This is a genomic window from Amycolatopsis coloradensis (assembly GCF_001953865.1).
Classification (GTDB): domain Bacteria; phylum Actinomycetota; class Actinomycetes; order Mycobacteriales; family Pseudonocardiaceae; genus Amycolatopsis; species Amycolatopsis coloradensis.
Genome location: NZ_MQUQ01000020.1, coordinates 199,797 through 430,482 on the forward strand (window position 1 = coordinate 199,797; position 230,686 = coordinate 430,482).

The 230,686-nt window shown below is 68.8% G+C and carries 182 protein-coding genes, 2 tRNA genes, 1 pseudogene and 1 riboswitch (2 of these 186 only partly in view); of the genes and pseudogenes, 111 read left to right on the forward strand and 74 right to left on the reverse strand.

The features are described from left to right. From argS to BS329_RS33495, 4 genes are all read right to left on the reverse strand, one after another. On the reverse strand, positions 1-1,330 hold the 5' portion of the coding sequence (gene argS / locus BS329_RS33480) for an arginine--tRNA ligase (RefSeq protein WP_076166201.1). It extends 395 nt beyond the left edge of the window; the window shows 1,330 of its 1,725 coding nt (coding positions 1-1,330); the start codon lies at positions 1,328-1,330; the stop codon falls past the left edge of the window. A gap of 72 nt (positions 1,331-1,402) precedes the next feature. Continuing rightward, entirely contained in the window at positions 1,403-2,689 is a 1,287-nt protein-coding gene (locus tag BS329_RS33485; RefSeq protein ID WP_076166203.1) for an MFS transporter, read from the reverse strand. Positions 2,690-2,988: 299 nt separating this feature from the next. Continuing rightward, positions 2,989-3,465, reverse strand: a complete 477-nt coding sequence (locus BS329_RS45585; RefSeq protein WP_084750507.1) for an alpha/beta fold hydrolase — start codon at positions 3,463-3,465, stop codon at positions 2,989-2,991. 260 nt (positions 3,466-3,725) lie between these two features. After that, a complete protein-coding gene (locus tag BS329_RS33495; protein WP_076166206.1) occupies positions 3,726-5,831 on the reverse strand; it encodes a RecQ family ATP-dependent DNA helicase in 2,106 nt (701 codons plus the stop codon). 161 nt (positions 5,832-5,992) lie between these two features. Between BS329_RS33495 and nadD the strand changes: the two genes are divergently transcribed. The 7 genes from nadD to BS329_RS33530 all read left to right on the forward strand — a co-directional run bounded on the left by nadD (position 5,993) and on the right by BS329_RS33530 (position 12,519). After that, positions 5,993-6,592, forward strand: a complete 600-nt coding sequence (gene nadD / locus BS329_RS33500; RefSeq protein ID WP_076166208.1) for a nicotinate-nucleotide adenylyltransferase — start codon at positions 5,993-5,995, stop codon at positions 6,590-6,592. A gap of 54 nt (positions 6,593-6,646) precedes the next feature. Further along, a complete protein-coding gene (gene rsfS, locus BS329_RS33505; RefSeq protein WP_016332398.1) occupies positions 6,647-7,051 on the forward strand; it encodes a ribosome silencing factor in 405 nt (134 codons plus the stop codon). Next, entirely contained in the window at positions 7,048-7,662 is a 615-nt protein-coding gene (locus BS329_RS33510) for a histidine phosphatase family protein (protein ID WP_076166211.1), read from the forward strand. Before rsfS ends, BS329_RS33510 begins: the two co-directional genes overlap by 4 nt. A gap of 3 nt (positions 7,663-7,665) precedes the next feature. Continuing rightward, positions 7,666-8,391, forward strand: coding sequence for a diglucosylglycerate octanoyltransferase (gene octT / locus BS329_RS33515; RefSeq protein ID WP_076166214.1), 726 nt, complete (start codon positions 7,666-7,668; stop codon positions 8,389-8,391). A 10-nt stretch (positions 8,392-8,401) separates the two neighbouring features. Continuing rightward, positions 8,402-9,247, forward strand: a complete 846-nt coding sequence (locus BS329_RS33520; RefSeq protein ID WP_076166217.1) for a DegV family protein — start codon at positions 8,402-8,404, stop codon at positions 9,245-9,247. Positions 9,248-9,394: 147 nt separating this feature from the next. Then, on the forward strand, positions 9,395-10,117 hold the full coding sequence (locus BS329_RS33525) for a ComEA family DNA-binding protein (protein ID WP_076166219.1): 723 nt from the start codon (positions 9,395-9,397) through the stop codon (positions 10,115-10,117). Continuing rightward, entirely contained in the window at positions 10,114-12,519 is a 2,406-nt protein-coding gene (locus BS329_RS33530; RefSeq protein ID WP_076166221.1) for a ComEC/Rec2 family competence protein, read from the forward strand. The genes BS329_RS33525 and BS329_RS33530 overlap by 4 nt, the downstream gene beginning before the upstream one ends. Positions 12,520-12,536: 17 nt before the next feature. Here the strand turns inward: BS329_RS33530 and thrC are convergent, their stop codons facing one another. After that, positions 12,537-13,802, reverse strand: a complete 1,266-nt coding sequence (thrC, locus tag BS329_RS33535) for a threonine synthase (protein ID WP_076166223.1) — start codon at positions 13,800-13,802, stop codon at positions 12,537-12,539. Positions 13,803-13,814: 12 nt separating this feature from the next. After that, positions 13,815-13,947, reverse strand: a riboswitch (SAM riboswitch). A gap of 135 nt (positions 13,948-14,082) precedes the next feature. Here thrC and holA point away from each other — a divergent pair. Beyond that, positions 14,083-15,066 carry a DNA polymerase III subunit delta gene (gene holA, locus BS329_RS33540; protein ID WP_076166226.1) on the forward strand — a complete coding sequence of 328 codons (984 nt, stop codon included), beginning with the start codon at positions 14,083-14,085 and terminating at the stop codon, positions 15,064-15,066. A gap of 52 nt (positions 15,067-15,118) precedes the next feature. Here holA and rpsT read toward each other — a convergent pair whose 3' ends face one another. Further along, a complete protein-coding gene (rpsT, locus tag BS329_RS33545) occupies positions 15,119-15,379 on the reverse strand; it encodes a 30S ribosomal protein S20 (protein WP_076166631.1) in 261 nt (86 codons plus the stop codon). Between the two features lie 360 nt (positions 15,380-15,739). Between rpsT and BS329_RS33550 the strand changes: the two genes are divergently transcribed. Next, the gene (locus tag BS329_RS33550; protein WP_076166229.1) at positions 15,740-16,618 is read left to right on the forward strand and encodes a DMT family transporter; all 879 of its coding nucleotides are present in this window, start codon (positions 15,740-15,742) and stop codon (positions 16,616-16,618) included. 22 nt (positions 16,619-16,640) lie between these two features. Further along, complete coding sequence (locus BS329_RS33555; protein ID WP_076166232.1) at positions 16,641-17,015, forward strand: VOC family protein; 375 nt, start codon at positions 16,641-16,643, stop codon at positions 17,013-17,015. Here the strand turns inward: BS329_RS33555 and BS329_RS33560 are convergent. Next, positions 17,012-17,599 carry a class I SAM-dependent methyltransferase gene (locus BS329_RS33560; RefSeq protein WP_076166235.1) on the reverse strand — a complete coding sequence of 196 codons (588 nt, stop codon included), beginning with the start codon at positions 17,597-17,599 and terminating at the stop codon, positions 17,012-17,014. The two genes, BS329_RS33555 and BS329_RS33560, sit on opposite strands and share 4 nt — an antisense overlap. 113 nt (positions 17,600-17,712) lie before the next feature. Between BS329_RS33560 and lepA the strand changes: the two genes are divergently transcribed. After that, positions 17,713-19,551: a translation elongation factor 4 gene (gene lepA / locus BS329_RS33565; RefSeq protein WP_076166237.1), complete on the forward strand. Its 1,839-nt coding sequence runs from the start codon at positions 17,713-17,715 to the stop codon at positions 19,549-19,551. A 52-nt stretch (positions 19,552-19,603) separates the two neighbouring features. On the opposite strand, the gene BS329_RS33570 is transcribed toward lepA, so the two are convergent. Together BS329_RS33570 and BS329_RS33575 are read right to left on the reverse strand one after the other, a co-directional pair. Next, complete coding sequence (locus BS329_RS33570; protein WP_076166240.1) at positions 19,604-20,050, reverse strand: pyridoxamine 5'-phosphate oxidase family protein; 447 nt, start codon at positions 20,048-20,050, stop codon at positions 19,604-19,606. Positions 20,051-20,107: 57 nt separating this feature from the next. Beyond that, positions 20,108-21,913 (reverse strand): family 20 glycosylhydrolase, encoded by a 1,806-nt coding sequence (locus BS329_RS33575; RefSeq protein WP_167480047.1) that lies wholly within the window; start codon positions 21,911-21,913, stop codon positions 20,108-20,110. 110 nt (positions 21,914-22,023) lie between these two features. On the opposite strand from BS329_RS33575, the gene BS329_RS33580 reads away from it, so the two are divergent. Then, positions 22,024-23,073 (forward strand): nitronate monooxygenase, encoded by a 1,050-nt coding sequence (locus tag BS329_RS33580; RefSeq protein ID WP_076166243.1) that lies wholly within the window; start codon positions 22,024-22,026, stop codon positions 23,071-23,073. On the opposite strand, the gene BS329_RS33585 is transcribed toward BS329_RS33580, so the two are convergent. The 6 genes and pseudogenes from BS329_RS33585 to BS329_RS44865 all read right to left on the reverse strand — a co-directional run bounded on the left by BS329_RS33585 (position 23,048) and on the right by BS329_RS44865 (position 26,588). Further along, positions 23,048-24,526, reverse strand: a complete 1,479-nt coding sequence (locus tag BS329_RS33585; RefSeq protein ID WP_076166247.1) for an amino acid permease — start codon at positions 24,524-24,526, stop codon at positions 23,048-23,050. The genes BS329_RS33580 and BS329_RS33585 overlap by 26 nt on opposite strands. A gap of 165 nt (positions 24,527-24,691) precedes the next feature. After that, positions 24,692-24,762: transfer RNA gene (locus BS329_RS33590), tRNA-OTHER, on the reverse strand. Further along, positions 24,753-25,670: a DMT family transporter gene (locus BS329_RS33595; RefSeq protein ID WP_076166249.1), complete on the reverse strand. Its 918-nt coding sequence runs from the start codon at positions 25,668-25,670 to the stop codon at positions 24,753-24,755. Before BS329_RS33595 ends, BS329_RS33590 begins: the two co-directional genes overlap by 10 nt. A gap of 72 nt (positions 25,671-25,742) precedes the next feature. Continuing rightward, positions 25,743-25,862: pseudogene (locus BS329_RS45260) on the reverse strand (aspartyl/asparaginyl beta-hydroxylase domain-containing protein); the annotation flags it as partial. Beyond that, positions 25,817-26,092 carry a hypothetical protein gene (locus BS329_RS44860; RefSeq protein ID WP_279628228.1) on the reverse strand — a complete coding sequence of 92 codons (276 nt, stop codon included), beginning with the start codon at positions 26,090-26,092 and terminating at the stop codon, positions 25,817-25,819. The pseudogene BS329_RS45260 and the gene BS329_RS44860, both read right to left, overlap by 46 nt. Further along, positions 26,016-26,588, reverse strand: coding sequence for an aspartyl/asparaginyl beta-hydroxylase domain-containing protein (locus tag BS329_RS44865; RefSeq protein ID WP_244197396.1), 573 nt, complete (start codon positions 26,586-26,588; stop codon positions 26,016-26,018). The genes BS329_RS44860 and BS329_RS44865 overlap by 77 nt, the downstream gene beginning before the upstream one ends. A gap of 175 nt (positions 26,589-26,763) precedes the next feature. On the opposite strand from BS329_RS44865, the gene BS329_RS33605 reads away from it, so the two are divergent. Next, on the forward strand, positions 26,764-27,615 hold the full coding sequence (locus BS329_RS33605; RefSeq protein WP_076166636.1) for a LysR family transcriptional regulator: 852 nt from the start codon (positions 26,764-26,766) through the stop codon (positions 27,613-27,615). Positions 27,616-27,629: 14 nt separating this feature from the next. On the opposite strand, the gene BS329_RS33610 is transcribed toward BS329_RS33605, so the two are convergent. Together BS329_RS33610 and BS329_RS33615 are read right to left on the reverse strand one after the other, a co-directional pair. Continuing rightward, positions 27,630-28,673 (reverse strand): alpha/beta hydrolase, encoded by a 1,044-nt coding sequence (locus tag BS329_RS33610; RefSeq protein ID WP_076166252.1) that lies wholly within the window; start codon positions 28,671-28,673, stop codon positions 27,630-27,632. A 184-nt stretch (positions 28,674-28,857) separates the two neighbouring features. Then, positions 28,858-29,823: a quinone oxidoreductase family protein gene (locus tag BS329_RS33615; RefSeq protein ID WP_076166255.1), complete on the reverse strand. Its 966-nt coding sequence runs from the start codon at positions 29,821-29,823 to the stop codon at positions 28,858-28,860. Between the two features lie 59 nt (positions 29,824-29,882). Here BS329_RS33615 and BS329_RS33620 point away from each other — a divergent pair, with 59 nt between their 5' ends. From BS329_RS33620 to BS329_RS33630, 3 genes are read left to right on the forward strand one after another with little or no spacing between them, the layout of a single operon-like run. Next, complete coding sequence (locus tag BS329_RS33620) at positions 29,883-30,086, forward strand: hypothetical protein (RefSeq protein WP_076166258.1); 204 nt, start codon at positions 29,883-29,885, stop codon at positions 30,084-30,086. Between the two features lie 11 nt (positions 30,087-30,097). Then, positions 30,098-30,583, forward strand: a complete 486-nt coding sequence (locus tag BS329_RS33625; RefSeq protein ID WP_076166260.1) for a guanyl-specific ribonuclease — start codon at positions 30,098-30,100, stop codon at positions 30,581-30,583. After that, positions 30,580-30,939 (forward strand): barstar family protein, encoded by a 360-nt coding sequence (locus BS329_RS33630; RefSeq protein WP_076166264.1) that lies wholly within the window; start codon positions 30,580-30,582, stop codon positions 30,937-30,939. The genes BS329_RS33625 and BS329_RS33630 overlap by 4 nt, the downstream gene beginning before the upstream one ends. Here the strand turns inward: BS329_RS33630 and BS329_RS33635 are convergent. The 9 genes from BS329_RS33635 to BS329_RS33670 all read right to left on the reverse strand — a co-directional run bounded on the left by BS329_RS33635 (position 30,936) and on the right by BS329_RS33670 (position 38,539). Continuing rightward, positions 30,936-31,709 (reverse strand): enoyl-CoA hydratase-related protein, encoded by a 774-nt coding sequence (locus tag BS329_RS33635; RefSeq protein ID WP_076166267.1) that lies wholly within the window; start codon positions 31,707-31,709, stop codon positions 30,936-30,938. The genes BS329_RS33630 and BS329_RS33635 overlap by 4 nt on opposite strands. A 517-nt stretch (positions 31,710-32,226) precedes the next feature. Then, positions 32,227-32,964, reverse strand: coding sequence for a sirohydrochlorin chelatase (locus tag BS329_RS33640; protein WP_076166270.1), 738 nt, complete (start codon positions 32,962-32,964; stop codon positions 32,227-32,229). Next, on the reverse strand, positions 32,961-34,223 hold the full coding sequence (locus BS329_RS33645) for a sulfate adenylyltransferase subunit 1 (protein WP_076166274.1): 1,263 nt from the start codon (positions 34,221-34,223) through the stop codon (positions 32,961-32,963). The genes BS329_RS33640 and BS329_RS33645 overlap by 4 nt, the downstream gene beginning before the upstream one ends. After that, positions 34,223-35,143, reverse strand: coding sequence for a sulfate adenylyltransferase subunit CysD (gene cysD, locus BS329_RS33650; protein WP_076166276.1), 921 nt, complete (start codon positions 35,141-35,143; stop codon positions 34,223-34,225). Before cysD ends, BS329_RS33645 begins: the two co-directional genes overlap by 1 nt. 11 nt (positions 35,144-35,154) lie before the next feature. Continuing rightward, entirely contained in the window at positions 35,155-35,850 is a 696-nt protein-coding gene (locus BS329_RS33655; RefSeq protein WP_076166278.1) for a phosphoadenylyl-sulfate reductase, read from the reverse strand. Next, positions 35,847-35,999 carry an eL43 family ribosomal protein gene (locus tag BS329_RS33660; RefSeq protein WP_005158649.1) on the reverse strand — a complete coding sequence of 51 codons (153 nt, stop codon included), beginning with the start codon at positions 35,997-35,999 and terminating at the stop codon, positions 35,847-35,849. The genes BS329_RS33655 and BS329_RS33660 overlap by 4 nt, the downstream gene beginning before the upstream one ends. Further along, positions 35,996-37,690 (reverse strand): nitrite/sulfite reductase, encoded by a 1,695-nt coding sequence (locus BS329_RS33665; RefSeq protein ID WP_076166281.1) that lies wholly within the window; start codon positions 37,688-37,690, stop codon positions 35,996-35,998. The genes BS329_RS33660 and BS329_RS33665 overlap by 4 nt, the downstream gene beginning before the upstream one ends. A gap of 36 nt (positions 37,691-37,726) precedes the next feature. Continuing rightward, positions 37,727-37,813, reverse strand: a complete 87-nt coding sequence (locus tag BS329_RS45590; RefSeq protein WP_360907593.1) for a putative leader peptide — start codon at positions 37,811-37,813, stop codon at positions 37,727-37,729. Positions 37,814-37,966: 153 nt separating this feature from the next. Further along, complete coding sequence (locus BS329_RS33670; protein ID WP_076166284.1) at positions 37,967-38,539, reverse strand: TetR/AcrR family transcriptional regulator; 573 nt, start codon at positions 38,537-38,539, stop codon at positions 37,967-37,969. 81 nt (positions 38,540-38,620) lie between these two features. On the opposite strand from BS329_RS33670, the gene BS329_RS33675 reads away from it, so the two are divergent. Next, positions 38,621-39,034, forward strand: coding sequence for a VOC family protein (locus tag BS329_RS33675; RefSeq protein ID WP_076166287.1), 414 nt, complete (start codon positions 38,621-38,623; stop codon positions 39,032-39,034). On the opposite strand, the gene BS329_RS43575 is transcribed toward BS329_RS33675, so the two are convergent. Beyond that, entirely contained in the window at positions 39,031-39,255 is a 225-nt protein-coding gene (locus BS329_RS43575) for a hypothetical protein (RefSeq protein ID WP_076166290.1), read from the reverse strand. The genes BS329_RS33675 and BS329_RS43575 overlap by 4 nt on opposite strands. Positions 39,256-39,395: 140 nt before the next feature. Between BS329_RS43575 and hemW the strand changes: the two genes are divergently transcribed. After that, positions 39,396-40,610 (forward strand): radical SAM family heme chaperone HemW, encoded by a 1,215-nt coding sequence (gene hemW / locus BS329_RS33685; RefSeq protein ID WP_076166293.1) that lies wholly within the window; start codon positions 39,396-39,398, stop codon positions 40,608-40,610. Positions 40,611-40,649: 39 nt separating this feature from the next. Here hemW and BS329_RS33690 read toward each other — a convergent pair whose 3' ends face one another. Then, on the reverse strand, positions 40,650-41,324 hold the full coding sequence (locus BS329_RS33690) for a TetR/AcrR family transcriptional regulator (RefSeq protein ID WP_143253299.1): 675 nt from the start codon (positions 41,322-41,324) through the stop codon (positions 40,650-40,652). A gap of 111 nt (positions 41,325-41,435) precedes the next feature. On the opposite strand from BS329_RS33690, the gene BS329_RS33695 reads away from it, so the two are divergent. From BS329_RS33695 to BS329_RS33715, 5 genes are all read left to right on the forward strand, one after another. Beyond that, a complete protein-coding gene (locus BS329_RS33695; RefSeq protein WP_076166296.1) occupies positions 41,436-41,849 on the forward strand; it encodes an SgcJ/EcaC family oxidoreductase in 414 nt (137 codons plus the stop codon). Further along, positions 41,846-42,202, forward strand: a complete 357-nt coding sequence (locus BS329_RS33700; RefSeq protein ID WP_143253300.1) for a hypothetical protein — start codon at positions 41,846-41,848, stop codon at positions 42,200-42,202. The genes BS329_RS33695 and BS329_RS33700 overlap by 4 nt, the downstream gene beginning before the upstream one ends. A gap of 29 nt (positions 42,203-42,231) precedes the next feature. Continuing rightward, positions 42,232-43,032 (forward strand): siderophore-interacting protein, encoded by an 801-nt coding sequence (locus BS329_RS33705; RefSeq protein WP_076166299.1) that lies wholly within the window; start codon positions 42,232-42,234, stop codon positions 43,030-43,032. A 10-nt stretch (positions 43,033-43,042) separates the two neighbouring features. Further along, on the forward strand, positions 43,043-44,278 hold the full coding sequence (locus BS329_RS33710; protein ID WP_076166302.1) for a serine hydrolase domain-containing protein: 1,236 nt from the start codon (positions 43,043-43,045) through the stop codon (positions 44,276-44,278). 306 nt (positions 44,279-44,584) lie between these two features. Beyond that, the gene (locus tag BS329_RS33715; RefSeq protein ID WP_076166305.1) at positions 44,585-45,814 is read left to right on the forward strand and encodes a styrene monooxygenase/indole monooxygenase family protein; all 1,230 of its coding nucleotides are present in this window, start codon (positions 44,585-44,587) and stop codon (positions 45,812-45,814) included. Here BS329_RS33715 and BS329_RS33720 read toward each other — a convergent pair. Then, positions 45,790-47,253: an alpha/beta hydrolase gene (locus BS329_RS33720; RefSeq protein WP_084750513.1), complete on the reverse strand. Its 1,464-nt coding sequence runs from the start codon at positions 47,251-47,253 to the stop codon at positions 45,790-45,792. The genes BS329_RS33715 and BS329_RS33720 overlap by 25 nt on opposite strands. A 174-nt stretch (positions 47,254-47,427) precedes the next feature. Here BS329_RS33720 and BS329_RS33725 point away from each other — a divergent pair, with 174 nt between their 5' ends. Continuing rightward, a complete protein-coding gene (locus BS329_RS33725) occupies positions 47,428-48,930 on the forward strand; it encodes an FAD-dependent monooxygenase (RefSeq protein ID WP_076166308.1) in 1,503 nt (500 codons plus the stop codon). A gap of 76 nt (positions 48,931-49,006) precedes the next feature. Here BS329_RS33725 and BS329_RS33730 read toward each other — a convergent pair whose 3' ends face one another. Genes BS329_RS33730 through BS329_RS33745 form a run of 4 tightly spaced genes read right to left on the reverse strand, consistent with a single transcriptional unit; the run spans position 49,007 to position 53,756 of the window. Further along, positions 49,007-49,996, reverse strand: coding sequence for a TIGR03842 family LLM class F420-dependent oxidoreductase (locus BS329_RS33730; RefSeq protein ID WP_076166647.1), 990 nt, complete (start codon positions 49,994-49,996; stop codon positions 49,007-49,009). 10 nt (positions 49,997-50,006) lie between these two features. Further along, positions 50,007-51,392 (reverse strand): dihydropyrimidinase, encoded by a 1,386-nt coding sequence (gene hydA, locus BS329_RS33735; protein ID WP_076166311.1) that lies wholly within the window; start codon positions 51,390-51,392, stop codon positions 50,007-50,009. After that, positions 51,392-52,234 carry a nitrilase-related carbon-nitrogen hydrolase gene (locus tag BS329_RS33740; protein WP_076166314.1) on the reverse strand — a complete coding sequence of 281 codons (843 nt, stop codon included), beginning with the start codon at positions 52,232-52,234 and terminating at the stop codon, positions 51,392-51,394. The genes hydA and BS329_RS33740 overlap by 1 nt, the downstream gene beginning before the upstream one ends. Further along, complete coding sequence (locus BS329_RS33745) at positions 52,185-53,756, reverse strand: NCS1 family nucleobase:cation symporter-1 (protein WP_076166316.1); 1,572 nt, start codon at positions 53,754-53,756, stop codon at positions 52,185-52,187. Before BS329_RS33745 ends, BS329_RS33740 begins: the two co-directional genes overlap by 50 nt. A gap of 240 nt (positions 53,757-53,996) precedes the next feature. Between BS329_RS33745 and BS329_RS33750 the strand changes: the two genes are divergently transcribed. The 3 genes from BS329_RS33750 to BS329_RS33760 all read left to right on the forward strand — a co-directional run bounded on the left by BS329_RS33750 (position 53,997) and on the right by BS329_RS33760 (position 57,347). Continuing rightward, positions 53,997-54,680: a response regulator transcription factor gene (locus BS329_RS33750; protein WP_076166650.1), complete on the forward strand. Its 684-nt coding sequence runs from the start codon at positions 53,997-53,999 to the stop codon at positions 54,678-54,680. Then, entirely contained in the window at positions 54,677-55,714 is a 1,038-nt protein-coding gene (locus BS329_RS33755) for a HAMP domain-containing sensor histidine kinase (protein ID WP_076166317.1), read from the forward strand. The genes BS329_RS33750 and BS329_RS33755 overlap by 4 nt, the downstream gene beginning before the upstream one ends. A 67-nt stretch (positions 55,715-55,781) precedes the next feature. Beyond that, positions 55,782-57,347 (forward strand): DUF4153 domain-containing protein, encoded by a 1,566-nt coding sequence (locus BS329_RS33760; RefSeq protein ID WP_076166653.1) that lies wholly within the window; start codon positions 55,782-55,784, stop codon positions 57,345-57,347. Positions 57,348-57,474: 127 nt separating this feature from the next. On the opposite strand, the gene BS329_RS33765 is transcribed toward BS329_RS33760, so the two are convergent. Both BS329_RS33765 and BS329_RS33770 read right to left on the reverse strand, forming a co-directional pair. Further along, positions 57,475-57,840 (reverse strand): SSI family serine proteinase inhibitor, encoded by a 366-nt coding sequence (locus BS329_RS33765; RefSeq protein WP_076166319.1) that lies wholly within the window; start codon positions 57,838-57,840, stop codon positions 57,475-57,477. Positions 57,841-57,899: 59 nt separating this feature from the next. Then, positions 57,900-59,522 (reverse strand): PucR family transcriptional regulator, encoded by a 1,623-nt coding sequence (locus BS329_RS33770; protein WP_076166321.1) that lies wholly within the window; start codon positions 59,520-59,522, stop codon positions 57,900-57,902. A gap of 142 nt (positions 59,523-59,664) precedes the next feature. Between BS329_RS33770 and BS329_RS33775 the strand changes: the two genes are divergently transcribed. The 21 genes from BS329_RS33775 (at position 59,665) to BS329_RS33875 (ending at position 77,286) form a co-directional block, all read left to right on the forward strand. Then, positions 59,665-61,173, forward strand: coding sequence for a CoA-acylating methylmalonate-semialdehyde dehydrogenase (locus BS329_RS33775; protein ID WP_076166322.1), 1,509 nt, complete (start codon positions 59,665-59,667; stop codon positions 61,171-61,173). A 278-nt stretch (positions 61,174-61,451) separates the two neighbouring features. After that, the gene (gene hrcA / locus BS329_RS33780; protein WP_076166656.1) at positions 61,452-62,477 is read left to right on the forward strand and encodes a heat-inducible transcriptional repressor HrcA; all 1,026 of its coding nucleotides are present in this window, start codon (positions 61,452-61,454) and stop codon (positions 62,475-62,477) included. A gap of 40 nt (positions 62,478-62,517) precedes the next feature. Next, positions 62,518-63,684, forward strand: coding sequence for a molecular chaperone DnaJ (dnaJ, locus tag BS329_RS33785; RefSeq protein ID WP_076166324.1), 1,167 nt, complete (start codon positions 62,518-62,520; stop codon positions 63,682-63,684). A 3-nt stretch (positions 63,685-63,687) separates the two neighbouring features. Next, complete coding sequence (locus BS329_RS33790; RefSeq protein WP_076166326.1) at positions 63,688-64,440, forward strand: 16S rRNA (uracil(1498)-N(3))-methyltransferase; 753 nt, start codon at positions 63,688-63,690, stop codon at positions 64,438-64,440. 632 nt (positions 64,441-65,072) lie between these two features. Continuing rightward, positions 65,073-65,423: a histidine triad nucleotide-binding protein gene (locus BS329_RS33795; protein ID WP_076166328.1), complete on the forward strand. Its 351-nt coding sequence runs from the start codon at positions 65,073-65,075 to the stop codon at positions 65,421-65,423. Positions 65,424-65,536: 113 nt separating this feature from the next. Next, complete coding sequence (locus BS329_RS33800) at positions 65,537-66,622, forward strand: PhoH family protein (protein WP_076166331.1); 1,086 nt, start codon at positions 65,537-65,539, stop codon at positions 66,620-66,622. Then, positions 66,619-67,173, forward strand: coding sequence for an rRNA maturation RNase YbeY (gene ybeY / locus BS329_RS33805; protein WP_076166333.1), 555 nt, complete (start codon positions 66,619-66,621; stop codon positions 67,171-67,173). The genes BS329_RS33800 and ybeY overlap by 4 nt, the downstream gene beginning before the upstream one ends. Before the next feature lie 2 nt (positions 67,174-67,175). Beyond that, entirely contained in the window at positions 67,176-68,528 is a 1,353-nt protein-coding gene (locus BS329_RS33810) for a hemolysin family protein (protein ID WP_076166336.1), read from the forward strand. Next, entirely contained in the window at positions 68,521-68,847 is a 327-nt protein-coding gene (locus BS329_RS33815; RefSeq protein WP_076166337.1) for a cytidine deaminase, read from the forward strand. Before BS329_RS33810 ends, BS329_RS33815 begins: the two co-directional genes overlap by 8 nt. Beyond that, positions 68,847-69,746 (forward strand): GTPase Era, encoded by a 900-nt coding sequence (gene era / locus BS329_RS33820; protein WP_076166340.1) that lies wholly within the window; start codon positions 68,847-68,849, stop codon positions 69,744-69,746. Before BS329_RS33815 ends, era begins: the two co-directional genes overlap by 1 nt. Before the next feature lie 166 nt (positions 69,747-69,912). Further along, positions 69,913-70,248: a CD225/dispanin family protein gene (locus BS329_RS33825; RefSeq protein WP_076166344.1), complete on the forward strand. Its 336-nt coding sequence runs from the start codon at positions 69,913-69,915 to the stop codon at positions 70,246-70,248. A gap of 25 nt (positions 70,249-70,273) precedes the next feature. Beyond that, a complete protein-coding gene (locus BS329_RS33830) occupies positions 70,274-70,624 on the forward strand; it encodes a CD225/dispanin family protein (protein ID WP_007034859.1) in 351 nt (116 codons plus the stop codon). Then, positions 70,621-71,073 carry a DUF2752 domain-containing protein gene (locus BS329_RS33835; RefSeq protein WP_076166347.1) on the forward strand — a complete coding sequence of 151 codons (453 nt, stop codon included), beginning with the start codon at positions 70,621-70,623 and terminating at the stop codon, positions 71,071-71,073. The genes BS329_RS33830 and BS329_RS33835 overlap by 4 nt, the downstream gene beginning before the upstream one ends. Positions 71,074-71,220: 147 nt before the next feature. After that, positions 71,221-72,357 (forward strand): RDD family protein, encoded by a 1,137-nt coding sequence (locus BS329_RS33840; protein WP_076166350.1) that lies wholly within the window; start codon positions 71,221-71,223, stop codon positions 72,355-72,357. Between the two features lie 54 nt (positions 72,358-72,411). Next, the gene (locus BS329_RS33845) at positions 72,412-72,915 is read left to right on the forward strand and encodes a CD225/dispanin family protein (RefSeq protein WP_143253302.1); all 504 of its coding nucleotides are present in this window, start codon (positions 72,412-72,414) and stop codon (positions 72,913-72,915) included. A gap of 28 nt (positions 72,916-72,943) precedes the next feature. Further along, positions 72,944-73,381, forward strand: coding sequence for a CD225/dispanin family protein (locus tag BS329_RS33850; protein WP_076166354.1), 438 nt, complete (start codon positions 72,944-72,946; stop codon positions 73,379-73,381). A gap of 49 nt (positions 73,382-73,430) precedes the next feature. Beyond that, on the forward strand, positions 73,431-74,192 hold the full coding sequence (recO, locus tag BS329_RS33855) for a DNA repair protein RecO (protein WP_076166357.1): 762 nt from the start codon (positions 73,431-73,433) through the stop codon (positions 74,190-74,192). Between the two features lie 39 nt (positions 74,193-74,231). Beyond that, positions 74,232-75,053: an isoprenyl transferase gene (locus BS329_RS33860; protein WP_076166360.1), complete on the forward strand. Its 822-nt coding sequence runs from the start codon at positions 74,232-74,234 to the stop codon at positions 75,051-75,053. 34 nt (positions 75,054-75,087) lie between these two features. Beyond that, a complete protein-coding gene (locus tag BS329_RS33865; RefSeq protein ID WP_076166363.1) occupies positions 75,088-75,510 on the forward strand; it encodes a hypothetical protein in 423 nt (140 codons plus the stop codon). A 37-nt stretch (positions 75,511-75,547) separates the two neighbouring features. Next, the gene (locus tag BS329_RS33870) at positions 75,548-76,564 is read left to right on the forward strand and encodes a permease (protein WP_076166365.1); all 1,017 of its coding nucleotides are present in this window, start codon (positions 75,548-75,550) and stop codon (positions 76,562-76,564) included. After that, positions 76,561-77,286, forward strand: a complete 726-nt coding sequence (locus BS329_RS33875; protein WP_076166368.1) for a TIGR03943 family putative permease subunit — start codon at positions 76,561-76,563, stop codon at positions 77,284-77,286. Before BS329_RS33870 ends, BS329_RS33875 begins: the two co-directional genes overlap by 4 nt. Before the next feature lie 67 nt (positions 77,287-77,353). Here BS329_RS33875 and BS329_RS33880 read toward each other — a convergent pair whose 3' ends face one another. Then, positions 77,354-77,767: a Fur family transcriptional regulator gene (locus BS329_RS33880; protein ID WP_076166371.1), complete on the reverse strand. Its 414-nt coding sequence runs from the start codon at positions 77,765-77,767 to the stop codon at positions 77,354-77,356. A gap of 2 nt (positions 77,768-77,769) precedes the next feature. After that, positions 77,770-78,153: an ArsR/SmtB family transcription factor gene (locus BS329_RS33885; RefSeq protein WP_076166659.1), complete on the reverse strand. Its 384-nt coding sequence runs from the start codon at positions 78,151-78,153 to the stop codon at positions 77,770-77,772. Between the two features lie 263 nt (positions 78,154-78,416). Between BS329_RS33885 and BS329_RS33890 the strand changes: the two genes are divergently transcribed. The 13 genes from BS329_RS33890 (at position 78,417) to BS329_RS33950 (ending at position 92,300) form a co-directional block, all read left to right on the forward strand. After that, positions 78,417-79,490, forward strand: a complete 1,074-nt coding sequence (locus tag BS329_RS33890; RefSeq protein WP_076166374.1) for a hypothetical protein — start codon at positions 78,417-78,419, stop codon at positions 79,488-79,490. Between the two features lie 7 nt (positions 79,491-79,497). Beyond that, the gene (locus BS329_RS33895) at positions 79,498-80,127 is read left to right on the forward strand and encodes a class F sortase (RefSeq protein ID WP_076166376.1); all 630 of its coding nucleotides are present in this window, start codon (positions 79,498-79,500) and stop codon (positions 80,125-80,127) included. A gap of 186 nt (positions 80,128-80,313) precedes the next feature. Beyond that, positions 80,314-80,976 carry a class F sortase gene (locus BS329_RS33900; RefSeq protein WP_076166377.1) on the forward strand — a complete coding sequence of 221 codons (663 nt, stop codon included), beginning with the start codon at positions 80,314-80,316 and terminating at the stop codon, positions 80,974-80,976. 93 nt (positions 80,977-81,069) lie between these two features. Continuing rightward, positions 81,070-82,458, forward strand: coding sequence for a glycine--tRNA ligase (locus BS329_RS33905; protein ID WP_076166379.1), 1,389 nt, complete (start codon positions 81,070-81,072; stop codon positions 82,456-82,458). 349 nt (positions 82,459-82,807) lie between these two features. Next, positions 82,808-83,740, forward strand: a complete 933-nt coding sequence (locus tag BS329_RS33910; protein WP_076166381.1) for an ABC transporter ATP-binding protein — start codon at positions 82,808-82,810, stop codon at positions 83,738-83,740. After that, the gene (locus tag BS329_RS33915; protein ID WP_076166383.1) at positions 83,737-84,465 is read left to right on the forward strand and encodes an ABC transporter permease; all 729 of its coding nucleotides are present in this window, start codon (positions 83,737-83,739) and stop codon (positions 84,463-84,465) included. Before BS329_RS33910 ends, BS329_RS33915 begins: the two co-directional genes overlap by 4 nt. Before the next feature lie 15 nt (positions 84,466-84,480). Beyond that, positions 84,481-85,677, forward strand: coding sequence for a sensor histidine kinase (locus tag BS329_RS33920; RefSeq protein ID WP_076166385.1), 1,197 nt, complete (start codon positions 84,481-84,483; stop codon positions 85,675-85,677). Beyond that, positions 85,674-86,279: a response regulator transcription factor gene (locus tag BS329_RS33925; RefSeq protein ID WP_076166387.1), complete on the forward strand. Its 606-nt coding sequence runs from the start codon at positions 85,674-85,676 to the stop codon at positions 86,277-86,279. Before BS329_RS33920 ends, BS329_RS33925 begins: the two co-directional genes overlap by 4 nt. A 32-nt stretch (positions 86,280-86,311) precedes the next feature. Next, entirely contained in the window at positions 86,312-86,947 is a 636-nt protein-coding gene (locus BS329_RS33930) for a YdcF family protein (protein ID WP_076166390.1), read from the forward strand. Positions 86,948-86,976: 29 nt separating this feature from the next. Then, the gene (locus tag BS329_RS33935) at positions 86,977-88,248 is read left to right on the forward strand and encodes a deoxyguanosinetriphosphate triphosphohydrolase (RefSeq protein WP_076166393.1); all 1,272 of its coding nucleotides are present in this window, start codon (positions 86,977-86,979) and stop codon (positions 88,246-88,248) included. Between the two features lie 151 nt (positions 88,249-88,399). Beyond that, positions 88,400-89,476, forward strand: coding sequence for a serpin family protein (locus BS329_RS33940; protein ID WP_076166396.1), 1,077 nt, complete (start codon positions 88,400-88,402; stop codon positions 89,474-89,476). A 9-nt stretch (positions 89,477-89,485) separates the two neighbouring features. After that, the gene (locus BS329_RS33945) at positions 89,486-91,288 is read left to right on the forward strand and encodes a glycosyl transferase (protein ID WP_076166399.1); all 1,803 of its coding nucleotides are present in this window, start codon (positions 89,486-89,488) and stop codon (positions 91,286-91,288) included. 445 nt (positions 91,289-91,733) lie between these two features. Then, complete coding sequence (locus tag BS329_RS33950) at positions 91,734-92,300, forward strand: carboxymuconolactone decarboxylase family protein (RefSeq protein WP_076166402.1); 567 nt, start codon at positions 91,734-91,736, stop codon at positions 92,298-92,300. 69 nt (positions 92,301-92,369) lie between these two features. Here the strand turns inward: BS329_RS33950 and BS329_RS33955 are convergent, their stop codons facing one another. Beyond that, positions 92,370-93,308: a sigma-70 family RNA polymerase sigma factor gene (locus BS329_RS33955; protein WP_076166405.1), complete on the reverse strand. Its 939-nt coding sequence runs from the start codon at positions 93,306-93,308 to the stop codon at positions 92,370-92,372. 50 nt (positions 93,309-93,358) lie between these two features. Between BS329_RS33955 and dnaG the strand changes: the two genes are divergently transcribed. From dnaG to BS329_RS33970, 3 genes are read left to right on the forward strand one after another with little or no spacing between them, the layout of a single operon-like run. Further along, positions 93,359-95,257 carry a DNA primase gene (gene dnaG / locus BS329_RS33960; protein ID WP_076166408.1) on the forward strand — a complete coding sequence of 633 codons (1,899 nt, stop codon included), beginning with the start codon at positions 93,359-93,361 and terminating at the stop codon, positions 95,255-95,257. Positions 95,258-95,259: 2 nt separating this feature from the next. Then, a complete protein-coding gene (locus tag BS329_RS33965) occupies positions 95,260-95,781 on the forward strand; it encodes a hypothetical protein (protein ID WP_076166410.1) in 522 nt (173 codons plus the stop codon). 33 nt (positions 95,782-95,814) lie between these two features. Continuing rightward, a complete protein-coding gene (locus BS329_RS33970; protein WP_076166413.1) occupies positions 95,815-96,579 on the forward strand; it encodes a trans-aconitate 2-methyltransferase in 765 nt (254 codons plus the stop codon). Between the two features lie 61 nt (positions 96,580-96,640). Here BS329_RS33970 and BS329_RS33975 read toward each other — a convergent pair whose 3' ends face one another. Further along, a complete protein-coding gene (locus BS329_RS33975; protein WP_244197397.1) occupies positions 96,641-96,871 on the reverse strand; it encodes a hypothetical protein in 231 nt (76 codons plus the stop codon). Between the two features lie 114 nt (positions 96,872-96,985). On the opposite strand from BS329_RS33975, the gene BS329_RS33980 reads away from it, so the two are divergent. After that, positions 96,986-97,058 (forward strand) — tRNA-Asn (locus tag BS329_RS33980). A 484-nt stretch (positions 97,059-97,542) separates the two neighbouring features. On the opposite strand, the gene BS329_RS33985 is transcribed toward BS329_RS33980, so the two are convergent. Together BS329_RS33985 and BS329_RS33990 are read right to left on the reverse strand one after the other, a co-directional pair. Beyond that, the gene (locus BS329_RS33985; protein WP_076166416.1) at positions 97,543-99,447 is read right to left on the reverse strand and encodes a hypothetical protein; all 1,905 of its coding nucleotides are present in this window, start codon (positions 99,445-99,447) and stop codon (positions 97,543-97,545) included. Beyond that, positions 99,432-100,202 (reverse strand): ABC transporter ATP-binding protein, encoded by a 771-nt coding sequence (locus tag BS329_RS33990; protein ID WP_076166419.1) that lies wholly within the window; start codon positions 100,200-100,202, stop codon positions 99,432-99,434. The genes BS329_RS33985 and BS329_RS33990 overlap by 16 nt, the downstream gene beginning before the upstream one ends. A 110-nt stretch (positions 100,203-100,312) precedes the next feature. On the opposite strand from BS329_RS33990, the gene BS329_RS33995 reads away from it, so the two are divergent. The 4 genes from BS329_RS33995 to BS329_RS34010 all read left to right on the forward strand — a co-directional run bounded on the left by BS329_RS33995 (position 100,313) and on the right by BS329_RS34010 (position 103,581). After that, a complete protein-coding gene (locus BS329_RS33995; RefSeq protein ID WP_076166421.1) occupies positions 100,313-100,912 on the forward strand; it encodes a TetR/AcrR family transcriptional regulator in 600 nt (199 codons plus the stop codon). A 271-nt stretch (positions 100,913-101,183) separates the two neighbouring features. Beyond that, a complete protein-coding gene (locus BS329_RS34000) occupies positions 101,184-101,954 on the forward strand; it encodes an alpha/beta fold hydrolase (RefSeq protein WP_279628232.1) in 771 nt (256 codons plus the stop codon). Further along, positions 101,954-103,216, forward strand: a complete 1,263-nt coding sequence (locus tag BS329_RS34005) for a PP2C family protein-serine/threonine phosphatase (RefSeq protein ID WP_143253303.1) — start codon at positions 101,954-101,956, stop codon at positions 103,214-103,216. Before BS329_RS34000 ends, BS329_RS34005 begins: the two co-directional genes overlap by 1 nt. After that, a complete protein-coding gene (locus BS329_RS34010) occupies positions 103,213-103,581 on the forward strand; it encodes an STAS domain-containing protein (protein ID WP_076166424.1) in 369 nt (122 codons plus the stop codon). The genes BS329_RS34005 and BS329_RS34010 overlap by 4 nt, the downstream gene beginning before the upstream one ends. Positions 103,582-103,685: 104 nt before the next feature. On the opposite strand, the gene BS329_RS34015 is transcribed toward BS329_RS34010, so the two are convergent. From BS329_RS34015 to BS329_RS34040, 6 genes are read right to left on the reverse strand one after another with little or no spacing between them, the layout of a single operon-like run. Beyond that, the gene (locus BS329_RS34015) at positions 103,686-105,083 is read right to left on the reverse strand and encodes a hemopexin repeat-containing protein (RefSeq protein ID WP_158075851.1); all 1,398 of its coding nucleotides are present in this window, start codon (positions 105,081-105,083) and stop codon (positions 103,686-103,688) included. A gap of 14 nt (positions 105,084-105,097) precedes the next feature. Then, on the reverse strand, positions 105,098-108,061 hold the full coding sequence (locus BS329_RS34020) for a hypothetical protein (protein ID WP_076166429.1): 2,964 nt from the start codon (positions 108,059-108,061) through the stop codon (positions 105,098-105,100). After that, entirely contained in the window at positions 108,058-111,522 is a 3,465-nt protein-coding gene (locus tag BS329_RS34025) for a hypothetical protein (RefSeq protein WP_143253304.1), read from the reverse strand. The genes BS329_RS34020 and BS329_RS34025 overlap by 4 nt, the downstream gene beginning before the upstream one ends. Beyond that, entirely contained in the window at positions 111,519-113,612 is a 2,094-nt protein-coding gene (locus BS329_RS34030) for a hypothetical protein (protein ID WP_076166435.1), read from the reverse strand. Before BS329_RS34030 ends, BS329_RS34025 begins: the two co-directional genes overlap by 4 nt. Positions 113,613-113,622: 10 nt before the next feature. Continuing rightward, a complete protein-coding gene (locus BS329_RS34035) occupies positions 113,623-117,846 on the reverse strand; it encodes a DUF6603 domain-containing protein (protein ID WP_076166439.1) in 4,224 nt (1,407 codons plus the stop codon). Between the two features lie 13 nt (positions 117,847-117,859). Beyond that, positions 117,860-119,179, reverse strand: coding sequence for a ComEC/Rec2 family competence protein (locus BS329_RS34040; RefSeq protein WP_076166441.1), 1,320 nt, complete (start codon positions 119,177-119,179; stop codon positions 117,860-117,862). Positions 119,180-120,476: 1,297 nt separating this feature from the next. Between BS329_RS34040 and BS329_RS34045 the strand changes: the two genes are divergently transcribed. Continuing rightward, positions 120,477-121,622: a hypothetical protein gene (locus BS329_RS34045; protein WP_076166444.1), complete on the forward strand. Its 1,146-nt coding sequence runs from the start codon at positions 120,477-120,479 to the stop codon at positions 121,620-121,622. Positions 121,623-121,651: 29 nt separating this feature from the next. On the opposite strand, the gene BS329_RS34050 is transcribed toward BS329_RS34045, so the two are convergent. Continuing rightward, a complete protein-coding gene (locus BS329_RS34050) occupies positions 121,652-122,521 on the reverse strand; it encodes a MerR family transcriptional regulator (RefSeq protein WP_076166447.1) in 870 nt (289 codons plus the stop codon). 1,571 nt (positions 122,522-124,092) lie between these two features. On the opposite strand from BS329_RS34050, the gene BS329_RS34055 reads away from it, so the two are divergent. After that, a complete protein-coding gene (locus tag BS329_RS34055) occupies positions 124,093-124,791 on the forward strand; it encodes a response regulator (protein ID WP_076166450.1) in 699 nt (232 codons plus the stop codon). Here the strand turns inward: BS329_RS34055 and BS329_RS34060 are convergent. Next, the gene (locus BS329_RS34060; RefSeq protein ID WP_076166452.1) at positions 124,778-125,401 is read right to left on the reverse strand and encodes a LysE family translocator; all 624 of its coding nucleotides are present in this window, start codon (positions 125,399-125,401) and stop codon (positions 124,778-124,780) included. The two genes, BS329_RS34055 and BS329_RS34060, sit on opposite strands and share 14 nt — an antisense overlap. Positions 125,402-125,626: 225 nt before the next feature. Here BS329_RS34060 and BS329_RS34065 point away from each other — a divergent pair, with 225 nt between their 5' ends. Genes BS329_RS34065 through BS329_RS34105 form a run of 8 tightly spaced genes read left to right on the forward strand, consistent with a single transcriptional unit; the run spans position 125,627 to position 133,076 of the window. Further along, positions 125,627-126,508 (forward strand): phenylalanine 4-monooxygenase, encoded by an 882-nt coding sequence (locus BS329_RS34065; RefSeq protein WP_076166455.1) that lies wholly within the window; start codon positions 125,627-125,629, stop codon positions 126,506-126,508. A gap of 27 nt (positions 126,509-126,535) precedes the next feature. Beyond that, positions 126,536-127,657, forward strand: coding sequence for a chorismate mutase (locus BS329_RS34075; protein WP_084750516.1), 1,122 nt, complete (start codon positions 126,536-126,538; stop codon positions 127,655-127,657). Further along, positions 127,654-128,007, forward strand: coding sequence for a Dabb family protein (locus BS329_RS34080; RefSeq protein WP_076166457.1), 354 nt, complete (start codon positions 127,654-127,656; stop codon positions 128,005-128,007). The genes BS329_RS34075 and BS329_RS34080 overlap by 4 nt, the downstream gene beginning before the upstream one ends. Positions 128,008-128,022: 15 nt before the next feature. Next, positions 128,023-129,441, forward strand: coding sequence for a phenylacetate--CoA ligase family protein (locus tag BS329_RS34085; RefSeq protein ID WP_076166460.1), 1,419 nt, complete (start codon positions 128,023-128,025; stop codon positions 129,439-129,441). Position 129,442: 1 nt separating this feature from the next. Further along, the gene (locus BS329_RS34090) at positions 129,443-130,417 is read left to right on the forward strand and encodes a branched-chain amino acid transaminase (RefSeq protein ID WP_076166462.1); all 975 of its coding nucleotides are present in this window, start codon (positions 129,443-129,445) and stop codon (positions 130,415-130,417) included. A 19-nt stretch (positions 130,418-130,436) separates the two neighbouring features. Then, positions 130,437-131,045: a prephenate dehydratase domain-containing protein gene (locus BS329_RS34095; RefSeq protein ID WP_208619318.1), complete on the forward strand. Its 609-nt coding sequence runs from the start codon at positions 130,437-130,439 to the stop codon at positions 131,043-131,045. A gap of 10 nt (positions 131,046-131,055) precedes the next feature. Continuing rightward, positions 131,056-132,018, forward strand: a complete 963-nt coding sequence (locus BS329_RS34100; protein WP_076166465.1) for an ornithine cyclodeaminase family protein — start codon at positions 131,056-131,058, stop codon at positions 132,016-132,018. Further along, positions 132,015-133,076 (forward strand): histidinol-phosphate transaminase, encoded by a 1,062-nt coding sequence (locus BS329_RS34105; RefSeq protein WP_076166466.1) that lies wholly within the window; start codon positions 132,015-132,017, stop codon positions 133,074-133,076. Before BS329_RS34100 ends, BS329_RS34105 begins: the two co-directional genes overlap by 4 nt. A gap of 109 nt (positions 133,077-133,185) precedes the next feature. Here BS329_RS34105 and BS329_RS34110 read toward each other — a convergent pair whose 3' ends face one another. Both BS329_RS34110 and BS329_RS43580 read right to left on the reverse strand, forming a co-directional pair. Beyond that, a complete protein-coding gene (locus BS329_RS34110; protein WP_076166469.1) occupies positions 133,186-133,605 on the reverse strand; it encodes a DUF2000 domain-containing protein in 420 nt (139 codons plus the stop codon). Further along, the gene (locus BS329_RS43580; RefSeq protein WP_158075852.1) at positions 133,575-134,045 is read right to left on the reverse strand and encodes a hypothetical protein; all 471 of its coding nucleotides are present in this window, start codon (positions 134,043-134,045) and stop codon (positions 133,575-133,577) included. The genes BS329_RS34110 and BS329_RS43580 overlap by 31 nt, the downstream gene beginning before the upstream one ends. Here BS329_RS43580 and BS329_RS34115 point away from each other — a divergent pair. Next, on the forward strand, positions 134,026-136,587 hold the full coding sequence (locus BS329_RS34115) for an ABC transporter substrate-binding protein (RefSeq protein ID WP_158075853.1): 2,562 nt from the start codon (positions 134,026-134,028) through the stop codon (positions 136,585-136,587). The genes BS329_RS43580 and BS329_RS34115 overlap by 20 nt on opposite strands. Before the next feature lie 151 nt (positions 136,588-136,738). Here BS329_RS34115 and BS329_RS34120 read toward each other — a convergent pair whose 3' ends face one another. After that, a complete protein-coding gene (locus BS329_RS34120; RefSeq protein WP_076166474.1) occupies positions 136,739-137,710 on the reverse strand; it encodes a helix-turn-helix transcriptional regulator in 972 nt (323 codons plus the stop codon). A gap of 75 nt (positions 137,711-137,785) precedes the next feature. Here BS329_RS34120 and BS329_RS34125 point away from each other — a divergent pair, with 75 nt between their 5' ends. Continuing rightward, positions 137,786-138,124, forward strand: coding sequence for a YybH family protein (locus BS329_RS34125; protein ID WP_076166672.1), 339 nt, complete (start codon positions 137,786-137,788; stop codon positions 138,122-138,124). Then, positions 138,124-138,612, forward strand: coding sequence for a DUF488 domain-containing protein (locus tag BS329_RS34130; RefSeq protein ID WP_084750522.1), 489 nt, complete (start codon positions 138,124-138,126; stop codon positions 138,610-138,612). The genes BS329_RS34125 and BS329_RS34130 overlap by 1 nt, the downstream gene beginning before the upstream one ends. A gap of 55 nt (positions 138,613-138,667) precedes the next feature. Here BS329_RS34130 and BS329_RS34135 read toward each other — a convergent pair whose 3' ends face one another. Next, the gene (locus BS329_RS34135) at positions 138,668-139,585 is read right to left on the reverse strand and encodes a hypothetical protein (RefSeq protein WP_244197399.1); all 918 of its coding nucleotides are present in this window, start codon (positions 139,583-139,585) and stop codon (positions 138,668-138,670) included. Positions 139,586-139,751: 166 nt separating this feature from the next. Continuing rightward, positions 139,752-141,149, reverse strand: a complete 1,398-nt coding sequence (locus BS329_RS34140; protein WP_076166681.1) for an amino acid permease — start codon at positions 141,147-141,149, stop codon at positions 139,752-139,754. Between the two features lie 165 nt (positions 141,150-141,314). Here BS329_RS34140 and BS329_RS34145 point away from each other — a divergent pair, with 165 nt between their 5' ends. Beyond that, entirely contained in the window at positions 141,315-141,890 is a 576-nt protein-coding gene (locus BS329_RS34145; protein WP_244197400.1) for a sigma-70 family RNA polymerase sigma factor, read from the forward strand. Between the two features lie 9 nt (positions 141,891-141,899). Here the strand turns inward: BS329_RS34145 and BS329_RS34150 are convergent, their stop codons facing one another. Both BS329_RS34150 and BS329_RS34155 read right to left on the reverse strand, forming a co-directional pair. After that, positions 141,900-144,314: an ATP-binding protein gene (locus BS329_RS34150; RefSeq protein ID WP_076166476.1), complete on the reverse strand. Its 2,415-nt coding sequence runs from the start codon at positions 144,312-144,314 to the stop codon at positions 141,900-141,902. Between the two features lie 55 nt (positions 144,315-144,369). Then, positions 144,370-147,669, reverse strand: coding sequence for a right-handed parallel beta-helix repeat-containing protein (locus tag BS329_RS34155; RefSeq protein WP_076166479.1), 3,300 nt, complete (start codon positions 147,667-147,669; stop codon positions 144,370-144,372). A 133-nt stretch (positions 147,670-147,802) separates the two neighbouring features. On the opposite strand from BS329_RS34155, the gene BS329_RS34160 reads away from it, so the two are divergent. Continuing rightward, positions 147,803-148,939, forward strand: coding sequence for a S8 family serine peptidase (locus tag BS329_RS34160; RefSeq protein ID WP_244197401.1), 1,137 nt, complete (start codon positions 147,803-147,805; stop codon positions 148,937-148,939). Between the two features lie 347 nt (positions 148,940-149,286). On the opposite strand, the gene BS329_RS34165 is transcribed toward BS329_RS34160, so the two are convergent. From BS329_RS34165 to eccCa, 3 genes are all read right to left on the reverse strand, one after another. Further along, positions 149,287-150,147, reverse strand: a complete 861-nt coding sequence (locus BS329_RS34165; RefSeq protein WP_076166481.1) for a phosphotransferase family protein — start codon at positions 150,145-150,147, stop codon at positions 149,287-149,289. An 18-nt stretch (positions 150,148-150,165) separates the two neighbouring features. Then, a complete protein-coding gene (locus BS329_RS34170; protein ID WP_076166484.1) occupies positions 150,166-150,642 on the reverse strand; it encodes a glycine-rich domain-containing protein in 477 nt (158 codons plus the stop codon). A gap of 936 nt (positions 150,643-151,578) precedes the next feature. Beyond that, entirely contained in the window at positions 151,579-155,553 is a 3,975-nt protein-coding gene (gene eccCa / locus BS329_RS34175) for a type VII secretion protein EccCa (RefSeq protein ID WP_244197402.1), read from the reverse strand. Positions 155,554-155,675: 122 nt separating this feature from the next. Between eccCa and eccD the strand changes: the two genes are divergently transcribed. The 13 genes from eccD (at position 155,676) to BS329_RS34240 (ending at position 193,822) form a co-directional block, all read left to right on the forward strand. Further along, positions 155,676-157,049, forward strand: coding sequence for a type VII secretion integral membrane protein EccD (gene eccD / locus BS329_RS34180; protein WP_076166489.1), 1,374 nt, complete (start codon positions 155,676-155,678; stop codon positions 157,047-157,049). Between the two features lie 3 nt (positions 157,050-157,052). Then, positions 157,053-158,459, forward strand: a complete 1,407-nt coding sequence (gene eccB / locus BS329_RS34185; protein WP_076166492.1) for a type VII secretion protein EccB — start codon at positions 157,053-157,055, stop codon at positions 158,457-158,459. Positions 158,460-158,563: 104 nt separating this feature from the next. Then, a complete protein-coding gene (locus BS329_RS34190; protein ID WP_076166691.1) occupies positions 158,564-158,905 on the forward strand; it encodes a WXG100 family type VII secretion target in 342 nt (113 codons plus the stop codon). Between the two features lie 34 nt (positions 158,906-158,939). Continuing rightward, positions 158,940-159,239, forward strand: a complete 300-nt coding sequence (locus BS329_RS34195; protein WP_076166495.1) for a WXG100 family type VII secretion target — start codon at positions 158,940-158,942, stop codon at positions 159,237-159,239. A gap of 33 nt (positions 159,240-159,272) precedes the next feature. After that, a complete protein-coding gene (locus BS329_RS34200; RefSeq protein ID WP_076166497.1) occupies positions 159,273-159,725 on the forward strand; it encodes a hypothetical protein in 453 nt (150 codons plus the stop codon). A gap of 93 nt (positions 159,726-159,818) precedes the next feature. Beyond that, positions 159,819-161,849 (forward strand): hypothetical protein, encoded by a 2,031-nt coding sequence (locus BS329_RS42935; protein ID WP_143253305.1) that lies wholly within the window; start codon positions 159,819-159,821, stop codon positions 161,847-161,849. After that, positions 161,824-162,198 (forward strand): YbaB/EbfC family nucleoid-associated protein, encoded by a 375-nt coding sequence (locus tag BS329_RS34210; RefSeq protein ID WP_076166503.1) that lies wholly within the window; start codon positions 161,824-161,826, stop codon positions 162,196-162,198. Before BS329_RS42935 ends, BS329_RS34210 begins: the two co-directional genes overlap by 26 nt. Further along, positions 162,191-164,197: a hypothetical protein gene (locus BS329_RS34215; protein WP_076166505.1), complete on the forward strand. Its 2,007-nt coding sequence runs from the start codon at positions 162,191-162,193 to the stop codon at positions 164,195-164,197. The genes BS329_RS34210 and BS329_RS34215 overlap by 8 nt, the downstream gene beginning before the upstream one ends. A gap of 12 nt (positions 164,198-164,209) precedes the next feature. Beyond that, positions 164,210-164,530 carry a hypothetical protein gene (locus BS329_RS34220; protein ID WP_076166508.1) on the forward strand — a complete coding sequence of 107 codons (321 nt, stop codon included), beginning with the start codon at positions 164,210-164,212 and terminating at the stop codon, positions 164,528-164,530. A 66-nt stretch (positions 164,531-164,596) separates the two neighbouring features. Beyond that, positions 164,597-165,697, forward strand: coding sequence for a hypothetical protein (locus tag BS329_RS34225; RefSeq protein WP_076166511.1), 1,101 nt, complete (start codon positions 164,597-164,599; stop codon positions 165,695-165,697). Between the two features lie 414 nt (positions 165,698-166,111). Further along, a complete protein-coding gene (locus BS329_RS34230; RefSeq protein WP_076166514.1) occupies positions 166,112-192,799 on the forward strand; it encodes a scabin-related ADP-ribosyltransferase in 26,688 nt (8,895 codons plus the stop codon). A gap of 210 nt (positions 192,800-193,009) precedes the next feature. Beyond that, positions 193,010-193,435, forward strand: coding sequence for a hypothetical protein (locus tag BS329_RS34235; RefSeq protein ID WP_076166517.1), 426 nt, complete (start codon positions 193,010-193,012; stop codon positions 193,433-193,435). A gap of 126 nt (positions 193,436-193,561) precedes the next feature. Continuing rightward, positions 193,562-193,822: a hypothetical protein gene (locus BS329_RS34240; protein WP_244197403.1), complete on the forward strand. Its 261-nt coding sequence runs from the start codon at positions 193,562-193,564 to the stop codon at positions 193,820-193,822. Positions 193,823-193,827: 5 nt separating this feature from the next. On the opposite strand, the gene BS329_RS34245 is transcribed toward BS329_RS34240, so the two are convergent. Both BS329_RS34245 and BS329_RS34250 read right to left on the reverse strand, forming a co-directional pair. Then, a complete protein-coding gene (locus BS329_RS34245; RefSeq protein ID WP_076166523.1) occupies positions 193,828-196,266 on the reverse strand; it encodes an ATP-binding protein in 2,439 nt (812 codons plus the stop codon). Positions 196,267-196,627: 361 nt separating this feature from the next. Beyond that, the gene (locus BS329_RS34250) at positions 196,628-197,746 is read right to left on the reverse strand and encodes an AfsR/SARP family transcriptional regulator (protein WP_076166525.1); all 1,119 of its coding nucleotides are present in this window, start codon (positions 197,744-197,746) and stop codon (positions 196,628-196,630) included. A gap of 58 nt (positions 197,747-197,804) precedes the next feature. Between BS329_RS34250 and BS329_RS34255 the strand changes: the two genes are divergently transcribed. Further along, positions 197,805-198,836 carry a hypothetical protein gene (locus tag BS329_RS34255; protein WP_076166528.1) on the forward strand — a complete coding sequence of 344 codons (1,032 nt, stop codon included), beginning with the start codon at positions 197,805-197,807 and terminating at the stop codon, positions 198,834-198,836. Further along, a complete protein-coding gene (locus BS329_RS34260) occupies positions 198,836-200,062 on the forward strand; it encodes a hypothetical protein (protein ID WP_076166530.1) in 1,227 nt (408 codons plus the stop codon). Before BS329_RS34255 ends, BS329_RS34260 begins: the two co-directional genes overlap by 1 nt. A gap of 14 nt (positions 200,063-200,076) precedes the next feature. Here BS329_RS34260 and BS329_RS34265 read toward each other — a convergent pair whose 3' ends face one another. Genes BS329_RS34265 through BS329_RS34275 form a run of 3 tightly spaced genes read right to left on the reverse strand, consistent with a single transcriptional unit; the run spans position 200,077 to position 202,405 of the window. After that, on the reverse strand, positions 200,077-201,468 hold the full coding sequence (locus tag BS329_RS34265; RefSeq protein ID WP_076166533.1) for a serine/threonine-protein kinase: 1,392 nt from the start codon (positions 201,466-201,468) through the stop codon (positions 200,077-200,079). Beyond that, on the reverse strand, positions 201,449-202,111 hold the full coding sequence (locus tag BS329_RS34270; RefSeq protein ID WP_076166537.1) for a DUF2238 domain-containing protein: 663 nt from the start codon (positions 202,109-202,111) through the stop codon (positions 201,449-201,451). Before BS329_RS34270 ends, BS329_RS34265 begins: the two co-directional genes overlap by 20 nt. A gap of 54 nt (positions 202,112-202,165) precedes the next feature. Next, positions 202,166-202,405 carry a hypothetical protein gene (locus BS329_RS34275; protein ID WP_076166538.1) on the reverse strand — a complete coding sequence of 80 codons (240 nt, stop codon included), beginning with the start codon at positions 202,403-202,405 and terminating at the stop codon, positions 202,166-202,168. A 260-nt stretch (positions 202,406-202,665) separates the two neighbouring features. Here BS329_RS34275 and BS329_RS34280 point away from each other — a divergent pair, with 260 nt between their 5' ends. The 3 genes from BS329_RS34280 to BS329_RS34290 are packed head-to-tail and all read left to right on the forward strand — an operon-like array spanning position 202,666 to position 205,810. Continuing rightward, positions 202,666-203,145: a MarR family winged helix-turn-helix transcriptional regulator gene (locus BS329_RS34280; protein ID WP_076166540.1), complete on the forward strand. Its 480-nt coding sequence runs from the start codon at positions 202,666-202,668 to the stop codon at positions 203,143-203,145. 35 nt (positions 203,146-203,180) lie between these two features. Further along, positions 203,181-204,629 (forward strand): MFS transporter, encoded by a 1,449-nt coding sequence (locus BS329_RS34285; RefSeq protein WP_076166541.1) that lies wholly within the window; start codon positions 203,181-203,183, stop codon positions 204,627-204,629. Then, on the forward strand, positions 204,626-205,810 hold the full coding sequence (locus BS329_RS34290; RefSeq protein WP_076166544.1) for an FAD-dependent monooxygenase: 1,185 nt from the start codon (positions 204,626-204,628) through the stop codon (positions 205,808-205,810). The genes BS329_RS34285 and BS329_RS34290 overlap by 4 nt, the downstream gene beginning before the upstream one ends. On the opposite strand, the gene BS329_RS34295 is transcribed toward BS329_RS34290, so the two are convergent. Together BS329_RS34295 and BS329_RS43585 are read right to left on the reverse strand one after the other, a co-directional pair. Continuing rightward, positions 205,803-206,582, reverse strand: coding sequence for an isocitrate lyase/PEP mutase family protein (locus BS329_RS34295; RefSeq protein ID WP_076166546.1), 780 nt, complete (start codon positions 206,580-206,582; stop codon positions 205,803-205,805). The two genes, BS329_RS34290 and BS329_RS34295, sit on opposite strands and share 8 nt — an antisense overlap. A 567-nt stretch (positions 206,583-207,149) precedes the next feature. Then, the gene (locus tag BS329_RS43585) at positions 207,150-207,317 is read right to left on the reverse strand and encodes a hypothetical protein (protein ID WP_158075854.1); all 168 of its coding nucleotides are present in this window, start codon (positions 207,315-207,317) and stop codon (positions 207,150-207,152) included. Positions 207,318-207,490: 173 nt separating this feature from the next. Here BS329_RS43585 and BS329_RS34300 point away from each other — a divergent pair, with 173 nt between their 5' ends. Further along, positions 207,491-207,823 (forward strand): effector-associated constant component EACC1, encoded by a 333-nt coding sequence (locus BS329_RS34300; protein WP_076166549.1) that lies wholly within the window; start codon positions 207,491-207,493, stop codon positions 207,821-207,823. A 243-nt stretch (positions 207,824-208,066) separates the two neighbouring features. Here the strand turns inward: BS329_RS34300 and BS329_RS34305 are convergent, their stop codons facing one another. Next, positions 208,067-209,311, reverse strand: a complete 1,245-nt coding sequence (locus tag BS329_RS34305) for a PucR family transcriptional regulator (protein WP_076166551.1) — start codon at positions 209,309-209,311, stop codon at positions 208,067-208,069. A gap of 89 nt (positions 209,312-209,400) precedes the next feature. On the opposite strand from BS329_RS34305, the gene BS329_RS34310 reads away from it, so the two are divergent. Genes BS329_RS34310 through BS329_RS34320 form a run of 3 tightly spaced genes read left to right on the forward strand, consistent with a single transcriptional unit; the run spans position 209,401 to position 212,635 of the window. Then, on the forward strand, positions 209,401-210,894 hold the full coding sequence (locus BS329_RS34310; protein WP_076166555.1) for a flavin-containing monooxygenase: 1,494 nt from the start codon (positions 209,401-209,403) through the stop codon (positions 210,892-210,894). Then, the gene (locus BS329_RS34315; protein WP_076166558.1) at positions 210,891-211,790 is read left to right on the forward strand and encodes an alpha/beta fold hydrolase; all 900 of its coding nucleotides are present in this window, start codon (positions 210,891-210,893) and stop codon (positions 211,788-211,790) included. Before BS329_RS34310 ends, BS329_RS34315 begins: the two co-directional genes overlap by 4 nt. Beyond that, entirely contained in the window at positions 211,787-212,635 is an 849-nt protein-coding gene (locus tag BS329_RS34320) for an SDR family NAD(P)-dependent oxidoreductase (RefSeq protein ID WP_076166560.1), read from the forward strand. Before BS329_RS34315 ends, BS329_RS34320 begins: the two co-directional genes overlap by 4 nt. Here the strand turns inward: BS329_RS34320 and BS329_RS34325 are convergent, their stop codons facing one another. The 3 genes from BS329_RS34325 to BS329_RS34335 all read right to left on the reverse strand — a co-directional run bounded on the left by BS329_RS34325 (position 212,636) and on the right by BS329_RS34335 (position 216,271). Further along, complete coding sequence (locus tag BS329_RS34325; protein ID WP_244197404.1) at positions 212,636-213,292, reverse strand: TetR/AcrR family transcriptional regulator; 657 nt, start codon at positions 213,290-213,292, stop codon at positions 212,636-212,638. A 237-nt stretch (positions 213,293-213,529) separates the two neighbouring features. Continuing rightward, entirely contained in the window at positions 213,530-214,840 is a 1,311-nt protein-coding gene (locus BS329_RS34330) for a lipase family protein (protein ID WP_076166565.1), read from the reverse strand. Positions 214,841-215,113: 273 nt separating this feature from the next. Beyond that, on the reverse strand, positions 215,114-216,271 hold the full coding sequence (locus tag BS329_RS34335; protein ID WP_076166567.1) for a thioester domain-containing protein: 1,158 nt from the start codon (positions 216,269-216,271) through the stop codon (positions 215,114-215,116). Between the two features lie 806 nt (positions 216,272-217,077). Here BS329_RS34335 and BS329_RS34340 point away from each other — a divergent pair. Continuing rightward, positions 217,078-219,156, forward strand: coding sequence for a tetratricopeptide repeat protein (locus BS329_RS34340; protein WP_158075855.1), 2,079 nt, complete (start codon positions 217,078-217,080; stop codon positions 219,154-219,156). Between the two features lie 320 nt (positions 219,157-219,476). Here the strand turns inward: BS329_RS34340 and BS329_RS34345 are convergent, their stop codons facing one another. After that, on the reverse strand, positions 219,477-220,685 hold the full coding sequence (locus BS329_RS34345; protein WP_076166570.1) for a hypothetical protein: 1,209 nt from the start codon (positions 220,683-220,685) through the stop codon (positions 219,477-219,479). Positions 220,686-220,909: 224 nt separating this feature from the next. Here BS329_RS34345 and BS329_RS34350 point away from each other — a divergent pair, with 224 nt between their 5' ends. Further along, positions 220,910-223,939 (forward strand): AfsR/SARP family transcriptional regulator, encoded by a 3,030-nt coding sequence (locus BS329_RS34350; protein WP_076166571.1) that lies wholly within the window; start codon positions 220,910-220,912, stop codon positions 223,937-223,939. Positions 223,940-224,553: 614 nt separating this feature from the next. Here the strand turns inward: BS329_RS34350 and BS329_RS34355 are convergent. Beyond that, positions 224,554-224,868, reverse strand: coding sequence for a helix-turn-helix domain-containing protein (locus BS329_RS34355; protein ID WP_076166573.1), 315 nt, complete (start codon positions 224,866-224,868; stop codon positions 224,554-224,556). Positions 224,869-225,129: 261 nt separating this feature from the next. Between BS329_RS34355 and BS329_RS34360 the strand changes: the two genes are divergently transcribed. Beyond that, positions 225,130-226,317: a PQQ-dependent sugar dehydrogenase gene (locus BS329_RS34360; protein WP_076166575.1), complete on the forward strand. Its 1,188-nt coding sequence runs from the start codon at positions 225,130-225,132 to the stop codon at positions 226,315-226,317. A gap of 63 nt (positions 226,318-226,380) precedes the next feature. On the opposite strand, the gene BS329_RS34365 is transcribed toward BS329_RS34360, so the two are convergent. Continuing rightward, on the reverse strand, positions 226,381-226,566 hold the full coding sequence (locus BS329_RS34365; protein ID WP_076166576.1) for a hypothetical protein: 186 nt from the start codon (positions 226,564-226,566) through the stop codon (positions 226,381-226,383). 101 nt (positions 226,567-226,667) lie between these two features. Here BS329_RS34365 and BS329_RS34370 point away from each other — a divergent pair, with 101 nt between their 5' ends. Continuing rightward, the gene (locus tag BS329_RS34370; RefSeq protein WP_244197405.1) at positions 226,668-227,960 is read left to right on the forward strand and encodes an SON protein; all 1,293 of its coding nucleotides are present in this window, start codon (positions 226,668-226,670) and stop codon (positions 227,958-227,960) included. 203 nt (positions 227,961-228,163) lie between these two features. Here the strand turns inward: BS329_RS34370 and argG are convergent, their stop codons facing one another. Beyond that, on the reverse strand, positions 228,164-229,612 hold the full coding sequence (gene argG / locus BS329_RS34375) for an argininosuccinate synthase (RefSeq protein ID WP_076166582.1): 1,449 nt from the start codon (positions 229,610-229,612) through the stop codon (positions 228,164-228,166). A 517-nt stretch (positions 229,613-230,129) separates the two neighbouring features. Between argG and BS329_RS34380 the strand changes: the two genes are divergently transcribed. Next, on the forward strand, positions 230,130-230,686 hold the start of the coding sequence (locus tag BS329_RS34380) for a molybdopterin-dependent oxidoreductase (protein WP_076166585.1). The gene runs 1,012 nt beyond the window's last position; the window shows 557 of its 1,569 coding nt (coding positions 1-557); it begins with the start codon at positions 230,130-230,132; its stop codon lies off the right edge, out of view.

The following is a 230,686-nucleotide window of genomic DNA, read 5'->3' on the forward strand; positions in this document are numbered from 1 at the left end:
AGACGTAATCACGCCCGCGATCGCCGGAAAGGTCGGCGTATTTGAGCGCGCCGATCCCGATCGCCTCGGCGACCTCTTCCCTGACCTCGGGGGAGAGGTCGTCCCGGCCGTCGATCACTTCGGCGGCTTGGGAAACCGCTTCGGCAAGCAGATCGGAAAGGCGGACCAATTCGCCCGCCCGGGTCTTCATGGCGTGACCGTCTTCGCCGAGCACCGAGCCGAACCCGATGTGCTCGGCCCGTTGCCCCTCCCGGAGCCAGCCTGCCGCCCGGCACACGGCGAACACCATCGCGAAATGCTGCGCTTGGGGCGCTCCGACGACGTAAAGCAGGTCGGTGACCTCGCGCTGTTCCGTCCAGTAGCGCAGGGTCGCGAGATCGGTGGCCGCGTAGCCGTAGCCGCCGTCCCGTTTGCGCACGATGAGCGGCAGCGGCTCGCCTTCCCGGTTGAGGAAGCCGTCAGGGAAGACACAGACGGCGCCGTCGCTGATCGCGGTCAGTCCGGCGTTGGTCAGATCGTCCACGACCGCGGCGAGAAACGGGTTGTAGAAACTCTCGCCGTAGACGTCCCCGCTCGACAGGCCGATCCCGAGGAGTTCGTAGACCTGGGTGAAGTGCCGTGTCGACTCGTCGACCAGCTGCCGCCACAACGACAAGGTCTCTTGGTCGCCACTTTGAAGGAGCACCACACGCGCGCGTGAGCGGGTCGCGAAGTCCTCGTCGTTCTCGAACCTCGACCGGGCGGCCTGATAGAAGCCGTTGAGATCCCTGATCGTGTGAGGAGCCGACGGGCGCTCGTCGAGCAGACGCTCGATCAGCATGCCGAACGGGGTACCCCAGTCGCCGAGATGGTTGTGCGGGATGACGTCGTGCCCGGCGAACCGCAGCAGCCGCGCGATCGCGTCACCGATGACTGTGGGCCGGAGATGCCCGACATGCATTTCCTTCGCCGCGTTCGGGCCGCTGTAGTCGATGGCGATCCGCCGCGGCCACGGCGTCACCGCGGCGCCGAGCCGCGGGTCACCGTCGAGCGCGGTCGCCCGGTCTTCCAGCCAGGACGAACGCAGCGTGAAGTTGAGGAAGCCCGGCCCCGCGACCTCCGGCGGCTCGGCGAGATCGGCGACGTCGAGCCGTGCCGCGATGCCGGCGGCGATCTCCCTCGGCGCCCTCCCGAGCTGCTTGCCCAGATTCATCGCGAGGTCGCACTGATAGTCAACACCGGCCCGCGACGAGACCCGCACCACGGCGGACGGCGGCTCGATGTCGATGACGTGGCGAAGGGCGGCCATCACGCGTCGCGCCAATTCCTCGCTTACATCGCCGAACAACACGGTGTCCCTCCTTCTCACTCGTCGTAGGAGCGCGAGGGTAGCCACCTCGGGACGTCGTCAGCGACGGAGTTTTCAGCGCAGGTCGCTGCCCTTGGTCTCCGGCAGGGTCCGGATGACGAAGAACGCGATCACCGCGCCGGCGGCCACGTACCAGAAGAACAACGTTGACAAGCCGGCGTCGGACAGCGCGGTGAGCACCAGGGGAGCGGTGCCGCCGAACAGCGCGACGGTCAGGTTGTACCAGGCGCCGATGCCCACGCCGCGCAGTTCCGTGGGGAACAGTTCGCTCATGATCGCGGGCGCGATCGACGTCAGCGCCGTGTACAGACAGAGTCCGACGCAGAACACGACGAGCAGCCCCGGCAGTCCCGGACGGACCAAAGTGGACAACGGGACGATGAGGATCGCGGTCGCCGCCGACCAGACGAGCAGCTGCGGTTTGCGGCCGAAGCGATCGGACAGCGCGCCCATCGGGTACTGCAGAGCGATGAACAACGCGGTCGCGATCGACAACGCCAGGAACACGTCAACGTCGTCGGCCTTGCGGGTTTTGACCGCGAAGGACGTCAGTGCGCTGAAGAACGTGTAGTAGCAAAGGGTCGACAGCATCGAGAAGCCCACGAGCTGCCCGACGGCGCGCGGGTGCTCGCGCAGAGTGGTGCGCAGCGGTCGCTCGACCCGGCGCGCGGTCGACTTCTTCTCCTCGAAGATTTCGGTTTCGGCGAGACTGCGCCGGAGCCACAGGCCGATGATGCCGAGGACACCGCCGAGCAGGAACGGAATCCGCCAGCCGTACGCGGTCAGATCCGCTTTGGACATCGTCCGCGCGAGCACGAATCCGAGAATCGAGGCGATCAAGACGGCGGAACCGGTCGAGATGTAGAAGAACGCGGAGTACCGGCCGCGGCGCGCGGGCGGCGCGATCTCACCCAAGTACGCCGAGGCGTTGGAGATCTCGCCGCCCAGCGACAGACCCTGTGCCACCCTTGCCAGCAGCAACAGGATCGGGGCCAGCCAGCCGACCTGATCGAACGTCGGCAGGAGACCGATGGCCACCGAACCACCTGCCATCAGCACGATGGTCAGGAGCATCGCCGGCTTCCGCCCCCTGACGTCGGCGAAACGGCCGAGCAACATCCCGCCGAGCGGCCGGAAGAAGAACGCCAGCGCGTACGTGGCGAAAGTGTTGATCAGCGCCAGGGCTTCGTTGCCCTTCGGGAAGAACTCACTGGCGAAGTAGATGCTGAAGGTCGCGTAGATGGTCCAGTCGAACCACTCCAGCGCGTTCCCCACACTGGCGGCGAACAGTTTCTTCACCGGGAGCCGATGCCCCAGCCGCTCCGTCGTTGAGTCCACCATCGGCAACCTCCGTACTCGCGCGTCGACGGAACCTTGCCAGAAAGTTCCCGTGCGGGAAAGAACCTGTCGAATGCCGGGATCGGTCCGAGGTGACCGGGATGTGGTCGACGGCCCATGCCAGCGCCTTGTCCGCGACCTCATCCCAGCCGTCCTGGCCGACGATGTAGTGCGTGCGGCCGGGGAACTCGAGGTACCCGGCGACCGACGGTGACTTGCGGTACCGCTCGACGTTCTCCTTGGTCATCGAAGGCGGGACGATGTGGTCCGCGGTGCCGGCGATCATCAGCAGTGGCGCCCGGTCAGGCTTCGCAAGGTCGACCTTCGTCACCGCTTTGGGGTTGAAGTTGGCGAAGGCGCCTTGGAACAGCACGCGTGCGGCGGCCGGGATGTGACACCGGTCGTAGACCTTCCGCGACTCTTCTTCCGTCAGGCTGTTGGTGAAGGCGCAGTGGAACTGCTTCGGCGTGAGCGGCGCGGGCCTTTCTGAGGTTGAACGGGTTTCCCAGTACCGGCCGCGCCGTGCGGAGCGAGGACAGCGGAAGCCGGAGCACGCCCTTCACCGGCCCCGAGTCGATCGCGACTCCGGCGGCGCCAACCCCTCGGTCGAGCAGTAACCGGACGAACACCCCGCCGAACGAGTGGCCTGTGATGATCGGTGGCTTGTCCAGCGCGCGGATGATCCGTTCGTAGTGGTCGACGATTTCCTCGATGCCAGGTTCTCGAGTGGCCGGGGGTCGCGCCGCAGCGCCTCCGCGCCGGCTTCGAGCCCGGGTCAGGCCGGGGTGAGCACCTTAAAGCCGAGGTTCTCGTAACGCTCCATCTAACATTTCCAGCTCAAGGTGCCATCCAGGGTCCGTAGGACGATCGTGTCGGCGGCCGCCGGGCGGATCTCGTGCTCATCTTTTACTCCAGCTTGCAGCGAAACAGAACGTTCTGTTTTGACGGGAGGCCAAACGCGAGCCAGGAAGGTTGGGGGGTCGGCAAACGAGACAGAGCCTTCTGTCGCGCTCGCCTAATTCGGCTTACGGCTCCTGAGTCATGAGGTACTGGCGAGTGCGAACGGCAGAACGGCGCGAGCCCCAGCCCGGCGGAGCAGACGCGCGGCCAGCGTGACCGTCCACCCGGTGTCGATCAGATCGTCGACCAGCAAGACCGGCCCCTCGGCCGCGGCGACCCTGGCGGCGAGGTCGTCGGGAAGACTGAGCCGCTTCCACAGATCGGCCAGCCGCTGGGCGCTGTTCGCCTGCCGCGGAGGCGGCCCCGCCGAGGCGATGGCGCCCAGGTATTCCAGCCGTCCGATCGAGGCCAGCTTCGTCGCCAGACCGTGGACCAGCTGAGGCCGAGTGGCGGACGGTACCTCCACCACCGCGACCGGACGCTCCGCCCACTGCCAGCCCTTGAGTACCTCGATACAGGCTTGGAAGACCGGATCGGGAAGCTCGGCGTCCGCCGTCGACGGCCCGACGAGTTCGCGCAGTCGCGTGCCCCAGCCGACGTCGGTCACCCGGCCGACGACCTGACCGGTTTCGGCCTGCTCGCCCGCCGGCAACCGCCCGGAGAGGGGGACGTCCAGCCCTGCCATCCCGGTCGGCCACATCTTCCGTGGCGCGACCTCGACTCCCGGCCGGCGCAGGCGTTGCCGGGTGGCGTCGACGACGTCATCGGAAATCGTGGTGTCCCAATACTTTCCGGTGCAGTTGTCGCATCGGCCGCACGGTGTCGCCTCGGGATCGTCCAGCTGCTTTCGCAGGTATTCCATCCGGCAGCCGGTGGTTTCGAGGTAGGCGAGCATGGCGTTCTGTTCGTTGGTCCGCGCCGCGCTCACGCGCGCGTAGCGTTCCTTGTCGTACTGCCACTCTTCGCCGGTGCCCTCCCAGCCGCCCTTCACCCGGCGGACGGCGCCGTCGACGTCCAGCACCTTGAGGACCATCTCCAGCCGTGACCGGGACAGCTCGACGAACGGTTCGAGCGCGGGAGTCGACAGTGGACGGTCCGCGTACGCCAGTGCCTTGAGCACCTGGGTCACCCGCAGTTCGTCCGGGAAGGCCAGTGAACCGAAGTATGCCCAGATGTCCTTGTCCTCGTGGCCCGGCAACAGGATCACTTCGGCACGATCGACACCACGTCCGGCACGGCCGACCTGCTGGTAGTACGCGATCGGCGAGGACGGGGCGCCGAGGTGGACGACGAATCCCAGGTCCGGCTTGTCGAATCCCATGCCCAGCGCCGAAGTGGCCACCAGCGCCTTGACGTTGTTGTTCAGCAGATCGTCTTCGGCCGCTTGCCGGTCCGCCGGATCCGTCTTCCCGGTGTACGCGGCGACCGGATAGCCGCGCTCGGTCAGCAGGCCTGCCACGTCGTGCGCGGCCGCGACGGTGAGCGTGTAGATGATCCCGGAGCCCGGCAGTTCCTCCAGGTGTTCGGCCAGCCAGGCGAGCCGGGCCTGCGACGTCGGCAGCTTGGCCACCGACAGATGGAGACTTTCGCGGTCCAAGGTCCCGCGCAGGACGAGGGTGCCGCCGCCGTTGCCGATGCCGAGTTGTTCGGCGACGTCGGTCGCCACCCGGTCGTTCGCGGTCGCGGTGGTGGCGAGGACCGGGACCCCCTCGGGCAAATCCTTCAGCAGTGTTCGCAGCCGCCGGTAGTCCGGCCGGAAGTCGTGGCCCCAGTCCGAGATGCAGTGCGCCTCGTCGACCACGAGCAGTCCGGCGCTCGCGGTCAGCTTCGGCAGGACGGTGTCGCGGAAGTCCGGGTTGTTCAGCCGCTCCGGGCTGACCAGCAGGACGTCGACCTCGCCCGCCGCGATCGCGGCCTGGACCTGATCCCATTCCTGCGGGTTCGCGGAGTTCATCGTCACCGCGTGGATCCCCGCCCTCGCGGCCGCGGAGATCTGGTTGCGCATCAGTGCCAGCAGCGGCGAGATGATCACGGTGGGGCCTTCACCGCGTTCTCGCAGCAGCGCGGTCGCCAGGAAGTACACCGCCGACTTCCCCCAGCCGGTGCGCTGGACGACGAGCGCGCGACGGCGGTGCGCGACCAGCGCCTCGATGGCCGTCCACTGGTCTTCGCGCAGCCGGGCGCCGTCGCCCGCCAGCGCCCGGAGGAGGGTCTCGGCGCGGTCCCGGAGAGTTGAGGTGTCCACGTCCCCACCTCTACCCCATGCCACCGACGAAGTCGCGAGCGGCATGTCGTGAACGGACCGTTCATCCATGGAACCGACGGTAATGTGACCCAGATCACTCACTGCTGGTGGGTCCGGCGACCCGAGCGGGACCGCTCCGCCGGTGTATAGGCTCACGACCCATGTCACCACGCAGGATCGGGGTCATGGGTGGCACCTTCGACCCCGTGCACCACGGACACCTCGTCGCGGCCAGTGAGGTCCAGTCCCGGTTCGCGCTCGACGAGGTCATCTTCGTGCCTACCGGGCAGCCGTGGCAGAAGTCAGACAGGGTGGTCACCCGGGCCGAGGACCGCTACCTGATGACGGTGATCGCGACCGCGTCCAACCCCGTCTTCTCGGTCAGCCGCGTCGACATCGACCGCGTCGGGCAGACCTACACCGTCGACACCCTGCGCGACCTGCGTGCGGAGTATCCGGACGACCAGCTGTTCTTCATCACCGGCGCCGACGCGCTCGAACAGATCCTCACCTGGCGCAACGCCGACGAGCTGTTCGACCTGGCGCATTTCATCGGGGTCACCAGGCCGGGTTATCGCCTCAATTCGCAGCATCTGCCGAGTGGGAAGGTGAGCCTGGTCGAGGTGACCGCGATGGCGATCTCGTCCACCGCCTGCCGCGAGCGGGTCGAAGGCGGGGAGCCCGTCTGGTACCTCGTCCCCGACGGTGTGGTGCGCTACATCGCCAAAAAGGACCTCTATCGCAAAGACCGCCGTGGCTGACCGGGTACTCTCGTCGGGCGCACCTGCGAGTTAAAGCCATCTTTGAGGAGAACTGTGACAGCCACGTCCGAGGCACGGGAGCTGGCCGTAGCGGCCGCGCATGCGGCGGCGGACAAGAAGGCGAGCGACGTGGTCGTGCTGGACGTGTCCGACCAGCTGGTGATCACCGACGCCTTCGTGATCGCGTCCGCGCCCAACGAGCGCCAGGTCGGCGCGATCGTCGACAACGTCGAAGAGCAGCTGCGGCTCGGCGGGCACAAGCCCGTTCGCCGTGAAGGCGCCCGCGAGGGCCGCTGGGTGCTGCTGGACTACGTCGACGTCGTGATCCACGTCCAGCACCAGGAGGAACGCTCGTTCTACGGTCTCGAGCGGCTCTGGAAGGACTGCCCGCGGATCGAGGTCGCCGGTTTGGAGACACCCGCCGAGGAGGACCCCGCCGACGCGCAAGGTGCTTCGTGAGTCCGCGGCGGCTGGTGCTCTGGCGTCACGGCGAGACCGACTACAACGCGGCGGGCCGGATGCAGGGGCATCTGGACTCCGCGCTGACACCGGTCGGCTGGAACCAGGCCCGGTTCGCCGTGCCCGCGCTCGCCAGGTTCTCACCGGATCTGGTGATCGCCTCGGATCTGCGCCGCGCGACCGACACGGCCACCGTGCTCACGGAGGCCATCGGCGTCCCGCTGCGGATCGACAAGCGCCTTCGGGAAACCCATCTGGGTGAATGGCAGGGCTTCACCGGCCAGCAGGTCGACGAGGCCTACCCGGGCGAGCGCGCCCGCTGGCGGGTCGACGCGACCTGGGCGCCGCCCGGTGGCGAGTCGCGGGTGGACGTCGCCGAACGCGCCCTGGAAGTCGTCGCCGACCTGGATCAGCCCAACGCCGACGCCGGCGACGCCGTGCTGTTGGCCACGCACGGCGGCCTGATCATCGCGCTGACCGCGAAGCTGCTCGGCCTGCCGGTCTCGTCCTGGCCGTCGCTGGGCGGGATCGCGAACTGCCACTGGGTCGAGCTGGCCCGGCGTGACGGCGCCTGGCGCCTGGCCGCCTACAACGCGGGAATCACCGGCTGATCCATGGCCCCGCGCCTGCTGGTGTTCGGCGATTCCCTCAGCTTCCACGGCCCGGACGGCCCGCTCGCCGCCGACGACGCGCGTCTGTGGCCCAACATCGCCGCCGAAGCGCTCGGTGGCGACGCGGACCTCGTCGCCGGGTTCGGCTGGACCGCCCGTGACGCCTGGTGGTCGCTGATCGGCGACCCGCGGGTCTGGGCCGATCTGCACCACGTCGACGCCGTCGTGCTGGCCGTCGGGAGCATGGACACCTTGCCCTCGCCGTTGCCCACCTATCTGCGCACAGGCCTGCGCTACCTGCGTCCCGACCCGCTGCGGAGGGTGGTCCGCAAGACCTACCTGGCCGCTCAACCGCGGCTCGCGATCGCCCTTCGGGGACGTCCGGTGGTCTTGCCGTCGAAGCTGACCGTCCACTACCTCGACACCGCTGTCGGCGCACTGCGGGTGCTGCGACCGGAACTGCCGATCTTCGGCATCCTGCCGTCCGTGCACCGGTCCGACGCCTACGGCCGGGTGCACACGGCCCGTGCCGGTGCCGCCGCCGCCATCGCCGGCTGGGGGCGTCGGGCGGACGTGCCACTGCTGGATCTGGGAGCCGTCGTCGGCGACCACGTGCTGAGCGGCCGGGGCAATCCGGACGGGATGCACTGGGGCTGGGAAGGACATGCCGCCGTCGGCGCGGAAATGGCCCGACTGATGGCTCCGGTGTTGCGCCCGGCGGCAACGTAGGCTGGCTGCCGTGTCGGTCGCCGTAGTCACGGATTCCACCGCCCACCTGCCGGAAGGCTTCGCCGAACGGAACGGGATCCGGGTGGTCCCGCTGCACGTCCTCGTGGACGGCGTCGTCTTCCTCGACGGCGTCGAAATGGGGCCCGCGGCCCTGGCCGAAGCGCTCGGCAGACGCAGCATGGTGACGACCTCCCGGCCGACACCCGCCGAATTCGTCAAGGAGTTCCGGGCGGCGCTGGCCGGCGGCGCGGACGCCGTCGTGTCGGTCCACCTGTCCCGGGAGCTGTCCGGGACCTGGGAGGCGGCGGTGCTCGCGGCCCAGGAGGTCGGGCCGGACAAGGTACGCGTGGTCGATTCGCGCAGCACCGCGATGGGACTCGGTTTCGCCGCCTTGCGTGCGGCGAGTGCCGCCGCGGACGGGGCAGGACCGGCCGAGGTGGAGGCGGCGGCGGTCGACGCGGTGAGCCGTTCGGAGACCTTGTTCGCCGTCGAGACCCTCGAATACCTGCGCCGGGGCGGTCGGATCGGCCCGGCGGCCGCCCTGCTCGGCACGGCGCTCGCGGTGAAACCGGTGCTCCACATGTCCGAAGGCAGGATCCAGCCGCTGGAGAAGGTGCGGACGATGAACCGCGCGGTGGCGCGGCTGGTCGAACTCGCCGTGAAGGCGGCCGACGGAGGACTCGCCGACATCGCCGTCCACCACCTGGCTTCACCGGAGCGTGCCGTCGAACTGGCCAACCGGCTGGAGGAGTCCATCAGTTGCCCGGACGGCTGTGTGGTGTCGGAGATCGGTGCCGTCATCGGGGCCCACACCGGTCCCGGTGTGCTCGGTGTCGTGATCCAGCGAATGGGCTGAGGGAAACCCGCGAGCGTCGCACACGGCACCGACAGAACCCGGTGACGCGGCTCCGGTCGGGGCCGAGTTGTCCACAACACCCCACTTGTCCACAGCCCCGGGATTCACCACTGCCGCCCGCCGCCCCGGCTCCGTAGCGTCGTTCACGTGTTCGACCAAACCGCCCGTTCACCGGGTTCCTCCGTCAACGCCAGGCTGGCGTGGCTGACCGCGCAGCTGTCGTCACCCACCCAGGGCCCGCCCGCGGGCAGGCTCGCACGCCGCTGGGTACCCGCCCGGTTCACAGCGGACGGGATACCGGTGAAGAGGCGGTGGTTCGCCGTGATGGCCGTGGTCATCGCGGTGGCCGTGATCGTGGCAGGCGCGATCACTTTGTTCGGACACCGGCCAGGGGCGGAGCCCCTTCCGCCCCTGCCGTCGGCCAAGGCCGCCGGAGACGTCCCCGCCGCGGCGGCCAAGGCGTCTTTGGTGGTCAGCGTCGTCGGCAGGGTGGTCAAACCCGGCCTGGTCACGATCCCTTCGGGCGCACGGGTCGCCGATGCCCTCACGGCGGCCGGTGGGGCACAGCCCGGAACGGATCTGACGGGGCTGAACCTGGCGAGGCGGCTCACCGACGGCGAGCAGGTGGCCGTCGGCGTTCCCGTTCCGGCCGCGGCCGGAACGGGAACGCCACCCGGGAAGCTCGACCTGAACACGGCCACGGCCGAACAACTAGACACCCTGCCCGGGGTCGGCGAAGTGATGGCCAAACGCATCGTCGACTGGCGGTCCGGGCACGGTGGGTTCACCTCGGTCGAGCAACTCCGTGACGTAGAAGGGATCGGCGAAAGTAAATTCAAGAAAGTCCGGGAATTGGTGTCCGTCGGATGAACCCGTCCGCCGATCCGTCCGAAGTGGACACCACGTCGTGGCGAGGTCAAGACCTGCGGTTGATACCGGCCGCGGCGACGGCCTGGCTCGGCACTCTTTCCGGGCTGCTCGGCGGCTGGTGGATCACGATGCTCTGCGGTGCGGCCGCCGTGGTGCTCGCGATCGCCGCCGGAGTCCGCGCCCACCGGAAGGCGTCCCGGTGGGTGGCGGGCCTGGGCGCGCTGGCGGTCCTCGGCGCGCTCACGGCGGGCCCGGTGGCGCTGCGGATCCGGGCCGCCGAACACGACGACCTCCGTGCCGCCGCCGCACGGGGGAGTGACGCCACCATGAGGGTGGTGGTCACCGAGCGGCCACGTCCGGTCCGCGGCGCCGGATACGCCGATCGCCAGGCAGGCACCCGCCTGGTGGTCATCGCCGCGACGGTGGACGCCGTGGTGGCCGATGAGCGGGCAGTGGATTCGACCGGCCGGATCCTCCTGCTCGCTCCTGCCGAGGGGTGGACGGGCCTGCTGCCCGGGCAGCAGGTCACCGCTTCCGGGCGGCTCGCGCCGGCCAAGGGGGCCGAATTGACGGTCGCGGTCCTCTCGGTGCGTGGCCCGCCGTCAGCCCTCGGACCGGCGCCCTGGTGGCAGCGAGCCGCGGAATCGCTGCGCACCGGGCTCCGGGAGCTGTGCGCCGTCCTCCCGGAGGAGCAGGCCGGTCTCGTGCCCGGACTGGTCGTGGGGGACACGAGCACGCTGTCCCCGAGGGTCGAACGCGAGTTCACGGACTCCGGCATGTCCCACCTGATGGCCGTGAGCGGTGGGAACGTGGCGATCGTCTGCGGCTCGATCCTTCTTCTGTTGAGGGTGCTCCGGGTCGGGCCGCGGACGTCCGCCGCCGCGGCCGCCGCGGGGCTCGCCGGGTTCGTGGTCCTCGCCGGGCCCGCGCCCAGCGTGCTCCGCGCCGGGGTGATGGGTGCGGTCGGGTTGCTGGCACTCGCCCTGGGGCGCCGGGGTTCGGCGCTGCCCGCGATGGCGTTCGCGGTGGCGGGGCTCGTCGTGGCTGATCCCGCGATGGCCGCCGACTTCGGCTTCGCCCTTTCGGTGCTGGCCACGGCAGGGCTGGTCCTGCTGGCTCCGAGGTGGGCCGAGTGGCTGGTCGGCCGCGGTGTGCCGTCCGGCTACGCCGAGGGACTGGCCGTCCCGCTGGCCGCGTTCGTGATGACGGCACCGGTCATCGCGGGCATGGCAGGATCGGTCAGTCTCGTCTCGGTGGCGACCAATGTGCTCGCCGCCCCGGTGGTCGCCCCGGCAACCGTGTTCGGCGTGCTCGCCACCGTCGTCGGACCGTGGTGGCCGTCGGCGGGCAGGTTGCTGGTCCGCCTGACCGAGCCCGAGGCGAGCTGGCTCATCACCGTGGCCCGTCACGGCGCCCGCGCGCCGGGAGCGGTCGTGGACTGGCCGGATGGCTGGTGGGGCGGGCTTTTGGCGGCCGGTCTGCTCGTCGTGCTGCTCGTCGCCATCCGGCTGCGCCACGCCAGGATCCTGCTGGCGGTCGCCTTGGCAGGCGGACTCCTCGTCTTCGTGCCGGTGCGGGTGCTGGCCCCGGCGTGGCCACCGGCTTCCTGGAGTGCCGTCGCCTGCGACGTCGGACAGGGTGACGCCGTCGCTCTCGCCACGACCGAGCCGGGGAGGGCGGTCCTGGTCGACACCGGCCCGGAACCGGGGCCGGTCGACGAATGCCTGAGCAGGCTCGGGGTGAACCGTGTTCCGCTGATCGTGCTGAGCCATCTGCACGCCGACCACATCGGCGGTCTCGAATCCGTCTTCGAGGGCCGGTCGGTCGGCGCGGTCGCCGTCGGCCCTGGCCGGGCACCCGCGTGGGCGTGGCAGCAGGTCGCCGACGAGACCGCGCGCCGCGGGATTCCCTTACTGGAGCTGGGGATCGGGCAACGGCTGGACTGGCCGGGACTGTCACTGGAGGTACTGGGGCCGCGTTATGTCACTCGGCGATCGGTCCTCGAACAGGACGGTACGGTGATCAACAACGGTTCCGTCGTCCTGCGGGCAGGGACGCCCGCGGGCCGGATGCTGCTGACCGGCGACGTCGAACTCGCCGCGCAGGCGGACCTGATGGCCGAGGGAGCCGACCTGCGTGCCGAGGTCCTGAAGGTTCCGCACCACGGAAGTCGTTACACGGCACCGGATTTCCTCAACACCGTCGCACCACGCGCCGCGTTGGTGAGTGTCGGTGCCGGAAACACCTATGGTCACCCGAACAAGTCCACTTTGGACAATCTGACGGCTGTCGGCGCTTCGATCGCCAGAACCGACACGGATGGCGACACCGCGGTCGTCACCGACGCACGAGGGCTCGCACTGGTGCGCCGGGGTGAGCCCCGCGGCCCGCCTCATTCCTGAGGCGGGCCGGCGGGAACTCAGATGCCGAGTGCCTCGCGGACCGCGTCGGCCGAGGCGCTGACGGTTGCCTTCGGGCCGACCCTGTCCTCGATGGCGTCGAGCGTTTTGAGGCCGTCACCGGTGATCAGCAGGACGATTTCCTCGTCCGGGTCGAGTTTGCCGGTCTCGATGAGCTTCTTGGCCGTCGCGACGGTGACCCCGCCGGCAGTCTCGGTGAAGATGCCCTCGGTGCGGGCGAGCAGCCGGATGCCTTCGACGACCTCTTCATCGGTGACGTCTTCGATCGCACCGCCGGTACGTTTGACCACGTCGAGGACGTAGGGGCCGTCGGCCGGGTTGCCGATCGCGAGCGATCGGGCGATCGTGTCCGGCTTGACCGGTTGCACCACGTCGTGACCCGCGCGGAAGGCCGCCGAGACGGGGGAGCAGCCGGTGGCCTGCGCGCCGAACACCTTGTACGGCGTCTCGTCGACGAGGCCGAGCTGCCCGAACTCACGGAAGCCCTTGTCCACCTTGGTGAGCTGGGAACCGGAGGCGATCGGCACCACGATCTGAGAGGGAAGCCGCCAGCCGAGCTGCTCGGCGACCTCGAAGGCCAGCGTCTTGGAGCCTTCGGAGTAGTAGGGCCGGACGTTCACGTTGACGAACGCCCAGCTCTCCTGCTCGGCGGCTAGCTGGGTGGCGAGCCGGTTCACGTCGTCGTAGTTGCCGTCGACCGCGATCAGGTCGCCGTCGTACACGGCGGTGGTGAGGATCTTCGCGCGCTCGAGGGTCTTCGGGATCAGCACGACCGACCGCCAGCCGGCGCGGGCCGCCGCGGCGGCGACGGCGTTGGCCAGGTTGCCGGTCGACGGACACGCGAGTACATCGAAGCCGAATTCGCGTGCTGCGGCCAGCGCGACGGCGACCACGCGGTCCTTGAACGAGTGCGTCGGGTTGCCGGTGTCGTCCTTGACCCAGACCTTCTTGACACCCAAGGCTTTCGCGAGCCTGTCGGCCCGGACGAGCCGGGTGGCGCCGGGTTCGGTGTTGGGGATTTCTTCCACGTTCGACGGAACGGGAAGGAGTTTCTTGTAGCGCCAGATGTTTTTCGGTCCGGCTTCGATGTCCTCGCGGCGCACGCGGCCGAAGTCGTAGGCGACCTCGAGCGGCGAGAAGTCCTCGGCGGAAACGAATTCGGGGGCGAGTGGCTGCCGGTGTCCCTCTTCCTTCGACACCAGTTCGACGGCCGGTCCGAGATCCGGGGTCTTGGTGGTGGAGGTCGTGCCGAGGGTTGCGGTCATCGCGAGGTCCTTTCCTCATCTGCCCCGCCGTGGCGGGCCGGAATTGGCACCGTGTTCGTCAGCTATCCCGCGATCGCGGGATGACAGGCTGACGCCGGTTGCCGGGGCTTCATCGGGCCGTTCCCTCTGCCCCTCTGGATGAGCGGTATTCGATTGTCGGCACGCGTGTCATCGCGTCGCCTCGCCAACACCGTACGACATAGGGCTGGCGTGGGGCCACCGTGCCCGCAACACATCACCGGACAAAGCACACGAGAGGAGGAGTGGCAGGATCGTCACCGTGACGACGCAAGCTTCCGCCCCATCGCCGCTGGTCCTGGTTCTCGGTGAGGAAGAGCTGCTGATCGAACGCGCCATCCGCGCCGCTTCGGACGCGGCCAAAGCGGCCGATCCGACGGCGGACCTCAGCCGGATCAGGGTGTCGGACCTCACAGTCCCCGCACTCGCGGAGATGGTCAGCCCCTCGCTGTTCGCCGAGGGCAGGGTGATCGTCCTCGAATCCGCGCACGACATCTCGCAGGAGCTCGCCGACGGGGTGATGGCCTACGTCAAGGCGCCCGCCGACGGCATCGTGCTCGTCGTCGTGCACAGCGGAGGCGGCCGGAGCAAGGCCGCGAAGGCGCTTCCCGCGGCCTTGAAGAAGGCCGGGGCGGAGGTCGTCGAGTGCCCGAAACTGACCAAGCCCGCCGAGCGGGAATCCTTTGTCCGCAACGAGGTCCGCCGGGTCGGCGGGAAGATCGACGGCGCCGCCGTGCTCGCCCTGATCGACGCCGTCGGCTCGGATCTGCGCGAGTTGTCGTCGGCCGCGACACAGCTTGTCGCGGACGCCGGTGGAACGGTCGATGAACAGGCGGTCCGCCGCTACCACCGGGGCCGCGCGGACGTGAACGGATTCGCCGTCGCCGAGAAGGCCGTCGCCGGGGACATGGCGGCGGCGCTGGAGTCGCTGCGCTGGGCGATGCAGCTGGGTGTTCCGTACGTGCTGGTCGCGGACGCTCTCGCCGACGCCGTCCGGACGATCGCGCGGGTGTCCGGCGCCGGCCGCGGCAATCCGAACCAGATGGCGGGCGAGCTGGGGATGCCGCCGTGGAAGGTGCGCAAGGCGCAGGGGCAGGCCCGCGGTTGGGGACAGGACGGCCTCGCCACCGCGATGCGGGTCGTCGCCCGGCTCAACGCCGAGGTCAAGGGTGCCGCGGCCGACCCGGAGTACGCGCTGGAACGCGCCGTCCTGGAAGTCGTCGTCGCCCACGGCACAAGCCGCTGAACATGGCGAAGGGCCCCGGCGACACGAGTCGCCGGGGCCCTTCGAAAGCCGATCAGAGAGAGTTCGCGCGCTTCGCGATCGCGGACTTCTTGTTGGCGGCCTGGTTGGCGTGGAGAACGCCCTTGGTCACGGCCTTGTCCAGCTTCTTGGCCGCGTCCTTCTGCAGCTCCAGCGCCTTGGCCTTGTCGCCGGAGTCGGCGGCCTCGCGGAACTTGCGGATCGCGGTCTTCACCGAGGACCGGATCGCCTGGTTGCGCTGACGCGCCTTCTCGTTGGTGGTGATGCGCTTGATCTGCGACTTGATGTTGGCCACGGGGGCGCTCCTCTTGAATCTCTCGGTGGTTTCACCGCCGCGCTGTGACCGGCCCTGCGTGCTCGTGAAAGCGGCGCGGGTTTCCTCCATGACGGAATGCCACACAGCGGTGAAGGGCAAGCTTAACAGTCGTCCTGGGGCCGATCGCGGCCACCTCCGGACGAGTACCTGCGGTACGGTGATGATCGTAGTGCCTAGGGTTCCGTCGCCTGCCCGTTCAGCGAAACACACAATCAGGGCGGGCGGGACAGGTCCGAGCGGCACCATCGGCGGGGCTGGAAGCGCCACCGTTCATCTGACGGGACAAAAGCCTGGAGGACCGGTGTTTTCCGTGTGCGCGGAAAACGTGGAAGGTCCGTAATGAACGCCACCGCCCTGTCCTTCGTCATCATCGCCGCCGTCATCCACACGGGCTGGAACCTGGCCGCCAAGCGGATCCGTCGCGGCGGAGCCCGGTTCGTCTGGGCCTATTACAGCCTGTCCGCTGTTCTGCTCGCTCCCGTCATGGCGATCTCACTGGCCGTGGAACCACAACGTCCACAATGGACGTGGCTGCTCGCCGCCGCGGTCACCGCTGTGTTCCACGTCACCTACGGGGTCGTCCTCCAGCGGGGTTACGCCGTCGGAGACCTGTCCGTCGTGTATCCCGTCGCTCGCGGTACCGGACCGTTGATCTCGGTGCTCGCGGCCGTCGTGCTGCTGGGTGAGCGGCCGGGGCCGATCGGACTGGTGGGCGCGTTCCTCGTGGTCGCCGGGGTGCTGGTCATCGGGACCGGGCGGGCACCTGTCCACGCCGGCGCGGCGGACCGCGCCGCTCGCCGCAAAGGGGTGGGATACGGGCTTCTGACCGGGCTCACGATCGCCGCCTACACGCTGTGGGACGCGCATTCGGTCACCGGCCTCGGTGTCCCGCCGATCATCTACTTCGGGACCGGCGCGATCGTGCAGAGCCTGTTCATGACGCCGTACGCGCTGAAGGACCGCGAAGAGGTCTCGTGGCTCTGGCGTGAGCACAAGCGCGAAGTCCTCATCGTCGGTTTGCTCTCGCCGGCCGCCTACCTGCTGGTCCTTTACGCTCTCCAGATCGCCCCAGTGAGCCTCGTCGCACCCGCGCGGGAGCTGAGCATCGTCTTGGGTGGCCTCGCCGCCTGGCTGGTCCTGGGGGAGTCCAACGCCTTCCGCAGGCTGGTCGGGTCGGCGGTGGTGCTGGCGGGTATCACCGCGATTGCGATGGCCTGAACCCATCCGGTAGGGATTGAGCATGGACGTGCTGAGCAGCAGGGTGCTGATCCACCCGAAGGACCTCGACGTGTCGACGGCGTTCTATCGGGACACCCTGGGCCTGGCGATCGACAAGGAGTTCCCCGGCGGGACGGTGTTCTTCGCCGGGAACGGGTCGATCGAGATCGTCGGTACCGGGGAGACCGGCCCGACCCCCGACGTCGCCTTGTGGCTCCAGGTCCGGGACCTGCCCGCGGCGCTCGGGGAACTCGCCGCGAAGGGGTTGGAACCGGTTCGCGGAGCGCGTCGTGAACCCTGGGGCTTGGACGAAGCGTGGATCGCGGATCCGGACGGCACCAGGATCGTGCTGGTCGAGGTGCCGCGTGAGCATCCGTTGCGCACCGACCCGCGCTAGGCGGCGGGTTTGACCGCGCGCAGTTGAGCGGCGAGGGAGGCGCCGAAGCCCGGCGGTTCCCAGGTCCAGGTCTGCAAGTCGGTGAAGCCGGCGGCGGCCGCTTCGTCGGCCAGCTCGTGCCGGGACACCGGCAGCCACTTCTCGTGCGCCGACAGCAGCAGCCTGCCGCCCGGCCGCAGTACGCGGAACAGTTCGGCGAACCCGGCCGCCCGGTCCTCCCACAACTGCACGTTGTTGACGGTCAGGACCACGTCGACGCCGTCGTCCGGCTCGCCCGTGGAGTCCGCGGTGCCGCGCCGTAGCTCGACTTTGTCGCCGCAGCGGCGGCGGGAGCGGGCGAGCATCTCGGGGGACGGGTCGACACCGATCACGCGGCCCGCGTGCCCGGCCGCGGCCTCCAGGCCGACACCCGGGCCGGGACCCACGACCAGTGCGGTTTCGGCGGACTCGATCGACGCCAGTTCGACGACGCGAAGTTCGGTGGCGGCGTTGCCGTACGCCATCGCCAGGCCACCGAACCGGCCGAGCAGTCCCCTGGGATGGCCGAACGTCTTCTCGAGCATTTGGGTCAGTGAATTACTCATACTTCGAGGGCACCACAGCGCGACAAAGGCCGCATCGGGGATGACCCCCACTCGCACCCGGAGCGGCATGGGACCATAGAGCTGGCACACCCCGACCTTCGCGAGGAAACCCGTTGACGACGTTCGCCGACACGACCTTCACGCCCCCGGAGCTCATCCGGAACTTCTGCATCATCGCGCACATCGACCACGGCAAGTCGACCCTGGCCGACCGCATGCTGCAGCTCACCGGCGTGGTCGAGGAACGGGCCATGCGGGCTCAGTACCTCGACCGGATGGACATCGAGCGGGAACGCGGGATCACCATCAAGGCGCAGAACGTGCGCCTGCCCTGGAAGGTCGGCGGTCAGGACCACGTCCTGCACATGATCGACACTCCCGGCCACGTCGACTTCACCTACGAGGTCTCCCGCGCGCTCGAAGCGTGTGAAGGGGCGGTCCTGCTGGTCGACGCCGCGCAGGGGATCGAGGCGCAGACGCTCGCGAACCTGTACCTCGCGCTGGAGAACAACCTCCAGATCATCCCGGTCCTCAACAAGATCGACCTGCCGTCCGCCGACCCGGACAAGTACGCCGCCGAGATCGCGCACATCATCGGCTGCGAGCCGTCGGACGTGCTGCGGGTGTCCGCGAAGACCGGCGTCGGCGTGGGGGAACTCCTCGACGCGGTCGTGAAGCAGGTGCCCGCCCCGCAGGGCGACGCGGACGCTCCGGCTCGGGCGATGATCTTCGACTCGGTGTACGACACCTACCGGGGCGTCGTGACCTACATCAGGGTCGTCGACGGCAAGATCACCCCTCGTGAGCGCATCAAGATGATGTCCACCGGCGCCACCCACGAACTCCTCGAGGTCGGGATCATCTCGCCCGAGCCCAAGGCCAGCAAGGGGCTCGGCGTCGGCGAGGTCGGCTACCTGATCACCGGCGTGAAGGACGTCCGCCAGTCCAAGGTCGGTGACACCGTGACTTCCGAGCGCAACGGTGCGAAGGAAGCCCTCGCGGGCTATCGCGAGCCGAAGCCGATGGTCTACTCCGGCCTGTACCCGGTGGACGGTTCGGACTACCCCGAACTGCGCGAGGCGCTGGACAAGCTCCAGCTCAACGACGCCGCGCTGGACTACGAGCCGGAGACGTCCGTCGCGCTCGGCTTCGGTTTCCGCTGCGGTTTCCTCGGCCTGCTGCACCTGGAGATCACGCGAGATCGGCTGGAGCGCGAGTTCGGCCTCGACCTGATCTCCACCGCCCCGAACGTGGTCTACGACGTCGTGCTCGACGACGGCAAGGAAATCCACGTGACCAACCCGTCGGACTGGCCGACCGGGAACAAGATCGACAAGGTGCTCGAGCCGGTCAGCAAGGTGAGCATCCTGGCGCCGTCCGAGTTCATCGGCACGATCATGGAACTGTGCCAGAACAAGCGCGGCTCCCTGCTCGGCATGGACTACCTGTCCGAGGACCGGGTCGAACTGCGGTACAACCTGCCGCTGGGTGAGATCATTTTCGACTTCTTCGACACGCTGAAGTCGCGTACGCGCGGCTACGCGTCGCTGGACTACGAAGAGGCGGGCTCGCAGGCGGCGGACCTGGTCAAGGTGGACATCCTGCTTCAGGGCGAGGGCGTCGACGCGTTCTCCGCGATCGTGCACAAGGACGACGCCTACAACTACGGCAACCGCATGGTGAACCGGCTTCGTGAGCTGATCCCGCGGCAGAACTTCGAGGTGCCGATCCAGGCCGCCATCGGGGCCCGCATCATCGCCCGCGAGACCATTCGCGCGATCCGCAAGGACGTGCTCGCGAAGTGCTACGGCGGTGACATCTCGCGTAAGCGCAAGCTGCTGGAAAAGCAGAAGGAAGGCAAGAAGCGGATGAAGACCGTCGGCCGGGTCGAGGTCCCGCAGGAGGCCTTCGTCGCCGCACTGTCCACTGAGGACAGCGGCAAGAAGAAGTAGACGATACTCGCGAAAAGGCCGCCCAAAGCGTTACCGGGCGGCCTTTTCCGTGTCAGCGATTCCCGCTGACACGGTTCGCGGTGATGAAGACGGCCACCCGGCGTTCGGCGGCCATCACGCGGTCGTACTCTTCCCAGTCGTCATGGGTCCCGGTCGCCGCGACGAAGACGTCGCGCAGCAGCTTGGGGAGTCCGGCGGGGTCGAAGTCCGGGTCCGGGTCGTCCGGGCCGACGAGGTGGACGCGACCCTGGACCGCCGCCCATTCCCAGCCTCGGCGGAAGGTGATCGTGGCGTGGCCCGCCTGGCGGAACAGGTCCAGCTTCTTCGCTCCGCCCACCGCGACGAAACCGATTCCCGGCGCCTTCGTGACCGGGTCTTCGATCACCCCGGCGTTGACCACCGACGAGTGCACGGTGCCGTCCGCGCGAACCGTGGCAACGGTCGCGAGTCCGTTTTCACGTGAGGAAAGAGTGCGGACGAGTTCGAGATCAGCGGCCATGGACCCACCGTAGCCCGCTCGGCCCGGGGAAGGGGCCGAACGAGCGTACGTGGGATCTCAGCAGGTGCCGTTGTCGCGCCAGACACCCCATTGACCGGTGGTTCCGGGTTCCTCGCCTTGCGTCCACCATTGGGCCGCCCACTTGTGCCCGTTGTGGGAGACGGTCGCACCGCCGGTATAGGTGGACGCCCGGTCCCAAACGGGAAGCGAACAGGTGCCGGGGTTGGTGGATCCGGTCTCCCAGGGGACCTGGCTCGACGCGTAGTAGCCGATGCCCTGCGCCTGCCAGCGCGGGGCCTGTGCGCCGAGGCGCACCCGGAAGACGTTCCAGTCGTGCGTCGACCACGGGGACCAGCCGAGTTCCGCGTGCGCCGGGAGCCTCGGGAAGGCCAGGTAGTCGATATTCGCCGGGGTCACCACGGTTTCGGTCCACAGTGGGGATTCGACGCCGCGGACGGCCGATTCCGGCACACCGGAGAGGTAGGCGCCCGGGTTCCAGTTGTAGGCGTCCTGCACCTCGATGTAGCCCGCCCACGAGAGCCCGATCGGCGTGCTGGAGTTGTACTTCATGTCCAGATACGCCTTGTTCGCCGGCGACAGGATCACCTTGCTGCCGCGGGCGACGGCGTTCGAGACCTCCGTGCTGGACGTCGTCGTACCCCAGAACTGCGGGGTCGCCGTGGCCGGCAGGGTGGCCTTGCCGATCTCGTGCCAGCCGACGACCTGCTTGCCGTTGGCGGCCACCAGCGGCAGCACGCGGTTCATGAAGGAGCGGTAGTCCGCGTCGGTGGTGGCCTGGGCCTCGTCACCACCGAGGTGGAAGTACGGCCCTGGCGTCAGCGCCGCGACCTCCCGGATGACGTCGGCGACGAAGGTGTACGTGATCTCCTTGGAGATGCACAGCGAGCTGTAGCCGACCGCGGTGTCGGTGCGCAGCGGGGGAGCGGTGTTGTTGCAGTTCAGCTCGGCGTACGACGCCTGAGCGGCGTTGGTGTGCCCGGGCATGTCGATCTCGGGGATGACCGTGATGAACCGCGAAGCCGCGTAGTTCACGATCTCGGTGTACTGCGCCTTGGTGTAGTAGCCGCCGGCGCCGCCGCCGACCTGGGTGCTGCCGCCGTAGGTGGTCAGGCGTGGCCAGCTGTCGATCTGGATCCGCCAGCCCTGGTCGTCGGCCAGGTGCAGGTGCAGATTGTTGATCTTGTACTGCGCCAGCTGGTCGATGTACCGCTTGACGCTCGCGACCGGGTGGAAGTGCCGCGCGACGTCGAGCATCGCGCCGCGGTAGCCGAACCGCGGGTAGTCCAGGATGTCCGCGCCAGGGATCGTCCAGGGACCCTGCTGCGCGGTGGAACTCTCGATCTTGCCGGGCAGCAGCTGTCGCAGCGTCTGGACGCCGCCGAAGAGGCCTTGTGCCGTCGTCGCGCGGAGGATGACCGAAGCGGACCTCGAGTTCAGCTGGTAACCCTGTTCGCCGACCCGGGCGTCGGCGCCGGACAGCAGGAGTGAGATGCCGTCAGCGGGTGTGCCCGACGGCGCGTCCGAAACAGGCAGGGCGAAGCCGGTGGACTTGCGCAAAACTTCGGCGAGGTAGTCGCCGACCGCCTTGGCGGGCGCCGAACCGGCCTGGGTGTAGATCTTGGTGTTCGCGGTCAGGGAGTGGTCCGAGCCGGTGACGGCTTGGGCCGAGACCGGCACGGGGACGACCGCCTGAAGTGGCGGGGTGGCCGCGTCGGCGACAGGGGCGGCTGCGGTGGTGACGCCGACGAGCAGCGCCACCCCGACGAAAGCGCGGCCCAGCCGCGTTCTCAAGGTCTTCACCGGGGCCTCCAGGGGACAGGAGACGTGACCCACGTCACGCATGGACCAATCGTCGCATTTTCGCCTTCAAAGGTCTAGACCACCGGAGTGAAACCTTGGAGTGACTTGAAGGTCACATTCCGTGCCGTCGGGAGGGGACTATCGTCGGAATCGTGTTCGACGACCTGCGTTTCCCGGTGATAGCGGCTCCGATGGCCGGCGGGCCGACCACTCCCGAGCTGGTGGCCGCGGTGAGCGCGGCGGGCGGCTTCGGCTTCCTGGCAGGCGGTTATCTGAGTGCCGATGCCCTCGCGGACCGGGTGGCGAAGACGGCCGAGCTGACCGGTGAACCTTTCGGGGTGAACCTGTTCGTCCCCGGTGGCGCCGCGTCGGCGGATCTCAGTGAGCACATCGAGCGCTGGCGCACGGAGGCCGCACACTACGGCGTCGAGCCCGGCGAGCCTCAGTGGGACGACGACGCCTACGCCGCGAAACTCGGGCTAGTTCTGGAACGGAAGGTGCCGGTGGTGTCTTTCACCTTCGGCACACCTTCACCCGAGGATGTCGAACGCCTGCACGCCAACGGGAGCAAGGTGGCCGTCACCGTCACCACGCCGACCGAGGCCGATCAGGCCGTCGCCGTCGGCGCGGACGCCCTCGTGGTCCAGGGATTCGAAGCCGGAGCACATCGAGGGCTCTTCGCTGACGAGGCCGGGGCCGAGGGCGGGGGAGCGCAGTACGGAGTGCTCAGCTTGCTTCGGCTGGTGTCGGCGCGGACGGACTTGCCGCTCGTCGCGACCGGCGGGCTCGTGCACGGCGCCGACATCGCCGCGGTGCTGGCGGCCGGCGCTGTCGCGGCCCAGCTGGGTACCGCGTTCCTGCGGGCGGACGAGGCCGGCACGCAGCCCGCGCACCGGAAGGCGCTGGCGGACGGCGGCAGGCCGACCGCGTTCACCAGGGCGTTCAGCGGACGACCCGCGCGCTCGCTGGTCAACCGTGCGGTCACGGACTTCTCGGCCACGGCACCGTCGGCGTATCCGGAGGTCAACAACCTGACCAAGCCGATCCGCGCGGCCGCGGGAAAGGCGGGAGACCCCGAAGTGATGTCTCTCTACGCGGGGCAGACCTACGAACTCGCGGGCTCCGGCCCGGCGGCGTCGATCGTCGAACGCCTCCAGACCGAAGCCCGCGAAGCCGCTACGCGTTTGAGTCGTCTCCGCTGACCTGCTTCGCGTCGCCGCTGTTCGCGTTCAACGCGGAATGACGGCGGCTGTAAACGAAGTAAATGAACAGGCCGAGGGCGAACCAGCCCGCGAACCGCAGCCAGGTGTGGTAGTTCAGGAACGTGATCAGCCAGATCGAGAAGACGATGCCGACGATCGGCACGACCGGCATGCCCGGGGTTTTGAACGACCGCGGCAGGTCCGGCTGCTTGTAGCGCAACACGATCACCGCGACGCAGACGACGACGAACGCGAGCAGGATGCCGATGTTCGTCAGTTCCGCGGCCTCACCGATGGGCAGCAGCCCGGCGATGATCGCCGACGCGATGCCGAGCACCCAGGTCATCCGGCTCGGCACCTTGCGCACCGGGTGGGTCTTGCCGAACCACTTGGGCAGCAGTCCGTCGCGGCTCATCGAGTAGCCGACCCGGCTCGCGCCCATGAGAAAGGTGAACAGCACCGTGGTGATACCGATGATCGCGCCGACCGCGATGATCAGGCCGAGCCACTTCATCCCGAGACCGGCGAAGGCACTGGAGAAGGCGGCTTCGCTGTCGATGTCCTTGTAGTTGACCATCCCGGTCAGGACCAGGCAAGCCAGCACGTAGAGCACCATCGAGATGGCAAGCGAGTAGATGATCGCCTTCGGCATGTGCTTCTGGGAGTCGGTCGACTCCTCGGCCGCGGTGGACATCGCGTCGTAGCCGAACACCGCGAAGAACACCGTCGCCGCACCGGTGAACGCACCACTGAGGCCGAACGGGAAGAAGTTCGAGTAGTTGTCGGTGTTGATGTGGAAGACGCCGACGACGACCACCAGCAGGACCAGGCCGACCTTCAAGTAGACCAGCAGCGTCTCGAACCGGGCCGCGTTCTTCATGCCCTGGTTGAGGATGAAGGCGATCAGCAGGCACAGCAGCACGGCGAACAGGTTGACCTTGTAGGACCCTGGCTCGACGCCGGCTTTCTCGGTGCCTGGAGCGCCGAGCATCCACGTCGGCAGGTCGATGTTGAGATATCCGAGTAGCTCGTTGAAGTAGCCGGAGATGCCGATCGCGACCACCGCCACGATCGCGGTGTACTCCAGCAGCAGGTCCCAGCCGATGAACCAGCCGACGATCTCGCCCAGCACGGTGTACCCGTAGGTGTAGGCGGATCCGGCGCGGGGGATCAGCCCGGCGAATTCGGCGTAGGAGAACGCGGCGGCCGCGCTGGCGATACCCGCGATGAGGAACGAGATGAGCACCGCTGGTCCGGCCGTCTTGTTCGCGACCGCGCCGGCCAGGGAGAAGATTCCCGCGCCGATGATGCCGCCGACCCCGATCGCGGTCAGCTGGCGCAGGCCGAGCGTGCGCTGGAGCCCACCACCACCGTCACTCAGTTCTTGGATCTGGTCGATCGGTTTGCGGCGGAATACCCCGGATCCCGAGCCCAGGCTGCGCGGTGCGGACATCGTCGTCTCCCAACAGAGTGTGCCTTCGGACTGGGTCACAGTCCGAAAGGGAGACTAAGCCGTGCCCAGCGAATGGGTGAGCTGAGTGTCCTGTGAGGTGAATTACTTGACCACACGGACCTGGGAAGACCGCGCCGTACGGTGGTCCGTCGGTTCGGATCGCGGTCGGGGCGAGGGGATTCGAACCCGACACCTCAGCGATTTGACGGCTGAGGAGCACCGACCGCTACGCCCCGGTGGGTTGCTTCGGCTTTTGAACGTGAGTTTCTTTCGCACGCTGGGTCAGGGCGACGGCCAGTGAGACGAGGACGACGCCCGCGATCTCCCAAGCGGTCAGGAACCGGCCGAAGAACGCCCAGTCCAGCAACGCGGTGACCGGTGGGACGCAGTAGAACAAGCTGGTCACCTTGGTGGCTTCACCTTTGCCGATCATCAAGTACAGCAGCGCGGTCGCTCCGACGGACACGACGAGGACCATCCACCCCACCGCGGCGACGAGCTCGGGATTCACCTGCGCGCGCAGGTGTCCCGTGGTGAGGGCGAGGAGGGCGTAAACGATGGCGCTGATGGTGCTCTGCAGAGCCAGTGAGGCCCACACCCCGACGCCGACCGTGCGTCCCTGCACCAGCGTTCCCGCGGTGATGCCGATCAGTGCCGCGAGGGAGAACACCATACCCAGCACGCTGCCGACATCGCTCAGGTCGATTCCCGACCCGGAGGTGACCACGACCCCGGCGAAACCCGATGCCAGACCCGCGTACAGGGTGGGGTTGCGGCCGGGGCGGGTCAGGATCGCGGTCAGGACCGGCTGGAACCCGACCAGCACCGCGACCACTCCCGCCGGCGCTCCTGTCCCCAACGCCAGGAAGAAGAACCCCTGGTAGAACACCTGCAGCAGGAGCGCGACAGTGATCAGGCGGGCCCACTGGCCCCGGCGGGCAGGCAGTGGATCACGAACGACCAGCCACACCAGCCACGAGACCGCGGCCGCGCCGGTGGCGCGTAACAGCAGGAACGTCACCACCGACGAATGTTCGAGGCCGTACAGCACGGCGATGGCGCCACTGGCCCACATGAGCACGAACGCGATCGGCGCGCCGACCTTGAGTGAGCTGTCACTCGAATGAGATGCGACTTCGGGCATCGGTGGCCGTGTTTCTTCCGGCTCGGGTGGGGGGATCCGAGCGGTCGGATTCCCCCACTGGTCGAGGGGGGGTCAGGCGGCGGCGAGCCGTTCACCGAGGGCGCGCTGACCGATCATGTAGTCGCGTACCCCCTCCGCCCTCGCTGTCAACGACGCGTCGTCAGCCAGACGACAGGCTTCGATGAACCACGTGTAGGTTTCGGCGGCGGCACGTCGTACCGGTAATGCACCCGGGACATCAGGAACAAGATGTCTTTGAAGTTGTCCTCGTCGATGACCTCACCGAGGCGGACAAGCTTGTCGCGATGCTCGTCGGTAAAGGCTTCCCCGCTACGATTTCCGGCTTCAGGGCAGGCCGGTAGAACGATTTGTCGGCGAAGATCCGATCTTCTGTGAAAGCACCTTCGAAGCGAAGTCGACACACAGTGATTGCCTGCTGTTCGAGGAGAAATTGACCGCCGAATGAGGGGCGGCGGCGTCGAGATACCAGATTTCGCCTGGGCGCATGTGGATAACGGTGTCATCATCGGAATGGAAGGCGGATTCGTTGTCTTCGAGGACCATGAACGTACGGAAGTACTGGTCGTTGTCCTTGTTCAGCTCGATGAAGTCCCGGTGCGGGATGACCATGGCGTCCACCAGGTTGCGGGCTCGGGCCATCTTGACGATCTTCGGGTCGAACACCGTCTGGATCAATTCGTGCAGGTAGGGGGCTTTTGCGGCATGTGCTGTCGGCTTCGCCGCTCCCTGGATGTCCCGATACATGGTGTCGTCCGCCTCGCCGCTGGAGTTCCAGAGGGAAAGGTTCTTCCAGTATCCGGAGCTGACTTCGTCGCACTCTTCCTCGACTCGTGGAATCGAGGCCAGCGCTTCGAGGTCATACTGGAGCCTGGCCCTGTCCAATTCGACTTTGCCCACGATGTGAGAGCGCACCGATTCCCCCCCCGTAAGTTCGTACTTTCCGGACTTGCGCCGACAGCTCCATGACGCGGCCGTCGGAACGCGATTCTCTCTTGGTGGGTGCAGTTCTTTATATCACCGTTCGAAACCCTCGCGACAATGCTCATTTCGAATGACGGTATGCTTGGAGGTTATGGGGGTTGAGTTCCGGCACCTGGAGGCGTTTCTCGCGGCAGCCGAGGAAGGCAGCATCAGTCGTGCGGCGCGACTGCTGAGAGTGACTCAGCCTGCCCTGTCCCGGACGTTGTCCCAGCTGGAACAACAGGTAGGGACCACGTTGCTGCGCCGGTCGGCGAAAGGCGTGGAACTCACCGTCGCGGGAATGGCGTTCCGGACAAAAGCGATACAGGCTGTCAAAGCGTTCACCGAAGCCCTGTCCAGTCCATTCGACGCGCCGAGGCCGTTACGTGTGGGACATGCCTGGGCCGCGCTGGGGCGATTCACCACGAATCTGATCCAGCGGTGGCGGAGCGAATACCGGGAATACCAACTGCACCTGCGGCAGGTCGATGACGTCTACGCCAAGCTGGACGAGGCCGCCATCGACATCGCCGTGGTGAGGGGCAGGCGCCCCGGGCCGGGATACCGGCACGAGTTGCTCTATCAGGAGGCCCGCTTGGTGGCCGTCCCCCTTCAGCACGAGCTGGCGAACCGCCGGTCGGTGACTCTCGGGGAAGTGGCTCGATACGACCTTGTCGTGAACACCGCTTCCGGAACAACCGAACCCGATCTGTGGAAAGAGAATCGGCGGCCCGCCGTCACGGTCGAAGTGGGCACTGTCGATGACTGGTTGAGCAACATCGCCGCGGGGGCGGGGCTCGGCATCACCCCGGATCCCAGTAGCCAGCTGTATCAGCGCCCCGAGATCGTCTACGTTCCCCTCAGCGACGCTCCCCCTGTCGCCGTGTACCTGGCGTGGCCGCCACACTCCCCGCATCCCGCGCTCCGCGACTTCCTCGCCGTCGCCAAAGCGCTGGTCGGGTAAGCGGGAGAGCGCACCTATCCGGCGACGGTGTCCTCGCTCACTTCAGCCGCCACGCGAGAGGCGATCTTCGACGGCCTTGACGCGCTGGCGGAGAAGTAGGTCAGCAGCTCCGAGATCTCGACGGGGTCGTCCAGCTGCGGGCAGTGGCCCCAGTCTTCGCGCACCATCAGCCTGCTGTGCGGGACCAGCGCGTGCAGCCGCCGTCCGGAGGCGGCGCTGACCAGCTTGTCCTTGCCGCAGACGACTACCACGAGCGGAACACGGACCTCTTCGAGCCGGTACGCGTTCGTCAGCTCTTCGACGAGTTGCCTTGCCTGCTCGAGCCGGGTGGTGGTGGAACGGTAGTCGGGGAACAGGGAGGTGAACCGGCGTACCTGGTCGGCGTCCGCGGCCGTGGCGTTGGCGTACAGCAGCCGGGGCACGACCTGCTCGGCCACGGCGCGGACGACGAAACCGGGGATCGGCAGCGGCAGCGCCGAGTACATCCGCAGCGGCAGTGGGTAGCGCGCCATGGTCCGGATCAGCCAGCTGTCCACGAAACCGGGAGCGGCGATCGACACCACGCCCGCGACCGGCAGCCGGTGGTTCTCCGCGGCGCGCAGGCTCATCGTGCCGCCGAGCGAGTTGCCCGCGAGCACCACCGTGCCGAGAACGGCCTGCTCCTTGATCACGGCGGCGGTGAACGCGTCCAGCTGCGGCAGCATCGGGCCCGGTCGCAGTGGCTGTGCGTCACCGAAACCCGGTAGATCGACCGCGACCGCCGGGATCCCGGCGGTCGCGAGCAGTTCCAGAACCGGGCGCCAGGTGTCGGCGCTGTCGCAGTAACCGTGGAGCAGCACCAGTCTCGGTGCGGTCGGCTTGGCGTGCCCGCGCGTGGCCGTCCGCCTGCCGAGTACCCGGCGAGGCGCGCGATCGGCGGATTCCACCGGCGGCGGCCCGACTTCGAGCACTCTGGTGCGGACACCGGCATAGCGCCGGAAAGAGACACGGATCGGGTCGGCTTCGGTGGTTGTCCGGCCCCCGGGGTCCGCCGGTTCGGGCCGCTGCGATGCGGTCATGATTCCAGGTTAACCGCGAGAGATCGGATTTTGGTCGAACTTTGGTCGTGAAAAGCTCGCTGAGTCATAACGTTCTTGACACTTGACAAGGCCAGGAAATGGCTGTTTGACCTGCGTGGACCGCGCGGACGTGCGCTCATGTGCGTGCTTGATCTTGAGCGAGGGGGAGAATCCACCCCTCCGATCAATGCGTGAAGACCACCTTGCCGGAGGTTTCCCCGTCAAGCATGTTTTCAAACCCGGTTTTCGCTTCCGAGAACGGCAATCGCGCGCCGATCTGCGGTCGAACCCCGGTGAGCTCCAGATAAGCGAGGAGATCGGTCAATTCGTCCCTGGTTCCCATCGTCGAACCCGCGATCCGCAGCTGCAGAAAGAACACGCGTTGCAACTCCGCGTGAGCGTCGGGTCCGCTGGTCGAGCCCGAAACGACGATGATCCCGCCCGGTTTGAGCGACTTCACCGAATGGGACCAGGTCGCCTTCCCGACGGTCTCGAAGACCGCGTCGACTCGTTCCGGCAGTCGCGCGCCGGACTCGAAGGTCTGATGTGCGCCCAGATTTTCGGCCAGCGCACGCTTTTCTTCGCTACGCCCTGTCACCCAAACCCGGAATCCGGCAGCTCGCCCGAGCTGCACGAGGGCGGTCGAGACGCCGCCGGAGGCGCCCTGGACGAGCATCGTCTGCCCTGGTCGCAGCCCGGACTTCACGAACAGCATCCGGTAGGCGGTCAACCAGGCCGTGCCCATGGTCGAGGCCTCCGCGAAGGTCAGGCCCGACGGCTTCGGCACGACGTTGCGCGCTGGGACGACGACCTGCTCGGCGAAGCTGCCCTGGTATTTCTCGGTCAGCAGGCTGCGCTTCGGGTCGAGGGTGTCGTCGCCCTGCCAGCCGGGGGCGTTGATCACGGAGTGGAGGACGACCTCGGTGCCATCGTCGAGCGTGCCCGCTCCGTCGCAGCCCAGGATCATCGGGAACTGCTCGGGTTTGATGCCGACACCGCGCAGCGTCCACAGATCGTGCATGTTGAGGCTGGCGGCCTTGACGTGGACCCGCACCCAGCCCTCGGGTACCTCGGGTTCGGGTCGCTCGCCGATCACGAGCGAGTCCAGCGGCTTTTCGGCGTTGGGTTCGGAAGCGTAAACGGCGAACATGTCAGCAACCTACCTGGCCTGAGCGGCGGTGGCAGCAGGCGCGCGCGTAGGCTCACACTGTGTTCAACGGGCTTGCTGACTGGTGGGACGGCGTCGAGCTGTGGCTCGCGCAGGCCTCGTTTCCCGTGCAGTTCGTGCTGGTCATGGCGGTCGTGGTGCCGCTGTGCCTGGTCGCGGCCTGGTTGCTCGACACGGTCTTCGGCAGGGTCGCCCGGATCTTCGGCGCGGCCCGCGATGCGAACGACTCCGACCGGCCCTCCTAAGCTGGCGAACCATGTTCAACCGTAGGCGGATCACCGCCGCCCTGATCGGACTGATCGTGCTGGTGCTCGCCGGCTGGTTCGTCAAGGACGGCATCAGCGGTGACGACACGAAGAGCACTTCGCCTCCGGCGAGCTCGTCCAGCGCGGCGGGGAAGCCGGGTGAGACCGGGGCGAGCCAGGCCAAGGGCAAGGTCGCGGGCGCGGAGTCCGGGCTTCCGGTCAAACCGCTCACAGGGCTTCCCCCGCAGGCCGCCGACACCTGGAAGCTCATCAAGGCGGGCGGGCCGTACCCGTATCCGCGCAACGACGACGTCACCTTTCAGAACCGGGAGAAGGTCCTCCCCGCCAAGGATTCCGGCTACTACCGGGAATACACGGTCAAGACGCCGGGCAGCCCGGATCGCGGGGCCAGGCGGCTGGTGACCGGCACCGGCAAGGAGCTGTACTACACCGAGGACCACTACAAGTCCTTCGTCGTAGTGGACGCCGGCCGATGAGCACGGCGGGGAAGGGCGAAGCGAAAAAGGCCTTCGCGCGGGGCGCGCATCCGCATCCGATCGATGGCGGCAAGGCGACCGACAAGGCTTCGGCGCTGGACGCGATCGCGGAAGCGCTGTCCTTCCCCGATTACTTCGGGAAGACCCTCGACGCGCTCTACGACTGCCTCACCGACCTGTCCTGGCTGCCGCCGGGTGAGCACGTGCTGATCTGGTCCGATTCCTCGGTGCTCAAGGCGCGTGATCCGAAGGCGTACCTGGCTGTCCGGAGCGTGCTTTCCGACGCGCAGCGGGCGCTGGGGCCGGCCGGTGACCGATCGGACTCCCGGCGCCTCACCGTCGTCCTGCCTGACTAAGCCTCCGGAACCCAATTCGGCTTGCGCTTCTGGGTGAAGGCCGTGATGCCTTCCTGTCCTTCTTCGCTCGCGAAGAACCCGGCGGACAGCTTGTTCATGGCCTCGAAGCCTTCGCCCGGCGTGACTGGGCGAGGCTTGCTGAGTAGTTCCTTCGTCGCCGCGAGCGCCTTCGGCCCGCCGAGGGCGAGCGCCTTGACGTAGCGGGCGACCTCGCCGTCGAGTTCGTCGGCGGTGACGGCCGAGTTCAGCAGGCCGATCTCGACGGCCCGTTTCGCGTCAAAGGTGTCGCCGGTCAGGAACAGTTCGTGCGCGGCACGGGCGTTGAGCCGCGGCAGCACGGTCAGCGAAATGACGGCGGGTACGACACCGATCCGCACCTCGGAAAAGGCGAAGGTCGCTTCGTGCACCGCGACGGCGATGTCGGTCGCGGCCACCATGCCGATGCCACCCGCCCGCGCGGGGCCTGCCAGCTTCGCCACCACCGGCTTGGGGCTGGTCCACAGCTGGTCGAGGATCTTCGGGAACTCGTTGACGCCCTGGTTGCCCGCCCCGGCGCCGCGGGCCTCTTTGAGATCCATCCCGGCGCAGAACACCGGGCCGGTGTGGGTGAGCACGATGACCCGTACCGCGTCGTCCGCCCGCGCCTTGTCCAGCGATTCGCTCAGTTCGCGCCGCAGCTGGGCGGAGAGCGCGTTGCGGTTGTGCGGGGAGTCCAAGGTGATCGTGGCGGTGCCGCCCACCACGTCGTAGTGCACCAGTTCGTCAGCCATGCCACACCTTCGCACAGCGCGGTCCGGTCGGGCAGTGGCCTGCGCCACCCCGCGGGAGGGTGGCGCAGGCGCGGTTCAGTCGATCGTCGTCGCGGTGAAGGTCAGGCCCGGGTTGCCGTAGCCACTGCCCGCCAGCTTCGTCTCGATGGTGCCGGACGAGCCCGCGGTGGTGTGCGCGGTCACGGTCGGCAGTTCGAACGTCGAGCCGATGCCGGAGCCGCCGGTGAGGTCGGCCGGGGCGGTGACGTCGGCGTCCTGGTTCAGCTTGAGGTACTGGTAACCGACGAGCGGCGGTTTCGCTTCGCAGTCGAAGACGACTGTGGTCGCGCCCGATGCCGGAGCGGCCAGACCGACGAGTGGGACGATCGCGGCCGAAGCGCAGACGAGGGCACGGATGGCAGCCTTCAGGTTCCACCTACCTGAGGGTTCGATGGGGAGCGAAAGCGAGCTGCGCAGCGCTTAGAGAGTTACCGGCAAGTTCGGTATCAAGCACCCGAACGGGACAAAGCCGGTCTACTCAGGCGGCTAGCCGGGCGGCGGCGAGGTCGTAGCGCTCCAGGACGAGTCCGGCGATGCGCGGATCCGGGCCCAGCGGTCCGGCGACGATGATCGACGGGTCGGCTTCGCGCGCCAGCCGGGCGATCCGGTCCGGCAGCAATCCCGGCGCGAGGAACCAGCCCGCGACCGCGAGCCGCCGTGCGCCGTTGAGCCGCAACCGCTCGATCGCGGCGGGCACGTCCGGCTGGGCCGCGGTGGCGAAGGCGGGGGTCGCGAGCAATCCGCGCCGCAGGTGCCAGTGGGTGGTGATCCCGGCGACCGCGTCGTTCGCGGCGACATTCGACGAGCCGACGCCGGCGAGGAGGACGCCCAGTGCCGGATCGCCGAGGTCGGCGCCCGCCTCGGTGAGCCGGTCCAGCGCGACCGTCTCGATGACCGGGTCGATGCCCAGCACCCCGGAAACGCGCACGTCGAGGCCAGGGCAGTCCGCGGTAACCTCGGCGACGAGCGCGGGCAGGTCGACCCGGGCGTGGTAGGCCACACCGAGCAGCAGTGGCACCACGACGACCTCGCGATGCCCTTCGGCGTACAACTCGCGCAGGACGTCGGTCAGCAGCGGCTCCGAGAGGTCCAAAAAGGACTCTCGGATGTCGAGGCCCGGCGCCAGGCCGCGGGCGACGTCGAGCAGGGCTCGGATGGTCGCGGCGGATCTCGGGTCACGGCTGCCGTGTGCGACGGCGACGAGCGCCCGCGTCATGCGAACCTTTCGCCGACGAGTCCGGCGGCGAGGGTGTCGCCGTCCTTCGGGTCGATGACCAGGAACGCGCCCGTCCGCGGGCTGACACCGTAGTCGTCCACGCCGATCGCCTCGGCCAGCCGCAGGGTGACCCGGCCGATGTCGTTGAGCTCCAGTGACTCCGGTCCGTCCACACTGGACAGCGTCTGCTCGTCGAAACGGGCGTGGAGTTCGCCGACGATGGCCTGCACCGTTCGTGTGCCGTGCTTCACCAGCACCCGGGCGCCCGGTTTGAGCGCCTTGGCCGAGAGCCAGCACAGGGTCGCGGTGATCTCGTCGGTCACCTCCGGCTGCCGGTCCGCGGCGGCGATCAGATCCCCGCGCGAGATGTCGAGGTCGTCCGCCAGCAACAGGGTCACCGAGGTGCCCGACCCGGCTTCGGCGAGCGGCCCGTCGGCGGTGTCGATGCCCTCCACCCGGCTGCGGAGGCCTTGGGGGAGTACGACGATCTCGTCACCCGGCCGGACGGTGCCCGCCGCGATCTGCCCGGCGTACCCGCGATAGTCGGGGTGCTCGGCCGTACGCGGCCGGATCACGTACTGCACCGGGAAGCGGAAGGCCGAATCGTGTGGATCCGGTGCCACCGGCACGGTTTCCAGGTGCTCCAGCAGGGTCGGCCCGGAGTACCACGGGGTCTTGTCCGACTTCTCCGCGACGTTGTCGCCCTCCAGCGCCGAAACCGGCACCGCGAGCACGGAACCGCGTTCGTAGCCCAAGGAAGCGGCGTGCTCGGCGAATTCCTCGGCGATCACGGTGAACGTCGCTTCGTCGTAGCCGACGAGATCGATCTTGTTCACCGCCAGCACCAGATGCGGCACACCCAGCAGCGCGAGCACCGCTGCGTGGCGGCGGGTCTGCTCGATGACGCCCTTGCGCGCGTCGACCAGCAGCACGGCCAGTTGCGCGGTGGACGCCCCGGTCACCGTGTTCCGCGTGTACTGCACGTGGCCCGGCGTGTCCGCGAGCACGAAGCTGCGCCTCGGTGTCGCGAAATACCGGTACGCCACATCGATCGTGATGCCCTGCTCGCGTTCCGAGCGCAGGCCGTCCACGAGCAGCGAGAGGTCCGGTGTGGACAGTCCTTTGTCGACACTGGCGCGGGTGACGGCGTCCAACTGGTCGGCGAGGACGGACTTGGTGTCGTAGAGGAGCCGCCCGACCAGGGTCGACTTCCCGTCGTCCACACTGCCCGCGGTCGCGAGCCTCAACAGACTGGACATCAGAAGTACCCCTCACGCTTGCGGTCTTCCATCGCCGCCTCCGACATCCGGTCGTCCGCGCGGGTGGCGCCGCGTTCGGTGAGCCGGGAGGCCGAGACCTCGGCGATGACCTCGTCCACCGTGGCGGCGGTCGATTCGATGGCGCCCGTGCACGAACCGTCGCCGACGGTCCGGTAGCGCACGGTCAGTTCCTTCACGTCCTCGCCCGGTCGTGGCCCACCCCAAGGGCCCTCGGTGAGCCACATCCCGTCGCGCTGGTAGACCTCGCGCCGGTGCGCGTAGTAGATCGACGGCAGTTCGACCTTCTCCCGCGCGATGTAGTTCCAGACGTCCGCCTCGGTCCAGTTGGACAGCGGGAAGACGCGGACCTGCTCGCCGGGGCGGTGCCGCCCGTTGTAGAGATTCCACAGTTCGGGGCGCTGCCGACGCGGCTCCCACTGGCCGAAAGCGTTGCGCAGGCTGAAGATCCGTTCCTTGGCGCGGGCGCGTTCCTCGTCGCGGCGCCCGCCGCCGAAGACGGCGTCGAACTTGTTCTCGGAGATCGTGTCGAGCAGCGGCGTGGTCTGCAACGGGTTGCGCATCCCGTCGGCGCGCTCTTCGAGCCTGCCGTCATCGATCCAGTCCTGCACCTTCGCCACGTGCAGCCGCAGCCCGTGCTGCTCGACCACGCGGTCGCGGAAGTCGATGACCTCCTCGAGGTTGTGCCCGGTGTCCACGTGCAGCAACGGGAACGGCACCGGCGCCGGCCAGAAGGCCTTGATCGCCAGGTGCAGCAGGAGCGTCGAGTCCTTGCCACCGGAGAACAGGATGACCGGCCGGTCGAATTCGCCAGCCACCTCGCGGAAGATGTGAATGGCCTCGGATTCCAGCGCCGCCAGGTTGTCCGTGGCGGCGTCAGCGGCCGGTTCGAGCGTGGTCATGTCGTCCCTTCTCACCCGTGCAGGCCGCACTCGGTCTTGCCCTGACCGGCCCACCGGCCGCTGCGCGGGTCCTGGCCCGGAGCGACCTTCGCGGTGCACGGCGCGCAGCCGATCGACAGATAACCGATGGACACCAGCGGGTTCTCGAGGATCCCGTGTTCGTCGATGTAGTCCCTGAACTCGTCGTCGGACCACGGCGCGATCGGGTTGATCTTCACCAGCCCGTTGCGGTCGTCCCAGGTGACGATGGGGGTGTTCGCGCGGGTCGGCGCGTCGACGCGGCGGACGCCGGTCACCCACGCCGAGTACTTCGCCAGCGTGTTCCGAAGCGGTACGACCTTGCGCAACTGGCAGCACAGGTTCGGGTCGCGCTCGTGCAGTTTCGGGCCGTACTCCGCGTCCTGCTCGGCGACGCTCTGCCCGGCCTCGGCGTTGACGATCCGCACGCCGGGGTAGACCGCCTGCACCGCGTCGCGGGTGCCGATGGTCTCCGGGAAGTGGTAGCCGGTCTGCAGGAACAGCACGTCGACTTCGGCTTTGACCTGGGTGGCCAGATCGATCAGGACGGCGTCCTGCATGTTCGACGCGACGATGAAGTCGTCACCGAAGGTCTCCGCCGTCCAGCGCAAGGCCTCGGTCGCGGTCGCCTCCGCGAGCTCTTTCGAGGCGCGTTCGGCGAGTGTCTTGTAGTCGGCAGTGGCGGTCATCCTGGTGACACCTCCGGAAAGGACAGTCCGAGGAACTTCACGGTGAAGACCCGGCGGCAGCCCGAGCACAGCCAGGAGCCGCCCTCTTCCGGCCGCAGGTCTTCATCGCCACAGAAAGGGCAGTAGTACGGGGTCGCTCGTTCGGTCACTGCAGGACGCCTTCTTCGGCCCGCGTGACCCATTGGGCGAATCGCTCGCCGGGATCGCGGCCGGCGAGGTACGCCCGCACGACCCGCTCGACGTACGCGGTCAGCTCCGAAGCGGTCACCTTGTGGCCACGCAGCTTCCGGCCGAACCCGGCGTCCAGGCCGAGCCCGCCGCCGAGGTGCACCTGGAAGCCTTCGACCTGCTTGCCGTCCTCGTCGGTGACGATCTGGCCCTTGAGCCCGATGTCGGCGGTCTGGATCCGCGCGCAGGAGTTGGGGCAGCCGTTGAGGTGCACGGTCACCGGGTTGTCGAACTCGGCCTGGATGTCGGCGAGGCGCTTCTCCAGTTCGTCGACCAGCTGGATGGCGCGGGCCTTGGTCTCGACGATGGCGAGCTTGCAGTATTCCAGCCCGGTGCAGGCCATGATCCCGCGCCGCCACGGCGAGGGCTCGACTTGCAGGCCCAGGTCGGCCAGTTCGGTCTTCAGTCCGCCGATTTCGGCCTCGGGGACGTCGAGGACCACGAGTTTCTGTTGCGGGGTCAGCCTGACGCGGTTCGAGCCGGCGCGTTCGGCGGCCTTCGCGACCGCCAGCAGGGTGGCGCCGGAGACGCGGCCCGCGATCGGTGCGGCGCCGACGTAGAACCTGCCGTCGGTCTGCGGGTGCACGCCGACGTGATCGATCTGCGTGGCGGGCACCTCGGGCGCCGGGCCGTCGGTCAGCTTGCGCTTGAGGTACTCGTCTTCCAGTACCTGACGGAACTTCGCGGCACCCCAGTCCTTCACCAGGAACTTGATCCTGGCGCGGGCACGCAGGCGCCGGTAGCCGTAGTCGCGGAAGACGCTGATCACGCCTTCCCAGACGTCGGGGACCTCGTCCAGGGGGACCCAGGCGCCCAGCCGCTGCCCGATCATCGGGTTGGTGGACAGGCCGCCGCCGACCCAGAGGTCGAAGCCGGGCCCGTGCTCGGGATGGTTCACCCCGACGAAGGCGATGTCGTGGATTTCGTGGGCGACGTCCTGCTGGCCCGAGATCGCGGTCTTGAACTTGCGTGGCAGGTTCGAGTAACGCGGGTCGCCGATGTAGCGGCGCTTGATCTCGTCGATCGCGGGCGTGCCGTCGATGATCTCGTCCGCGGCGATGCCGGCGACAGGGGAGCCGAGGATGACACGCGGGCTGTCGCCGCAGGCCTCCATCGTGGTCATCCCGGCGTTCTCCAGCTTGGCCCAGATCGTCGGGACGTCCTCGACCTGGATCCAGTGGTACTGGATGTTCTGCCGGTCGGTGATGTCGGCGGTGTCGCGCGCGTGGGTCTGCGAGATCTCGGCGAGTACGGCCAGCTGGCCGGTGGTCAGCGCGCCGCCGTCGAGCCGGACCCGCAGCATGAAGTAGCGGTCGTCGAGCTCCTCGGGCTCCAGCGTCGCGGTGCGGCCGCCGTCGATCCCCGGTTTGCGCTGGGTGTAGAGGCCGAACCAGCGGAACCGGCCGCGGAGGTCACCGGGGTCGATCGAGTCGAACCCGCGGTGGGCGTAGATGTTCTCGATCCGGGCCCGGACGTTGAGCGGGTTGTCGTCCTTCTTGGACCGCTCGTTGGGGTTCAGCGGTTCGCGATACCCCAACGCCCACTGTCCTTCGCCCCGTTTCTGTTTCACCCGGGGCGTGCGGGCAGGGGTCTCGCGCGTGGGCGACGACATGGGAGTCCTCCGGCAGATCGTGGTGGTGGCGGGGAGTCAGCGGTTCGTCGCACAGAGCGCGCTCGCCACGCGACGAAGATCCACGTGGCGGCGTGCCACGAGGGTGATTCCGGCGCGGGTCATTCGTTCAGCGTGCCACGCGCCCACTATGTGGTCTAGGCCGGTCCGAATGCTGGGAACAACGTCCGCATGTGGACGTTTCCGCTGGTCGGAGGCCTGCTTTGACGGTCAAGTCCGAGCTCGCGGACCGACACTGTGACGCAGAACGCGCACGGCTCAAGAAGGGAGGACGCGGTCCACGATGGTCCGGATGACGTCTTCGTCGGTGACGTCCGCCAGCACCTCCGGCAGGGTCAGTCGTTCGACGGTGAGCCCGGTCAGCGCGAGATACATCAGCAGCACTTCGGCCCGTCCGCCCGGCATCCCGGCCGCGACGTGCCAGTCGACGCTCAGGTCGATTCCTTCGCGGATCGTCTTGGTCAGCTCGGCCGCCAGATCCGGGCGGCGGGTGGCTTCGAGCCGGAGTTCGAGCAGGGCGAGATAGGGCTCGCGGTGGGCGGTCAGCCGCCCCATGAGCTCGCCGAGCAGCACGCCCACCCGGTCGTGGGACGGCGTCTCCGCCTGCGGGTTCGCCATCACGTCCGCCGGTGCCGACAGCCGTTCGTGCACGCGGACGCCGACCTCGCCGAGCAGCTGATCCCGGTTGCGGAAGTAGTTGGACGTCGTTCCCGGCGGGACGTCCGCTTCGACGTCCACGGCGCGATAGGTGAGCCCGCGCGCGCCCTCGCGGGCGAGGACGGTGATGGCGGCGTCGGTGAGGGCGGTCCGGCGCTCCGGATTCTGTCGCATCGGAACATTCTCCTTGCTTCGCTCAAACCACTATGTCTATAGTACTACGTATCAAGTGGTTCGACTGGGAGGAAACACCAGATGCAACTCAGCGGTTTCGGTGCCTGTGTGCTCGTCGACGACATCGCCGAGACCACCGCCTGGTGGAAGCGGCACCTGCGGTTGACGGTGACGATCGAGCTCGACTGGTTCTCCAGCCTCAACACCGGCGTCCCCGGCTATGAGATGAGCTTCGCGAAGCGCGGCCACAAGGCCACGCCGGAGCCTTGGCGGTCGCAGGAGGCCGCCGGCTCGATGGTCGGGTTCATGGTCGCCGACGCGGCGGCCGAATACGAGCGGCTGCGCGGGGAAGGGGTCAAGATCGTCACGGAACTCGTGGACGAGGAATTCGGCCAGCGGCACTTCTACATCGAGGACCTCAACGGCTTCCTGATCGACATCATCGAGGTGATTCCGCCGTCCCCGGAATGGTTGGCCGCGAACGGGCTGGCCTAGTACCGCTTCGGGTGAGTGAGGCCGCCGTCGCCGCCGGCTTCGGTCTCCGATCCACAGAGGACGGAGAAGTTGCGCATGCGCCGATGGGTGGTCGCCGCGGTTTCGCCCGATGAAGGGGCGGTGCCGCGCACGGGCGGCTCGTACCGCTTCGAGGCGGTCGGCTGCGCGCCGAACGCCAGAGGGCATCTCGCCAACGTGGTCGACGACTGCTCGATCTCCATGGAACCCTCGTCTGGGTGCGGTTCGAGGACGGCATCCGCTCGACGTCGGTCGAGGTGCGTATCGCCGACCGGTAGCGCGTTCTCGTGAAGGCCTCCTTCCCCGGGGAGGGAGGCCTTCAGGGAGTGGGGGACACTGGGGTGTGCCCGCGTTGCTGCCCGAAACCACCACGCCCGTCGAGTCCGCGCTCCCCGAGAGCGCGCTGGAAGGGCTCGGCACCCGGCCGTTCGGCGTCTACGTGCACGTCCCGTTCTGCGCGACCCGGTGCGGCTACTGCGACTTCAACACCTACACCGCCGGTGAGCTGGACAGCGATTCGTCGCCGCAGTCCTGGCTCGAAGGCCTCAAGCGCGAGTTCGACCTGGCCTCGCGCGTGCTCGGGAAGCCGCCCGCGGTCGACACCGTCTTCGTCGGCGGTGGCACTCCGTCCCTGCTCGGGGCGGATGGCCTGCGCGGCGTTCTCGACGCTGTCCGCGACACGTTCGGCCTCGCGCCGGACGCCGAGGTGACGACGGAGTCCAATCCGGAGTCCACCTCGCCGGAGTTCTTCGCGGGGATCCGTGACGCCGGGTACAACCGGATCTCACTCGGGATGCAGTCGGCCGCGAAGCACGTCCTGAAGATCCTCGACCGCGTGCACACCGCGGGCCGTCCGGTCGCGGCCGCCGAAGAAGCGCGGGCCGCCGGGTTCGAGCACGTCAACCTCGACGTCATCTACGGCACGCCGGGGGAGCGGGTCGAAGACCTCCAAGCCTCGCTGGACGCGGTGCTCGCCGCGGGCGTCGACCACGTCTCGGCGTACGCGCTGATCGTCGAGGAGGGCACCGCGCTCGCCCGCCGCATCCGCCGCGGCGAACTGCCCGCACCGGACGACGACGTACTCGCCGCCGACTACGAGATGATCGACCGCGTCCTCGCTTCGGCGGGTCTGCGCTGGTACGAGGTGTCCAACTGGGCGACGTCGGAGGAAGCCCGCTGCCGGCACAACGTCGGCTACTGGCGTGGCGGTGACTGGTGGGGCGCGGGGCCCGGCGCGCACAGCCACGTCGGTGGCGTCCGCTGGTGGAACGTCAAACACCCGGCCCGCTATGCCGCTTCCCTCGCCGCAGGGGAGTCGCCTGCCGCCGGTCGCGAACTGCTGACCGGCGAAGACCGGCATCTGGAACGCGTGATGCTGGAACTCCGGCTGTCGGAAGGACTTCCGCTCGACGCCCTCGACGACGACGGGCGGGCCGAAGCTCGCGTCGCCGCCGCCGAGGGTTTGCTCGATCAGTTCGCTTTGGATGGTCAGGGGCGGGCGGTGCTGACCGACCGGGGACGGTTGCTGGCGGACGGGTTGGTGCGGAGGCTCACCTGAGCAGGGCACCACACAGTGAGGACACGGTCCGGCATCGGGTCACGAGGCCCTGGACGCGAGGCCGGTGAGGAACAGATCGATGGCGAGCTCGAACCGTTCCCGCGCGGTCTCCGCGGTGAGGTATTCGCCCGACCCCAGCAGATTCGGGAACGTGCCGGGCGGGAACGACGTCATGTACTCGACCATCCGTTTGCCGCGTTCCTCCTGCTCGGCCAGGTTGATGTCGCCGTGCTGCCATCCAGCGCCTTCGTAGGCGAAAGCCTTGGCGTAGAGCCATAACGCGTCGGCGGCGAACAGCGCTCGCTTGAGGTCGAGGCCGCCCGCGCGCAGTACCGCGAGCATGGCTTCGGCCTGCTGCAAGGCGTTCGCGCCCACGGGTACGGTGATGGCCCACGCGATCTTGGCGATCCCGGGGAACGACGTCAGCGCGCGCACGTTCTCGCGCAGCAGATCCTTCGCCTGCTCGACCCATCGCCGCGGATCGGGCTCGGGGAACGGGCCGAAGTCGAGGACGTGGTCGACCATCAGCTCGTGGAGTTCGTCCTTGTTCGCGACGTGGGCGTAGAGCGAGGCAGGGCCGGTGTCCAGCGCCTGGGCCACGCGCCGCATGCTCACCGCCTCCAGCCCCTCGGCGGCGAGGAGGTCCAGTGCCGTCTTCACCACGAGCTCCTGGGACAGCACGGGTTTCTCGGCGCGACGCCGGGGCCTGCTCACTTCGTTCGCCTCCTGATCCGGGGTTCGCCGGGAACTCTACTTGACGCGAACGCCGTTCGTCTGTAGAACGGTGTTCGTAAAACGAACGCTGTTCGTCCCGTTGGAGGAGCCATGTCCGAACGAAAGACCGAAGTCCTGGCCGTGCTGAGCCGTCTCGCCGACGCGTGGAACGACGGTGACGCGGCCGCGTACGCGCGGTGGTTCACCGAAGACGCCGACTACGTGACGTTCTTCGGGATGAACATGCCGGGGCGCGCGCTCATCGAAAGCTCGCACCGGGCCCTGTTCGAGGGGCCGCTGAAGGGGTCGAAGCTGGTGGCCGGCAGCGGTGAGCCCAAGGCCCGGTTCGTCCGGCCGGACGTCGCGATCGTCGTGTCCGGCGGCGGGTCTTCACCGGCGGGCGGCAAACCCGAACCGGGCCGGGAATCGACGCTGACGTACGTGCTGGTGGAGGAGCCCGAAGGCTGGCGCGTCGCGTCGTTCCAGAACACCAGGGTGAGTGATCCGGCCGCGAGCGTGGCGTGAAGCCGCTGGCCGAGGTGGCGGGCGTGGTGCCCGCGCCCGCCGATGAGGTCTTCGCCCGGATCGCGGGGACTCTGCGAGAGCAGCCGTACAACCCGCGCTTCGAGGTCGACGCCGAACGGCGCTTCGTCGCCCAGCAGGGCGGTTGGTGGTACCGCGGCGAGTACACCGTCGAGGAGGATCCGGCCGGTGCGCGGGTGACTCATCGCGTGTACAACGTCGCTTCCCATGGCCGGTGGGCGGTTCCGCTGGCGAACCGGTTCTTCGTCGGGTTCGCCGAGCGAACCAGGGAGGACTTTGTCCGGATGATGGAAGACCTCGCCCTGGCGGTAGGGGAAGGGCGTACGCTCGGTTAGGTTCACCTAACCCAGGAAAGGAATCGTGGATGGCCGAGGCGCGTAAGCCGGCGTCGGCGACCCGGTTGCGGGTGCTGCGCACCGAGCGGATCACCCCGCATATGGTCCGGATCGTCGCTGGGGGAGAAGAAATCGCCTCCTTCCGCACCAACGAATTCACCGACGCCTACGTCAAGGTGCACTTCCGGGTGCCCGGCGTGACCTATCCAGAACCGTTCGACCTGGCGCGGGTCCGCGAAGAACTGCCGCGCGAGCAGTGGCCGCGGATGCGTTCCTACACCGTCCGGTCCTTCGACCGGGATCTCGGCGAACTGGTGCTCGACTTCGTCCACCACGGTGACGAGGGCGTCGCCGGACCGTGGGCCGCGGCCGCGAAACCCGGTGATGAGCTGCTGATCTCCGGTCCCGGCGGTGCGTACGCGCCGGGCGAGGAGGCCGACTGGCATCTGCTCGCCGGGGACGAGAGCGCCCTGCCGGCGATCGCCGCGTCCCTCGAGGCGATGCCGGTGGGCGTTCCCGTGCACGCGGTCATCCTCGTGGAGGACGCCGGCGAAGAGCAGTCGCTGGCCACCAAGGCCGAGGCGCGGATCACCTGGCTGCACCGGGGCAAGGGCGACGATCTCGCCGCCGCCGTCCGCGCGCTCGACTGGCACGACGGGGTCGTGCAGGCGTTCGTCCACGGCGAGGCGGGGTTCGTCCGGGACCTGCGGCGTCACCTGCTGGACGACCGCGGGATGCGGCGCGACCTGCTGTCGATCTCCGGATACTGGCGGATCGGGAAGACCGACGAGGCGTGGCGACTGGAGAAACAGGCCGAGCGGAACGCGTAGCCTCGGTCGCATGATCGAGCTGAAGGTAGACGTCGACCCGGCCGAGGTGGGTTTCGACGCGGAGCGGCTTCGACGGATCGACAGGCATTTCGACGGATACCTGGAGCGGAATCTGCTCCCCGGATATCTGGCCGTGGTGACCAGGAACGGGAAGGTCGCGCATCTCGCGTCGAACGGGCTGCGTGACATCGAGGCCGGGCTCCCGGTGGAGACCGACACGGTCTGGCGCGTCTTCTCGATGACGAAGCCGATCACCTCGGTCGCCGCGATGATGCTTGTCGAAGAGGGACTCATCGACCTTCGGGATCCGATTTCCCGTTGGCTGCCGGAATTCGCGCAACCGCGGGTCTTCACGACGGGCTCGTTCGTCCGGATGGCGACCGAGCCCGCGACGGAGCCGATCCGGCTCTGGCACCTGCTCACCCACACCGCGGGCCTGACCTACGGGTTCCACCGCACGCATCCGGTCGACGCGCTCTACCGCGAGGCCGGATTCGACTGGGGTGCCGCGCCGGGACTCGACCTCGCCGGGGTCTCCGAGGCGATCGCCCGGCAGCCGTTGCAGTTCCAGCCCGGTTCGGAATGGAACTACTCGGTCGCGACGGACGTCCTCGGCAGGCTCGTCGAGGTCGTCTCCGGTCAGTCTCTCGACACCTTCTTCACCGAGCGGATCTTCACCCCGCTCGGCATGCACGAGACGGCGTTCCAGACCGATCCCGGCGCTCTGGACCGGCTCGCCGCCCTCTACGTGCCCCACCCGAAGACCAAGGTGCCGTTGCGCCACGACGAGATGGGCACGGTCGGCCGGGTCACGCCCACGTGCCTCTCGGGCGGCGGGGGCCTGGTCTCGACGGCGGGTGACTACCACCGGTTCACCCAGATGCTGCTGCGTGGCGGCGAACTCGACGGCGTCCGGCTGCTCGGTTCGCGCACGGTGCGGGTCATGACGAGCAACCACCTGCCGGGAGGGGTGGATCTGGAGACCTACGGCCGCGCCGGGTTCTCCGAAGCGCCGTACCACGGTTTCGGCTTCGGACTGGGCTTTTCCGTGCTCGAAGACCCGGTGAAGGCCAAAACCCTCGCCAGCGCCGGGGAGTTCGCCTGGGGTGGGGCGGCGAGCACCGCCTTCTGGGTCGATCCCGACGAGGACGTCACGGTGCTGTTCTTCACCCAATTGTTGCCGTCGTCCTCCTATCCGATCCGCGCCGAATTGCGCAGTCTGGTGTATCAGGCCCTCGTCGGCTAGGGGCAACCGTGGTCGGACAGGCACGGAGGAGGACAGCGACAGAACCTGGACGGGCCACCCGCGGCCAGCGGGCGCCCGCTCGGTCGCCTGAAACCTTCACACGCTGGAGAACTCGGGCAAACAATGAAAAACCGGATAAATCTGCTCCCGAGGTGTACTTTGTGGACAGCTCGAGACCAAAGGCGCTGTCCCTTACGTTCCCGGCATCGGCCCTGAGCGTGGGCAGCGAGGCCCGGACATCCGGCCATCAACAGGATGATCTGAGCTTCACGTGATTTTCACGGAATCAACCGTCTAGGGGAATCCATGCGGCGGATCGCGGTGGTCGGGGCCGGGCAAGCCGGTCTGGTCCTGGCGTTGGGCCTGCGGAAGCACGGATACGCCGTCACCGTGGTCACCGACCGCGACGCCGAAACAATCCGCGCGGGCGGGCTCATCTCGAACCAGTGCGTGTTCCACCCCGCGCTGACGCGGGAACGCGCGCTGGGCATCAACTTCTGGGACGGCCGGGCCCCGGAGATCCTCGGCGCGTCGTTCGGGCTCGCCGGGGACGGCCCGGAGCCCGCGGTCTCGTGGCAGGCCCGGTTCGATCATCCCGCGCAGTCGGTCGACCAGCGGGTCAAGGTGTCCGCCTGGCTGACTGCCTTCGCCGAAGCAGGCGGCGAGGTGCGGCTCGCCAAGGTCACTCCCGACGGGCTGGACGAGTACGCGCGCGAGTTCGATCTCGTACTGGTCGCGGCCGGGCGGGGTCCGCGATTCGACAGTCTCTTCCCGCGCGACGACGCGCGTTGCCCGTATCGGGAGCCGCGGCGGACCATCGGGATCACGTATCTGGTCTCCGGGAGTGACGAACCGCTCCCGGTCTATCCGGGGCTGACCTTCGGCCTTTCCCCGGCAGGGGAACTGTTCGGGTTGCCGATCCTGTCCGTGCGCGGCCCTGTCTTCGGTCTCGGGTTCTTCGGTGTGCCCGGCGGGCCCTTGGACGTCTGGGACGACGTCACCGATCCCGACGAGCACTTCGACACCGCGATGACGGTGCTGCGCGAGCAGTTCCCGTGGGTGGCCGGGTCACTCGCCGGTGCCCGGCCGAGCGGACCGCTGGACGTCCTGCGCGGCCGGGTGCTGCCGATCGTGCGCCAACCGGTCGGGACGCTGCCCTCGGGGGCGAAAGTGCTCGCGATGGGCGACGCCGCGGTGACGAACGACCCGGTCGCCGGACAGGGCGCGAACATGGCGGCCCATGCCGCCGCCGTCTACGAACGGCGCATCCTCGACCACGGCGACCGGCCGTTCGACGAGGCTTTCCTGCACGGTACTTTCGCCGAATACTGGGAAAAGGCGCAGTACGCGACCCGGCTGAGCAACGATCTGCTCGCGCCACCGCCGGATCACGTGCTGGCCACCTTGACCGCCGCGCAAACGGTGCCCGAGGTGGCACACCGGTTCGCGCGGATCTTCGAGAACCCCGCCGACTACGCCGCCTGGCTCACCGACGAGCGGATCGCGAGGGACTACCTGGCGTCGAAAGGCGCGTGATCCGGGGCGCAGACAGTGCCGCGTGCCGGAAGGCGGCCGTGGGTCAGATAAGCGTCGAGGGCCGCGTCGACACAGGCACTGCGGTTGGCGGCGCCGTGCCCCCAGGCGTCCAGTGTCAGGAGCCGGGCATTGCCGAGGATGCGTTCGGTCCGCTTCGCCCCCGCGTACGGCGTTTCGGGGTCACCCTTTCCGTTGGCCAGCAACAGGATTGGCGCGGTCGGCCGGTTCCACGGCCCGGTGTAGCGGGCCGGGTCGGCGGCGGGCCAGAAGGCACACGGCAGCGAGAGATACGTGTCGTAGGAACCGAAACCACGGCTTTCGCGGTCGGCTTCGCGGGCCGCGCGAGGCCAGGCCGCCGGGTCACGAGGGTTCGTCGTGTCGGCACAGATCGTCCCGCCACCGCCCAGTGCGGAGTCGAACGGCGTCGCGATGGCCTTCGCCGACGCTGTTTTCGTCGCCGCCTGAAGGAATTCCGCCAACGCGGGCGAGTTCGCTTCGTCGGTCAGCGCGTTGTGGGTACGCCGGATGACGTCCTGGTAGGTGATCGCGCCCGGCGCGGCCTCGAGCCGGTCGAGGATGCCGTCGTACTTCGCCCGCAGGTCCGTTCCGGGTTCGCGGAACGCGCACCGGACATCGGCCGCGCACGCGTCGAGGAACGCCTGCAACGCGCGGTCCGCGTCCCGGAAGCTGCCGAGCCTGGTGCTGAACGGGATGTTCGCGTCCTCCGGCCGGTACCCGGTGGACCAGGCGATCGGATCGTCGACGGCGTCGAGCGCCAAGGCCCCGGCGCGGTGCGGGAACAGGTTGGCGTACACCTCGCCGAGGTAGGTGCCGTACGAGAGACCGTAGTAGCGCAGACGAGGCTCGCCTGCCGCTTGACGAAGCCTGTCGAGGTCCCGGGCGACGTTCGTGGTCGACAAATGACCCAGCAGCGGCCCGGCGTTGCGGCCGCAGGAGGCGGCGACCGCGCGGACGTCGGCGAAATGCCGCGTCTCCTGCTCGGAAGTGATCGGGAACTGCCCGAGAATGCGTTTCAACGGCTCGGTTTCGGCGTCGCTCGCGAAGCAGCGGACCGGGGTGCTGGCGCCGACGCCGCGCGGGTCGAAGCCGACGATGTCGAACTGCCGGTGCAGTGACGGGGTCTGGAACTTGGTGAAACGGCCGGGGTTCCCCGGACCGCCCGGGTTGGTGAAGATCGTGCCGCGTTTGTGCTTCTGGTCCGTGGCCGGGAGCCTGCCGAGCGCGATGGTGAGCTGCGGGCCGCCCGGGTCCTGGTAGGACAACGGGACTTCGACTTCGGCGCAGTCGTAACCGGACGGCGAGCCCGCGGGACAGGGACCCCAGTCGAAGCCCTTCGGCGCGGCCGAAGCCGCGGGCGCGATCGTGACGGCGGTGAGTGCGGTGAGGGTGATCAAAGCGGCGATGCGGAATCTGGTCACCCGGCCAGCGTCTCGTCTCGCGGACGCGCGGGCCCTGGTGCCTGTACCCGGAAAGAAGGTGGGGCTGCCCCCTCCATGGTCAACATATAGCGCACCGGGGGGCTTGCGGCAAGACCCCGGAGATACCGCAGAATCATCGGCCGTAGCCAGAACAGGCCGAACAGGAGTGAAGATTTGACGGACGTCGAAGTGATCATCGTGGGGGCCGGCCCGACCGGTCTGATGCTGGCCGCGGAACTGCGGCTGGCCGGGGCGTCCCCGCTGGTCCTGGAACGGCGGCCGGAACAGGGGAAGACACCGAAGGCCCATGGCCTCAGCGGGCAGATCCTGGACCTGCTGAAGTACCGCGGCCTGCTGGACCGCGTGCACGAAGCCCTGACCGAACACGTTCCCGCCCACCGGTTCCCGTTCGGCGGGGTGCACGTGGACCTCACCCGGTTCGAGGAGCCGCCGCTGAAGGCGGTGCCGCTGCGTCAGCAGACGCTGGAGCGGCTGCTGGAGGACCACGCCACCGGCCTCGGCGCGGAGGTGCGCCGCGGACACGAAGTCACTGGGGTGAGCCAGGACGGCGAGTCGGTGACCGCGGAGGTGCGCGGTCCGGACGGGCCGTACCAGGTCACCGCCCGGTACCTCGTGGGCTGCGACGGTGGGCGAAGCCCGATCCGCGCACTCGCCGGGATCCCGTTCCCCGGCACCACCTATCCCGAGGTCAACTGGATCGGCCAGGTCAGCATCCCCGAGGGACTGACCGTGCACGACGACGGCGACATCGAGACGCCGGAACTGGGCCGGATCAAGGCGGGGTTCACCCGCACCGACGCGGGGGTGTTCGCGCTCGGCTCGCTCACACCGGGGATCCTGTTCATCCAGACGACGGAGGACGACGCCGGCGAGGTCGACGACGACATGCCGATGACGCTGACCGAACTCGGGGACAGCATCCGCCGCGTGCTCGGCGCGGACGTCCCGCTGGGCGACCCGGTCCGGCTCTCGCGCTACCAGTTCTCGGCCCGCCAGGCCGAGCGCTACCGCGAGGGACGGATCCTGCTGGCGGGGGACGCGGCCCATCTGCTGCCGTCCACCGGTACGGCGATCAACGTCGGCATGTCCGACTCGGTCAACCTCGCCTGGAAATTGGCCGCCGAACTCCAGGGCCGAGCCCCGGAAGGGCTGCTGGACACCTATCACGCGGAACGGCACGCCGCCGGTGCGCGTGCGCTGGTGCAGTCCCAGGCGCAGGTCGCATTGCGGCGCGGGCACGACGAGGCCGCCGAAGCGCTCAGGACGGTCTTCCAGGAACTGCTGGACGACGAGCAGGCCGCACGACGGCTGTCCGCCCACGTCGCCGGGACCGACCTGCGTTATCCGGCGCCCGGGTCCGGGCACGCGCTCGCCGGCACCTTCGTCCCGGATTTCGCGCTGGAGACCGACGAGGGCACGACGAGCGTCGGCGAACTGCTGCGCTCGGCGCGTCCGGTCCTGCTCGACCTCGCCGGACGCCCGGAGCTGCGTGACCTCGCCGAAGGAGCGGGTGTCGACGTCCGCACCGCCAAGGCCGACGACCGGCCCGCCGACGTCCTCCTGATCCGTCCCGACGGCTACGTCGCCTGGGCCGGGGACACCGACGCCGACGCCGACGGCCTGCGCGAGGCCCTCTCCGCCTGGTTCGGCGGCTGACCTCACGCAATTAGTCCTCTACTTGCGGTAGTTGCACGCGCAAGGACCGCAAGTAGAGGACTAAACGCGGGGGGTGTCAGCGGCCGATGATCTCCGAGCCGTAGCGCTTCAGGGTTTCCTCGCGCTGATCGTGCATGAGGTAGAGCGCGAACTGGTCCACCCCGAGCGAAGCCAGTTCCTCCAACCGCTCCACATGCGCCGACGACGGGCCCATGAGACAGAACCGGTCCACGATCTCGTCCGGCACGAAGTCGGTCGACGGATTCCCGGCCCGCCCGTGGTGCGAGTAGTCGTACCCTTCCCGCTCACGGATGTAGTCGGTCAATTCCCGGGGCACCGGCCCGGAATCGCCGTACCGCGCCACGAGATCCGCGACGTGGTTGCCGACCATCCCGCCGAACCACCGCAGCTGTTCCCGCTGGTGTGCCAGGTCGTCGCCGACGTACGCCGGTGCCGCGAGGCAGATCGTGATCCCGCCGGGATCCCGCCCCGCCGCGCGGGCCGCCTCGCGGACCGAACCGATGGTCCACCGGGCGATCGCCGGATCCGCGCACTGGAGGATGAAACCGTCGGCGTGCTCGCCGACCGTCTTCAGTGCCTTCGGCCCGTACCCGGCCATCCACATTTCGAGCCTGCCGTTGCGGATCCAGGGGATCTGCACCGGCTTGTCCCGCAACAGGACCTCCCGTCCTTCGGCCAGTTCCTTGACCACGTGCATGCAGTCACGCACGGTGGCCAAAGTGGACGGTGCCATGCCGACCACCCGGTGCGCCGAGTCGCCGCGGCCGATCCCGCACACCGTCCGGTTTCCGTACATGTCGTTGAGCGTGGCGAACGTCGACGCCATCACCGACCAGTCCCGGGTGGCCGGGCTGGTCACCATCGGGCCCACGATCATCGAGGACGTCGCCGCGAGGATCTGCGAGTAGATGACGAACGGTTCCTGCCACAGCACGCACGAGTCGAACGTCCAGCCGTAGCGGAAACCCTGGTCCTCGGCCGCTTTCATCAGCCGCACCAGGTCGCGCGCGGGTGGATCGGTCTGGAGAACTATTCCGAAGTCCACAGCCACCACCTCAGTTCAGGTACTGGTTCAGGCCGCGCGAGAGGAATTTCCCGTGCGTCGTACTGCCCGTGAAGCCCGACGGGGACACCACCACGCGGCCACGCGAGAGCACGGTCTCGACCTTGCCGGTGATCTCCATGCCTTCGTAAGCCGAGTAGTCCACGTTCATGTGGTGCGTCTCGACCGACAGGGTCTGCTTCGCCGCGGGGTCGTAGACGACGATGTCCGCGTCCGAACCCGCCGCGATGACACCCTTGCGCGGATACAGCCCGAACATCCGCGCCGGGGTGGTCGAACAGGTCTCGACCCAGCGGCCGAGGGTGAGTTCGCCCGCCACGACACCCTGGTGCAGCAGGTCCATCCGGTGCTCGACGCCGGGGATCCCGTTCGGGATCGCGCGGAAGTCGCCGCGGCCGAGTTCCTTCTGGTCCTTGAAACAGAACGGACAGTGATCCGTCGACACCACCGAGAGGTCGTTGGTGCGCAGCCCCCGCCACAAGTCCGCTTGATGCGACTTCTCGCGCAGCGGGGGAGAGGCGACGTACTTCGAGCCTTCGAAATCGGGCTTCGCCAAGTCCTCAATGGACAGATAGAGATACTGCGGACACGTCTCCGCGAAGACGTTCTGCCCGTCGTCGCGCGCTTTTGCGACCGCCGCCAGCGCCTGCGACGCCGAGAGGTGCACGATGTACAGCGGCGCCCCGGTCACCTTGGCCAGCTGGATCGCGCGCGACGTCGCCTCGCCCTCCAGCTCCGGCGGCCGGGTGAGGCCGTGCTGCACCGGGTCGATCTTCCCGGCGGCGAACGCCTGCGCGGCCAGCTGGTCGATCGCGATGCCGTTCTCCGCGTGCATCATGATCGTGGCGCCGATCTCGCGCGCCTTCTGCATGGCCAGCAGGATCTCGCCGTCCGTGGAGTAGAACACCCCGGGATACGCCATGAACATCTTGAAACTGCCGACACCGCCGTCGACGCAGGCCTGCATCTCCTTCAGTGACGAATCGTCGACGTCGGAGACGATCATGTGGAAGCCATAGTCGATGGCGCAGTTGCCGTCGGCCTTCTCGTGCCACTTGTCCATGGTGGACAGCAGTGAGGTTCCCTTGGCCTGTACGGCGAAGTCGATGATCGTGGTCGTGCCGCCCCACGCCGCCGCAGTCGTCCCGGTGCCGAAGGAATCGACGGAACGCGTGCCGCCGAACGGCATCTCCATATGGGTGTGCGCGTCGATCCCGCCGGGCAGCACGTACTTCCCGGTGGCGTCGATGACCGAATCGGCGGGCCCCAAGGTGCCTGGCGCGCCGACGGCCACGATCGTCTCACCGTCGACGAGGACGTCCGCGGCCGACGCTCCCGCCGTCGACAGCACCTGCCCACCGCTGATGAGGGTGGTCATCACGCCTCCGCGAGGGATCCGTAGCTGTCGGGGCGGCGGTCTCGATAGAAGGCCCACAGGTCACGGACTTCGGCGAGCTGACCCATGTCGAGGTCGCGGATGACGATCTCCTCTTCGGTGTCGGAAGCAGCCTCGCCGATCAGCTGACCGCGTGGGTCCGCGAAGTAAGACTGGCCGTAGAAGTCGTTGTCGCCCAGCGGTTCCACGCCGACCCGGTTGATCGTGCCGACGAAGTACTCGTTCGCGACGGCGGCCGCGGGCTGCTCCAGCCGCCAGAGGTATTCCGACAGCCCCCGACTGGTCGCCGACGGGTTGAACACGATCTTCGCCCCGGCGAGGCCCAGCGCGCGCCAGCCCTCCGGAAAGTGCCGCTCGTAACAGATGTAGACGCCGATGCGGCCGACGGCGGTGTCGAACACCGGGTAGCCCAGGTTCCCGGGCCGGAAGTAGAACTTCTCCCAGAAGCCCTTGACCTGCGGGATGTGGTTCTTGCGGTGCTTGCCGAGGTAGGTCCCGTCGGCGTCGATCACCGCGGCGGTGTTGTAGTACACGCCGGGCTGCTCGACCTCGTACATCGGGACGACCAGCACGACGCCGTGGCGTTCGGCGACTTCCTGCATGAGCTTCGTCGTCGGCCCGTCGGGGATGCCCTCGGTGTAGGAGTAGTAGTCGGCGTCCTGCACCTGGCAGAAATAGGGGCCGTAGAACAACTCCTGCAGGCAGATCACCTGCGCGCCCTGCGAAGCGGCCTTGCCGATGGCTTCGACCGCGCCTCTGATCATCGACTCCTTGTCACCCGTCCACCGCTGCTGGATCAATCCGGCTCGGACCAGGTCGCTCACTTGCTTCCTCCTCTGGATAGGCGGTGCGGTTGCGCTCGGGCAGGGCCAGGAGCAGGTAGACGACGAAGGCGCCCGCCAGTCCGACGACCCAGTTGTAGTCGTAGAGCGGTTTCAGGACCGGGATCAGCCCGTCGGCGGGGAACGGCCCGCCGTACGCGCCGCCGACCGAAAGCACGGCGCCGACCAGTGTCGCAACGAGCGCGCGCCAGTTCCAGCCGCCCTTGAACCAGTAGGCGCCGCGTTCGGTGTAGAGGTCCCGCAGGTGCAGCTTGGTGCGGTTGACGACCCAGTAGCCGGCGACGAGCACCCCGGCGACCGCGCCGAGCAGGCCGCCGTAGAAGCCGAGCCACGCGAAGATGTAGATGTTCGGGTCGGAGTAGAGCCGCCACGGCTGGATGACGATGCCGATGATCCCGGTGATCAGCCCTCCGACAGCGAAGGTGATCTTCTTCGGGAAGGCGTTGGAGAAGTCGTAGGACGGGCTGACCACGTTGGCCGCGAGGTTCGCCGACACGGTCGCCAGCACCAGCGCGATCAGGGCGACCACGACCACCACGGGGGAGTCGAAGCGGTCGGCCAGTTTCGCCGGGTCCCAGATCTGCTCGCCGTAGAGGACACTGCCGCCCGACGTGGTCAGGATCGCTACGATCGCGATGAACGTCATCGTGGTCGGCAGGCCGAAGATCTGGCCGCGGACCTGCTTGCCCTGGCTGCCGCCGAAACGGGTGAAGTCCGGCATGTTGAGCGAAAGCGTCGACCAGAACGCGATCATCGCCATCAGCGACGGCGCGAACACCTTCCAGAAGTCGGGCCCCCAGCCGAGTCTTCCGGGTTCGGACAGGATCGGGCCGAGTCCGCCCGCCTTGACCAGCACGTAGCCGAGCAGGATCAGGAAGCCGACCGAGACCAGCGGCGCCGTCCAGTTCTCGAACTTCCGCACCGCCTCCATCCCGCGCCAGATGACGATCATCTGGAACAGCCAGAACAATCCGAACGACAGCCACAGCGTCCAGTGCTGGCCGAGGACGACGGTGGAGTCCTTCCAGCCGGAGCCCGCCAACCGCCCGACGATGATGTAGACGGCCTCGCCGCCGACCCAGGTCTGGATGCCGAACCAGCCGCACGCGATGAACGCCCGCAGCAAAGCGGCCAGATTCGCGCCGCGCATCCCGAAGAAGGCGCGGGCGAACACCGGGAACGGGATGCCGTACTTCGTCCCGGCGTGGCTGTTGAGCAGCATCGGGGCGAGCACGATCAGGTTGCCGATGGTGATCGTCATCAACGCCTGGACCCAGTCCATGCCGAGCGCGATCAAGGAGGCGGCGAGCGCGTACGAGGGGATGTTGTGCGCCATCCCCATCCACAACGCGAAGTAGTTGTAGGTCGTCCAGGTCCGTTTCCCGACCGGGACCGGGGCGAGTTCTTCGTTGTAGAAGCGGCTGTCCCGCAAGGACTCGACCTCGCCGAGTTCCACCCGGCCGTCAGGATGCACGAGCTGGGTTCCGCGTGCCGTCGGCTCCATTGCGGAATCGTGCTCGCCCGCCCCGCGCGGTGGGACTGGCAGACTGTTCACTGTTGATGGCGTCGGAACGCAGACTGTCGATTGCGTTCGAAGGCCCCTGGTGCATGACCTGCGTCACACACACGGACGTAGTAATCAGGCAAACGGGCTGAAACATCTCCACAGGATCTCCACAGCTCACCCGAACGGTCTCCACGGTCGCTGCTTACAGTCATCCCCATGGAACTGGGAGGGCGCCGGGTGCTGGTCGTCGAGGACGACGTGACCATCGCTGAAAGCATCGCCGCGCGCTTGCGGGCCGAGGGTTTCACCGTGGACCTGGCGCACGACGGCCCGTCCGGTGTCGAGGTGGACACGGCGCGGGAGCCGGATCTGGTGGTGCTGGACGTGATGCTGCCGGGGTTCGACGGGCTGGAAGTCTGCCGCCGGATCCAGGGCCGCCGTCCGGTCCCGGTGCTGATGCTGACCGCCCGTTCCGATGAGACCGACATGCTGATCGGCCTTGGCGTCGGCGCGGACGACTACCTCACCAAACCGTTCTCCATGCGGGTGCTCTCGGCCAGGGTGCACGCCTTGCTGCGCCGCGTCGACCGGTCCGCCCGCGCCGACGTGAGCGAAGCGGGCGCGACGATCGTGCTCGGCGACCTCGAAATCGACGTCGAACAGCGAAGGGTCACCCGGGCGGGCACACCGGCCCAGCTGACGCCGATCGAGTTCGACCTCCTCGTCCACTTCGCGAAACGGCCGAGGGCGGTGCAACCGAGGGAACGGCTGCTCAGCGAGGTCTGGGACTGGGACGTCGCGGGCACGGGGTCGGGCACCCGCGCGGTCGACAGTCACATCAAGGCGCTGCGCCGCAAACTGGGCGCGGACCTCATCCGCACCGTGCACGGTGTCGGGTACGCCCTGGAGGTGGGATCGTGAAGCTGCGCCCGCTGTTCGGCCGGATCGTCGACGCGCTTCCGAGGCCGCTCGACCCGGTCCGGTCCATCAAGCTCAAGCTCGCGATCCTGCTGGTGTCCTCGGGCGGGATCGCGTTCGCCTTCTTCAACTGGCAGATCGGCTGGCTGCCGCCGCGCACCACGATCGCCGCGATGGTGCTCGCCGTGGTCACCTCGCAGATCCTGGCGCACGGGATGACCAGGCCGCTGCGCGAGATGACCGCGGCCGCCAGGGCGATGGCCAAGGGCGACTACACCCGGCGTGTCCGGGCGACCGCCCGCGACGAGGTCGGCGAGCTGTCGCACGCCTTCAACCAGATGGCGGCCGATCTCGACGCCTCGGACCAGCGCCGCCGTGAACTGATCGCGAACGTCTCCCACGAACTCCGCACCCCGATCACCGCGCTGAACGGCGTACTGGAGAACCTGGTCGACGGGGTCGCCAAACCCGATCCGGCGACACTGAAGACCGCGTTGCAGCAGACCGAACGACTCGGCAGGCTCGTCTCGGAACTCCTCGATCTTTCCCGGATCGACGCGGGGGCGTTCCCGTTGCAACTCGAGGAGTTCGACCTCGAACTGCTCCTGGACGAGGTCGCCGCCGAAGCGGGGATCACCGCCGCCGCGACCGGCCGTGGCGTGCGGTTCGCCGTCGACGTCCAGCCACCCGGCGCGATGGCCGTCGCCGACCGCGGCAGGCTCTACCAGGTCGTGGTGAACCTGCTCGACAACGCCGTCCGGCACGGGCCGTCCGGGGGAGCGGTCCGGGTGCGGGCGGAGGCCCGCGAGGCCGACGTCGTCATCGAGGTCGAGGACGAAGGCCCCGGGATACCGCCAGGGGAGCGGGACAGCGTCTTCGAACGGTTCACCCGCGGCGAGCGCGCGGGCGGCGGGGGCACCGGACTCGGCCTCGCGATCGCGCGGTGGGTGGTCGATCTCCACGACGGCAGCATCGCCGTCGTCAGCCCCGAACAGCGGCCGGGCTGTGTCATCCGCGTCGTGATCCCGGTTCCCTGAAACCCTCTCCGAATTCTCGATGGTTTCTCATACGCAAGGGGATGTGCTTTCGCAAATGGAGGAGTCGATGAGCGAAGAACAAGAGGAGACGCAAGCGCACGCGTCGCCCCCTTGGGTGACGGACACCTTGCCGCCCGCGCCCCCGGTCCCGGTCCCGGTGCCGGTACTGATGCGGCCGCGGGTGCCGCCGAAGTCGGCGATCGTCCCGCTGCCCGGCTCGGTCGTGCCCGCCGCTGTCGCCACCGGGCTGGTCTCCGCCGTCGCCATGCCGGACGATCCCGGAGCCGGGTGGTTCCTGGCCGGTTTGGCGTTCGCGGTGGCCGTCTACTTCGCCGACAAGCGGGCCCGCGGCGACGCCGCACCGCGTTTCCGCCTGGCCGACGCGTGGTGGGCGGCGGCCGCGCTCGGCCTGCTCGCGGTCGGTATGTTCCGCGCGTCGGTGTGGCTGAACGTGCTGTGCGTGATGGCCGCCTGCGTCGCGGGATCCCTCGCGGTGGTGGGGAAACGCACGGTGAACACGATCATCTACGACGTCTTCGCGGTCCCGATCGAAGCGCTGCTTTCGGTCCCGTGGATCGGCCGAGGGCTCATGAAGTTCAGCAAGAAAACGGAAGGCCGCACGAGGCCGAAGCTCCTGGTGCCGGTGCTGGCGAGCGCCGGACTGCTGCTGGTGTTCGTCCCGCTGCTGCGCGGCGCGGACGCCGTGTTCGCGAGCGTCGTGGACGCGGTGATCCCCGAACTGAGCCCGGGCACCTTCGTACGCTGGGGTTTCCTGTTCGTCGTGGCCGCGTTCGCCGTCGCCGGGGCCTGCTACCTGCTGGCGGCGCCGCCGTTGCCCGCCGAGGACGACGCGCCACGCAAACGGCTGGCGCACCGGCTCGAATGGACCTTGCCGCTGAGCGTACTGGTGCTGCTGTTCGCGAGTTTCGTCGTGGTCCGCCTGGTCGTGCTGTTCGGCGGCACCGACTATGTCCTGGCCACGAGTGGCCTGACCGCGGCCGAATACGCCAGGAGCGGGTTCTGGCAGCTGTCCGCCATCACCGTGCTGACCCTCCTGCTGGTCGCCGCGGCGCTGCGATGGGCGCCGAAGTCCTCGGCGGCCGACCGGGGCTGGCAGCGTGGACTGCTCGGGGTGCTGAGTGTGCTCAGCCTGGTGCTGGTCGCGTCGGCGTTGAGTCGCATGTGGACATATCAGCAGGCCTACGGGTTCACCGTGTTGCGGCTGCTGGTCGAGGTCTGCGAACTCTGGATCGGCCTGATCTTCCTGCTGGTCCTTCTATCCCTGATCCCGTTGCGCTCGGCGTGGCTGCCCCGCGCGGCCATCGGTGCCGCCGTCGTGGCCCTGCTGGGACTGGCGGTGCTGGACCCGGAGCGTTTCATCGCCGATCGCAACATCGACCGGATCACGCACGGCAAGACGCTCGACACCCGCTACCTGTCAGGGTTTTCCACCGACGTCGTCCCCGCGGCGGAACGGCTCCCGGAGCCGCTGCGGTCCTGTGTGCTCGGACCGGTCATGACGGATTTTCCACAAGATGATTGGCGTGAATGGAACCTGAGCCGGTCCCTCGCGCGTCAGACCTCCGTTGCCGCGGTGGACGGGGCGAAATGCGCTTATCGGGCCCGTCCCTGAGCCGTGGCACCACGGCCTTGATCGCCCTCCTGGGGGTGAGGGCGATCAAGGCGGTGGTCGGGCGGCGACCGCCGGGCCGTCGAGGGGGAGGCCCGGCGGTCACCTGGTCAGTTCCGGTCAGAACCGGTCAGAAGGTGAAGACACCGTCGGAGTCGGCATCGGCGACGCAGGGGTTGGCGTACGAGGTGCGGAAGATGACCGGGTCGCCACGCCACTTGCCGACCGCGGAGACGTCGATCGGGGCGTATTCCAAGGTGCAGGAACGCGGTTCCCCGCGTAGCCTGCCGAACTTTCCGTCCACTTTGGACAGGCTGGCGCAGGCGTCACCGCGGTCGGGGTGTGAACCACCGGTGGGCTGGCAGGTGAGTGAAACGGTGCCGATCCGGCCATTCGAGTGGTGGCTGGTCAGCTGGAACGTGGATTCGGCCGGCTGCGCGGGGGCCATGCAGGCCAACGCGAGAACGCAGGCGCCGATCGGTTCGAAGAAAGCCATATCATCTCTATCGGCTTATGGGACCCGGTGACTGTGTTCCACGCTTGGGTGAGATTTGCTCACCCGGTCGTGTGTTCGTCGTCTTCTCGAATGTCGTGGGCGAGCAAGGCGACGTAGAGGGAGAGCATCGATTCCGGGTCTTCCAGCCGCACCCCGAGTACCTGCTCGATCCGGGCCAGCTGCTGGTAGTAGGCGGTGCGGGAGGTGTGCGCGGCCGCCGCGGCCGCCGATTTGTTGCCGCCGTGCTCGCAGTAATGTCTCAACGCCTGGACGAGTCTGCTGCCCTGCGCGGCGTCGCGGCTCAGCAGCGGGCCGAGTTCCCGCGCGGCGAACGCGGTGATCCGTTCGTCGCCAGCCAGCAGGTGCAGCAAACCGCGCAAGCGGACGTCGTCGAGGCGGTGGACCACGCGTTCGGCGTTTTCGGTCAGTGCCGCGGCGGCGACCTGGGCGGCTTCGACGAGCGTCCGGCGGGCCTCGGCGGGTCCGGCGCCCGTGGTCCCCACCGCGACCACGGCCGGCGCGCTGGAACGAGCCTCGTGGACGTCGGTGGCCAGCCGGTGCAACACCGCGTCGACCCCCGCCTCCGGCGAAAGCGCGATCAGCGCGCGCACCAGGGTGTCGTCCGTGGCCACCAGGGCGGACACCCTGGCCCGCCGGGCGGCGAGCGCGGTCGCTTCGGCGAGTTCCCTCAGCAGCACCGGAGTCGACTGCGTCGTCCTGGTGGTCGCGGTGATCCGGGGCCGCACGGCGACCCCGACCAGCAGCCGTCCCGTCAGCGGGACGCCCAGCGCGGAGGCCCGCGCGGTCAGTTCGGCGGGCGGCACCGGGTTCGCCAGCAGTTCGGTCAGGATCGCGCGGTGCGCCTGCCGTTCGAGGCTGTCGGTGTCCTTGGCTACCAGCCGGTGGACCGCGAGCGCGGACGCGGCGCGTTCGGCGACCACCACGTGCCGCCGCGACGGCGGATCCCCGCAGACGACGACCAGCCGTCCCCAGTCGTGCCCCCGCGCGCCGATCACGGTGACCAGCCAGCCCGCGCCGGCGTGGAAACCGGTCCGCTCGCCGACCTGCACCGGCCGCGACCGCGACGGCCAGCCCGGCAGCAGTTCGCCGGGGTCGGCACCCGCGGTGTCGTAGGCGAGGACCTCGTGCGACAGCGTCTCCAGCACGACGGGATGTTCGGTGAGTCTCGCGACCTCGCGCAGGATGTCGCCCGGCTCGGCACCGGCGACCGTCAGCGCGGTGAATGTCTCGTGCACCCGTTCCGCCGCCCGGAGTTCGTCGACCTGGGCGTCCACGATCAGCCCGTTCACCGCCTCGGTGACCGACACGAAGCGCGTCTCCCGCGAGAGGGTGACCAGGGGGACGCCGTGCTGGTCCGCGGCCTCGACCAGCGCGGACGGCAGCTTGTCACTCCAATGACGGACCAGTTCGACGACGACCCCGGCCACTCCGACCCCGGCCAGCTCGGCGACGTACCTGGCGAGCGCGGGGCCGTCGTCGGGTAGCGCGACCCCGGTGGTGAGCACCAGTTCCCCGCCCCGCAGCAGCGGGGCGATGTCCGCGACCTCGGCGACGTGCGCCCAGCGGACCGGCGCGTCCAGCCCCGCCGCCCCCGCCACCACATGGGGCCTGCCCTGACGCAGCACCGGCAGCGCGAGCACTTCGGCGACGGTCGGGTACATCGGCCTCCCACCTGGTCGGAACGCAGGAGACAGACTGTACGGCCGGGACCGGGAGTCCGTACACGTTGCCGATGGTGTCGGTGTGGCGCGCGCGCCCAGACTCGACCGGGAGCAGACACCCCGGACCAGGAGGGCGGACCCCGTGACCGACCGCACCACCGACCACATCAACCACTGGATAGACGGCAAACCGTTCGAAGGCGTGAGCGAACGATCCGGTGACGTCTTCGATCCGGCCACCGGTCAGGTGCGGGCGAAGGTCCCCTTCGCGGCGCAGGACGACGTCGACGCCGCTGTCGCGGCCGCCTCACGGGCGCTGCCGGGCTGGCGCGGGACCTCGCTGGCGGGCCGGACGCGCGTGCTGTTCGCCTTCCGCGAGTTGCTTTCGGCGCGACGTCACGAGCTGGCGAAGATCGTCACGAGCGAGCACGGCAAGGTCGAGTCCGACGCGGCGGGCGAAGTCGCGCGAGCCATCGAGAACGTCGAGTTCGCTTGTGGCGCGGCGCAAATGCTCAAGGGCGGGTTCAGCGAGAACGCCTCCACCGGCGTCGACGTCTACTCGATTTCGCAGCCGCTGGGCGTGGTCGGGGTGATCTCGCCGTTCAACTTCCCGGCCATGGTCCCGCTGTGGTTCGTGCCGAACGCGCTCGCCTGCGGCAACACCGTCGTGCTCAAACCGAGCGAGAAGGACCCGTCCGCGGCCGTGTTCATCGCGGAACTGTTCGCCGAGGCCGGCCTGCCCGACGGTGCTCTCAACGTGCTGCACGGCGACAAGGCCGCCGTCGACGGACTGCTGGAACACCGCGACGTCAAGGCGATCTCGTTCGTCGGGTCGACGCCGATCGCGAAGTACGTCTACGAAACCGGGACCAGGAACGGGAAACGCGTGCAGGCGCTCGGCGGCGCGAAGAACCACATGGTCGTCCTCCCGGACGCCGACCTCGACCTCGCCGCCGACGCGGCCGTCTCCGCGGGCTTCGGCTCGGCGGGGGAGCGGTGCATGGCGGTGTCGGTCGTGGTCGCGGTCGACCCGGTCGGCGACGAACTGGTCGCGAAGATCGCCGAGCGCATCACCCGCCTGCGTGTCGGCGACGGCATGCGTCCCACCTCGGAAATGGGACCGCTCGTCACCGCCGCGCACCACGAACGCGTCGAGTCCTATGTGGAGGCGGGCGTCGAAGCGGGCGCCCGGCTCGTCGTCGACGGGCGCGGCATCGAGGTCGACGGCGAGGACGGCGGGTTCTGGCTCGGCCCGACCCTGTTCGACCACGTCACGCCGGAGATGTCGATCTACACCGACGAGATCTTCGGACCGGTCCTCACGGTCGCGCGGGCCGAGGGGTACGACGCGGCGCTGGACCTGATCAACGCCAACCCCTACGGCAACGGCACCGCGATCTTCACCAACGACGGACGGGCCGCGCGGCGGTTCCAGAACGAGGTCGAGGTCGGGATGGTCGGCGTGAACGTGCCGATCCCGGTGCCGGTCGGCTACTACTCGTTCGGCGGGTGGAAGGACTCGCTGTTCGGGGACAGCCACGCCTACGGGCCGGAGGGGTTCCACTTCTTCACGCGGACGAAGGTCGTCACCTCGCGGTGGCCGGATCCGTCGCAGGGCGGGGTGAACCTCGGGTTCCCGCGCAACAGCTGACGCCTTCGGCACCCTTCACTCGTCCCGGAACGGCGCCTTGGTCGCAGGAGCCGCACCTGAGTACGCGGGCGAGCACGGGGCCCCGCTCGCCGAACTCGCGTGCTCAGAGACGTGACTCGCGTGCTTGGCGGCGGATGCGGGGGCGGGGGCCTTCAGGTGCTTCGAGCCGATCGGACCAAGCGCTTTCCCCGCGATCCATGCGGGGAAAGCGTCCTATGGCTCCCCGGGCACCAAGCCTTCCGTAAACTCGTTGTGAGGACGAGCCGAGGGAGGTGCAGGTGGCCAACGCGGAAGAGCGCCGCTTCGAAGTGCTGCGCGCGATCGTCGCCGACTACGTGTCCAACCAGGAGCCCGTCGGCTCCAAGGCGATCGTCGACCGGCACAACCTCGGTGTGTCCAGCGCCACCGTGCGCAACGACATGGCGGCACTGGAAGAAGAGGGCTACATCACACAACCCCACACCAGCGCGGGCCGCATCCCCACCGACAAGGGGTACCGGCTGTTCGTCGACCGGATCGCCGAGGTCAAACCGCTCAGCGCGGCCGAACGCCGGGCCATCACGGCCTTCCTCGACAGCGGCACCGACGTCGACGACGTCCTGCGCCGCTCCGTCCGGCTGCTCGCCCAGCTGACCAGGCAGGTCGCGGTCATCCAGTACCCGATGATGACCAACTCCGCCGTCCGTCACCTGGAGGTGGTGCCCCTCACCCCGGCCCGGCTGATGCTGGTCCTGATCACCGATTCCGGCCGTGTCGACCAGCGCACGGTCGACCTCGGGGACGTCATCACCGAGGAGAACGTCGGCAGGCTGCGCTCGGTGCTGAACGGGGCACTGGCGGGCCGCCGCCTTTCCGAAGCCGCGGCGGCGGTCGCCGAACTGCCCGAAAAGTCGCCGGGCGAGCTGCGCGACAACCTCACCCGCGTCTGTACCGTGCTGGTGGAATCGCTGGTGGAGCACCCCGAAGAACGGCTGGTACTCGGCGGCACGGCGAACCTCACCCGCAACGTCGCGGACTTCCCCGGATCGCTGCGGCAGGTGCTGGAGGCGCTCGAGGAGCAGGTCATCGTCCTCAAGCTGCTCGCGGCCGCCCGCAACCCCGGTGCGATCACCGTGCGCATCGGTGAGGAAAATGAAGACGAGCAGATGCGCAGCACCTCGGTGGTGTCCATCGGCTACGGCATGGACGATCTGCTGCTGGGCGGAATGGGCGTCGTCGGGCCGACCAGGATGGACTACCCGAACACCATCGCCGCGGTGCGCGCGGTGGCGAACTACGTGGGGCAGATCCTCTCCGGCCGCTGAGCCGTGGTGAGGTCGAAGTCAGAAGGAGAAGGCGAAGACGGTGGCGAGGGACTATTACGGCATTCTCGGGGTTGCGAAGAACGCGACGGATCAGGAAATCAAGCGCGCGTACCGCAAACTGGCCCGTGAACTGCACCCCGACGTCAACCCGTCGGAGGACGCCCAGCATCGCTTCGGCGAGGTGACCACCGCCTACGAGGTGCTGTCGGACCCGCAGAAGCGCAAGGTCGTAGACCTCGGCGGCGACCCGATGGACGGCGGGGCACGGGGCGGAGGCGGCGACCCGTTCTCCGGCTTCGGCGGCCTCGGCGACATCATGGACGCCTTCTTCGGCGGCGCCGGGGGTGGCGGCGGCGGCCGCGGCCGAGGCCCGCGCAGCCGCGTGCAGCCCGGTTCCGACGCGCTCATCCGCCTCGGCCTCACCCTCGAGGACTGCGCCACCGGCGTCGACCGCGAGATCACCGTCGACACCGCCATCGTCTGCGACCTGTGCCGCGGCGCCGGCTCGACCGAAGGCTCCGGCACCCAGACCTGCGACACCTGCGGTGGCGCCGGCGAGGTCCAGTCCGTGCAGCGGTCGTTCCTCGGCCAGGTCGTCACCGCCCGCCCCTGCCCGGTCTGCCGCGGCTTCGGCGAGGTCATCACCGACCCCTGCCGCCAGTGCGGTGGCGACGGCCGCGTCCGCGCCCGCCGTAACGTCACCGCCAAGATCCCGCCCGGCGTCGGCGACGGCATGCGCATCCGGCTCTCCGGCCAGGGCGAGGTCGGCCCCGGCGGCGGCCCGGCGGGCGACCTGTACGTCGAGATCGACGAGGCGCCGCACGAGGTGTTCGTCCGGCAGGGCAACGACCTGCACTGCAACTTCCGCATCCCGATGACCACCGCCGCCCTCGGCGCCACGGTGCCCATCGAGACCCTCATCGACGGCGACTACGAACTCGACATCGAGCCGGGCACCCAGCCCGCCACCGAACTCGTGCTCACCGCCAAGGGCATGCCTCGACTGCGGTCCTCCGGCCGCGTCGACGGCCGAGGCGACCTGCACGTCCACATCGACGTCGTCGTCCCGACCAAACTCGACGAGGCCCAGCGCGACCTCCTCGTCGAACTGGCCCAGCAACGCGGCGAAGACGTCCCTTCGCTCTCCTCGAACGGGTCCAAGCCCGGCGGGCTGTTCTCCAAGCTGCGCACCAAGAACCACCGGTAACCCGTGCCCGAGACGACACTGCCGGTCTTCCTCACCGCCGCGCTGCCCGGCTCCGGGCGCACCACGCTCGACGGCGAGGAAGCCCGGCACGCCGCCACCGTCCGGCGGCTGCGCGTCGGCGAACGTCTCGTGCTTTCCGACGGCGGAGGCGGCATGGCGCGCTGTGTCGTCGAAGCCGTCCAAGCGGGCCGCGACGCGGCACTCACCCTCACCATCGAAGAACACTGGACCGAGGACCCGCCCGCACTCCGCGTCATCGTCGCCCAAGCACTCGCCAAAGGCGACCGCGGCGAACTGGCCGTCGAACTCGCCACCGAAGCGGGCGCCGACGCGATCGTCCCCTGGCGCGCCGCCCGCAGCGTCGCCCGCTGGGAAGAAGGAACCCGTGGCGACAAAGCCCTCGCCCGCTGGCGCACCACCGCCCGCGCCGCCGCCAAACAAGCCCGCCGCGCCCACCTCCCCGAAGTCGCCGAGCCCGTCGGCACCCGCGAACTCGCCGAACTCGCCCAGACCGTTTCCCGCGCACTGGTCCTCGAATCCGGCATGACCGCGAAGCTCACCGAGATCGAACTCCCGCCACAAGGCGACATCCTCCTCATCGTCGGCCCCGAAGGCGGCATCACCGACGAAGAACTCGCCACCCTCACCGACGCGGGCGCGACCGCCATCCGGTTGGGCCCCACCGTTTTACGCACCTCCACCGCCGCCGCCGTCGCACTCGGCGCACTAGGGGTTCTCACCGACCGCTGGACGTGAAAAAACACCCCACTAATTTGCGGCGAGTTATGGCGCGATCACGCAAACAGCCGTTACTCTCGTTAACTGACGCGCAACACACGGTTTCGGCGCGCCACTGGGGATGAAGCCCAGTCGCGCGCGTGAATCCCCGCCGGGCACCTCCCCCCTCGGTCCGGCGGAGCCGCGGCGACGGTGGAGCGACCCCCAGGCTCCACCGCGCCGCGGCGTCTTCATTTGGGGGCTTCGCAAGCTACGCCCCAAATTCGACGCCGCGGCGCGGTTCCGCGTGTCTGCCCGGGGGGCCGAGCCCCCCGGACCCCCCACGGTCCGTGAGGTGGCGGTTGGCAGCCCTGAAGCGGAGCGAAGGGGTGGAGCCTGGGGTGGCGGTTGGCAGCCCTGAAGCGGAGTGAAGGGGCGGAGCCTGGGGTGGCGGTTGGCAGCCCGAGGGAGCTTTAGGGTGGCGGCTGGTCTTCGGTATCGGCGTAGGGCCTGGCGGCCCTCGCCTGGTGAGGGCGACGTTCGCAAGTAGTCCTCTAGTTGCGGTCTTTCTTGTGGTCTGTGAAGGCTCCTTGGGGGACTCTGGGTCCTTATCCTTTAAGAGGGCTTCACGGACTTGGGGCGGGTGTGGCGGGTGGGGATAGGGTGGGGGAATGAGTGACGCGGAGACGTTGTTCGAGCGGATCATCGCGGGGGAGATCCCGTCCGACAAGGTGTACGAGGACGCGACGACGTATGCGTTCCGGGACATAGCGCCACAGGCGCGGGTCCACGTGCTCGTGGTGCCGAAGAAGCGGTACAGGAATGTGGCCGAGGTGGCCGCGGCGGATCCGCGGGTGCTGGCCGACATCGCTTTGGCGGCCAAGAAGGTGGCGGAGATCGAGGGGATCGCCGAATCCGGCTACCGGGTGGTGTTCAACACAGACGGTGACGCCGGGCAGACGGTGTTTCACGTGCACGCGCATGTGCTCGGTGGCGAGCAGTTGGGGCATTTCGGCCGCTGAAGGTCACGAGCCGGAGAAACCGGACTGCGTGCCGGCATCCGCAACCAGTAGCATCGACCTGTCACTGTCGTTGAAAATCGCAGCGTAAGCGCAGGAAGTAGGCCCGAGGCCACGTGGCCGGAACCGTACCGGGTGAAGCCGCCCGACCCGACGTTCCCACGGACGTCACCGCGACGAAGGCCGACGAGGCCACCGTCACCGAAGCGGCCCAGTCCCGTTTCCCCATCCCCGACGCCGCCGCGCTCAGCCTGCTCGGCTCGAGGGACGAAAACCTCCGCGTCGCCGAAGAACTCCTCGCCGCCGACGTCCACGTCCGCGGCAACGAGGTCACCCTGACCGGCGCTCCCGCCGACGTCGCCTTCGCCGAGCGTGTCTTCGCCGAACTCGTGACACTCGCCGGCCGCGGCCAGCAGGTCGACCCCGCCACCGTCCGCCGCACCGTCGGCATGCTCTCCACCGGTGACCACGAGTCACCGGCCGAAGTGCTGAGCATGAACATCATCTCCCGGCGCGGCAAGACGATCCGGCCCAAGACGCTCAACCAGAAGCGCTACGTCGACGCCATCGACAAGCACACCATCGTCTTCGGCATCGGCCCCGCCGGTACCGGCAAGACGTACCTCGCCATGGCCAAGGCCGTCCAGGCGTTGCAGGCGAAGCAGGTCAGCCGCATCGTGCTGACCCGGCCCGCGGTCGAGGCGGGCGAGCGCCTCGGGTATCTGCCGGGCACGCTCAACGAGAAGATCGACCCGTACCTGCGCCCGCTCTACGACGCGCTGCACGACATGGTCGAGCCCGAGTCGATCCCCCGGCTGATGCAGGCGGGCACCATCGAGATCGCGCCGCTCGCGTACATGCGCGGCCGCACCCTCAACGACGCCTTCATCATCCTCGACGAGGCGCAGAACACCACGCCGGAACAAATGAAGATGTTCCTCACCCGGCTCGGGTTCGGCGCCAAGATCGTCGTCACCGGTGACGTCACCCAGATCGACCTCCCCAACGGCCAGAAGAGCGGCCTCCGGGTGGTCCGGGACATCCTCGAAGGCGTCGAGGACGTCCACTTCGCCCAGCTCACCAGCCAGGACGTGGTGCGGCACAAACTCGTCGGCGACATCGTCGACGCGTACGAGAAGTGGCAGGCGCTGCAGGACAGTCAGGACCAGGGCAGTGGTTGGAAAGGGCAGCGGCGCTCATGAGCATCGAGATCGCCAATGAATCGGGCGTGAACGTCGACGAGACCTCGATCGTGTCGGCCGCCCGGTTCGCGCTCGACAAGATGGAGGTCAGCCCGCTCGCCGAGCTGTCCATCCTGCTCGTCACCCTCGAGGTGATGGAGGACCTGCACGAACGGTGGATGGACCTGCCCGGCCCCACCGACGTGATGGCCTTCCCGATGGACGAGCTCGACTCGTCGCGCCGTCCTGACGCGCCCGACGCCTCACCCGCGCTGCTCGGCGACATCGTGCTCTGCCCGGCGTTCGCGAAGGACCAGGCCAAGACGGCCGGGCACGCGCTGATCGACGAACTGCACCTGCTCACCACGCACGGGGTGCTGCACCTGCTCGGCTACGACCACGCCGAACCCGCCGAGGAACGTGAGATGTTCGGTCTGCAGAAGCGGATCCTCGGCGAGTTCCAGGCGGCCGTCGCCGCGGTGAACCGCCGCGACGCGCAGCGCACCGCGGACGACAGGCTCCTCGGCACCGCCGGACTCGACACCGTGCCCGCCGACGAACCCCCCGCCTAGCCATGGGCAGTCCGACGGCACTGCTGGTCATCGCCATCTTGCTGATCCTGCTCGCCGGGGTGTTCGCGGCCGCCGACGCGGCGGTCAGCACGGTCTCCAAGGCCCGTGCCGACGGCCTCGTCCGGCTCGGCCGCCCCGGCGCGCGCCAGCTCGCGCTGGTCATCGCCGAACGCCGCCGCCACATCAACCTGATCCTGCTGCTGCGGATGACCTGCGAACTGACCGCCACCGTGCTGGTCACCGTCGACATCCTCGGCTGGATCCAGCCGCTGTGGCTCGCCGTCGTCGTCGCCGCCGGCGTGATGGTCGTGGTGAGTTACGTGCTCATCGGCGTCGGCCCGCGCACCCTCGGCCGCCAGCACCCGTACCGGATCGGTCTCGTCGTCGCGGGCCCCGTCCGCGTCCTCGGCTCGATCCTCGGCCCGCTCAGCAGGCTGCTGATCGTCCTCGGTAACGCCATCACCCCCGGCCGCGGCTTCCGCGAGGGCCCGTTCACCTCCGAAGTCGAGCTGCGTGAACTGGTCGACCTCGCCCAGGAACGCGGCGTCGTCGAGGAATCCGAACGCGAGATGATCCACTCGGTGTTCGAACTCGGCGACACCGTCGCGCGCGAGGTCATGGTGCCGCGGACGGAGATCGTCTGGATCGAGCACGACAAGACGGTGCGCCAGGCGCTCGCGCTGGCCCTGCGCACCGGGTTCACCAGGCTGCCGGTGATCGGCGAATCGGTCGACGACGTCACGGGCGTGGTCAACATCAAGGACCTCATGCCCGCGTACATGGCCGAGGGCGGTTCGCAGCGGCAGGTCGGGGAGCTGATGAATCCGGCGAGCTTCGTGCCGGACTCGAAGCGGCTCGACGAACTGCTCAAGGAGATGCAGGTCTCGCACAACCACATGGCGATCGCGGTCGACGAGTACGGCGGCACCGCGGGCCTGCTCACCATCGAGGACATCCTCGAGGAGATCGTCGGCGAGATCACCGACGAATCCGACACCGACGAACGCCCCGAGGTCGAAGAACTCGAAAGCGGCGCGGTCCGCGTCTCGTCCCGGCTTTCGATCGACGACCTCGGCGAGCTGTTCGGGATCGACCTCGAAGACCACGATGTGGAGACCGTGGGCGGGCTGCTCGCGGAGCGACTGGGTAGGGTCCCGCTGCCGGGGGCCGAAGCCGAGGTCGCCGGACTTCGGCTGTTCGCCGAAGGCGGTAAGGACCGGCGCGGGCGGATGCGGATCACCTCGGTGGTCGTCCACCCCGCCGACGCGGACGCGGTGAACGACGCGGCACAGGGCAGGCGTCGTACCCGGGTCCCGCAGCCCGATGAAAGTGACAGGAGTGTCGAACATGCCTGAGCTGGACGCCGAGGACGAGAAGCTGGTGACGCTGGCCAGGTCCGCGCGAGCCCGCACCCAGGCCGAGGAAGGCGCCGCGCTCCGCGACACCGACGGCCGCACCTACGCGGCGGGCACGGTCGACCAGCCGTCGTTCAAGCTCACCGCGTTGCAGGCCGCCGTCGCCGCCGCCGTTTCGAGTGGAGCCGAAGGAATCGAGGCGGCCGTCGTGGTCACCGCCGAAGGCATCCTCAAGGAGGCGTCCGTGCACGCGGTACGCGACATCGCCGAAAAGGCACCCATTTATCTCGCCGATCCCAGTGGCAAGGTGCTGAACTGATGGCCGAACCGCATCGCTCGGGCTTCGCCTGTTTCGTCGGACGGCCGAACGCGGGCAAGTCCACGCTGACCAACGCGCTCGTCGGCAGCAAGGTGGCGATCACCTCCAGCAAACCGCAGACCACCCGGCACGCCATCCGCGGCATCGTCCACCGCGACGACGCCCAGCTGGTGATCATCGACACGCCGGGGCTGCACCGGCCGAGGACACTGCTCGGCGAGCGGCTCAACGACATCGTCCACTCGACATGGTCCGAAGTGGACGTCGTCGGGCTTTGCGTGCCCGCCAACGAAAAGGTCGGTCCCGGTGACCGGTTCATCGCCGCCGAACTCAAGAAGATCGCCAAGCGCACGCCGGTGATCGGGGTCGTCACCAAGACGGATCTCGTGAAACCCGAACAGGTCGCCGAGCAACTGCTCGCCCTGCAAGAGGTCATGGAGTTCACCGATCTCATCCCGGTGTCCGCTGTGGACGGTTTCCAGGTCGGTGCGCTCGCGGACCTGCTGGTGCGGCACCTTCCGGAAGGCCCGCAGCTGTATCCGGGCGGGGAACTCACCGACGAGCCCGAGCAGACCCTGGTCGCCGAGCTGATCCGCGAGGCCGCGCTGGAGGGCGTCCGGGACGAACTCCCGCACTCGATCGCCGTCACCGTCGAGGAAATGCTGCCGCACGAGGGCAGGGACGACATGATCGACGTGCACGCGTTTCTTTATGTGGAACGACCGAGCCAGAAGGGCATCATCCTCGGGCACAAGGGTGAGCGCCTCAAGGACGTCGGCGCGCGCGCCCGGCAGCAGATCGAGGGACTTCTCGGTTCGAAGGTCTACCTCGCCCTGCACATCAAGGTCGCCAAAGAGTGGCAGCGCGACCCCCGTCAGTTGCGACGGCTGGGCTTCTGACAGCTTTTGCCTGAACGGAATGTCTCGATTCGGTCGCGGACACCGGTTGATGATGTGGAACCGGACGGGTGACCTTAGAGTCTCACTCCTCGACTCCGGGTGATCGCCGATCGGGCGGTGGCGTCCGGGTCCAGTTCGACATTCATTCGTGAAGGGAAAGCGGTAAATGACCGACAACCAGGGCCTGCCCAACTACTCCGGCGACCCTCAGGGCGGTGGCGGCTTCAACAACCCGGGCCCGCCGCCCAACAACAACCTGGTGTGGGCGATCCTCACCACGATCCTGTGCTGCCTGCCCTTCGGTATCGTCTCGATCGTCAAAGCGAACCAGGTCAACACCCTCTGGGCGCAGGGCCAGCCCGCTGCCGCGCAGGAAGCGGCCAACGCCGCCAAGAAGTGGGCCATCATCGCCGCGATCGTCGGTGTCGTGGTCGGCATCCTGTACTTCGTCCTGGTGGTGGCTCTCGGCGTCTTCTCGGCCGATATGAACAACTACCGCTGATAGCGGCAACCAAGGGGGAGACCTCATGACCGACCAATACCCGAACTACCCGCCTCCTGGCGGGCCTCCGCCGCAGCAGCCGTATTACGGTGGCATGCCGAACTACGGCCCGCCGCCGGACAACAACCTGGTGTGGGCCATTCTCTGCACGGTGTTGTGCTGCTTGCCGCTGGGTATCGTGGCGATCGTGAAGTCGAGCCAGGTGCAGACGTTGTGGTCACAGGGTTTCCACGCCGAAGCCCAGAAGGCCGCCGACGACGCGAAGAAGTGGTCGATGTGGGGCGCGATCGCCACCGGCGGTCTCTTCCTCCTGTACATCATCTTCATCGTGGTCATGGTCATCATCGGCGCGTCGGCGGGAAGCTTCACGCCGTGACGACGTCCGTATACACGGGATTCCCGGCGCGCGGGTTCAAAGCACGGGCCCGCGCGCTGGGGCCGTCCCTTGCCATCGCCGCCGGCGCCGGTCTCGGCTGCGTCGTCCTTTGGCTCGGCGATCCCACCACTCCCGGCGGACCGCTTCCGGTCTGTCCCACCAAGTCACTGCTGGGCATCGCCTGCCCGGGCTGCGGCGGCATGCGCATGGTCTACAGCGCGCTGCACGGGGACATCCCCGCCGCGCTGCACTACAACGCGGTGTCCTTTGTGGTCGTTCTCCTGTTGATCTGGAGCACCGTGGCCTGGACTGTCGGCAGGCTCCGCGGCCGGGCGGTCGACAGCTGGCTGCACTGGCGCTGGACGCCGCTCGCGTTCGGTGTCGTGTTCGTCGTCTGGTTCGTCATCCGTAACCTGCCTTTCGCCCCGTTCACCTCGCTGTACGTCTGAGTGCCGGGCCGAACCCCGGATCGTCGGTGGTACCGAGTACGCTCCCGCGCACCGGTCTGCTCGGCGTGTACCCATGCCGTACATTCAGCCCGGGTCGCCGCACGAGGCCCGTGCGGGCAGGGGCGAGGAAGCAGCGAGGGGATTTCGATGACCACTCCCTACGGTCAGCGGCCGCCGGGACAGCAGCCGCCGGGGGACCAGCCCTCGCCGTTCGGTCAGCCGCCGCAGTCTTCTCATGGTGATCAGTCGTCGCCGTTCGGTCAGCAAGTGTCTGGTGAGCAGCAGTCTTCGCCGTTCGGTCAGCAGCCACCGGCCCCGCAGCAGTCGCCCTTCGGCCAGCCTTTCGGCGCGCAGCAGCAGCAGTCACCGTTCGGTCAGCAGCCGCAGTCGTCGCCGTTCGGGCAGCCGCAGCACGGCCAGCCTTCCCCCTTCGGTCAGCAATCCGGCCGGCAGGCGCCGTTCGGCCAGGCGACCCCGTTCGATCCGCGGCAGGTTCACGCCCACTGGGGTCTGCGAGCGGGCGCTGCCCTCATCGACTTCGGGCCGATCGTCGTCCTCCCGATCATCGGCTCCATCATCTCCGCGACGGGGTCGTACACCGTCGGCATGATCATCGCCGGTCTCGGGTATCTCGCGGGACTCGGCTGGACCATCTACAACCGATGGATGCAGATGGGGACCACGGGTCAGTCCCTCGGCAAGAAAGTCCTGAAGATCAAGCTCGTCCGCGAGGCCGACGGGCAGCCGATCGGTCCGCTGATGGCCTTCGTCCGGGACCTGTGCCACAACCTGGACGGCTGGGTCTGCGGTCTCGGTTACCTCTGGCCGCTGTGGGACCAGAAGAAGCAGACGTTCGCCGACAAGATCCTCAGTACCGTCGTCGTTCCGGCGGCCGCGGCCGCGCCCGCGTCGGAGCCCTTCGGTCAGCCCTCGGGGTTCCCCGCGCCGCCTTCGCCGTTCGGCCAGCCGCAGCAACAGCAACAGCAGCCGTTCGGCGCGCCGCAGCAGCCTTCGCCGTTCGGCCAGCCGCCCCGGCAACCTCAGCAGTCGCAGCCGTTTGGGCAGCAGCCGCAGGGAACCTCGGCGCCGTCTTCGGAGTCCCAGACCGAATCGGGCTTCGGCGAGGCCGAGCCGACACAGGTGCTCCGCCCTGGCCAGCCGTCCCAGCAGGCGCCGTCCGGGTTCGACGAAGCCGAGCCGACGCAGAAGATCACGCCGGAACAGCTGAGGCAGCAGCTGCCCGGCGCGGACGGGCCGAACGGGCCCGGAACACCGCAACAGTAAGGAATTACCGGCGGGATCCACCCGCCGGGAAGCACGACAAAAGTGGGGAACCCGATGACGAACCCGTACGGCCAGCAGCCCGGCTACGGCCAGCAGCAGCCCTATGGCCAGCAGCCTCAGCCCGGATACGGACCGCCGTCCGGCGCGATGCCCGCGCCGTACGGCCAGCCGTCGGGCGCCACGCCCGCACCGTACGGTCAGCCTTCGGGGGCGAACCCGATGCCGTATGGCCAGCCCGCGCCGTACGGTCAGCCTTCGCCGTATGGCCAGCCCGCGCCCTACGGCGCTCCGGGCGGCATGCCCGGTGGCGGGGACATCAACTCGATCCCCGACTACAAGGGCTGGGCGATCGGCTGCATCTTCCTCTTCTGGATCATCGCGATCTTCGCGATCATGAAATCCAACGAAGTCAACACGTACAAGATGCAGGGCAACTACGCTGCCGCCGCGGACGCGTCGAAGTCGACGAAGACCATGTGCATGATCGCTTCGATCATCGGTGGCGTCGGCTGCCTCTTCTCCCTGCTGTGGATCATCGTGGTCGCTGCGTCGTTCTAAACCGGAAAACAAACGAGGAACACTTCACATGACCAACCCTTACGGCCAGCAGCAGCCCTACGGCCAGCAGCAGCCCGGCTACGGACCCCCGTCCGGTGGCATGCCCGCTCCCTACGGCCAGCCGGCCCCCTACGGCCAGCCCGCTCCTTACGGCGCTCCGGGCGGCATGCCCGGTGGCGGTGACATCAACGCCATCAAGGACTACAAGGGCTGGGCGATCGGCTGCATCTTCCTCTTCTGGATCATCGCGATCTTCGCGATCATGAAATCCAACGAAGTCAACACCTACAAGATGCAGGGCAACTACGCCGCCGCCGCGGACGCGTCGAAGTCGACGAAGACGCTCTGCCTGATCGCCACCATCATCGGTGGTGTCGGCTGCCTGCTTTCGATCGTGTGGATCATCTTCGCCGTCGTCCTGGCGACGAGCGCGTCGACCTACAGCTGCTACGGCAGCTACTGCTGATTCCGGGGCGCGCCACCCCGATGTCGGTCCCAGGTGGGACGATGTCGGGGTGGTGAACCTTTATCGCGACACCGGAGTGGTGTTGCGGACGCACAAGCTGGGTGAGGCCGACCGGATCATCACCCTGCTCACGCGGCGGCACGGCAAAGTCCGTGCGGTCGCGAAAGGCGTGCGTCGGACGTCGTCGCGCTTCGGTGCGCGCCTGGAGCCGTTCGGGCATGTCGACGTTCAGTTCTACACCGGCCGGTCCCTTGACGTGATCACCCAGGTCGAGACGGTCGACGCCTTCGCGCTGCCGCTGGTGGCCGACTACCAGCGCTACACCGCCGCGAGCGCCATCGCCGAGACAGCGGACCGGCTGTCGGCCGAAGAGGGCGAGCCGGTGCTCAAGCTCTACATGCTCGTCGTCGGGGCCCTGCGCGCGCTGGCGGGCGGCGAACGCGACAGTTCCCTCATCCTCGACGCCTTCTTCCTGCGGGCCATGGCTTACGCGGGGTGGGCGCCCGCGATCACCGAATGCGCCCGGTGCGGTCTGCCGGGGCCGCACAAGGCGTTCAGCGTGTCGGCGGGCGGCTCGATGTGCCCGGATTGCCGGGTTCCCGGCTGTGTCCACCCCTCCCATGAGGTGCTGACCCTGCTCGCGGCGCTCCTGCACGGGGAGTGGCCGGTGGCCGAAGCGGCGCAGCCGGTGCCGAGGCGGGACGCGTCCGGCCTGGTCGCGGCGCATCTCCAGTGGCATCTGGAGCGTCAGCTGCGATCACTGCCGCTGGTGGAGAGGCGTGCGCGGGAGGGCGTCACTCCGGCGCAGTAGGGTCGCAGGCACAGGTTCACTCGATCAGGAGGCTCGAAGGTGCTGCGCAGGGGACGCGAGAACAAGGCGTCACAATTCGAACTTCGCGCGCCGGAGCCGCATCCGTCCGGTGCCCGGCCGCCGGAGATCCCCAAGGAACTCCTCCCGAAGCACGTGGCGCTGGTGATGGACGGCAACGGCCGCTGGGCCAACCAGCGGGGACTGCCCCGGATCGAGGGCCACAAACGCGGTGAAGCGGTGATGATCGACGTCGCCAGCGGTGCCGTGGAACTGGGCGTCAAATGGCTGTCGGTGTACGCGTTCTCCACCGAGAACTGGAAGCGGAGCCCGGAAGAGGTCCGCTTCCTGATGGGCTTCAACCGCGACACCATCCGCCGCCAGGTCGACTACCTCGGCTCGATCGGCGTCCGCATCCGCTGGGCGGGCCGCCGCCCGAAGCTGTGGGCGAGCGTCATCAAGGAACTGCAGGTCGCCGAAGAGAAGACCAAGAACAACACGGCGCTGAACATGACGATGTGCGTCAACTACGGCGGCCGTGCCGAACTCGGTGACGCGATGCGCCGGATCGCGCAGGACGTGGCCGACGGGAAGCTGAACCCGGACAAGGTCACCGAGAAGACCATCGGGAAGTACCTGTACCAGCCCGACATGCCGGACGTGGACCTGTTCCTGCGGCCGTCGGGGGAGCAGCGGACGTCGAACTTCCTGCTCTGGCAGTCGGCCTACGCCGAGATGGTCTACCAGGACACGCTCTTCCCCGACTTCGACCGCACCCACCTGTGGCGGGCGTGCCTCGAGTTCGCGAAACGGGACAGGCGCTTCGGCGGCGCCATCGACAAGGCTTCCGAAGGGACCGAATGAATTCCGTCGACGTACTTTTTCCCGCGGAGGCGGCATGAACACCGAGGCGGCGGACACGGCGGCTCTACTCACCTCCGCGCGGGAAGCCCTCGAGCGCTACCTCGAAGTCCGTGTCGACGACGACGGCGCGCTGACCTTCTCGCATGCCGACGTCCCCTGCGTCATCCAGGCGACCCGGCTGGCCGAAGGGCTGACCGTGCTGAGCCTGACCTGCGTCGTCGCCTGGGATCTGCCGGACGACCCGGCGATCGCGGCTTCGGCGGCGGAACGCGCCGGGCAGGGGCTGTTCGGGACGCTCGGCGTGGTGCGCTCGGAGAAGGGCATCGACATCACGCTGAGGTACGCGTTCCCGGCCGAGGGCATGAGCGCGTCGCCGCTCGGGACGCTGCTCATGCTGGTCGTGTCGACCGCTTCGCAGCTGCGCACCGATCTGCTGGGCTCGGTCGCCGGGGACTGACCTCCTCCACACAGGGTCACCTGGCATCATCTCGCGCATGGAAACCATTTCCAGGAGCGCCCCGGAGAAGAAGCCGGCCCGGCGGTTCAAGATCACCTCGATCGAGGTGCTCTGCGCGATCCTGCTGATCGCGATCCTCGGGCAGAGCTGGCTCCAGCAGGTGTTCGACGTGCCCGCGCTGCGGACCGGCTCGACGGTGTTCGTCGCCGTCTGCGTGCAGGCCCTCCCGTTCCTGGTGCTCGGGGTGCTGATCAGCGGCGCGATCGCGGCGTTCGTCCCCGGGCGGGTGCTGGAAAAGGTCCTCCCTCGCCGGGCCGGTGCGGCGGTCGGCGTCGCGGGGCTGGCCGGTGTCGCCCTGCCGGGCTGTGAATGCGCTTCGGTGCCGGTGGCCCGGCGGCTGATCGGCCAGGGTGTCGCACCCGCGGCCGCGCTGACGTTCCTGCTCGCCGCACCCGCGGTGAACCCGGTGGTACTGGTCGCCACGGCGGTGGCGTTCCCCGGGAACCCGGAGATGGTCTTCGCCCGGTTCGCCGGCTCGCTCGCCACCGCGATGGTGATGGGCTGGCTGTGGGCGAAGTGGGGCAAGCTCGACTGGATCGCGGAGCGCGCACGGCGGCGGCTTCCCGAAGTCCAGCACGGTTCACGCTGGAGGACTTTCGCCGAGACGGCGCGCGGGGACCTGGTCGAGGCGGGTGGGTTCCTCGTGCTCGGCGCGATGATCGCCGCCGCGATGAACGTCCTGGTGCCCGCCAAGTGGTTCGGCGTGCTGGGGGAGCAGCTCGTGCTCGGGGTGCTGGTGATGGCCGTGCTCGCCGTCGTACTGGCCCTGTGCAGTGAGGCCGACGCCTTCGTCGCCGCGTCGCTGACCGCGATGCCGCTGCTGCCGAAACTGGTCTTCCTCGTGGTCGGGCCCGCGATCGACGTGAAGCTGTTCGCCTTGCAGACCGGCACCTTCGGCAAGTCGTTCGCGCTGCGGTTCGCGCCCGTGACGTTCGTCGTCGCGCTCAGTTGCGCGGTCGTCTCGGGCACGCTGATCCTCGGAGGTGGCGCGTGAAACGCGAGACCCAGAACATCCTGCTGATCCTGCTCGGCGGTGCGCTGCTCAAGATCACGATCAACGGCGACTACCTGCGGTACGTCAAACCCGCGCAGCAGCCGTGGATCATCGCGGGCGGCGCGGTGATGGTCGCGCTGGGCGCGGTCGCGATCGTCCGTGACCTGCTGGCCGCGCGGGCCGCCGCCGTCGCCTCCGGCGATGTCCACGCGCACGACCACAACACGCGTTCGGCGTGGCTGCTGATGGTGCCGGTGCTGGCCGTCTTCCTGGTCGCGCCGCCCGCGCTGGGTGCCGACTCGGTGACCCGGACCGAGGCCAGAGCGCCACAAAGCGCCTCGGCGAGCAACGCGGCCGCCTTCCCGCCCCTGCCCGCCGGGGACGTGATACCGCTGGAGGTCAACGACTTCGTCAGCCGTGCCGGCTGGGACAAGAGCGGGACCCTGAACGGGCGCACGGTGCGGCTGTCCGGGTTCGTCGTGCACAACGAGGGCAACACGATGCTGGCCAGGATGGTCATCGGCTGCTGTGCCGCCGACGCCTTCCCGATCACCGTGCGGCTGGTGGGCGAGGGCGCGTCGGGCTTCAGTGACGACACCTGGCTGGAGGTGACCGGGACGGTCGTGCCGGGGACGGCGGTGCGGGAGAACAGCTACATGCCGGACCTGACGCTCGCTTCGGTGCGGCAGGTGCCGGCGCTTAAGGACCCTTACGAGTACTGAGTGCGTGTTATGAACGGACCTTTCATAACAAGTTCTGTTATGAAAGGTCCGTTCATAACACGACTCGTCAGTGGTTCGAGCAGGTCCCGACGATCTCCACGGTGTGGCTGATGTCGGAGAAGCCGTGCTCCGAAGCGATCTTCTCGGCCCAGCGCTCGACGGCCGGTCCCTCGACCTCGACCGTACTGCCGCAGATGCGGCACACCAGGTGATGGTGGTGGTGCGAGGAGCAGCGCCGGTAGATGGCTTCGCCGGTATCGGTGCGCAGGACGTCGATCTCGCCGGCCTCCGACAGTGACTGCAACGTCCGGTACACCGTGGTGAGCCCGATGCCGTCACCGCGTTTGCGCAGCTCGTCATGCAGTTCCTGGGCGGAACGGAAGTCGTCGATCTCTTTGAGCAGCTCGACAACGGCGGCCCGCTGTTTCGTCGACCGGCGTCCGGGCACCGGCGCGGAACCGTTGGCCGTCGTGGGACTCATGCTCACTTCCCCTCCTGAACGTGGGCTACGGCGTCCACCACGATATGCGCAAGGTGATCGTCGACCAGCCGGTACACCACCTCACGGCCGCGTCGCTCACCCTGTACGACACCCGCGGTCTTCAGCACTCGCAGGTGCTGGCTGATCAGCGGCTGCGCGACATCGAGGGTGTCCACCAGTTCGTGCACGCACCGGTCCGCGTCACGCAACTGCAGGACGATGGCGATACGCACCGGCGCCGCGAGCGCCCTGAGCAGGTCGCCGGCGTCCGCGAGCACGGCGGCCGAGGCCGACACGGCGGGTTCGGCGGGGGGACGGGCCGTCGAATGCGGTCCGGGGTCCTCCGTGAAGCCCGGGGCGGCCGAGTCCGGGGTCACCGTAGCCATCGCCGCCTCCATCAATCATGATTTCCGAAGTCATTGCCAGTAACAGTCCAGCCCATCTTAGTGTTCCCGCCCCCGGTGGGCTGTTCGCCGACCGGGCGACCGGTCGGCGGCGCCGTTACTGCTCCGTTCGGGTGACTTCGCAAAGAAATGACCATTCCACTTCGCATGTGGTCGCTGACGGTGCAAGGTTGTCGCGGAGCGTTTTGTCGCTTCTCGTACGCTGGCGACCGCGCTCGGAGGGCCCGGAGAGGCAGTGGGGAGACATGACTCGTTTCGTGACGAAGCTGGCCGCCGCGACGGCGGCTTTCGTTCTGGCGTCCGTTCCGGGGCTCGCCTCGGCGCAGACGACGCAGGCCGTCGATGAGAAGACCGGCCCCGTGTCGTTCGCGAACGTGGCTTCGGTGCGCATCGGGAACCCGGGGTCGCTGATCACCGAGACCCAGCGTTCGCCGCTCACGCCCGGCCGGTCGAAACTCTCCCCGGATCGCACTGTCGTCCCCCTCAACGAGGGTGAGCGGAACACCTTCGGCAAGAAATGGGACATCAACCTCGGCCGCTACGGGGCGCAGAGCCCGTACCCGGCCGGTATCGCCAGCCGCGACCACAACGTGCTCGCCGCGCTCCAGCAGACCACGGTCCCGACAGCGGTCGCGGAGAGCAACTACGCCCTGATCGACAACGGGCAAGGCGGCGCGAAACCCGCCGACAACACCGTGCTGGTGCTCGAAGGCGCGAAGAGTGCCGTCGACTGCTCCGCGCCGAGCAAGGCGGTGTCGTCGACGAGCGTGGCCAAGATCTGGGTGCGGGACGGAACCGGCGCGCTGAAGCCGTCCGGCGCTTCGGGCGTCGACGTCAAGGGGCTCAAGCTCGGACCGCCCTCGACCGGCGAGATCGACAAGACGGCCAGCAAGAAAGAGACCACCTCCGACCTGACCGTGTCCCGGGTGACCGCCTTCGACCAGCTCATCCGGCAGGACGGCTGGCGCAGCGGTGACGTGACCAAGGCGGCGGGCTGGAAACTGGACATCGTCACGCACGTGCGCGACGCGGCGGGCAAGGACCTGCGCGAGGCTCGCACGTCGATCGTGCTCGGCGGCGTGAGCTGCGCGATCCCGAGGAACTTCGTGGCGAGGCCCGCCGGTGGCACGGGACCGGGGGCGGCGCCCGAACAGCCGTCGGTGCCGGGAACGGTGCCCGCGGGCGGTATCCCGCCGCAGACGGCCGACTCGACACGGACCGTCGTCGGGCTCGGACTGCTGGGCGGCGGCATCGTGATCGGCGCCGCGGCCATGCTGCTCTACCGCGGTCGTAAGCCCGTCCCGGTGCCGGAGAAGTAGCGGTCGCGTGCGGACCTGGCTGGCGGGGCTCTCCGCCGTCGTCTCCGCGCTCGCCATCTCGGCGGGCGTGATCGTGCTGACCTGGATCCCGCCGGAACCGGCGGTCTCGCTCGCGGAACCCGCGGTCGTGCCGGGCGAAGACGGCGCTCCGTTGGCGCTGCCCGCGGACAGTTCGACGCGCGGGCAGCGGCCCGGCACCCTCCGCCTGCCCGAAGGCGGATCGGCGAAGCTCGTCCGGTCCGAGGTCAATTCCGACGGCGTCCTCCCGATCCCGCGTGGTCTCGGTGACGCGGCGTGGTGGGGCGCGCGGCTTGGCGCCGAAGCAGGCACGGCTTTGATCTCCGGGCATGTCAACTGGGGTGGGGTCAAGGGGCCGTTCGACGAGCTGTGGCGGATGCGGGACGGCCAGGAGGTGGCCGTCAGCGACGCGGTGGGCGGGATCTGGGTCTATCGCGTGCGCGAGGTCGTCACGGTGCACAAGGACGACCTGCCCGCGCAGGCGGCGAAGCTGTTCGCGCAGAGCGGGCCGCATCGGCTGGTCCTGGTCACCTGCGGCGGCGACTACCTCGGCGGGACCGATGGTTATCGGGACAACCGGGTCATCGTCGCGACCCCCGTCTCCGGCCCGCCCGCCTGACCCGCGCCCGACCCGCGCGCCCGACCCCTGCCGCAATTCGTCCTCTAGTTGCGGTACTTGCACGCGCAACTACCGCAACTAGAGGACGAATTGCGGGGAAGTCGATGCAACCCGCGTCAGTGCGCGTCGCGTGTCTAGCGACACCGGCCGCTTCGGCGGCTTGACGCGAGCAAGGAGTAATACCCGATGGTGGGACAGTTCGACGACGGAGCGGCGAGCGAGGAGCAGCCGAAAAAGCGCTCAGCGCTGGGATGGATCCTCGCCTGCGCGGCGATCTTCGTGGTGACGGCCGTGGTCGCGGTGTTCGTGTTCACCGGAAAGAATGAACCGGTCGTCGCGGCGGCCCAGGACCGGGCGACCACGTCGGCGGTCCAGCGGTCCGAAGTCGCGGCGGACACGGGCCAGGCGCCCGGAACGGTCAAACTGCCCGGCGGCGGCACGGCGAAACTGATCCGCAAGGAACTGACCGCCGACGGGACCCTTCCCATCCCCGAGGGTCTCGACGAAGCCACCTGGTGGGGCTCGAAACTGGGCGCTGACCAGGGCGCTTCCCTGCTTTCCGGGCATGTGAACTGGAAAGGTGAGAAGGGCCCGTTCGACGAACTGTGGCGGCTCAAGACCGGCCAGGAGGTCAACGTCGTCGACACCGACGGCGGCAAGTGGGTCTACAAGATCGGCGAGGTCGTCACCGTGCACAAGACGAAGCTGGCCGAGCAGGCGGAGAAACTGTTCGGGCCGGACGGCCCGCACCGGCTGGTGCTGGTCACCTGTGGTGGCGAGTACGTCGGCGGCACCGACGGCTACGAGGACAACCGCATCGTCACCGCCTCCTTGGTCAGCCGCCCCTGACCCGTTCCAACCTCGCCGGAGGTCATGCGGGGACGGGCGGTTAGTCTTGTCGTTCTAGTCCGATACCCGTCCCCGCATGCTTCGGAGCGTGGAGTGCCCGCCAACACCATTGAGACCGTCGTCAGCCTGTGTAAGCGTCGAGGCTTCGTTTTCCCGTGTGGAGAGATCTACGGCGGTACCAAGTCGGCGTGGGACTACGGGCCCCTCGGTGTCGAACTCAAGGACAACATCAAGCGCCAGTGGTGGAGGACCGTCGTGCAGAGCCGGGACGACGTCGTCGGCCTCGACTCCTCGGTGATTCTCCCGCGCCAGGTCTGGGTCGCGTCGGGTCACCTCGACGTCTTCACCGACCCGCTGATCGAATGTCTTTCCTGCCACAAGCGTTTCCGCGCCGACCAGCTCGCCGAGGACTTCTCCGCGCGTACGGGCAAGGAGGTGACCGAGGACGACCTGTCCGAGGTCCCGTGCCCGAACTGCGGCACCCGGGGCGAGTACACCGCGCCGCGTGACTTCAACATGATGCTGAAGACCTATCTCGGCCCGGTCGAGTCCGAGGAGGGCGTGCACTACCTCCGTCCGGAGACCGCGCAGGGCATCTTCATCAACTTCCTCAACGTGCAGACCACCGCGCGGAAGAAGCCGCCGTTCGGCATCGGCCAGATCGGCAAGTCGTTCCGCAACGAGATCACGCCGGGCAACTTCATCTTCCGCACGCGCGAGTTCGAGCAGATGGAGATGGAGTTCTTCGTCGAGCCTGGCGAGGACGAGACCTGGCACCAGTACTGGATCGACGCGCGCACCGACTGGTACAAGGACCTCGGCATCAAGCCGGAGAACCTGCGCCTTTACGAGCACCCGAAGGAAAAGCTCTCCCACTACTCGAAGCGCACCGTCGACATCGAGTACCGGTTCGCGTTCAACGCCGGCCAGGAGTGGGGCGAGCTCGAGGGCATCGCGAACCGCACCGACTACGACCTGACGACGCACTCGAACCACTCCGGTGTCGACCTGTCGTTCTTCGACCAGGCTTCGAAGCAGCGCTTCCGCCCGTTCGTCATCGAACCCGCGGCCGGTGTCGGCCGCTCGATGATGGCGTTCCTGGTCGACGCGTACCACGAGGACGAGGTCCCCAACGCCAAGGGCGGCGTCGACAAACGCGCCGTGCTGAAGCTGGACTACCGTCTCGCGCCCTACAAGGTCGCCGTGCTTCCGTTGTCCCGCAACGCCGATCTCACGCCGAAGGCGCGCGACGTCGCGGCGACCCTGCGGAAGCACTGGAACGTCGACTTCGACGACGCGGGCTCGATCGGCAAGCGCTACCGGCGCCAGGAAGAGATCGGGACGCCGTTCTGCGTCACCGTCGACTTCGACACGCTCGACGACCTCGCGGTGACCGTGCGGGAGCGCGACACCATGGCGCAGGAGCGGGTCGCGATCGACAAGCTCGAGGCTTATCTGGCCGCGCGCCTGATCGGCTGCTGACCCCGCTCGCAGATGTAGGAGCGCATCCGCTGGTCCGTGAAGGACTCTTCCCTGCCTGACGATGGAGGAATGGGGCCATACCGGTTGCGGAGCCCCTGAGCGGGGAGGATTTCGGACGTTCAGCGTCCGAAATCCTCCCCGCTCGACCCCTTACGGGCGCCAGCGGTGTCACATCCGGTTACCCAGAGCAGCGCTGACCAGCAGCTCTGCGACTTGCCGGGACCCTGCGGCTCAACCGAGTGAAGGAGTCCTTCACGGACTTGCCCCCGGCCCACCCCTGACAACTGTCACCCCCAGGTCGTGACGCGCGGCCCACGTCCGGGACGTTCCCGCGCGACAAGCTCGTGGCATGGGAGAACAAGACATCACCGCGGGGGCGGCGGTACGACTTTCCGGCCTGTGTAAGCATTACGGCGACGTCCACGCCGTCGACGGCCTCGACCTCACGATCGCGCCGGGTGAGGTGGTCGCGCTGCTCGGCCCCAACGGCGCGGGCAAATCCACCACGGTCGACATGGTCCTGGGCCTCACCGTGCCCGACAGCGGCACTGTGACGGTCTTCGGGCGCGAGCCGGGGGACGCGGTCGGCGACGGGATGATCGGCGCGATGCTCCAGGGTGGGGCGCTCGTCGAGGATCTCACGGTCGCCGAGACCGTCGGCATGGTCGCGGCGTTGCACCGCGAGCCGATGCCGGTGCGGGAGGCGTTGCGCCGTGCCGGGGTGGAGGATATCGCGAATCGGCGCTCCACCAAGCTTTCCGGCGGCCAGAAGCAGCGCGTGCGATTCGCGGTCGCGTTGGTGAGCGACCCCGATCTGCTGATCCTCGACGAGCCGACGGCCGCGATGGACGTCGGCACGCGCCGCGAGTTCTGGAAGTCCATGTACGAGTTCACGAACTCCGGCCGCACGGTCGTGTTCGCGACCCACTATCTCGAAGAGGCCGAAGAGTTCGCCGACCGGGTGGTGCTGATGCGGTCGGGGCGGATCGTCGCGGACGGTTCGGTCGCGCAGGTCCGTGCGCTGGCAGGAGGACGCACGGTCCGCGCGGCGGTGCCCGCGACGGCGGAACCGGTGATCGCGGGGCTGCCCGCGGTCACCGGTTTCGAACTCCGCGGCGGCCGCGTCACCCTCTCCAGTTCCGATTCCGACGCCACGCTGCGGGCCTTGCTGACCCACGTGCCCGAAGCGCACGACATCGAGATCAGCGCCGTCGGCCTCGAAGGCGCCTTCCTTTCCTTGACCACCGAGAGCATCGAAGACACCGAGGAATCTGTCCGATGAATCCGACCTTTCTCAAGACCGAGATCGTCCGCACCTTCCGTTCGACGCGGTTCGTGCTCTTCGCGGTCGCTTTCCCGGTGCTGATGTTCCTGTTGCAGGCCAACGTTTTCGCCGGAGGGGACGTGAACGTCGCCGGAGTGATCATGGTCAACATGATGGCCTTCGGCAGCTTCTCCGCCGCGATGACGAGCGGCGCGAAACTGGCGATCGAACGGTCCACGGGCTGGCAGCGCCAGCTGCGGCTGACCCCGCTGACCGGCGCCGGTTATCTCGGCGGCAAGGCGCTCTCGGCGATGCTCGTCGCGCTTCCGTCGCTGCTCGTCGTCCCGCTGATCGGCGTCCTGTTCCAGGGCGTCCACCTCGACTCCGCCGGCTGGCTGAGGCTGGTGCTCGGTATCTGGCTCGGCGCGATCCCGCTGGTGCTGCTCGGCCTGCTGCTCGGCCAGTTCGGCACGCCGGAGTCGATGCAGCCGATGAACATGATCGTCATGATGGGCATGGGCTTTCTCGGCGGCCTGTGGATCCCGATCGACGGTATGCCGTCGTGGATGGCCGACCTCGCCAAGGCGACGCCGACGTACTGGCTGATCCAGCTGGTCCGCCCGGTCGTCACCGACCATCTCACGGTGAGTCTCCCCGCCACGCTCGGTGTGCTGGCGGCGTGGACGGCGGTCCTCGGGGTCCTGGTGATCAGGCGTTACCGTAAAGACAGTGCGCGGGTCTGAGAAAAGGGTGACCAGGTGAACGACTACCCGGGCAGGGTCAAGACGGGCTTGAACAGCCGGGAGAACTGGTGGTCGGACATACCGCCACGCACCGGCCGGGGACTCCGGCCGGTGGCGTGGATCGTGCTCGGCACCGCCTTCGTCCTGCCGAGCCTCGTCCCCGCGGGGATCGACCTCGTCAACGGCGGGGCGACCGGTAAAGAGCTGCTGATCGCGGTCCTCCTGATCTTCTACGGCGCCTGTTACGTGCTCTTCCCGCTGTTCCTCCGGCCGCACCGGCGCCGGATGACCTACGGCTTTTCGGGGACGATGCTGCTGCTCGGCCTCGCCCTGGTGTTCCTGCACGGCGGCAGCCCGTACGTCCTGATCTACGCGACGGCGGTGCTGGCCTTCACCCTGCCGCCGGCGTGGGCGCTGATCCTGGACGGCGGGGCGCTGCTGCTGGTCCTGGGCGTCCACCTGGTCCTCGGGAAAGACGATTTCGGCGACCTCGTCGCGGTCACCTCGATCACGGCGGCGATGTTCTTCATGGCGAACCTGGTCCGCGCGGTGCGGAAACTGGAGGCGGCGAACCAGGAGATCGCGACGCTCGCGGTGGCGGGCGAACGCGAACGGCTGGCGCGCGACCTGCACGACATCCTCGGCCACAGTCTCACCACCATCACGGTCAAGGCAGGACTCGCCCGCCGGATCCTGGAGAGCGGAACGGACGACAGCCGTGCGCTGCGGGAGATCGGCGAGGTCGAGAGCCTGACCCGCAGCGCCCTGTCGGACATCCGCGCCACGGTCTCCGAGTATCGCGAGGTGTCGCTCTCGGCGGAGGTCGCCGGGGCGCGGGCGGCGCTGCGGGCGGCCGAGATCGAGGCGGATCTGCCGCACGCGGTGGACAACGTCGACCCCGCCCTCCAGCGGACCTTCGGCTATGTCCTGCGGGAGGCGGTCACCAACGTGCTCCGGCATTCCGAGGCGAAGCGGGTCAAAGTCCGCTTCGGCAAGACCTGGCTCGAAATCGAGGACGACGGCGAAGGCGGTGAGGTGACGGCGGGGAACGGCCTGCGAGGGCTCGCCGAACGGCTGGACGCGGTCGGCGGGACCTTGACCGCCACGGCGCCTTCTGCGGGAGGATGGCTCGTCCGCGCGGAGGTACCGGAATCCGCCGTGCGGAGTGGCGCGCGTGCGCCGCTCACCGAACCCGCTGGAGGCCGCGCGTGATCCGGGTCCTGCTCGCCGACGACCAGGCCATGGTGCGTGGGGCGTTGGCCACCGTGCTCGGCCTCGAAACCGACATCGAGGTGGTCGCCCAGGTCGGTTCGGGCGACGAAGTGCTCCACCGGGCGCGGGAAACCACCCCGGACGTCGCACTGCTCGACGTCCAGATGCCGGGCAAGGACGGCCTCGAAGCCGCCGCCGAGCTGCACGGCGCGCTGCCTTCGTGCCGGATCATCATCTGCACCACCTTCGGCAGACCCGGTTACCTCGCGCGGGCGATGGCGGCGGGCGCCGCGGGTTTCGTGGTCAAGGACGCTCCGCCGGAGCAACTCGTGGACGCCGTCCGCCGGGTCCACAGTGGACTCCGGGTGGTCGATCCCGCCCTCGCCGCCGAATCGCTCGCCACCGGCGCGAGCCCGCTCACCGGACGCGAGCGCGACGTCCTCAAGGCGGCCGAGGACGGCAGCACGGTGGCCGACATCGCCCGTGCCCTGCACCTTTCCGAAGGCACCGTCCGCAACCATCTTTCGGCCGCGATGGGCAAGACCGGCGCGAGGACGCGGGCCGAGGCGGTGCGGCTCGCGGAAGAACGCGGCTGGCTCTGAGACCCGGGCGCCGCTCTGCGAGAATCATTCCCGTGAGTACCGCCGAACGGACCAAACCCACTCGCGCGAACTGGGTACGCCGGATCGCGGCGGGTGCCCTGCTGATCGTCGTCGCGGTGATCGGCGGCACGGCGTTCCGGGTCTGGCAGGTCGCGAGGGAAGACGTCCGCGATCAGGCCGACGTCATCGTGGTGCTCGGCGCGGCCCAGTACAACGGCAGGCCGTCGGAGATCTTCCAGGCCCGGCTGGCCAAGGCGAAGGCGCTTTACGACCAGGGCGTCGCCAAGACGATCGTCACCGCGGGCGGCAAGAAGGCGGACGACAACTACACCGAGGCACACGCGGGCGCGCAATGGCTGCGCAAACGCGGCGTGCCCGCGTCGGCGACGCTGCCGGTCGGGGAGGGCAGCGACACCCTGCGCAGCCTGCGCGCGGTCGCCGAGCAGGTGCAGAAGCGGGGCTGGAAGACCGCGGTGCTGGTCAGCGACCCGTGGCACTCCTTCCGCGCCAGGGTCATGGCCGGCGACCTCGGCCTGGAGTCCTGGACCTCGCCCACCCATCACGGCCCGGTCGTGCAGACCCGCGAGACGCAGGCGCGCTACATCGTCCGCGAGACCGGCGCGCTGCTGTATTACCGCCTCACGAAGTCCCCTGTCGACGCCCTGTAGCTGTCGGTGCCCGCGTTTAAGCTGGGCTGGTGAGCGACACCTACACCGCGGCCGACACGGCGCGCCTGCTGCCCGAGCGGCCCAAGGGCGCGGCGCTGCCAGGCGCCGAGGACGGGCGGACAGCCTTCGCCCGTGATCGGGCGCGCGTGCTGCACTCGGCGGCCCTGCGGCGGCTGGCCGGGAAGACCCAGGTGGTCGGCCCCGGCGAAGGCGCCGAGGTCAGCGGTGTGCCACGCACCCGGCTGACGCATTCGCTGGAGGTCGCGCAGATCGGCAGGGGAATCGCGGATGAACTGGGCGCCGATCCGGATCTGGTGGACACCGCCGGGCTCGCCCATGACATCGGCCATCCGCCGTTCGGGCACAACGGCGAGCGCGCGCTGAACGAGGTCTCACAGCCGTGCGGCGGTTTCGAGGGCAACGCGCAGACGTTGCGGATCCTGACCAGGCTGGAGCCCAAGGTCCTGCTCGAAGACGGATCCGTCGGCGGGCTGAACCTCACTCGCGCCTGCCTCGACGCCTCGACGAAGTACCCGTGGCAGCGTGAAGAGGGCAATCCGAAGTACGGCGTCTACGCCGACGACGCCGAGGTGTTCGGGTGGATCCGCGCGGGGGCGCCGGACCGCCGCACCTGCCTGGAAGCGCAGATCATGGACTGGTCCGACGACGTCGCGTACTCCGTGCACGACGTCGAAGACGGCGTCCTCGCGGGCCGGATCTCCTTGCGGGTACTGGCCGACGCCGAGGAACGCGCGGCGGTGGCCGAGGCGGCACGGCGGTTCTCCGACCAGTCGCAGTCCACTTTGGAGAGTGCGGCGAAGGAACTGCTCGATTTGCCCGTGGTCGCGGAACTCACCGGGGAGGGGCTCGACGGATCACTCAAGGCGCAGGTCGCTTTGAAACGGCTGACGAGCGAACTGGTCGGCCGGTTCGCGACGGTGGTCGTCGGCGCGACGCGGGCGGTGTACGGAGAGGGCCCGCTGAGCCGCTACACCGCGCAACTGGTCGTCCCTGAGCAGGTCGCGGCCGAGGTCGCGTTGTTCAAGGCGCTCGCGCTGCGGTACGTGATGAGCGACAGGCGGCGCCTCGCGATGCAGGACGGCCAGCGCCAGACGCTCGCCGAACTGGTCGAGGCGCTGTGCCGCCGCGCGCCGGACGCGCTGGACGGGCTGTTCCTGCCCGCGTGGGAGGCCGCCCCGGACGACGCGGCCCGCCTGCGCGTGGTCGTCGACCAGGTGGCGTCACTCACGGACGCGCAGGCCTACGCGTGGCATGCCTGGCACACCGGCCGCCACGGCTGAGTGCCTCGACTGGTGTCGCGAAAGCCGCTTTCGGGACATCTGAGGTCGCGAAAGTGGCTTTCGCGACACCGCCACCCTTGCCCCACCGCTCGGACAAGGCGGAACTTTCGGACAGGAGACGGACGGGCCCGTCCACGGTACGGTCTGCGGCATGGGCGCCGTCGAAAGCCACCTCCGGTTTGGTCTGGACCTCTACCGGGTATTGGCGAGCCGCGCGGAGAACGCGTGCTTCTCGCCGTACTCGATCGCGAGCGCGCTCGGCCTGGTGACCCAGGCCGCCAAGGGGAAGACCAGAGAAGAGCTGGTCGCGCTGCTCGGTGACCCGGACGAACTCGCCGACCTGCTGGGCAAGGCCTCGTCGCTGCTCGACGACGGCCCCGAACTCGCGGTCGCGAACACGCTTTGGGCGTGGGACGGGCTCCCGCTCGAGGACTCCTTCCGCGAGGAACTGGCGACGTGGCCCGGCGGCAAGGTCGCCAGTGCCCCGTTCCGCGCCGATCCCGAGGCCGCGCGTCAGCTGATCAACGCCGACGTCGCCGAGGCCACCCGGGACCTGATCCCCGAACTGCTGAAGCCCGGGACCGTCGCGCCGGACACCGTCGCCGCGATCGTCAACGCGCTGTATCTCAAAACCGCGTGGACCAACCCGTTCTCGCGTGACAACACCGCGCCCGCGGACTTCCACGCGCCGTCCGGTACCCGTACGGTGCCGACGATGTGGCTCGAAAAACAGCTCGACCACACCCACGAGGACGGCTGGCAGGTCGTCCGCCTCGGCGCCGAGGGCGGGGTGGAGGCGATCGTCCTGCTGCCCGACGGGGACCTCGACGACGCCGAACTCGACCCCGGCGAGTTGGCGCGCCTGCTGGAGAACACCCGCTCGAAGACGCTCAGCCTGTCGCTGCCCAAGCTGAAGCTCGACGTCGCCAGCCCGCTGACGGAGAAGCTCCAGGAACTCGGCGTGCGGACGATGTTCACCGCGCGCGCCGATCTCACCGGGCTCGCCGACGACGACCGGCTCGAAGTGTCGGAGGTCGTCCACCAGTCCGTGCTCCGCATCGACGAACAGGGTCTCGAAGGCGCCGCCGCGACAGCGGTGCTGATGCGGCTGACGTCGCTCATCGTCGACGAACCCCTCGAGGTCGCCATCGATCGCCCGTTCCTTCTACTCGTAAGGCACGCCTCGACGGGTGTGATCTACTTTCTCGCCCGCGTTGTCGAGCCGTGAGGATGGTCAGTGAGTCTTTTCCAGGCTGAGGCGGCGGCGGTGGAGGCCGAGGAGACTCCCACGAGACCCCGCCGGTTCGCCGCCGCCGACGCCGCCATCATGGGCGGCTTCCTGCTGTTCGCTTTCCTGCTCTACAACGGGCTGTGGCTCGACCTGAAAGAGGGCTACCTCTGGAACAGCGCGTCGGACCAGAACCTGTGGGAGTGGTTCTTCTCCGTCACCGCGGACAACGTGCTGCACCTGAGGAACCCGCTCACCTCGCACTTCCAGAACCACCCGCTCGGGGTGAACCTGATGGCCAACACGGCCATGCTCGGCATCGGCATCCCGCTGGCGCCGGTCACCCTCACCTTCGGCCCGACGGTCACCTGGGCCATCGCGCTCACCGGCGGCCTCGCCGGCACGGCCGCGGCCTGGTACTGGGTCTTCTCGCGGCATCTGGTCACCAACCGGGTCGGCGCGGCCATCGGCGGCGCGTTCGTCGGGTTCGCCCCGCCGATAATCTCGCACGGCAACGCGCACCCGAACTTCGTCGCGTGGTTCGTCCTGCCGTTCATCGCGCTGCTGGTCTTCAAAATCGCGCGCGGCGAGCGGCCGGTCCGCAACGGGATCTTCCTCGGCCTGCTCGCGGCGTACCAGGTCTTCCTCGGTGAAGAGCCGCTGCTGATCTTCGCGATGGCGTTCGCGATCTTCGCCATCGCCTACTTCGCGACGAACTACCGCGAGTTCCCGGCGATGGCGAAGCCGCTGGGGATCGGCGTCGGCATCGGCGTCCTCGTGGCGCTGGTGCTGTGCGCTTTCCCGTTGTGGTGGCAGTTCTTCGGCCCGCAGAGCTATCAGGCGATCGAACACGGCCCCGTCGGCAACGACACGGCCGCGTTCACCCGGTTCGCCACGCAGTCGGTCGCCGGGCAGCCGCAGGCCGCGGCGGACGTGTCGATGAACCGCACCGAAGAGAACGCCTTCTTCGGCTGGCCGCTGATCGTGCTGATGGTGGTCATCACCGTGTGGCTGTGGCGTGAGGTGTTCGCGCGGGCGCTGGCGATCTCGATGTTCGTGATGGCGTGGCTTTCCCTTGGTGTGCAACTCGTCGTGGTGCACGAGGAGACCGGCATCCCGGGGCCGTGGAAGCTGTTGTCGGAACTGCCGCTGTTCGAATCGCTGCTGGAATCGCGGCTCGCGATGGGCTGCATCCCGCTCATCGGCGCCCTCCTGGCGCTGGCGACCGAGCGCGTCTGCACGGTCGCGTCGGAACTGCCCGAAGTGCCGGGGGAGCGGCGATTCCCGTTGCGGCTGGTATGGATCGGCGTCGTCATCGCGGTCCTGCTGCCGATCGCGCCGACGCAACTGATCGTGAAGGACCGGCCGCCGACCCCGAGGTTCCTCGCCGACGGCACCTGGCGGAGCTACGTCGCGCCCGGCGGGACCGTGGTGCCCGTGCCGTTGCCGAGTTCCGGCGAATCCGAGCCGCTGCACTGGCAGATCGACGCCGGACTCGGCTACTCGATGCCGGAGGGCTACTTCGTCGGCCCGAGCGGCCCGGACGACAAACGTGGCCGCTACGGCGCCATCCAGCGGCCGACGTCGATCATCTTCGACCAGATCAAGCAGACCGGCATCCCGGCGACCGTCACCGAGGCGCAGCGGGTGCAGGCGCTGGAGGATCTGCGGTACTGGAACGCCGACGTGCTCGTGCTGATCCCGCGTGAACACCAGGACGCGTTCCGGGCCACGGTGGACCTGCTGCTGCGGAAGCCCGCCGAGTTCGTCAACGGCGTCTGGGTATGGGACGTGCGGACGATCACCCCCTGACCCCTTCTCGCGTTTCGTCCTCTGGTTGCGGTAGTTGCGCGTGCAAGTACCGCAACCAGAGGACGAAACGCGGGGGACGGCGGTCTCGGACCTTGAGCAAGCTCATGGCACCCCGGCACAGCCGAGCGGGGAAGATTCAGGGCGTTCAACGTCCTGAAACTTCCCCGCTCGTCCCTTCCTGCAGGCAGTAGCCGCCAGGTGGTGTCCCTTGTGGACAGTGAAGAAGCCCGGTCGCGCCACCTTTGACACCACCCTCTCCGGCTCTGGTCGTGACAGGACGGTCTCGGATTTCGGGTCACCTAACGCCCAAATCCGTTCGGCTGCTCGTCCACTTGGCGGGCAAGGGCGGGTTTCCGGCGGCATGTCCCACGTCACCCTGGGTGCTGTCACGTTCGCGCGGGCCGCCTCGTCCACCTTCTGATCGCAACCCCACGAGGAGGACGTCATGCCGCGCATTCCCGCCGTCAAAACCGCCGAAGCCGGCTTCCTGCTGAAGCTGGCTTACAAATTCGTCGGGAAGCGCTTCGGTGCCGTGCCCGAGCCGATGGCGGTCTCCGCGCACCACCCGGCGTTGTTCCGGGCCAGCGGACTGCACGAGGTGCTGGTCGAGAAGGCCAGCAAGGTGCTGCCGCCGAACGTGCGCGAGCTGGCCGTGTACCGGGTCGCGACCCAGCTGGGCTGCGCGTGGTGCATCGATTTCGGGACCATGCTGCAGGTGCACGAGGGGCTCGACATCGAACGGCTGAAGAAGATCGACGACTACGCGACGTCGCCCGCCTTCACCGACCAGGAGCGGCTCGGGCTCGCGTACGCCGACGCGATGACCGCGAGCCCGGTGACCGTCACCGACGAGCAGGTCGCCGAACTGGAACGCGAGTTCGGCCGCAAGGGCGTCATCGAGCTGACCTACCAGATCGCGCTCGAGAACATGCGTGCCCGGATGAACAGCGCGCTCGACATCACCGCGCAGGGCTTCACCTCAGGCGACGCCTGCCGGATCCCGCTTCCCTGACCCCCGCGTTTCGTCCTCTAGTCGCGGTAGTTGGTAGTGAGAACTACCGCAACTAGAGGACGAAACGCGTCAGGCGCCGACGCGAGAGCGAGCGGAGGTGAGCTTGTCCGGGTTCGCCATGTCGTAGATCGCGACGATCTTCCCATCGCGGATGACGAACGCGTCGACGTGCTCGTCGAGCGCCCGGTATCCCTCCGAGGCGGCCTGCGGCGGGATGTAGACCCCGAGATCGCCGTTGACCAGCGCGGGCCTGGCCTTCTCCATCCCGGCCGGGTCGTACATCCGCATGAGACCCTGGAACAGGCGGGTGACCTTGTCGAACCCGCTGACCGTGTGCACCGCCGTACGCGCCTTGCCGCCGCCGTCGCCGACGAGGACGACGTCCGGGTGCAGGACCTCGGCCACCGCCTTGATGTCGCCGGTGAGCATCGCGGTCATGAACTTCTCGATGATCCGCTGCTGCTCGGCCAGTGCCGTCCTCGGTGGCGGGTCGGCGTCGGCGAGCGCGCGGCGGCCGCGGGAACCGTGCTGGCGCGCGGCCTCCGTGGTGCAGCCCAGGATCTCGGCGATCTCGCCGAACGGCACCGAAAACGCGTCGTGCAGGACGAACGCGACACGCTGCTCGGGCGTCAGCCGGTCGAGGACGACCATGGCCGCCATCCGCATCCCGTCGTCGCGGACGGCGACGGCCAGCGGGTCCTCCGACGACGGCGTGCCCAGCGGGCCGAGGACCGGCTCGGGCAGCCATTCCCCGACGTACCGCTCGCGGCGCACCACCGCCGACCGCAGCCGGTCAAGACAGATCCGGCTGACGACGGTGGTCAGCCAGCCCTTGTGGTCTTCGATGGCCGCCCGGCGGCTCTCGTCCAGCCCGCTCAGCCGCAGCCAGGACTCCTGGACCGCGTCCTCGGCGTCGGACAGCGCGCCGGTGAGCCGGTAGGCCACCGACACCAGATGGGGGCGTAGCGCGGCGAACTTCCCGGCGAGTTCATCCAGGGCGGTGCTCATTCCCCGAGTGTGCCGCACGGCGCCGCGTGAGCGGGAACTAGACTGGGGAGGTGGCAGGACGGATTCGGGACAGCGACATCGCGGAAGTACGCGACCGCAACCGGATCGACGAGGTCATCGGCGATTACGTGGCCCTCCGCAGTGCCGGCGGCGGCAGCCTGAAGGGGCTTTGCCCGTTCCACAATGAGAAGACCCCGTCGTTCAACGTGCGCCCCAGCCACGGCACCTTCCACTGCTTCGGCTGTGGCGAGGGCGGCGACGTGATCAAGTTCATCCAGAAGATGGACCTGATCTCCTTCGTGGAGGCCGTCGAGCGGCTCGCGGATCGCGCGGGGTTCCGGCTGACCTACGAAGGCGGCGGCGGGAGCGTCCAGCGTGATCGCGGCACCCGCGCCCGGCTGATCGAAGCGCATCGCGCGGCTCAGGAGTTCTACGCCGAGCAGCTGCTCACCCCGGACGCGCGTGCGGCGCGGGACTTCCTGTCCGAGCGAGGCTTCGACGCCGCCGCCGCGCAGACGTTCGGCTGCGGGTACGCACCGGCCGGCTGGGACAAGCTCACCAAGCACCTGCTCACCCGCGGGTTCGAGGTCAAGGAATTGCTCACGGCCGGTTTAGCCAAGGAAGGGCAGCGCGGGCCGATGGACCGGTTCAACCGGCGGCTGCTCTGGCCCATCCGCGACGTCGGCAACGAGGTGGTCGGGTTCGGCGCGCGGCGCCTGTACGACGACGACCGCGTTTCGGCGAAGTACCTGAACACCGCGGAATCGCCGATCTACAAGAAGTCTCAGGTGATGTTCGGCCTCGATCTGGCCAAACGCGAGATCGCGAAACGGCACCAGGTCGTCGTCGTCGAGGGCTACACCGACGTGATGGCGATGCACGCCGCCGGGGTGCCGACAGCCGTCGCGTCGTCGGGGACGGCGTTCGGCGAGGACCACATGAAGGTCCTTCGGCGGCTGATGATGGACGACGACGCCTTCCGTGGCGAAGTGATCTTCACCTTCGACGGTGACGAAGCCGGGCAGAAGGCGGCACTGAAGGCCTTCGAGGGCGACCAGACCTTCGCCGGGCAGACGTACATCGCGGTCGCCCCGGACGGCATGGACCCTTGCGAGCTGCGGCTCGCGAAGGGCGACACCGCGGTGCGCGATCTGGTCGCCCGGCGGATCCCGCTGTTCGAATTCGCGATCAAGAGCATGCTCAAGGCCTTCGACCTCGACTCCGTCGACGGTCAGGTCGCGGCACTGCAGAAGACCGTCCCGATGGTCGCGGGCATCAAGGACCGCGCCAGCCGTGACGGCTACGCGTCGAAACTCGCCTGGTGGGTCGGCTGGCAGGACGCGGCGCAGGTGGTGAACCGGGTTCGCGGCAGCGCGGGTGCCTCGGCGAAACGCTCCGCCACCGTCGAAGTCCGGCGGCTTGCCGGGACGGCCACCGCCACCGTGGAGGACGACCTGCCGAGGCCCGCGCCCGGCGATCAGCGATTCATGGCGCAACGGGAAGCGCTCAAGGCGGCGCTGCAACAGCCCATGCTCGCCGGGGCGGAGTACGACGCGCTCCCCGAGGACGCGTTCACTCATCCGGTATACATCGCCATCCACAAGGCACTGCTGTCCGCCGGCGGAGCGGGTTCCGGGCTGACCGGGCCGTCCCTGCTCGATGCCGCCGCCCCGCACTGTCCACAGGGGACGGTACGGCGAGTGCTCAGCGAACTTTCGGTGGAACCGTTGCGCGCCAAGGGTGAGGTCGACTCGCGCTACATCTCCGCGCAGCTCGCGGCGGTGCAGGAGAGCCTGGTCGGCCGCCAGATCAACGAGATCAAGTCGAAGCTCCAGCGGCTTTCGCCGGTCGAGGCGCCGGACGACTACCGCGCGTTGTTCGGCGACCTCGTCGCGCTCGAGCAGTACCGGAAAGCGCTGAAGGAACAGGCCATCGGCGGAATGGACTGAGCATGGGCTGGCTGAGCCACCTGCTGGGTGACCGTGTCCCGGCGGATTTCGCAGGCACTCTGGACGACGGCGAGCACGTCGTCGGGAGCGCTCCGGTCGAGGGCGGCGGGTATCTGCTCGTCACGCAGCTCGGCCTGTGGATCCCCGCCGAAGGAGGGCCGCGCCGGGTCGGCTGGCATCTGGTCGGCAAGGCGGCGTGGTCAGAGGGGGTGATCACCCTGACCGAGTCCGAGGAGGCCGGGACCGCGGGAAAGGCCGTGCTGCTGGCCGACAAGGCCCCGGTCCGGTTCAAGCTCGCGCGGCCGGGCAAGGTGCCGATCCTGCTGCGGCAGCGGGTCGACGATTCGGTGCGGGAACGGCACCGCAAGGACCTCGGGACCGGGGGAGCGTGGTTCGTCGAGCGCAAGATCCCCGGCCAGGACGGCACGGTGCTGCAGGTGCGGCCCGATCCGGGCACCGACGTCGAGGTGGTCAAGGCGATCGCCGAGGAAGCGGCGGAGAAACTGGCCAAGCCCCACGGCTAGCAGTACGCTCGTACTGTATCGCTGGGAGGCGCCATGTGGGATCCGGTCAAGTACCTCGACTACGCCGACCTGCGGGCCCGGCCGTTCCACGATCTCGTCGGGCGGATACCGGCCGCGAAGCCCCGCCGGGTCGCCGACCTCGGCTGCGGCCCCGGGAACCTGACCGCCGGTCTGGCGGAACGCTGGCCGGACGCGATCATCGAGGCGAGCGACAGCTCCCCGGAGATGGTCGAGGCCGCTCGCTCGCGAGGCGTCGACGCGCGCGTCCTGGACGTCAACGACTGGGTGCCCGGGCCGGACACCGACGTGGTCATCTCCAACGCCGTGCTCCAGTGGGTCCCGGAGCACCGCGTCCTGCTCCGGCGCTGGGTGGACCGCCTGCCGTCCGGGGCGACACTCGCGTTCCAGGTGCCCGGCAACTTCGACGCGCCGTCGCACGCCCTGGTCCGCGCCCTCGCGCGCACCGAGGAGTGGGCTCCGCGCCTCGCCGACGTCGTCCTGCGGGAGAACCAGGCCGTCGACAGCCCGCTCGGCTACGGAAGCCTGCTCGCCGACGCGGGATGCGCCGTCGACGCCTGGGAGACGACGTATCTCCAGCGGCTGCGCGGGGAGGACGCCGTGCTCGAATGGATTACTGGCACCTCGCTGCGGCCGGTCAAGGAAGCGCTGCCGGGCGCCGACTGGGACCACTTCCGGGCCCAGATCGCCCGGAAACTGGACGAGGCCTACCCGCCGCGGCCCGATGGGACCACCTGGTTCGAGTTCCGGCGCGTCTTCGTGGTCGCCGTCGTGCCGTGATGAGCTGAAGAGGCCCTTCGCCGCATGAGATGCGGCGAAGGCCCTTCAGCTCATCACGGCGTCAGCGCTGGGGCCGCCCGAATCGCTCACCGACCTTGGCGCGAGCGACCCCGGCGGCGCCCTGCACCATGGGGTGGTCAGCGATCTTGCGGTAGGTCCGCACGATCTGCTCGTACCGTCCCCGGCCGGCCTTCGCGCCCAATACATAGCCCGCGGCCGCACCCAGCAGGAACATCTTCATCCGAGTCCACGCCTCCCGTTCGATCTTGCTCCGGCTGTCATTGTCCCTCAAAACGCGAGCTTGACGAGGTGACGGCCGAAAGTGGGGGGTGGGTGAGCGGCCGCCGGATGCCGTGGGCTAAAGTTCTCTCATCGGTCGGAGCGATCCGGCCGGTGCGGAGCACAATCCCCTGTAGCTCAACTGGCAGAGCATTCGGCTGTTAACCGGAGGGTTCTTGGTTCGAGTCCAAGCGGGGGAGCACAAAGCCCAGGCCGATGGCCTGGGCTTCTTCGTGTCTGAGCCCTAGGTGCTATTGAGCGTCGATTTTGACGCCCGTCCAGTGTTTGCCCTGGTGCGCTGCTTACATGGCGACATCATCGGGATCCGGCCGGTCAACTGGGCGCAGGGTTTCCAACGGGGTGTGCGAAGCGCGGGGAAGATCGCGGTTGGGGCAGCGCTCAGCGTGGTGCTCCGGGGTAGTCGGCCTGATTTACGGGTGTCGAGAACCCCTGATCGGCTGGAGCAGTTGTTGTCTGACCGATGCGGTTCTACGCCGTTGCGTGCAGCTGTAACCGACGGCGTGCTCCGGATCTGCTCCAGGAAAAGTGGTGTGAGAGTCCGGGGCTGATCAACGGATTGTTCCGGACCTCGCGGACAGAGATCGCGGGGTTGGATTTCGACGCGTGGGTCAAGGAACCGATGGAGGCCGGTCCGGCCGTGCGGGGCGCTCGGTATGGCCGCGCTCATCGTGTCGTGGGCTCGAGTTCGCCCCCTGCTCGTCGTGACCTGGCCCGGTAGTGAAGGCCGATGCCAAGGCCGGTGGTCAGCATGATGAGTCCGAGGCAGATCATGGCGGTGACCGCGGGCCACTGGAGATGCTGGGGCAGGTGCAGCGCCAGAAACCAGGATGGCGTGATCTGGCCGGTGGTCAGCATGAGCGCCGGCACGATGCCCTGGGCGGCCAGGGGCACCCAGCACAGGACCAGGCTCGCGACGACGTAGACACGCCGGCCGTTCGGAGCCAGGTGGAGGCCGAGTTTCTCCAGGTGCGGTTCGGGCTTGGGCAGGGAAGACTTGTGCGGTTTCCAGGCCGGGGCCGGTCGCTTCCGCTGGGGCGAGACGCCGATACGCAGATACAGGAGCAACTCCGGCGCGCTCGATTCGAGCTTGGCCGCGGCCCACCGTCCCAGTAACCAGGCCAGGAAAGCGCCGCCGGCAAAGCCCACGACCGGCCCCGCCCAGACCGGCCCCAGCCGTGCCGCGAAACAGGCGGGGGCGACGGTCGCCGCGCTGAGGATCAGCACCATCAGGACCTGCGCGAAGTCGGTACCGTTCTCCAGCAGGTTGCCGCCCCGGAGCTGCGGATCGGTCATGGGTACCGGCCTCAGCACCGACACCAGCACGGTCACGCCCGCACCGCCGCCCAGCAGCGCGGGCAGCACCGTGGCCAGCCAGGGCCAAAAGCTGTATTCGCCGGTGAAGACGACCATCGCGATGGTCAGGATGAGTGTCGCCGGCGCGGTGACCAGCAACCAGGCGAGCTGGCGGCCGCGCACATCGTGGCGGGCGGAACCGGGGATCATCAGTTTGCCCCACAGCTCGGTGCCGTCCTCGCCGTAGAGGTTCGCGGAGATCGCCGCGACCCACAGCGCGAACACCAGGCCGGTCCACGGCAGGAAGGTCGACGCGCCGACGGCCAGTGGCAGCAGGCAGAACACCAGGGCGTAGCACAGGGCGAAAGCCAGGTAATGAAAGCGAAGCAGGTCCCGGGACCAGGTGCGCAGCTCCCGGGCGACGACCGCGGTCACCGGGCCCCTGGCCCAGTCGCCGGAGAACATCCGGGCCGGATGTCCGCTCGCGCGACGAGTGGCCAGTCGTCGCTTCACCAGGCCTGCCCAGGCATACCAGCAAAGCAATCCGAGCGCCGCCAGCCCCGCCAGGACGGCGGCCACGGTCGGCCAATTCCCCTGCGCGGCGGCGCGCACGGCCAGCAGTCCCCAGCTTGAAGGCAATGCCGTCAGCCACGCGGAGAAAGAATCCGGAAAGCCGATGCGCAAAGCGGTCTGTGCCAGCGGCGAGAGCACCCAGCTCGAATGCAGCCCGGCCAAGATCGCGGCGCTGACGAGAGCGGCGAGCGCCGCACCCACCTTGGAGCGCATGACCTGGCCGAGCACCGCGGTGATCAATCGGGAGGCCAGCACGCACACCGACAGCTGGAGGACGACCGCGAGCACGCCGACCACCGTGGCCGCGGTACCAAGCCCTGTCTTGACCGACGCAACCACCAGCGCGGAAAAGGCGACGAGCGTGACCAGCGGGCCCACGCCGACGAACGACGCCGCCGCCAGCCCGACCGCCAGACGGCGTGGTGTCAACGGCAGCAGCGAGAACTGTTCGGGCCGCAACGTCTCGTCACCGCCGCCGAAAAGCGCCGGGCCCAGCAGCCACCCGGCCGTCCAGAGTGCGAATCCCGCTCCCAGCACATCGAAGTGCAGCGACGCGACCGGGTAGTCGCGTCCGGCGAGCAAGATCAGGCCCGCCGCGAGCGTCAGCCCGGCCGCGGCGCCCGTGACCAGCCGCCCGGCGCGCTGGCCGTTCATGGAATTCCGCAGCACGGCCAATTTCATCCGGATCAGGAGGACAGCCATGCCAGCTCTCCCATCTCAGGAACCTGGCCGCCGACCAGGTCCATGAACCGCTCTTCCAGGCTTCGGCCCGAGCGCACGGTCTCCAGCGAGCCCGAGGCCACGACCCGGCCGGAGGCGATCACCGCCACGTGGTCACACACCTGCTCGATGACGGCCATCACGTGGCTGGAGAACACCACGGAACCGCCATCCCGGACGAACCGCCGCAAGATGACCTTGATGGTGGCGGCCGAGGCCGGATCGACGGCCTCCAGCGGTTCGTCCAGCACCAGCAGCTTCGGCGCGTGCAGCAGTGCGGTGGCCAGGCCGATCTTCTTGCGCATGCCCGTCGAATACTCCATCACCAGGGTGCGCCCGGTATCGGCCAGCTCCAGGACCTCCAGCAGCTCACCCGATCGCCGCTCGACCTCGCGCACCTCCATACCGCGCAGCAGACCGGTGAAACGCAGCAGTTCGCGGCCGGTCAGCCGCTCGGGCATGGACAGCCCGTCGGGCAGCACGCCGATGAGTTCCTTGGCCCGTGCGGGGTCGGCCCAGACGTCGACGCCGAAGATCTGGGAGCGCCCGCTGTCGGGACGCAGCAATCCCACCGCCATCGACAACGACGTCGTCTTGCCTGCGCCGTTGGGGCCGATCAGGCCGAAGAAGGACCCCTGGGGCACTTCCAGATCGATGTGGTCGACCGCCGGTCTGTCGTCGAAGGTCTTGGTCAGCCCGGCGAGGCGAAGCGCCGGAGCTGTACCCGATGACTCCATGAGGTTCCTCCAGTTGCGGAACGGCACGTGTCGTGCCACTTCTGAAGCGAGCATCCTGGAGTGTTCGAGTAAAGTCAATACGGCACGTGCCGTTCCGCTATGCTGACAAAATGGCCGACAAACGCGGCAGCCGTGTCGCCGACCGGACTGATGCCATCATGCGGACCACGCTGGAGCTCGGGCAGGAGGTGGGATACGCCAAACTCAGCATCGAGGCGGTCGCGGCACGCGCCGGAGCCGGCAAACACACGATCTATCGCCGATGGCCGTCCAAGGGCGCTCTGTTCCTCGACTCCCTGCTGTCGCTGAACGAGCCCGAACTGAACTATCCGGACACCGGCGACATCGAAGCCGACTTGCGCGAGCAGATCCACGCGGCCGTCGATCTGCTGAGCAAACCGCCGCTCGGGCCGCTGTATCAAGCTGTGCTGGTCGAGGCCCAGCAAGATCCTCAAGTCGCGGAGGCGTTGAACGAACGTTTCATCGGCCCGCAAGAGGAGAAGACGATCGCTCGCTTGCGAAAGGCTCGCGACCAGGGGCAGCTGTCCAGCGACTTCGACCTGAGCCTGGCGATGGCCCTTCTGTCCGGCCCCTTCTATTTCCAGGTGTTGATCGCCCGGCAGCCGCTCACGCGCGAGTACGTCGACCGCGTGATCGAGGCAGTCTTCGCCGGGATTGGACCGAAGGCCCCGCCGACTGCTGGTGGCTAGGACCGCGGCCGTCGTCGCCGGTGGACGTTCAACGCCAAGCGCGCCGCGATCACCGAGGCACCGGGCACTGCCCCGATCGCGGCTGGATCACCGGCGAGCCGCTCGCCGGTGGCCGTGGCCTGCCGCTCATCCGGGCCCTGGCCTGCGAGACCACCGTCACCGCCGGTTCCGGCACGTGCGTCCGGATGCTTGGGGGAACTCGCCCTCGTTCGTGTTCGTCGCCGGTGACAGGATGGGCCGCGTGGATGCGCGCAGCAGGAACAATGTGGTCGTGACCGGTCGCGATGAGGGGCCGACGGTGCTGCTCGCACATGGGTTCGGGTGTGACCAGAACCTCTGGCGTCTCGTCGCTCCGGCCTTGGCTGACCGTTTCCGGGTGGTGTTGTTCGATTACGTCGGGTCGGGGAAGTCGGACCTGTCGGCCTGGTCGGCGGAGCGGTACAGCACGCTCGACGGGTACGCCCAGGATGTCTTGGACATTTGCGCGGAATTGGACCTGCGCGACGTGGTGCTGGTGGGGCACTCGGTGTCGTCGATGATCGCGGTGCTGGCCGCCAACCGCGAGCCGGGCCGGTTCTCGAGACTGGTGTTGCTGTCCCCGTCGCCGTGTTACGTCGATGAAGGCGACTACCGGGGTGGGTTCAGCCGTGGCGACATCGACGAGCTGCTGGACTCCCTTGATTCCAACTACCTGGGCTGGTCGGCGGCCATGGCCCCGGTGATCATGGGCAATCCCGACCGTCCTGAACTCGGCGCCGAGCTGGCGGACAGTTTCTGCCGGACCGACCCCGCGATCGCGCGGGTGTTCGCTCAAACCACGTTCCTGTCCGACAACCGTGCTGACCTGCCGAAGGTCACGGTCCCGACGCTGGTGATCCAAAGCGCGCAGGACGCCATCGCCCCGCCCGAGGTCGGCCGGTTCGTCCACGAGCAGGTTCGTGGCAGCACGATGGTGACACTGGACACGATCGGGCACTGCCCGCAGCTGAGCGCACCCGAGGCCACGACGGACGCGATCGCGGTGTTCGCTGGTGCCCGGTGATGTGCGAGACCGGTGACAGCGCCGGCGGTGCCCACGACGACCAATCCGGGAGCGACGACGACAACGGGGCGTTGGACAACACGTTCTCGGCGTTGCTGGAGGACAGCGCCGAGGACCTCTATGAGCACGCGCCGTGCGGGTATCTTTCGACGCTGATGGACGGCACCATCGCCAAAATCAACACCACCCTGCTCGACTGGCTCGGCTACCACCGCGACGACCTGATCGGCAGGCGGCGCTTCAGCGATCTGCTGACCGTCGGCGGGCGGATGTACAACGAGACACACATCGCGCCGATCTTGAGCATGCACGGCGAGGTCGGTGGGCTCGCGCTGGAACTGAAGACAGCGGACGGGGTCCGACTGCCGGTCCTGGTCACCTCCGTGGTGAAGACCGGCACCGACGGCACCGCGCAGCTGATCCGCACCACCATCTTCGACGCGCGCGAGCGCCGCGCCTACGAACAGGAACTGCTGCGCGCCCGTCGCGAAGCGGACGCCGAACGTGACAAGGCCCGGGCGTTCGCCGCCATTCTCCAGCGCACGCTGCTGCCACCTGTCCTGTCGGCGGTGGACGGTATGGAGGTCGCCGCGTACTACCATCCCGCGTCGGCAGATCAGGTCGGTGGCGACTTCTATGACCTGTTCCCGCTCGCCGATGACACGTGGGGATTCTTCCTCGGTGACGTGTCCGGCAAGGGTGCCGCAGCGGCCGCGGTCACCTCCCTCGCCCGATACACCCTGCGCGCCGCCGCCGTGCGCGACCCGAGCCCGGTCGCTGTGCTGGGCACCCTGAACGCGGTGCTCAACCACGAGTACCACGGCACCGATCCGCGGTACTGCACCGTCGCCTACGGCTCGCTCGTCCCCGACACCCGCGGCGCCACCATCACACTGGCCACCGGCGGGCACCTGCCGCCCGTGCTGATCCGGGCCGACGGCACCGCCGAACTCGTGGAAACACCGGGCGGAATGCTCGTCGGAGCACTGCCCGACGCGCGCTTCGCCAGTACGGAGATCCACCTGGCGCCCGGGGACACCCTGCTGCTCTACAGCGACGGGCTCACCGAGGCCCGCACCCACCGCCGCACCCGCTACAGCGAAGAACAGTTACGCGACTTCGCCGCCACCCTCGCCCCCACCACAGCGCCCGCGCTGGTGGCCGCGGTGCAGGATTTGCTCGCCGGGTTCGAAGACGGGGTGGACGACGACACCGCCCTGCTCGCGCTCAGCATTCCCGCGTCGGGAGACGACCAGCCGTGACCACCGCCTTCACCGTCACCACCCGCGTCACCCCCACCGGCCCGGTACTCGAGTACTCCGGGGAACTCGACGTCGCCGGCGCCCCCGCCGCGCTCGCGGCGATCGAGAAACTCACGGTACTGCCGGGCCAGCAGCTGGTCATGGACATGACCGGTTTGCTGTTCTGTGACTCCAGCGGGATCTCCACGCTGATCGCGGCCCGTAATGTCACCCTCGCCGCCGACGCCGGGATCGCCCTGGCCGCGGTGCCCCACCAGCTCAGTCGCAGCCTCGATCTCATCGGACTCGCCGACTTCTTCACCACCTATCCCACCACCGCCGACGCCCACGCCGCCTGGGGGACGGGCCCGCCCGCTGGTGCGTGACAGTGCTCGCGCCTTGTCCGGCGATCGCAGAACGTCCGATTCGGCGTCGGCCTGCGGAAATTCTTCACAAACCCTTGGAATCGAAGACGCAGGTTATTGCGCGGTCAGCTTGTGGGCCAGGGTAGTTCGTGGTTGAAAACGTGTGGCCCGTGAATGATTTTGTCCTTGCCCGGAAGTGCGAACGCGATAGCGACGCGCGGTTCGGTGGAGATCATGATAATGTCCGTGTCCGCCGGTGCGTAAGAACGCAAAACTATACGACTGGTGGCCTGGAGGTTGTCCATGAATGACCCCGCTAGCTTGTTGCGTACGTTCGATAGCCAGCCGCTGCTTCGCGACGCACCCTTTCCCGGCTCCCAGTAACGCATTTCCTTCTCGTTCTTGAGATACGAGTCGAAAATACTGCTCGATGAGGTGGCGGTGAAATGGGGGATCAAGTTGTCGGCAGTCAATGATCCACCGATGCTGTTCTCGGACACCGAACCAGTTTCACCGGCCCTGGCGGTCACATACTTGTCGCCTCGCAGGAAATACGCGGATTCTTCGCTTGAGCCCCTGTTCGGCATGAACCCTCGTTGGACGCCGTCGGCGTAACCGCTGTCTTTCAGCTTCGGATACACCTCGCTGAGAAGTTTGGCATCACCGGTGCTGACCGGTGGTCTACTCCAATGCATTTGGTCTCGGGTGAGTTCGAAGCACCATCTTCCCCAGACGATCCGGAAGACTTGTTCGTTGCCGCGCCAGGTGCGGAGTATGGCGTCGGGGGTCGGGTAGAGGTAGGGGACGCCGTGCCAGTAGCTTCGGATGAGTTTCTCGCCACCGACGACGTTGCCGGTGTCGGTGTTCACCTCGACGTACTTGTCACCACGGAAGAGGTATCCCGTGTTGGTCCCGGGTATGCGTACCGCCGCGTCGATTCCGTCCTTGATCAGAGGAACCTGCTCATTGCCCTTTTTCCACCCCTCGGCGATGGTCTTGGGATCGGAGAAGCTGATCGTGCTGCCGTCCTGGATGAGTGCGGTGAACTTATCGCCGTTGAACAGCCAGACCTTGTTCTTACTGCACGTCAAGGCGGCGTTCCAGCCGTTGGCGAATCCACTGGGGATGCTGGTGAACTTCGACTTCACATCTTGTGCGTCGCCGTACTTCTTGTTCGTCTTGAAGTTATAGGAGACGATTTTGCCGCCGTTGGTGACCCAGCACCGGCCATCACCGACGTCGTAGTCAGGGAAGACCGTGTCGATGCCTTGCGTGAACGGATTGGGCAGGTTGGAGTGCGGCTTGAGAACTGCGGTGGCTTTGGGGAAGCCATAGGGCGTGTACGCCGGTTGCCAGCGGGAGATCTTGCGGTCCTTGACCTCGGCGACACTGGCGGTGCCGTTCTGCACGAGAACGATGACGTCGTCGCGTATCTCGTATCCTCCTCGCTCGTTGATCACCTCGGCCTTGGTGAGTGCGTAGGCTGCGTTGATCTTGTGAAATTTCGAGTCCGGCATGGGCATGGTGGTGGCCTCCTTCAGGGTGATTTCCGTTCGCCGATGGGGATCCATCGCAGTGCGCAGCTTCGCTCCCCGGAGCTCTTGGTGGCTTTCTTGATGGTCAGCGTGGCCCCTTTGGGAATCGGCACGAAGAAGTTGTCCGGCACGACCGCGGGCTTTTCCTGCTCCCACGACGGGGGCAGCGTGCCGGTGGACGCGGTGGCTGTATGGGTGGTCTGGTCGCTGTGGCGGACTTCGGCGGTGACTCGGCTGCCAGGGGCAGCGGAATCCAGGACCCAGCCCACCAGAAATCCGTCGGTGCTCGCGGTGAACGAGTAGTCCGCGGTGAATTCGTAGTCGAGGTGTTTCGGCGGGCCGAACGCCGTGGTACCGCCGTCGACCGCGAGGGTGCGGTAGGTGGCGGTCGGGTTCATCACGGTGACGGTGGTGGTCACTGCGCCGAGAACGTCGCCGTCGCCGCTGGGCAGTGTGCTGGCGAGCAGGGTGAACGCGGTGGTGCTGTGGATGCCTTCCACCACCTGCTCCGTTTTGCCGGTGACAGGGGTCCGTTGGATTATGTTTTTCGAGTCCGGGTACAGCAGCGTCAGGTGTTTGTCCGTGGCCGAGCGCCAGGTCAGCTTCACCGGTTTTCCGTTGGGCACCGTCAGTTTGTCCGGCCGGAAATCGGTCAGCGGCGGGGGGCCGTAGCCTGCCCGGCCCGGCTGTGCGTCGTCCTCGGAAGCGGAAACGAACGTGGACTCGTCGCTCATTCCGAAGAGTCCGGTGAGCGGCCCGGAGCCGATGGGCAGCCAAGTGATTTCGCCGCCGTCGCGCAGGTCGCCTCCGGATTCCTTCTTGAGTGTTACCGACGCGCCGGACGGGACCGGCAACGCGAAGCCGGCTTGGAGGGTGTCCAGGCCGGTCGCGGCCAGCGTCCGGGCGCCGTATGCCTGGCCCTCGCGGGGAGTGACTTCGGCGGAGACCAGCGCGGCGGCCTTGGTTCGGGGCTGGTGCAGCGCCGAGACGACGAGTATGCCGTCAGTGGCCGCGGTGGCGGTGACCGGCTGGGCGAGAGTCGTCTTGTTCGACGACTGGGTAGGCCCGAACAGGTCGAGCCCGTCGGTGACGGTCAGGTCCTGGACGGTGATGTCGGGGTGGGCCACGTCGATGGTGGTGGTGAGCACCTTGAGGTCCCGATTGTCGCTGAGCCGACGGGCGGTCAGCTGCACCGCGGTGGTGCGATGCAGCGGGCCGACGTCGTAGTTCTGATAGGCGTCGACCGGAATCTCCTGGGCGTCACCCCATTTCAGGAAGAAGCCGACTCCGGCCATCTTCTGCGATTTCCAGCTCACCCGCATCTTGCCCGGCTTGGGAATCGACGGCTTGTCCGGCGCGAGGTCGGACATTTCCAAGTCGGGTGGTGACTTGTAGACGGGAAGCAGTCGTGCCGGGCTCTCCTGCCCGTTGCGGGTTTCGGTGACCGAGATGCAGGCCGGGCCCTCTTTGGCGCTGATTACGACGTCGGTGACGGACAGGCGCTCGGGCGTCTTGGCGAACACATTGGCCGGCGGCTTCGCCACGAACGGAATCTTTCCGTTGGCGACCGGATCCCGGACAAACGAGGTCCACTGTTTCTTGCTGGTGTTTCCACTCGGTTCGGCGGCGAGGTCGTCGGCCTTGTCACCCGCGGGGAAGGAGAAGGTGACCTTGTCACAGGCGGCCTTGGGGTCGCCGGTGTCCACGATGAACTCGAAGACCGTCTCGCTGGTCGAGATCACGGCGACGTTCGGCTGATATCGGTAGTCGAAGAGGATGCCGCTCGGCGACGCCTCGGCCTGCCTGCCGGAACGTGTCGGTGTGGTCACTGTGGCCAGGGGCTGCTTTCCGCCGGGGATCCAGAGAAGCTCCTCCGTGTTGCAGGCCGAGCCGGTGCGGGTCACCACCACCTTGGCACCGCGGGGAAGCGGAACACACATGGCGGACGGGAGGGAGAACTCGCCCTCGGCGCGTTCGTCCACGGTACGCCGGACTACATGGCTCTTCGCCGCTTTCCGGTAAACGGTCGCGATCACCTTCGCCACGTGTGATCCGTCGCTGACCCGGCTGGGCCATAAAAGCAGGAATCCGTCGGTCGGCGCGTAGGCCACGAAGTCCTTCTCGTAGTTGTGGCGATATTTGTGCGGGGCCGTGCCCAGCACGGCTGCCGTCTTTTCCACCTCCAGGGCGCCGACACTTTGTTCGGGGTTTTGCACCGGGACGGTCAGTGACTGGTAATAGTAGTGCTTCTCGTGGTTGACGCTCTCCGCGATCAGCAGGAATGTCGTGGTGTGCCGAATGTTCTCGATGGTCTTTTCCAGCATGCCGGCAGCGACGGGTTCCGTCTTGTCGTCGTACCGGACTTCGTACTTGGTGGTGGTCTTCCCGGACCAGGACAGCTTGACGCCTGCCCCGCAGGGGATACTCGGCTTGTCCGGTTTGAAGTCACTGAAGTAGACCTCCGGGGACACTTTCTGCATCCTTGGCAGGTCGGCGGTCCGCTCCGCCGGCTTCTCGCTGCCGCGGCCGGCGGTCTCGGCCACCGCGATGGTGAAGTAGCCGGGTTTTCCATTGAGCTTGATGGTCTTCCAGCCGAAAGTCACCGCCTGGCCGGCGTTGTCCCCCCGGACCGCTTCGAATTCCCCGGCCTTCCCCGTGGATTCCAGGGTCCATCCGGCAGGACGGATGGGGCTGATCTTCGCGGCGTCGGCGGCCGTGATCAAGGCGTTCGCGGTCGCACCCACCGGAAAACGGAAGACGATCCTCTCGCATTTGCTGTTCAGGTGGCGTTTCTTGATGGTGACATCGATTCGGACACCTTCGTCGGTGCTTTTGATGATGGCAGGCTCGGATGACGCCTGGTAGTGCAGCAGTAGCTCATCGAGTTCGCCTTCCGGTGTGCGCTGGGAAGGCACGCCGGCTTCGCGGCGCTGGGCGGATTCACTGGAGGCGGGGGCGCGGGTCATGCTGGTTCCTCACTGATCGGGGCGTTGGGCGGTCGTGGCTTACTCAGCCGGAGGTAGCCGTCGCGCGCGGTGACCCGGCCGCCGTCGGGGTCGGTGTCGGCGAAGTGGGCGTCGGTGTCGGCGGGTTTGACGCCGTAGTGCGCCCAGCCGCCGGGCCGTGGTTCGGACCAATTCCAGTCGCCGTGCCAGGCGGCCGGCCGGGGCAGCACCACCTGAGGCACGGCGCCGGCTGTTTCCGAGCCAAGCAGCGGCCCGGACTGGAACGACGCCCGCAGCGTGCGCAGGAACGGTTCGGTGTGCCGCGTCTGCAGGCTCAGGTCCACGACCGGCACCACATCGCAGGTGGCGTGCGTGGTGGCGATGGGGTCCATCAGCAGCGTCACTCGCTGATCGCGGGACCAGTCCTCGGGTTGATCAGATCGGATCGCCGGGCGGAAGTCGACGTCGAGGGTGTCGTCGGTGTCGCGGCTGTGCAGGTAGCCGTCGGACGCCGGTGGCGCGTCGTGAACCACATACAGCTTGTCGTAGCGGTTTTTCCGGGCGTAGCCGATCAGGCCGTCGCTGAGCAGGTTCACCGAGCCGAGCCGGACGGTGAACCGGGCCTTGGTGAACTCTGGCACGGCAGGAGGGTCGATTCCGGTGAACCGCGGGTCGCCGATGGCCGGGCCGGCGAGTTCGCCGCGCAGGCGCGCCCGGACCACGGCGATCGGGCGGCCCAGCAACAGCGCGATCTCCGACGCGTCCGGCTCGCGTCCCGGTGCGATGGTCAGCGAGGCCAGGTCAATGGTTTCGAGCAGCGCGCTGAACGCCTTCGCGGTGCGGGTGCGTAATGCCTCCACGAAGGGGAACAGGTGCGGGAAGCCGTCCGCGGTCCAGGCAGGGGCCTCCGGCAGCGGACGCCAGCGGATCGTGCGCTCGCCGTCGCCGCCGACGGCGAGCAGGCACTCACCGAGCCCCCGCCCGGCACTGTCGTAGACGAGTAGCGAGTTGCCGAGCCTGTTGACCATCAGCCAGCCGGCGATCGGGCCGGGGACGTCGTCGTCATCGGTGTGCGGTTCGAGCACTCGTTCGTCCTCGAACACGCTGAGCTGGTCGAACCGCAGCCGGGCGTCCTGCAGCACGCGCGGCGGGAACTGGACGTAGTGGTCGACATGCTCGGTCTTCAGTGTCTGGCTGGGCGTGATCGACTGAGCGCGGGCGAGCCAGCAACTGCCCAGGTTGTCGCTGGTGACCACGTCCAGGCTCCGGCCGAACCGGTCGACGACGTGCAGTCCGGCCACGATGGCCTGAGCGGCTCTCAGCGGCTGGAACCCGGCGTTCGCGTCGTCCAGATCGGGAAGGGCCCGGTGGGCGTCGCCGACCAGGTCCTTGACGCCGCCGTGCACGGCATGGGCATCGGTGGCGGTCGGGTCGGCGCTGGCGCCTGGCCGCAACGACCGCAGCCAGTCGTGGAAGCCGTGCAGCGCCTGGGACAGCAGTTCCCGGCCCTCGGTCGCTGCGATGTCCTCGGTCCCGTAGTGCTCGAGCTGGCCGCGCAGCACCTGTTCGACCTTCGGCACCAGGAAGGAGCGCCCCTGGAAGGTATGCGGATTCCGGGACGGCGGTGACCCTGCCTTGGACCAGTCGAAGGTACCGTCCTTGGTGGTGCGCCACGATCCCGCGGGGTCCGAGGGATACCCGAGAAGATAGGCCCGCATTTTCCACAAGACATACATCGGCGTCCACGGCTGGCGGGTCCAGCGGCTGGTGTACCCGGGCAGCACGCCCTCGCACAGTTTGGGGCCGATCTTCGGATCGCACAGGTCTTCGAGCAAGGTCGGGTTTCCGGCCGTGGACTTCTCCTTGGTGGCGCGGTGCAGCAGGAGCATTTCGTCCCGGAAACCGGCCGCTGCCACGTCGGTGCCGAAGGTGGGCATCCGTTCGGCAAGCACGCCTTTCACTTCCTCCGGACCGACGTAGCTGTCACCCACCTTGATCTTCGTGAGGAACTGGGTGCCGTTGCGGCAGGCCAAGGGCTCGTGCTGGGTGGCAGGCGGGCTCGGGTCGTACCCTGCCGGGAAGCGCATCAGCACGACCGGGTCCATCGGGCGGTGCTGGTCGCCGGTCGGTATCAGCCGGAAGCGCCGGTGTGGCCGTAAGTCCCACTTCTCGCCGACGTGGGGATCGGTGAGGTCAGGCAGGCCGGCGGCCAGCGCGGTTTCCTCCCTGAACAGGTCCCGGACTTCCCCGGCGAGGCTTCCGCTCGCTTCGACGTCGAGCTGTTTGTCGGCCTTGGCGTCGAAACCGTCGGGATGGTCGCCGGGGAGGTTCCGCAGCCACCACAGGTGATAGAGCCGATTCCGGAGTTCGGCGAGCCGGAACCGCGAATGGTCCAAACGGGACTGGAAGTCCTTGAAAGTGTTCAGCAATGCCTTCTCATACGCGCGCTCCTCCGGAGTTAACGGCGGCCACGGCTTTCCCTGCCGGGCGGGTGCGTCGGCGATCTGCCAGGCGAAACCGGCCGGGGTCCGGGAGAACCACTCGCGGTGCAGCTCCTTGCGGAGGCCATCGGCACCGTCCGGGCTGGTGAGCTCGTCGAACAAGCCGTGTTGCAGCGCCGACAAAACCTGTGAGCGTCTCTGGTTGCCGTTTTCCTTCTTCCGCATGGCTTCCAGCGCGTCGCTGGCGGAGTTGCCGAGCGCGATCTTGATATCACGGCCCGCCGGCAGGGGGTCGTCGGGCCGTCCGTCGCGTTTCCAGGTCAGGCCGGGCACGGTGCCGCTGAACATGGATCGGGTGTAGGTGGTGGAATCCGGTGGTTTCCAGCCCAGGCTCCGCGGTGTCCGGGTGGTCAGGATCTCGTCGTGGGAGTACCAGCCGACGACCGAATAGCTCACCTTCGCCTCGTCGATGCCGGTGAGTGGATCGTGGAGTGAGAACACATTTTTGTTGTAAGGCTGGAAAACCGCGAACGCGGGCAGCCCCGGGCCGAGTGCGGTCAGCGTCTGGGGCACGCCGGGCCGGGGTTCTTTCCAGCCGTCGTCGGAGTCGGTCAGCGAGATGGCCTTGCCGATGTAGCGCGGCAGCAGCAGCCCGGAGGGGCCTGCCACCGCGTACCGGGATGCTTCGCCCTCGTCGTCGACTTTCTCGCGCAGGCAGTCGCTTTCCACCACCCAGCCTTCGTCCTGCTCGTCCTTGACCCGCCGCATGATCAACCATCGGTTGGGTACCAAGGGGAACGACAGGGCGCCGGTCTTCGGATCGGGCGCACCGTGGCGTAGCCCCTCGGGCAGCATCCAGTGCAGCCACACGCCGTCCGCCGGGCCGCTGTCCTCGTCGGAGAAGGGCGCGGGTTCGGCGGGCTTCTTCTTCGTGATCATCGTGTCGAAGTTCGGCCGCCAGCGACGGAAGCCGGCCACCTGCGGGGTGACCACGAGGGCCTGCACGGAAATGGGGACGACAAGGGTGGATGTCGCGCTCATTTCGTACCTCCCGCGTGGAACACGAAACGTTGGGGCGAGTTGACGAGCTGGACGGCGAGCTTGGCTGCGCTCAAGGTTTTCCCGAGGGCGGTGTCCAAGGTCTTCTGGAGGGAAGTGCCGCCGGTGCCGCCGACGTCGAGCACGCCCGTGGCCGCGTTCGGGCGGAAACAATCGGCGATCGATGCGGTCTTGCCCTTCAGCGGGGTGCCACAGGTTTCTTTGTCCAGGCTGCGCAGACGGAGGGTGTTGCCGGGATCGACGCCGAAGTTCAAGCCCTGCTTCGGCTCATCCACACACAGTTCGTCGGGCACCTCGTCGTAGAGGCACAGCAGCACGTCCGGGGCGAGCCGATCGTGACGTAGCGGACGAACCTCGTGGAACGACTTGCCGGTGTCCTTGGCGACGGCGGTGAGCACGAGATCCGGCCAACCGGAGACCAGCGCCGAGCGGATCAGGAAACCGGCCACCGGGGCCGGGAACTTTCCCCTGCTCGCCGCGGTGTTGGCGACCACATCCGTGCTGAGACAACTGCCGAGGCTGAGCGCGCCGGACACCAGGGCCCCGATCCAGTCCGGGTCGATGTGGAAGAACCGGAGGCTCTCCGGCGGGAGCATGCGGGCGTCCGGGACGAGATAGTGGAACGGGACCGGCTCAAGCAGGCAGAGGCGGCTCAGCCAGTCGCCCAGCACGGGTTCGTCCCGTCCGATCCCGGCCAGGTCCGCCCCGAGTTCGCCGCTGTCACGGGTGGATTCCCAGTGCGCGGCGATCTCGGCCAACCCGGCGGGTGCTGGGCTGAGCGAAGCCTCGGCTGGTGCGGCGGACGCGTCGAGCGTGGTGCCGAGGTCTTGTGCGAGGAGCTGGTTGAGTTCGTCGCGCCAAATCTGCGGGGCCTGGCCGACGAGATGCCGGGCGATGTGGTGGCGGCTGCGGTGGCGCCAGCGCAGCAGCCCGGCCACGTAGTCGGCGTCGGCCATCGCGGCGGACCGGCCGAGCGCCCACGCGGCGGCGTAGCTGAGGTCGAACATTCCGGTGTCCGGCAGGTAGCTCAACGCGTGATCACTGGTGACCGCGGTGCCGTCCGGGTCCAGGGCGGGCGGCGGCTGAGCGACCACTGGGCCGCCTGGTCCGCGATACCAGGCGAAAGTGTGTTCGCCTGATCGCACCCGGGTGGGCACCGGCACGTATCCCTGCTTGAGCCGGGTGTCCACGCCGGTGTTGCCGCTGGCCTTGGCCGGCAGCCGGAGGGTCAGCCGTTGCTGATCGGCGGCCAGGCCACGGACCAGCGCCGGAAACTGCCGGGCGGCATCGGTTTTCACCGCCCGGAAAGACCACGACCACAGCGAGGCCAGCCGGATTCGTCGTGCGGAGCCGAGGCCGGCCAGGTGCTTGCCGTGCCCCTCCAGCGACACGAGGTGTGCCACCCAGGGGCCGGGTTCCCTCGGTAGCCGGTGGGCGAGGACCACGCCGAAATATCCGGGTTTCAGCTCCTCGCCGCGTGCGGTCCGCGGCTGCGTCACCTTCCGGCAGTGCGCCAGGAAGGGGAGGTCGGCGGCGCGCGGCGCGAGCTTGGCGAACGTGTCGGCGGCGACTTCGATGGTCCGGCACGGTTCGGCGGCATCGGCGAGCGAGGTGTCCTTGATGTCCGGCGTCGCCACGTCGGCTGAGGTGGTGATCAGCTCCTTCGCGGTGCGTGGCGTGGTGAGTCCCCGTGCGTCCGGGTCGTCCAGGATCTCGTCGGCGCGAAACAGCAGCAACGCGACCCAGGGGCCGGTGACACCGTCGCCGATATTCCGTTCCCACGGCAGCTGGGGGTGGGACAGCGTGACGTGTGGCAGCAGGTCGTCGTAGCCGCCCTGCGTTCCCGGTGGCGGGTTGACCGCGTGCACCAGCGTGCCGTCCACGCTGAAGCGGGGCGCGAAGACGGTGAATTCCTGCTTCAGCGGCAGGAAGTACTTGCCGCTGTCGACGAGGTTGTTCTCCCTGTCCCGTAACTCCTGGTTGATCGTGAGACAGTATTTCCCGCCCGGCAGCCCAGGGGTGAAGGAGTCATGCAGGGCGACGGTGAGGGACTGGGCGGTGGTGGCGGTCATCGGAACCCCTTCAGGTGGCCGGGATCATCGGCGCGGCGGTGAACGCCGAACCGGCCAGCGCGGTCAGCGCGTCGTTGGTGGTCTTCGGAGCGGTCCCGGCCGTCGTCAAGGCGCCGAGTACGGCGGTGCGTGCGGTCGCCTTCGTGCTGATCTGCGCCACCAGGCCGACAGATGTTTCGCTGCGGCAGAGCTTTTGGCCGGTCTGGGCGCGGTCGGCCAACGGCACGTACGCCTTCTTGCCGGGATCGCCAGGATCCAGATCGACGGCTTCGAGCGCCAGCGCGGCTTCGGTCATCGTGCCCGGCGATTCGCCCTCGGTGGGCAGCGGCGCCTGCGCGCGCAAGCCGACGATCCGGCCGGTCAGCAGGCTTTCCGAGCTCGAGTCCGGATCGCCCCACAACGCGGCCGGCACGCTGCCCTTGACCGCGGACAACCTCCACGTCCGATTCTCGTCGCACAAGTCCACTTCGACACCGTCGAGGGTGACGCTCACCTGGTGCGTGCAGGTGAGGTCCTTGCACCGCATCGGCCGGATACAGCCCTTGGCGACCTCCGGTGTCACTTTGTTCTTCTTGCTGCCCACCACCAGCAGCGTGATCGGGGCGACGCCACCGGTGACGAAGGAGAAACCGTCGCTCGACACCAGCCACGGTGCCGGCCCCTTGCCGTCGCCCTGGCGGACGGTGGGTGCCGCCGGGCTGGGCAGCAGGCCGCTGACCGGCTGCGTCTGCGCCGGGGGAGGAAGTTGTTTCTGGAACAGCGGCCAGTCGGTCTTGAGTTGCTTGTCCGGTCCGGAGGAACCGAACGGCACCGAGAACGAGACCGGGCCGTACTTCACCGAGGCGCGCCCGCCGAATGGGTCGCCCCAGATATGACAGTCCGCGCCGACCTCGGCCTCGATCGTCGTGTGGATGGGCCAGATGTCGATCCGGGCCCGGAATCCGATGCGCACACCGATGCGGAAGTCGTACCGCGGCGGGTTCGTCCACTCCAGATAGCCGCTGAAACCGGCGATGAACCAGGCGCGGATCGTGCCGGTGTCGAAAACCACCGACGTGCCGGACCCGAGCTGAAGCGAACCGGGGGTGATCGCGAGGAACGCCTCCGCCTTGATCGTCACGGTGTTCGACACCGCCCAGTGCGCGCCTAGCCGTGGGACGTCCGGATAGTGCGAAGGCTTGCTGTACAGCGGGTGATAGCCGCCCAGCGAGATGACGAAATCGCCGCTGCGGTCCACGGCCTTGCCCGGCTCCGGCGGCACCCAGACACAGACCGCCAGCCCACCGGTCAGCTTGAACGAGGGATGCAGCAGGTAACTGTTCGACGTGAGCTGGGCGGTGAACGACAGCAGCCCTGGCGACCGCTGGTACAGCGCCCGCATCGCGATCTCGATCTGCGCATAGACCCCGGTACCTGTCGCCTTGGTGGGGAACGACGCGTTGAGCAGCGCGAACAGCCCGACGGTCAGGTCGTTGCCGAACTCGACCAGCGCCAAGGCCTTGCCACTGAGGAATTCGAACGAGGTGAACCGCAACCCGGCGGCGACCCAGTTCTGCCCGACCTTGGTCGCCAGCCAGGCCTGGTCGCCGCCATTGCCGAAGAGCACCTTGATGATCTGACCAGGGGTCGGGTTCTCACCGAACAGATCCGGGTTGTCCAGACCAGCTACCAGTGGGAACCGCTCGACCTCGTGGGGCTCGGGAACGCGCACCGCGGCGTTGTAGCCGCCGCCGAGCATGGCGCCGGTGACGCGGAACGGGGGCGGCCCGAAACCACCGCCTGCCTTCGCGGTGATCTCCCCGAACACGCTGAACGCCCACGGGCCGCCTTTGGTGTACGCGAGCTGCCCGGCCAGTCTGCCTGCCATGTTCGGCAGCACCAACACCAGCACGCCGTCGTACTCGTCCTCGAAACCGCTGGTGGTGCCGGTGCGATGCAGCATCGCACCGCCCACCTCGACCGCGCCTGCCCGCACGTCCACGCCGAGACCGCGCAACGCGAACGCGATGTCCGCAGGGTTCTTCAACGAGGTCGACACGCCGAGGCCGTCCATGTCCACGGTGATCCCGGCGATGGTGAAGGCGGCGTCGAGCCCCACGGTCAGCCGGTCCTTGACCAGGTCCACCCGGATCGTCCGCACGTGCAACGGGCCGAACGAACGCTCGACGGTCAGCGTGCCACCGAGCCCGGCGGCCGCGCCCCGATCTTCTCCGTCGTATCGCACCATCCGCTTCTGCCTACGGCGGACCGGGACGGTCACTGGTTGCTTCCGGCCACCGAGGGTGACCAGCAGGCCGAGCTGGATGCCCGCGGGGACCACTCCGTCGGGCAGCTGAAGCTGTGCTCCGCCCGGCAACTGTTTGAGCAGCGTGTTCGCGCGTTCTGTGTCCTCTTTGGATAGTTGCTTCGGGGCGGCGAGCACCCCTGCGCCGGCCAGGCCGGCATCGGCGGCGGCCGGAATGTGTCCTTTGAGGATGGGCAGCTGGGAGAGTTTCGCGTCCAGATCGGCCGCCACGGTGACCACGCACGATTTGTCGCGGAGCACCACGCCGGTCAGCCTGCCCTTGTCGGCGGTGGCGGAGAACGCGATGCCGCCGTCCGGGGAATAGCAGAGGGATACGCCAGTCAGCTTCGGCAGGAGGTCGACCGGGAAGTCGGCATGCAACTCCACCCCGAAGGCGTCGGTGAGGTCCTTGAGACCCACTCCGGCGGAGTCCGACCAGGAGGCGACCACGGATTTGCCGCCGTCACCGGACTCGGCATCGATCTTGAACTCCATCGGCCCGGTGCGGTTGGGCACCGCGAGGTGCAGGAGACCGCCCAGCTTCCATCCGTGATCGCGCTGCTGCTTGGTGACGGTGAGGGCCAGTTCCAGCGTGCTCTTCGCCGCTCCGAGGGACAGTGTGGACACCGCCGTCACCGTGGCCGCGGTGAACGGGTGGTCGAAGTCGACATACAGGCTCGTGGTGGCGCGCTTACCGATCTCCGGCACTTTCGTGATGCCGAAGACCGCGAGAATGTCGGGCACCGTGAGGCTGGCCGCCTGCCCGAGGAACTTCCATTTCTTGTCGGCGTACTGGCCGGTCAGCAGCACTGTTCCGCCGCCGACCTGCCATGACGCCTCGACCCCGCCGCTGACCGCGCTGCCGGCCTTGGCAAGCCGCAGCCGGACTTCGGTGAGCTTCAGTCCTGGCAGGATCTCCCAGTCCGACGCGAGCGCGCAGTCGAAACCGAGGCTTTTCGCGGCGATGTCGCCGTGTACCTCGAGTTCGTCGATCCGCACCGAGGGCAGCCCCTCGAAGGTGCCCACCCTGGCCGCCACATCGTTCAGCGCGATCGGCGTGGTCAACACGCCGCCGAAGGACAGGCCCGGGTACTCGATCGTCACGGTCATCGACTTGCCGCCGAGGGTGAGCGTCCCGCACACCAGGCAAGTCAGCCCGCTCGCGGTGAACGGCGCGGCCACCCCGCATTCGACGTAGAGATCGGAGATGGTGAATCCGGACACCGGTTCCCAGCTCGCCGCTGAGAGGTCGCCGCGGAACCGGACTGACGGGATGGCGGCTGGTGGTCGCACCACCACCGAGAGCCCGGTGAGCTTGACCGAGGGTTCGGGAGAGATGCCTGAGGGCGGCCCGAAGCGGACCTTCTCCGCGAGGGCATATTGGAGCCGGTCCCAGGTAATGGCCGCCGGAGCGAACTCCCCGCCCAGCGACCAGGGGGCGCCCGCGTCGCGCGGCCGGAAGCCCCACAGATACACAGTCGGCAGCTCGCCGGTGTCTTCCGGCTTCTTCCGTAGCGTGAGGGCGGCGCCGAGCCCGATGCGGGAATCCTCCGCGGCGCCGTCCACCGGTTCGGCGACAAGCAGCAGATGCGCCGCGCACTCACCGAGCTTGGCCAGCACCTCGGTCACCGGCCGTACCGTGGCGGGTAACTGGGACGAGTTCTCCAGCGTCACATCGAGCAGAATCCCGGTGACCACGTCCTTCGGCGCGGCGAAGCGCACCAGCACCGGACGCGTGCCAAGACCGGAAAGCTCGGCCTTGCCGATGACCACCAAATGCTTGGTGTCCGCTCGGACGACGTCCTCGATGCCCAGCGAGCCGCCACCGAGATTCTTGACGAAACCGGAGATCGCCTCGCTGGAGCCCAAGGTGCTCAGCGCGAGGTCGAACTTCTTGCTGCCCTGGGCCGCGGTGAGCTTGTCTCGCAGGTCCTTCAGGCTCAATGCCATGACGTCGCCCTTCTCACTCGTACCAGAAGGCGTAGTCGCCCGGTTTTGGATCGTCGAACACCAGATGCCAGTCGACACCCACCGGCACCGATGTCGCGGCACGCTTCGCCTTCGGCGGGTTCCCGGCGGGAGTCGCGGGCGCCCCACTGTCCTCCCACAAACTGGTGAACACGGTTTCCTTCGTGTATTCGGCGTGAAAGGTGCCTTTCACGCGACCTGAGCCGAGGTTGTCCGCGTCCACGAAGTTGTAGTAGTTGTGCCAGGACGTCAGTGGTTTGGCCTGGTCCTTGCCGAGCACGATCGGGGTGCGGCCGTTGTTGACCAGCCGCCACGCGGGCAGCACTTTCTTGTTGAGATGGGTGTACGGCGGAATGCCGGACGCATTGGCGCCAGGCCCGAACTTCTTCGTCCCGGAACTCATCAGCAACACGTCCGGTTTGAGCAGGTTGAGCCAGGACGGGAAGGTCGAGGTGAAACTTCCGTGATGTCCCATCTTGAGCCAGGTTCGGCGTTCCCGTGCCACCAATTCGCGATCTTGCTGGTAGATGCCCTGCATGAAGTCCTCGTTGAACCGGAGCGCGTCGGCCATCAGGAAGAGCTTTTGCCGCTCGCCACCCGCCGCCGGCTGCCCGATCAGCACCAGGACCAGGCTGCTGATGTTGGCCCAGATGTCTTTCTGGTCGAAGTCCTGGTACTTGCTCAGTTGCGGGTTGCCGTACGGGTCAAGCGTCTGTTCGCTGTCCTTGAGTGGTCCGTACATTTCACCGGCCATCAGGAACAGGTTCGGCGCATCCGGCGTCGGCATGACACCACCCCAAAGTGGGACGAGCTCGTCCACCATCCGACGTCTCGGCCGTTTGGCGACCATGAAGTTGTTCACCGGATCGGCCAGACTGCCATGGTCGGTCAGCAGCGCCTCGATGAACTTCCAGCCGCGGCCCTCCCGGTAGTCTTGGAAACCGCCGGTGTAATGCACCCGGCCGATGTTCATCCGCACCTTTTTCGTCGCCGAATCGGCGACAACGTCCTTCAGGATGTTGAAGTGGTCCTCGTCGGGATGGCTGATGAGGAGATCATCCAATTTCTTCCCCGCTTTTTGTAAGTACGGTTCGAGCTTGTCGCGGATACGCTTCGCGGTCGCGGCGCGATCGACCGTCCCGGTTCCACCGAGGTGCCGGGTCGACAAGGTGCTTCCACAGTCCAGCAATGCGGTATGCCGTGGGTTTCGCTCGTTCAACGGGGCGACACCGGTACCGGCCTTGGTCCGGTCGTAGTGGAAGAGAAAAGTCGAATCCCCCTGCCCGACATTGAAAAAGATCACTTCGACTGGCATGACCGAACTCCCGGGTAGATCACGTGTGACCGCCTTCCCCTGTGGTCAGTCCGGTTGAAAGGCTGAAAGGCCACCATCTCGTACGGGACGGCAGTGAGCCAGAGGACTCAGCCGACAGTGTCGCGGTGGCGGGAAAGTGAACTGACACTACGTGACTCCGAATTGAGACATCCTGATGACCCGAACGGCACACCGTCGGCTCACTGACCACAACGGAACTCACGCATTGTTCGCGAATGCGTTTTCAAGTGCACGTGCACTCACCGGGGAGTGACCCTTGTCCCTCACATCGTGCCATTTGGACTTCACCAGCCCCGTCATCCGGCCGATCGAAATCACCGGCCTAGAGGTCATACTTCGCCTCTGCCACGCCATCGCCGAAATCCCCGATGCCGCAAATCTGCCGCCGAAGCGCTGAACACGAGCGCGGCGGTATCGGACGTACGCCGGGTTGACAGCGTCTCGCACGTCAGCCACCTGCAGGTGATCGGCGAAGGGGCGTACCGACGCCACTCCGCGCCAGCGCTCTACCTGGTCGACGTCCGCGTGATGTCGAGCAGGGGGAGTGGTGGCCCCGAGATGGTCGCCGCCGCGAGGCCCGCATCCCGAGCAAGTGTGTTCTCAGTCACAGATGGAGCCTCTGCTTGTGCGATTCCCAGCCTGCCTGCTTCAGGTAACTGTCCCGATCAGGCTCCTCACCTTCCGGCGCCGCGCGGTCGCTGTGGAGTACGAGCCGCATTGGGTCGCCGTCGGGGGGTCGAACCTCGACTCGACCGGGAACATGGCCATGAGCTTGACCTGGCTAGCTGGTTCGGCAGGAACCAAGGGCGATTCAAGGGCGAAATCGCAGGCCGCACGAGGTCAACTCGAGGCATGAGCGTTTGCAAACGTCCCAGCTAGACCGACTGAGAACGGCTCGAAAGGACCCGAACCAGTTAACCGGAGGCCCTGGGGAATCTGGCACGAGCAAGGCGTCGTGGTCCGGTGAAAGGCAGGCGAGGACAGCACGTCGGTGAGTCGCGTCTAACTTCGACGGCACGTCCGCCTCTCTATCACCTCAGGCCAGGACGTGCCACAGTGGACAAGCAGGCCGACACGGTTCGACGGCGGGCGGTCATGGCCACGTCCTTCGTCGGTGCTTGCGGGCGTCGCTTGGTCGACGTCTTGCCGTCCTTCTCGCAGCCACTCGCACGTCACAGCCGGTTCTGGCCGGTCCGACTCACTCCACAGGAGACTCTCCATCAGTGTTCCAGTCGTTCTGCCGCATGCCGTCTGCGCTCCTCGTTCTCTAGCCGATGTGTACGGTCCGGGTATCGCCGTCTGCGCGCGGCCCGAACTCGCCGCCGCCGAATCGGCGAACAGGCACCGCCACAGCCGTGACGTGGTCTCCGCGCGACCGATCGCTGTCGCGGCCGACACGCCGGTGATCTGCAGTTCCGGCGGCACGGATCCGGATTTGCTGGCACACCTGCGTGACAGCGGCCTGCCGGTCGGCACCGACCTGCGTGAGTTCCGAAGCGAAAGGGAATTCGCCGTCCGCGTGGCCGAAGCGCTGTCCGACGGGCTGCTGATGTCGATGGAGTACCCGCAGCCGACCACGCTGTGCCCGGACGAACGCGCGCTCAAAAGCGCGCAACTCGTCGGTTACCTGAACAACAAGGCCAGCATCACCACGTTGGTCGATCCACGGTTCCAGGCGCACCGCAGCGTCGTGACCCGAGGGCAACTCGCGGAGGCGGCGCCGGCGGAGAAGTCGTGGGTGCTCAAGGCCGCGACCAACGAAGCGCACGGTGGCAGCCTCGATGTCTATCTGCACCGGGCCGACGAGCAGATCACGCTACCGGCGTTCACCGAGGTGCTCACCGAGTTCGTCGTCGAGGAGTACCTGCAGATCCTGCGTAACTGGGGCCTGCAGTTCTACGTGGGAGCGGACGCGCAAGCCCGCCTGCTGGCCGTGACCGAACAGCGCGTCGACACGATCGGGGTCTATGCCGGCGGCAGATTCGGTACGGTCACCACTCCTCCCGCCGAACTGCTCGCCGAATGCCTGGCGATCACCCAGCGCGCGGCCGACGTCGGCTACCGCGGCCTGTGCAGCCTCGACTGCGCCCAGACCCGGGACGGCCAGCAGGTCGTGCTCGACCTGAACTTCCGGATCACCAGCGGCTCGATCCCGTTGCTGGCGATGCGGTCGGTCCACCCCGACGCCCTTGACCGCACCGCCGAGTCCGTGACGCTCACCGTCGCCGGCGCGCTCACCGACCTCCTCGCCGAGATACGCCCCGCCTTGGCCGCCGGTGGCCTGCTCATCGTGGCCGGTCACGACAGCGGCCACACGGACAATCCGATCAGGCGAAGCACCTTGCAACTGCTGGTCTTCGGGGACGACCCCGACGAGGTGACCAGTCGACGCCGCGCGCTGGAAGAGAAAACCGGCCACTGACGTCCGTCATGCCTTCCCGGCGGCCCGTTTCAGGTAGTGGGTGAGTCTTGGGCGGCCAGCTCTTCGGCCAGTTCCCTACAGCGCAGGCGGGCCGGGGAGAAGTCGTAGGGCATCTTGCCGGCGGCTTCGAGCACGCTCATGGAGTCAGCCTCCCGCCCGCCGGAGCCGAGGTCGTCCCAGTCATCGAAGAGGGCATCGTCGTGCTTGCCCAGGCCGGACTCCTCGATGACGGCCTGCAAGGCGCTTTCGAAGGCGTGCCGCTCGACGGCCACCTGAGCCACCCGTGGATCGTCGACGGCGACGCTGTCGTCGAGTGCCTCCTCGGCGCCGTCGACGCGGTCGGAATCCTCCCGCAGAGCGGGATGCGTGGTCAGGGCTACGAAGCGGGTGGCCTGGATGGCCGCGCCGAGCGGACCGAAGATCCGCTCGGTGACCAGCAGACTGTCCAGGTCCGCCTGACGCAGGGAGCCCTCGGGCAGGCTCTCGAGGCGTTCGGTGACGAAGTCGGAGAGCAGGCCCATCCGGCTGCCTTCGGCGCGCATCCGCCGCACGGCGGCGCGTTGCCGCCGCGACTCCGTCTCCCGCGCGGTGAGGGCTTCCTCCAACCGCTCCAGGATGTCCACGATCTCGTCTCCGCTGTCCGCTCCGGCGGAAGCCATGCTGATGGCGAAGGCATCACGGATGTCGCCGAGGGCGATCCCGGCGTCGGCCATCTTGCGAATCCACAGCAGGCGGATCATGTCTTCGTACCCGTAGCGGCGGCGGCCGTCGCCGCCACGCTCAGGCTCGGGGAGCAGGCCGATCTCGTGGTAATGACGAATCGCCCGTGGGGTGCTGCCGGAGAAGGCCGCCGCGTCACCGATCTTGACCTGGCGAGGTGGCACGAAGGACGAAGGCATGAGCGGAACCTTTCCTCATGGGCCGGGACGTAGGTCCACCAGACCACATGCCGCTACGGAAGGTGCAACCCGTGCACATCGACTCGCGCCGATGCCAAAGACGCGCCCTTCCGCCTGGGGTTGTGGGGGCTCGTCTTGGGGTTGTCGGTGTGGCTCGCGGGAGCGGCTGCACCACGGGATCGGCATGGCCACCTGGGCGGTGTGTGCCGCCGTGCGGGCCACGGCATCTCAAAAGGAATCATCCTTGCCACTCGCGGACCGAAAGTTGTCCGAATGGGGCACCTTCACTCGAATGTCCCTTGTGGACAGTCAACCGGGAATCAAAACGGCCCGGCGGCCAGTTGCGACGTTCGTAGGTGGCGATGATGACGCTGCCGACCGTGTGGGACGAAGCCAGCTCGAAGCCGGCCGTTCCGCGTCACCGTCGAGGACGGTGGTGTTCACCCGAACAGCGGACTTCACGTTGCGCGAAGCGACGTATTTGTCCATCGTCTCCAGGCGCTTAACAGTGCGTCGTCCAGCCGTCACCCTGGAAATCGCCTTCGCGGTTTTCGTCCGGCGTTCCCCGTCTCTGGACCACGCCATCCAACGACACGAACCGCAGTACGATCACTTTCCGCACGATGTCTCCCTCCCTGCGGACACGGGATGGTAGTGCCGGCGCCAAGACTCGGATCTGCTCGACCGCGCTCGCCGCGAGGCTTCCCGTCCGGCCACCGTCACCGGACCGGCAGAACCGTGCGCGACCGCGACGCCAGACGCGTCCTCGCCGCAGGGGCCGCCGTCGGGGAATTCGGTCGACGAGCCGTAAACGCACTTCCCCGGCGAGCACGGCGACGGCCGGTAGAGCGGTGCGGAAGCCAGAAATCGTATCGTCGGGATAACGTGGCAGCGATAGTCGTATCTGGATGGCGCCCAGGGTGCGAAGAAGCGAAGAAGTGCTGTTGAGCCGCGGTGCGTGCCCGTGCTACGTCTTCTTCAGAAGAAGTCACGGAGGGCAGCGGGAAACGTATTTGCTTTCACCCGTTTGGACGCAGTAAGCCGTGAACTCGACATGGCAGACTCGGCACCGCGGGGAAGGATCACGAACGAATATATCCGCCTTCTGGCCGCATATTGATCGCATTATATCGTCACCTGCCGGAAAGGTGGACATCTCGAATTCACGGTTGAAGAACGGGTGAACATCAACTGGGGCTATGGGGTCTGGGAATAGAGTGAACGGCGTCGAGCGACGAGTACGCGCGAAGCTTGAGCCGTAGTTTCCGCGGCGGGTGAGAACCTGTCTGTGGAGTTCGGTCGGGCCGACGAATGTCCCGGCAAGAGCGCATGATGAAATATTCCGGGCAGCGGGGCGCGGAAAGCCGATCGATCGGTCATGGTTTCGCCGCGCCGGTCCTCGTGTTTTTCCTCAATCGGCCGATTCCCAGTCCGTGGATGAGGCCACCTGCCGCCAGTAGTGTCGCATTGCCTGGCCGGTGGGTCTGAAACGCCGCCGGGTACGGAATGAAACGTTTACCCAGTCGTCCAGGGGGATACGGCAAGTGGCCGAGGTTTCGTATGCTGCGTCTTTGCTTCCGATCGCCGTTCGCGCACGGGCGAAGGTGCTCGTCGTGGGCGGCCCCGACGACCTCGCGGCGACTCTGGACGGCGTCCAGTCGGTCGGCGGCTTGGAGGTCGCCGGCGCGGTGCTCCCCGGTGACGGTATCTCCGGCGTGGTCGACGCCCTGAGCCCGGACCTGGCGATCATGCACTGCGACTCCGACGGGGTGGAGGCACTCCACGCGCTGAAACGGATGCGCGGACGGCATCAGTGCGACGTCCTGATGGTCGTGGACCGGCCCGGGGCGGACGTCGTGCTGGACGCGGTCCGGCTCGGGGTGTTCGCCTGCCTGGTCGCACCGGTCGAGCCGCACGCGTTGCGCGTTCTGCTGGAGAGCTGGACGTACCGGTGGCATCTTGCCGAGCCCAAGGACCCGCGCGAACCGCCGGACGAGCGCGAGGCGGACGTGCTGCCCGGCCCCGCGGCCCGCGCCGCCGGCAGAAAGGCCGTCGGCACGACGTTGGACCTGGTCGCGAAGGCGTTGCGGGAGCGGCGGGTGCCGCTGTCGGCGTCCGAGGTCGGCACCCTGTGCAACCTGTCGGCGGTCGCGACCCGGCGTTACCTCAATCAGCTGGTCGACCGGGGCGAGGCCGTGATGTCCGTGGAGTACGGCAAAACCGGCCGCCCCCGGCACCTCTATCGCTGGACGCTCCTCATGCCTGGCTGAACGCCAGGCCGACACCGAAGCTCACCAGCACGCCACCCATCGTCCCGTCGACCGTGCGCCGCACGGCCGGCCGCCGCAGCACGTCGCCGAGCTTGGCGAACACCAGCGCGTACGCGGCCATGCAGGAGAAGCTGACGACGGCCGTCACCGCGACCAGCACCCCCGGCGTCCACCAGGGTTCGCCGGGGCCGGTGAACTGCGGCAGCAGCGCGGACATGAACAAAGCCGTTTTCGGGTTGAGCGCGTTGGTGAACAGGCCGTCGCGGTAGGACGAGGCGACGCTCGCGGGTGCGGCGACGTCCTGCTCGGCCGCGGTCTGCTTCGAACGCAGCGCGCTGATCAGCGAGCGGACGCCGATATAGCACAGGTAGATCGCGCCGATCCATTTCAGCACGGTGAACGCGATGACCGAGGTCGCGAGCAGCGCGGCTATTCCGGCGATCGACGCGATACCCCAGCCGACCTGGCCGGTACTGCAGCCGGCGGCGGTGGCCAGCGCCGCCCGGCGCCCGCGCCCCATCGAGTTCTTGATGACCACCGCCGTGTCCGGACCGGGAATCAGAGTCGCCAGCAATGCCACGCCGGCGAATGCCGCAATCGTCGTGAACATGCGTCAACGATAGCCTAACCCGCGCCGGCGCGTCCGGCGGCGGTTGGGAAACTTGGGAAACTTTCCCAAGTGCGCCACCCCGGTGATTCGCACCGGGTGGCGTTGACGATAAATGTAAGCGGCACATACGTTTGCCGGGTCCTCGATTTCCGGGAACCTGCTCCGCGAATTCCGGCCGACTCGTGTGTCCGGGTTCCCCCGAGTGAAAACACCGGGTTGTGAAAAATGGATGATCCCGCCCTGTACGCGCCGATGACCTATGACGAGTCGGGATACCCGCGTTACGCGTTCCCGGCCGGCCACCCGGCCCACGGCGACGAGGATTACACGCGCCGGCGCAACCGTATCGCCTTCCTCGGTGCGGAACACGTTCTCGGCACGCCCGCTCCGCATGTCGATTATCACGAACACGACGACGAGACGTGGCGCACCATCCAGCGGTCGCTCGCCGAGCGGCACAAGGAGTACGCGGCGTCCGACGTCGTCGAGTGGGCCGCCGCGCTGGACCTGCCCACCGACCACGTCCCGCAGCTGGAGGAGGTCAACGACCGGTTGCGCCGCCTGACCGGGTACTCGCTGACCCCCGCCGTCGGGTTCGTGCCGATCGAGCAGTTCTACGGAGTGCTCGCCGACGAGAAGTTCTATGCCGCGCAGTTCATCCGGCATCACTCGCAGCCGTTCTTCTCGCCGGAGGCGGACGTGGTGCACGAGCTGATCGGCCACTCGCCCGCGCTGGGCAACGCCAAGGTCGCCGAGCTCTACCGGTTGACGGGTGAGGCGGTGCGACGGGTCGAAAGCCCCCGCACGATCGAGGTGATCTCGCGGGTCTTCTGGTTCACGCTGGAGTACGGCGTGGTCGAGCAGGACGGCCGCCCCCGCGCGTACGGCGCCGGGCTGCTGTCCTCGTTCGGGGAACTGGAGAACTTCCGCAAGGCCGACATCCGCCCGCTCGACCTGACCGGGATGGTGACCACCGAATACGACATCACCGCCTACCAGCAGGTGCTGTTCGCGGCACGGTCCATCGACCACGTGCACGACTTCTTCGGCGATTTCCTGCTGACCGTGGACGACGAGACCCCCGATCGCCTCGGGGTGTCGTTCTGACCGCTCTACCGTGACTGGGGTTCGGATATGACCACACAGCAGGACCACGCGCCCGTGACACCGGCGCGCAGCCGAATAGACGATCTCGACGCGAAGCTCATCGCGCTGATCGCCGAGCGCAAGCGGATCTCGGCCGGGATCCAGCGGGACCGGATCGCGACCGGTGGCGTGCGCACGGACACCGCGCGGGAACTGGAGATCTTCCGCCGCTACCGCACCGCGTTCGGCACCGCCGGATCGGCGCTGGGCTCGACGGTGCTGGAGATCTGCCGGGGCAGGCTCGGCGCGGAGCGCGAGCAGGCCACCCTCGAGCAGGCGAAGGAATCGGACACCCGGCCGTTGCGGCTGGGGGCGTTCACATTCGCCAACTGCGGCGCGGTGCGCTGGGGACTCGGGGAGCGGCCGGTGGAGACCGGCTCACCGGAAGCGATGGCGGCGGCGCTGCTGGCCGGCGAGGTGGACGTCGCGCCGATCAGCCTCGTCGAGTACCTGCGCAACCACGACCGGCTGCTGGCGCTGCCGGATCTGGCGATCGGCAGCGACGGCGAAGTGCTGTCGTGTCAGCTCTTCACCCGCGGACCGCTCGAGGACCTGGACGGCGGACGCGTCGCGCTCGGCTCGACCAGCCGCACGGCGGCGCTGCTCGCGACGATCCTGCTCACCGAGTGGGCCGGGGTGACCGCCGAATACCGCGTGGAGCCGCCCGTGCTGGCGGACATGCTGCGCGGTGCCGACGCCGCGGTGCTGATCGGCGACGCGGCGCTGGTCGAGACGCTGCACCCGCGTCCGGGGCTGCGCGTGCACGATCTTGGCACGCTGTGGCGGGACTGGACGGGCTTGCCGATGGTGTTCGCGGTGTGGGCGGTTCGCCGTTCCACGGCCGCACGCCGTCCGGCGGACGTGTCCGCCGCCCACGCCACGCTGCTGGAGGCCGCGCGCCAGGGCGTGCGTCAGCTCGACGAGGTGGCGGAATCGCTGGCGGGCAGCGGTTTGTTCACCCGCGAGGAAATGTCCCGCTACCTCGCGACCCTCGACCACACGCTGGGCGAACGGCATCTCGCCGGTATCCGGCATTTCGCGAAACTCGCGGCGCGGCACGGAGCCGTGCCCGAGGGCGCCGACCTCACTTTCTTCGGAGGAGCCGCATGATCCGGCACATCGTGCTGTTCAAGCTCAAGGACGGGGTGACCCGGGACGACCCGCGAGTGCCCCTCGCCGAGTCCATGGCGCGCCGGGTCGGCGACGAGGTGCCCGACCTGCGCTACTGGTACGCGGGGCAGAACTTCTCGGACCGGCCGGTCGCCTACGACTTCGTGGTGATCGGGCTGGTGGAGGACGAGGCCGCGCTGGACAGGTACATGACGCACCCGTTCCACCAGGAAGCCATCGCGGTCTGGCGGGAGATCAGTGACTGGGTGATCGCCGACGTGGTCGAGCGGGACGCGACGGTCGTGTCCCACGCCGCCGACGACGCCGCCGACGCCGCCGCCGTGCGCTGACCACGAGGGAGAGGCATGTTCACGATCTTCAACGAGGAACTGGCCGAGGTGGCCCGGCGGTTGCGTGACGACCACCGCGACTTCGCCGCCGGCCGGTGGGACGCGGCCAGGCTGGAGGCGCACCGCGTCACCGAACTCAAGTCCACTGTGGACTATGTGCGGGCGAATTCGCCGTTCTACGGCAGGCAGTTGGCGGACGTGCGCACCGCGGACATCACGTCGTCGACCGGTGCGGCGTGGCGTGCGGTGCCGTTCACGACGAAAGACGACCTGCGCGCGGCCCAGCACGACATCCTGTCCCGGCCGTTGTCCAAGGCGTGGATCTTCTACGAGACGACGGGCACCACCGGGGCGGCCACGCCGTGTCCGCGCGACAACGTGGACAGTCTGGCCAACAACACGGCGCTGACCGTCCACTACGACACGATCTTCCGGCGGTACGGCGACGATCAGGTGATCGGCGTGTCCGGGCCGACCGAGTTGCACGCGTTCGGTGACACGTTCGGCGACGTGTGCCGGAATCTGGGCCTCGCCGTGGCGAAGATGTGGCCGCATTCGCCGATGGTCGGCTTCGACCGGGCGGTGGCGGTGCTGCGCGACCTGGGGATCACGGGGCTGTTCTGCACACCGGGCATGGCGTTGTCGCTGGCGAAGCGGCTGCACGCGGCCGGGCTCGACCCGCGCCGGGATCTGCGGGTGCGGGTGCTGATGCTGACCGGCGAGCTGGCGTCGCCGGAACTGCTGGCCAACATAGGTGAGTTGTGGGGCGCGCGGGCGTACAACGCGCTGTACGCCTCGCAGGAGGCGTCGGTGCTGGGCGCGGCGGGTGAGGACGGCGGGCTGTACACGGCACCGCTGATCAACCACTACGAGGTCGTCGACCCGGCCACGGGCGAGCCTGCCACCGGAACCGGGGACGTGACACTCGGGGAACTCGTCGTCACCTCGCTGTACCAGGGCGCGAAGCCACTGGTGCGTTACCGCACGGGCGACCTGGTGCGCCTCACCCGCGGCGACGCCGGTGCGACGCTGCCCGCCGACCGGCTGGAGGTGCTGGGCCGCACGCGGGACGAACTGGTCATCGGCGGACGGCGGATCAGTGGCTACGACCTGGAGAACCTGCTGCTCGGCCACGTGCGGGGCTACCTGGACTACCAGGTGGTGCTCGACCGCGACGAGTCCGGCGCGGACCGGCTGTCGCTGCGCCTGGAGGCGGCCGCGGACGAGCCGCCGCGCGTCGATCCGGAGATCGCCGACCACTGCCGGGACGTACTGGGCGTCGAGGTGAGCGTGGGCCACGACAGGTTCGGCAGCATCACCGGCACGGGCGCGATGGTGAGCTGGAAGGCCGCCCGCGTGGTGGACAACCGGTCCGGCGCGGACACCGACGGGGAGACGGCCGCCGCGGCGTCCCTCGCCTCCGCGAGGACCTGACGTGACCGCGGAGGTGTCGGACGGATCGCGGACCGAGGCGCGGCCCGCGACGACGGCGTGGGCGTACCACCTGGACGGTTTCGTACCGATCGCCGAGGCCACGGTGCCGGTCACCACCCAGGGCCTGCACTACGGCACGGGCGTGTTCGAAGGCATCAGGGCGCATGTGGTGCCAGGACGGCCGGAGCTGGCGGTGTTCCGCCTGCGTGACCACCTGGAGCGGTTCGCGCGCTCGTGCCGGTTGCTGCGCATCGACCTGCCGCACGACGTGGACGAGCTGATGGCACTGGTCGTCGAACTGTTGTCCCGCAACGGGTCGGCGAGTGACACCTACATCAGGCCGTTGGCGTACAAGTACCGCCTGCTGCCAGGGACGCGGCCGGGGGTGTCGTTGCGCGGCAACTCCGACGCGTTGTCGGTGATCGCGTTCGCGCTGGGCGACTACTCGCCGACGGCGGGCGTGCGCTGCTCGATCAGCTCGTGGACCCGGCCGACCGGCCGGTCGCTTCCGGTGCGTGCCAAGGCGACCGGGGCCTACTTGAACAACGCGCTGGCCGTGGACGAAGCGCGGGCGGCGGGTTACGACGACGCGATCCTGCTCAACGAGCGCGGTGGCGTGGCGGAGGCGAGCACGGCCAACGTGTTCGCCGTGCGCGGCGAAGAGCTGCTCACCCCACCGCCCGACGCCGACATCCTCGAAGGCATCACCCGCGACACCGTGCGGGTGCTCGCGGCGGAACTCGGCCTCGGCTACGCGGAACGGCCGCTGCAACCGGCCGACCTCCTGCTGGCGGACGAGGTCTTCCTCACCGGCACGGGCCTGGGGGTCACGCCCGTCGTCGAGATCGCGGGCCGGGATGTCGGCGACGGCGAACCCGGCCCCGTCACCACCGGACTTCGGCGCCGCTACCACGACCTGGTGCGGGGCTCGGACGATCGGCACGAGCACTGGATCACCCGCGTGCGCGTGCCCTGAACTGAATTGGGAGAGCGACATGTCTGTGGCAGAACCGGTGTTGTTGGCCGAACCTCGCCTGGCTGTCCTGTCGGGCGGCGACGTGCCCGTGAAGGCCGTCGGCACGCTGGGCCCGGCGGGGACGAGCAGCGAACAGGCGGCGCGCCACGTGTGGCGCACCTTCGGCGCCGACGGCCCGCCCGAGATCAGGCTTTTCGGCACCTACGAGGAAGCCGCGGACGCGTTGCGGGCCGGCGACGTGAGCCATGTCGTCGTGGCCAGCGCGTATTCCGGCGTCAACGACTACTACATGGACACCAGGCTGGCGCTGGCCAGCGCGTTCATCCGGGACACGCCGCTGTACGGCCTGGCGCGCCGCCGGGACCGGGAGGTGCTGACGGACCGGCCGCGCGTCGCCACGCACCCCGCGCCACTGGCGCTGATCACCCAGCTGCTGCCGGAGCGGTTCTCCGGCCACGAGGCGGTCAAGGTGCACTCCACCAGCGCCGCCGCGATCGCCGTCCGCGACGGTTTGGTGGATCTGGCCCTCACGACGCAGCCGGCGGTGGCGGCGCACGACCTGGAGTTCGTCTCGCGCACCCGCACGATCCGGATGCTGTGGTCGGTGTTCGTCGCCGCCCGGGACTGAACGGAGACACATGCTCTTCCTCGACGAACACGACGTCCACCGGCTGTACCCGGTCGACGCGGCGATCGACCTGATGGCGGAGGCGATGCGCCGCTACAGCGCGGGGCAGGTGAGCCAGCCGCTGCGCACGATCCTGCGCCCACCGACCGAAACGGGGCTGCTGGGCACCATGCCGTGCCACGTGGCCGGCGACGGCCACGCCGGGTTCGGCCTCAAGGCGATGGTTCTCAAACCGGAGAACCCCGCGCGTGGCCTGGATCTGCACATCGGGGTGGTGATGGTGTTCGACCCGGACACCGGACGACCGCTGGCCGTGATGGACGCGGGCGCGATCACCGCCACCCGCACGGCCGCCGTGTCGGCGGTGGCCACCGACGTGCTGGCACCGCCCGACGCGGGCGACCTCGCCGTACTCGGCTCGGGTGTGCAAGGGCGCAGCCATCTGCGGGCGCTGGCCGTGGTGCGCAAGCTGCGGCGGGTCCGGGTGTGGTCGCGGACCCGCGCGCACGCCGAGGACTACCGCACGTGGGCCGAGGGCCTCGGCATCGACGTGGAGGTCGCGCCGGACGTGCGGTCGGCGCTCGCCGGGGCGGATCTGGTGTGCACGACCACCGCGGCCCGCGAACCGATCGTCGAGGCGGACTGGGTGGCGCCCGGCGCGCACCTCAATGTGGTGGGCGGCTCGTTCGCCGACGCGCGCGAGCTGTCGTCGGAGACCGTGGCCGGTGCGGCGGTGTTCGTGGACAGCCGGGAATCGGCGGCGGCCGAGTCCGGTGACCTGCGCGCCCCGCTGGCCGAGGGCCTGATCGGGCCGGAGCACGTGCGGGCCGAACTCGGCGAAGTGCTGCTCGGGCGGCATCCCGGCCGGGGCGGTCCGGACGAGACCACGCTCTACAAGTCGCTCGGTTTGGCCGTCCAGGACACCATGTCGGGCTTCTACGTGGCCCGCGCCGCGCTGGAGGAGACGTCGTGACCCCGGTTCCCCGCGCGGCACTGGACGAGGTGCCGCTGTACGTGCCGAAACCACCGGTGGCCAGGGCGGAGGGCGTGTCGCATCGGTTGTTCCTCAACGAGAACCCTTACGCGCCACTGCCTTCGGTGCTGGCGGAGATCTCGCGGGCGGCGCTGACCGCGCACCACTATCCGGAGATCGTGCCGGGCGAACTGGTGGCGGCACTCGCCGCGCGGCTGGGCGTGCCGGAGAGCGACGTGGTGACCGGTCCGGGTTCGGTGGGGATCTACCAGCAGGTGGCGCAGGCGATTTTGGAGCCGGGCGACGAGGTCGTGTACGCGTGGCCGTCGTTCGAGGCGTTCCCGATCGTGGCCCGGATCGCCGGGGCGCGGCCGGTACCGGTGCCGCTGCGGGACGGAGTGCACGACCTGGCGGCGATCGCGGACCGCGTCACGCCGCGCACGCGGGCCGTGTTCCTCTGCGATCCCAACAATCCGACCGGTACGTCCGTCGACGCGGACGGGTTGTCGGCGTTCCTGTCCGCCGTGCCCGAGTCGGTGCTGGTGGTGCTGGACGAGGCGTACCGCGAGTACAGCACGTCGGCGGTGGACGGCGTCGAGCTGTACCGCGAGTACCCGAACGTGGTGGCGCTGCGGACATTCTCGAAGGCGTACGGCTTGGCGGGGCTGCGCGTGGGTTACGGAGTGGCGCGACCGGCGATCAGCGCGGCCCTGCGCAAATGCGCCGTTCCGTGCGGCGTCGGCGGGATCGGGGTCCGCGCGGCACTGGCCTCTCTCGCGGCGGAGCCGGAGTTGTCGGAACGGGTGGCCACGCTCAAGGCGGACCGGGACGCTTTGCGCGCGGCACTGGTGGAACGCGGTGTGCCGGTGCCGCCCAGCGACACGAACTTCCTTTGGCTGCCACTGGAATCCCGGGCGGACGAGGTGGCCGCGGTACTGGAGCGGGCCGGTCTGCTGACCCGCCTGTACCCCGGCGTCGGCATCCGCCTGACGGTCGGGACGGCGGAGGCCAACGCCGCCGTCGTCGGCGTGCTGGAGACGGTTTTCGCCGCGGCATGAGGGACAGCCGAGCGGGGAAGATTCCGGACGTCGAACGCCCGGAATCTTCCCCGCTCGAGCTTTCCCGCATCGACTGAAACTCCTGTTCAGCCCGGCGCAGTCTCGATACTCAGCGATACAGCGCGAAACTGCCCACGAGTTTGTCCACCGCTTTGCGTGGCCCCGCGACGGCAACGCCCACGTAGGGCAGTTCGGCCGTGCCGCTTTCGGACATGCGTGAGGTGTACTCGTCGTAGGTGCGTGAAGTCTGCGCCGTGCGCGTGAAATCGACGACGAACACCGACGGCACCGCCGCCGCCCGCACCACGAGCGAGGCCAGCGTTTCCGTGTCGCCCTTGAGGATCGGCACGGGGATGCTGGTGATACCCCGGTGCACGAACCCGTCCGCGTCCTTGACGTCGTCGCCGAGCACGCCGTCCACGTGCCTGCCGACGGTGAGGGAGAGGATGGCCGCCGTGTTGAGCGCCAAGCCGACGGGCAACTCCCCATCGACAACGATCACACATTTTTCCGGTGCGTCAATCGCCATGATTCCACCTTACCAATGGTGATCCCGGCCGATTTCGAGGCGTCCTCGAACCGAACCGGCGGGGGAGCGCGGGTACGTGGTCGCGCCGTGGCGTTCGGCGACCTGCCGGGCCGCCTCCACGATCGCCAGGTTCGCCGCGCCGGCACATCGCGTTCAGGGCTTCGCGCGCGGCGGCTCTCTTCGATACCGGTGCCGTCGACTATCCCGTCCTCACTCGCTTTCACGAAGACCGCACCGGTGAATTCACGGCGGCCAAAAGGCGCCGGACGCGAAAAACCGGCGGCCGGATGAAGTCCCGGCTGCCAAATATCGATGAAATACCAGACCCGCCGAATGCGTGGGGCGAGGTTTCTCGATCGGGTGGCGGACGGCTGTTTACGGTGGGCGCACCAGTTGATCAACGCCTCGGAGGTCCGAATCTTGCCGGAGAGGTCTGACACGGCGGCCACCCTCACCCATCAGGCGATCGAGCTGGGTGAGTCGGATCCGGTGCGTGCCCGCGAACTGCTGGGCGCCGCCCTCGCGCAGGACTACGACTACGAGCCCGCGTGGCGCTGGCTCGCCGAGCTGGTCACCGACGACGGCGAGCGGCGGTTCTGTCTCGACCGGGCCTACGCGATCAAGGTCGATTCGGCGACCGCCCGCGCCCGCAGGGCGGTGGCGGCCGTTCCGGCGACGCCGCCCGCCGAGGTCGCCGATCTGATCGACCCGTCGCCGCCCGCCACGGCCACGGTCGTACCCGGCCGCGGTCGCACGACACGGTGGGTCGCCGTCGGCGCGGTCGTGGTCGTCCTGCTCTCGGTACTCGGGGTGTGGGCGGCGTCGGGGGACGATCGGGTCGAGCCGGTCCAGGTGGCGCTGGTGGCGGGAATGACCGGGGACAACGCCGTGGCGGCGTCGCATATGGAGCGCGCGGTGCGGATGCACCTCGACACCGTCAACGCCGAGGGCGGCGTCGACGGGCGTCCGGTGGAACTGCTCGTCTACGACGACGAGGACACCGTGGCCACGGCTGTCGGCATCGCGCGGCGGATCGTCCGCGAGAACAAGGTGATGTACGTGATCGGGCACGCCGGCAGCGACACCTCGCTCGCGGCGGCACCGATCTACCGGGAGGCCGGGATCCCGGCCGTCACCCCGTCGGCGGGCGCGTCGAAGATCACCGACGACAGCGACTGGTATTTCCGCAGCATGTTCGGCAACCGGACGCAGAGCGACTTCCTCTCCGTCTACATCTCGCGTGTCCTCGGTGCGGCCACCGCGGCCGTCGTGCACGAGGAGGACGAGGACGGCCGGTCCGGCCGGGAGACCTTCCTGGAGTCGTTCGGCGAATTCGGCCGCGTGACCGCCGATCTGCCGATCGCCATGGGCCCGGAAGCGCGCGCGGCGTCGGTCCGGGCCGCGATCACCGAACTCAGGACACACGACCCGCGTGAACCGATTCTGCTCGCCGTCAAGGAGAAGAGCGGCCTGGAGCTGATCGAGGGGCTGCGTTCGGCAGGCGTCACGGCGCCCGTCGTCGGTGTCTCGGCGCTCAGCTCGCGGGCCTTCCACGCCTCCCTGGTCGACGCGGAACGGAAGCGGGGCCTGCCGGGCTCGCTCACCGGGAACCTGTTCATGGGGACACCGCTGGCCCACGATTCGCTGTCCGGGCCCGCCCAGGTCTGGGCCGACAGTTACGAGCGGCGCTACGGGGAACGTCCGCAGTGGCAGGCCGCGACGGCCCGGCAAGCCGTCAACGTCGGCTTGCACGCGATGCGCGTCGGAAACCTCGACTTCGGCGAGGAACACCGCGAGCAGGACCGCAAACGGGTGCGCGACACGATGGCGTCGTTGAAGGACAAGAAGAACTCCTTCCCGGCGCTGCTGGGACCGTTGTACTTCACCGCGAGCGGGTCGGCACAGATGGCGGTGTCCGTGGTGACCAGCGACGGGGCGCGGTTCGTCTCGGCGCCGACCCAGTTCACGATCCACGAGCCGCCGACCGAGGACTCCCTGAGGGCCGATGTGGCGGAGGGCACCGTCATCGCGGTCAAGAACCGGTACCTCAGCCGCCGTCAGGTCGTGGCCACCGGGATCAACATCAACGAGATCCGCGAACTGGACACCGCGGCTGGCACCTACTTCGTCGACTTCTTCGTCTGGCTGAAGTACACCGGCGGCCACGTCGCGGCCGACGTGCAGTTCGTGAACGCGGTCCGCCCCGATCTGACGCTCGGGGAGCCGCTGCGCGACGTCACCGAGAACGGGCGCACCTACCGCCTCTACCGGGTGGCCGACCGCTTCAAGAGCGCACTGGAGTTCCGGGACTTCCCGTTCGACCGGCAGCGGCTCACCGTCCTGATGCAGAACCGGACCCAGACCGCCGACCAGGTTTCGTACGTGACCGACAAGGAGATCCTCGACCAAGACCCGGAGGTCTACCTGCGCAGCGGCGCCGATGCGACCGCCGACATCAACCAGGTGCCGAACTGGGTCGCCTCGTCGGTCCGGTTCTACCGGCAGACCGTCGGCAGCAGTGACGCGCTGGGTGACGGCCAGGCCACCGGGACCACGGCCGGCATCTACTACAGCCAGTACGCGGGTGAGATCGTGCTCAAGCGGGACACCGTGCCGTTCCTGATCAAGAACCTGCTGCCGCTGGTGCTGCTGATCAGCGTCACGTTCCTGTGCCTGTTCTTCAAACCGGCCGACGACCGGGCCGCCGTGTCGATGGGCGTCACCGCGATACTGAGCACCGCGGTCCTGCTCAACAACGTGACCTCCCAGCTCCCTTCGGTCAGTTACATCGTGGCCTTGGAATGGGGCTACTACTCGTTCATCCTGCTCGCCGGGATCTGCGTCCTGATCACCATGGTGCGCAAACGCCTCGCCGTGACGAAACGCGACGACGCCGAACAAGCCCTGAGCAGAGCCGCCCGTATCGGTTACCCCGTCTACCTTCTGGCGGTCGTGGCCTGCTTCGCGGTCATCTACGCGTGAGGTCGTGAGTGGTAGAAAGCGGCCCGAGGGTCGACGGTGGAGGAATCAGGACGTTCAGCGTCCCGGATCTTTCCCACTCGCCCCCTTACTGCATCAACATCACGAAGCCGGACTCCCCAGAGCCACCCGCCCACGGACACGACATTGCCGCTCACGAGACTCCGTAGGTGGTGGCGACCGCGGCGGCGCGGTCGCGCAGGGAGGTGCGCAACCAGGGCGGGGCAAGGGCTTCCGCGTTGGTGGCGAGCTGCCACAGCGCCCACTCGGCGTGCCTCGAGTCCTGGAAAGTCAGCTCCAGCCGCAACCAGCCGTCGGTGTCGGTTTCTTCGGAGAGGACGGCCAGCGCGGTGCCCACCAGGTCCTCCCGCCGCGCCGGGTTCAGCCGCACCCGCACGGTGACCTGGTCGCCGCCCGCCCGGAACCGTGTGCCGCGTTCCTGCCAGGCCCGGTCCAGGTTGACCAGGTCGGCTCGTTCGGCGGGTTCGGGGAGTTCCTCGGCGGCCGAAACCCGGGACAGCCGGTAGGTGCGGTCCTCACCGGACCTCGTGGCCAGCAGGTAACCCTGTTCGCGGACGGTGACCAGGCCGATCGGATCCACCGTGCGCCAGTGTGGTTTCCCGCCCGCGGCCGCGTAGCGGATCCGCAGCTTGCGCCCGGCGAACACCGCGCGCCGGATCTCGGCCACGATCGCGTCGGGTACCTCTTCGGCGGCCACGCGGCGGGCGAGGAGGTCGGTCTCCGGGTCGATGAGCAGGCGCTGGGCCGCGCCCGCGGCGGTGTCCCGATGGCCTTCGGGCAGCGCGTCGACCACCTTGAGCATGGCGGAAGCGAGCGCCGAGCCGAGGCCGAACACCTGCGCGCCACGCCGTGATCCGGCGACCAGCAGGGCGAGCGCCTCGTCGTGGTTCAGCCCGGTGAGTTCGGTCTGGAAACCGGGCAGCAACGCGAAACCGCCGTGCCTGCCGCGTTCGGCGTAGACCGGGACCCCGGCCGCGGACAGCGCCTCGATGTCCCGCAGCACGGTGCGGGTGGACACCTCCAGTTCGCGGGCCAGCGTGGCCGCGGACAGCCTGCCGCGGTGGCGCAGCAGCAGCACCAGCGAGACCAACCGGTCGGCGCGCATGCGAAAACTCTAGCGGAATACACGACACAGGATGTCGTGATTCGCTGAGAGGCTCCTCCCATGACAAGCAAGACCGTGGCCACCGAGCCGAACGACCTTGGCAAGTACTTCATCGAGCACGGCAACGCGGGTGACGTCGAGGGGCTGGTGGCGTTGTACGAGCCGGACGCCGTGCTGGCGTTCCCGCCGGGCTCCCTCGCCACCGGACACGCGGAGATCCGCAAAGTGTACGAGCAGTTCATGGCGGCCGCGCCGGTGCTCGAGCCGGGCAGGCAGCATCCGGCGCTGGTGAGCGGCGACCTGGCGCTCACGGTGGTCACGCTGACCACCGGCGAGCTGACCGTCGAGATCGCCCGCCGCCAGCCGGACGGGTCGTGGCTCTGGGTACTGGACCAGCCGATGCTCGTGCCGTAGTGGACCGGCGGTTCGCGACGATCGGCGTCTACGGCTTCACGGCCGGGGCCTTCGTGGAGAGGCTCACCGGCGAGGGCGTGGGGTTGCTGCTCGACCTCCGCCAGCGCCGCGGCGTCCGCGGTCCTGACTACGCCTGGGCGAACTCGGTGCGGCTCCGGAGCGCGCTCGCCGCGGCGGACATCGGCTACCGGCACGTGAAGGAACTCGCGCCGACGACCGAGTTGCGACGGCTCCAGTATCGCGAGGACGACCGTCAGGGCGTGGGCAAGCGCGACCGTGTCGCGCTCGCGCCCGAGTACGCCGAGCGCTACACCCGGGAGATTCTCGACCCGTTCGACCTCGGCGCGCTCGTGGCGGAGCTTCCCGGCGACTCGGTGACCGTGCTTTTCTGTGTCGAACGCGATCCGGAGGCGTGCCACCGTTCACTTGTGGCCGCTCGCGTCCGTACCGGGCACGGTTCGCCGGTCGTGGATCTCCGCCCCTGCTGAATCCGGACCGCACCCGCCCGTTCTTCCGGGCGGGTGCGGTCCTCGGGCATTCCCGTCAGGTCGAGCAGTTCTTGGCCGAACCCGTGTTCACCTTGGCGCCGGTGAACTCCTCGAGTATCGCGATGTTTTCCGGGGCATAGTTCTTGGCGACGATCTTGTCCACGTCCGGGCTGCCGAGTTTGCTCGCGTAGGGCGCGGATTGATCGAGCCAATACGCCGCGCGGAGGAACTCGACGAGTACCAGTTCGCGTAGTTCGGGCTGGGCTTTGGCCTTGGCCCAATAGTCGGGGTGCTTGGCTTTGGCGACGCGCAGATAGAGCAGGAGGTAGCGAATGTTCGTGGCGGCGATGTCCCTGGCGTTGCTGGCTCCCACGCCTTGGATGTACTCGGCGACGACCGTCGCCGCCGGCAGTCCCATGAGCCCGGCGTTGAGTTCCGCCATGACCCCCTGCATGCGATACGACCCTTGCTGCTGGTCGCGCAGGTAGATGCCGTCCATCGAGTCGGTGAGCTTGTCCGTGATCAGCGGCAGGATCTCGCGCCGGGGGAATCCGCCGTGGAGCGGTACCTTCATCGCCTTGCGGGAATTGTCGATCCACGCGGACATGTAAACGTCCCAAGAGGTTCTCGACGGATCCAGGTCCCACATGTGGGTTTCTTCGTGGATCGCCACCATCAGGGATTCGGCGAGCGCGTTGAAGCTGGTCTTGGTGACGAACTGACTGAAGTACTTGTCCTTCGCCTGGGCGATCGCGAGGCCTTCGCCGCTGGGCCATCGTCGCTTGTACACGGCCTGGATCGTCTGCAACCACTTCGAAGACTGGAAACCGGCTTTGATGTCACTGACATCGGCCTTCGGCTGCACGGGCTCTTCGTAGCAGAAGGGCGCGCGTACGCCGGTCGGACCGGCGTCTTGGGCCGCGGCGGTCGCCGGAATCGAGGTGAGGGACAGAGCGAGGCATACGGTCAGCACGGAGATGGGATATTTTCGACGCATAAGGACCTCGGTTCACGGTAGGGATTTTCCGTGGGTCAGGACGGCAGTGTCCCCCACTCCTCACCGCCACTTCAATGATCTCGGTCCGACTGCGGCTGTACAGGCTAGGAATTATGGCGGCGAACGGGCGAGCCGGTGATCCTCAGGTCCGCGCCAACCGGGACCTGCGCATGCCGTAAGCGAAGTAGATCAGCAGACCGAGCGCCATCCAGCCGCCGAAGACGACCCAGGTGGCGCCGTCGAGACTGAGCATCATGTAGCCGCAGCACAGCACGCCGAGAATCGGTGTGACGGGGGAGAACGGCACGCGGAACGAGCGCGGTGCCTCCGGTTGCCGCCGCCGCAACAGCAGGACGGCGACGTTCACCAGCCCGAACGCGAAGAGCGTGCCGATGCTGGTGGCGTCGGCCAGCTTCCCGAGCGGGATGAACGCGGCCAGCGTCGCGACGAAACCGGAGACGACCAGGGTGTTGATCCTCGGTGAGCCGGTCTTGGGGTCCACTTTGGACAGCGAGGCCGGAACGAGGCCGTCGCGGGACATCGAGAACAGGATGCGCGTCTGTCCGTAGAGGACGGTCAGCACGACGCTGGAGATCGCCACGATCGCGCCGACGGCGAGCAGCGCGGCCCACAGCGGGTTGCCGGAGACGGCACCGAGCACGTGCGAGAGCGCGGCTTCCTTTCCGTCGAACTGCTGCCACGGCAGCGCGCCGACCGCGGCCACGGCGACCAGGCAGTACAGCACGGTGACGATGGCCAGCGAGAGCAGGATCGCCCTCGGCAGGTCGCGCTGCGGGTTCTTCGCCTCTTCGCCCGCCGTCGACGCCGCGTCGAAGCCGATGTAGGAGAAGAACAGTTTGGCACCGCCTGCGCTGAGCCCGGCCAGGCCGAGTGGCAGGAACGGCGTGAAGTTCGCGGCCCGGACGGCGGTGAACGCGATCGCGCAGAACAGCACCAGCGTGCCGATCTTGATCACGACCATGATCGTGTTGACCCGCGCGCTCTCCTTCGCGCCGGACAGCAACAGCACCATCGCGAGCAGCACGACGACGATGGCCGGGACGTTGACGATCCCGCCCGAGCCCGGTGGCTGGCTCAGCGCGTCCGGGATGGCGACCCCGAGGGTCAGCCGCAGCAGTTCGTTGACGTACTGCCCCCAGCCGACCGCCACCGACGCCACGGAGACGCCGTATTCGAGCACCAGGCACCAGCCGCAGACCCACGCGACCAGCTCGCCGAGAGTGGCGTAGGTGTACGAATAGGACGAACCAGACAACGGGATCATGCCGGCGAGTTCGGCGTAGGAGAGCGCCGAGAACAGCGCGGTGACACCCGCGAGCACGAACGACAGCACGACCGCGGGACCCGCGACGGGCACCGCCTCGCCGAGTACGACGAAGATCCCGCTGCCCAGCGTCGCGCCGATGCTCAGCGTGGTCAGCTGCCCGAGGGTGAGGGAGCGCTTCAGCGTGCCGTGCTCACTCTCGGCGATCAGATCGGCGACCGGTTTCCGCCGCACCGCCGCGGCTCGCAGATTCATGCCGACGACCGTATCTGCCGCCTCCGGCGCGCCCGACAGGCCCGGCGGGACGAGGACCGGAAGAACACCCGGTGACCAGTTCTGCCGGTCCTTCCGCATGGTCGCCACCGGCCCCGGACGGTGGAATAAGCGCCAGAGAGTCGTCAAGGCATGGAGGTCAGCAGCGTGGCACGCCACCGCAGCACTCAGGTGACCGCGTTGGCCGACCGGGCGCCATCGTCGGCCGACGGCAACGCGTTCCTCGCGGCGTTGCACGCCGAGCACCGGGAGCCGTTGCTGCGCTTCACCCGCCGTCTGCTCCCCGTCGACCCGCACCGGGCCGAGGACGTGGTGCAGGAATGCCTGTTCCGTGCCTGGCGGAACAGCGAGACCCTGTCCGCCAAAGGGACTTCGGTGCGCGGGTGGCTGTTCACCGTCGCCCGCAACCTCATCGTCGACTGGGCCCGCCGGGACAACGCCAGGCCGGTGCTGTTCGGCGACGACGACTTCGACCTGCTGCCGGGGCGGGTCGACTTCGCCGACGAGGTCGTCGAACGGTGTGTCATCGAGGAGGGGCTGGCCCGGCTCACTCCGATGCAGCGCGAAGCACTCGAACACGTCTACCGGCTGGACCGCACCCGCCAGCGCGCGGCGGTGAGCATCGGCGTGCCGGTCGGCACGGTCAAGTCGCGGGTGCACCACGCGAAGATCGCCATGACCGAGGTGCTGGCCTGCCACGGGGTCACCGCGGCGGGGTGGTGATCGGCGGGATCAGGCCGATCGGGGAACGGCGACCCCGAGCAGGGTGGCGAGCTTGCCGGCCGTGCTCCTCGCGACCGGGGTCTCGTACCGGGCGCATTCGGCCAGCGCGCGGACCCGGTACTGGCGGGCTTCCTCCGGCCGGTCGCCGAGGTCGGACAGCTCCGCCAGCCGGACCATGATCGCGATCTTGTCCTCCGACCAGCGCGACTCGGCCAGCGCGGACAACAGTTGTTCCTCGGCCTCCCGATGCCTGCCCGCCTGTGACAGCACCCGTCCGCGCAGTTCCTGCGCCCGCGCGACCGCGAAGATCGCGCCGTGCCTGCGGACCAGCGACTCGGCCTCGTCCAGCAGGTCCAGCGCGGTCGCCACGTCGCCTGCCGCCGCCACACTGCCGGCGAGCCGGATCAGCACCATCGACAGCAGTTCGTCGTTGCCCGGCGCGGTGGCCGAACCCCGGTAGTAGGCCTCGCTCAGCCGTTGCGCGGCCACGGCTTCGTCGAATTCGCCGAGAGAGTGCAGCATGCTGCCCAGCAGGGACTGCGCCAGGTAGCGGCCGTTCGGGTAGTCGGCCCGCTCGAACAACTCCACGGCCTGCCGGATGCGCCGCGTGGCCTCTTCCGGCGAGCCGAGCCTGCGGGTGATGGCAGCCCCGTAGTACAACGACCAGGCTTCCACGACGCTGTCACCGGCCTCGCGCGCCGCCGCCAGCGCGCGTTCCTGCGCTTCCAGTGCTTCACGAGGCTGACCGCAGAGCGCGTAATGCGCCCAGGCCACGTAGTTCAGCTGTTCGGCCGTCGACCGGGCGTCGCCGAGCGCCTGAGCCGCCGCCGCGCCCGCCCCGAACACTTCGCGCCACAGGTCGCCGGTGCCACGCAGATCCGAGTACCAGTGCATCGCCTGCGCCAGGTCGAGTACCTGACGGTGGTCGCCGCGTGCCACGGCGGCCCGCAGCGCGCCACGCCAATGGTGCTGCTCCCGTACCAGCCACCGCGCCGCGGCTTCCCGGTCGCGCACCGGATCGGGGCCGTCGATCTCAACCGTCACCGCCGGCCGGTCGTGGTCGAAGAACTGGGCCGCCTTCGTCGCCACCGTGAGCAGCCAGTGCCGCACCCGGAGCCCGGCTTCCCGCACCTGCTCGGCCCGTTCGGCGGTCTCGAGCCGCTCCATGGCGTAAACCCGCAGCAGGTCGTGGGTGGTGTAGCGGCCGGGTGTGCCGCTGTAGCCGAGAAGACTGCCCTCGGCCAGTTTCTCCAGCGCCGCTTCGACTTCGTCCACCGGCTGCCCGGAGGCGACCGCGGCGAGTTCGACGGAGGTGTCCGTACCGGGCACCAGCGCCAGCCGCCGGAAGATCCCGGCGACCGAAGGTGTCAGGTGCCGGTAGGAGATTTCGAACGCGGCGCGCACCTGGAGGTCGCCCGCGGTGAGCACGGACAGCCGCCGCCGCTCGTTCTCCAGCTGGTCGGCGAGATGCGCGATCGTCCACTGGACCCGGCTGGCCAGGCGGTTGCCTGCGATCAGCAGGGCGAGCGGCACCCCGCCGCAGAGCTTCGCCAGCCGCCGCGCCGCCTCCGGTTCCGCCTCCAGCCGCCGCCTGCCGACGACGAGGGCGAGCAACTCCACCGCGTCGTCGTCGGGCAGCAGGCCCAGCGGGATCCGGTGCCTCGCGTCCAGCCCGGTCAAGGTGTTCCGGCTCGTCACCAGCACCATGGAACCGGGGCTGGCGGCCAGCAGCGGCCGGACCTGGGCTTCGTTGGCGGCGTTGTCGAGGACCAGCAGGACCTCGCGGTCGTGCAGGAGCGAGCGATAGAGGGCGAGCCGGTCTTCGGGATCGTTCGGGAGCTGGCGTTCGTCCACCCCGAACCCGCGCAGCAGCCGGTGCACGGCCCGCTCCGGGGTGAGCGGTTCGAGATCCATGCCGCGCAGGTCGAGGAACAGGCAGCCGTTGCCGAACCGGTGGGCGAGCCGGTGCCCGGCGTCCACGGCGAGCGCGGTCTTGCCCGCACCCGGCAGCCCGTGGATCACCGCGATCTGCAACCGGGACGACGAAGCGGAGGTGTCCGCGACGCCGTCCAGCACGCGTTGCTCGGCGTCGCGCCCGGTCAGCTCGGTGAGGCTGGGTGGAAGCGCGGCGACGGCGAGCTTGGGCAGCTCGGCGGGGACGACCCTGTCCTGGACGGGTTTGCCCTTGCCGTCGGCGGTTCCCGTCGCCCGGCGGCCCGCGAAGTCTTCGGCCTCCGTGCCGGTCAGGCCGAGCCCGCCGACCAGCAGCTCCGCGGTGCGCCGCTGCGGGTTGCGGACCCGCCCGCGTTCCATGTCGCTGATGCTGCGGACACTGATGCCGGTCCGCTCGGCGAGTTCTTCCTGGGTCATCGGGATACGCAGCCGGTAGAAGCGGAGGAAGTCACCGAACGCGGTCGTACCCACGCGGCCATCCTGCCACGGTGGACCGTCATCGCGGAGAGTGGACGGGCGGCACGGATCAGAGGAGATCCGCCGGGGTCAGCAACCGCAGATCCGCGACGGTGGGGGTCCCCGTCGTGCTGAGCCGTCCGGCCTGGCGGGTCATCATGTTCTCCATCACCTGACGGGCGTAGCGCGCGTTGCCGAACGCCTCACCGCGCACCACGCCCGCGAAATGCTTGCGCAGCGCGATGACGGTCTCCGGGGCGCACTCGTAGCCGTTCGTGGTTGCCATCCGGTGCACGATGGTGACCAGGTCGTCGGTGGTGTAGTTCTCGAACTCGATGTGCCGGGAGAACCGGGAGGCGAGGCCGGTGTTCGAGGAGAGGAACGCCCGCATCTCCGCGGAGTAGCCCGCGACGATCACCACCGTGTCGTCCCGGTGGTCTTCCATCAGTTTCACCAGGGTGTCGACGGCCTCCTGCCCGAAGTCACCGCCCGTGGCGCCTTCGGGAGTCAGCGCGTACGCCTCGTCGATGAACAGCACACCACCACGCGCGGAGTCGAACGCCTCCCTGGTGAGATGCGCGGTGTGCCCGACGTACCGCCCGACCAGGTCGGCGCGCGCGACCTCGACGAGATGGCCTTTGCGCAGCACCCCCAGCGCGGCGAGCAGTTCGCCGTAGAGCCTCGCCACCGTGGTCTTACCGGTACCCGGCGCGCCGGCGAACACCAGATGGTTGCTGATCGCGGGGACCGGCAGCCCGGCCTGCCGCCGGGCCCGCGCGGTGGAGATCAGGTTCACCAGGTCGTTGATCGCGTCCTTGACCCCTGCCAGGCCGATCATCGACTCCAGCTTCGTCCGCAACGTGGTCAGCGCGCCGTCGTCGCCGCCCTGCGCGCTGCTCGCCGCTCCACCGGGTACGTCGGCGGGAAGCAGGAGTGACAGGTTCTGGTCGTCGGCCTCCGGTTCGCTCGCGAGACGGAACGCCTGCCGGTCCACCATCTCCTCGAACACCTTGCGCGCGGTCCGCCCGTTGCCGAAGTCGTCGCCGCGGTCCATCTGTCCGAAGTGGACGGACAGGGTGTTCCTGGTGTCCTCGGGCACCTGGTACTGGTGCGCGGTGCACATCCGCTCGGTGATGGTCACCAGTTCGTCGGTGCTGTAGTTCTCGAACTCGATGGTGCGGGTGAACCGGGACGCCAGCCCGGGGTTGGACTGCAGGAACGAACTCATCTCCTGCGAGTAGCCCGCGGCGACCACCACGAGGTCGTCGCGGTGGTCTTCCATCAGTTTGACGAGGGTGTCGACCGCCTCGCGGCCGAAATCAGGTCCGCTTCCCTTGCTCTGCGCGGACAGCGTGTACGCCTCGTCGATGAACAGCACGCCGCCCAGCGCCTTGGTGAAGGTTTCGGTCGTCTTGATCGCCGTGCCGCCGACGATCTGGGCGACCAGATCGGCCCTGGCCACTTCGACCAGGTGACCGTCGCGCAGTACCCCCAGTTCGGCGAGGATGCTGCCGTAGAGCCGGGCGACCGTGGTCTTGCCGGTACCCGGCGGCCCGGCGAAGATCAGATGCCTGCTGGTCGGCGGCGCGACCAGACCGGCCTGTACCCGCCTCCTGGCCATCTTGTTCAGGTTCACCAGCGTCTTCACCTGGTGCTTGACGCCGCTGAGGCCGACGAGTGCCTCCAGTTTCGCCAGCGGGGCACCTTCGTCCTCAGTGGACTGCCGGACCGGGTCGCCCGCCGCGCCGGTCTCGGCGATCTCCACCGTGCTCGCCGTGCTGCCGTCGACGTCCGGGGCGCCGTTGGCGTTGCTGGTCAGGTTCTCCACCGACAGCCGGGAGTTGGGCACGGTGACGCGCAGGCCGCCGCCGGTGTTGTCCGAAGTGGTGCAGTCCACCAGGCTCACCGCGTCGGAGGACTCGATCCGCACGCCGTCACGGCGATTCCCGCTGACCTCGTCGGCGGTCAGTTTCGCCCGTGCGCCGGAGCCGACCCAGACACCGTGTCCCTTCGAACGCCGGACCATGGACCGGGACAGCATCAGCTCCCCGCCATCACGCACCGAGACACCGTCTTCGCCCGCTTCGACGATCTCGCAGTCCCGCAAGGATCCGACGCCGCCCGGTCCGATCAGGACACCGGACTGGCCGGGATTGAACACCCGGAGTGTGCTGACGGAAGGGCTTCCCCCTTCGGAGACACTGAGCCCGGACTGACCGGCGTCCCGGACCTCGGCGTCCTCCAGCCGGCCGCGGCCGTTGCCGGTGACCTCGAAACCGTTGCCACGACAGCCGTTCAGCGTCGCCCGGCGCAGCAGCGGGTTGGCCGCCGCCTCCACCAGGACGCCGTGGCCGGTGACGTCATGGATCTCCAGCCGGTCGAACTCGGCGGTCGCGCCGTCGGTGACCAGCAGGCCCACCGACGAACCACCGCGCACGGCCGTCCGGTTGAACGACGGGCCGCTCGCCTCGTCGACGTGGATGCCCGCGCCGGTCGCGTCGGCGACCTCGCAGTCTTCGAAGGTGCCGCGAGATCGTCCGGTGACGCGCATCCCGACGCCGCCGGTCTTGGCCGTGCGGCATCGGCGCAGCACCGGGTCGGCGCCGTCGGCGACGGTGATTCCGTCGCCGGTGGTGTTCGTGACCCGGCACTCTTCGAGCACCGGTGACGAGTGGGTGCTGACGAAGACGCCGCTCGCGGTGTCCCGGATGGTCGTGTCGAGCACCTTCGTCGCACTGTCCTCTTCGAGCGCGATCCCCGGCCTGCCGGTGGCGGAGATGTCGCAATGCTGGACGGTGCCCTGTGCCTGTCCGTTTGCGCAGACGCCGTTGCCCTTGGCGTGCCTCAGGGTGCAGTCCCGCACCACCGGATTGCCGCGTTCGGCGATCACCACGGCGGAGGTCTGCACGTGCTCGACGACGCAGTCTTCGATCGTGCTGGGGGCGGGGGAGGTGACCACGATCCCCGCGCCGCCGGGATTGGTCACCCGGCAGCCGCGCATCGCGAGCGAGCCCGAATTGCGGGCCAGCACGGCGGTCCAGGCGGCTCCGATGATCTCGCAGTCCTCCACCGCCGCCTGACCGCGCGCCACGTCGACCGCGGGCAGTTCCTCGTTCAGCCCGCGCAGCACCAGACCGGTGAGTTTCACCGCCTCGGCCGAGAGCTGGACCGCGCTGCCCTGCCGCGACACGACCTCCACGCTGCCGCGCGCGTCGCTGGCCGCGATGGTGACCACCTTCGTCACCACCAGCGATTCGTCGTAGCGGCCGGGAAGCACGGAGATCACCGTGCCGTTGCGCGCGTCTCGCAGCGCGGCCGAAATGGTGCGATATCCCTGATCGCGGTCCACCGTGAGCACGTGCCGTGACACGAGCGCTCCCCTCGTCGTTCGGTGAGTCTCCACCCAGGACAACGCAGTGGGTGCCGCATGGGGTTCACTCCTCCGCCGGAACTGCTGGTCCTTCTTCATGGCCGTGCCCGGCGGCGGATGATGGACTCAGGCGATGAGGCGACAGCTGGCGGTGGCGTGCGCGACACTCACCCTTCTGGCGAACGGTGGCCTCGCGGCCGCGCAGGACACCGAGCTACCCCAGATCCCGCAGGTGTTGAAGCCAGGCCAGGCCTGTACCGCCTCGTCGGGCAAGAAGGTCCCTTCACCGCCGTGGCAGCTTCCTTATCTCGGCGTGGACCGGCTCTGGCCGCTCACCACCGGCGAGGGCGTTACGGTCGCCGTGGTGGACACCGGGGTCGACCCGGCGGCGCTGCGGGCCGAGGTCGCCGGTGACGGGGGAACGGACTGCGTCGGGCACGGCACGGTCGTCGCGAGCCTGATCGCCGCTCCCGCCGGAGAAGAGGGCAAGATCGCCGGCCTCGCGCCCGGCGCCCGCGTGCTCGCGGTGCGCGGTACGGACAAACCCGGTGCCGCGACGGCGGCGAGTATCGCGGCCGCGCTCGACAAGGCGGTCGAGGCCGGCGTCCGGATCATCTGCGTGGCGGTGGCCGTCACCGAGGCCGACCCGGCGCTGCGCCAAGCCGTCGATCGCGCGGTGGCGGCGGGCGCGCTCGTCGTGGCCGCGGCGGGCCTCGACCTCACGTCGGCGCGCGACGTCCCGCCGGGCCCCTACTACCCGGCGGCGTTCCCCGGCGTGCTCCCGGTGACCGCCGTCGGACCGGACGGGAAACCCGGCGGAAAAGCCGCACCGGTACCTGGAGCCGTTGCCGCACCGGGAAACCTGGTCGTGGGAACCGGGCCCGGCGGTGGCCAGGTCGTCGGCACCGGACCCGGGTTCGCCGCGGCACATGTCGCGGCCGCCGCGGCGCTGATCCGGTCCTACCGGCCGGAGACGACGGCGGCCGACCTCGCCCGGCGCCTGCGGGACACCGCGTATCCCCAGGCGGGGGTCAACGTGATCGATCCGCTCGCGGCGATGACGTCGGTCGCCGCACCGGGTGGCGGCCCCGCGACCGCACGACGCGAACCGGTCGCGGTGGCGCCGATCCCGGATCTCGAGCCCACCCGTCAAGCCGCTCTGCTGGTGGCGGCCGGTGTCGCGCTGGTGGCCGCCCTGCTGGGCGCGGCCGCGGTCGTCGTGCCGAGGGGACGGCGGCGAGGGTGGCGGGCCGGCTCTCGTGAATCTTGAGCCTGGAGTGGACTGACCGTTGCCGCGAAACGGCGACGGAATCGTTCCTCGCGTGATCAGACGGCGATCTCGCGTGATTAGGCGGCGGTTACACGTGATTGGGCGGCGATCTCGCGTGATTGAGGACGGATGACACCCGGCGGAATCCGGCTGCGGGTGTGTCGTTCCGCCAGTCACGCGAGATCGCCGTCCAGTCACAGGTAAGACCTGCATGATCGCGACACTAGGCGCACGGAAAGAGGCCTTCACGGACAAGGCAAGGCGCCACCGGGCGGTCACCACGCCTGCCACGACCGAGCCGGGCGGGGCCCGGCCGTCCGTCGCCACGAGGGCGGCGGCGGGCGGAGTCAGACCGGCAGTCGCAGGCGCCAGCCGACGTAGTCACGCGCGATATATGCCAGCCTGGCGGTGGTCGCGGCCTTGTAGCTCCAGAGCCCTGCTACGTACACGGCGAACGCGGTGATCTCCTCCTCCGTCGCCTCCCGCCAGCGCGTGTTCTTCCGCGCCCAGGTCTCGGCCTCTGCTGCTCGGTGGCCTGCACCGACGAGGCGGATGACCATGAAGGCGGGGTCGACCCAGGGAGCACCTTGGGCGGGCCAGCCCCAGTCGATGACGCGGATGTCGCCGGTGACGGGGATGAGGAACTGGTCCGCGTGGAGGTCAGTGTGGAGAAGGCAGTCTCCCGCCACGAGCGCCGGTGCTTTCCGCTCCCATGCGGCGAGTTCGTCGAGGTCCCAGCGACCGACGATCTCCGGCCGCTCTTCGCCGAGTTTGGGCCACCATGCGGACTTCCAGCGCTGCTCCAGCGGTCGAAGGCCTGGAGACTCGATCTCGCCGATGCGGTTGACCGTCTCGGCGACTCGCGTCAGGTCCGACGAGCCGGGTTGAAGCCGGGCCCGTCGACCAGCCACGTACTCGAAGCCGACGACCAGCCAATCCTCGATGTCGGCGGCGAAGTGCACAGCCGGGGCGATGCCGGAGGCGATGCGGCCGAGTTCGGCCTCATTCCGAAGCCAGCGCATCGGAGGAGAGACGCCCTCGACCCCTTTGACGAACAAGGGCGCCGCTCCGTCGCGGTGCAGAACAGCGGCGAAGTTGCTGCTCTCGCCGACCTCGATCTCTTCGCATCCGGTGATGTCGCCGACCCGTTGCCGAATGCCTTCGAGAACGGGTTGCGGCAACTCACCCCAGCCGTACTTCTTCACCATGTCGTCCTATTCCCGGAGCTACTTGCCGTTGCTGTCGGTGTTCTCGTTGCCGTCTTTGCCCGATGCCCGGCAGCCGTCGTCGCCGTCGTTGCACTTGACTTCGAAAGTTAACCAAAGGTCGTCGTCCACCGCGAAACCGAGCGAGCGAATGGCCTCGGCGGTCCGGGCGATCACCTTTTTCGAGTCGCCCTCACCCTGGCCGTCGTCGTTGGGGACGTGGTGGATGAAGCCACCTGCGGCACGTTCACAAAACGATGCGTACTCGCGGGTGTAGAGGAGGAAAGTGTGCCACCCGATGTCCACGAGATCCGACGGTCCGAGCGGCGCGCGGTGGTTCTCGCCGCATGCGCGGAGGAACGCCAGCGCTTGGTCCATGATTCGTGCCGCGAACTCGCGCGGCATGTCGTGTTCCTTGGCGATGCGGTTCACGAGCCGCCCGAAAAGCTCGCCGGGGATAAGGCCCTGGCCCGTAAGATCTTCAACGGCGATTGTCATGCTTTCTCCCTTTCGGTTCTGTTTCGGTGCCACCTAGACCACGCTCATGCGTGGGGCGTTGGACGAGTCCAGCCGGGCAGCTCGTGACCGGCTGCCGGATCTCGTTTGGAATTCGGCATAGTAGGTCTGGCTGGCGGACCTCGAATAGTGCGTCGGCCTGGCCGGATGCGCCGATGGTCAGGACAGCGCGGAGTGGTGGCGTGCAGGTCCGGGCGCTCGTTCGGTCCGAGCATCCACGTCCGTCCCCGCAGTTCGCCCAGGAGGTCATCGAGGGCAGGGACTTCATCACCTCGTCACCCGCTCGATGATCTCGCGGGCGGGGTGCGGCGCTGCGGGTGAAGGTGACCGTCCGTGTCGCCAGTCCGATACCCATCGCAGAACCACTCCGATCACAAACGCGGCGTACGGCGGCGAGCAGCACGCCAAGTAGGCGAAAGTCCGCGTCCATCGCGTCTCTCCAGTCGGTGGACAGATTGCCGCAAGCAGAGGGCGCGGTGGTCGCTCGAAGAGGAACTCCACCGGAGTGGCCCTGTCAGGTAGCCTTGTCGTTACAAGGCGTAATGTGAACGGGCCAGCCATTCGCAAGGTTTTGCACCATGGCGGGAGCGCATGGGCCGTTGCCGCGAAAAGGCGACGGAATCGAGGCGGCCAACTCACTAGTCACTAGTCGGCGGCCCCTGAGACCGTCGGTCGTCCATAAGGACGATCTTGGCAAGGCGCCGCCGGGCGGTCGCCACGCTTGCCACGACCACGTAGGACGGAGGAGGCGCCCTTCGCCGCGTGAGACGAGGTAAGAGTCCCCTTTGTGTCAGAGGCCTGCAGCTCTTTGGTGCCGGAGCCCCGCGCCTCGACGAGACCCGGGGCTGGCGACTCGGCGGCCGCGGTAGCCGCCGCGAGCCTTTCGCCACCGTGGGGGGCCGATGGCGAAAGGCGGGATCATCGCGTGGTGAGAGCCGTTTCGTGCTGTGACAGGGCGGTCTGCACAACGGTTGTCCCGCGCCGGGTGACGTACTGTGCCCGGCCGGGGATCAGCACCCGCGGCCTGACTTCGCCGAACACCATGCCTTCCGAAAGCGGGCAGGACAGCAGCATCACCGGGGTGTTGACCTCCACGAGACGCCGTATCAAGGGGTCGTTGGCGCCGCGCCCGATCCCGTTGGCGCCGCGGGCCACGATCAGGTGCAGGCCCAGCGCGTTGCCTTGGGCGAGTGGATCGAACAGCTGCTGGAACAGCGCGTTCGACGACGACGCCACCATGTCGTAGTCGTCGATCACCACGAACACCTGCGGTCCGGTCCACCAGTCACGCAGACGCAGGCGGGCAGGTGTGATGTCGGGGCCGGGGACGCGGGTCTGCACGGCCCGCGCGACGCCGTCGATCATTTCGTGCACCGAGTCGCCGGACACCGCGTAGCCCAGCTGGTAGTCCTGCGGCACGGCGTCGTACAGGCCGCGGCGGTAGTCCACCGTGATGATCCGGGCCTCCTGCGGGCTGTACCGCCGGGTGATGCCGTCGATCACGAGCCGGAGCAGGTTCGTCTTCCCGGACTCCACGTCCCCGACGACCATCAGGTGCGGGTTGTCCTCGAAGTCGTGCCACAGCGGTTCGAGCCGCTGGTCGTCCAGTCCGAGTGCCAGCCGCACGTCCGCGTCCGGCGCGGGCAGTTCGGCGTGGTCCAGTACCGGGGGCAGCATCCTGACCGGGGGAGCCACCGGGCCGGACCAGGCCGCGGAAACCCGCTCCACCAGCGTTTCGACGTGCTCGGCGACGTCGCCCTCCGCGCCGTCGATCGACGGCAGGGAGGTGAGGAAGTGCAGTTCCTTGTCGGTGAGGCCGCGGCCGGGGATCTTCGGGACGGTCGCCGCGGCGCGCATGGTGATCACCGAATCGACCGGGTCGCCGAGCCGCAGTTCGAGCTGGGTGCCGACCAGGTCGCGGACGGCGCTGATGATCTCGCTCCAGCGGCTCGACGCCAGCATCAGGTGGATGCCGTAGTTGAGGCCGCGTGAGGCCAGTTCGACGAAGGTCGGGAGCAGGTCCATGAAGTCCTGCCGGACGGTGGACCAGCCGTCCACCACGAGGAAGACGTCACCGTGCCGTTGGTCGGCGAACTCCCCGGCCGCCCGTTTACGCCGGTAGGTGGCCATCGAGTCGATGTCGTTGTCGGTGAAGAACCGCTCCCGGCGCGTCAGCAGCGAGGTGACTTCGCCGATGGTGCGCTGGATGCGTTCGACGTCCAGCCGTCCGGTCACGCCACCGACGTGCGGCAGTTTCCGCAGGCTCGCCAGCGTTCCGCCGCCGAAGTCGAGACAGTAGAACTGGACTTCGGCCGGCGTGTGGGTGATTGCCAGCGCGGTGATCAGCGTGCGCAGGGCCGTGCTCTTGCCGCTCTGCGGCGCGCCGACGATGGCGATGTGCCCGTCGCTGCCCGCCAGGTCCACCAGCAGCGGATCCCTCGCCTGTTCGAACGGTTTGTCGATCAGGCCGATCGGCACGGTCAAGGTGCCGCGACCGGGCCAGCCCTCGGCGCTGAGGCCACGCTCAGCGGTTTCCACCAGCGGCGGCAGCAGCTCGTCCAGTGAGCCGGGCGCGTCCAGCGGCGGAAGCCAGACCTGGTGCGCGGCAGGGCCTTTGTCACGAAGCCGGTCGACGGCCAGCTCCAGCAGGCTCGGCACCGAACCTTCGGGCTCGGGTTCGGGCACCGGCTCCGGTTCGGGCACCGGTTCGGCGCGGACGGCGACCTTCGACGTGAACGGCACGACCTGCTGTGCCACCACCGCCTGCTCCACGTTCCGGCGCACCACCCGGTGCGGGCCGGACACGTAGGCCGCCTTGAACCGGTCCAGCGCCGCGGTGCCGCTCTTGAGGAAGCCGTTGCCCGGATCGGACGGCAATTGGTAGGCGTCCGGAACGCCGAGCACGCCACGGCTTTCCATCGCCGAAAAGGTACGCAGGCCGATCCGGTAGGACAGATGCGATTCCAGCTGATGGATCCGGCTTTCGTCCAAGCGCTGCGAGGCGAGCAGCAGATGCACGCCCAGCGACCTGCCGAGCCTGCCGATCATGATGAACAGGTCCATGAAGTCGCGGTGTGCCGAAAGCAGCTCACTGAACTCGTCGACCACCAGGAAGAGCGTGGGCAGCGGAGCGAGGGGAGTCCCGTTCGCCCGTGCCCGTTCGTAGTCCAGCGCGGAGCTGTAGTTGCCCGCCTTGCGCAGAAGTTCCTGGCGGCGCACCAGTTCCCCGTTGAGCGCCTCGCGCATCCGGCCGACCAGCGCGGCCTCGTCGGCGAGGTTGGTGATCACCGCGGAGGTGTGCGGCAGCCCGTCGAGACCGAGGAAGGTCGCGCCACCCTTGAAGTCCACCAGGACGAAGTTCAGGACCTCCGAGGAATGGGTGAGCGCGAGCGCCAGCACCAGCGTGCGCAGCAGCTCCGACTTCCCGGAACCGGTCGCGCCGATCAGCATGCCGTGCGGGCCCATCCCCGACTGGGCGGATTCCTTGATGTCGAGATCGACCGGCGACCCGGTCGGGCCGATGCCGAGCGGCACCCGGAGCCTGCCGCCGGGCCGTTTCGCCGCCCAGCCCGCCACCACGTCGTGGGTCTGGATGTCGTGGATGCCCAGCATGGTCGTCAGGTCGAAGTTGGCGGTCATCGGTTCGGCCGACCGCTGCCGGGCGCCGACCCGGTACGGCGCCAGCCGCATCGCCAGCGCGGTCGCGGTGTTGACGCCGATCCCGTCGGGCTCCCCGAGGTCGCCGGTGACCTCCTTGTTCTGCTGATCGACCGTGATCAGCTTCAGCATCCCGTCTTCGAGCCGCAGCCGCAGTGTCTCCGGATCGTTCCCTTCCGGCAGCCCCGAGGACAGGTCCACGACCGTCGTGTTGCGGTAGCCGTCACCGGCCAGCCGCGACGTGGGCGGCACCTTGGCGCCGTCCACGAACACCATCACGCACGGTTCGTGGCTGTCCGGCAACGCGTCCGGGTCGAATCCCGGCCTGGTCGCGAATTCGTCGCTCAGCGCGTTTTCCAGCTCCGCCGTGGATTCCACCACCAGCCGGATCTCGCCCGCGCCGTCGGTCTCGCCGGGGTGGAGGTTGTGCGGCAGCCATTTCACCCAGTCCCACGCCGCCCGCCGTTCGGGCGAAGTGAGGACGACGATCCGCAGTTCCGCGGGGGAGTGGAACACCGCGAGGTGGGCGATCATCGAGCGGGCCAGTGCCCGGATGCGCTCGATGTCCGTGTCGTCCGCCACCCGCAGCAGGATCCGGGCGAACGACGGCAGGAACACCGCGACAGGCTGACCCGACACGGTTCCGTACGCGTGGATGAAGCGGCGCAGCGCGTGCGCGGACAGCGGCTCCAGATCGTCCACCGGTTTGGTGGACAGCGGATTCAGCCGCCACGCGAGGCGTTGCGGGCCCCGTCCGATGCGGATCTCGCCGAAGTCCTCGTCCTGGGCGTCCCGTTCCCACATCCTCGACGTGCCGGGCAGGGACCACAGCGAATGCGGGTCGGGATGCCGCCAGATCAGGGCTTCCCGTTGGCTCGTGACCACTTCCCGGACCTTGCGGCGGGACTGCGCCAGGTAGCGGAGGTAGTCGCGGCGGGAATCGTTGAGCTTCTGTTTGCGTTCGCCCGCGCTGCGGCCGAGCTGACCGACCAGCATGGCCATCGACGACACCGTCATCAGCCCGGCGGCCAGGTAGCTGAACGCGCCGTTCTCACCCGGCCGGACGAACAGCAGCACGGTCGCCGTCGATGACAGCGCCATCGGCAGGTACATCATGACCGCGCCGGCACTGCGCTGGACTTCGGGCAGGGTCGGCGGTTCTTGGATACTCAGCTCGCCTTCGGGCATTTCCGGCCCTGGCCGTCGCGGCCCCTTGCGGAATGTGATTACACTCAAGCCCGGATTCCTTCCCTCTCGGACGCGCTGTGGTGGCAGCTCCACTAGAGGTGACGAAATCCGACCACGCGACGGTTCACTCACGACGCCGCGCGTTGGTCGCCGAAACGAAGGCTTGTGCCATGGCGACCGCTTCAGGGCTGTGCAAACTCCGTGTCCGTGCTCCAGCCGCCTGCTTCGAGCTGGCGGTGCCCATGGACATCCCCTTGATCGACCTGATGCCGACGATCCTCGGACACGCGGGCAAGGATCTGGCCGAAGAGGGCGTCGACCACGACGGCTGGGGTCTCCAGCGGCTCGGGGATCCCCCGCTGGATCAGGAATCCACCATCGATTCGCTGAACTTGCGCGACGGCGAGACGCTGCACCTGCGGCCACGTCGCGAACAACTCCCGACCGTCCACTTCGACGACATCATCGACGGCCTGTCCACCGAGGCGCGGGCCCGTTCGGACTCCTGGAGCGCGGGGGCGACGCGCTGGACGATGCTCGGCTCGGCACTGACGGTCGTCGCGCTGGGGTTCGCGCTGCTGGTGTCCGCCCCGGCGGCCTGGCCGACCCTGGTGGCCGCCGGTGCCGCGGCGCTCTTCCTGCTGGTCTGCTCGGCCACCGCGGCCCGGGCGCTCGGCGACGCCACGTCGGCGCTCGCACTGGCGCTGGCCGCGATCCCGTTCGTCGGGCTGGCCGGCTCGATCGTCCCCAGTGGACCGGAGGGCACCGTGCTGACCGGTGCCCGGCTGCTGGCCGCGTGCGTGGCGGGCGCGGGGGCGGCCGCGCTCGGTCTCGCCGCCGTCGCGGGCGCCGCGCCGGTGTTCATCTCGGTCGCGACACTGGGCTTGTTGTGCGCCACCGGCGGGCTGGTGCTGATGCTCGGCGGGGCCGGCGCGGCCGTTTCGGCGACGCTCATCGCCGTGATCGCGGTGCTGCTCGGCGCGTTCGTGCCGAGGATCGCCTTCCGGCTGTCCGGGCTCCGGCTGCCGGGATTGCCCACCACGGCACAGGAATTGCAGGAGGAGCTCGACCCGCACCCCGGTGACGAGGTCGTCGTCAAGGGCCGGATCGCGGACTCCTTCGTCACGGCGTTGTTCGCCGCGATCGGCCTTGCCTGTCTCGTCTCGCTCGAATTCGTGGTGCACGACCGGTCGTGGCAGGCCACCACGTTCGTCATCGTGCTCAGTGTGCTGCTGCTGGTGCACGGCCGCGCGCTGGGCAGCGTGTGGCAGCGTCTCTCGGTGATCGTGCCGGGGGTGTACGGCCTGCTGCGCCTGCTGCTCGTGATCCGGCAGGACACGGCCAATCCGCTGCCGATGGTGGCCGGGTTGTTCGTGGTGGCCGCCGTGCTGATCGTGGCGCGATGGACGCTGCCAGGGCGCAGGCTGCTGCCGCAGTGGGGCAGGCTCGCGGACATCGTGGAGAGCCTCGCGGCGCTGTCGCTGCTGCCGCTGGCGTTGTGGCTGATCGGCGTGTTCGCCTTCATGCGCGGTCTCGGAGGCTGAGGCGTGAACGCGAAGACCGATCAGGTACAGGCACACAAGTTCATGCTGGGCCGGCTGTCGTCGGCGTTGCTGCGCGTCGATCCGGACGCGCCGGAAAGCCCACTGCACCGGACCTATCGTGGCAGCGTCATCGGCGTGCTGATCGCCGTCCTCGCCTGCCTCGGCCTGCTGGTGTTCGGCCTCGTCTCACCGGGCGGGAACAAGTCGTGGCGGGTGGAAGGCGCGCTGGTCGTCGCTGATTCCTCCGGGGCGCGGTTCCTCTACGCGGGCGGCAAGCTGCTGCCGGTGCTGAACTTCGCGTCGGCCAAACTGGTCGCCGGGAACCAGCTCGTGGTGAAGCACGTCTCCGAGGCTTCGCTGCGGGACGTGCCCCGTGGTGACCCGCTGGGCATCATCGGCGCACCCGACGGCCTGCCCTCGCTCGCCTCCGACCCGTGGGAGGTGTGCGCCCTCACCGGCCGCGACCAGTCCGGGCCGACCATGGTGCGCGTCGGCGGTGGGACCTCGAAACCCCTCGGCGACGACGCGGCGGTCGTGGTCGTCGCCCCGGACGGCGCGACCTTCCTGCTGTGGCGCGGTAAACGCCATCGGGTGACGTCGGACCGGAACGCGCTCGACGCGCTCGACGGCGTGCTCCAGCCGGTGAAGGCGCCTGCCTCGTTGCTGGACGCGTTGCCCGCCGGGCCGGATTTCGGGCCGCCGTCGATTCCCGGCATCGGTACCGAGGGGCCTGGTCTCGGCGCGACGGGTTCACGTGTCGGCAGGGTGTACAAGGTGTCCGGCGAGCCATCGCAGCATTACGTGCTCACGAAGTCCGGGTTCACGCCGGTCTCCGAACTCGACGCGCGGCTGCTGCTCGTCGACCCGGAGGTCCGCCGCGCCGCCTACGACGGCGGCGATGTCGCGGTGGGGCAGCTACCCGGCCGCGTGGTCAGCGAGCATCTGTCCTCGGCGGAGCCACCGCCGCCGAGGAAACCGCCGCGGGCCATGACACTCCACAGTGGACAGGGCTTGTGCGCCCTCGTCACCCCGGACGGCGACACGCCGCGTACTCAGGTGGCGGTGGCCGACGGGCTGACCACGGCCGGGCGGCCACCGTTCGTCCAACCGGGTGTTTCGGCGCCGTGCGTGCGGGTCGACCGGATCGCGGTCCGGCCCGGTTCCGGCGCGCTGGTCAAGGCGACCGCCGCGTCGGGAAGGGCGGGGGACGCGCTCTTCCTGGTGACCGATGCGGGGGTGAAGTACCCCGTGCCGCCCGCCGGGGCCAAAGCACTGGACCTGGGGGGATCCGGGGCGAACGGGCTCCCGGTGGCCCTGCTGAACCTCTTGCCGACCGGCTCCGCGCTGGACCCGGGGCTGCTCCGTGACGGGGGCGCGGTGCTGCCCGCGGCCACCGCTTGCGGTTCCTGACCGGAGAAACCGCGCGACGACTTCTGCCGGTGGTTCCGCATGGTCTCCGGCACCCGGTGTTGGTGTCCTTGTCCTGGAGCGTCATCACGAGGAAGGAGCCGGACATGTCGAATTTCCAGAAGAGCGACAGCGGGATGAAGGGCGGTATCACCGCCATCGAGGCCTGCGAAACCGAGTGCAAGACGATCCACGGTGGGGTCGCGGCGGTCCGCGCCGATCTGCAGAAGGACTGGCAGGGCGCGGCGTCCCAGACCTTCCTGACCCAGCTCGACACCTGGGAAGGGGAGTACCTCCAGGTTCTCCGTCTGCTGACGGAGATCAAGGAGCTGGTCAACGCGAGCGACATCCAGATGAACAACTCCGAAGAGGAGATCAATCTCGGTGCCCTGACGTCGTTCGGCGACGGCGGTGGCGTCGGCGGCGGCATCTACAAAGCACTGACCTGATCGCACCGATCCCATTCTCGGAGAGGAAACAACCATGAGCACATCCCACGACGGTTTCGCGGTCAGCGGAAACCTTCCGCACCTGGCCGAGCGGATGGTCGGGCTGAGCAAGGCGATCGACAACGCGCTGATCGATCTGGAGAAGTCCATCAAGCCGATGACCGACAGTTGGATCGGCCAAGGTGCCACCAACTACACGGAACTGCAGCGCAAGTGGCACGCCACGACCAGCGCCATGGAAGGCCGCTTCACCAAGGGCCACCAGACGCTGTCCCTGTCCTATGACAACTACCAGCGCACGGACAAGAACATCGGCGCGAAGTTCCAGCTCTGATTCCGGTCCGCTCTTGGTGAAAGGAGAAGCGGCGTGGCGGAGAAGCCGGAAAGCGGCGACATCAAGATCACGGTCAGCTTCCTGCAGGACTTCCAGAAGAACGTTCTCGGGCCGATGGTCACCAGTCTCGAAACGAATTCGCATGTCGCGGAGCTGGCCCTCACTGCGGGTGGTGGCGCCGGGAAACGACGGCTGATGGCCGGCGTCGAGACGTGGGAGCCCGCCAAGTTGCTGATGGACGCCTACGAACTCGCCGGCAAGGGCACCGGGCCCACGCTTTACGCCCAGGTCAAGCTGATCCAGGATCAGCTCATCGCGCTGAACAGGAACATCACCTACGTGGTGGGGGTGGCGGTGCGGGGCGAAGACGAGAACATCAAGTTGTCCACCGAACTGGACATGAGTCAGCTCGGTGAGATCCTCGCGTTCACTCCCGGTGGCAACAACACCGGCGGTGGCAACAACACCGGTACCGGCGGGAGTTGAGTCGAGATGACCGCGTTCGTTCCCGGCGGAACGAACAGGACGTGGGAAGATGTCCTCAACATCTTCGACTGCACATCCGGTTCGGCCCAGTCCATGAAGATTCCTCCCCGCGACGACATCCTGAAGCTTCAGTGGCTCAAGTGGGATGTCTGGGCGAGCCTTTACGGTGTCGGCCACAACCTGCCCAAGGGCTGGAAGTTCGAGGCTGTCACCTATACGAGCACGATGCAGTACTTCGCGGTGGCCAGCCCCAACGACGAAGCGCTCGCGAAACCCGTCGAGACCTTCTACGGCAACATGGAAGCCCTCTTCACGTCCATGGTGGGTACTCCCAACAACAACCCGGTGGCGCAGCCGTGGACGTTCACCAGGGCGTACGACGCGTTGAACGGGACGAAGAACCTGCTCACCGAGCAGGCGACGGCGCTGGGCAAAGTGCGCGACAAGGTGGGGAAGAAGGGCGACGACTTCCAGGGGACCGGTGCCGGGGCCTTCTGGGAGGTGCTGGACAATCTGATGTTCCGGTGCACCGACCTCGGAAACCAGCTGGGGGACCGTCCCGCGGGACTGAAGAAATTGAGGGCACCGACGGACGACGCCGCCACCGTCGGCATCAACGAAGCGGAACTCGTTCTGCGGTGGGCGTTCGACAATCTCACGCAAGCCTACAAAAAATGGCAGTCCACCACCGAAACGGCCACCTATGACATCAGCCTTTTCGGTCCGGTGTCGGCGGCCGGTTACCATTTTTCCACGCCGGCGGGCGCGTTGGCGGCGATCTGGACCAGCGACCGGTTCACCCAGGACCTGAAGGACAACAAGGCCGAGGACGACAAGGTAACCGTATTCGAGCATTACCCGCGGTGTGACTTCCTCGACGCGGACGCCAGGAATCCGGTGTTCTGGGAGAAAATCGTGACCGCGGCCAAGGAGTTGTGGACGAAGCACATCACGACGGTCCTGGATTCCGCGGCTTCGTCCGTTCTCACCGAGCTTCCCCGGGTCTACGGTGAAACGAAGCTGCTCCTGCCGACGATCCTCGAACCGCATCGGCCCAATCTCCACAAGAAGCCGCCACCCACCGGTGGACAGGACGGGTCGAAACCGCCGCCAACGCCGCCTCCTCCGCCGCCCCCGCCCGGGCCACCGAAGACGAAGGTACCGCCGCCTCCCGGCGGTAAGGACGGGCCTCCGAACACCAAGGACACCAAGGGGAACGGCGGAAAGGTCCCGCCGTTCGACAAGAACAACCCGCCCGGTCCGAACAATCCCCACAACCCGGACAAGCCGCCGCCCAAGCCGCCGCCCGGCCTGCCGAGCCCGGAGACGCAGCTGAAGGTGCCGATCGGTTCTTCGGTCGGCCTCGACGGTGTGGTCCGGGGCCCGGACAAGAAACCGGTCCTCGACCCCTTCGGGCGGCAGATCGTCGTGCCTCGTGGGTCCACGGTGAGCCCGAACGGCGAAATCCTCGGCCCGAAGGGTGAGAAGCTCGCCGAGAAGGACCGGCTGTCCCGGCCGGAGCCGACCAATCAGGACACCAAGAAGCAGAGCGAGCTGGATCAGTATCTGAAGACGTTGCGGGGCACCAACGCACCGTCGATGCCGACCTTGCTGAACAACACCCACTCGCCGCCACTGTCGCTGTCCTCCAGTGGTCCGCAGACCCTCCACAGTGGATCTTCGGGCCCGGCGCCGCATCCGGGGCCGACCGGGTTGAACGGTGGTGGCAGGCCCGAGACCACCGCCACGCCGCCGCCGGGAAAACCGGTGACGACCGAGGGTGGTCCTTCGCTGATCAAGAACCAGCAAGGGAACGGGGCCTCGCAGAACGGGATGGGCGGCGTGCCGTTCTATCCCCCCACCGCCGGCGGCCCCGGCGGCGGGGCCGGCGGAGACCAGAACAAGGGCGAGCGCGACCGGACCACCTGGCTGGCCGAAGACGAGGAGACCTGGGGCACCGACCCGAAGCTCCCACCGTCGGTGCTGGGTGCCCGCAGACGCGGCAGACGGGTCGCGGGAAGCGGCGCCGGTGGTTCACGCAACTACGGACAGGGAGGAAACGATGGCCGACTGGCTGGAGGATCAACTTCACCAGGCTATGGTCACGCTGAAGGATCAGCGTGACCGGATCGAGTCGGCGAAGGCCGACCTCGCCTCGCGGACGACTTCGGCGACCTCCGCGGACCATCTGGTCACCGTGACCGTGGATTCTCAGAACTCTTTGGTGGGCTTGAAGTTCCACACCACGAAGTACCGTTCCATGCCGCCCGGACAACTGTCCGAGATTCTGATCGAGACGTTCGAGCGCGCCCGGCGGGAAATGGCGGACACGGTCGTCGAGGTCTTCGGCCCGCTCATGGATCAGCGTGCCGATCTCCGTGCGGCCATGACCGGCACCACCGAGGTCGACAAGGCGTTCGCGCCGCTCTGGAACGAGGCGCCATCGGACGTCTTCGGCGGGCGACGTGACTAGCTCCCTGATCCTGGGCGGACCGGACACGACGACCTGGCTCTGGGAACAGGCACTCAACATCTTCAGTGTCGAGCCCCATTGCCCGATCGTGCCGTCGCGCGAGGAGGTCATCAAGCAGACCTGGCTGAAGTGGGAAACCCGTACCCATCTTCGGGGGCCGAGCAATCACGTGCCGACGAATTTGATCCACGCCGAGGGAATGACGTTCTTCACGTCGTGGTACGGCGTCGCCGACGCGACCAAAGAGCTCGACGACGTGGCGGCGAAGTACTTCGGCAACGCCAACAGCATCGTGGATTCCCTGTACAACGACCTCAATGCCGTCGGCAATCAGCACAGCTTCGAAACGGCGGCGACCACGCTGGAGGGGGTCGCGACCTGGCTGACCGCGCAGATCGCCCCGCTCGAGACCGAGCGGAACAAGACCGGCCATCGCGGCGACGACTTCCAAGGTGCCGGCGCGAGTGCTTTTTGGACAGTGCTGGACAAGCTCGCCTTCACCTGCCGGGACCTCGTGGAACAGATGAGCCACGAACGCACTTCGTGGACCGCGCTCCGCGACGCGAAGGGGCTGCTGAAGTACGGCGTGACCATGCTGTACGACGGTCGCGCGTTCTGGCAGGGGGACGACAATTTCACCTATGACACCGGGCTGGGGTTCGCGGTCACCGGGCCAGGATCGCAGCTCAGCTCGCCGACCGGTGTGGTGCGCGCGATCTGGCAGTCGCCCGAGCTGGTGGCGGATTTCGGCAGCCACTTTCCCCCCAAGTACACCAGGGAGGAGGACGGATGGCCGGTGAGCGACCTCCTCGGTGGCTCGGTGACCGAAACCGCTCCGCGTGAAAAGCTGGAGACAGCGGCCAAGAGGGTCTGGCGTGAACACCTGACCTTCTTGGACAGCTGGGGAGCCAGCACGGTGGGGTTGCTGGCGGCGACTTACCAGCTGGCCACCGCGAAGCTGCCGCCGATCAAGGATCCCGCCTACTTCACCCTCACTCCCGGCGGCTCCGGAGGCGACGGTTCCGGAGGCGACGGGACCGGCGGCGACGGGACCGGTCCGGGCGGAGGAAACGGTTCGGGCGGCGACAAAGGGCCGATCACCACCACCACGTCCGCGCCACCGCCGCCACCCCCGCCTCCTCGGATCATCAGGACCGACACGAACGTCAAGAACGGCCCTGGCGGACTCTTCCCGCCGCCGATCACCCGGATCGGTGGCGGTGGGCCGAACACCACCCTCAAAGTGCCCACCGGTTCGTACGTCGGCCGGGACGGTATCGTCATCGGTCCCAACGGGAAGCCCGTGCTGGGTTCCGACGGCAGGCCGATCATCGTCCCGCCCGGCTCGCGGGTGAACGCGAACGGTGAGATCGTCGGCCCGAGGAACGGCGGGAACCTCGAGCAGAAGGATCGCCTGCGCAAGGCTTACCCGCCTCCGGAGACGCGGACCGGCGTCACCGAGACGGCGCTGGAACGGCACCTCAATTCGTTGCGGCGCAGCACACCTCCGCCGCTCCCGGCACTCCGCGCTCCCGACGCGCCGCCCTTGACGATGTCGAAGTTCGACCCGCAGGCGAACTTCCACAGTGGACCGGGATCCCTCGGCGGCGGCCGGGTGGGTGTTTCACCGCCCACCATGTCCATGGGCGGGAACTCGGTGACTCCTCCCAGTGTGGGCCCGAATCCCGTCGAGAGTCCTAAAGGGACTTTGGGAGGTCCTAAAGGGACAAATAGCAACGGTGTGCCGTTCTACCCGCCGTCGGCGAGTGGTGCCGGTGCCGGTGGAGCGGGACAGGACAAGGGCGAACGCGAGCGGGCGACCTGGCTCGCCGAGGACGAGGAGACCTGGGGCACCGATCCCACGGTCGCTCCCGGCGTGCTGGGCAGGCGAAGGCGCCGGACCCGGCGGCCGGGTGGCGCCCAGGTGCGCGTCAACCAGGACGGCGAACCCGCGACGAGACACAGCATCAACCAGGGCACGGGCACCACGACAGGATGAGAACGGGAGACCATGTCGAACTTCAGCGCCGACCCGAGGGCCATGGAGATCATCGGCGAGGGGTACCAGTCGATCGCCGCCAAAATGGACTTGATCTGCGAACTCGGCGCGGATCGGCTCGCCCTGCTGCTCGAAGCCTGCGGTGACGACGACATGGGCGCCGAGATCAAGGAAAATCTCTTCGGCCCGGCGCAGAAGGTCGAAGAAGCCTTCACTTCGATCAAAGAGGTCGTCCGGAACCAGACCAACGTGACGAAGGGCATGGCGCTCCACCTTCGCAACGTGGAGACCGAGAACATCGCGAACGTGCGCGGCGGCACCAAGCGCCCGTGATCGACCCCGGTGGGCGAACGGGTCCTGCCGGTAAGAACCTGAGTCAGTGAAGAAAGCGGGAACACCATGTCCACGGACGCAGAACAGTCCACCGGAGTCGCGGTCGCCGCCGCGGCGGAGGTCACGCCTGCCACCCCGGAAGCGAAGGCGGACAACGAAACCACCCCGCCCGCCGCCAAGACCGCCGCGGCGGGCGCCACGGCGCCGGTCGTGGACGCGGGCGCCGCCGTCGCATCGTCGGCACCGGGCCGCTTGCCCAAACCGGTGATCGTCGCGGCGGCGATCGCCGGTGTCGTGCTGGTCGCCTTGCCGTTGGCGCTCAGCGGTTTGCTTGGCGACGACCAGCCCGGCGAGGGACCGAACGCCGCGGGCTACGCGCGGGATCTGCCGCCGGGTGGCGGGTTCGTGCCGGGGCTCGCCGCCCCGCCCGCGGACAACAACGCCGGAGGCCTGCCCGTCGGCGTGCTGCCCGGCCAGCCGGTCGAAGGCCTGCCGGTGGGCCAGGGCGGCGTACCGGCGGGAGTTCCCGTGGCCCCGCCCGCGGCCGGGAACCCGGCGGGCCCGGGACCGCAGGGCGGTGGCGGCCCGGCGCCGGTACAGCAGCAGCAGAACAAACCCCAGCCACAAGGTCCGCCCGCCCCGCCACCCGCCGCCAAGTCGGTGGTCTACGAGGGTATGGCTGGCAAGGGCTGCGGTGGGGGCACCCAGTTCGTCGGTGCCGGGGCGTACAGCGACGGCAAGTCAGGCTGGGTGAACCACGGCAGCGGCGGCTGCGGCAGCTCGTTCGTCTCCATCCCGATGTCCGGCGACGCGAACAAGGACGACCCCAGCGCGTACGGCGTGTGGACGTTCAACACCGGCCCGGTGACCACCGGATCGTGCGCGGTCTCGGTGTTCATCCCGAGCGGCGACGTCACCGTGGCGGGCGGTAGGCCGTCGGTCTACCGCGTCTTCGACCGGTTCGCGGTGGAGAAGGCCACGCCGGTCGGAACGTTCCAGATCGACCAGGTCGGCAACCGCGGCCGGTGGGTGAACGTCGGCACCTTCCGGGCGAACGGCGCGAAACTCGCCGTGCAGCTGCTCAACCGGGGTCGCGACTGGTCGGGCTCGACCAAGACCTACGCGCACCACGCCGCGGCGATGGTGAAAGCCAAGTGCCAGGCCTGACCTCGGCCTCCGCGCTGGCGCCAAGGAGATCTTCACGACGTCACCCCGCCGGAGGTGCCGCAAGCGCGACTGAAGTACATGAAGGACCCCTTCCTTGCGCTAGGCGCAAGGAAGGGGTCCTTCATGTACTTGTACAAAGCCTCAGTGACCACAATCGTCACAGTGCCACCAGGGATCACATCGGCGAGGTCCGTGAAGGACTCTTTGAGAGTCCAGGGGCCGTCGAGTTCCCTTCACTCGCTCCGGAACCACACTGAGGCCTCAGAAGCGTCATAAGCCACGACGACTTCCCCCACCTCAGCCGAGAAAACTCGCCCCCAGTACGGGAAGGGGGCCTTCATGTACTTCAGGCGAAACGTGAACCGTCCGGTGGTCGGCGTGCGTTAGCTCCGGTGAAACGGTTGGAGGTTGTCCGTGCCCATCAAGGTCGATCGCAGCGACTTCGGCGACGTGCCGGAGTGGGCGCGAACGCTCCTTGAAGTGCTCGGCGTCTCGTGGCCCGCCGCCAACCAGCACAAGTTCCGCAAGTCGGCGGAGCTGTACGACGATCTCACCGGCAAGCTGACCGACCTGCCGAATTCGATCCACCGGGTCAAGCGGGGGATCGACGAGAGGTTGTCGATGCCTCAGGCCGGTGAGGCGTTCGACGCCAGTATGAAGCCGCTCACCAACGGTTCGCCGAACCTGATGGACGAGCTGGCGACCGGCACGAAAGGGATCGCCGACGGCTGCCGCAAGATCGCGTTGGACGTCGAGTACGCCAAGTATTCCGCGATCGGCCAGCTTTTCCTGCTCGCCTACGAGATCGCGATGGAGTACGCCCTCGCGTCCGTCACCGCCGGGGCGTCGCTCGCGAATCTCACCTGGCATTACGCCCTCACCCGCGGCTATCTGCTCACCCTGTTCAAGATGCTCGTGCGGGCGATCGTGTTCGAGACGTTCATCGGGATCACCGGCGGGCTGCTCATCGACGCCGCCGTCCAGCGGCTCCAGAAGGAACGCACCGAGTGGGACGACGATTCCACCACGCAGACGCTGATCTCGGGCGCGGTCGGCGGGGTGCTCGGCGGCGCCGTCGGCGAACTCGGCGAGAAACTGGGCCGCAAGATCGCCGGGTTGCTGGGCCGGGATTTCGGCAAGATCGCCACCGACGACCTGATGAAGCTGGTCAAGGATCTCAAGCTGCCGGGTGGCGGAGACCTTCCCGACAACTGGCTGCGCGACGTCGGCCGGACCCTGACCGACCGGGCCGGCAGGCAGCTCAGCGATCCGGCGTCGGCGTTCACGAAGCGGTCGGTCAACGGTTTCGGCGATCAGATGGCCGACCGGTTCGGCACCGCGTTCGGCAAGACCCTCGGCGACGACGCGGCCCGGCAGCTCGGCCGCGATTACGCGCGCACGTTCGTGGACAACTGGAGCAAACACGGCCTCGACGGAACGGGGGCGTTCAACGGCAGTCTGCACCGGGTGCTCGATCCGTTCAGCGACAAACTCGGCAAGGACGTCGTGCGCACGTTCGCCGACGACGTGCCGGATGTGCTGTCGCGCAACGTGGGTGACCGTCTCGGCGGCAACCTGGCGGCGAAGGCCTTCGAGTTCAGCACCATTTTCCTTTTCGAGGGCGTCTCCGGGGTGATGACCCAGGCGGCGATGGCGGGGATCACCGGTGATTCCGTGTCCGCGGAAGAGTTCGGGATGGGGTTCGTCGGGGGCGTGGTCGGCGGTGCCGTCAGCCACAAGATCGAAGGGATCGGGGAGAAAGGGCTCGACGCGGCGGTCACCTCCATCAAGGAGAAGTTCGGGAGCATGTTCGACGGCGGGAGCCCGGCCGGGCTCTCCCTGGACACCAAGAGCGGGTCGGACGCCGTCACGGTGCCGACGGGAACCAGTACTCCCGAAACCAAAGCCGCTCCCGACAACAAGTCCGCCACGGAGACGAAGTCCGCTTCGGACAGTAAAGCGGACGTCAAGCCGAATTCGGCGGCCAAAACGACCGCGGACGTCAAGCCGACGGAGTCGAAGACCGGGCCCGCGACCGTGCGGACCACCTCCGATACCAAGTCCGCAGACACCAGGTCCGCCCAGCCCGACGAGGAACGCCCGCGCACTCGTCCGTCCCCGCTGCGCACCACTTCCACGGAAAGCCAGGCCGCGCCCGTCCAGGTCGAGTCGACCACCACCGAAACAATCATCACCGAGTCGACCACGATCGAGCCGGAGCAGGTCGCCGTCACCACCGAATCGGTCGCCGAAATCGCGGCGAACGACGCACCCGCCGAAACACGGACGGCACCGCTCGTCACCGAGCAGGCCGAGATCGTCACCGAACTCACCGAGACCGAGCAAATCACCGAGACCGAGCAGACCAACGAGACCACCGAGAGCACCGAGACCGAGGAGGTCCTGAAACTCGCGGACCTCCCGCCGTTCCTCGCGGACGGCCAGGCCATCGGTTCCGCGCCGGTGCTCGACGTCGAAGGGGCGGGCGAACTCGGCGACGAGCTGGCCCGGCTGGTGCCCGGCGCCACCCCGGATCAGCTCGACGCGATCGGGAACGCCGTTCGTGACGACTTCGAATCCGCGTTGAGTGGCCTGTACTTCCCCGTCCGCACGGCCAAGGGCTGGCGCGAGATCCGGGTGGGGGCCGCCCTTCGCGGCGACCCGGTGAGCGAGCCGCGGGAGAAGACCAAGGCGGATCTCACGGTCCAGGGCGGCACGTCGACCGCGGAGAACCTCGCCGTCCTCCACGCCGGTGACCTCGGGATGACCGGCACGGTGCAGGCGCCGGTGGGTCCGTATCTCACCGTCGGTGGCAAGGCCGCGCTGGCCGCCCCCGGTTCGGCGCAGGCCGTCGCGATGTCCACTGTGGACCAACGGGCGATCCGGTCCGGTGAGGGCTCCCGGCAGGTGGCCATGGCCGTCGAGTTCACCGTCAGCGTCCACGACCGGGCAGGCGCCGAGATCGGCGGGCCCAGACAGGTTCCGGGCCGGGTCACCCTGCGCGTCCCGGACGATCTGGTCCGGCTCACCCCGCCGCCAGGGTTGACCGCGAAGAGTCTGGCCGCCGACGTCGGGGGCAAACTCCAGAATCCGGTGCCCGAGGCGGTCACCGATCTGGGGGAGGTGTTCTCCGCGGCCGCCGGTCTGCTGCACGGGTCGGTCACCGAGTTCGGTGCCCCGGGCCGTGACACGTTGCGCGCGTTCCTCGGGACCGCGAGCCTGCGCGAGAACTTCGGCGCCATGCTGGAAGGCTGGGTCGGTTCGGCCGCGTTGCTCAGCGCGGACGGCGGACGGGTGGCCGCGGTCCGGATGAAGGCCGTGCTGACCAAGGCCGAACTCGTCGGGCCCACGACCGAGACACAGTTGCGGCTGCACGAGTCCGCGACCACCGGTTCCTCCGTTTCGGCCTCCACCAGGCGCGGGTTCGACGCCTCGGTCGCGTTCGGCTACGGGGCCGGTGTCGCGGGGGTGCGCGTCGCGGGCGGGCTCGGTGCCGGCTTCTCCTCGCGGAAGGTGGACACGGCCGTGTCCGGCCGGTCCTCGACCGCGAAGTCGGGGATCCAGCTCAAGGGGGACATCGGGCTCTACCGGTTCGATGCCACGATCGTGGTGCAAGGCCTGGACGGCAGGGAAGTCACGACCACGGCGGCGGTCTACGCCAGGATGGGGATGGCGGAGGCCGCGGCGCGGGGACTGCCTGTGCCGGAGGGCACCGGTTCCGGGCTCACGCGGGCGTCGGAGAAGAAGTTCCCGCCCGCGCATCTGGCGGCGGGGCTCGCGGCGGGCAATGTGCGGGTGGGCGAGTTCGACGGCGCCGAGCGCGTTCTGACGGAAATCCGCGGCAAGCTTCGGAAAGCGGGCCGGTACGCGGATCTGCTGCCCGGCTGGGGCGGTAAAGAGGACGGTGAGAAACCCGCGAACGCGGCGCGGACGCTGGAGATGCTGGCCAACGAGCACCGGTTGCAGGCCGCGTTGTCCCCGTTGGCCTTGCGCAACCGGATGGACGCCTTGCTGGGCGCCGGGGTGTCGGTGACCCTCAAACGCCAAGGCGCTTTCCGGCAGGACCACGTCACCGTCACGGTCCGGCTGGAGTCGAAGTCGGCCGAGCATGTCGGACGGACGAAGGGCCGGGTGGTCCGCAACGCCACCACGTCCGGTCCGGCGCTGGGCGCGTCCTCCGCGTCGAACAAGGGCTGGACCGCCGGACCGGAGGGCAGGGTGACCTTCGGGGCGGTGGGGACGGCCGCGGTGAAGTACGGCCGTGGCGGCGGTACCCGCACCGGAGCGGGACCGGTGGTCGAATCGACCTATCTGAACATCGGCAGCCCGGACTCGGAGGTGTTCGAGCACCAGGGCCGGTTCGTCGTCTCCATCACCGGTTTCTCCCGTTCGCAGGCGATGGTCCGGCAACTGCTGCCGGGTCTGCCGGGCACCCAGGTGCCGGACGTCCGGTCGATCTGGACGACCCCCGATGAAGCGGACGAGTACCTGCTCCCGGCGACCTTCACCCTGTCGATGTCGGACAGCGTGACACTGCCCGCCGACCCGGCACGTTTCGCGCCCGGTGCCCCGAAGGTGCGAACGCTCGACCCACCGCGGTCGATCACCGGTCACCTCCAGGCATTCGCGAAGCCCGAGGTGAGCGAATGGGTCGGCGTGGAGACCATCGTGTACACCGAGCACGTCGGCGCGGCGGCGATGGACGCGCTGGTGGAGGCCTCGGACGGCGACCGCGCGCTCACCCTTCCCGGCAGTGACGCGTGGACCAGCGTCCAGGCGATGCTGAGCAACCAGAACATCAAGGCGGCGTTGCGGTCGTTCACGCGCGGCGCGCTGAGCACCGACCTCGTCTATTCGCGGCGGCTGGCCGACCGCGTCGGCAGGCTGGGCGTCGTCGCGCGGCTGAGCAATCCCACCTTCGTCCGGGTGGCCGACGACGCGGGCGCGGAACGTTCCACCTCGGGTGGCTACCGGTTCGAGAGCGGCGAGAGCAAGAGCAGCGGCCCCGCGGTCACCGTCGGCGTGGCGGGGACCGGCGCGGCGAGCGACGATCCCGACAGCTCCGGCACCGGTGGCGTGTCCGGTAAACCGTGGGCGAAGACGACCACCACGGGCGACGGTCTCGACATCTCCGCGACCGTCGACCGCAACGTGACCACGGCGGCCGGTACGCCGCGCGTGCTGGCGCGGTTCGACATCGCCTTCACGGTGCTCGCGGAGTCACGGCAGCAGACCGCCGTGGTGCGCCCCGCCGCCAGGGGCGCCGCCCGGTTCGTGGACCTTCCCGGCGCGGCCTTCGTGTGGCTCACCGAAGAACAGGCCCGCGAATACGGCCTGCTGCCCGCCAAGCCGACTGGTGCCCGCGTGCGGGAAGAGCGGCTCGCGGCGCCCTTGACGCTGCCGTCGGGGAAGCCGGGCGCGCTGGGGCTCGGCGCGGTCGAGCGGCTGCCCGACCTGTCCGGTCTGGTGCCGGAGCTGTCCGCGCGGCTGGCCGAGGCCAAGGTACCGCTGCTGCCCGGCGTCTTCTTGGACGACGCGATGAACAACTGGGCGAGGCTGACCGACCTCGTCTCGCCGGACGGGGTGCAGGGGCTGGTGGACAGCGCGCTGGACGGTGGCATCCCACTGCACGCGCATCTGCCGAAACTGTTCACCGACAGCGGTTACCAGGTGCTGCTGACCGCGCGCACGCTGGGCGAGCCGAGGTTCCGCGAGGTCGTCAACGACGGCCGGACCGTCGAGCACAGCACCGCGCGCGCGATCCGGACCACCCGGACGGACGGGACGGCCACGTCGTGGTCGGTCGCGTTCCGCGCGGGCGGGCAGGAGAAGTTCCGTGCTCCTGGTGGCGCGACGGTGACTTCGGTGGGTGGCGCGATCACCGGCGGCGTCGGCGCCATCAAGACGACCAGCACCAGTGAGGTCACCTCCAAACAGGAAACGCTGCTGCGGACCGGTACCGGGCCCGCCGCGCGGTTCGACGTCCCGATCGAGTTCACGCTCGAGATCCGGCGTGACGGCGGGACCGTGGCGTCCGCCACGACCGGCGAGCGGACACTCGGCATCCGGCTGCTGGCCGACAACCTGACCGCGGACACGGCGGCCGAGAAGAAGCCGTTACCTGACAACGATTCCGGGCCGTCCCGGCGGTCGCCGGACGATGCCGCCCCTGCCGCGCTGCGGAAATGGCGGCAGGACAGCGTGGCGAAGCTACCGGAAATGGCGTCGGTCGAATCCGTGCGCGCCGCCGCGCGGCTGCGCGAACTCGTGCGGGACACCCTCACCTCGGCGGGCGCGGACGGCGGGATCACCGGCTATGGCACGGGCACGATGAACGCCCTCTGGTCGACGCTGAGTCCTCAGGTGCTGCAAGCGTTCCTGCCGTCGATGACAACGGCGAGCCTGCCCGTGCCGACCTTGCGCGAAGCGGCCGTGCTGCGGGGCAAACGCGCGAACGTCGAGGTGCACGCCCGGCTCACCACACCCCGCCTGGTCGCGCTGAGCGACGGCGTCAACCTGGAGAACCCGAAGAACGCGACGGTGGCGCGGTCGGCGGAGCGGAAGGTGGTCGAGGTCGGCGAGCTGGCCGTCGCCAGCCCCTCGGCCGTGCCCGTCAACGAACAGGCCAACATCGGGGGTCTCGTCAGCGGCGTGGAGACACGCTGGACGGGTGAGCCCGCCGACGCCACCGTCGACGGCACGACCGTGTCCGCCATCGCGAACCTCAAACCGGTCGGCCGCACCGCGCTGGTGCGGTTCGACGTGGACTACCGGATCGTGGTCGAGGTCGGCGGCCGCACCGAAGTCGTGGACCTGTCGGTGCCCGCTTCGGCGGACGTGCGGATGCCGATCGCCGATCTGACCGACCTCCCCGGGCAGAAGGTGGCGCGCGCGCTCAAGTCACGTCAGGCGAGGGTCGCCAGGACGGCGAAGGCCTGGCGGGACGCCGAGGTCGGCGCGGAACGCCACCGCTACCAGGCCGAACAGCTGGTCAAGCGACTCGGTGTCGGCATCGACTGGCGCGGCACGGTCGACGCGGCACGGGTCCGGCGTCCCGGCACGCTGGAGGAACAGCACCACGGTTTCGCCCGCGAGACCGAGAAAGCCTTGCGGGAGGCCGAAACCGTCGCCGAAGCGGCGCGACTTCAGCTTGACAGGGTGGCCGCGGCCGACGACGCCGCCGAGGCGCTACGGGCCGGTCTGGAGACCGATCTCGACGACCTCGCCCGAGGCGTGCGGGACGCGGCCCGGACGTTCCAGGTGCTCTCGTCCGAACTCGCCGCGGCCAAGCAGCGTCTCGGCCTCGCCGAAGGTTTGGACGCCAGGCTCACGGCGCACGACGAGGTACAGCGGCTCACCCGGGACCGCGCCGAGGCGAAGCTGCGCCGGAACCTGTACCGGGACGTCCTCCAGGAGCAGCGGCGGACGCTGGCCGACGCGGACGCCGCCGTCACCGAGGCCCGGGAGCAGCGCGCCGCCGCGACCGACGAGGTGGCCGCGTCCCAGGCGGTCCTGCAAGCGGCGTGGCTCGATTTCGCCGACACGAAACAAGACGCGTGGTGGCTGGCAAAAGGCGCGCTCGACGCCGAGTTCACCAGGCTGGCGGCACTGCCGCGGTCTCCCGAGGACGAGGCGTGGCGGCACAGCCGGGCCACCGACGCACCCTGGTTCACCGTGGCGAAGCCGCTCGACCCGGCGCAGTGGGAGCCGAAGCGGGCGACGACGCCGAGGCGGGCGGTGTCGACCGAGACCGCCGACGTGCTGACCACGCTGCTCACCGAGGACGGCAAACGGTACGACGGGGTGATCCGGTACGGCGTCAGCCGGTTCGAGGTCGGCGGACGCGGCGTCACCGAGTTCACCGTGCCGATCAACCTCGTGCCCGGCCCAGGCGTCACCGGCGAGCAGCTCACGCGGATGCGCGAGCGGGCTCGCGCCGGCGTCGAGGCCTTGATCAACAAGCGCTACGGCCTGCCGAACGGCGACCAGCTGCACGTCCGCGTCGAGTTCACCGACGACCGGCTCACCGACGACGACGGCGCGGCCCGGTACCGCGCGTACGACGTGGTCGTCCGTGACGATGAACGCACGACCCAGACCACCTGGCGCTCCGACGCCACCCAGGAGGAACTGGCCCACGAACTGCTGCACTACCTCGGAGCCGCCGACGAGGAACACGACCGGGACCGGGTCTTCCTGAGCCGCGAGGACGACGGCACCTCCGGTGTCGTCACCGGCGACGGCAGCGTCATGGGCGCCGACGTCGTCAAACCCGGTGTGACACCGAAGCTGCTGCCTCGCCATGCCTGGATGATCCAGCACGTCCTGCGGAGCCAGCTGGGGCCGGGGGCCCGCCTCGCCGACCCGGGGCAGGACGCGCTCCCCGGCGTCCCGCGGCCCGTCGAGACCGAGCAGGGCCCCGGCCTCACCGATGTCCAGCGGGAGACCCTGACCCGGGAGCGCCGTGAGGTCGTCCAGGTCGGTGGTGACACCGTCGCGTCGAATCTGGTCGAGGCGATCGTCCGGACGTCGGCGCCCGATTCCCCTTCGCGCCAAAAGGAATTGCGGGACGTCGGAGCGGCTCTGCGCCACGCCACGCCGAAGGAGGTGGCCTTCGCGCTGGACGTCCGGTTGCGGGTGCTGACCGAACGCGGGACGACGATCCGCCTCGGCCCCGCCTACGGCGATCCGGTGCGTGTGGTCCTGTCGTCGTCGGCCGACTTCCTGGCGACCCGCCGCGTCGCCACGCCGGTGCGCACCGGTCTCACGGTCGAGCAGCGGGATGCCTTGACCCGGCTGGGGAAAGCGGTCGTGCCGGTCGGCGGCGAGCCGGTCACCGGGAATCTGGTGGCGGCCATCGCCGTCACCGTCGCGCCGGGTTCGCCGACCCGGCAAGCGGAGCTGAGGGCGCTCGGCGCGACCTTGCGGAACGCGACCGCCGAGGAGGTCGCCGAAGCGCTGGACGTCCGGCTGCATGTGCTGGGCGAGGACGGCGAGGACACCGATTTCGGTCCCGCCGGTAGCCGTCCGGTCCGTGTCGTCCTGACGCGGACGAGTGATTTCCTGGCGACTCGCGACGCCGAGACGAGGCCGTCGACCAGGCCCGTCCCGGTTGTCGAAAGCGTCGTCGGCTTCGCGAAGGGCTCGCGCGCACTGGACGACGCGTCCCGCGCGGCTGTCGAGCGATTCGCCGCGTGGGCCCCGGCGGCGGCCGACGCGATCGTGGCGCGCGATCCGCGAGCACAGCCCTCCATCCGGCTCACGGGCTACGGCAACGCGGCCGTCGGCGGTGCCGACACGGCACTCGCCAGGGCGAACGCGGTGGCGGAGATCCTCCGGCTGCTGCTGACCCGTTCGCCGGGCGGCCGCGCCCCCTTGACCGTCGTCCCCGTCGCCGCCGAGCGCAACAGTGTCCCGCCACTGGTCTCGGCCGACCCGGCGGCGCGGCGGCGCACGGTGACCATGGCACTCGTCCAGACCGCCGACGACCTCGGCCCGCAACTCGGGTTCCGGCCGGGGGAGACGGTGACGTCCTGGCTTTCCCGGACGGCGACGCTGGCCGGTGGACCGGCGGACCTCTGGGCGTCGTCCCCGCTGGTCGCCTGTATCGAGGAGCACCGACGGCTCGGCACCTCCCGGATACGGACGATCCTGATGCGGTTGTCGGTGGATCCCGGTGCCCCGGTTCCGAGGCTCGCCCAGCTCGTCGGTGCCCGTGGCCACGCCTGGGTCGAGTTCGTGTTGCCGGGCCACGAAAACGAAGCGATCGGCTTCCACCGGACGGGAGTGCGGTTCCAGGACGTCGGCCACACCGCCGCCGCGAGCTACGAGGTGTGGATCTCGGCCGAAGACGCGGTGCTGGCCTTGGATCATTCGCTGCGCCATCTCTCGGTCGAGCACCGGACACTCTCGTTCAACGCGATGCATTTCGCCCGCGGGCTGGTCGAACGCGTCTCCGGCGAGCCCGCCCCGTCGGCGGGCTGGCTGGCGACCGGGCCCGACGACCTCGGCAAGCGGCTGCGCGAGATGATCGGAGCCGCCGGGCCGACGGCCGACATCGGCCCGCTGGAGCCGTACGCGGACGTTCTCTTCACCTCCGGCGCGGATGCCGTCGAGGGTGTCGCCCTCGGTGAGCTGCGGAGGTTCGCGCGCAGGGTCGTGGACGAGCTGGGCACTCCGCCGCCCGTCGGCGCGCGGATCGAGATCGTCGTGAAGCGCGGGCAGGACACCGCTCTGACCGAGCGCCGGGAGCGGAACCTGGTGGCCGCGCTGAACACCGTCCTGCGGTCGGCCGAGGCCGACCACGGCGTCGACCTCGGTCAGCTGCGCATCGTGACCCGGTCCCGGCAGGACGACACGAGAGCCGAGTCGGCGACCCTCGGTTTCGTGCGGACACCACCGGTGGACGGCACGATCCCGGCCGGGATGACGGTCAAGAGCTGGCTGAACGGCCGCGTGCCGAGCACGCAGGTGCGGCAACGTACGGTCACGCAGTACCTCATGACGTCCGATCTTCTCGACGCACTCGACCGGATGCGGCTCTTGAACGCGGACCGGCCGGTCTTCCGGTTCCTGGTGAAAACCCGGCACCGAGACCTGAGCGTTCAGTACACGGGCCACGCGTGGATCGAGATCCACGACCCCTTCGGCGGCGAAACACTCATCGACTTCGCGCCCGAGAATCGTCCCTCGCCGCCGTGGGCGACGGTGCCGGGCACGGTCTACGCGGGCCGTGCGCGGGACAACCCCACCACCTTCAGCGCCGAATACCTGGCGAGCGCGAACGACATCATCCGGGGGCTGGAGCGGGTGATCGCTCACTCGGACCGGCAGTACAGGCTGATGAGCGACAACTGCACGACTTTCGTGCAGGACGTGTACTCGGCCGTCTTCGGGGCACCCGCTCCCAACGCGGGCCGATGGGTACAGGGGCCGACCGATCTCGAGCGCACGCTCCGCCGCCACTCGGCGCACATCACGGCCCGGCCGTCCGACGTGCCGTTCCCCACCGCGCCGTCCGCGGCCGCCCCGCCGCGTCGCGCCGACCCGGTGCCCGCCGCGAGCATCGTGGCGGCTTACCACGCGAGCACCGCCGGCCTGTCGCATTTCCGCTTGTCCGGCAACGACTTCGACACCGCGCTGGCCGAGTTCTCCAGGCTGGCGGGCACGGGTGACCTCTCGCTGGGTTCCGGACCGCGGTTCGGTGACTCGTTGATCCGGCTGAACGACGCGCTCGCGGCGGTGGACGCGCAGGTCGAGGAGGCGGCGTCGGCCGCGGAGAAGTCGCTGCTGAAGCTGCGCGCACGCCGGGCGCGGGCGCTGGCGAACGACGCCGTACTGCTGTCCGCGACCGTGCCGACCCGCGACACGGCCCTGGAACCGCTTTCACCACAACGAGTCCAGCGGATGCTGACCGAGGTCGCGGCGACCCTCCACAGTGGACAGGACCCGTTCACCGATGCGACCTCCCCGTGGCACGGTCTCGACTACGACCGAAACGCCCCGTTGCCGCGCAGGCTGGTCGAACTCGTCCTGATGGACACCCCGCCTGCCGTGGCCGGGGCCCTGCGCGACGATCCGCTGTTCCAGGATCTGCTGACCGACCCGGAGGCGCTGGCCGACGCGCTGTTCACCGCGGCGGGCGGTCTTCCGTCGGCGTTCGCGGCGGCGGCGCTGGACGAGAACGGTGTCCCGCCGTCGGCGACCCTGACCAGGGTGCGCCGTGCGGTCGTCCGGCGGCTGGAGACGACCGACCTGGACGTGGTGATCGAACTGGCGGCTGCCGAAAACGCGGCACAAGCGCTGGACAACACCAATGCCTCGCACGACGAGCTGGCGGCGCTCGGTGGCCGGTGGGGTACCGCCATGCGGGCGCTCACCGGCTCCGGCGACGGGTCGGGAGCGGTCGCGCTGCTGCTCGCCGCGCCGGTACCCGCCGATCCGGAACTGCGGATCGCGGTCGGCGGGGCGCCGCGGCGTCCGGTGGCCCGTCCGGCGGGCAGGTCGTGGTCGCGGGAAGACGCGCGACGGATCTGGTGGCAGACGGCGGATCCGGCCGTGACCGTCGATCACGTCGTCACGAACCCGGTGTCGCGCCACGACATCCTCGAATCCGTCCGGCAGACCCCGGCCGTCCGTGTCCGGTCCGAAGACGGTGGGCTGAGCCGGGAGAAACGGCCGTGGCAGGCGACGATCGGCTACGACCTGCGCCGGTTCGAGGTCGACCGCGAGGGCGAGCCGCCGACGCGGGCACGGCTGCACACCGTCCGGCTGAGGCTGGACGACCCCGGCCGGTCCGAAGTGGACACCACGGCTTTCAAGACCAGGGTCGAGTCCGCTGTGGACACTTACTTCAACCAGGGCTACCGGCTCCCTGACGGCGAGCAACTGCTGGTGGAGGTGGAGTTCACCGACCGCGAGGACGCGCACGGCGAGGTCTTCGTCACCGGACCGGGCACTCCCGCCGATCAGCGGCACTGGCCGTCGGACGGGACCGAGGTCCAGTTCGCGCACGAGATCGGGCACTTCCTCGGCCTCTACGACGAATACTTCGTCGCTTCACTGGGCGGTACCAGGGACGCTCCCGTCTTCCAGCACGCAGACGGCGCGGGCCGGGTCGCCACCGGGCCGGGGCTGATGACCGCGGCGCCGGTCACGACCCCCGACGTCGTCCTCGCACCACGCAACCTCCACCTGCTCTGGGACCGCACCCGTTCCCTCGTCGGCGACGATCCCCGGCCGTCGCCGACGCCTCCGCGAAGCACCGAGCGAGAGCCGGGTTTCCTCGCCACGGCCGAAGACGAGCGGGAGTTCCGTGCCCGGCCGGAGCTGGCCGAATACCTGAAGCAGGTTCCCGGTGTCCTGAAGGAACATCCGCACCTGGCATCGACGGGCGTGGCGGAACTGGCCGCCATCCGCGCCTACTCGCACACGCATCACGGCGCCATCGACAACTACCTGGCGAACGCGGAAAACGCGGAAAGCCCGGAGTACGCGGCGTCGCTGACCCGGCTGCTGTCGTCCGCGGTGACCCGGTTCCCCGCTCGCCACACCGGACCGGTGACGCGGGTGATGAACCTGCCGGTGGCGGCCGCCAAGGAGCTGTTCAAGGTCGGTGAGCGGTACGCCGACCCGAGCTTCTTCCGGGCCAGGCAAGGCGAGAAAAGGCTGTTCCCGGAACGGAAGGTCGTCGTCAGCGCGCTCGTCCACGATGGCGCCTCCATCGCGTCGGCGTCCGACCGCTCCAGCGAACGCGAGGTGCTGCTCCCACCGGGGACGGCGTTCGAGGTGCTCGAAGTGGCGGAGGCCGGCGACGAGCTGCACGTGAAGTTGCGTCAGGTCGAGGCCACGCCCACCCGTATCGCCCCGCCTTTCGCGGGGTCCACCGGGCCGGGACCGGACCGGGACGGCATCGAAGACCGGCTCGCGCTGGCCAAGATGATCAGGGAGGCGCCGGAACTGGCGTCGGACCTCGCGACCCGCGACACCCGGGCGCACCGTGGCCGGGTCGTGCGAGCACGGCGACGGGCCGGGGAAGACGCCACGGGGCGGAGCGAGATCACGGTGACCACCTGGCGGTCGGCCGCCGAGCTGGCCGCGTACCGGCCGGGCGGGACGATCGTCGAGCCGACGATGCTGGTCACCGGGGGCCGGTCGGGCAACGTCACGTTCGTCATCGACGGCCCGGCCGTGACGGGGCACGACGGCGGCGGCGCCGAGGTGAGCGTCCTGCCGCCCGGCTTGACCTACCTGGTCACCGAGGTCACCAAGGCCGCCGAATGGCACGGTCAGACGACGATCCACCTCCGTGAGGTCGAGCCGGTCGCGGAACTCACCCCGACGGCGCCCGCCTTCCCGGCGGTGCCCGATGACGACTACACCACGGCGGACGAGCTGGTGGCCGTCCTGCTCGCCGATCCGTCCTTTCCGGACGGTCAAGCCACGCCGTCCGCCGCCGCGCCGGGGCCTCCGCCGCGGTGCCCGAAGGATCCGGAGGTGTTGCTCGCGGCGGCGGCGGACAAGGACGTGTTCATCGACGTCGGCTATCTCGAGATGTGCTACGCCCTGTGGCGGACCTCGGACGAGCCGCTGTACCGGTACGCTCCCCAGCCTCCGGAGCAGATCTGGGAAACGGGCTTCCCGCCCTCGCATCCGCGGGACAACGACCTGGTCGGCCGGGTACTGGCGGACAAACCGACGATCTACGTGTCCACGACCAGGTTGGCGAACCTGCACGACGCTCCCGACGCCCCTTCCGGGCGCTATCGGTACCGGTATGAGATCGCGGCTCCCGGCGGGGTCGACGTCAACCAGAGCGACGCGCGCAGCGACCTGTACGAGCACGAGGAGGAAATCGCCTTCCCCGGCGGGATCGACCGGCGGTTCATCCGGGGTGTGCACCCCATCGAAGACGGTGTCCTCGGCGAATTCGTCCCGAATCCTCATTTCACGGGGGCGGCCGGGAACGCGGGCGGGCGGGAGCGGACCGCCGAGCTGACCAAGAACGTCGTCCGTGCCCTCGTCGACGGCCTGCGTGAGCGAGACGGCGACCTGCACCTCAACGCCGTCGAAGCGGTCGTGAACGAGCACCCGGACCCGGGCCTCGTATGGCACGCGGCGCTGAAGTTCATCGCCGGCAGCCCGGACCTGGCGGACCAGGTCCGGTCGATCACGTTCCAGCGGCGGGACGGCGCCGGGTCGCGGGCGGTCACGCTGCCGGACGCCGCCTGGGAGCTGCTGAACTTCCCGGGACACTCGGTGGAGTCCTCCGGTGCCGAGTACACCGAACCGGTGACGGTGGCGCCCGCGCCCGACCTGACCCCGGAGCCGTCCGTCCACGGTGAGCCGGGCCCCGATCCCCGGGCCGGCGTGGAATTCGCCGCCGAGACCGCCGAGCTGACCGCGGAAATGGACGCCCGCCTGGTCGAGCTGGTGGACGAGGTGGCCGGAAGTCTCCGACCCGGCCGGACGGTGGAGGTCCGGGTCGAGGGACGGGCCGGCAACAACCCCGTGCGGACGTCGGCGCTGCGACGCGGGAACGAGCGGGTGGCCGCGGTCGCGGGCCGGATCGGCCGATTGCTGACCGAGCACGCCGTCGGCGACCGCGTGACGATCGTCGAGAAGGTCACCGACGGGCCAGGACGTGGTTTGCTCGACCGGAGCGGGACCCCCGCGTTCCGGGCCCGCCGGACCGTGGACGTGTCGGCGGCCTCGATCGGCGGCACCCTCACCGAGGCCTGGCAGCGGGACGCCGCCCAGTGGCGGCAGATCCTCGATGATGACGCGAACGGGCAGCCCGGCCCGAACGCCGCGCGGACAGCGGTTCCCGGCTTCCCGGGGACGAGGGCCGAGGCGTGGGCGAACCTCCTCGCCGCCCGCCAGGAACTCGGCCGGACGGAAGTCGCGCACGCGGAGTTGACGGCCCGGCTCGCGGAGGACGGAGGGGGAAGCTCCCGTGACGGCGAGCGTCTCCCGGCGTCCGAGAGCACGCTCCGCGCGGCACAGGGCCGGGTCGAGCGGGCGACCGCCGATCTCCGTGCCTGGGGCAACGACCCGCGGCGGCTGGACCGGGCGTACCGAAGCTGGCACGCGTCCTCGGCGAAGGAACGTCCCCGGGTGTTCGGCGGAGCAGACGACCAAGAGACGGCCGGACGGGAAACCGTTGCCAGGCACCGTGTCGAGTTCGCTCCCGAGTCGGCGGCCCTGACCGCGACGACGGAGGGCGACCTCGGCGGGCTGGTCGACAGCGTCGTGGGCCGCGCCTTGCTCGGCGGGACGCTGGAGATCCAGGTCATGGGCCGGACCGGGAACAATCCGGTCCCGTCGGCGGCGAGCCGTCGTGGCCGGGAACGGGCCGCCGCGGTCGCCGGCCGGATCACGGAACTGCTGGCGGCACACCCGGTCGGCGACCGCGTGACGGTGGTACAGGAGATGACCGGCGGGCCGCGGCGTGGACTGCTCGAACGCCGTGGCACACCGGCGTTCCGGACCCGCCGGTCCGTCGACGTGACCGCGCTCGCCGCCGCCATCGCGGACACGGCGGACACGGCGGACGACGACATCGACGTCGTGGCGTTCGATTTCGCCGTCCCGGTGCACCACACGTTCGCCGGGGTGGACGACGGCGGACTGCCCGGGACGACCGGCGTCGAGGAGGAGAACACCGACTACGAGTCGGCTGACGAACTCGCCGCGGACCTGGCCGCTTCGGCGCTGCCGGGTCCGGACCTCTTCGGTCTGCTGGCGCCGTCACCGCCGCCGGATTTCCTGGCGGGGCACGACTTTTCGACCTTGGCGGCGGGGAAGTCGTTCGCGTTCTTCGATCGGCTGGACATGGCCGCTGGTCTTTCACCGACGGCCGGGTCCATGGATCCGGTGGGGCTGCCGGACGATCCGGCCGGGGTCAGCCGGACCGAGCGCCCTGACGACGAACTCGGCGAATGGGCTCCGGGTACGGTCGCGCCGCTGCCGAAGGTGACCGAGCTGCCGTCGATCCTGCACGCGGTGTGGCTGGGCGGTCCGCCGCGTGAGGCAGGACCGACAAAGGACTTCTTGGCCGAATTCGGCAAGGCAGGCCGGGTTCACGGAAGCGAGCGGCGGGTGGTGTTGTGGACCGACGTACCTCGCGGCCGGTTCGACGCGGCCCGCGCGACACCCGCGCCCGCGAACGGTGGCCACGACCCGCTCGCCGACGTGCGCGCGATGCTGGAATGGGCCGAGGGCAACGACATTCGTCTGGTCAATGTGGACGAGGTGTTCACCACCGAGTCGCCGATGCACCTGCACGACCTTTACCGGGCGGAGTTCGTCAAGCAGGCCGCCGCCGGCTACACCGCCGCCAGCGACATCCTGCGGATGGAGGTTCTCCACCGGTTCGGTGGCGTCTACACCGAGGGCGGCAACCGGATCAGCGACGAATGGGGCTTCGGTGAACAGGCCGCGTCGAAACCGGCATTCGGTGTCATCACCGGCGATGCCGGCGGGAATTCGGCGTTCGTGGTGCCGAAGGGGCACCCGTTCGCGCGGCTCTACCTGGACGAGATCCGCGAAAACCACGGCAAGCCGCCCCGAGAACAGTTCTCGTCCGCGCTCTCGGCCGCACTCGGCAGCGCGGCGGGCGACTCGGTCGACCTTCGCGCCGGTTCCGGCGCGCTCGCCGGTCTGAGCACGAAACTGGGCTACCAGAACGGGATCACGGATTATCCGGGAATTCCCGGGATCACGAAGAGCGACGCCGGTCTGCCGGAGCCGGTCACCGGTGAGCCCGTCGCGACGCCGCATGATCGGGCCGCCACCGCGGCGCTGACCAAGAAGATCGTGCAGACCCTGGTGCGCGGACTGCGTGACCGTGCCGGTGACCTGCATCTGACGTTGGTCGAGGAAGCCGTCGGGAAACATCCCCGGCCGGAGCTGATCTGGACCGCCGCGCTGGGTTTCCTCGCCGCCCGGCCCGAATTGGCGTCTCTCGTCCGGACACTCACCGATGGCAGGCAGGCCTCCGGGGCACGGCACGACGTCGTTCTTCCCGCCGCCGCCCGCGCACTGCTCACGGTCACCGCCGGCACCGAGCGTTCGTCGCTGGGGGAGTACCGGCGTGAAGCCACGCTCTCCACCGCCACGACGGCGTTCCGCGCCGCCGCGGTGTCCGGTGGCGACGGCCGGTACCTGACCAGGGTCGACCTGAACGTGGCCATCACCGACACGGAGATCAAGCTCGCCAGGGTGTCGCGCACGCTGGCCGGGTGGACGTTCGAGCACCCGGTCCCGGCGGCGCCCACGGCCGAGACGGTCGAGGCCGTGCGGGACGACATCGCCCGGCTCACCACCGAGATCACGGCAGGCCGCGCGGAACTCGGGAACGCGTACCAGGACCTGCACCGGCTCATGGCCGGGTCGCGGCAGGCAGCGCAGTCACAGGTCGTGGCTTCCGAGACCGAACGGCTTTCCCCCGATCCTCGCTTCAGCCGCGTGCGGCTGAAAAGCGAATGGGACCGCGGTGACGCGGTCGACGCCCGTAAAGTGGCGGCTGATCTGGTCGCACGGGCGGAGGAACGGCTGAGCGCCACGCTCCGGAGCCGGATCGAACGCAGGGCAAGGCTTTTCGAGCTCGAAACCACGCTGTGGCGGGCCGCGGTCGCCGCGGAGGAGCAGCAGCTGGCCGCCCTTCCGGCCACCGCCGGGCCGGTGGCGCCGTCTGCTCCAAACGCGCGAGCGGTGGCGCTCGCCGACGAGCTCGTGCGGCTGCGAGGCAGGCTCGCCGCGCTGCGGGCCGAGCTCGCCGACCACACCACGTGGTGGGGCCAGAACGTGGATCACCGGCCGGATCCGCGGTTCTGGGCCGAAGTTCCCGATCCGTGGCTGCGGGCCAACGCTCAGGTCGAGACCGTGCGCGTCGCCGGCCCGGGGAGCCCGTCGCGGGTGCGGGCGCACCGACGATGGCTGGCCACCCGCGACGAACTGATCGCCCAGGGGCATCCGCTCGATCATGCCGAGCGGTTCGCGACCGAACTGCGCACCCTCACCCTCGGCGAACCGTCGTCCTCCGGGCCGGATGTGCTGGGCCCGGCGATCGAGGTCCGGCGGATCCAGGTTCCGTTGTACGAAGTGGTCCCCGGCCCGCCCCCGGCCTCCGTGCACATCGGCGGTCAGTGGATCACCGAGTTCACCGCGAAGCTCACCGTGATGCCGCTGCTCGGGGTGCGGCCGTCCGAGGTCCACGACGCCTGGGACCGGATCACGGCGGCGCAGGATGTGCTCAACGCGGGCTACCTGTTGCCGGACGGGTCGCAGTTCCGCTTCGAGATCGACGACGTCTCTCCGGCGCCGGAATTCACCTTCACCGTTGGCGACGTCGGCGGCCCGTGGCAGGCGGACCGGCATCTCACCGGTCAGCTGACCGGTGACGACGTCGCCAGGCGGCTGCTGGAACTGCTCGGGGTGACGGTCCGGGGGCAGGGGCCGCTTTCGCTGGAGGCCGAGCACATCGGCCTGCTCGACCGGCTGCTGCCGTTGCGGCTGAAATCCGCCTCGCCGACGCTGTTCTCCGGGACACCGCGGCGGACCGAACGCAGGCCGGAACTCGTGTACCACCTGGCGCCGGGCCCGAACGCGGCACAGCAACAAAGCGACACCGCGGAGTTCGCGAGGGAGCTGGCTCGTCAGGTCACGAGGTCACGCGCGCGGAACGCCGCGATGCCCGTCGTGCGGGTCGTGGTGGACGACGGGGACGCGGACGCGCGTGACCTGATCGCGAACATGCTGGCGGGTGAGGTCCGCCGGATCCTCGCGGGTACTCAGCCGGGCCCCGTCACCGATCCGCTGACCTTCGAGCGGCCCGACGACCCCGCGATGCGCCCGCTGGCGGGCAGCGTCCAGTTCTTCGTCGACTGGGATCCGGACGGCGCACCCGCGCCGAGCGAACGGATTCCGCCCGGCAGACCGGACGAGGACTCCGACGAGTCGCTGACGACGCCTGCCGTCCAGCCCGCCTTTCGGGTGCTGGACGACGAGAAGACCTGGCCGCACAGCACCACCACCCCGGCGGACGAGGCCGCCGCGTGGTCCAAGCTGACCGATCCGGTACACCCGTGGGATTGGGAAAACCTCCGGACGAGCGCCCACGTCGTGACGGTGAACCGGCTCGGCGCCCACCTGCCGATGCGGTCGTACGAAAACGACGGCGGGCCGCTGACTCCGGTCCGGAGCCTCATCACCTATGACCTGCGGCGGATGAAGGTGCGGGGCCGATGGGTGCAGGAGTACACCATCCGGTTCTTCCTGGCGGGTGGCTCGCCCGAAGAGCAGGACGGGCTCCGCCGTGGCACCCGGCGCGGTGTGGAAGCGTTGTTCAACCACCGTCACCGGTTGCCGAGCGGTGACCAGCTCCATGTGCGGGTCGAGTTCACCGCGGCCGAAGAGGACGCGCATTCCACCATCAAGGTGATCCCGGCGGGCAGGGCGCGCCAGAACACCTGGCCACTGGACGCCTCCCAGCGCGCGCTCGCGCACGAGGTCGGCCATTTCCTCGGAATCGAAGACCAGTACGAGATGGTCCAGACCGAGCCGACCGCCTACGCCTTCCAGGATCGCGACCCCGCCAAGAGGCCGCATCGCCTGATCCGCCCGGCGGGGCCGGGAGCGACGAAAACGCGGGAGACCGTTCCGCTGCTCAACCAGATCCACGACGACCACGGCCTGTACACCGCCAGGTCGGGCGAGCCGGGTGTGCTGCTCCCGCCGCGGGATCTCTGGCGGATCGAACGAGTGGCACGTGGCTACGCCGCTGTGCGTGACTCCGGTGAACTCGGCGAAGCACAGCCCGCCGCCGAAGCGGCCGCCGAACCGCTGTCCCCGGAGCGGCTGACCCGGTTCGTCGACTCGATGCTGGACGTCGCGGTCCACCTTGACGGCGATTCGGGGATCTGGCTCGCCGACCCCTCGGCGGACGTGACCACGCTGGAGCAGCAGGAAACCGTGGTCCGCGGTCTTTCGGCGAACGACCACTTCTTCACCGTGGTCGCCCATGTCGGCCCCGGCGGGACACCGGAATTCCTCGGCAGGCCCATCACCCCGGCGGTGCTGTCCGCGCTGCTGGCCCGTCTGCACGACGAGGGCAGGTGGCCGCCGGACACCGCACTCCGGTTCGTGTCCTGCGGACTGGCCGCGCCCAACCCCGACGACTACGTGCCCGCTGTGCTGCGCGGTGTCAACCTGGCGACGGGACGGGCGCCCGCCGTGTTCGCGGCGGGCACGCTGGTGTGGGGGACCCCGAACCTGAGCGGGTATGGCGGCTCCCACGACCTCGTGGTGGCGAGCGGCGTCGGCTACGACCTCAACGGCACGCCACTCGTCACGGGCGACGGCCGATGGACGCGCTTCGAACTCGACGAGGAGACGGGAGACGTCAACGAGACGGGCGAATTCCGGGGCTACCTGGGCGTCGACCGGAGCGGTGTGGTGACCGACGACGCGGCGCCCGCCGGATATCGCGTCGTGGACGTGGCGACCGCCGCGCGCTCGATCAAGCGGTTCATCCCCGACTCCATGCCTTTCGGTACCTCGGCACCGCCCGACACCCGGCCGGCGGACGAGTTCGCGGAGCGGTACGGCGACGTCTTCGGCGAACTCCCGAACTTGGCGATCGGCGATCCGGGTACCCGGCTGGAGGAGTTGTCGCGGATCGCCGAGGGAGGACGGCTGGAGAACCACACCGGCGCGGTGCTCGGCTCGGCCGAGATCGCCGGGTCGCTGAGCGTGATCGACCGGGATCTGCACCGGGTCACCGATCCGGGGACGCGGGCGATGGTGTGGTCGTTGGTGAACGACGCGGTGATGGCGGCGTCGCTGGTGCCGACCCGCGAACGGGACGTCCCGGACAACTCCCGGTTCCGCCTGTCGACGGTGCGCGACCGCCGGGTCGTCCAGCCGCTGTCGATCGACCGGCTCCAGCAAGTGCTCGCCGACCTCGCGGTGAACCTCAAGCACGGCCGCGATCCGTTCACCGCCGACAAGTCGACAGTGCGGGGGATCGACTACCGGCCAGGACAAGGGCTGCCGCAGCGGCTGGCCCGGCTGGGACTGGCGAACCTCACCGCGCAAGCCCGCGTCACGGTGCAGAACACCCCGCTGTTCCGCGCGCTGCTCGACAACCCCGTCGCGTTGACCGACGCGTTGTTCATGGGCACCGGTCACGACGAGCAGCACTTCATGAACACCTGCGCGGCGGCGGCCACGAACACCTACGTGCGCGGCGCCGTCCCGACCATCGCCTGCCTGTTGCTGGTCGGGCACGGCGTCATCGCCGCCGTCGAACAGGAGCTGGACAACGCTCCGGAACACCAGCTGGCCAAGAAGGATCGCCCGCTGGGCAGGACGATCCGCGATGTGGCGCTCAAACGCGTCGCCGAGGCGACGGAGCGGTTCGCCGGTATCGAGGCACGCGCGCGGGAACTCGCGGTGGCGAACCGGACGAGCCCCGCCATCCGGGCGGACTGGGCCCGGCTCGCCACCGAGTGGGGACGTGCCACGCAGAAACTGGCCGGGGTGATCTGGCTCGATCCCGGCACCGACGCCGCCGTGCCGGTGCTCACCAGGAAAGTGGTCCCTGGCGCGTGGGAACCGAACTATCCGTTCGTGCTCCCGCTCGCGCTCGACCGGCGTGCCCGGCGTGAGACGGGGATCGAAGACATCCCGTTCCGTACCGCCGTGTCACGGCATCTGGCGCTGGAGCCACGCGAAGAGACCCGAGGCGAGCTGTGGTCCGATCGGGAAGTGCCGGTTTCGGCGCGGCTGCGGTCCGCCGAGCAGATCGCCGGTTTCTGGGCGCGGATCCGGTCCGGCCAGGGTGTCCGGGTCTCCACCCCGGATCACCAGATGTTCCTCAAAGCCGGTGAAGTCGACGGCGAGCCGGTCTTCGTGCTGAGCGACCCGATCAAGTCGCACTTCGACTATCTGTCGCTGGGCGACTTCGCGAGCTGGGCAGCGAAGAACGGCATCACGGCCGAGCGGACCACGTTCGACAACTACGCCATCGTGGTGCCATCGCCTCCCGGTCCCGTGCCGCACGAGGCGGTGATCACCGAAGCCGACGACGTGCCCGCCGACCGGATCCCGCCGCCTGCCGACACCGTGCTGGCCGCGGCGGAGCGGTTCGGGAACGACTCGGGGATCTGGCTCGTCGACCCCTCGGCCGACGCGGCCGCGCTGAATCGGCAACGGCACGCGATCCGGAGCCTCCGCGATGATCATCGGTTCTTCACGGTGGTCGCGCACACCGGAGACGGTGGCGTGCCGGAATTCCAGGGACAGCCCATCACGCCGGCGGTGATGGTCGCGCTGCTGGCCCGCCTCGCCGGTGAGCGGGTCTGGACCGGCGGCAAGCCCTTGCGGTTCGTCGCCTGCGGATCGGGTTCGCCGGATATCGAGGGCTATGTGTCCACCGTGCTGCACGGACTCGCCGACAAGGGCATCGACGCCGCCGCATACGCGGGGAACACAGCCGTCTGGTCCATCCCCGGGGCCGGGCAGGCCGAACTGGTGGTGGCGAGCCGGATCGGGTTCCAGCCAGACGGCAGGCCCGCGGTCACCGGCGACGGCCGGTGGCCGCACTTCCGGTTCGCCGACGGCGGCCGTACCGAGATCGAGGTGACCGAGCACGGCTCGTACCTGGTCGCCGGGGACGACGATCCGCCGGTCTTCCGGCGGGCATCTGACGGCTTCGACGTCGTGCCGACGGCCGAGGGGCACCTGGTCGACCTGCACATCCCCGACTCCATGCCGTTCGGGCCGGAGCGGGTGGACGGCGTCGGCCTGCCGGAAACCGTCAAGGCGAACCTGGCCGAATTCGCCGGGATGATCGCCGGTCCGCCGACGCCGCCGCAGGTCCAGGTGCGAGGCCGGACCGGGGATTCGCGGTTGCCGATGATCAGCCGGGAGTTGCGGTCGGCGTTCTCCGAACACGGCGCGAGCGACGATCTCCGGGTACGGGTGATCGCCTCCGGCACGGAGCCGGGAGTCCTCGTGTCCACGATCATCCCGGCGACGGACGACGAGCTTCCCGAGTCCACTGTGGACGCGCCGGTGAACCAGCCTGAGTCCACTGTGGACGACAGCATCGGCCAGTCGGTGTTCGAGGCGCTGATGGGGAAACCGAGCCCCGTCGTTCCGGGTGGCACCGTTCCGCTCGACGGGAACCGTGGCATCCGGCCGGACGACCCGCGGCTGGCCGGTGTGGCGGACGGATTCCCGATGGACGACCGGTTCTTCACCTTCCTGGCGCACGGCGACACGAACGGTGTCCCGGTCCGTCACGATTCCGGGGCGGGAAGCGCACGGCTGAGCCCGGCCGACGTGGCCACGATGCTGACGCGTGCCAAGGACGAGGGCCGGTGGGACGGCGCGAAGCCGTTGATGTTCGCGTCGTGCGGTGCCGGGAGCGGCTTGACGTCGTTCGCGGCCAAGGTGCTCGCCGAGTTGCGGGCGCACGGCATCGACGTGGCGGCGGTCGCTCCCGACGGGCCGGTGTACTTCGTTCCCGGCCAGGTCGCGTCGGGGCCGGGGGAGCTCGTGGTCACCGGCCGCGCCGGGGTGGACGCGACGGGGCGGCCGGTGGTGGAGCCGGGCGGGGCCTGGGTGCACCTGCCCGCCGGTGGCGGGGCCGCGACGCCGGTCGGCGCGCACGTCGTGGTCGAGGAAGACGCGGCCTGGCGAACCGACGACCTTCCCGCCGGTTATGAGACCGGGGTGCCCGAAGTGGACCTGCCAGGCGCGGTGCGTCTGGCCGACGGCGACGCTTCCGGGGGCGAAATCTTCTTCGAAGAAGGCGGCAAGGAACTTTCCGCGACCGCTCTGTCCACTGTGGACCGTATCGCGAGATCGGTGGCGGAGGCGGCGATTCATCGGCGGGGCCGCCGCCTGCCGGTGCCGACGGTGAAGGTCGTCGGATTCGGCAACGGTGGCAGGATGGGCGCCCGGCAGGCGCTGCGGACCGGGCAGGCCCGCGCGAACATGACCGCGACGGCCCTGCGCACGGCCCTCGACCGCGAGCTGGCGGCGGCACCGGGTGCCGCCGCCGAGATCGAGATCGTCCCGGAGTCCCACGGCCGCGCACTGGGAACCGAACCGCTGCCGGAAAACCTCACCCCGGAGCTGGCTCGTCGTCGCGCGGTGATCACGGTCGATCTCGCCCCGGCGTGGAATTCGCCGGAAGCGCCGAGGCACGACCAGGCACCGGTGGACGAGGGAGGCTTCGCGATCGGGAGCGAGCTCGCGGCCGAGCGGCCGGACCTGTTCGGGGTCACCGAAACCCACGACGACGGCCCCGGGCCTGACGCGACGACACAGTGGTACGACGGCCTTTTCGTCCCGGTGCCGGTCGATTTCGCCGCGGGATCGGCGGACCTGACCGACCCGCAACGGGCTGAGCTGAGCCGGATCGCGCGGCAGGTGGTCGAGGTCGTCCATCAGCATCGTCAGCAGCCGCGCCTGTTCTCACCGGCGCCTTCCGTCGAGATCTCCGGCATCCGGACGGTCGAAGAGGACCTCGACCAGCTTCGTCACGGAGCTTTGGAGGACGCGATGAAGGAAATGATCGTGGAAGAGATCTTCGGCAGAACGGATCTGACGTACGACGAGCAGAGCGAACTCGCCGGCGAAATCGTCGTCTCCACCGAGTCGGCGGCGTCGGGGGAGCCGGGGCGATACCAGGTCCGGATCGAGGGTGACGACATCTCTCTCGCGTACCTTCGCGCACCCTTGCCGCATCTCGTGGTGACGGACACGTTCCGGATCGAAAAGGGAGCGGGCGACGAACCGGTCTTCACCTATCCGTCCGAGTACACGTCGGAGGTGACTCCCCAGTCGGCGCCCTTCTCAGCCCCGGCCCAGGAACTCGTGAGCACGGACCACCTCTCCTTGACGATCGCCGAGGACGCTTCGATCGCGATCGGCGCCACGAAGGGCAAGGAATTCTTCGCCGTGCCCGACGTGGTCGCGAACGCGCGCGCCGCGCTTCTCAAGGCCGACAGCAACATCGAACTCGTCGTGCACGACGTCGTCCTGGTCGTCGAGCGCGAGGGCGTCGAGCACCGGCTGGACCGGGTGACCGTCAAGTTCCGGGACAAGCCGTCCGAAATCTGCCGCGACCTCGCGCAGGAGATCCTGGGCGGACTGCCGGATGCCGCCGTCTTCCGGGACGAGGAGGGGCGGGCGGCCATCGCGAACATCAGTTCCACCAACGGTATCGAGGTGACGGGTACCCGGATGCTGGCCGAGGCGCTCGCGGCGGCGGCGGACGGCGAGCCGGGCGACCTCGGCCCGGTCGACCCGCGGTGGGCCGTCGGGCAGGTGGCCAAGGACACCAGGCCCACCGGCGGGGGACCCGGCGCACCGCGGCCGGGCCGCGAGTACGGCGGCGCGATGAGCTACCGGCCCTCGAACGCGGCACGCAGGGCGACCGTGGACGGGCTGGCGCGGAAGATCGGCGTCAACGAGTTCGTGTGGCCGTCGATCGGCGAAGCCTACTGCGCCAACTCGATGCCGTACGACGACGATGAGGGGGTCGTCTCGATGGACCTCGACCACGCGAAGGGAATCGCGGTCAACGGGAATCCCTGGGGCTACCACTTCGCCGCGGTCGTCGCCACGAGCCTGGACGGCCGGTTCAACATGGTGCTGGAGAACTCGCCGCACACCGCGACCCGGACCCCCGCGGTCGAACAGGCGCTCATCGACGCCCTGCGTGACCACCAGGGCAGGTGGGACAGGATCGAAGCGGAGCTGACCGACGCGCTGGAAAGGGCGAAGCGGAGCAAGGACCCCGGTGTCGGCAAACTGGAGTTGCGGCTGCACGCGGTCAGGAAGTTCGAGACCCTCGCCGACCTCCTGCGCACCCACGGGCACGAACACCCGCTCGTCCTGCCGGCGTGGAAAGCGGCACAGGGCGCCATGTACAACCTGGCGAGCTGGCCGAAAGAGCGCGACAACTGGAAATTCTCCCTGTACGGGAAGGACCAGGGGAACACGTTCCACGAACGGCTGGCGGCGTATCACCACCCGCACGCGGCCGGCCTCGTGAACATGCTGTCCGTCGCGGTCTCGGCAGGCCAGGGCCCGGCCACCGACTGGTCCGTCCACACCTCGTTCGACGAGGGATCGGCCGAGCCGCGTGAGGCCGACGCGCAGACCTTGCGATCGGCCGCGACCCGCGTGGCGAGGGCGGCGATCTGGCGCAGCGACAACCGGCTGCCGATGCCGCTCGTGACGGTCACCGGATACGGGAACGGCACTTGGGGCTCGTCCGGTCAGGCAATCAAGAAGGGGAAGGACCGAGCGGACACCATCCGGGACCAGCTGGTGCACGAGATCGGCGAAGAACTCGCCCGCCTCCAGAAGGACCACCAAGTCGTCCAGGTCGCCTCCGACACCGACCCGGTACCCGACGGCACACCGACGATCCGTGTGTCGGCGCTGTCGAAGGGACGCGACCTCACCGAAGCCCCGGAAGACCCGCGAGCGACACCGGAGGAACGCCGCCGCCGCGCGGTCATCACCGTGCGGCCGAACCCGCCCCAGCCGTCCGACGAGCCGGAACCGGACGGCGCCTGACGAGAGCCGCTGGACGTTTCCCGTGTCCTGAAGGCCACCGTTGGGACACTGATCGTCTCAACGGTGGCGTTCAGGACAGCTCGGCGGCGGTCACCCGGCCCTCGGAAACCGGAACTGCCGGACGTTTCTGCCGCCGCTCCTGCATGGTGTCCGCCGCCTGGATGAGATGTGCTGATCAGGCAAAGCACACCCCTCACCAGGAGGAAACCGGTGACCACAGCGGAGGAGTTCACCCTGGCGAGGGTGTTCGACATCGTCGACCCCGAGACCGGCCCGGGCTTCGCGCCCGACCACCCGCGCGTCGAGGACCGGGAGGAACTCCAGGCACTGGTCGCGTACCTGGCCGGGGGCACCCCCATCCTGGTCACGCCGTCGTTGCTGGACGACGTGGTCGACCCGGACCGCACCGCGGTCGTGCCGACGAACTTCGTCACCGACGGCGAATGGATCTGGACCGACACCGTGACCTACTACCTGGAGCGCCACGGGCTGGCGCCGGAACCGCGGCTCCTCGGCCACATCCGGGAGCGTGGCCAGGTGGCGGGACCGGTGGCGGCGGACGTCGTCCAGCGCGCGGTCGGTTTCGTGCTGGAGCCGCCGTCCACCGGCCGTCGCCCGGTGTGGAGCGCGGGCTGACCCGGAGCCCCGGCACCGGAAGAGACTTCCTCCGGTCGTTCTGCTGGTCGTTACGCGTGGTCGCGGAAGCACCGGCCCCGTTTACTGGAACAAGAGTCGCAGATCCGCTCAACCAAAGGAGTTGACGTGTCGCTACGAATCCAAGGTCTCACCGGTCGTCCCGCCCGGTCGGAAGAGGACATGGTGGCCGTGTACGTGTCCCGCGACGACCTTCGCGAGATGGACGCGACCGAACTGGGCGGCCGGATCGCGGCCGCTGCCGCCGCCGGTCGGCCGCAGGCCAGGCAGGCCACCATCGCCGAGTTCGAGCCCACGCCCCGCTACACCGTCCAGGACGTCCTCCTCGGCCACATCACCTGGGAGGAACTCACCCGCACTTCCGCTTGAGCGGCTTACGAAGCGTTGAGGCGCTCGGTGGTCAACCTCTCCCGCAACTTCGTGGCCTCGGCGCTGCCCAGGCTGTCGCAAAGGGACAGCGCGCGTTCTCGCTCACCACGCGCCGACACCGGGTCGCCCGCCTCGTCGGACAAGGACGCCAATTCGCACAGAGTGTCCACTTGAGACTGTGGATGCCCGATCCGTTCGAACAACGCGAGCGCCTCCGACAGTCTGTCGCGCGCGTTCGCGTGATCTCCCCGCCGTCGCAGGAACCTGCCGCCGGCTTGGAGCGCACGGGCCTGGCCCATCGTCGCGCCATGTGCCCGGAACAGGTCGAGCGCCTCTTCGCCTTGGCCGAGCGCGTCGTCGAGTTCGCCGAGCGCGGCCAGGTTCTGCGCCGAGCGCAGCAGCAGGTACGCGTAGTTGGTGTCGTCCACCAGGGTGCGAGGGCCATCGCACGGTCGCCGGAAGTAGTGGACACAGGTCTCGAACTCGGCCGCCGCCTCGGCGAACCGGCCGTTCGCGGACCAGTGGGTGGCCCGGCTCGCCCGCGCCAGATGAAGCCCGAGCGGATAGCCTGCCGCGTCGAACAACGCCACCAGATCATCGAACAGGTCGGGGGGATCCGGCAGGTCGCCGCCACGGAGCCGGGCACTCAGGAGGTAGATCTTCGCCCAGCCCTGTTCACGCAGATCGCCCACCTCCAGCGCGACCGCCAAGGCCTGCTCGGCCATCCGCACGGCGTCGTCCACCCGGCCGATGAGCGTGGACAGCACCCAGGACAGGAAGTTGCGCTGGACGGCCTCGTCCCGCTTGCTGCCGATCGCGAGCGCCGACTTCAGCGCGAGATCGAAGACGCCGTGCCAGGTGGCCGCGGCCCCACCGATCTCCGAGTACCAGTGCATGGCCTCGGCCAGGTCGATGACCTGCCGGTGATCGCCACGGGCGGCGACCCGCTTCAAGGCGGCGAACCAGTTCTTCGTCTCCACCTCGAGCCACCGGCCCGCACCGGCGGGACCATCGAACGACCACGTCGGCACCGGGGGAGCGGTCAGCTCGCCGGAGGGCTGGAAGTAGCGTCCCGCGGCCGTCGCCGTCCGGACGAGCCACCGATCGAGACGGCCCTCCGCCGCCTCGATCGCCTCGGGCGGTTCCTCCTGGGCGAGCCGTTCCGTGGCGAACACCCTGAGCAGGTCGTGGAACTGGTACCTGCCGACGTCCTGTGACGTCTGCAGCAGGCTCGCGTCGACCAGTTCCTCCAGGTAGACGGCCACGTCCTCCTCCGGCGCCTCGATGAGGGTCATCGCGGCGGCGTCGGAGAAATCGGCCGCCGGTACGAGTGAAAGCCGCCGAAAGGCCGCGGCGGCCGTGGGGGAGAGCTGACGGTAGGACAAGTCGAAGACGCTGCGGACGTCGAGGTCACCGGCGGTGAGCGTCGTCAGGCGCCTGTCGCGATCCCGGAGCTGGTCGGTGAGACGCGACAACGGCCAGCTCGGGCGACTCGCGAGCCGGTTCCCGGCGATGCGGAGCGCGAGCGGCAACCGCCCGCACAGCTCGACCAGCTCGATCGCCGCCGCGCGTTCCTGCGCGACCCGCGACGGCCCGACGATGCTGGCCAGGAGCGCGACGGCGTCATGCTGTTCGAGCACGTCGAGGGTGAGCCTGCCCGCCCGTTCGAGCCCCACCAGCATCTGACGGCTGGTGACCACGGTGAGGCAGCGTTGCCCGCCGACCAGCAGCGGGCGCACCTGCGCCTCGTTGGCCGCGTCGTCGAGGACGATCAGGGTGGCGCGATCCTTCAGCAAGGACCGGCACAGGCTCGCGCGGTGCTCCAGCTCGGCGGGGACCTGGACGGCGTCGACGCCCAGCGACCTCAGGATCAGATGCAGCACGTCCGCCGGATCGTTCGGTTCGGACGACATCCCGCGCAGCTTCAGGAAAAGCTGCCCGTCGGGGAAGTCGTCGGCGAGATCATGGGCGGTTCTCACCGCGAGACTCGTCTTGCCGGTGCCGGGTGGCCCACTCAGGACCGCGACGTGCCCCGACCGCCGGTGGCTACCCCTCAGATCGTCGGTGAGCGCGCGCAACGCGTCGAGGTCACGCTCGCGTCCGGTGAGATCGTCGAGGTCAGGGGGCAACGCGCCGACGAGAGGCGGGTCGTAGATCCCGGCGGGCGCGGCCGAGACGGTGATCGCCGGCTGGACGCGACCCTGCTTCGCGATCTTTTGCAGCTGGGTCAGCTCTTCGTCGGTCAAGGCCAAAGGGGTGGCGAGCGCCTCGATCGTCCGGCGCTGCGGGCTCTTCGCGACGCCCCGTTCCATGTCGCTGATGGCCCGGACACTGACGCCTGACCCTTCAGCGAGCTCTTCCTGCGTGAGATCGGCGCGAACGCGGTAGGTCTTCAAGAACGCCTTGAACGTCGCGGAAGCCTCATCCGAAGGCGCGTTCGTCATGGGGCGAATTATCCACACCGACCCCCTTCACTCAACTCGACCTTGGCGCCGACCTGGGGTTTTCCGAACTCCGCCGGGACGCCCGCCCGCGACGCGAGGACCCGCTCGGGCGCTTGCCAGCGGAAACGGATCCTGCGAGTCACCGTCATGAAACACATCACAGGACGGCTCGGCGGGCACTGGCGGACCGGAGGCGACGCCTTCCGAAATTACGTCAAGGTGTCGTACGCGTGAATGGCGGATCCGGTTCGGAAGTCAGCTGACCCGAAATCCACCGGTCCCACACCCGGAGTTACCTTCGCCGCACCCCTCAATAGCCCGAACCCATTGGCAGCGCTGGGAAAACGGCCGAAAACCGCGGTCACGAGCGGGTGGTTCCATCCACCGCGCTGACCGGCGCGCCGCCGTTCGTCACCGCCAGCACCGTGTCGCCGCAGCGGACGAGGTCGCCGGGGACGAGCGGGACCGGTCCGGTGATCCGCTCGCCGTTGTGGAAGGTTCCGTTGCGGGAACCGAGATCCGTCAGGACGGGATCGCCCGCCTCGACGGTGATTCCGGCGTGCTCGCGGGATACGGCGCCGTCGTGACGCAGCGCGATGTCGGCACTCGCGTCGCGGCCGATGACCAGCCGCCCCAGCGTGGGCAGTTCACGGAGGCGGGCCCGGCCCACGCCGTCGACCCAGGTCAGTGCCGGTTGCCCGGATCCGGCGGCGCCGGGGGCGGCGACCCGCAGCAGCGTCGCCGTCCCGGCGTGGGCGAGGACGGCGCGTTCCAGTTCCCGCAACGCCGGACCCGGATCGACACCCGCTTCCTCGGCCAGCACCCGCCGGGCCTGCCGGAACCGGTCCAGCGCCTCGGCTTGACGGCCGTCCTGGTAGAGCGCGACCATCAGCTGTCCCCAGAACCGTTCCCGCAGCGGATGATCCGCGACCAGTTCCTCGAGTTCGCGAACCAGCCCTGGCACGTCGCCCGCGCGCAGGTCCGCGGCGATCCGCGCTTCCAGCGCCTCCCAGCGCATTCCCTCGTAGAGCGTGCGCGCGGGGTCGAGAGCGGTGTGGTCGGGCAGGTCGGCGCAGAACGGGCCCCGCCACACTTCGAGAGCCCGCCGGTATCCGGCCGCCGCGCCTCCGGTGTCGCGGGCCTGTTCGGCGGCCCTCGCCCGGCCGATCCGGTCTTCCGCCTCGCGGAGATCGGCGCGGACGCCCAGAAGCTGATACCCCGCCGTCCCGTGCCGCAGGGATTCTCCGTACGGCCCCAGGGTTTGCCGCAGATTGTGCACGTGGACCTGGACGGTCGAGCGAGACGCGGGTTTGCCGGTGTCGGAGTAGATCGCCTCCGCCAGTTTGCCCGCGCTGACCGGCGCTCCCCCGGAGGCGGCCAGTACGGCGAGCACCGCGCGGGGCCGCAGCCCACCAGGGGTGGCGGGCACGCCGTCGACGGCCAGCTCCACCGGCCCCAGCAACCGCACCTCCACCGTCACGGCACGATCATCCCAGTACTAAAGCGATCTTGAAGCGGCATGGGCTTAACTGGCCCTCATGACCACCTTGACCGCACTCGAGAACGTGGTGGACCGGCACGGGCGCGACGCGTTGTCCGACCCGATCGTGCTCACCGGCGCGCTGCGCAGCCTTCCCGACCCGCCACCGGACGCCGAGATCAGCGCGCTCGCCGCGGCGGCGGGGGCGGCCGCGCCCGCGCGGATGCGTGCCGTGCTCGAAAACGGGGGTGGCCCGGCCGAAGCGCTCCGGGTCGCGACAGCGGCCTGCGGCGGCGATGCCGGGGCGGAATGGGCTTGCGGGCAACTCGGCGCGGCACTCGGCTATCTCCCCCGGGACACCGGGGCCGACGAGCCGACCACCGCGTTGACCACCGTCCTGACCGGGGAAAAGCCGAAGCGCGGCAAGCGGATCGCCGTGATCGCCGGTGTCGTCGTGGTGGTGGCGGCCCTCGCCGCGACGGGTGTGACGCTCGCGCTCCGCAGTGGCGGCGAGCCGGGTGCCGCCGACAAGCCACCGGTCGCGCCGCCGTCTTCGTCCGTGCCCTCTTCGGGGCCGTTGGGGTCGGCGCCTCAGGCGGAACCCTCTCCGTCCCCGGTGCCCGAGGAGGCGGCCGCGGCCTTCGAGGATCCGGAGTTGCTCGCCGCCGCGAAGCCGTACCTCGATCGGCCCGACGTCCGCTGCAAGCGGGCCGAATCCATCGTGAGTGTCCGGGAAACCGTCAACTGCGACCTGGGTTCCGGCATCATCGCGAGCTTCCGCGTGCTGTTCTTCCCCAAACAGCTCACCGCGCTGCGCAAGGTCCTGCAGACCGACAACGACGGCGCGCGGCCCGGCTCGATCCGCACCCTGCGGTGGGAGTACGTGCCGGGTCAGCCGGGAATCCGCGCGGGTATCCCGGTCGGCACCCCGCGCGAAGGGCACGGTACCCGGATCCGGTTCCTGGAGCCGGAAAACGGCTACGCCCGGCTCTACTTCGACGAGGACTCCACCGGCGTCGCGGTCTACATGCAGGCAGGCACCGACGATCAGCAGGTGCTCCGCGAGTTCTGGGCGGATCCGGACGCGTGATGGACGACCACGACCCCCGCCTCGCCGAAGTCGCACGCCGCTTCGGACGCCACGCCCTGACCGATCCGGTGGCGCTCCGGTCCGCGCTGGAGCAGTCCGGAAACGCCTTCAGCCCGGCGGAAATCGACTCGCTCGTGGCCGCGATGCGCGGTTCGGGAACGCAGGAAGCGCCGTTGCCGCACGATCCCGACCCGACCGGGCCGCCGCTGAACCCGACGCTCGCGGAGAACCGGCTCACCTGGGACGGCCCGCCGAACCGGCCGACACGGCAGCTTCCCCCTCGCGGCCGCGCGAAGTGGTTCATCGGCGGCGCCGTACTGCTGGTGGCCGCGATCGCGACCGGAGTGGTGTTCTTCGTCCAGGGCAAGGAAGGGCCCGCGGCACCACCGCCGGATCGGTACGCGCTCGACCAGGTCGCCGGCCGGTACCGCGCGCTCGGCGCCCGTCTGCTCGACGGCGCTGTCCGGTGCGCGCAACAGCCCGCGAAACCCGGCGAGACGGAACGAGTCGGCTGCGACGCCGGGCTGTACGCGCTCACTCTGGTCACCTACGACGTGCCGGGCAGGCTCACCGAGTCACGGAAACTCGCCGACACCGCGGGCGCGGTGCGCTCGGCGAGCACCGGGGGCGCGGGTGCGGCGTTCGCGATGCGGGAACTGGCCTCCGGTGAATCGACGATCTATTGGGACGTCGACAGTCCCCGCGCGGTCAGCGCGACACTGACCGCGGCCAAGACCGGGCTCCCGGCGTTGGCGGAGTTCTACGACGCGCGGAAGTTCGGGGTGCTCAACCGCCCGGAGGTGCCGGGGGCCGCGTTCTCCTCCGGCACGCTTTGGGAGCTCGCGCAGGCGCACGTCCTCAACGAGCGGTCGGCGGACTGCAAGGCGGTGCCCGCCACCACCGGCACGGCCGAGACGGTCAAATGCCCGCTGGCCGACGGCGCGATGCTGGTGTTCAGCACCGCCTCCGACCACGACGCCCTGATCAAGCTGCGCACGGAGAACTCCTCCAACGGTGGCGTGGTGCCCGGCACCGTCGACGTGCGCACCTGGAACCGGCACGGCGGCCCGGCCGTCGGCCAGTTCATCCGGTTCGTCACGGCGGACGACCGCAGCCCCACCCTCTATTTCGACGACGACGCGAAACTCGTCTACGGCTACTACTTCGGCGCACCTGGATCTTCACCGGAGGCGCTGCTGGAGCGCTGGCAGCGCGGCTCGCGCTGAATCAGCCCTCGCGGTTACTGAGGCAAGCGGAGCGCCGCGAAAAAGTCCTCGACGGCGCGGAGGTCGGCGGGATAGGGCGTGCCGACCTTGCCGTCGAGCACCGACACGGTCGCGTGTTCGTCGTCGGTCCAGGCGTATCGCGTGGTCGTGCCGAGCACCGTGCACACGAGCGTGCCCTGATGCCCGTCGCGCGACCAGGACTGCTTGGCGGGCAGGTCACCGGGGCATTCGCCCGCGGTGAGCCCGGCCGGGTCCGTTCCCGCGCCGGTGCGCAGGTAGGCGGTGGCCGCGTCGGCGTCGTCGAGCGCGGAGATCCGGAGTTCGCCGGTTTCGCCGCCGGTCCGGCAGACGGCCTGCGCGCGGACACCCTCGTCGGCCGCCGTCACCGGCGCGCAGGTGAGCCCGGTCGGCGTACTGCGGCCGACGCGGTCGGCGGCGGGTGCTCCCGGCGACATCAAAAAGACCGCCGCGAGGACGATCGCGACGATCAGCGCGGCCCCGGCCACGAGGCCCGCCACCAAACCGGTCCGGCGGCGGCGAGGCGGCTCGACGGCAGCGGCGATGGCGGCGAGTGGCGCGTCGGCGCGGATGGCCCGGATGCGGTCGCGTACTTCGCGCACCGTCGGGCGGTTGCGAGAATCCTTGGCCAGCAACGACTTCAGCAGATCATTGACCGCCGCGGTGCGCGGATCGCCCACCGTGAGCTGCGGGATCGGTGCCCGGTCGTGCGCGACGATCACCTCGGGCTGGCTGCCGCGATAGGGCAGCTCGCCGGTCAGCGCCACCCACAGCAGGCAGCCCACCGCGTAGACGTCCGAAGCGGCGGTGGCGGGTTCGCCGCGAAGACGTTCCGGCGCCATGTAGCCGACGGTGCCGATCACCCCGCTGGTCTCCGCGCCCTGGTCGATCTCGGCCGACCGCGCGATGCCGAAGTCGCACAGATAGGCGAAATCCTCGTCGTGGTGCTCGGCACGGGGCCGCAGCAGGACGTTGCCGGATTTGACGTCCCGGTGCACGACACCGATGGCGTGCGCGTCGCCGAGCGCGGAGACGATCTGGTCCACCACCGACAACGCCCGATCCGGGCTCATCGGCCCGGCTTCGAGCACCCTGGCCAGATCGGGCCCGTCGACCAGCTGCATCGCCAGGTACAGGCAGCCGTCCACCTCGCCGTGGTCGTGGACCGCGACGACATGCGGCGAATCGAGCCGCGCCAGCGCCGCCGCCTCGCGGCCGAAACGCTCGCGGTAGACCGGGTCTTCGGCGTAGTGGGGCGGCAGGACCTTCAGCGCCACCGGCCGCCGCATGCGATGCTGCCACGCGCGATAGACCACGCCCATTCCGCCGCGGCCGATGATCCCGTCGATCCGGAAACCGCCGAAGTCCTCACCGACCCGCGGCGTCATACGGTTCCCCCTTCTTACGCGGGCCACTGTAACCCGCGCCGAGTTGCCGATCGTGGACCCGGCGCCAGATCAGCAGGGAAAGCACCGCACCGCACAGACAGAGGACCATGTCCCACTGCGTGTCCCAGACATCTCCTTGGGTGGCGAGGAAATCGTCCGCGCCCGACCCGGCGGCCAGCGCGCTGAACCATTCCACGAACTCGAAACAGGCGGCGATCGCCAGGCAGACGCATACGGTCAGGAACGCCACCCAGCCGCCGGGCCGCAGCGGTGTGCGGCGCAGCAGCACTTCGCGCACGGCGATGGCGGGGACGAAGCCCTGGACGACGTGGGCGAACCGGTCGTAGTTGTTCCGTCGAGTGCCCAGCCAGTGCTGCACCCATTCCCCGGCCGGTGTTTCCGCGTAGGTGTACTGGCCGCCGTAACACAGCACGATCGCGTGCAGCACCAGCAGCCAGCAGAGCAAACGGGTCAGGCGAAAACGTTTGCGCAGCGCCACCACCAGCGGCAGCCCGATCAGCACCCAGACGACTTCCAGCAACCACGTGCCGGGCGACCTGGCCTGGATCCCGGTCGCCACGAGCACCGCGAGCACCACGCCTGCCAGCAAGATCCCTTCGGTCCGGCCGACTCCGCGCACCATGGGAAAACCCTACAGCGGGGTGAAGATCGCCGCCGGTCCGTGACGGCGGGGAGCTCAGTCCGACCAGCCGACCAGCCCGCTGTACTGGAAGTTCCGGTACCCGCATCCGGTCCACGTGACCAGGAAGCCTTCGGCCCGCTTCTGCTGGGCGAGCTGGGAACCGGCGGTTTCGCACTCGGCCTTGGTCGATCCGGTGACCGTTTGCTGGTAGTACCTGGTCTCGGCGTTCGCGGGAGCGGCGAAGGCGAGCGACATCACGGCGACGGCGACCGCGGTGGTCAACTTGTTCGGCATGGGAGCAGCCAAGCAGGTCTCCTGTGGACTTCTGTGGGTATTTTCCGCAGTAATCCTTCGCGGACAGGGGCCGCACGCCGCGGTGCCTCGCCTGTCAACAGAACCGTTCTCACCACTCACGACCAGACTGGTCCGGCATCGGCCGGCCCGGTGGCTCGCCGCGGACGGCAATCGTCCCTTGTGGATCGTCCCGGTAGGGGTGCCGACCGTCACACAATATCACTAACCTAATTAGTGACTTATCTAGTAAGCTTTCTGGCATGACTTCAGCAGGCTCGTGGCAGGTCGACTCCCCAGGCGTGGGCAACTCCGTGATGGAGCGGCTGCAGGAAGTCGGGACGCTCACGCGGGTGATCGAGAAGCGCCTGAGCGGAGCGCTGGGGATCAACTCCACCGACCTGTCGGCGATGGAGCACCTCACCAGCGAAGGACCCCTGACGGCGAAGGAACTCGCGGATCGGCTGCGGGTCTCGACGGCGGCGAGCACCCACATCGTCGACAGGCTCGAGAAAGCCGGGCACATCGTCCGGAAGCCACACGCGACCGACCGCCGCAAAGTGCTGGTCGAGCCGGTGCGAGAGTCGATGGCCAAGATCTTCGAGCGACTTCATCCGCTGCTCAGCGGCGTGGAGAGCCTTGTCGAGGCGCTGAGCCCCGACGACCGTGACGTCGTCGAAAACTTCCTGACCGGCGTCGTGCGGATCTACACCGACACCGCGGATTCCCTGCCAGAGAGCTGATCATTCCCCGCACCAGAATTCGGAGTGAACGAACCATGTCGGTACCCGAGGAGAAGACGTCTCCGCGAGCGGTCTGGTGGCTGCTGGCCACGGTGCTCGTCGTCGAACTGATGGACCTGCTCGACTCGACGATCGTCAACGTGGCTGGCCCGTCGCTGGAAAAATCGCTGGGCACGACCCCGGTCGGCCTGCAGTGGGTGATCGGCGGCTACGCCCTGAGCCTCGGCGCGGGCCTCGTGCTGGGCGGACGGCTCGGCGACCGCTACGGCCGCCGCCCGATGTTCCTGTTCGGGCTCGTGGCTTTCACCGTCGCCTCCCTGCTGTGCGCGATCGCGCCGAGTGTCGGCCTGCTGATCACCTTCCGCCTGATCCAGGGCGTGGCGGGGGCGATGATGCTGCCGCAGGGGCTCGGCATCCTGCGGGACAACCTCTCGCCGCGCGACCTCACCAAGGCACTCGCCGTTTTCGGGCCGGTGCTGGGACTCGGCGGAGTGCTGGGTCCGGTGCTGGGCGGCGCGCTGGTCGACTGGGATCTGTCCGGCCTCGGCTGGCGGCTGGTGTTCCTGGTCAACGTCCCGGTCGGGCTCGCCGCGCTGGTGCTGGCCTGGCGGCTGGTTCCCCGCGCCGCCGGAACGCCGGGTCTGCGGGTGGACATCGCCGGAGCGGTCCTCGTCGCGGCCGCTTCCGCGCTGCTGGTCCTCCCGCTCAACGAGGGACAGGCGGCGGGATGGCCCTGGTGGACTTGGCTGTCCTTGGGAGCCGCGGCGCTCGGCTATATCGCTTTCGCGTTGTGGCAACGGCGGATCGTGCGCCTCGACCGGGCACCGCTGGTCACCCCGGCCCTGTTCGGCAAACCAGCGTTCACCGTCGGGCTGGCCGCGGTCGCGTTGTTCTTCGGCGGCCTGATCGGTACCCAGCTGGTGCTGACGTTCTTCCTGCAGATCGGCCAGGGTTTCACCGCGGGGGAGGCCGGGCTGGGCAACCTGCCGGTCGCGCTGGGCACCGCCGTCGGCGGCGGTGTCAGCGGGGGACTGCTCGCCGCCAAACTCGGCAGGGCCGTCCTGCAGGCGGGCGCCGTCGTCCAGTTCGCCGGTGTGGCCTGGCTGTGGCTCGCCCTGTCCGGAACCGGTGAGTTCACCATCTGGCTGATCGTGCCCGGCGGCGTGGTCGCCGGGATCGGCGCGGGCATCGTGATCGCGGCGGTGTTCAACACCGTGCTCGGCGCCGTCGCCGACGACGAGGTCGGCTCCGCGTCCGGAGTGCTCACCGCCGTCCAGGCGATCGGGGGCTCGGTCGGGGTCGCGGTGTTCAGCACGGTGTTCTTCGCCGACGTCACCCAGCCCACCGAAAGCTTCCGCGACGCGCTCGTGGTCCAAGCGGTGGTCATCGGACTGTTCCTGCTGATCTCACCGCTGTTCCCGCGCCGGGCCCGGCCCGACGAAACCGAAGCGGTCGTCGCGGCGGCACCGGCAGGCGCCCGATGAGCGACGTCCTGATCTCCGGCGCGGGTATCGCCGGACCGGCGCTCGCTTTCTGGCTCCGCCGCCACGGCATGACCACGACCGTGGTCGAACGCGCGCCGGGGCCGCGGCTCGGCGGGCAGACCGTCGACCTGCGCGGCGCCGGCCGCACCGTCGTCGAACGCATGGGACTGGAACAAGCCGCGCGCGACCGCGTCACCCACGAGGAGGGACTGCGGTTCATCGACCGGCGCGGCCGCGTCCGGGCGTCGTTCGGCACCGACGCCCTCGACGGCGACGGGTTCGTCACCGAACTGGAAATCCTGCGCGGCGAACTCGCCGGCCTGCTCTACCGGAGCACCCGCGAGGACACCGAGTACGTCTTCGGCGACGAGATCACCGGCCTGACCGACACCGGTGACGGCGTGGACGTCACCTTCCGCTCCGGTCCCGGACGGCGTTTCGCTCTCGTCGTCCTCGCCGACGGCCTGCGCTCGCGCACCCGCGACCTCGTGTTCGCCGACATCGCCCGAACCAGGTCGTTCGGCCTCTACACCGCCTACTTCACCATCCCGCGGGAGGAATCCGACGGCCGCTGGGCCCGCTGGTACAACGCACCCGGCCGCCGGGTCGTCCTCCTGCGCCCCGACAACCAGGGCACCACACGCGCCTCGCTGTCGTTCCTGCTCCGGCGGCCGGGGCTCGAACGGCTGGACTTTCCCGCACAGCAAGAGTTCCTGCGCCGTCACTACGCCGACGCGGGCTGGGAGACCCCGCGCGTGCTCGGCGAACTGGGCGGCACACCCGACTACTTCTTCGAATCGGTCGGCCAGATGCGCCTCGGCCAGTGGTCACGCGGCCGGATCGCCGTCGTCGGGGACGCCGCCTATTGCGCCTCGCCGCTCAGCGGCATGGGAACCAGCCTCGCCCTCGTCGGCGCCTACGTGCTCGCCGGGGAACTCAGCCGTCACCCCGGCCACCGTGCCGCTTTCCAGTCCTATGAGACGATCATGCGGCCGTATGTCGGTCAGGCACAGAAGGTCCCATGGATCGCGCCGCGGCTGGCGGCTCCGAGGAGCCGCGCCGGTATCGGCCTGCTTCACGCCCTCGCGGGACTCGCGGCCGGTCCGAGGGCGGGCCGTATCGCGGCTCGCTTCACCAACCCACCCTCGGACGCCATCGCTCTTCCCGGTTACGTCAGTTGAGTTTGCGCATGTCGGCGGGCAGGCCGCCGCCGGCGTAGACGTCCTCGGCGAGCTTGGCCAGCGCGGTGAGCGCGACGTTCTGGGCGAACGGCCCGTAGGACACCCGGGAGACGCCGAGTTCCCGCGCGGTCGCCAGCGAGATCGAGCCCGGGACGCCGATCAGGTTCACCTTGCGCTCGCCCAGCGCCTCGACCAGCCTGCCGACCTGGGTCTCGTCGAGCTTGCCTGGCACGAAGACGTTCGACGCGCCCGCGTCCAGATACGCGCGGCCCCGGGTGATCGCCTCGGCCAGCACCTCCTCGGGGTCACGGTCGCCCGCCCTGAGGAAGGCGTCGGTGCGGGCGTTGAGCACGAAGTCGATGCCCGCGGACTGAGCGGCGGCGACGGCGGCCTCGACGGCCTTCACCGACTCGTCCAGCGGCTTCATCTGGTCTTCGAGGTTGCAGCCGACCGCGCCGGCCTCGATCGCGCGGGCGACCGTGCCGCCCGGGTCGCCGTAACCCGCCTCCAGGTCCGCGGTGACCGGCAGGTCGCCCGCCGTCCGGACGATGAGGGCGACCTCGGCGATCATCAGGTCGCGGGGGATCTTCTCGCCGTCGGGATAGCCGCGGGAGGCGGCGATGCCGTGGCTCGGGGTGGCGAGCGCCTGCGTGCCCGGGGTTTCGGCGACGACCTTCGCGGTGATCGCGTCCCAGACGTTGACGACGAGCAGTAGTTCGGGGGCGGCGTGCAGCTCCTGCAGCCGGGTGGCCTTCTCAGCGGTGGAAACCATGTGCTCAATCTAGAGGTTGTGGGCGGCCGGCGGGGGAGGCGGCGGCCGGTCGTCAGGTCGCGTGGGTCGTGAGTGGCGGTTCGGGTTGTCGAGGGGTGACGCAAAGGTGTCGGCCTACCCCGGACCGGTCCGGGGTTTGACGATGCAGGAATCGTTCAGTGTCTCGATTCCGGCATCGTCAGGAGGCCAATCCACGCTGCTGCGACCGACCCACTCGGTTCCAGCGCGCCGGTTCGGTGAGTCGCGATCGGACGTCCAGAGCGAGTCCGCCTGCCGCCGCGCGAAGTCCCGGTACGCGGCCGAATTCGTCGCGTTCGCCAGATCGGCGAGGAAGCGTGGAAGTTACCTTTGAACTGCTTCTGGTTGTCGTCACAGTAGTTTTGGCCGATATCACCGGATTCGGTGAGTACCCCTTTTCTGGTCAGGACCGGACCGGTCACCGCCGGGCGGCGTCGAGTCAGCGGGTTTCCCCGGTGGCACACCAGACTTCGACGAGACCGCCGATGCCGAGGCCCTGATTGCAGGTCCAGACCTGCTGGCCGTCGTTGACCAGACCGGAGCCGGTGATCATCCCACTGCCGAGGCGCCACTCAGCGACGGCCCGGGACCGTTGCAGCCAAACGGAATCACCCGGTACAGACCATTGGTGACGGCCGCGGCGGCCACCGGTTTCGCCGCCGGTACGGGAATCGCTGCCAGGGTCAGGGAAAAGACGAAAAGGATCAGCGATGACATCGTTGCCCGCCCTCGGGATCGGCCCTGCGCCGGATCCGGGATGTCTTTCATGCTCCGGGTTTCATCACCGGCCGGTCAACGGGAACCACCGGTCAGGTCTCGGGACGGATTTCCTGTTACGCCCTGAGCCCAGGCCGCGACATCTAGGGAAGTCACTTTCGAGTGGAGGTCCCGTGGAGCTGACGATCAACGCCGCCGGCGACGAACAAGGGCTGAAAGAGTTCTATAACTGGCTTCGCGACGACGCCGACGTGGCCCGGTCCGCGACGATCAGCTCGGCAGGATCGTCGGATTCGGGTCATCTTGGGCCCTTCGAGGTCATCTGCATGTCCATCGGCTCGCTGACCGGGCTGGCCAACCTCGGCATCGCGTGGGGCAATTTCCTCCATTCCCGCAAGGAAACACCCCCGTTCACCATCACGATCGAGAGCACGTTGAACGCCGAACAACGCGCCATGCTGCGGAACCTGGACCTCCCGCTGGCTCATCCGGAGGACGTCGAGTAGCCGGGCGAAATCCCGGTGCCGTAACGCATTCCCCCGTCGTCACGACTCCTGTGCGGTGAGGAGAGTAGGTGAAGCGTTTCGTGGTGGCAGTGGCGGCTCTGGTCCTGGCGGTGAGTGGTTGCACGAGCGCGCCCGCGGCGGACGCGCCAGTCCGGTGAGAACGGGGTGCGCTGCGCCGATGACCGGACGGGACACGGCTTCCGGATCTCGTCCTCCTCCGACGAGCAGTTCCGACGGCGTGCGTCACGCGCCACTTCCCAGCCACCGCAACGTCTCCAGCGCGACGGCCACGTTCACCGCGTTCTCCGCCAACGGCCGGGGGAGCAGCTCGTCGGCCCGCGCCAGCCGCCGGACGACGGTGTTCCGGTGGGTGTAGAGCCGTTCCGCGGTCCGCGTCGTGTTGCCCAGTTCGTGCACGTAGGTCCGGACGGTCTCCCGGGTCTCGGCGTCCGCGTGCCGCAGTTCGCCGAGGGTGTCGGCGACGAATTCGTCGGCCTGGGCCGGGTCGACGGTGAGCAGTGCGAGCAACTGGATGTCCTGGTACCGCGCGATCTGCTGCGGTGAGGTGAGCCGGGCGAGCATCCGCTGGGTGGCGGCGGCGTCCAGATGGCTGCGGCGGAAGCCGTCGATGCCGCTGCCGGGCCGCCCCAGCGCCACCCGGACGTCGGGATGCGGCGCGAGGTCTCCGGCGAGCTGGTCGGCTCGCGGCGGGGTCCGGCCGGGCAGCCAGACCCAGAGGGCGGCGGCGCTGGCGACGACGGTCAGCCGGTGTGAGGCGCCACTCGCCCGCATGAGCGTTTCCGCGGCGGTTTCGAGCTGCTGGGACGACGGCGTGGCCGACCCGCTCCACACGATCGCGGCCGTATGCGGGCCCGCGAGCGGGTAGCCCAGCTGGGCTTCGGCGCGGAGGCGGCTGATGGGCGCGCCCTCCAGCAGCAGCGTGACCGCGGCGCGCCGTTCGGCGTGGGCGCCGCGGGTCAGTTCGGTGCGTTCGGCGGCCATCCGCTCGGACACCGCCGCCACGGTGTCCTCGATGAACGTGGTGATCGACAGTGCGGAGACGTCCAGCAGTTCGCGGAGAAGGACGGGGTCGGCGGTGAGCTCGAAGCAGATCTCGATCCACCGGCGCCAGGCCACGCCCTGCGCCCGCCGGTAGGCGTCGAGGCCGCCGGAATCGAAGCCCCGGCGCACCATGTCGCGGGCGCCGTCCAGCACCTCCTGGTTGAGGTTGGCCGAGACCCGCCTGCCGGGATGCTGCACGTTGGCGGCCGCCCAATGCAGCAGATTCGCCAGGTTCGCGCGTTTGGTGCCCTCGGTGAGCACGGGGTCCTCGGCGACCGCGCGCATGCTGTCCCCGCCCAGCGAGGCCTCGTGCAGTTCCTCGATCCACTCGGCGCGCGGATGCAGGACGATCTCCGCGCCGCGCCGGAAGAGATCTCGCGCCTCGGGGGACAGGGTCGGCCACGGCGCTGCGGCACTTTGCACCATGGGTCCATGATGATGGTGCAGATAGTGCTAGCGCAATCCCCCGGTGGCCCCGCATCGTGGGGGTAACCGAGACGAGGCTGGAGTACCGCATGACGACGAGCACACCCGTCGAGCACCTCGACGTGGTCATCATCGGTGCCGGGATTTCCGGGATCGGGGCCGCGCGTTACCTGAAGACCGGGCTCCCCGGCAAGAAGTTCGCCATCCTGGAGGCCCGTGGCGCGTCCGGCGGCACCTGGGACCTGTTCCGCTATCCCGGCATCCGCTCGGACTCCGACCTCCACACTTTCGGCTACGAGTTCAAGCCGTGGCGGGACAGGCAGTCCATCGCCGACGCGCCCCGCATCCTGTCGTATCTGCGTGAGACGGTCACCGAAAACGGCCTCGAACCCAGCATCCGCTACCACCACAAGCTGCTTTCGGCGGCTTGGTCGAGTGACGAGAGGCGCTGGCTGCTCGAGATCGAGCGGACCGACACCGGCGAGCGCACCCAGCTGAGCGCGGGCTGGGTGTTCAACGCCGGCGGCTACTACCGCTACGACGAGGGCTTCACCCCGGACTTCGAAGGCCGCGAGCGTTTCACCGGCACGATCGTGCACCCGCAGCACTGGCCGGAGGACCTTGATTACGCGGGCAAGCGGGTCGTCGTGATCGGCAGTGGCGCCACCGCGGTCACCCTAGTCCCGGCGATGGCGCCGACAGCGGCGCACGTGACGATGTTGCAGCGCACCCCGACCTACGTCATGCCGGTGCCGCGCGAGGACAAGATCGCCAACGGCCTCCGCAAGATCCTTGGCGACGAGCGGGCCTACTCGCTCACCCGCCGCAAGAACATCCGCAAGGGCCTCGCGGTCTGGCAGTTCTGCCAGAAGTTCCCCAAGACCGCCCGGTCGCTCATCCGCTACGTCAACAAGAAGCAGCTTCCCCAGGGCTATCCGGTCGACGAGCACTTCAACCCGCCGTACGACCCGTGGGACCAGCGGCTGTGCGCGGTGCCCGGAGGCGACCTGTTCGCCGCCATCCGCAAGGGCAAGGCCGACGTCGTCACCGACAAGATCTCGACCTTCACCGAGAAGGGCGTCCTGCTCGAATCGGGCCGCGAACTGGAGGCGGACATCATCGTCACCGCCACCGGACTGAACCTCCAGGTGTTCGGCGGCGCGACCTTCAGCGTCGACGGCAAACCGGTCAGCATGCCGGAAACCGTCGCATACAAGGGGATGATGCTTTCGGACGTGCCGAACGCCGCCTTCGCGATCGGCTACACGAACTCGTCGTGGACGCTCAAGATCGGCCTGCTGTGCGAGCACTTCTGCCGTCTACTCGCGCATATGGACAACCACGGCTACGACGTCTGCCGTCCCGTCCTCGCCGATCCGGACATGCCGACGAAGCCGTTCCTGGACTTCGCCGCCGGGTACGTCCAGCGTGCGCTCGACCAGCTGCCGCGCCAGGGCGACCGGATGCCGTGGCTGACCTCGATGAGCTATCACTCCGACATCAAACTGCTGCGCGCGGACGACATCACCGACCCTGAGCTGCACTTCTCCCGCGCCGCGGTCAGGGAACCGGTGAGCTCATGACCGACCACTTCGCCGACCTGCCCGGCGGCCCGCGGATCTGCTACCGCGAGGACGGACCCGCCGACGGCACGCCCTTGGTGCTGATCGCCGGGCTGGGCCTCGACCTCACGTCGTGGCCGCGGGAAATGACCGAGGGTTTCGCCCGCCGCGGCTTCCGCGTCATCCGGTTCGACAACCGGGACGCGGGCCGCTCGGATCGCGTCAAGGCGCCGAATCCGGGCAAACTCCGGCAGCTGCTGGCCCGGCCGCTGCCGGACGCCTACGACCTCGGGGACATGGCGACGGACACCGTCGGCCTGCTCGACCACCTCGGTGTCGGGGAAGCGCATCTGGTCGGCATGTCGATGGGTGGCATGATCGCCCAGACCGTCGCCGCCCGGAATCCCGGCCGCGTCCTGTCGCTGACGTCGATCTTCTCCACCACCGGCCACCGCCGGGTCGGGCAGCCGGCGCGGTCGACGTTGCTGCGCATGGCGAGGCGGCCCGCCCGGACTGTCGAGGAGTCCGTGACCGGGCATCTGGCGATGACGGGCCACCTCGGCTCGGCCACTTTCCCCCTGGACAAGGACGTCGAAACGGCCTGGGCCACCGGCCTGTGGGAACGGGCGGGCGGGAGGCGGGCACGCAGCGGCATCGCCCGCCAGATCGGCGCGATCCAGGCCAGCGGTGACCGCACCGCCGAACTCGGCCGCATCACCTGCCCGACCATCGTGGTCCACGGCGACACCGACCGGATGGTCCACCACACCGGCGGACGGGCCACCGCGAAGGCCGTGAAGGGCGCCCGCTACGTCGAAATCGCCGGGATGGGTCACCACATCGCCCCGGACCTCGTCGACCGGCTCGTCGAACTCACCGCCGGACTGGCGCTGGACCCCACCGGAGAGCAGCGATGAGCGGCGTTCGCGGCAAGGTCGCCGTCGTCACCGGCGCCGGTTCCGGCATCGGCCGTCAGCTGGCCCTCGAACTGGGCAGGCGCGGAGCCCGGCTCGCGGTGTCCGATGTGGACGAAGCGGGTTTGGCCGGGGCCGTCGCCGAGGTCAAGGCCCTTGGCGTGGAAGTGCGGGGAGCCGCACTGGACGTCAGCGACCGGGCGGCCGTCCAGGAGTACGCGGCCACGGTCGCCGGGCAGTTCGGTGTGGTGCACCAGATCTACAACAACGCCGGGGTCGCCGGTGGCGGGCAGACCGTCCTCGACGCCGAATGGGAACTCTACGACCGGACGCTCGCGGTCAACCTCTTCGGCGTCATCAACGGCACCAAGGCTTTCCTGCCGCATTTGATCGACTCCGGTGACGGCCAGGTCGTCAACGTCTCCAGCCTCAACGGCTTCATGGCCCAGCCGACGCTCAGTGCCTACTGCGCCAGCAAGTTCGGCGTCCGCGGGTTCACCGAAGCACTGCGTACCGAGATGATCGCGGGCAGGCATCCGGTGCGGGTGACGGTCGTCCACCCCGGCGGGGTCAAGACCGGGATCGCCTCGTCGGCGTTGAAGGAAGCTCAGGCCCGCGGCATCGAGCCCACCGCCGAGCAGGTGGAACGTGTCCGGCTGTACAACGAAAAGCTGTTGAAGATGCCCGCCGATCAGGCCGCCCGCGTCATCGTCGACGGCGTCGAAGCCGGGAAACCGCGCGTGCTCGTCGGAAACGACGCGAAACTGGTCGACAGGCTCGTCCGGCTGCTCCCGCGCCGCTACCCGAAACTGATCGTCCACTTCGAACGGCGGCTCGCCCGCGGGTGATCAGGCGTCGACGCTCCGGTGCCCGAACAAGCCGAGCAGCCAGGTGTAGCGGACGGCTTCGCGCGCTTGGCCGTAGGCGTCTTCGGTGCCGTTCCAGATGGCCTGGGTGATCAGCTCGATCGTGGCGGCGACGACCGTCCGCGCGGTGAACGGCGGCGGTGGCGGCAGCGCGGGATCGGTGGTACGCACCCATTTCGCCGTCCGGACGAACACGGCTTCCCCGGCGCGCAAGGTGTTCTCCCGCGCTTCGAGCCCCGCGTCGCCGAGCGCGTAGATCTCCAGCAGGACGGCGCGGACGGCTGTCGGACGGCGGTGCACGTAGTCGACGAGGAAGTCACAGCACGCGGCGACGGCGTCCAGCGGAGTCGCGGCCTCGGCGCCCGCGGCGGCGCCCTGCGCGATGAACTCGGTGGTGATCTCGCGATAGGCGGCGAGGAACGCGTCCTGCTTGCCGTCGAACTGTTCGTAGAACGACGTCCGCGAAACGCCCGCGGTGGCGGTGATGTGACCGATGGTGGTGGCGACGTAGCCGCGTTCGCCGGTGTTCTCCAGGACGGCGTCGATCAGCCTCGCCCGCTGGGTGCCGGCGACCTCGTCACGGCTGAGGTTGTGCGGGCCCTTCGGCAGTTTGCGGGTGGCGCGGTCCTGCTCGGTCACGTGCGGCACGGTACCGCTTCAGGTGGTGCAGACCAATGGGCGTCATCAGCCACAGCGCTGCCGCGTGAAGGCCCCCTTCCCTCGGCTCAGCCGAGGGAAGGGGGCTTTCACGCGGGCACGGTGCGGTGGAACACGGTGCGGTGGAACGTGGTGGGCACGGCATAGGTGGCGTGTTGGCCTCCCACCCGCGACTGTGCCCGGCCATGGGGCACGGCCGGGCACAGTGGACGAGCGCGGTCAGCCGACCGGCACCTCCGGGGCCAGCGAATTGCCGGGCGCGATCTTCCCGCAGGTGGACGGCGCGGATTTGCCCGCGAACCGGTCGTTGATCCAGAGGATCGCCTGCGGCGCCCAGGCGACGGCCGCCCCGACGTGGCTCAGCGTGTTGTACTGGTCGTACTTGATCGACTTGTTGCCGGTCTCGCAGTACTGCCGCGCCAAGGACCGCACGTCACCCGCGACCATCACGCCGTCACCGGTGCCGATACCCGGCGGATTGCCGAAAGTGCCTTCCAGGACGCCGTTGTTCCCCTGCGCGATGAAACCTGGGACGGTGGGCGTCGGCGCCGAACCGAGATTGACCTTGTTCACGGCCTCGACGTACGGCAGCACCGTATTCGGATTGGTGTACTCGGGTTTGACGAACTTTTCCCAGGTGAGCCCGGGATAACGGCCGAGCGCGTCGACGATCGACGCCTTCTCCATGTCCTTGAGCACCTGGAGGCCGTAGGAATTCGCGTACGGCGTGAGATCGATGTCGAAAGACCGGGTGACACCGATGAGAGCCATCGGGATGACCCCCGTCCACGCGACGCTTCCGTTGACGTACTTCAGGTTGTGCGACGGCTTGACGAGCACGCCGCCTTCGGTGAACCCGACGAGGTTCTTGTTGACGTCGGGCGCGTAATCCGGCGCGAGCGCGGCCGCCCAGCCGGTCGCGATGGCGCCACCCGAATAGCCGAGGAGGCCGAACCGGGTCTTGTCGTTCATCCCCGTTTCCGGCGCCCGCGTCGCGGCGCGGATCGAGTCCAGGGTGTTCGTCCCGTATTCGGGCCCTGCCGCGAAGTTCGCGTCCTGGCCTTCGGTGTCGGGAATGACGACGTTGTAGCCCTGCAACAGGGACGGAGCGATGAGCAGGGATTCCGCGTTCGCGATCAGGCCACCGAGCGAGACGCCACCGGCGATCGCCCGTGACGGGCCGTGCTCGGGATTGAGCGAATCATAGAACGATTGGTACGAAACGGCTTTGGTGCTGTCGCCGGTGAGGCTGCGCACCACGGAAGTGACGTTGGCGGACGGCTTCCCGAGTGCGTCGGTGGTCCGGTAGAGCAGCTGGGTCACCTTGAGCGGCGTGGAAATACCGATGACATGGTAATTCAGCGTCCGGGTTTTCAGCACGGTTCCCGGGCTGTACGACGACAGCGGTTCGGCGCCGTCATAGCTGTAGAAGGGATCTGTCCTGGGGGCGGCTGTGGCGGCGGGCGCGGCGGCGAAAGTGAAGACGAGCGCGAGCACGACGGTCAGCAGGCGAGCGGGCTTTCGGATCATGACTCCCCTTTGAATCATGAAGTGGAGCACGTTTGGACGCTCGGAACCTACCAGCCGGTAACCGGTGATGTACAGACGCGTACATGATTTGTCGACGCGATTTCGACAGTTTTTCTTCGCGACGAGTTCCGATTTGGACGGAGCACGACTCCGGCGGCTCGGTGTTGTGATCCAGCACAAAAGCGGGCAATGCGATCAGGGTCGGCGACTGCGGCCGGTCGACGAAAACGGGGCCGGTCCACAGTGGACCGGCCCCGTTCTGGGAATCGCTTGTTACGCCTGGCTACGGCGACGGCGCACCAGCAGCACCATCAGCACGCCCGCGCCGAGGAGCGAGCCGCCGATGATCAGCGGCAGGGTCGCGGAAGCACCGGTGTTGGCCAGCTCGTTGCCGCCACCCGATTCGGCGCCACCGGGTGTGGTGGGGGCCGGGGTCTCGGTCGCGGGGGCGCCGCCCTGCTTCCAGTTCACGGTCGCGTTGGCGACGACCGAGGTCTTCTCGGACTCCGCGACGATCAGCGACTGCGCGGGGACCTTGGCGTAGTTCTCGCCCACGAACAGGCGGCCGGTGTCGAGGTGGCCGCTGACCTTCAGCGTGAACGAGCCGTTGCCGTCCTTGGCGTCCTTGGGGACGTCGATGTAGACCTTGGTGCCGTCCTTGATGGCGGCGGCCTTGATCTCCTTGCCGTCGGCGTCGGTGACCTTGGCGCCCTCGGGCAGCTTGCTGGTCAGCTCGGTGATGTCACCGGTGGTGGCCACGCTGAAGGGGCCGATCCGGGTACCGGGCGCGCCGTTGGCCTTGGCCGGGCCGATGTCGAGGGTCGGCTTCGGCTGCTGGCCGATGCCGACGTTGTCCTTGCCGGTGAGGTAGTCGTAGAGCGCCAGCACGTCGGCGGACTCTTCGGCGTTTTCGTAGGGCAGGGGCTTCTTGCGGTCCAGGTCCTTGCCGTCACTGAAGTGCCAGACCGCGGTCTGCGTCGCGGTCACGGCCTCGTCGACGGACAGGCCGTCGGTCAGCTTGACGCCTTCCTTGCCGAGCACGCCCTCGATCGACTTCACGTCGATCGCCGGGTAGCCGTGGTGCAGGACCCAGTTGATCTTCGCGTTGTTCTTGTTGAACGGCGACGCGGCGTCCGGGTACTTGTTCCACGGGCGCTCGATCATGTCCTGGTCGGTACGCATGTCGACCTCGACCTGAACGCAGTACATCTTGAGCTTGCTGCCGTCCGAGAGCTTCAGCCCGAACAGCTTCGCGACATAGTTTTTGCTGTCCCCGAAGTTGACGCTGAAACCCACGGTGCCGGCGCTTTCGACGACCCGGCCCCGCGCCGCGCCGTCGTCGGCGAGGGCGGCCGGAGCGGCCATCGTCAGCGCGACGGCCGCGGAAGCGACCGCGATCCCACCGCGAACCAGAACTGACCTGCCGTGCATGTGTCTCCCATCCGATACGGACCACGAATGCCAGTGCCGCTCGCGACCACAGGCCCCGACCGCAACGGCTCGCCCAGACGGGGGATCGGTACTCCCATCGAGCGAGAGCGGAGCATACAGAGGTCACACATGTGGCTACTCCGGGGTATGGCCCATGTCCGAATTGCCCCGAAAGAAGGATGAACGCCGCGCGAATGATCTTGGGCGAGTAGATGACGCGATGTGGACGACGCGTGTGGCTGGACGTCTCGTCCGGCGCCAGGCCTCGCGGGGGTCGGCGGCCGGGTATTTCGACGGGAAGATCACTCGAAAAGGAAACCGTCATGCATGTTCCTGGTGCGTTTTCCGAATCGATTCCGGTAACGTTCTTCGCCGGGCGATATCGGTCTCGTGTGTCCGCTGATTCGGGGTATTCGCGAGCGTGGGCGAGGGGAAAGTGTGGCAGATCACAGTATTTCACTGTTATACCTGCGTTCAGGTGTACCACGGGGCTTCACTGTGGTTCTTTCGGGTGGATATGCCGTCCCTGCGGGAAGACCGTCGGCCCGGCGAGGTAGACAGGGAGGTTCGGGTATTTGTCTGGAGTTCTCGGATGAGACGTGGCAGCGCGACGCGATGCGGAATTGTGCGCGAGAGTTGCGTGGACAAAAGAATGTGGCCGTGTGGGGGGAGCACGAGCATGCGATCTGCGCTGGATGAACCAGGTGGCGAATCGCGACTGTGCCGGGCGCCGAATCATGTCCTCGTTCGTGGAGAATTACCGCGAGGCAATTCGGGCCCGGATCGTCATCGGCCGGGGTGCGGTCATGGCAGATGACATCGGCACGGTGTCGCCCTCCGTAACACCCGTTCCGCGGCAGCTACCTCCCGTTCCCGCGCATTTCACCAGCCGGACCACCGAGCTCGAGGCACTCGACTCGGCCGCCGACGGCCAGGGGAACGACTCGGTCGACCGGTCGCCCGCGGTGACCGTCGTGGTCGGTCCCGGCGGGGTGGGCAAGACCGCGCTCGCCGTCACCTGGGCGGTCCGGAACGCCGACCGCTTCCCCGAGGGGCAGCTGTACGCGGATCTGCGCGGGTTCTCACCGGAGACGGCCGTCCCGCCCGAGGACGCGCTCGGAGCCTTCCTGCGTGCCCTGGGTGTCCCTCCGGAGCGGGTGCCGGTCGAATTGGCCGAGCAGGCGGCGCTGTTCCGGACCACCACCGCGGGGAGGCGGCTGTTGCTGGTGGTGGACAACGCGATCTCGGCCGCCCAGGTGCGGCCGCTGATCCCCGCTTCGTCGGGCTGCGTCGTGGTGGTCACCAGCAGGCTGAGGCTGGATGGCCTGCACGCGGAGGGCGCGCGATTCGTCGACATGGCGCCGCTGCCCCAGGAACACGCCGTCGAGCTGCTGACGCGATCGGTCGGGAAGTCGAGAGTGGCGGGCGAACTGTCCGACGTGAAGAAGCTGGCGACCTTGTGCGGCCGGTTGCCGATCGCTCTCCGGGTGGCCGGCGCGAGGTTGGCGTCGCGGCCGAAGTGGCCGGTGGCCAGGATGGTCGCGGAGCTCCGCGACGAACGAGTGCGGTTGACGAAGCTCTCGCCGGTGGGCGAGGCCTCGTTGACGGCCACCTTCGACTCGTCGTACTCCGCTCTGCCGCCGCACGCCGCCCGGCTTTACCGGCTGGTCAGCGAACATCCGGGGCCGGCCGTCGAAGTGGGAGCGGCGGCCGCGGCGGTACGGGTCTCCGACGACGGCGCCGAGGAAGGGTTGCAGGTTTTGGCGGACGCCAGCCTTCTCGAGGAGACCGGAGAGGGCAGTTACCGCTTCCACGACTTGGTGAGGCTGCACGCGCGGGCGTTGCCCGACGACGAACGGTTCGACGTCGTTCCCCGGATCGCGGACTGGTATCTGCACCGGATGACCCGGGCGAACATGGTGGTGATCCCGACGAGGTGGCGGGTCAGCACCGTTTCCGCCCGCTACGAGAATTCGCCGTCGCTGTTCGCCACGGGCGCCGAAGCCCTTCAGTGGCTGGACGACCGGCTTCCGGACATCGTCGCGGTGCTCGAAGAGACACTCGCGTTGCGGCACGACGAGGTGACCTGGCAGCTGTCCGAAGCTCTCTGGGAACTGTTCCTCTATCGCAAGCACTATCAGCGGTGGATCCGGACGCAGGAAATCGGTGTCATCGCGGCACGCCGGTGTGCCGACGCGGTGGCCGAGTCGCGGTTGCGCTGCCAGCTGGCCAGCGCCTATCTGAATCTGGGATGGTTCGAAGCCGCGGAACGCGAATGCTCGAAAGCGGTGGAGCTGGCACGAGGCGCCGGGAGCCGTCACAACGAGTCCGTGGCGCTGGACCAGCTGGGCATGGCGGCCCAGGGACGCGGCGAGTTCGACCGCGCGGTCGGGTTCTTCGGCGAAAGCCTGGTGATCGAACAGGAACTCGGAATCGACCGGGGCGTCGCGTTGCGTCATCGCCGGATCGGTGAAGCCTTGCTCCAAGCGGGCCGCACCACTGATGCCGCACGGCATCTGAACCTCGCGCAAAGGATGTTCGCGGAGATCGGCGATGTGAAGGCCGGGGCCAGGGGCGCCATCGCACTGGCTCGCATCGACGCGCGGGCAGGCGAGATCACCGCGGCGAAGCGCAGGCTCGAGCACGCCGCCGCGGTGTTCGCCGAGTCAGGCTCGGCCGTCTATCAAGCCGATGTTCTGCTGGCCTTCGCCGAGGTCGCCGAAGGTGAGGGTGATCTCGACGCGGCCCGCGGTCAGCTGACAGAGGCGCTGGAGCTGGTGCGCACGGTGGGCGGTCCGCAGCTGGAGCTGGTCCGGACCCGGCTGGCCGCCTTGGCCGCGGATCGCGACCGTTCTCAGCCGCCGGAGCCTCTGGCGAGTGAGTAGCCAGAGGTAGGCGGCCGCCGCCACGAGATCGGCGGACTCCGCCAAGACGACCACATCGCCGTCACGATCACCGACGACGCAGAGTCCGCCGTGACACGCGACGGCCAGCACGGTGAGACCGGGCAGCCGGTCGAAGGTGTCCGCGATCAACGCCCTGGCGTTCGCGACACCGTGCCCGGCACGGTGGATCAGCACATCGGCGACGGAAGGGCGGAGGCACTGGCCGTCGACGGCCATGAGGAACGAACTCCCGCCCGCGTCGACCCGATAGACCGCGGAACGAGGCGAGCCGACAACGCGGATCCGGGTCGCCATGGTGGTCATCGCAGCACCCCCGCCACCGGAACCGGGGACAGCGGGACCGCACGGGCTGGTTCGGTCAAACCGAGGAGCCGGTACATCTCGGTCCGCAAGATCGCTCCGGCGCGTCCAGGCCGGGACGAAAGCAGTGCGCGGACCCGGTCGGCCACGTCGACGGATTCGGCGTCGCGCAGCCGGGGGAGAAGAGGACGGCCAGGCGTCCAGCGTGGCGCGTGTTCGGCGACGACCGCGCTGGGCGTACCGGGCAGCAACGGCTCGCTGCCGTCCACGGCCAGGAGTACCGGCTTGCCGATGCCTGCCGCGTAGCCGGTCACGGAGCCGTAGTCACCGATGACGTGGTCGGCGGCGATCAAGGCGGCCCGCCAACTCCCTTCCTGTGGCACGAGGGCGAGGCCGGACCGCAGGCTGTCGGCCAGCCAGGAGCGAACCTGCCAAGGGCCGTGGTGTGACCAGATTTGCGGGTGAAGGAGGCCGACGACGCGGAACCGCTCGGGCGGGAGTTCGCTCAGAACCCGCTCGAACAGGTCGGGATGACGCCCGTAGGCCGAGCGGTCGGACCAGGTCGAGGTGACCACCACCAGACGCCGGTCGTCGGGGACGCCGAGGGTTTTCCGGTACTGAGCGCGGAAAGGAAGGCTGGCGGTGAGGCGATCCAGCGCGATGTCACCCGCGACGACGGCGGCGGGCACCGCGCTGGGGCAGGTCTCGGCGAGGACGTCCATCTCGCGGTCGTGAACGAGCACGATCGAGTCGGCGCGCACCTGTCCCTCTCGCATCAGCCGGCCCGCGTCGAGCCCGGTCTGGGGAGTCCAGCCGTGTCCGGTGCCGGGCGGCCGCCACGGTTGGTACTGGGCGAAACCGCCGCCGTGCGGGATCAGCAGCACCGGCCCGGTGACTTCGTCGATGCCTCGCCTGCTGGCGGCGAGGACGAGGTCGTATCCACCGCGGCGGGCTTGTGCCCACGGCAGGACCACACCGTCTTGGCGGTCGACGAACTCCTGGGTCGCACGCCAAGACTCCCACGGCTCCGGCACCGTGAAGACCACTTGGAGGCGATGATCGGCTTCAAGCAAGGGAAGGAGATCGAGAAGCCGGTTTCCGGCGACGATGTACGGAATCATCACCAGTACGGACTTGACACCCTTGCGTGTCGCGAAGTGCCGGTCGGGACTTCCCACCGGACTGCGTACCCATGCTGACTCGGTCATGGCATTTCCCCCTCGCTGGAACTCCGGTATCCGTAGCCAGCATGGGAGTGCACGTGAAGAAAGCGGCTTCACGCCGTAGTCGGTTCCTTGACAATCGATCAACGGTGATCGTCGTAGTTTGACAATAATGGTGATGACCTGGCCTTATCCGCCGCCGGGTGGAAAAATGATCCGGCGGAACAGGGGTGGCGAACCCGGGTTCGCCATGGGGAAGGGGCGCACTCGTGGAAATCGCATTCGGAATTCTCGGGCAGACGGCCATGCTTCTGCACGGGAATGTGGACGTGAACTGGGCGAGCCCGCGGCCGAGACAGGTGCTGACCGCGTTGCTGACCGCGCCGAACCGGCGGATGCCGCTCGACGTCGTCGTGGACTGGGTGTGGGAAGAGCACGAAGGAGACCCCTTGGACGCTCGTTCGACGCTGCACCAGAACGCGGCGAAGTTACGTCAGGCGTTCAACGAAAAATCCGTGCCCGCGCAGGTGAGTGTAGGCAAAGGGGGCTGCCTTCTCGAGGTCGAGCCGGGGCTGATCGATCATTTCCGGTTCCAGGCCATGATGGACAAGGCCCGCCGATTTCGTGAACTCGAGCAACATGATCGCGCGCTGATCGAAGCGCTGTCGGCCGTGCGGTTGTGGCGGGACGACGCCTTGGCCGATCTGCGGACCGAACGTGCCGACGGATGGCGTACCCGATGGGTCCGCGGCGAGTGGATTCCGGCCAACGCGTTCGTCGTCGCGGAACAAGTGGCGACCGGACAGGCCGACGCCGCGGTGCGGAAACTGACGGAACTCGAACAGGCCCACCCGATGGAGCTGAGCTTCGCCAAATTGAGAATTCGCGCACTGGCCGAGGCAGATCAACCCGCCGAAGCCGCCGACTTCTTCCGGGCGATGTATGCCCGTTACCGGGAGGAGGGTGAGACAAGGGCGGCGCAGGAACTGCGAACCGTCAACGAGGAAGTGCTCATCCGGCCGGATCGGATGATTCCGCGGCGGAGTCCGGCCGTTCCTGAATCCGCTTCCGTCGATCAGGCGGAGCCCGTGATCCGGCATTTGCCCCCGGATATCGACGACATCGCGGGAAGGGGTGACCTCGTCGCCCTGCTCGACGCGTACACGACCGATTCGGCGGGGGCGCCGCGGCGTGGGGTCGTGGTGGTAAACGGAGGTCCTGGGGTCGGGAAGACGACGTTGGCGGCCAAATGGGCGCATAGCGCCGAACGACGCTATCGGCACGGCGCGGTCATGCTCGATCTTCGCGGTGACAGCCAGGCCGCACGAGCGGGTTCGGGCGAAATAGTCGACACACTCCTGTCGCTGCTGGACTTTCCGGTCGATCAAGTGGTCAATCCGATCGCCCGCGCGGCGAAACTGTCCGCGCTGCTCGCCCGGCGTTCGATGCTCGTGATCCTCGACAACGTGCGCAGTTCCGATCAGGTCGCACCAGTGCTGGGTGTCCTGTCGTCGTGCACGGTGCTGATCGTTTCGCGCTGGCGGCTGAAGTCCTTGTCGGCGAAACTGACCCCGTTGGTGATCACGGTCTTTCCCCTCGGTGACCGCTACTCGTCGTCCTTCCTGACCCGGCGGATCGGCCCTCGCGCGCGCGACGACGCGGAGGGGATCGAAGAACTGGTGCGGCTGTGCCGGGGCAACCCGCTGGCGCTGACCCTGGTCGCCGAACGCGCCGTCTCGCGGGCGGGCACGCGGATGCGGACCCTGGCTGGTCAACTGCGGGATGCCGACCTGCTGCTGGACCTCGGCGACGAGGGGGACTGGCCGGGGACGAGCCTGCGTTCCGCCTTCGCTCTTTCGTATCAGGATCTCGAACCCGCCGAGCAGCGGGTGTTCGCCCTGATCGGCCTGCATCCGAGCGCCGAGATGACCAGTGAGGCGATCGCCGCGGCGGACGGGCGTCCGGTGCCGGAGGTGCGACGTTCGCTCGACGTGCTGGTCGCCGCGCATCTGATCGAGCACCCCGCCGATCTCGATCGCTATCGTGTGCACGATCTTCTGCATCTGTACGCCGCGTCTCTCGCCGCTAGACTGTCCGATGTGGACATCGCACGGCGGAGGATGTTCGAGTTCTACCTGCGCATGGTCGTCGACGCGTACCGGCTCCAATTCCCGCACAAGGAGCTGCTGGACATGCCGCCGATGGTGTCGGCGGCGCCGACACCCGGATTCCGCACCGTCGCCGAAGCGCGGCAATGGGTACTGCGCGAGAGAACGTCACTGATGGCGATCATCGCGGCGTCGGAAGGTGTCCTGAACGGCATCTCCTGTGTTCTTCCCGCGATGACAACGGAATTCTTCATGTTGCAGGGGCGGTTCCCGGACGCGGTCGAGGGGTTGACCATCGCGGTCCGTGCGGCGACCGCGGAAGGCGACGCGGGCTCACTGGCCTCGTGCCTGAACGATCTGGCGGTCGTGCACATGCTCATCGGCGCCGACGACGCGGCCGAACGGTGCCTGCTGCGCGCGCTCGAACTGGTCGACACGCACGGGATCGTGATCGGCAGCCTGACGGTCAGGCTGAACCTGGCCCGCGTGCACCTCCACGCCGGCCGCGCGGCCGAAGCGGTCGAAAGGTACCGGAAGGTCTTTCCGTCCGTTCGTGAACTGGGCGACCCGATGTTGTGCGCCAGCGCGGCACACCGGTTCGCCGACGCGCTGGTCGAGCTGGGCGGCCACGACGAGGAGGCACTCGGCCTGTACCGGGAGGCGCTGCGTCGTCGCCGTGAGGCCGACGACGTCACCGAGCTGATGCTGACGCACGTCGCGCTAGGGGAGTTGCTGATCCGGCTCGGCAGGCTCGCCGAAGCATCGGCGGAATGCCGTGCCGGGTCGGCGTTGGTCGAGGTGAGCGTCCTCCCTTCGGTCATGAAGCTCAACACGGTCCTCGCGTTGCTTCGGCATGCCGAAGATGACGACAAGGCGGCGCTGGTGCACGCGAACCGGGCGGTGGACCTGGCGAACAGATCGCAGACCGCGACAGGACAGGCGCGGGCCCTTTCGGTCTTGGCCAGAATCGTCTGCGATCACGGCAACCCCGATGCCGCGCGGGAGCTGTGGCGAGAGGCCGCGGAGCTCTACCGCGGCCGGGCCCGGACGGCGAAGGCCGAGGCGATCGAGGTACTGCTGGCCGAACTGGACGCGCGCGGTCCCCTGGTCCCGGCGGCCCGTGAGGGCGCGGGGGACACGGTGGCGATGCCCTCGCCGCACCTCCGGATCCTCCGGGGGCACCGTGCCTGAGGCCTCACGTGATGAGCACAAAGTAACCGGCGAGTAGTCACCGAAAGTGTGAGCCCGCTCGGTCGGAATCTACTCAGAGTTGTTCCGCGAGCTGGTTGACTCACGCGTTGGGTATGAATCTTTTTCGCAAATTAGGCCGGTTCCGTGATTACCGATCAGTAAGTTACGAGGCCGGTTCTCGCGGGGTCGGCGGCCGGTCGTTCGCGGCTCGGTCCGACTGTGTCCGGCGAGGGGAAGACTTGCGCGAGCGCGGGGAGGAAGCACAAGTCAGGCCATCGTGTAGCGTGTCGCTGAACAGGGCGGCACAGAAGTGTGGTGGGCCGGTTTCTCGGGTCATTTGAGTATCTGTACGCTTCGCCGCACAGTCACCCACAAGGTGGCTGGATGTACGGCCTGCTCAAAATGCGCAAGGGCATTTCATGAAGTCAAAGATTCGGGTGTATCCAGTTTCTACGCCCAGTATCGCAGGAAGGAAAAGCAAGATCGTGATCAATCGCTACATATGGATCGTCTACTCTGTGTGACGATCGAAGTCATGCGCTGTGAGTAGGGCCTCGGTTCTCCGGGCGTGGTGATGCCCGGAGAACCGGCTCCGGACGGGCGTCGGGTCTAGCCTACTGTCGCCCCCGGGGGCGAAGGGCGACGCCTTCCGCGAGCAGGATCCGGCGGGTCTGGTTGTAGCTCATGCCGTGGATGTGCGCCAGCTGCCGGATGCTCCTGCCCGACAAATAGGCGTTGACGAGTCCTGGTGGCGTGGGGGGAAGCTGGACTTTCGCTGGCCGCAGGGTGATACCGGCGGCCAGCAAGGTGGTTCGCACCTTTCGATAGCTCAGCGCGTAGCGCTCCGCCAAGTTCTCGATCGTCTCGCCGTTGTTGTAGAGACGGGCGAGTTCGGCAGGTTCGCCTGCCCCGTCATCGTTCTCGGTCACCGGATCATCGCCGCCCCGACAGCTGATCGATCGTCGCCGACATTAGGAACTCGATCCTCCAGACAAAGGCATGAACGCTCGGTCGCACACCGCTGACCGGGTGCATGGTGTCCATTTCGCGAGTGCTTTGGCGCAATGCGATAGCCCTGAGTGGACCCGCCGGGGGAAAGAAACCGACGAAAAGCTCGCAGATGGAGGTACCGCCGCTGCTCCGACCGCTGTTGAATTGGACCAGACCATTCAACGGTGATTGGAGTCCACATGACGCGACGGCATCTTCGCCGGGGGTTGTCCCTGGTGGCCGGGCTCGCCTTGGCGGGAGTCCTCCTCCCGGCGGCGAGCAGCGCCGAACCGCGGGAAGCGCGGGGTGTTCCACTCGGAGAGCTGACCGCCACCGCGACCAAAGTCGCTTCCGGACTGGTGAACCCGACCGCCATCACGGCGCTCAACGACGGGAGCGGCCGGATCCTGGTCGTGGAGAAGAGGGGCGTCGTCCGGGCTTACCATCCCCGTACTGGCCTCGCCACCAGGCCCTTCCTGGACATCAGCGACAAGGTGAACGGCGCGGACGTCGAACGCGGGCTGCTCGGGTTGGCCATCGCGAAGGACAGGCGCGTTTACGTCGCCTACACCCGCAAGTCCGACAGCGCGGTCACGTTGTCGCGGGTCCGGCCGGACACCGGCGCGGTCACCGAATTGCTGACGCAGCCGCATTCCGAGTTCCCCAACCACAACGGCGGTCAGCTGGCGTTCGGCCCGGACGGGTTCCTGTACTGGGGGATCGGCGACGGTGGCGGCGGGGGCGACCCGCTGGCCAGCGGGCAGCGGCTGGACACGCTGCTGGGCAAGATCCTGCGCGTCGACGTCAACCGCGCGTGCCGTCCGCTGGGGTACTGCGTCCCGGCGGGCAACCCGTTCGTCGGTGTCGCGGGCGCGCGTCCGGAGATCTGGTCGTACGGGCTGCGCAACCCGTGGCGGTTCTCCTTCGACCAGGCCGACGGCTCACTGTGGATCGGCGACGTCGGCCAGGGCCGGTTCGAGGAGGTCGACCACATCGCGAAGGGCAAGGGAGGCGCGAACTTCGGCTGGTCCTGCAAGGAAGGCCCGGTCGTGTTCGACCAGACGCGGTGCAAGGACGGCGTGACCTACACCGAGCCGGTCTTCCACTACATCTCCGGCGCGGAGGGCTGCGCGGTGATCGGCGGACACGTCTACCGCGGCAGGAAGTACGCCTCGCTCGCCGGTGGGGTCTACCTCGCCACCGACTTCTGCCAGGGCACTGCCTGGGCCGTCCGCAAGAAGGCCGACGGGACTTACGAAAGCGCCCGGATCGGGGAGTTCCCGCTCGACGCCACCACGTTCGGCACCGACCAGAACGGTGAGCTGTACCTCGCCGACGAAACACCCGGTGGGCTGCACCGGATCTCGTTCCAGCGCAAGGGTCGGTGAGCGGACGGGCAAGGTCGCGACAGACCAGGGTCCCCGGCCGCGTCCGCCCGGCGCGGCCGGGACTCACTCCGTCCAGGGGCAGGCGGACCTCGACCGTCCGCCCGCCTTCGCCGAGCCGCCCAGCGCGGCGGTCCGTTCCCGCACCGCGACCAGGCTCATCTCGCCGCCGGTGTCCGGCGCCGGACGCCTTTCGGCGGCGCCGCTCGTGCCACTCCCGCGCCGAAGCCGTCCGGTACGCGCTGAGCACATCGGCTCCCGCGCCCTACCGATTCACCTGATCGCGTTTCATCAAGTTTTCATCCTTCGTCCCTAGCGTGACGTCGTCCGGTGATTTCAGTGATGGAGGCGACGTGGAGCAGACATTCCCACCCCAAGGCGCGCAGTGGCCGCCGCCGCAGGGCTGGGTTCCCCAGCCGGTACCGGCGCCGCCCGCCGGGAAACCCCGGCGGTGGCTGCTGTTCGGTGGTATCGCCGGGCTGGTGGTGGTGCTCCTCGCCGGACTGACGACCTGGCTGCTGTGGCCCTCGAAAGCGGGCCGCGAACCCTTCGAGCAGGCGCTGGCCGGGCTCGCCTCGGCGCCGGCGGTCCGGAACAGCACCTCCGCCGTCGGCGGGATGATCAAAACCGACGTCAAGACCACCGCGTTCGGTGAGACGTCGGGCACGATGTCGTTCCAGGGCAAAAAGATCGAGATCCTCGTCGTCGGAGGCAAGGTCTATTTCAAGGCGCCCGACGGCATGCTGCCGGGGTCGCGAGCGGACTCCTCGGCCGCCGATGATCTCAAGGACCGGTGGATCACCGGCGAGGACGCGCTGTTCGGCCCGGTCCTGCAACAGTTCGAGGCCCCGGAGAAGCTCGCCAAACGCCTGCGTGAGGCGCTGGATCGGGCGGACGAGATCCCCGGCGACCAGAACGAGACCGTCCGGGACGTCCCGGCGCTCAAGGCCGGCACGTCCGCCGGTGACCTGTACGTCTCGAAGCAGGCGCCGCACCGGCTCCTCCGGTTCTCCGTGAAGGTGCCCGGCGGGCTGCCGTCCGTCCCGCGGCTGCCGACGATGCCCGGCCCGGAGTCGCGGCCCCAGCTGCCGACGGGCGGCAGCCTCGGTGAGTCCGATGTGGACGCTCTGTCGCCGCAGGAGACCGACGCCGTCTACGAAGACCTGGTGTCGAACACCAAGAAGCTGTCCGGCGCGGTCGACACCGGCGTGCGGTTCGACATGGACGGCGCGGCCACGGTCGCGTGCGGTGCCTCGGGCTGCACGGTGACCGCGAACGTGTCCAACTCCGCGTCGGCGAACGGTGGCGGAAAGGTCACCGGCCAGGTCAACGCCACGATGACCGCGAACGTGACCATCGGCGGCCGCTCGGCGGGCAGCTGCCGGAACACGGCGAGCCTGCCGCTGAACGGCTCGGGCTCGATCAGCTGCGTCAACGGCGGGGCGGGCAGTGTGTTCTCGTCCGTCGAGGCGGAGAAGAAGGCGGACGCCGAAGCACAGTCACGGGCCTCGGGCGGGGTGCCGGTCCAGTACCGGATCGAGAGCATCGCGGCGGTTTCCGTGCTGGCCGAAGCGATCGGTCAGGTCGAGATCACCCGGCTGGTCGACGAACTGGGGCGGAGGCGGGCCGAGGTCGGCGGCCGCTGAGACCGAGTCACCAGGGGAGCGGCCTCGAGACGTCGAAGTGCCCCGACCGTCTATTGAGGTCGGTCGCGGTACACCCCGGCTCGACCGCGTTGATCGGCTGCTCACCGTCCTCCGCACCCAGTCTTTGACCGGAAGAAAGAACAACGCCGGGCGAACGGCTTCGATGCCGCGCGCCCGGCGCTTTCGCGTCCCGTTGGTCCGGGTCAGTCTGTGCCGGATTCGATGGCGGCGTGGTCGAGCAGCTCGTCCTCGCCGGAAGCCTTGCCACGCGAGGCGATCGCCTGCGCGCCGCCCGCGTCCATCGCTCCGATCAGGCCGGTCGACGCGGCCTGCGCGGCGCCGATCAGCGTCGGGTGCCCGCCGCCGACCATGCCGAGCCCGGCGTACTGCTCGAGCTTGGCGCGCGAGTCGGCGATGTCGAGGTTCCGCATGGTGAGCTGGCCGATCCGGTCCACCGGGCCGAACGCCGAGTCCTCGGTGCGCTCCATCGACAGCTTGTCCGGGTGGTAGCTGAAGAACGGGCCGGTGGTGTCGAGGATCGAGTAGTCCTCGCCGCGCCGCAGCCGCAGGGTGACCTCGCCCGTGACGGCCGCGCCGACCCACCGCTGAAGCGATTCGCGCAGCATCATCGCCTGCGGGTCCAGCCAGCGGCCTTCGTACATGAGCCTGCCGAGACGACGGCCCTCGTTGTGGTAGCTGGCGAGGGTGTCCTCGTTGTGGATCGCGTTGACGAGCCGCTCGTACGCCGCGTGCAGCAGCGCCATGCCCGGCGCCTCGTAGATACCGCGGCTCTTGGCCTCGATGATCCGGTTCTCGATCTGGTCGGACATGCCGAGCCCGTGCCGCCCGCCGATGGAGTTGGCCTCCAGGACCAGGTCGACCGCGGTGGCGAACTCCTTGCCGTTGATCGTCACCGGGCGGCCCTGCTCGAAGCCGATCGTGACGTCTTCCGGCGCGATCTCGACGTCGGCGTCCCAGAACCGCACACCCATGATCGGGTTGACGATCTCGATGCCGGTGTCGAGGTGCTCCAGCGACTTGGCCTCGTGGGTCGCGCCCCAGATGTTCGCGTCCGTGGAGTAGGCCTTTTCGGTGCTGTCCCGGTAGGGGAGGCCGTGGCCCTGCAGCCACTCGGACATCTCCTTGCGGCCGCCGAGTTCGCTGACGAACGCGGCGTCCAGCCACGGCTTGTAGATCCGCAGGGACGGGTTCGCGAGCAGGCCGTAGCGGTAGAACCGCTCGATGTCGTTGCCCTTGAAGGTGGAGCCGTCGCCCCAGATCTGGACGTCGTCCTCGAGCATCGCGCGCACCAGCAGCGTGCCGGTGACCGCGCGGCCGAGCGGGGTGGTGTTGAAGTAGGTGCGGCCGCCGTTGCGAATGTGGAAGGCGCCGCAGGCCAGCGCCGCGAGCCCTTCCTCGACCAGCGCGGCCTTGCAGTCGACAGCGCGCGCGATCTCGGCGCCGTAGGCCTTCGCCCGGCCCGGGACCGACTCGATGTCGGGTTCGTCGTACTGGCCGATGTCAGCGGTGTAGGTGCACGGCACTGCACCCTTCTCGCGCATCCACGCGACCGCTACCGAGGTGTCGAGGCCGCCGGAGAAGGCGATCCCGACGCGTTCGCCGACAGGCAGAGAGGTGAGTACCTTGGACATGATGGAAGTATATGCATAGTTGTGTATGACCATGCAAGCCGGGGTGAGCAACTCGGGTAGGTGGTCCTGCGGTCTGGTGAAGTACGTGAAGCTGGTGCCCGTAAGCGGCGAGCGGGAGGATTCCGGACGGTGAACGTCCGAAGTCCTCCCCGCTCGAAGGGCTCCGCAACCGGTATGTTCCCATTCCTCCGTCGTCGGCCTCACGCAGCGACAAAGAGCTGCCTGACCTGCAAGACCCCGACATAGCCGGGGCCCTGGCTCCAGGCGCAAGCAAGGAGGCCTTCATGTACTTGGGGAAGGGGGCCTTCACGCGCCGCGTCGGGGCACCGACCCCGTGTCCAAGTAGTCGACTGGTTGCGGGAGCCCTCCACTGTGGACAAAGAGGACCGTGTCCCGATTGTGACCTGTCCGTGAGGGTGTCCGCCACGAGTACCTGGTGCGGCCCGCCGCGTATTCAGATTTTTCTCTCTGTGAAAAGAAAACCAGTCCGCGGGCCGATCGGCCGCGAATACCTGGCATGAAGACTTCGCGAGCCGATCAGGAACCCCGTCTCCCGCTGTTCGGGGCGGCGGCGATCGGTGTCGTGGCGCTCGCCGCGGCGCTGGCTGCCGGTCATCTGGTGGCCGGGTTCATCGGCGCCAACGCTTCGCCGTACCTGGCGGTCGGCAACGGGGCGATCGACCTGACCCCGGTGGAACTGAAGGACTTCGCGGTCCGGACGTTCGGCGTCTACGACAAACTCGTGCTGCTCGGCGGGATGGCCGTGGTGATGGTGCTCGCCGCCGCCGTGGCGGGAGTCGCCTCGCGGCGTTCACCCGTTCCGGGGGTCGTGCTGATCGCCGCTTTCGGCCTGCTGGGTGGCTTCGCCGTGTCGCAGCGCCCGGACCTCACCTCGGTCGCGTTGCTGGCACCACTGACCAGCCTGATCGCCGGAGTCGGCGTCTTCCTCTGGCTGCACCGCCTGGCCACGGCCAGGGCGCACGCCAAAGTGGAAGCCACCGGCGATGCCGCGTCGCCGTCGCGACGGTCGGTGTTGCTGGCCGGAGCGGGTGCCGTGGTCGCCGCTGGTGCGGC

What these genes read in the sequence shown, in the direction of transcription:
- BS329_RS33485 (WP_076166203.1), bottom strand. Translation starts at nt 2,689, where the DNA reads ATGGTGGACTCAACGACGGAGCGGCTGGGGCATCGGCTCCCGGTGAAG.
- nadD (WP_076166208.1), top strand. Translation starts at nt 5,993, where the DNA reads ATGTCACCACGCAGGATCGGGGTCATGGGTGGCACCTTCGACCCCGTG.
- octT (WP_076166214.1), top strand. Translation starts at nt 7,666, where the DNA reads ATGGCCCCGCGCCTGCTGGTGTTCGGCGATTCCCTCAGCTTCCACGGC.
- BS329_RS33530 (WP_076166221.1), top strand. Translation starts at nt 10,114, where the DNA reads ATGAACCCGTCCGCCGATCCGTCCGAAGTGGACACCACGTCGTGGCGA.
- thrC (WP_076166223.1), bottom strand. Translation starts at nt 13,802, where the DNA reads ATGACCGCAACCCTCGGCACGACCTCCACCACCAAGACCCCGGATCTC.
- BS329_RS33550 (WP_076166229.1), top strand. Translation starts at nt 15,740, where the DNA reads ATGAACGCCACCGCCCTGTCCTTCGTCATCATCGCCGCCGTCATCCAC.
- BS329_RS33555 (WP_076166232.1), top strand. Translation starts at nt 16,641, where the DNA reads ATGGACGTGCTGAGCAGCAGGGTGCTGATCCACCCGAAGGACCTCGAC.
- BS329_RS33560 (WP_076166235.1), bottom strand. Translation starts at nt 17,599, where the DNA reads ATGAGTAATTCACTGACCCAAATGCTCGAGAAGACGTTCGGCCATCCC.
- BS329_RS33570 (WP_076166240.1), bottom strand. Translation starts at nt 20,050, where the DNA reads ATGGCCGCTGATCTCGAACTCGTCCGCACTCTTTCCTCACGTGAAAAC.
- BS329_RS33575 (WP_167480047.1), bottom strand. Translation starts at nt 21,913, where the DNA reads ATGCGTGACGTGGGTCACGTCTCCTGTCCCCTGGAGGCCCCGGTGAAG.
- BS329_RS33585 (WP_076166247.1), bottom strand. Translation starts at nt 24,526, where the DNA reads ATGTCCGCACCGCGCAGCCTGGGCTCGGGATCCGGGGTATTCCGCCGC.
- BS329_RS33595 (WP_076166249.1), bottom strand. Translation starts at nt 25,670, where the DNA reads ATGCCCGAAGTCGCATCTCATTCGAGTGACAGCTCACTCAAGGTCGGC.
- BS329_RS33605 (WP_076166636.1), top strand. Translation starts at nt 26,764, where the DNA reads ATGGGGGTTGAGTTCCGGCACCTGGAGGCGTTTCTCGCGGCAGCCGAG.
- BS329_RS33610 (WP_076166252.1), bottom strand. Translation starts at nt 28,673, where the DNA reads ATGACCGCATCGCAGCGGCCCGAACCGGCGGACCCCGGGGGCCGGACA.
- BS329_RS33615 (WP_076166255.1), bottom strand. Translation starts at nt 29,823, where the DNA reads ATGTTCGCCGTTTACGCTTCCGAACCCAACGCCGAAAAGCCGCTGGAC.
- BS329_RS33625 (WP_076166260.1), top strand. Translation starts at nt 30,098, where the DNA reads ATGTTCAACCGTAGGCGGATCACCGCCGCCCTGATCGGACTGATCGTG.
- BS329_RS33630 (WP_076166264.1), top strand. Translation starts at nt 30,580, where the DNA reads ATGAGCACGGCGGGGAAGGGCGAAGCGAAAAAGGCCTTCGCGCGGGGC.
- BS329_RS33635 (WP_076166267.1), bottom strand. Translation starts at nt 31,709, where the DNA reads ATGGCTGACGAACTGGTGCACTACGACGTGGTGGGCGGCACCGCCACG.
- BS329_RS33640 (WP_076166270.1), bottom strand. Translation starts at nt 32,964, where the DNA reads ATGACGCGGGCGCTCGTCGCCGTCGCACACGGCAGCCGTGACCCGAGA.
- BS329_RS33645 (WP_076166274.1), bottom strand. Translation starts at nt 34,223, where the DNA reads ATGTCCAGTCTGTTGAGGCTCGCGACCGCGGGCAGTGTGGACGACGGG.
- cysD (WP_076166276.1), bottom strand. Translation starts at nt 35,143, where the DNA reads ATGACCACGCTCGAACCGGCCGCTGACGCCGCCACGGACAACCTGGCG.
- BS329_RS33655 (WP_076166278.1), bottom strand. Translation starts at nt 35,850, where the DNA reads ATGACCGCCACTGCCGACTACAAGACACTCGCCGAACGCGCCTCGAAA.
- BS329_RS33665 (WP_076166281.1), bottom strand. Translation starts at nt 37,690, where the DNA reads ATGTCGTCGCCCACGCGCGAGACCCCTGCCCGCACGCCCCGGGTGAAA.
- BS329_RS45590 (WP_360907593.1), bottom strand. Translation starts at nt 37,813, where the DNA reads ATGACCCGCGCCGGAATCACCCTCGTGGCACGCCGCCACGTGGATCTT.
- BS329_RS33670 (WP_076166284.1), bottom strand. Translation starts at nt 38,539, where the DNA reads ATGCGACAGAATCCGGAGCGCCGGACCGCCCTCACCGACGCCGCCATC.
- BS329_RS33675 (WP_076166287.1), top strand. Translation starts at nt 38,621, where the DNA reads ATGCAACTCAGCGGTTTCGGTGCCTGTGTGCTCGTCGACGACATCGCC.
- BS329_RS43575 (WP_076166290.1), bottom strand. Translation starts at nt 39,255, where the DNA reads ATGGAGATCGAGCAGTCGTCGACCACGTTGGCGAGATGCCCTCTGGCG.
- BS329_RS33695 (WP_076166296.1), top strand. Translation starts at nt 41,436, where the DNA reads ATGTCCGAACGAAAGACCGAAGTCCTGGCCGTGCTGAGCCGTCTCGCC.
- BS329_RS33705 (WP_076166299.1), top strand. Translation starts at nt 42,232, where the DNA reads ATGGCCGAGGCGCGTAAGCCGGCGTCGGCGACCCGGTTGCGGGTGCTG.
- BS329_RS33710 (WP_076166302.1), top strand. Translation starts at nt 43,043, where the DNA reads ATGATCGAGCTGAAGGTAGACGTCGACCCGGCCGAGGTGGGTTTCGAC.
- BS329_RS33715 (WP_076166305.1), top strand. Translation starts at nt 44,585, where the DNA reads ATGCGGCGGATCGCGGTGGTCGGGGCCGGGCAAGCCGGTCTGGTCCTG.
- hydA (WP_076166311.1), bottom strand. Translation starts at nt 51,392, where the DNA reads ATGACCACCCTCATCAGCGGTGGGCAGGTGCTGTCGACGGCGGGAGCG.
- BS329_RS33745 (WP_076166316.1), bottom strand. Translation starts at nt 53,756, where the DNA reads ATGGAGCCGACGGCACGCGGAACCCAGCTCGTGCATCCTGACGGCCGG.
- BS329_RS33760 (WP_076166653.1), top strand. Translation starts at nt 55,782, where the DNA reads ATGAGCGAAGAACAAGAGGAGACGCAAGCGCACGCGTCGCCCCCTTGG.
- BS329_RS33765 (WP_076166319.1), bottom strand. Translation starts at nt 57,840, where the DNA reads ATGGCTTTCTTCGAACCGATCGGCGCCTGCGTTCTCGCGTTGGCCTGC.
- BS329_RS33770 (WP_076166321.1), bottom strand. Translation starts at nt 59,522, where the DNA reads ATGTACCCGACCGTCGCCGAAGTGCTCGCGCTGCCGGTGCTGCGTCAG.
- BS329_RS33795 (WP_076166328.1), top strand. Translation starts at nt 65,073, where the DNA reads ATGAGTGACGCGGAGACGTTGTTCGAGCGGATCATCGCGGGGGAGATC.
- ybeY (WP_076166333.1), top strand. Translation starts at nt 66,619, where the DNA reads ATGAGCATCGAGATCGCCAATGAATCGGGCGTGAACGTCGACGAGACC.
- BS329_RS33810 (WP_076166336.1), top strand. Translation starts at nt 67,176, where the DNA reads ATGGGCAGTCCGACGGCACTGCTGGTCATCGCCATCTTGCTGATCCTG.
- BS329_RS33815 (WP_076166337.1), top strand. Translation starts at nt 68,521, where the DNA reads ATGCCTGAGCTGGACGCCGAGGACGAGAAGCTGGTGACGCTGGCCAGG.
- era (WP_076166340.1), top strand. Translation starts at nt 68,847, where the DNA reads ATGGCCGAACCGCATCGCTCGGGCTTCGCCTGTTTCGTCGGACGGCCG.
- BS329_RS33825 (WP_076166344.1), top strand. Translation starts at nt 69,913, where the DNA reads ATGACCGACAACCAGGGCCTGCCCAACTACTCCGGCGACCCTCAGGGC.
- BS329_RS33830 (WP_007034859.1), top strand. Translation starts at nt 70,274, where the DNA reads ATGACCGACCAATACCCGAACTACCCGCCTCCTGGCGGGCCTCCGCCG.
- BS329_RS33840 (WP_076166350.1), top strand. Translation starts at nt 71,221, where the DNA reads ATGACCACTCCCTACGGTCAGCGGCCGCCGGGACAGCAGCCGCCGGGG.
- BS329_RS33845 (WP_143253302.1), top strand. Translation starts at nt 72,412, where the DNA reads ATGACGAACCCGTACGGCCAGCAGCCCGGCTACGGCCAGCAGCAGCCC.
- BS329_RS33850 (WP_076166354.1), top strand. Translation starts at nt 72,944, where the DNA reads ATGACCAACCCTTACGGCCAGCAGCAGCCCTACGGCCAGCAGCAGCCC.
- BS329_RS33865 (WP_076166363.1), top strand. Translation starts at nt 75,088, where the DNA reads ATGAACACCGAGGCGGCGGACACGGCGGCTCTACTCACCTCCGCGCGG.
- BS329_RS33870 (WP_076166365.1), top strand. Translation starts at nt 75,548, where the DNA reads ATGGAAACCATTTCCAGGAGCGCCCCGGAGAAGAAGCCGGCCCGGCGG.
- BS329_RS33880 (WP_076166371.1), bottom strand. Translation starts at nt 77,767, where the DNA reads ATGAGTCCCACGACGGCCAACGGTTCCGCGCCGGTGCCCGGACGCCGG.
- BS329_RS33885 (WP_076166659.1), bottom strand. Translation starts at nt 78,153, where the DNA reads ATGGCTACGGTGACCCCGGACTCGGCCGCCCCGGGCTTCACGGAGGAC.
- BS329_RS33890 (WP_076166374.1), top strand. Translation starts at nt 78,417, where the DNA reads ATGACTCGTTTCGTGACGAAGCTGGCCGCCGCGACGGCGGCTTTCGTT.
- BS329_RS33900 (WP_076166377.1), top strand. Translation starts at nt 80,314, where the DNA reads ATGGTGGGACAGTTCGACGACGGAGCGGCGAGCGAGGAGCAGCCGAAA.
- BS329_RS33910 (WP_076166381.1), top strand. Translation starts at nt 82,808, where the DNA reads ATGGGAGAACAAGACATCACCGCGGGGGCGGCGGTACGACTTTCCGGC.
- BS329_RS33915 (WP_076166383.1), top strand. Translation starts at nt 83,737, where the DNA reads ATGAATCCGACCTTTCTCAAGACCGAGATCGTCCGCACCTTCCGTTCG.
- BS329_RS33940 (WP_076166396.1), top strand. Translation starts at nt 88,400, where the DNA reads ATGGGCGCCGTCGAAAGCCACCTCCGGTTTGGTCTGGACCTCTACCGG.
- BS329_RS33950 (WP_076166402.1), top strand. Translation starts at nt 91,734, where the DNA reads ATGCCGCGCATTCCCGCCGTCAAAACCGCCGAAGCCGGCTTCCTGCTG.
- BS329_RS33955 (WP_076166405.1), bottom strand. Translation starts at nt 93,308, where the DNA reads ATGAGCACCGCCCTGGATGAACTCGCCGGGAAGTTCGCCGCGCTACGC.
- BS329_RS33965 (WP_076166410.1), top strand. Translation starts at nt 95,260, where the DNA reads ATGGGCTGGCTGAGCCACCTGCTGGGTGACCGTGTCCCGGCGGATTTC.
- BS329_RS33970 (WP_076166413.1), top strand. Translation starts at nt 95,815, where the DNA reads ATGTGGGATCCGGTCAAGTACCTCGACTACGCCGACCTGCGGGCCCGG.
- BS329_RS33985 (WP_076166416.1), bottom strand. Translation starts at nt 99,447, where the DNA reads ATGGCTGTCCTCCTGATCCGGATGAAATTGGCCGTGCTGCGGAATTCC.
- BS329_RS33990 (WP_076166419.1), bottom strand. Translation starts at nt 100,202, where the DNA reads ATGGAGTCATCGGGTACAGCTCCGGCGCTTCGCCTCGCCGGGCTGACC.
- BS329_RS33995 (WP_076166421.1), top strand. Translation starts at nt 100,313, where the DNA reads ATGGCCGACAAACGCGGCAGCCGTGTCGCCGACCGGACTGATGCCATC.
- BS329_RS34005 (WP_143253303.1), top strand. Translation starts at nt 101,954, where the DNA reads ATGTGCGAGACCGGTGACAGCGCCGGCGGTGCCCACGACGACCAATCC.
- BS329_RS34015 (WP_158075851.1), bottom strand. Translation starts at nt 105,083, where the DNA reads ATGCCCATGCCGGACTCGAAATTTCACAAGATCAACGCAGCCTACGCA.
- BS329_RS34020 (WP_076166429.1), bottom strand. Translation starts at nt 108,061, where the DNA reads ATGACCCGCGCCCCCGCCTCCAGTGAATCCGCCCAGCGCCGCGAAGCC.
- BS329_RS34025 (WP_143253304.1), bottom strand. Translation starts at nt 111,522, where the DNA reads ATGAGCGCGACATCCACCCTTGTCGTCCCCATTTCCGTGCAGGCCCTC.
- BS329_RS34030 (WP_076166435.1), bottom strand. Translation starts at nt 113,612, where the DNA reads ATGACCGCCACCACCGCCCAGTCCCTCACCGTCGCCCTGCATGACTCC.
- BS329_RS34035 (WP_076166439.1), bottom strand. Translation starts at nt 117,846, where the DNA reads ATGGCATTGAGCCTGAAGGACCTGCGAGACAAGCTCACCGCGGCCCAG.
- BS329_RS34040 (WP_076166441.1), bottom strand. Translation starts at nt 119,179, where the DNA reads ATGCCAGTCGAAGTGATCTTTTTCAATGTCGGGCAGGGGGATTCGACT.
- BS329_RS34050 (WP_076166447.1), bottom strand. Translation starts at nt 122,521, where the DNA reads ATGCCTTCGTCCTTCGTGCCACCTCGCCAGGTCAAGATCGGTGACGCG.
- BS329_RS34060 (WP_076166452.1), bottom strand. Translation starts at nt 125,401, where the DNA reads ATGTTCACGACGATTGCGGCATTCGCCGGCGTGGCATTGCTGGCGACT.
- BS329_RS34065 (WP_076166455.1), top strand. Translation starts at nt 125,627, where the DNA reads ATGGATGATCCCGCCCTGTACGCGCCGATGACCTATGACGAGTCGGGA.
- BS329_RS34075 (WP_084750516.1), top strand. Translation starts at nt 126,536, where the DNA reads ATGACCACACAGCAGGACCACGCGCCCGTGACACCGGCGCGCAGCCGA.
- BS329_RS34080 (WP_076166457.1), top strand. Translation starts at nt 127,654, where the DNA reads ATGATCCGGCACATCGTGCTGTTCAAGCTCAAGGACGGGGTGACCCGG.
- BS329_RS34085 (WP_076166460.1), top strand. Translation starts at nt 128,023, where the DNA reads ATGTTCACGATCTTCAACGAGGAACTGGCCGAGGTGGCCCGGCGGTTG.
- BS329_RS34095 (WP_208619318.1), top strand. Translation starts at nt 130,437, where the DNA reads ATGTCTGTGGCAGAACCGGTGTTGTTGGCCGAACCTCGCCTGGCTGTC.
- BS329_RS34100 (WP_076166465.1), top strand. Translation starts at nt 131,056, where the DNA reads ATGCTCTTCCTCGACGAACACGACGTCCACCGGCTGTACCCGGTCGAC.
- BS329_RS34110 (WP_076166469.1), bottom strand. Translation starts at nt 133,605, where the DNA reads ATGGCGATTGACGCACCGGAAAAATGTGTGATCGTTGTCGATGGGGAG.
- BS329_RS34120 (WP_076166474.1), bottom strand. Translation starts at nt 137,710, where the DNA reads ATGCGCGCCGACCGGTTGGTCTCGCTGGTGCTGCTGCTGCGCCACCGC.
- BS329_RS34140 (WP_076166681.1), bottom strand. Translation starts at nt 141,149, where the DNA reads ATGAATCTGCGAGCCGCGGCGGTGCGGCGGAAACCGGTCGCCGATCTG.
- BS329_RS34160 (WP_244197401.1), top strand. Translation starts at nt 147,803, where the DNA reads ATGAGGCGACAGCTGGCGGTGGCGTGCGCGACACTCACCCTTCTGGCG.
- BS329_RS34165 (WP_076166481.1), bottom strand. Translation starts at nt 150,147, where the DNA reads ATGGTGAAGAAGTACGGCTGGGGTGAGTTGCCGCAACCCGTTCTCGAA.
- BS329_RS34170 (WP_076166484.1), bottom strand. Translation starts at nt 150,642, where the DNA reads ATGACAATCGCCGTTGAAGATCTTACGGGCCAGGGCCTTATCCCCGGC.
- eccD (WP_076166489.1), top strand. Translation starts at nt 155,676, where the DNA reads ATGGCGACCGCTTCAGGGCTGTGCAAACTCCGTGTCCGTGCTCCAGCC.
- BS329_RS34190 (WP_076166691.1), top strand. Translation starts at nt 158,564, where the DNA reads ATGTCGAATTTCCAGAAGAGCGACAGCGGGATGAAGGGCGGTATCACC.
- BS329_RS34195 (WP_076166495.1), top strand. Translation starts at nt 158,940, where the DNA reads ATGAGCACATCCCACGACGGTTTCGCGGTCAGCGGAAACCTTCCGCAC.
- BS329_RS42935 (WP_143253305.1), top strand. Translation starts at nt 159,819, where the DNA reads ATGAAGATTCCTCCCCGCGACGACATCCTGAAGCTTCAGTGGCTCAAG.
- BS329_RS34210 (WP_076166503.1), top strand. Translation starts at nt 161,824, where the DNA reads ATGGTCACGCTGAAGGATCAGCGTGACCGGATCGAGTCGGCGAAGGCC.
- BS329_RS34220 (WP_076166508.1), top strand. Translation starts at nt 164,210, where the DNA reads ATGTCGAACTTCAGCGCCGACCCGAGGGCCATGGAGATCATCGGCGAG.
- BS329_RS34225 (WP_076166511.1), top strand. Translation starts at nt 164,597, where the DNA reads ATGTCCACGGACGCAGAACAGTCCACCGGAGTCGCGGTCGCCGCCGCG.
- BS329_RS34245 (WP_076166523.1), bottom strand. Translation starts at nt 196,266, where the DNA reads ATGACGAACGCGCCTTCGGATGAGGCTTCCGCGACGTTCAAGGCGTTC.
- BS329_RS34255 (WP_076166528.1), top strand. Translation starts at nt 197,805, where the DNA reads ATGACCACCTTGACCGCACTCGAGAACGTGGTGGACCGGCACGGGCGC.
- BS329_RS34260 (WP_076166530.1), top strand. Translation starts at nt 198,836, where the DNA reads ATGGACGACCACGACCCCCGCCTCGCCGAAGTCGCACGCCGCTTCGGA.
- BS329_RS34265 (WP_076166533.1), bottom strand. Translation starts at nt 201,468, where the DNA reads ATGACGCCGCGGGTCGGTGAGGACTTCGGCGGTTTCCGGATCGACGGG.
- BS329_RS34270 (WP_076166537.1), bottom strand. Translation starts at nt 202,111, where the DNA reads ATGGTGCGCGGAGTCGGCCGGACCGAAGGGATCTTGCTGGCAGGCGTG.
- BS329_RS34275 (WP_076166538.1), bottom strand. Translation starts at nt 202,405, where the DNA reads ATGCCGAACAAGTTGACCACCGCGGTCGCCGTCGCCGTGATGTCGCTC.
- BS329_RS34280 (WP_076166540.1), top strand. Translation starts at nt 202,666, where the DNA reads ATGACTTCAGCAGGCTCGTGGCAGGTCGACTCCCCAGGCGTGGGCAAC.
- BS329_RS34285 (WP_076166541.1), top strand. Translation starts at nt 203,181, where the DNA reads ATGTCGGTACCCGAGGAGAAGACGTCTCCGCGAGCGGTCTGGTGGCTG.
- BS329_RS34290 (WP_076166544.1), top strand. Translation starts at nt 204,626, where the DNA reads ATGAGCGACGTCCTGATCTCCGGCGCGGGTATCGCCGGACCGGCGCTC.
- BS329_RS34295 (WP_076166546.1), bottom strand. Translation starts at nt 206,582, where the DNA reads ATGGTTTCCACCGCTGAGAAGGCCACCCGGCTGCAGGAGCTGCACGCC.
- BS329_RS43585 (WP_158075854.1), bottom strand. Translation starts at nt 207,317, where the DNA reads ATGTCATCGCTGATCCTTTTCGTCTTTTCCCTGACCCTGGCAGCGATT.
- BS329_RS34305 (WP_076166551.1), bottom strand. Translation starts at nt 209,311, where the DNA reads ATGGTGCAAAGTGCCGCAGCGCCGTGGCCGACCCTGTCCCCCGAGGCG.
- BS329_RS34310 (WP_076166555.1), top strand. Translation starts at nt 209,401, where the DNA reads ATGACGACGAGCACACCCGTCGAGCACCTCGACGTGGTCATCATCGGT.
- BS329_RS34315 (WP_076166558.1), top strand. Translation starts at nt 210,891, where the DNA reads ATGACCGACCACTTCGCCGACCTGCCCGGCGGCCCGCGGATCTGCTAC.
- BS329_RS34320 (WP_076166560.1), top strand. Translation starts at nt 211,787, where the DNA reads ATGAGCGGCGTTCGCGGCAAGGTCGCCGTCGTCACCGGCGCCGGTTCC.
- BS329_RS34330 (WP_076166565.1), bottom strand. Translation starts at nt 214,840, where the DNA reads ATGATCCGAAAGCCCGCTCGCCTGCTGACCGTCGTGCTCGCGCTCGTC.
- BS329_RS34335 (WP_076166567.1), bottom strand. Translation starts at nt 216,271, where the DNA reads ATGCACGGCAGGTCAGTTCTGGTTCGCGGTGGGATCGCGGTCGCTTCC.
- BS329_RS34340 (WP_158075855.1), top strand. Translation starts at nt 217,078, where the DNA reads ATGGCAGATGACATCGGCACGGTGTCGCCCTCCGTAACACCCGTTCCG.
- BS329_RS34345 (WP_076166570.1), bottom strand. Translation starts at nt 220,685, where the DNA reads ATGACCGAGTCAGCATGGGTACGCAGTCCGGTGGGAAGTCCCGACCGG.
- BS329_RS34360 (WP_076166575.1), top strand. Translation starts at nt 225,130, where the DNA reads ATGACGCGACGGCATCTTCGCCGGGGGTTGTCCCTGGTGGCCGGGCTC.
- BS329_RS34365 (WP_076166576.1), bottom strand. Translation starts at nt 226,566, where the DNA reads ATGTGCTCAGCGCGTACCGGACGGCTTCGGCGCGGGAGTGGCACGAGC.
- argG (WP_076166582.1), bottom strand. Translation starts at nt 229,612, where the DNA reads ATGTCCAAGGTACTCACCTCTCTGCCTGTCGGCGAACGCGTCGGGATC.